212 protein-coding genes, 3 tRNA genes and 1 pseudogene (2 of these 216 only partly in view) are annotated in these 227,323 nt (G+C 59.3%); 95 read left to right on the top strand and 121 right to left on the bottom strand.

Going from position 1 to position 227,323, the window contains the following annotated elements; translation table 11 throughout:
* On the top strand, positions 1–765 hold the final stretch of the coding sequence (locus tag J7400_RS03475; RefSeq protein ID WP_209059377.1) for a CocE/NonD family hydrolase. The gene continues 1,242 nt to the left of window position 1, outside the view; 765 of the gene's 2,007 nt are visible here — the last part of the coding sequence; its start codon lies off the left edge, out of view; it ends in the stop codon at positions 763–765.
* A gap of 69 nt (positions 766–834) precedes the next feature.
* Here J7400_RS03475 and J7400_RS03480 read toward each other — a convergent pair whose 3' ends face one another.
* The 4 genes from J7400_RS03480 to J7400_RS03495 all read right to left on the bottom strand — a co-directional run bounded on the left by J7400_RS03480 (position 835) and on the right by J7400_RS03495 (position 5,866).
* Positions 835–1,260: a universal stress protein gene (locus J7400_RS03480; protein ID WP_209059379.1), complete on the bottom strand. Its 426-nt coding sequence runs from the start codon at positions 1,258–1,260 to the stop codon at positions 835–837.
* Positions 1,261–1,272: 12 nt separating this feature from the next.
* Positions 1,273–3,906, bottom strand: coding sequence for a TRAP transporter permease (locus J7400_RS03485; protein ID WP_209059388.1), 2,634 nt, complete (start codon positions 3,904–3,906; stop codon positions 1,273–1,275).
* An 80-nt stretch (positions 3,907–3,986) separates the two neighbouring features.
* Positions 3,987–4,949 (bottom strand): TAXI family TRAP transporter solute-binding subunit, encoded by a 963-nt coding sequence (locus tag J7400_RS03490; protein ID WP_209059391.1) that lies wholly within the window; start codon positions 4,947–4,949, stop codon positions 3,987–3,989.
* A 50-nt stretch (positions 4,950–4,999) separates the two neighbouring features.
* Positions 5,000–5,866 carry a MurR/RpiR family transcriptional regulator gene (locus J7400_RS03495; protein ID WP_348540107.1) on the bottom strand — a complete coding sequence of 289 codons (867 nt, stop codon included), beginning with the start codon at positions 5,864–5,866 and terminating at the stop codon, positions 5,000–5,002.
* A gap of 110 nt (positions 5,867–5,976) precedes the next feature.
* Between J7400_RS03495 and J7400_RS03500 the strand changes: the two genes are divergently transcribed.
* Positions 5,977–6,807 carry a 3-keto-5-aminohexanoate cleavage protein gene (locus J7400_RS03500; RefSeq protein WP_247738577.1) on the top strand — a complete coding sequence of 277 codons (831 nt, stop codon included), beginning with the start codon at positions 5,977–5,979 and terminating at the stop codon, positions 6,805–6,807.
* A complete protein-coding gene (locus tag J7400_RS03505; RefSeq protein WP_209059393.1) occupies positions 6,804–8,132 on the top strand; it encodes an aspartate aminotransferase family protein in 1,329 nt (442 codons plus the stop codon). Before J7400_RS03500 ends, J7400_RS03505 begins: the two co-directional genes overlap by 4 nt.
* Here J7400_RS03505 and J7400_RS03510 read toward each other — a convergent pair.
* The 22 genes from J7400_RS03510 to J7400_RS03615 form a co-directional block, all read right to left on the bottom strand.
* Complete coding sequence (locus J7400_RS03510; protein WP_209059403.1) at positions 8,124–8,960, bottom strand: alkaline phosphatase family protein; 837 nt, start codon at positions 8,958–8,960, stop codon at positions 8,124–8,126. The genes J7400_RS03505 and J7400_RS03510 overlap by 9 nt on opposite strands.
* A 141-nt stretch (positions 8,961–9,101) precedes the next feature.
* Positions 9,102–10,739, bottom strand: coding sequence for an ABC transporter ATP-binding protein (locus J7400_RS03515; protein ID WP_209059406.1), 1,638 nt, complete (start codon positions 10,737–10,739; stop codon positions 9,102–9,104).
* On the bottom strand, positions 10,736–11,551 hold the full coding sequence (locus tag J7400_RS03520; RefSeq protein WP_209059408.1) for an ABC transporter permease: 816 nt from the start codon (positions 11,549–11,551) through the stop codon (positions 10,736–10,738). The genes J7400_RS03515 and J7400_RS03520 overlap by 4 nt, the downstream gene beginning before the upstream one ends.
* 12 nt (positions 11,552–11,563) lie before the next feature.
* Positions 11,564–12,520, bottom strand: coding sequence for an ABC transporter permease (locus J7400_RS03525; protein WP_209059410.1), 957 nt, complete (start codon positions 12,518–12,520; stop codon positions 11,564–11,566).
* Between the two features lies 1 nt (position 12,521).
* Entirely contained in the window at positions 12,522–14,105 is a 1,584-nt protein-coding gene (locus J7400_RS03530) for an ABC transporter substrate-binding protein (RefSeq protein WP_209059412.1), read from the bottom strand.
* Positions 14,106–14,470: 365 nt separating this feature from the next.
* Positions 14,471–17,095 carry a nitrate reductase gene (locus J7400_RS03535; RefSeq protein WP_209059414.1) on the bottom strand — a complete coding sequence of 875 codons (2,625 nt, stop codon included), beginning with the start codon at positions 17,093–17,095 and terminating at the stop codon, positions 14,471–14,473.
* Positions 17,092–17,427 (bottom strand): nitrite reductase small subunit NirD, encoded by a 336-nt coding sequence (nirD, locus tag J7400_RS03540; RefSeq protein WP_209059416.1) that lies wholly within the window; start codon positions 17,425–17,427, stop codon positions 17,092–17,094. The genes J7400_RS03535 and nirD overlap by 4 nt, the downstream gene beginning before the upstream one ends.
* Positions 17,424–19,868, bottom strand: a complete 2,445-nt coding sequence (nirB, locus tag J7400_RS03545; RefSeq protein ID WP_209059419.1) for a nitrite reductase large subunit NirB — start codon at positions 19,866–19,868, stop codon at positions 17,424–17,426. The genes nirD and nirB overlap by 4 nt, the downstream gene beginning before the upstream one ends.
* Positions 19,869–19,870: 2 nt before the next feature.
* Positions 19,871–21,550: an ABC transporter ATP-binding protein gene (locus J7400_RS03550; protein WP_209059422.1), complete on the bottom strand. Its 1,680-nt coding sequence runs from the start codon at positions 21,548–21,550 to the stop codon at positions 19,871–19,873.
* Between the two features lie 10 nt (positions 21,551–21,560).
* Positions 21,561–22,643, bottom strand: coding sequence for an ABC transporter permease (locus J7400_RS03555; RefSeq protein ID WP_209059436.1), 1,083 nt, complete (start codon positions 22,641–22,643; stop codon positions 21,561–21,563).
* Positions 22,644–22,832: 189 nt separating this feature from the next.
* Positions 22,833–24,197, bottom strand: coding sequence for a CmpA/NrtA family ABC transporter substrate-binding protein (locus J7400_RS03560; RefSeq protein WP_209059440.1), 1,365 nt, complete (start codon positions 24,195–24,197; stop codon positions 22,833–22,835).
* A 261-nt stretch (positions 24,198–24,458) separates the two neighbouring features.
* Positions 24,459–25,634, bottom strand: a complete 1,176-nt coding sequence (locus J7400_RS03565) for an ABC transporter substrate-binding protein (RefSeq protein ID WP_209059443.1) — start codon at positions 25,632–25,634, stop codon at positions 24,459–24,461.
* Positions 25,631–26,215: an ANTAR domain-containing protein gene (locus J7400_RS03570; RefSeq protein ID WP_209059445.1), complete on the bottom strand. Its 585-nt coding sequence runs from the start codon at positions 26,213–26,215 to the stop codon at positions 25,631–25,633. The genes J7400_RS03565 and J7400_RS03570 overlap by 4 nt, the downstream gene beginning before the upstream one ends.
* A gap of 156 nt (positions 26,216–26,371) precedes the next feature.
* Positions 26,372–27,115 carry an SDR family oxidoreductase gene (locus J7400_RS03575; protein WP_209059447.1) on the bottom strand — a complete coding sequence of 248 codons (744 nt, stop codon included), beginning with the start codon at positions 27,113–27,115 and terminating at the stop codon, positions 26,372–26,374.
* A gap of 74 nt (positions 27,116–27,189) precedes the next feature.
* On the bottom strand, positions 27,190–28,635 hold the full coding sequence (locus J7400_RS03580; RefSeq protein ID WP_209059452.1) for an aldehyde dehydrogenase family protein: 1,446 nt from the start codon (positions 28,633–28,635) through the stop codon (positions 27,190–27,192).
* On the bottom strand, positions 28,632–29,504 hold the full coding sequence (locus J7400_RS03585; protein WP_209059457.1) for an alpha/beta fold hydrolase: 873 nt from the start codon (positions 29,502–29,504) through the stop codon (positions 28,632–28,634). Before J7400_RS03585 ends, J7400_RS03580 begins: the two co-directional genes overlap by 4 nt.
* Positions 29,501–31,102, bottom strand: coding sequence for a dipeptide ABC transporter ATP-binding protein (locus tag J7400_RS03590; RefSeq protein ID WP_209059460.1), 1,602 nt, complete (start codon positions 31,100–31,102; stop codon positions 29,501–29,503). The genes J7400_RS03585 and J7400_RS03590 overlap by 4 nt, the downstream gene beginning before the upstream one ends.
* Positions 31,099–31,914 carry an ABC transporter permease gene (locus tag J7400_RS03595; RefSeq protein WP_209060253.1) on the bottom strand — a complete coding sequence of 272 codons (816 nt, stop codon included), beginning with the start codon at positions 31,912–31,914 and terminating at the stop codon, positions 31,099–31,101. The genes J7400_RS03590 and J7400_RS03595 overlap by 4 nt, the downstream gene beginning before the upstream one ends.
* Before the next feature lie 2 nt (positions 31,915–31,916).
* On the bottom strand, positions 31,917–32,864 hold the full coding sequence (locus J7400_RS03600; RefSeq protein ID WP_209059463.1) for an ABC transporter permease: 948 nt from the start codon (positions 32,862–32,864) through the stop codon (positions 31,917–31,919).
* A gap of 45 nt (positions 32,865–32,909) precedes the next feature.
* The gene (locus J7400_RS03605; RefSeq protein WP_209059475.1) at positions 32,910–33,317 is read right to left on the bottom strand and encodes a cupin domain-containing protein; all 408 of its coding nucleotides are present in this window, start codon (positions 33,315–33,317) and stop codon (positions 32,910–32,912) included.
* Between the two features lie 70 nt (positions 33,318–33,387).
* Positions 33,388–34,890 carry an ABC transporter substrate-binding protein gene (locus J7400_RS03610; protein ID WP_209059478.1) on the bottom strand — a complete coding sequence of 501 codons (1,503 nt, stop codon included), beginning with the start codon at positions 34,888–34,890 and terminating at the stop codon, positions 33,388–33,390.
* Positions 34,891–34,962: 72 nt separating this feature from the next.
* Positions 34,963–36,261 (bottom strand): acetylornithine deacetylase/succinyl-diaminopimelate desuccinylase family protein, encoded by a 1,299-nt coding sequence (locus tag J7400_RS03615; protein WP_209059481.1) that lies wholly within the window; start codon positions 36,259–36,261, stop codon positions 34,963–34,965.
* A gap of 148 nt (positions 36,262–36,409) precedes the next feature.
* Here J7400_RS03615 and J7400_RS03620 point away from each other — a divergent pair, with 148 nt between their 5' ends.
* Positions 36,410–36,943 carry a PAS and helix-turn-helix domain-containing protein gene (locus J7400_RS03620; protein WP_247738578.1) on the top strand — a complete coding sequence of 178 codons (534 nt, stop codon included), beginning with the start codon at positions 36,410–36,412 and terminating at the stop codon, positions 36,941–36,943.
* 248 nt (positions 36,944–37,191) lie between these two features.
* On the top strand, positions 37,192–39,045 hold the full coding sequence (ilvD, locus tag J7400_RS03625; protein ID WP_209059488.1) for a dihydroxy-acid dehydratase: 1,854 nt from the start codon (positions 37,192–37,194) through the stop codon (positions 39,043–39,045).
* Between the two features lie 96 nt (positions 39,046–39,141).
* Here the strand turns inward: ilvD and J7400_RS03630 are convergent, their stop codons facing one another.
* The 12 genes from J7400_RS03630 to ureC form a co-directional block, all read right to left on the bottom strand.
* Positions 39,142–39,474, bottom strand: coding sequence for a hypothetical protein (locus J7400_RS03630; protein WP_209059499.1), 333 nt, complete (start codon positions 39,472–39,474; stop codon positions 39,142–39,144).
* Positions 39,475–39,603: 129 nt separating this feature from the next.
* The gene (locus tag J7400_RS03635) at positions 39,604–40,773 is read right to left on the bottom strand and encodes a thiolase family protein (protein ID WP_209059501.1); all 1,170 of its coding nucleotides are present in this window, start codon (positions 40,771–40,773) and stop codon (positions 39,604–39,606) included.
* Positions 40,754–42,259, bottom strand: coding sequence for an AMP-binding protein (locus tag J7400_RS03640; protein ID WP_209059502.1), 1,506 nt, complete (start codon positions 42,257–42,259; stop codon positions 40,754–40,756). The genes J7400_RS03635 and J7400_RS03640 overlap by 20 nt, the downstream gene beginning before the upstream one ends.
* 8 nt (positions 42,260–42,267) lie before the next feature.
* The gene (locus tag J7400_RS03645) at positions 42,268–42,816 is read right to left on the bottom strand and encodes a biotin transporter BioY (RefSeq protein ID WP_209059507.1); all 549 of its coding nucleotides are present in this window, start codon (positions 42,814–42,816) and stop codon (positions 42,268–42,270) included.
* Positions 42,817–42,919: 103 nt separating this feature from the next.
* Positions 42,920–43,516, bottom strand: coding sequence for an energy-coupling factor transporter transmembrane protein EcfT (locus J7400_RS03650; protein ID WP_209059510.1), 597 nt, complete (start codon positions 43,514–43,516; stop codon positions 42,920–42,922).
* Positions 43,516–44,190, bottom strand: coding sequence for an ATP-binding cassette domain-containing protein (locus J7400_RS03655; RefSeq protein WP_209059525.1), 675 nt, complete (start codon positions 44,188–44,190; stop codon positions 43,516–43,518). The genes J7400_RS03650 and J7400_RS03655 overlap by 1 nt, the downstream gene beginning before the upstream one ends.
* Before the next feature lie 134 nt (positions 44,191–44,324).
* Complete coding sequence (gene ureG / locus J7400_RS03660; RefSeq protein WP_209059531.1) at positions 44,325–44,963, bottom strand: urease accessory protein UreG; 639 nt, start codon at positions 44,961–44,963, stop codon at positions 44,325–44,327.
* A 17-nt stretch (positions 44,964–44,980) separates the two neighbouring features.
* Positions 44,981–45,625, bottom strand: a complete 645-nt coding sequence (locus J7400_RS03665) for an urease accessory protein UreF (RefSeq protein ID WP_209060254.1) — start codon at positions 45,623–45,625, stop codon at positions 44,981–44,983.
* Entirely contained in the window at positions 45,615–46,130 is a 516-nt protein-coding gene (ureE, locus tag J7400_RS03670; protein ID WP_209059533.1) for an urease accessory protein UreE, read from the bottom strand. The genes J7400_RS03665 and ureE overlap by 11 nt, the downstream gene beginning before the upstream one ends.
* 25 nt (positions 46,131–46,155) lie before the next feature.
* On the bottom strand, positions 46,156–46,380 hold the full coding sequence (locus tag J7400_RS03675; RefSeq protein WP_209059535.1) for a DUF1127 domain-containing protein: 225 nt from the start codon (positions 46,378–46,380) through the stop codon (positions 46,156–46,158).
* A gap of 137 nt (positions 46,381–46,517) precedes the next feature.
* Complete coding sequence (locus J7400_RS03680) at positions 46,518–47,102, bottom strand: hypothetical protein (protein ID WP_209059537.1); 585 nt, start codon at positions 47,100–47,102, stop codon at positions 46,518–46,520.
* 11 nt (positions 47,103–47,113) lie between these two features.
* The gene (gene ureC, locus J7400_RS03685) at positions 47,114–48,853 is read right to left on the bottom strand and encodes an urease subunit alpha (RefSeq protein WP_209059539.1); all 1,740 of its coding nucleotides are present in this window, start codon (positions 48,851–48,853) and stop codon (positions 47,114–47,116) included.
* Positions 48,854–48,933: 80 nt separating this feature from the next.
* On the opposite strand from ureC, the gene J7400_RS03690 reads away from it, so the two are divergent.
* The gene (locus J7400_RS03690) at positions 48,934–49,638 is read left to right on the top strand and encodes a hypothetical protein (protein WP_209059542.1); all 705 of its coding nucleotides are present in this window, start codon (positions 48,934–48,936) and stop codon (positions 49,636–49,638) included.
* A gap of 110 nt (positions 49,639–49,748) precedes the next feature.
* On the opposite strand, the gene J7400_RS03695 is transcribed toward J7400_RS03690, so the two are convergent.
* Genes J7400_RS03695 through J7400_RS03710 form a run of 4 tightly spaced genes read right to left on the bottom strand, consistent with a single transcriptional unit; the run spans position 49,749 to position 51,433 of the window.
* Positions 49,749–50,057 carry an urease subunit beta gene (locus J7400_RS03695; RefSeq protein WP_209059558.1) on the bottom strand — a complete coding sequence of 103 codons (309 nt, stop codon included), beginning with the start codon at positions 50,055–50,057 and terminating at the stop codon, positions 49,749–49,751.
* Positions 50,054–50,197, bottom strand: a complete 144-nt coding sequence (locus tag J7400_RS03700; RefSeq protein ID WP_209059560.1) for a hypothetical protein — start codon at positions 50,195–50,197, stop codon at positions 50,054–50,056. Before J7400_RS03700 ends, J7400_RS03695 begins: the two co-directional genes overlap by 4 nt.
* A 20-nt stretch (positions 50,198–50,217) precedes the next feature.
* The gene (locus tag J7400_RS03705) at positions 50,218–50,520 is read right to left on the bottom strand and encodes an urease subunit gamma (protein ID WP_209059566.1); all 303 of its coding nucleotides are present in this window, start codon (positions 50,518–50,520) and stop codon (positions 50,218–50,220) included.
* Positions 50,521–50,524: 4 nt separating this feature from the next.
* Positions 50,525–51,433, bottom strand: coding sequence for an urease accessory protein UreD (locus J7400_RS03710; protein WP_209059569.1), 909 nt, complete (start codon positions 51,431–51,433; stop codon positions 50,525–50,527).
* 280 nt (positions 51,434–51,713) lie between these two features.
* Here J7400_RS03710 and rpe point away from each other — a divergent pair, with 280 nt between their 5' ends.
* Positions 51,714–52,403, top strand: coding sequence for a ribulose-phosphate 3-epimerase (gene rpe / locus J7400_RS03715; protein ID WP_209059572.1), 690 nt, complete (start codon positions 51,714–51,716; stop codon positions 52,401–52,403).
* A gap of 271 nt (positions 52,404–52,674) precedes the next feature.
* Here rpe and J7400_RS03720 read toward each other — a convergent pair whose 3' ends face one another.
* Positions 52,675–53,262 carry a hypothetical protein gene (locus J7400_RS03720; protein WP_209059574.1) on the bottom strand — a complete coding sequence of 196 codons (588 nt, stop codon included), beginning with the start codon at positions 53,260–53,262 and terminating at the stop codon, positions 52,675–52,677.
* Between the two features lie 417 nt (positions 53,263–53,679).
* Positions 53,680–54,225 (bottom strand): SH3 domain-containing protein, encoded by a 546-nt coding sequence (locus tag J7400_RS03725; RefSeq protein ID WP_247738579.1) that lies wholly within the window; start codon positions 54,223–54,225, stop codon positions 53,680–53,682.
* Positions 54,226–54,314: 89 nt separating this feature from the next.
* On the opposite strand from J7400_RS03725, the gene J7400_RS03730 reads away from it, so the two are divergent.
* From J7400_RS03730 to J7400_RS03745, 4 genes are all read left to right on the top strand, one after another.
* Complete coding sequence (locus J7400_RS03730) at positions 54,315–55,301, top strand: D-glycerate dehydrogenase (protein ID WP_209059577.1); 987 nt, start codon at positions 54,315–54,317, stop codon at positions 55,299–55,301.
* A gap of 18 nt (positions 55,302–55,319) precedes the next feature.
* Positions 55,320–55,871 carry an RNA 2',3'-cyclic phosphodiesterase gene (gene thpR / locus J7400_RS03735; RefSeq protein WP_209059580.1) on the top strand — a complete coding sequence of 184 codons (552 nt, stop codon included), beginning with the start codon at positions 55,320–55,322 and terminating at the stop codon, positions 55,869–55,871.
* A gap of 80 nt (positions 55,872–55,951) precedes the next feature.
* Positions 55,952–57,733, top strand: coding sequence for a gamma-glutamyltransferase (gene ggt / locus J7400_RS03740; RefSeq protein WP_209059589.1), 1,782 nt, complete (start codon positions 55,952–55,954; stop codon positions 57,731–57,733).
* Positions 57,734–57,797: 64 nt separating this feature from the next.
* Entirely contained in the window at positions 57,798–59,195 is a 1,398-nt protein-coding gene (locus tag J7400_RS03745) for an FAD-linked oxidase C-terminal domain-containing protein (protein WP_209059591.1), read from the top strand.
* A 690-nt stretch (positions 59,196–59,885) separates the two neighbouring features.
* Here the strand turns inward: J7400_RS03745 and J7400_RS03750 are convergent.
* Positions 59,886–60,464 carry an antibiotic biosynthesis monooxygenase gene (locus J7400_RS03750; RefSeq protein ID WP_209059593.1) on the bottom strand — a complete coding sequence of 193 codons (579 nt, stop codon included), beginning with the start codon at positions 60,462–60,464 and terminating at the stop codon, positions 59,886–59,888.
* A 110-nt stretch (positions 60,465–60,574) separates the two neighbouring features.
* Here J7400_RS03750 and J7400_RS03755 point away from each other — a divergent pair, with 110 nt between their 5' ends.
* Positions 60,575–61,645, top strand: a complete 1,071-nt coding sequence (locus J7400_RS03755) for an NAD-dependent epimerase/dehydratase family protein (protein WP_209059596.1) — start codon at positions 60,575–60,577, stop codon at positions 61,643–61,645.
* Between the two features lie 49 nt (positions 61,646–61,694).
* Here the strand turns inward: J7400_RS03755 and panB are convergent, their stop codons facing one another.
* On the bottom strand, positions 61,695–62,504 hold the full coding sequence (gene panB / locus J7400_RS03760; protein ID WP_209059598.1) for a 3-methyl-2-oxobutanoate hydroxymethyltransferase: 810 nt from the start codon (positions 62,502–62,504) through the stop codon (positions 61,695–61,697).
* Positions 62,501–63,349: a pantoate--beta-alanine ligase gene (gene panC / locus J7400_RS03765; protein ID WP_209059601.1), complete on the bottom strand. Its 849-nt coding sequence runs from the start codon at positions 63,347–63,349 to the stop codon at positions 62,501–62,503. Before panC ends, panB begins: the two co-directional genes overlap by 4 nt.
* A gap of 178 nt (positions 63,350–63,527) precedes the next feature.
* Between panC and J7400_RS03770 the strand changes: the two genes are divergently transcribed.
* Positions 63,528–66,035, top strand: coding sequence for an FAD-dependent oxidoreductase (locus tag J7400_RS03770; protein ID WP_209059609.1), 2,508 nt, complete (start codon positions 63,528–63,530; stop codon positions 66,033–66,035).
* Between the two features lie 83 nt (positions 66,036–66,118).
* On the opposite strand, the gene J7400_RS03775 is transcribed toward J7400_RS03770, so the two are convergent.
* The 6 genes from J7400_RS03775 to J7400_RS03800 all read right to left on the bottom strand — a co-directional run bounded on the left by J7400_RS03775 (position 66,119) and on the right by J7400_RS03800 (position 70,394).
* Complete coding sequence (locus tag J7400_RS03775; RefSeq protein ID WP_209059612.1) at positions 66,119–66,517, bottom strand: EF-hand domain-containing protein; 399 nt, start codon at positions 66,515–66,517, stop codon at positions 66,119–66,121.
* A 140-nt stretch (positions 66,518–66,657) separates the two neighbouring features.
* Positions 66,658–67,317 (bottom strand): DUF938 domain-containing protein, encoded by a 660-nt coding sequence (locus J7400_RS03780; protein ID WP_209059615.1) that lies wholly within the window; start codon positions 67,315–67,317, stop codon positions 66,658–66,660.
* Positions 67,317–68,393: an FAD-dependent oxidoreductase gene (locus tag J7400_RS03785; RefSeq protein ID WP_209059618.1), complete on the bottom strand. Its 1,077-nt coding sequence runs from the start codon at positions 68,391–68,393 to the stop codon at positions 67,317–67,319. The genes J7400_RS03780 and J7400_RS03785 overlap by 1 nt, the downstream gene beginning before the upstream one ends.
* A complete protein-coding gene (locus J7400_RS03790; RefSeq protein ID WP_209059621.1) occupies positions 68,390–69,328 on the bottom strand; it encodes an aldo/keto reductase in 939 nt (312 codons plus the stop codon). Before J7400_RS03790 ends, J7400_RS03785 begins: the two co-directional genes overlap by 4 nt.
* A 108-nt stretch (positions 69,329–69,436) precedes the next feature.
* Complete coding sequence (locus J7400_RS03795) at positions 69,437–70,027, bottom strand: NAD(P)H-dependent oxidoreductase (protein WP_209059624.1); 591 nt, start codon at positions 70,025–70,027, stop codon at positions 69,437–69,439.
* Positions 70,028–70,220: 193 nt separating this feature from the next.
* Positions 70,221–70,394 carry a hypothetical protein gene (locus tag J7400_RS03800; protein ID WP_209059628.1) on the bottom strand — a complete coding sequence of 58 codons (174 nt, stop codon included), beginning with the start codon at positions 70,392–70,394 and terminating at the stop codon, positions 70,221–70,223.
* A 255-nt stretch (positions 70,395–70,649) separates the two neighbouring features.
* Between J7400_RS03800 and J7400_RS03805 the strand changes: the two genes are divergently transcribed.
* Positions 70,650–71,684 carry an AraC family transcriptional regulator gene (locus J7400_RS03805; protein WP_209059630.1) on the top strand — a complete coding sequence of 345 codons (1,035 nt, stop codon included), beginning with the start codon at positions 70,650–70,652 and terminating at the stop codon, positions 71,682–71,684.
* A 10-nt stretch (positions 71,685–71,694) separates the two neighbouring features.
* Here J7400_RS03805 and J7400_RS03810 read toward each other — a convergent pair whose 3' ends face one another.
* The gene (locus J7400_RS03810; RefSeq protein ID WP_209059631.1) at positions 71,695–72,666 is read right to left on the bottom strand and encodes a sodium-dependent bicarbonate transport family permease; all 972 of its coding nucleotides are present in this window, start codon (positions 72,664–72,666) and stop codon (positions 71,695–71,697) included.
* A 209-nt stretch (positions 72,667–72,875) separates the two neighbouring features.
* On the opposite strand from J7400_RS03810, the gene J7400_RS03815 reads away from it, so the two are divergent.
* The 3 genes from J7400_RS03815 (at position 72,876) to J7400_RS21140 (ending at position 74,897) form a co-directional block, all read left to right on the top strand.
* Positions 72,876–73,778 carry a hydrogen peroxide-inducible genes activator gene (locus tag J7400_RS03815; RefSeq protein ID WP_209059633.1) on the top strand — a complete coding sequence of 301 codons (903 nt, stop codon included), beginning with the start codon at positions 72,876–72,878 and terminating at the stop codon, positions 73,776–73,778.
* Positions 73,779–73,927: 149 nt separating this feature from the next.
* Positions 73,928–74,599 (top strand): GGDEF domain-containing protein, encoded by a 672-nt coding sequence (locus J7400_RS03820; RefSeq protein WP_209059636.1) that lies wholly within the window; start codon positions 73,928–73,930, stop codon positions 74,597–74,599.
* The gene (locus tag J7400_RS21140) at positions 74,538–74,897 is read left to right on the top strand and encodes a LysR substrate-binding domain-containing protein (RefSeq protein ID WP_209059639.1); all 360 of its coding nucleotides are present in this window, start codon (positions 74,538–74,540) and stop codon (positions 74,895–74,897) included. The genes J7400_RS03820 and J7400_RS21140 overlap by 62 nt, the downstream gene beginning before the upstream one ends.
* Positions 74,898–74,940: 43 nt before the next feature.
* Here J7400_RS21140 and J7400_RS03830 read toward each other — a convergent pair whose 3' ends face one another.
* Complete coding sequence (locus tag J7400_RS03830; RefSeq protein WP_209059642.1) at positions 74,941–75,441, bottom strand: Lrp/AsnC family transcriptional regulator; 501 nt, start codon at positions 75,439–75,441, stop codon at positions 74,941–74,943.
* 216 nt (positions 75,442–75,657) lie between these two features.
* Between J7400_RS03830 and trxB the strand changes: the two genes are divergently transcribed.
* Positions 75,658–76,599 carry a thioredoxin-disulfide reductase gene (gene trxB, locus J7400_RS03835; protein ID WP_209059644.1) on the top strand — a complete coding sequence of 314 codons (942 nt, stop codon included), beginning with the start codon at positions 75,658–75,660 and terminating at the stop codon, positions 76,597–76,599.
* Positions 76,600–76,787: 188 nt separating this feature from the next.
* Here trxB and J7400_RS03840 read toward each other — a convergent pair whose 3' ends face one another.
* Entirely contained in the window at positions 76,788–77,843 is a 1,056-nt protein-coding gene (locus tag J7400_RS03840; RefSeq protein WP_209059646.1) for a hypothetical protein, read from the bottom strand.
* A gap of 259 nt (positions 77,844–78,102) precedes the next feature.
* Between J7400_RS03840 and J7400_RS03845 the strand changes: the two genes are divergently transcribed.
* Together J7400_RS03845 and J7400_RS03850 are read left to right on the top strand one after the other, a co-directional pair.
* On the top strand, positions 78,103–79,782 hold the full coding sequence (locus tag J7400_RS03845; RefSeq protein ID WP_209059648.1) for an adenylate/guanylate cyclase domain-containing protein: 1,680 nt from the start codon (positions 78,103–78,105) through the stop codon (positions 79,780–79,782).
* A gap of 148 nt (positions 79,783–79,930) precedes the next feature.
* Positions 79,931–82,006 carry a bifunctional sulfate adenylyltransferase/adenylylsulfate kinase gene (locus J7400_RS03850; RefSeq protein WP_209059650.1) on the top strand — a complete coding sequence of 692 codons (2,076 nt, stop codon included), beginning with the start codon at positions 79,931–79,933 and terminating at the stop codon, positions 82,004–82,006.
* Between the two features lie 132 nt (positions 82,007–82,138).
* On the opposite strand, the gene J7400_RS03855 is transcribed toward J7400_RS03850, so the two are convergent.
* Positions 82,139–82,642 (bottom strand): fasciclin domain-containing protein, encoded by a 504-nt coding sequence (locus J7400_RS03855; RefSeq protein WP_209059652.1) that lies wholly within the window; start codon positions 82,640–82,642, stop codon positions 82,139–82,141.
* 174 nt (positions 82,643–82,816) lie between these two features.
* Positions 82,817–84,610 (bottom strand): amidohydrolase, encoded by a 1,794-nt coding sequence (locus J7400_RS03860; RefSeq protein ID WP_209059655.1) that lies wholly within the window; start codon positions 84,608–84,610, stop codon positions 82,817–82,819.
* A gap of 304 nt (positions 84,611–84,914) precedes the next feature.
* Between J7400_RS03860 and J7400_RS03865 the strand changes: the two genes are divergently transcribed.
* Complete coding sequence (locus tag J7400_RS03865; protein ID WP_209059659.1) at positions 84,915–86,345, top strand: SPFH domain-containing protein; 1,431 nt, start codon at positions 84,915–84,917, stop codon at positions 86,343–86,345.
* A gap of 280 nt (positions 86,346–86,625) precedes the next feature.
* On the opposite strand, the gene J7400_RS03870 is transcribed toward J7400_RS03865, so the two are convergent.
* From J7400_RS03870 to J7400_RS03900, 7 genes are all read right to left on the bottom strand, one after another.
* On the bottom strand, positions 86,626–87,705 hold the full coding sequence (locus J7400_RS03870; RefSeq protein WP_209059661.1) for a BMP family ABC transporter substrate-binding protein: 1,080 nt from the start codon (positions 87,703–87,705) through the stop codon (positions 86,626–86,628).
* 43 nt (positions 87,706–87,748) lie between these two features.
* The gene (locus J7400_RS03875) at positions 87,749–88,669 is read right to left on the bottom strand and encodes an ABC transporter permease (protein ID WP_209059665.1); all 921 of its coding nucleotides are present in this window, start codon (positions 88,667–88,669) and stop codon (positions 87,749–87,751) included.
* Entirely contained in the window at positions 88,669–89,748 is a 1,080-nt protein-coding gene (locus tag J7400_RS03880) for an ABC transporter permease (protein WP_209059668.1), read from the bottom strand. Before J7400_RS03880 ends, J7400_RS03875 begins: the two co-directional genes overlap by 1 nt.
* Complete coding sequence (locus tag J7400_RS03885) at positions 89,745–91,292, bottom strand: ABC transporter ATP-binding protein (protein ID WP_209059674.1); 1,548 nt, start codon at positions 91,290–91,292, stop codon at positions 89,745–89,747. Before J7400_RS03885 ends, J7400_RS03880 begins: the two co-directional genes overlap by 4 nt.
* 413 nt (positions 91,293–91,705) lie before the next feature.
* Positions 91,706–92,479, bottom strand: a complete 774-nt coding sequence (locus tag J7400_RS03890; protein ID WP_209059678.1) for an HpcH/HpaI aldolase/citrate lyase family protein — start codon at positions 92,477–92,479, stop codon at positions 91,706–91,708.
* 160 nt (positions 92,480–92,639) lie between these two features.
* On the bottom strand, positions 92,640–94,535 hold the full coding sequence (locus J7400_RS03895) for a Hint domain-containing protein (RefSeq protein ID WP_209059681.1): 1,896 nt from the start codon (positions 94,533–94,535) through the stop codon (positions 92,640–92,642).
* A 735-nt stretch (positions 94,536–95,270) separates the two neighbouring features.
* Positions 95,271–95,345: transfer RNA gene (locus J7400_RS03900), tRNA-Thr, on the bottom strand.
* Positions 95,346–95,432: 87 nt separating this feature from the next.
* Between J7400_RS03900 and J7400_RS03905 the strand changes: the two genes are divergently transcribed.
* The 5 genes from J7400_RS03905 to hisD all read left to right on the top strand — a co-directional run bounded on the left by J7400_RS03905 (position 95,433) and on the right by hisD (position 99,390).
* Complete coding sequence (locus tag J7400_RS03905; RefSeq protein WP_209059684.1) at positions 95,433–95,609, top strand: hypothetical protein; 177 nt, start codon at positions 95,433–95,435, stop codon at positions 95,607–95,609.
* Positions 95,610–96,875, top strand: a complete 1,266-nt coding sequence (gene murA / locus J7400_RS03910; RefSeq protein WP_209059688.1) for a UDP-N-acetylglucosamine 1-carboxyvinyltransferase — start codon at positions 95,610–95,612, stop codon at positions 96,873–96,875.
* Positions 96,875–97,354 (top strand): DUF2948 family protein, encoded by a 480-nt coding sequence (locus J7400_RS03915; protein WP_209059690.1) that lies wholly within the window; start codon positions 96,875–96,877, stop codon positions 97,352–97,354. The genes murA and J7400_RS03915 overlap by 1 nt, the downstream gene beginning before the upstream one ends.
* The gene (locus J7400_RS03920) at positions 97,351–97,845 is read left to right on the top strand and encodes a GNAT family N-acetyltransferase (RefSeq protein ID WP_209059692.1); all 495 of its coding nucleotides are present in this window, start codon (positions 97,351–97,353) and stop codon (positions 97,843–97,845) included. Before J7400_RS03915 ends, J7400_RS03920 begins: the two co-directional genes overlap by 4 nt.
* Before the next feature lie 240 nt (positions 97,846–98,085).
* The gene (gene hisD, locus J7400_RS03925; RefSeq protein ID WP_209059694.1) at positions 98,086–99,390 is read left to right on the top strand and encodes a histidinol dehydrogenase; all 1,305 of its coding nucleotides are present in this window, start codon (positions 98,086–98,088) and stop codon (positions 99,388–99,390) included.
* Between the two features lie 157 nt (positions 99,391–99,547).
* On the opposite strand, the gene J7400_RS03930 is transcribed toward hisD, so the two are convergent.
* The gene (locus tag J7400_RS03930; protein WP_209059696.1) at positions 99,548–100,318 is read right to left on the bottom strand and encodes an SDR family oxidoreductase; all 771 of its coding nucleotides are present in this window, start codon (positions 100,316–100,318) and stop codon (positions 99,548–99,550) included.
* Between the two features lie 168 nt (positions 100,319–100,486).
* On the opposite strand from J7400_RS03930, the gene J7400_RS03935 reads away from it, so the two are divergent.
* The 8 genes from J7400_RS03935 (at position 100,487) to J7400_RS03970 (ending at position 105,239) form a co-directional block, all read left to right on the top strand.
* The gene (locus J7400_RS03935; RefSeq protein WP_209059698.1) at positions 100,487–100,966 is read left to right on the top strand and encodes a UPF0262 family protein; all 480 of its coding nucleotides are present in this window, start codon (positions 100,487–100,489) and stop codon (positions 100,964–100,966) included.
* A gap of 5 nt (positions 100,967–100,971) precedes the next feature.
* On the top strand, positions 100,972–101,457 hold the full coding sequence (locus tag J7400_RS03940; protein WP_209059700.1) for a low molecular weight phosphatase family protein: 486 nt from the start codon (positions 100,972–100,974) through the stop codon (positions 101,455–101,457).
* Between the two features lie 115 nt (positions 101,458–101,572).
* On the top strand, positions 101,573–101,791 hold the full coding sequence (gene infA, locus J7400_RS03945; protein WP_007205486.1) for a translation initiation factor IF-1: 219 nt from the start codon (positions 101,573–101,575) through the stop codon (positions 101,789–101,791).
* A 33-nt stretch (positions 101,792–101,824) separates the two neighbouring features.
* On the top strand, positions 101,825–102,400 hold the full coding sequence (locus tag J7400_RS03950) for a Maf family protein (protein WP_209059703.1): 576 nt from the start codon (positions 101,825–101,827) through the stop codon (positions 102,398–102,400).
* Positions 102,401–102,412: 12 nt separating this feature from the next.
* The gene (locus J7400_RS03955) at positions 102,413–103,447 is read left to right on the top strand and encodes a ribonuclease E/G (protein WP_209059716.1); all 1,035 of its coding nucleotides are present in this window, start codon (positions 102,413–102,415) and stop codon (positions 103,445–103,447) included.
* A complete protein-coding gene (gene yacG, locus J7400_RS03960) occupies positions 103,444–103,626 on the top strand; it encodes a DNA gyrase inhibitor YacG (protein ID WP_209059719.1) in 183 nt (60 codons plus the stop codon). Before J7400_RS03955 ends, yacG begins: the two co-directional genes overlap by 4 nt.
* A gap of 79 nt (positions 103,627–103,705) precedes the next feature.
* Positions 103,706–103,780 (top strand) — tRNA-Phe (locus J7400_RS03965).
* A gap of 1,036 nt (positions 103,781–104,816) precedes the next feature.
* On the top strand, positions 104,817–105,239 hold the full coding sequence (locus tag J7400_RS03970) for a hypothetical protein (protein WP_209059722.1): 423 nt from the start codon (positions 104,817–104,819) through the stop codon (positions 105,237–105,239).
* 509 nt (positions 105,240–105,748) lie between these two features.
* Here J7400_RS03970 and J7400_RS03975 read toward each other — a convergent pair.
* From J7400_RS03975 to J7400_RS04005, 7 genes are all read right to left on the bottom strand, one after another.
* On the bottom strand, positions 105,749–106,156 hold the full coding sequence (locus J7400_RS03975) for a hypothetical protein (protein WP_209059724.1): 408 nt from the start codon (positions 106,154–106,156) through the stop codon (positions 105,749–105,751).
* Positions 106,157–106,282: 126 nt separating this feature from the next.
* Positions 106,283–106,654: a DUF2293 domain-containing protein gene (locus J7400_RS03980; RefSeq protein ID WP_209059726.1), complete on the bottom strand. Its 372-nt coding sequence runs from the start codon at positions 106,652–106,654 to the stop codon at positions 106,283–106,285.
* A 678-nt stretch (positions 106,655–107,332) separates the two neighbouring features.
* Positions 107,333–108,160 (bottom strand): metallophosphoesterase, encoded by an 828-nt coding sequence (locus J7400_RS03985; protein WP_209059728.1) that lies wholly within the window; start codon positions 108,158–108,160, stop codon positions 107,333–107,335.
* Positions 108,161–108,220: 60 nt separating this feature from the next.
* Positions 108,221–109,468: an ABC transporter substrate-binding protein gene (locus tag J7400_RS03990; RefSeq protein ID WP_209059729.1), complete on the bottom strand. Its 1,248-nt coding sequence runs from the start codon at positions 109,466–109,468 to the stop codon at positions 108,221–108,223.
* 102 nt (positions 109,469–109,570) lie between these two features.
* Positions 109,571–110,533, bottom strand: coding sequence for a carbohydrate ABC transporter permease (locus tag J7400_RS03995; RefSeq protein WP_209059732.1), 963 nt, complete (start codon positions 110,531–110,533; stop codon positions 109,571–109,573).
* Positions 110,533–111,399, bottom strand: coding sequence for a sugar ABC transporter permease (locus J7400_RS04000; protein WP_247738627.1), 867 nt, complete (start codon positions 111,397–111,399; stop codon positions 110,533–110,535). Before J7400_RS04000 ends, J7400_RS03995 begins: the two co-directional genes overlap by 1 nt.
* A 97-nt stretch (positions 111,400–111,496) precedes the next feature.
* Positions 111,497–112,648 carry an ABC transporter ATP-binding protein gene (locus J7400_RS04005; RefSeq protein WP_209059738.1) on the bottom strand — a complete coding sequence of 384 codons (1,152 nt, stop codon included), beginning with the start codon at positions 112,646–112,648 and terminating at the stop codon, positions 111,497–111,499.
* A gap of 110 nt (positions 112,649–112,758) precedes the next feature.
* Here J7400_RS04005 and J7400_RS04010 point away from each other — a divergent pair, with 110 nt between their 5' ends.
* The gene (locus J7400_RS04010; protein WP_209059750.1) at positions 112,759–113,634 is read left to right on the top strand and encodes a LysR family transcriptional regulator; all 876 of its coding nucleotides are present in this window, start codon (positions 112,759–112,761) and stop codon (positions 113,632–113,634) included.
* Positions 113,635–113,897: 263 nt separating this feature from the next.
* Here the strand turns inward: J7400_RS04010 and J7400_RS04015 are convergent, their stop codons facing one another.
* Complete coding sequence (locus tag J7400_RS04015) at positions 113,898–114,398, bottom strand: SMI1/KNR4 family protein (RefSeq protein ID WP_209059758.1); 501 nt, start codon at positions 114,396–114,398, stop codon at positions 113,898–113,900.
* A gap of 662 nt (positions 114,399–115,060) precedes the next feature.
* The gene (locus J7400_RS04020) at positions 115,061–115,813 is read right to left on the bottom strand and encodes a hypothetical protein (protein WP_209059760.1); all 753 of its coding nucleotides are present in this window, start codon (positions 115,811–115,813) and stop codon (positions 115,061–115,063) included.
* Between the two features lie 190 nt (positions 115,814–116,003).
* On the opposite strand from J7400_RS04020, the gene J7400_RS04025 reads away from it, so the two are divergent.
* On the top strand, positions 116,004–116,951 hold the full coding sequence (locus J7400_RS04025) for a site-specific integrase (protein WP_209059762.1): 948 nt from the start codon (positions 116,004–116,006) through the stop codon (positions 116,949–116,951).
* 104 nt (positions 116,952–117,055) lie between these two features.
* On the opposite strand, the gene J7400_RS04030 is transcribed toward J7400_RS04025, so the two are convergent.
* The 6 genes from J7400_RS04030 to gcvA form a co-directional block, all read right to left on the bottom strand.
* Entirely contained in the window at positions 117,056–117,310 is a 255-nt protein-coding gene (locus J7400_RS04030) for a hypothetical protein (protein ID WP_348540109.1), read from the bottom strand.
* Between the two features lie 19 nt (positions 117,311–117,329).
* Complete coding sequence (locus J7400_RS04035; RefSeq protein WP_348540110.1) at positions 117,330–118,238, bottom strand: hypothetical protein; 909 nt, start codon at positions 118,236–118,238, stop codon at positions 117,330–117,332.
* Positions 118,239–118,378: 140 nt separating this feature from the next.
* Positions 118,379–118,789, bottom strand: a complete 411-nt coding sequence (locus J7400_RS04040; RefSeq protein ID WP_209059770.1) for a hypothetical protein — start codon at positions 118,787–118,789, stop codon at positions 118,379–118,381.
* Positions 118,786–120,273: an FAD-binding oxidoreductase gene (locus J7400_RS04045; RefSeq protein WP_209059772.1), complete on the bottom strand. Its 1,488-nt coding sequence runs from the start codon at positions 120,271–120,273 to the stop codon at positions 118,786–118,788. Before J7400_RS04045 ends, J7400_RS04040 begins: the two co-directional genes overlap by 4 nt.
* Complete coding sequence (locus J7400_RS04050; protein ID WP_209059781.1) at positions 120,270–121,268, bottom strand: alpha/beta hydrolase; 999 nt, start codon at positions 121,266–121,268, stop codon at positions 120,270–120,272. The genes J7400_RS04045 and J7400_RS04050 overlap by 4 nt, the downstream gene beginning before the upstream one ends.
* A 593-nt stretch (positions 121,269–121,861) precedes the next feature.
* A complete protein-coding gene (gcvA, locus tag J7400_RS04055; protein WP_209059786.1) occupies positions 121,862–122,767 on the bottom strand; it encodes a transcriptional regulator GcvA in 906 nt (301 codons plus the stop codon).
* Positions 122,768–122,909: 142 nt separating this feature from the next.
* Between gcvA and J7400_RS04060 the strand changes: the two genes are divergently transcribed.
* The 3 genes from J7400_RS04060 to J7400_RS04070 all read left to right on the top strand — a co-directional run bounded on the left by J7400_RS04060 (position 122,910) and on the right by J7400_RS04070 (position 125,817).
* On the top strand, positions 122,910–123,563 hold the full coding sequence (locus J7400_RS04060; protein WP_209059788.1) for a pyridoxamine 5'-phosphate oxidase family protein: 654 nt from the start codon (positions 122,910–122,912) through the stop codon (positions 123,561–123,563).
* A complete protein-coding gene (locus J7400_RS04065; RefSeq protein WP_209059791.1) occupies positions 123,560–124,522 on the top strand; it encodes an alpha/beta hydrolase in 963 nt (320 codons plus the stop codon). The genes J7400_RS04060 and J7400_RS04065 overlap by 4 nt, the downstream gene beginning before the upstream one ends.
* 113 nt (positions 124,523–124,635) lie before the next feature.
* The gene (locus tag J7400_RS04070) at positions 124,636–125,817 is read left to right on the top strand and encodes a PhzF family phenazine biosynthesis protein (protein WP_209059800.1); all 1,182 of its coding nucleotides are present in this window, start codon (positions 124,636–124,638) and stop codon (positions 125,815–125,817) included.
* 126 nt (positions 125,818–125,943) lie between these two features.
* Here J7400_RS04070 and J7400_RS04075 read toward each other — a convergent pair whose 3' ends face one another.
* The 3 genes from J7400_RS04075 to J7400_RS04085 all read right to left on the bottom strand — a co-directional run bounded on the left by J7400_RS04075 (position 125,944) and on the right by J7400_RS04085 (position 130,940).
* Positions 125,944–127,191 (bottom strand): hypothetical protein, encoded by a 1,248-nt coding sequence (locus J7400_RS04075; RefSeq protein WP_209059803.1) that lies wholly within the window; start codon positions 127,189–127,191, stop codon positions 125,944–125,946.
* The gene (locus tag J7400_RS04080; RefSeq protein WP_209059805.1) at positions 127,191–129,209 is read right to left on the bottom strand and encodes a hypothetical protein; all 2,019 of its coding nucleotides are present in this window, start codon (positions 129,207–129,209) and stop codon (positions 127,191–127,193) included. The genes J7400_RS04075 and J7400_RS04080 overlap by 1 nt, the downstream gene beginning before the upstream one ends.
* 771 nt (positions 129,210–129,980) lie before the next feature.
* A complete protein-coding gene (locus tag J7400_RS04085; RefSeq protein ID WP_209059809.1) occupies positions 129,981–130,940 on the bottom strand; it encodes a YecA family protein in 960 nt (319 codons plus the stop codon).
* A gap of 312 nt (positions 130,941–131,252) precedes the next feature.
* Here J7400_RS04085 and J7400_RS04090 point away from each other — a divergent pair, with 312 nt between their 5' ends.
* The 6 genes from J7400_RS04090 (at position 131,253) to J7400_RS04115 (ending at position 139,418) form a co-directional block, all read left to right on the top strand.
* Positions 131,253–131,927, top strand: a complete 675-nt coding sequence (locus tag J7400_RS04090) for a Crp/Fnr family transcriptional regulator (protein ID WP_209059812.1) — start codon at positions 131,253–131,255, stop codon at positions 131,925–131,927.
* A gap of 147 nt (positions 131,928–132,074) precedes the next feature.
* On the top strand, positions 132,075–132,281 hold the full coding sequence (locus J7400_RS04095; protein ID WP_209059814.1) for a DUF2892 domain-containing protein: 207 nt from the start codon (positions 132,075–132,077) through the stop codon (positions 132,279–132,281).
* 219 nt (positions 132,282–132,500) lie between these two features.
* Positions 132,501–133,385 (top strand): MBL fold metallo-hydrolase, encoded by an 885-nt coding sequence (locus tag J7400_RS04100; RefSeq protein WP_209059817.1) that lies wholly within the window; start codon positions 132,501–132,503, stop codon positions 133,383–133,385.
* Between the two features lie 57 nt (positions 133,386–133,442).
* Positions 133,443–135,122 (top strand): bifunctional protein tyrosine phosphatase family protein/NAD(P)/FAD-dependent oxidoreductase, encoded by a 1,680-nt coding sequence (locus J7400_RS04105; protein ID WP_209059832.1) that lies wholly within the window; start codon positions 133,443–133,445, stop codon positions 135,120–135,122.
* A 105-nt stretch (positions 135,123–135,227) separates the two neighbouring features.
* Positions 135,228–136,967 (top strand): sulfate permease, encoded by a 1,740-nt coding sequence (gene sulP / locus J7400_RS04110; RefSeq protein ID WP_209059834.1) that lies wholly within the window; start codon positions 135,228–135,230, stop codon positions 136,965–136,967.
* Between the two features lie 177 nt (positions 136,968–137,144).
* A complete protein-coding gene (locus tag J7400_RS04115; protein ID WP_209059836.1) occupies positions 137,145–139,418 on the top strand; it encodes a methyl-accepting chemotaxis protein in 2,274 nt (757 codons plus the stop codon).
* Here the strand turns inward: J7400_RS04115 and J7400_RS04120 are convergent.
* Positions 139,415–140,632: a peptidoglycan-binding protein gene (locus tag J7400_RS04120; protein ID WP_209059846.1), complete on the bottom strand. Its 1,218-nt coding sequence runs from the start codon at positions 140,630–140,632 to the stop codon at positions 139,415–139,417. The two genes, J7400_RS04115 and J7400_RS04120, sit on opposite strands and share 4 nt — an antisense overlap.
* A gap of 194 nt (positions 140,633–140,826) precedes the next feature.
* Here J7400_RS04120 and J7400_RS04125 point away from each other — a divergent pair, with 194 nt between their 5' ends.
* Together J7400_RS04125 and J7400_RS04130 are read left to right on the top strand one after the other, a co-directional pair.
* Positions 140,827–141,420 (top strand): OmpA family protein, encoded by a 594-nt coding sequence (locus tag J7400_RS04125; protein ID WP_209059848.1) that lies wholly within the window; start codon positions 140,827–140,829, stop codon positions 141,418–141,420.
* Positions 141,417–142,214: a caspase family protein gene (locus J7400_RS04130; protein WP_209059856.1), complete on the top strand. Its 798-nt coding sequence runs from the start codon at positions 141,417–141,419 to the stop codon at positions 142,212–142,214. The genes J7400_RS04125 and J7400_RS04130 overlap by 4 nt, the downstream gene beginning before the upstream one ends.
* A gap of 218 nt (positions 142,215–142,432) precedes the next feature.
* Here the strand turns inward: J7400_RS04130 and J7400_RS04135 are convergent, their stop codons facing one another.
* From J7400_RS04135 to J7400_RS04145, 3 genes are all read right to left on the bottom strand, one after another.
* Positions 142,433–144,355 carry an acyl-CoA synthetase gene (locus J7400_RS04135; protein WP_209059858.1) on the bottom strand — a complete coding sequence of 641 codons (1,923 nt, stop codon included), beginning with the start codon at positions 144,353–144,355 and terminating at the stop codon, positions 142,433–142,435.
* Positions 144,356–144,418: 63 nt separating this feature from the next.
* On the bottom strand, positions 144,419–146,053 hold the full coding sequence (locus J7400_RS04140; protein ID WP_209059860.1) for a choline dehydrogenase: 1,635 nt from the start codon (positions 146,051–146,053) through the stop codon (positions 144,419–144,421).
* A gap of 390 nt (positions 146,054–146,443) precedes the next feature.
* Positions 146,444–147,451 (bottom strand): AraC family transcriptional regulator, encoded by a 1,008-nt coding sequence (locus J7400_RS04145; protein ID WP_209059870.1) that lies wholly within the window; start codon positions 147,449–147,451, stop codon positions 146,444–146,446.
* 112 nt (positions 147,452–147,563) lie between these two features.
* On the opposite strand from J7400_RS04145, the gene J7400_RS04150 reads away from it, so the two are divergent.
* The 3 genes from J7400_RS04150 (at position 147,564) to J7400_RS04160 (ending at position 149,742) form a co-directional block, all read left to right on the top strand.
* Entirely contained in the window at positions 147,564–148,013 is a 450-nt protein-coding gene (locus tag J7400_RS04150; RefSeq protein ID WP_209059872.1) for a hypothetical protein, read from the top strand.
* 12 nt (positions 148,014–148,025) lie between these two features.
* Positions 148,026–148,442, top strand: a complete 417-nt coding sequence (locus tag J7400_RS04155; protein ID WP_209059875.1) for a hypothetical protein — start codon at positions 148,026–148,028, stop codon at positions 148,440–148,442.
* Between the two features lie 70 nt (positions 148,443–148,512).
* Positions 148,513–149,742: an NADH:flavin oxidoreductase/NADH oxidase family protein gene (locus J7400_RS04160; RefSeq protein ID WP_209059878.1), complete on the top strand. Its 1,230-nt coding sequence runs from the start codon at positions 148,513–148,515 to the stop codon at positions 149,740–149,742.
* A 149-nt stretch (positions 149,743–149,891) separates the two neighbouring features.
* Here the strand turns inward: J7400_RS04160 and map are convergent, their stop codons facing one another.
* Positions 149,892–150,758 carry a type I methionyl aminopeptidase gene (gene map, locus J7400_RS04165; protein WP_209059881.1) on the bottom strand — a complete coding sequence of 289 codons (867 nt, stop codon included), beginning with the start codon at positions 150,756–150,758 and terminating at the stop codon, positions 149,892–149,894.
* A gap of 73 nt (positions 150,759–150,831) precedes the next feature.
* Positions 150,832–151,557 (bottom strand): DNA/RNA nuclease SfsA, encoded by a 726-nt coding sequence (gene sfsA / locus J7400_RS04170; protein WP_209059891.1) that lies wholly within the window; start codon positions 151,555–151,557, stop codon positions 150,832–150,834.
* A gap of 46 nt (positions 151,558–151,603) precedes the next feature.
* Between sfsA and J7400_RS04175 the strand changes: the two genes are divergently transcribed.
* The 5 genes from J7400_RS04175 to J7400_RS04195 all read left to right on the top strand — a co-directional run bounded on the left by J7400_RS04175 (position 151,604) and on the right by J7400_RS04195 (position 154,932).
* Positions 151,604–152,323, top strand: a complete 720-nt coding sequence (locus J7400_RS04175; RefSeq protein ID WP_209059894.1) for a molybdopterin-binding protein — start codon at positions 151,604–151,606, stop codon at positions 152,321–152,323.
* Positions 152,320–153,051: a GNAT family N-acetyltransferase gene (locus tag J7400_RS04180; protein ID WP_209059896.1), complete on the top strand. Its 732-nt coding sequence runs from the start codon at positions 152,320–152,322 to the stop codon at positions 153,049–153,051. The genes J7400_RS04175 and J7400_RS04180 overlap by 4 nt, the downstream gene beginning before the upstream one ends.
* Positions 153,052–153,066: 15 nt before the next feature.
* Positions 153,067–153,639 carry a peroxidase-related enzyme gene (locus J7400_RS04185; RefSeq protein ID WP_209059898.1) on the top strand — a complete coding sequence of 191 codons (573 nt, stop codon included), beginning with the start codon at positions 153,067–153,069 and terminating at the stop codon, positions 153,637–153,639.
* Positions 153,636–154,613, top strand: coding sequence for an OmpA family protein (locus J7400_RS04190; protein ID WP_209059901.1), 978 nt, complete (start codon positions 153,636–153,638; stop codon positions 154,611–154,613). Before J7400_RS04185 ends, J7400_RS04190 begins: the two co-directional genes overlap by 4 nt.
* Before the next feature lie 91 nt (positions 154,614–154,704).
* Entirely contained in the window at positions 154,705–154,932 is a 228-nt protein-coding gene (locus J7400_RS04195) for a WGR domain-containing protein (protein ID WP_209059910.1), read from the top strand.
* A 51-nt stretch (positions 154,933–154,983) separates the two neighbouring features.
* Here J7400_RS04195 and J7400_RS04200 read toward each other — a convergent pair whose 3' ends face one another.
* Positions 154,984–156,180, bottom strand: coding sequence for a hydantoinase/carbamoylase family amidase (locus J7400_RS04200; protein ID WP_209059914.1), 1,197 nt, complete (start codon positions 156,178–156,180; stop codon positions 154,984–154,986).
* Positions 156,181–156,316: 136 nt separating this feature from the next.
* Between J7400_RS04200 and J7400_RS04205 the strand changes: the two genes are divergently transcribed.
* A complete protein-coding gene (locus tag J7400_RS04205) occupies positions 156,317–156,976 on the top strand; it encodes a histidine phosphatase family protein (RefSeq protein ID WP_209059918.1) in 660 nt (219 codons plus the stop codon).
* Positions 156,977–157,021: 45 nt separating this feature from the next.
* On the opposite strand, the gene J7400_RS04210 is transcribed toward J7400_RS04205, so the two are convergent.
* Positions 157,022–157,204, bottom strand: a complete 183-nt coding sequence (locus tag J7400_RS04210; RefSeq protein WP_209059921.1) for a zinc-finger domain-containing protein — start codon at positions 157,202–157,204, stop codon at positions 157,022–157,024.
* 129 nt (positions 157,205–157,333) lie between these two features.
* Between J7400_RS04210 and J7400_RS04215 the strand changes: the two genes are divergently transcribed.
* On the top strand, positions 157,334–158,266 hold the full coding sequence (locus J7400_RS04215) for an ABC transporter ATP-binding protein (protein ID WP_209059924.1): 933 nt from the start codon (positions 157,334–157,336) through the stop codon (positions 158,264–158,266).
* Between the two features lie 28 nt (positions 158,267–158,294).
* Here the strand turns inward: J7400_RS04215 and J7400_RS04220 are convergent, their stop codons facing one another.
* Entirely contained in the window at positions 158,295–159,872 is a 1,578-nt protein-coding gene (locus tag J7400_RS04220; protein WP_209059927.1) for a DUF5928 domain-containing protein, read from the bottom strand.
* A gap of 148 nt (positions 159,873–160,020) precedes the next feature.
* Between J7400_RS04220 and J7400_RS04225 the strand changes: the two genes are divergently transcribed.
* Positions 160,021–160,839: a sulfotransferase family protein gene (locus J7400_RS04225; protein WP_209059930.1), complete on the top strand. Its 819-nt coding sequence runs from the start codon at positions 160,021–160,023 to the stop codon at positions 160,837–160,839.
* A 264-nt stretch (positions 160,840–161,103) separates the two neighbouring features.
* The gene (locus J7400_RS04230) at positions 161,104–162,009 is read left to right on the top strand and encodes a LysR family transcriptional regulator (RefSeq protein WP_209059932.1); all 906 of its coding nucleotides are present in this window, start codon (positions 161,104–161,106) and stop codon (positions 162,007–162,009) included.
* Positions 162,010–162,133: 124 nt separating this feature from the next.
* Here the strand turns inward: J7400_RS04230 and J7400_RS04235 are convergent, their stop codons facing one another.
* The 4 genes from J7400_RS04235 to J7400_RS04250 form a co-directional block, all read right to left on the bottom strand.
* Positions 162,134–164,161, bottom strand: coding sequence for an NADPH-dependent 2,4-dienoyl-CoA reductase (locus J7400_RS04235; protein ID WP_348540111.1), 2,028 nt, complete (start codon positions 164,159–164,161; stop codon positions 162,134–162,136).
* Between the two features lie 340 nt (positions 164,162–164,501).
* Positions 164,502–168,020, bottom strand: coding sequence for a DNA polymerase III subunit alpha (gene dnaE / locus J7400_RS04240; protein ID WP_209059934.1), 3,519 nt, complete (start codon positions 168,018–168,020; stop codon positions 164,502–164,504).
* A 143-nt stretch (positions 168,021–168,163) separates the two neighbouring features.
* The gene (locus J7400_RS04245) at positions 168,164–168,358 is read right to left on the bottom strand and encodes a SlyX family protein (RefSeq protein WP_209060260.1); all 195 of its coding nucleotides are present in this window, start codon (positions 168,356–168,358) and stop codon (positions 168,164–168,166) included.
* Between the two features lie 95 nt (positions 168,359–168,453).
* The gene (locus J7400_RS04250) at positions 168,454–169,020 is read right to left on the bottom strand and encodes a carboxymuconolactone decarboxylase family protein (RefSeq protein WP_209059951.1); all 567 of its coding nucleotides are present in this window, start codon (positions 169,018–169,020) and stop codon (positions 168,454–168,456) included.
* Positions 169,021–169,131: 111 nt separating this feature from the next.
* Here J7400_RS04250 and J7400_RS04255 point away from each other — a divergent pair, with 111 nt between their 5' ends.
* Positions 169,132–169,704, top strand: coding sequence for a TetR/AcrR family transcriptional regulator (locus tag J7400_RS04255; RefSeq protein ID WP_209059954.1), 573 nt, complete (start codon positions 169,132–169,134; stop codon positions 169,702–169,704).
* Positions 169,705–169,734: 30 nt separating this feature from the next.
* On the opposite strand, the gene J7400_RS04260 is transcribed toward J7400_RS04255, so the two are convergent.
* Positions 169,735–171,792: a bifunctional diguanylate cyclase/phosphodiesterase gene (locus J7400_RS04260; RefSeq protein WP_209059956.1), complete on the bottom strand. Its 2,058-nt coding sequence runs from the start codon at positions 171,790–171,792 to the stop codon at positions 169,735–169,737.
* 199 nt (positions 171,793–171,991) lie between these two features.
* On the opposite strand from J7400_RS04260, the gene hisS reads away from it, so the two are divergent.
* From hisS to J7400_RS04280, 4 genes are all read left to right on the top strand, one after another.
* Positions 171,992–173,494: a histidine--tRNA ligase gene (gene hisS / locus J7400_RS04265; RefSeq protein WP_209059958.1), complete on the top strand. Its 1,503-nt coding sequence runs from the start codon at positions 171,992–171,994 to the stop codon at positions 173,492–173,494.
* Positions 173,494–174,579 carry an ATP phosphoribosyltransferase regulatory subunit gene (locus tag J7400_RS04270; protein WP_209059969.1) on the top strand — a complete coding sequence of 362 codons (1,086 nt, stop codon included), beginning with the start codon at positions 173,494–173,496 and terminating at the stop codon, positions 174,577–174,579. The genes hisS and J7400_RS04270 overlap by 1 nt, the downstream gene beginning before the upstream one ends.
* Positions 174,576–175,274, top strand: a complete 699-nt coding sequence (gene hisG / locus J7400_RS04275; RefSeq protein ID WP_209059971.1) for an ATP phosphoribosyltransferase — start codon at positions 174,576–174,578, stop codon at positions 175,272–175,274. Before J7400_RS04270 ends, hisG begins: the two co-directional genes overlap by 4 nt.
* Before the next feature lie 259 nt (positions 175,275–175,533).
* Positions 175,534–177,894, top strand: a complete 2,361-nt coding sequence (locus J7400_RS04280) for a Tex family protein (protein WP_280637974.1) — start codon at positions 175,534–175,536, stop codon at positions 177,892–177,894.
* Between the two features lie 66 nt (positions 177,895–177,960).
* On the opposite strand, the gene aroQ is transcribed toward J7400_RS04280, so the two are convergent.
* Positions 177,961–178,398, bottom strand: coding sequence for a type II 3-dehydroquinate dehydratase (aroQ, locus tag J7400_RS04285; RefSeq protein WP_209059975.1), 438 nt, complete (start codon positions 178,396–178,398; stop codon positions 177,961–177,963).
* Between the two features lie 217 nt (positions 178,399–178,615).
* On the opposite strand from aroQ, the gene J7400_RS04290 reads away from it, so the two are divergent.
* Together J7400_RS04290 and J7400_RS04295 are read left to right on the top strand one after the other, a co-directional pair.
* Positions 178,616–179,725, top strand: coding sequence for an MHYT domain-containing protein (locus J7400_RS04290; protein ID WP_209059990.1), 1,110 nt, complete (start codon positions 178,616–178,618; stop codon positions 179,723–179,725).
* A gap of 229 nt (positions 179,726–179,954) precedes the next feature.
* Entirely contained in the window at positions 179,955–180,935 is a 981-nt protein-coding gene (locus J7400_RS04295; RefSeq protein WP_209059994.1) for a class I SAM-dependent methyltransferase, read from the top strand.
* A gap of 375 nt (positions 180,936–181,310) precedes the next feature.
* Here J7400_RS04295 and J7400_RS04300 read toward each other — a convergent pair.
* The 8 genes and pseudogenes from J7400_RS04300 to cofG all read right to left on the bottom strand — a co-directional run.
* A pseudogene (locus J7400_RS04300) lies at positions 181,311–182,173 on the bottom strand (IS3 family transposase); the annotation flags it as partial.
* A 226-nt stretch (positions 182,174–182,399) separates the two neighbouring features.
* Positions 182,400–183,431 (bottom strand): TIGR03842 family LLM class F420-dependent oxidoreductase, encoded by a 1,032-nt coding sequence (locus tag J7400_RS04305; RefSeq protein ID WP_209059997.1) that lies wholly within the window; start codon positions 183,429–183,431, stop codon positions 182,400–182,402.
* A gap of 44 nt (positions 183,432–183,475) precedes the next feature.
* Positions 183,476–184,144: an NADPH-dependent F420 reductase gene (gene npdG, locus J7400_RS04310; RefSeq protein ID WP_209060007.1), complete on the bottom strand. Its 669-nt coding sequence runs from the start codon at positions 184,142–184,144 to the stop codon at positions 183,476–183,478.
* Entirely contained in the window at positions 184,141–184,905 is a 765-nt protein-coding gene (cofE, locus tag J7400_RS04315) for a coenzyme F420-0:L-glutamate ligase (RefSeq protein ID WP_209060009.1), read from the bottom strand. The genes npdG and cofE overlap by 4 nt, the downstream gene beginning before the upstream one ends.
* Entirely contained in the window at positions 184,902–185,531 is a 630-nt protein-coding gene (cofC, locus tag J7400_RS04320) for a 2-phospho-L-lactate guanylyltransferase (protein WP_209060020.1), read from the bottom strand. Before cofC ends, cofE begins: the two co-directional genes overlap by 4 nt.
* The gene (cofD, locus tag J7400_RS04325; protein ID WP_209060022.1) at positions 185,528–186,499 is read right to left on the bottom strand and encodes a 2-phospho-L-lactate transferase; all 972 of its coding nucleotides are present in this window, start codon (positions 186,497–186,499) and stop codon (positions 185,528–185,530) included. Before cofD ends, cofC begins: the two co-directional genes overlap by 4 nt.
* Positions 186,496–187,752, bottom strand: a complete 1,257-nt coding sequence (gene cofH, locus J7400_RS04330) for a 5-amino-6-(D-ribitylamino)uracil--L-tyrosine 4-hydroxyphenyl transferase CofH (RefSeq protein WP_209060025.1) — start codon at positions 187,750–187,752, stop codon at positions 186,496–186,498. The genes cofD and cofH overlap by 4 nt, the downstream gene beginning before the upstream one ends.
* Positions 187,731–188,879: a 7,8-didemethyl-8-hydroxy-5-deazariboflavin synthase CofG gene (gene cofG, locus J7400_RS04335; protein WP_209060032.1), complete on the bottom strand. Its 1,149-nt coding sequence runs from the start codon at positions 188,877–188,879 to the stop codon at positions 187,731–187,733. The genes cofH and cofG overlap by 22 nt, the downstream gene beginning before the upstream one ends.
* Before the next feature lie 471 nt (positions 188,880–189,350).
* Here cofG and J7400_RS04340 point away from each other — a divergent pair, with 471 nt between their 5' ends.
* From J7400_RS04340 to J7400_RS04370, 7 genes are all read left to right on the top strand, one after another.
* The gene (locus tag J7400_RS04340; RefSeq protein ID WP_209060034.1) at positions 189,351–190,184 is read left to right on the top strand and encodes a xanthine dehydrogenase family protein subunit M; all 834 of its coding nucleotides are present in this window, start codon (positions 189,351–189,353) and stop codon (positions 190,182–190,184) included.
* An 11-nt stretch (positions 190,185–190,195) separates the two neighbouring features.
* Positions 190,196–190,690 carry a (2Fe-2S)-binding protein gene (locus J7400_RS04345; RefSeq protein ID WP_209060036.1) on the top strand — a complete coding sequence of 165 codons (495 nt, stop codon included), beginning with the start codon at positions 190,196–190,198 and terminating at the stop codon, positions 190,688–190,690.
* Complete coding sequence (locus J7400_RS04350) at positions 190,687–193,116, top strand: aerobic carbon-monoxide dehydrogenase large subunit (RefSeq protein ID WP_209060038.1); 2,430 nt, start codon at positions 190,687–190,689, stop codon at positions 193,114–193,116. Before J7400_RS04345 ends, J7400_RS04350 begins: the two co-directional genes overlap by 4 nt.
* 80 nt (positions 193,117–193,196) lie before the next feature.
* Positions 193,197–194,063: a MoxR family ATPase gene (locus J7400_RS04355; RefSeq protein ID WP_209060045.1), complete on the top strand. Its 867-nt coding sequence runs from the start codon at positions 193,197–193,199 to the stop codon at positions 194,061–194,063.
* Positions 194,063–195,265 carry a VWA domain-containing protein gene (locus J7400_RS04360; protein ID WP_209060059.1) on the top strand — a complete coding sequence of 401 codons (1,203 nt, stop codon included), beginning with the start codon at positions 194,063–194,065 and terminating at the stop codon, positions 195,263–195,265. The genes J7400_RS04355 and J7400_RS04360 overlap by 1 nt, the downstream gene beginning before the upstream one ends.
* Before the next feature lie 27 nt (positions 195,266–195,292).
* A complete protein-coding gene (locus J7400_RS04365; protein WP_209060061.1) occupies positions 195,293–196,063 on the top strand; it encodes an XdhC family protein in 771 nt (256 codons plus the stop codon).
* Positions 196,064–196,178: 115 nt separating this feature from the next.
* On the top strand, positions 196,179–196,631 hold the full coding sequence (locus J7400_RS04370) for a carbon monoxide dehydrogenase subunit G (RefSeq protein WP_209060064.1): 453 nt from the start codon (positions 196,179–196,181) through the stop codon (positions 196,629–196,631).
* Positions 196,632–196,707: 76 nt separating this feature from the next.
* Here the strand turns inward: J7400_RS04370 and J7400_RS04375 are convergent.
* A tRNA-Met gene (locus J7400_RS04375) sits at positions 196,708–196,784 on the bottom strand.
* 300 nt (positions 196,785–197,084) lie between these two features.
* Here J7400_RS04375 and phnC point away from each other — a divergent pair.
* The 5 genes from phnC to J7400_RS04400 all read left to right on the top strand — a co-directional run bounded on the left by phnC (position 197,085) and on the right by J7400_RS04400 (position 201,912).
* Positions 197,085–197,909: a phosphonate ABC transporter ATP-binding protein gene (gene phnC, locus J7400_RS04380; protein WP_209060066.1), complete on the top strand. Its 825-nt coding sequence runs from the start codon at positions 197,085–197,087 to the stop codon at positions 197,907–197,909.
* 58 nt (positions 197,910–197,967) lie between these two features.
* A complete protein-coding gene (gene phnD, locus J7400_RS04385; protein ID WP_209060068.1) occupies positions 197,968–198,870 on the top strand; it encodes a phosphonate ABC transporter substrate-binding protein in 903 nt (300 codons plus the stop codon).
* Positions 198,871–199,004: 134 nt separating this feature from the next.
* Positions 199,005–199,844, top strand: a complete 840-nt coding sequence (phnE, locus tag J7400_RS04390) for a phosphonate ABC transporter, permease protein PhnE (protein ID WP_247738630.1) — start codon at positions 199,005–199,007, stop codon at positions 199,842–199,844.
* Positions 199,841–201,166, top strand: coding sequence for a phosphonate ABC transporter, permease protein PhnE (gene phnE, locus J7400_RS04395; RefSeq protein WP_209060078.1), 1,326 nt, complete (start codon positions 199,841–199,843; stop codon positions 201,164–201,166). The genes phnE (J7400_RS04390) and phnE (J7400_RS04395) overlap by 4 nt, the downstream gene beginning before the upstream one ends.
* Before the next feature lie 128 nt (positions 201,167–201,294).
* Positions 201,295–201,912 (top strand): chloramphenicol acetyltransferase, encoded by a 618-nt coding sequence (locus J7400_RS04400; protein ID WP_209060080.1) that lies wholly within the window; start codon positions 201,295–201,297, stop codon positions 201,910–201,912.
* A 33-nt stretch (positions 201,913–201,945) separates the two neighbouring features.
* On the opposite strand, the gene J7400_RS04405 is transcribed toward J7400_RS04400, so the two are convergent.
* Both J7400_RS04405 and phnF read right to left on the bottom strand, forming a co-directional pair.
* Positions 201,946–203,127, bottom strand: a complete 1,182-nt coding sequence (locus J7400_RS04405; protein ID WP_209060082.1) for an alpha-D-ribose 1-methylphosphonate 5-triphosphate diphosphatase — start codon at positions 203,125–203,127, stop codon at positions 201,946–201,948.
* A gap of 84 nt (positions 203,128–203,211) precedes the next feature.
* Positions 203,212–203,943 (bottom strand): phosphonate metabolism transcriptional regulator PhnF, encoded by a 732-nt coding sequence (gene phnF, locus J7400_RS04410; protein WP_209060084.1) that lies wholly within the window; start codon positions 203,941–203,943, stop codon positions 203,212–203,214.
* A 96-nt stretch (positions 203,944–204,039) separates the two neighbouring features.
* Here phnF and phnG point away from each other — a divergent pair, with 96 nt between their 5' ends.
* From phnG to phnN, 7 genes are read left to right on the top strand one after another with little or no spacing between them, the layout of a single operon-like run.
* Positions 204,040–204,483 carry a phosphonate C-P lyase system protein PhnG gene (phnG, locus tag J7400_RS04415; protein WP_209060087.1) on the top strand — a complete coding sequence of 148 codons (444 nt, stop codon included), beginning with the start codon at positions 204,040–204,042 and terminating at the stop codon, positions 204,481–204,483.
* Entirely contained in the window at positions 204,483–205,052 is a 570-nt protein-coding gene (gene phnH, locus J7400_RS04420) for a phosphonate C-P lyase system protein PhnH (RefSeq protein WP_209060089.1), read from the top strand. The genes phnG and phnH overlap by 1 nt, the downstream gene beginning before the upstream one ends.
* The gene (locus J7400_RS04425; RefSeq protein WP_209060091.1) at positions 205,052–206,146 is read left to right on the top strand and encodes a carbon-phosphorus lyase complex subunit PhnI; all 1,095 of its coding nucleotides are present in this window, start codon (positions 205,052–205,054) and stop codon (positions 206,144–206,146) included. The genes phnH and J7400_RS04425 overlap by 1 nt, the downstream gene beginning before the upstream one ends.
* Positions 206,143–207,012 (top strand): alpha-D-ribose 1-methylphosphonate 5-phosphate C-P-lyase PhnJ, encoded by an 870-nt coding sequence (locus J7400_RS04430; protein ID WP_209060093.1) that lies wholly within the window; start codon positions 206,143–206,145, stop codon positions 207,010–207,012. The genes J7400_RS04425 and J7400_RS04430 overlap by 4 nt, the downstream gene beginning before the upstream one ends.
* The gene (gene phnK, locus J7400_RS04435; RefSeq protein WP_209060095.1) at positions 207,009–207,779 is read left to right on the top strand and encodes a phosphonate C-P lyase system protein PhnK; all 771 of its coding nucleotides are present in this window, start codon (positions 207,009–207,011) and stop codon (positions 207,777–207,779) included. The genes J7400_RS04430 and phnK overlap by 4 nt, the downstream gene beginning before the upstream one ends.
* A gap of 57 nt (positions 207,780–207,836) precedes the next feature.
* Positions 207,837–208,526, top strand: a complete 690-nt coding sequence (gene phnL / locus J7400_RS04440) for a phosphonate C-P lyase system protein PhnL (RefSeq protein ID WP_209060098.1) — start codon at positions 207,837–207,839, stop codon at positions 208,524–208,526.
* Positions 208,526–209,080, top strand: coding sequence for a phosphonate metabolism protein/1,5-bisphosphokinase (PRPP-forming) PhnN (gene phnN, locus J7400_RS04445; protein WP_209060100.1), 555 nt, complete (start codon positions 208,526–208,528; stop codon positions 209,078–209,080). The genes phnL and phnN overlap by 1 nt, the downstream gene beginning before the upstream one ends.
* Here the strand turns inward: phnN and J7400_RS04450 are convergent.
* Positions 209,062–209,745 carry a DUF1045 domain-containing protein gene (locus J7400_RS04450; RefSeq protein ID WP_209060108.1) on the bottom strand — a complete coding sequence of 228 codons (684 nt, stop codon included), beginning with the start codon at positions 209,743–209,745 and terminating at the stop codon, positions 209,062–209,064. The genes phnN and J7400_RS04450 overlap by 19 nt on opposite strands.
* Before the next feature lie 52 nt (positions 209,746–209,797).
* On the opposite strand from J7400_RS04450, the gene J7400_RS04455 reads away from it, so the two are divergent.
* Complete coding sequence (locus tag J7400_RS04455) at positions 209,798–210,943, top strand: alpha-D-ribose 1-methylphosphonate 5-triphosphate diphosphatase (RefSeq protein WP_209060111.1); 1,146 nt, start codon at positions 209,798–209,800, stop codon at positions 210,941–210,943.
* Here the strand turns inward: J7400_RS04455 and J7400_RS04460 are convergent.
* The 3 genes from J7400_RS04460 to J7400_RS04470 all read right to left on the bottom strand — a co-directional run bounded on the left by J7400_RS04460 (position 210,940) and on the right by J7400_RS04470 (position 213,560).
* Positions 210,940–211,422 (bottom strand): N-acetyltransferase, encoded by a 483-nt coding sequence (locus J7400_RS04460; RefSeq protein WP_209060112.1) that lies wholly within the window; start codon positions 211,420–211,422, stop codon positions 210,940–210,942. The two genes, J7400_RS04455 and J7400_RS04460, sit on opposite strands and share 4 nt — an antisense overlap.
* A gap of 48 nt (positions 211,423–211,470) precedes the next feature.
* Positions 211,471–211,857 carry a VOC family protein gene (locus J7400_RS04465; RefSeq protein WP_209060116.1) on the bottom strand — a complete coding sequence of 129 codons (387 nt, stop codon included), beginning with the start codon at positions 211,855–211,857 and terminating at the stop codon, positions 211,471–211,473.
* A gap of 104 nt (positions 211,858–211,961) precedes the next feature.
* Complete coding sequence (locus J7400_RS04470) at positions 211,962–213,560, bottom strand: phosphoenolpyruvate carboxykinase (protein ID WP_209060118.1); 1,599 nt, start codon at positions 213,558–213,560, stop codon at positions 211,962–211,964.
* 373 nt (positions 213,561–213,933) lie between these two features.
* Here J7400_RS04470 and J7400_RS04475 point away from each other — a divergent pair, with 373 nt between their 5' ends.
* The 7 genes from J7400_RS04475 to J7400_RS04505 are packed head-to-tail and all read left to right on the top strand — an operon-like array spanning position 213,934 to position 219,358.
* Positions 213,934–214,635 carry a response regulator transcription factor gene (locus J7400_RS04475; protein WP_209060121.1) on the top strand — a complete coding sequence of 234 codons (702 nt, stop codon included), beginning with the start codon at positions 213,934–213,936 and terminating at the stop codon, positions 214,633–214,635.
* Positions 214,636–214,668: 33 nt separating this feature from the next.
* Positions 214,669–216,354, top strand: a complete 1,686-nt coding sequence (locus tag J7400_RS04480; protein WP_209060262.1) for a sensor histidine kinase — start codon at positions 214,669–214,671, stop codon at positions 216,352–216,354.
* Between the two features lie 3 nt (positions 216,355–216,357).
* Positions 216,358–216,834 carry an HPr kinase/phosphatase C-terminal domain-containing protein gene (locus J7400_RS04485; RefSeq protein ID WP_209060122.1) on the top strand — a complete coding sequence of 159 codons (477 nt, stop codon included), beginning with the start codon at positions 216,358–216,360 and terminating at the stop codon, positions 216,832–216,834.
* Between the two features lie 9 nt (positions 216,835–216,843).
* Positions 216,844–217,767: an RNase adapter RapZ gene (gene rapZ, locus J7400_RS04490; protein WP_209060124.1), complete on the top strand. Its 924-nt coding sequence runs from the start codon at positions 216,844–216,846 to the stop codon at positions 217,765–217,767.
* On the top strand, positions 217,764–218,156 hold the full coding sequence (locus tag J7400_RS04495) for a PTS fructose transporter subunit IIA (protein WP_209060126.1): 393 nt from the start codon (positions 217,764–217,766) through the stop codon (positions 218,154–218,156). Before rapZ ends, J7400_RS04495 begins: the two co-directional genes overlap by 4 nt.
* A gap of 13 nt (positions 218,157–218,169) precedes the next feature.
* Positions 218,170–218,439: an HPr family phosphocarrier protein gene (locus J7400_RS04500; protein ID WP_209060263.1), complete on the top strand. Its 270-nt coding sequence runs from the start codon at positions 218,170–218,172 to the stop codon at positions 218,437–218,439.
* Positions 218,440–218,470: 31 nt separating this feature from the next.
* A complete protein-coding gene (locus J7400_RS04505) occupies positions 218,471–219,358 on the top strand; it encodes a lysophospholipid acyltransferase family protein (RefSeq protein ID WP_247738587.1) in 888 nt (295 codons plus the stop codon).
* Positions 219,359–219,489: 131 nt separating this feature from the next.
* Here the strand turns inward: J7400_RS04505 and J7400_RS04510 are convergent, their stop codons facing one another.
* Positions 219,490–220,365, bottom strand: coding sequence for a 3-hydroxybutyryl-CoA dehydrogenase (locus J7400_RS04510; RefSeq protein ID WP_209060130.1), 876 nt, complete (start codon positions 220,363–220,365; stop codon positions 219,490–219,492).
* Between the two features lie 161 nt (positions 220,366–220,526).
* On the opposite strand from J7400_RS04510, the gene J7400_RS04515 reads away from it, so the two are divergent.
* Positions 220,527–221,363: a DUF6473 family protein gene (locus tag J7400_RS04515; protein ID WP_209060132.1), complete on the top strand. Its 837-nt coding sequence runs from the start codon at positions 220,527–220,529 to the stop codon at positions 221,361–221,363.
* A gap of 76 nt (positions 221,364–221,439) precedes the next feature.
* On the opposite strand, the gene J7400_RS04520 is transcribed toward J7400_RS04515, so the two are convergent.
* The 6 genes from J7400_RS04520 to J7400_RS21390 all read right to left on the bottom strand — a co-directional run bounded on the left by J7400_RS04520 (position 221,440) and on the right by J7400_RS21390 (position 225,805).
* Positions 221,440–222,369 (bottom strand): FAD-binding protein, encoded by a 930-nt coding sequence (locus J7400_RS04520; protein WP_209060135.1) that lies wholly within the window; start codon positions 222,367–222,369, stop codon positions 221,440–221,442.
* A complete protein-coding gene (locus tag J7400_RS04525; RefSeq protein ID WP_209060137.1) occupies positions 222,369–223,127 on the bottom strand; it encodes an electron transfer flavoprotein subunit beta/FixA family protein in 759 nt (252 codons plus the stop codon). Before J7400_RS04525 ends, J7400_RS04520 begins: the two co-directional genes overlap by 1 nt.
* 288 nt (positions 223,128–223,415) lie before the next feature.
* Positions 223,416–223,988 carry a cob(I)yrinic acid a,c-diamide adenosyltransferase gene (locus J7400_RS04530; protein WP_209060139.1) on the bottom strand — a complete coding sequence of 191 codons (573 nt, stop codon included), beginning with the start codon at positions 223,986–223,988 and terminating at the stop codon, positions 223,416–223,418.
* A 4-nt stretch (positions 223,989–223,992) separates the two neighbouring features.
* On the bottom strand, positions 223,993–224,196 hold the full coding sequence (locus tag J7400_RS04535) for a twin transmembrane helix small protein (RefSeq protein WP_209060141.1): 204 nt from the start codon (positions 224,194–224,196) through the stop codon (positions 223,993–223,995).
* A gap of 79 nt (positions 224,197–224,275) precedes the next feature.
* On the bottom strand, positions 224,276–225,109 hold the full coding sequence (locus tag J7400_RS04540; protein ID WP_209060143.1) for an SDR family NAD(P)-dependent oxidoreductase: 834 nt from the start codon (positions 225,107–225,109) through the stop codon (positions 224,276–224,278).
* Positions 225,110–225,196: 87 nt separating this feature from the next.
* Positions 225,197–225,805, bottom strand: a complete 609-nt coding sequence (locus J7400_RS21390; RefSeq protein ID WP_209060145.1) for an SH3 domain-containing protein — start codon at positions 225,803–225,805, stop codon at positions 225,197–225,199.
* Positions 225,806–225,967: 162 nt separating this feature from the next.
* Here J7400_RS21390 and J7400_RS04550 point away from each other — a divergent pair, with 162 nt between their 5' ends.
* On the top strand, positions 225,968–227,323 hold the 5' portion of the coding sequence (locus J7400_RS04550; protein WP_209060147.1) for a DNA topoisomerase IV subunit A. It continues 990 nt past the right edge of the window; the window shows 1,356 of its 2,346 coding nt (coding positions 1–1,356); the start codon lies at positions 225,968–225,970; the stop codon falls past the right edge of the window.

Below are 227,323 nucleotides of genomic sequence, written 5' to 3' on the forward strand. Positions count from 1 at the left end.
GCCATTGTTGGCGCGCCCTCGGTGCGGTTGAAGCTGTCAGCAGACAAGCCAAAGGCGCAGTTGATTGCGCGTTTGTGCGATGTGCACCCGGATGGCCAGAGTACGTTGATCACACATGGCGTGCTGAATCTTCGGCATCGTGATGGACACGAGGCTTTTGTCGATCTGCCGATCAATCAGCCCGTTGATGTGACCCTGACATTGGACCACTGCGCCTATCAGCTGCCTGCCGGGCATCAGCTGCGGTTGGCCTTGTCTTCGAGCTATTGGCCTTATGTCTGGCCTGAGGCAGAAACGGCGGTTTTGACGCTGCAAAGCGGTGTTCTCTCATTGCCGGTGCGCGAAGAACCTGCGGAGGAAACATTCGTTTCCTTTGATCCGCCAAAGGCGGCGAAGCCGCGGCGCACACGTCAGGTTTCTGCGTCAGAAAATAAGAAGACCATCACCAAGGATGTGGGGTCTCAACAGCTTACTCTGGAGATTGTGGGTGACACGGGTCTTACAGAGGATCTGGACACCGGCCTCATTTCCGAAGCCCGTGTGGAAGAGCGGTTCTCGATTGTCGAACGTGATCCGAATTCCGCTGAAAACCACTTCACATGGCGGCGCATTATGGCACGCGGTGACTGGAAGGTTGAGATCTATGCCGATGTTTCCATGCGCACCGATGGGCAGAACTTCCTGATCACGGCTGATCTGAAAACATCCGAGGATGGCGCGGAGGTGTTTGCCAAACACTGGGAAAGCACGGTGCAGCGCCTCTGATCTCGGCAGGTGCACAAAAGCAAAAGGCCCGCCGCATTGCGCGACGGGCCTTTTTTTGAAAGTGCCGGATCAGCGGATCACAAAAACTGATTGTTTGGCGTGCCGTGCGATCCGCGCGGCATTGGGACCAATCAGATAGTCCTTCAGCTGGGATTTGTGGGCGCCAACGATGATCGCATCTGCTTTCACGCTTTTGGCTTCCTTTAGAACGAGATCATAGATTGTGCCCTGATCCACATGCAGGCGCAGGTTCTCCACACCTGCCAGCGCGCTTTTGGCCCAATCCTCCAATGCCGCTTTGGCCTCTTTCAGAATCAGCTTGTTGTGATCCTGGCTGAAGAACGAGCCAACGATCGACATGCCGTAATCGGGCACGACGTTCATGACGTGCAGTTCAGCCCCATCGGCCATTGCCATCACACGCGCGGCTTCTGCGGGGCGCTCAGAGCCTTTCAGATCGTTGACGTCCACGGTTAGCAAGATTGTCTTAAACATGACTTTCTCTCCTTAGAACGCCGGTTGTGTGGCGCGTGGCCGCTGGATCATCATCAAGCCTGCAAGCAGAAGCAGCGCCGGAATGAAGAACAGTTCTTTTGGCATCCGCTCGTTTTCAACTTGCACTTGCGAGATCACCACAGGCTGATCGCCGTAGTAATCATACTCTGTGCCCAACTGGCCAAAGTAGGGCGTGCCGGGGAAAGGCTCTTCGAGCAGCAGCTTACCATCTTCCTCAAACACGCTCAGGCCGCCGTCTGACATCGCCGTCAACGCATCGCCGCCTGGGTAGATCATCGTGACGGTGGTGGCGCGGTTATCGCCGGTGTCAAAGTCCGGTCCTTCGACCTTAAAGCGCACCAGCGCGCCTTCAGGCTGTTCGCCGACCAGCTGCACCGCTTCCGGTCCAACCATGGTCTGATACTTCTCTGAAACTTGGTCGAGGAAGAAATCCGGTCGGAAAAGCATGAAGGCGATGAAGAGTAGCGCCGCGCTTTCCCATTTTCGGGATTTGGCTATGAAATAGCCTTGGGTCGCGGCCGCAAATATCAGCATCGCGATGAGCGAGATAAAGAACACCAAAACGGCTTTTCCAAAGCTCACGTCAATCAGCAGAAGATCAGTGTTGAAGATGAACATGAATGGCAGAAGAGCCGTCCGGATGTCATAGGCAAAGCCCTGCACACCGGTCTTGATCGGATCGCCCCGCGAGATCGCAGCCGCCGCATAGGCGGCAAGGCCCACAGGCGGCGTGTCGTCCGCCAAAATGCCAAAGTAGAACACAAACATATGGACCGCGATGAGCGGCACAACCAAGCCGGCTTGTGCACCAACGCCCACGATAACAGGTGCCATCAGAGAGCTGACAACAATGTAGTTCGCAGTGGTTGGAAGGCCCATGCCAAGGATCAAGCTCAGCACTGCCACCAGAAGCAGCAGGATGATCAGGTTACCGCCAGAGATGACCTCAATCACCTGACCAATCACTTGGTGAGCACCGGTGAGGCTGATGGTGCCAACGATGATGCCTGCAGCACCGGTCGCCACGCCAATTCCAATCATGTTCCGAGCCCCCATGATCAGGCCTTGAACAAAGTCGTTCCAGCCTTGGGTGAAAGCGGCGTTCACGGCCGTTTCGCCGCGGAAGAACGCTTTGATCGGGCGGTGTGTCACCGCCACAATGATCATAAAGATTGTCGCCCAAAAGGCCGAGAGCGCTGGGGACAAGCGATCCAGATTCTCGGTTTTCACCATCAGGTTCCAAACCAGAATGAAAATTGGCAGCGCATAGTAAGCCCCACCCAAAAGCGTTGGTGTCAGACGAGGGGCCGCCAATGGCGCGTCTGGATCATCCATTGCGATGTCTGGATATTTTGACGCCACATAGAGCAAACCAAGATACATCACGGCAACCAGTGCTACGGCGATATAGATGCTGTCGCCCACCATTGGCTCCAGCACATTGCGGATCCCGATCATTGCGAAAGTGATCGCGCCAAGGCCGATGAAGCCGGTCAGGAACAACACGAGGATCATGATCGGTCCGATGTGACGACCGGCCTTCTTCAGACCCTGCATCTGCATTTTTAGCGCTTCGAGATGCACGATGTAGAGCAGCGCGATGTATGAGATCACCGCAGGCAAGAAGGCGTGTTTGACCACGTCGATGTAGGGGATGTTCACATATTCAACCATCAGGAAGGCTGCGGCCCCCATGACAGGCGGGGTCAGCTGACCATTGGTCGAAGAGGCCACTTCAACCGCGCCGGCTTTCTCTGCAGGGAAGCCAATACGCTTCATGAGTGGGATGGTGAATGTGCCGGTGGTGACGGTGTTCGCAATCGAGCTGCCGGAGATCATGCCGGTCATCATGGAGCTGAGAACCGAGGCTTTGGCCGGGCCGCCGCGCAGCGCGCCAAGGAGGGCAATGGCCACTTTGATGAACCAGTTGCCGCCTCCTGCGCGATCCAGCAGTGCGCCAAACAGCACAAAGAGGAAGATCATTGTGGTGGAGACACCCAACGCGACACCAAAGACACCTTCGGTTTGCATCCAGTAATGGCCGAGTGCCTTGGACAGCGAGGCGCCCCCATAGTTGGTGATCTCGCGCACCCATTCTGAGTTGCCGCCAAAGAAGGCAAAGAGCACAAAGGCCCCAGCAATAATGACCAGCGGCAGGCCAAGTGAGCGATACACGCAGATCATCAAAACGATCATGCCAAGAGCAGACATGGTGATGTCTGTGCTGGTCCAGAGGCCGGGACGATCCGCAATCTGGTAGCGGAAAAAGACGAGGTAGAGACAGGCGCTGACACCGATGATCAGGAGCAGCCAGTCATAAAGCGGGATGCGATCACGCGGCGATGTTCTAAACATCGGAAAGGCCAGAATCGCCAGTGACATCGCAAAAGCGAGGTGGATATAGCGCGCTTGGCTGACCACATTCGCAAAATCAGAAAGCCCGGTGAGTTGGGCGAGCGTGCCGGGGAGTTTGGACGCGATATAGAGCTGAAACAACGACCAGATGATACAGATCGCGATGATGAGTTTTCCTTGAAAACCCGTGGCATTGCGCGCGCCGGTGTCGACTTCTGCGACCATAGCATCGGCGGAAGCAGCGCCATCTTTATTGGGGTCCTGAACCATTTTTGTCCTCGTCTAGCCCTTGGCCAAATGCGCCCTCATTTCTGGGGCGCATTTGTAGTTTTTAGAGATTTGAACCCGAATTATTTCAGGCCGAGTTCTTTGTATGCTTTCTCCGCACCTGGGTGGATTGGTGCGCTCAGGCCGTCGCTAACCATTTCTTTGGGGTCAAGGTTGGCAAACGCCGGGTGCAGCTTGCGGAAGTCTTCGATGTTTTCCATCACAGATTTCGCCACCACATAGACAACATCGTCAGAGATTTTTGCGGAGGTCACGAAGGTTGCGCCCACACCAAAGGTGGTGGTGTCGCCATCGGTGCCTTTGTACATGCCACCTGGGATGGTTGCGACGCGGTAGAACGGGTTATCGGCAACCAGCTTGTCGATTTCCGGGCCGGTCACGTTTACGAGGTTCGCATCACAAGTGGTGGTGGCTTCTTTAATGGCTGCGGCAGGGTGACCGATGGTGTAGATCATCGCGTCGATGTTGCCGTCACACAGCTGCTTCGCCATCTCAGAACCTTTGTACTCGGTTGCGAGAGCAAAGTCGTCCATGGTGAAGCCATAGGCTTCCATCACAACTTCCATGGTGGCGCGCTGGCCGGAACCTGGGTTGCCCACGTTCACGCGCTTGCCTTTAAGGTCAGCAAAGCTGTTCACGCCCGCATCAGAACGTGCGATCACGCTGAACGGCTCTGGGTGTACAGAGAACACAGCGCGCACGTCAGGGAATGGGTTGTCTGCAAACTTGGAAGTGCCGTTATAGGCGTGGTGCTGCCAGTCAGATTGCGCAACACCGAACTCAAGTTCGCCGGCTTTGATGGTGTTGATGTTGTAAACAGAACCACCGGTGGATTCCACAGCACAGCGGATGCCGTGCTCTTTGCGGCCTTTGTTCACCAGACGGCAGATCGCGCCGCCAGTTGGGTAATAGACGCCGGTCACGCCGCCTGTGCCGATGGAGATAAACTCCTGTGCGGATGCACCCGCGGAAATGCCCATGGAGGCAATTATGGCGGCGCCCGCCAGTTTAAGTTTCGAAATCATCTTAGGCTCCCTAGTTGATGATGGTTTGAGTAATTCTAGTGTTGTTGTGGTCAGTCGTTCCAGAATTCGCCCAAGCTTTGGTTCCGGCGTTCTACGTCGCGGATACGGCGGCTTGCGTCTTCGCCTGACTGTGCGACCAACATGGCAATCATGGTCTCCAATAGAGACAGAGTCGCAGCATAGGACGAGAAGAATTGTGGACTATCTGACGGAACAATAAAGGGAAAAGTTGCAAACTCAATCGCGGGACAGGCGTGGCTGTCGCTGATAACGATGACCGTCGCGCCCGAAGCGCGGGCAGATTCCGCCGCGCGCACCGCTTTTTTGGCGTAAGGCGTTTTGGTGACTATGAGGAGAACATCTTCTTTTGCCAGTGTGGACAACGCCGCGCCAAGAGAAGCGCCCATGCGCCCGGCAAGGGTCCAGTTGGTGGTGAAATAGTTGGCCAAATAAGCCATGTACTCTACGATCCCGGTCGAGCCAAAGGCGCCAAACAAAACAACACTTCTGGCGTGTTTCAGCGCATCAACGGCAGCTTTCAGCCGGTCTTGGTTCAGATTTTCTCTGAGTTTTGAGATGTTCAGCACGCAAGCAGCCGCCTGCCGGTCGAGCATGGATTGGTCGGGCTGAGGATCGCTTGTGAGCTGCTCAGCGCGATCCGCAAAAGACAAGGAGCGCTCTCCAACCGCTTCGCGGCATAGCTCGCGCATGCCTTCATAGCTGTCAAAGCTGAGACTTCTGGCCAGTCTCGAAAGCGTGGCAGGCGAGACGCCGCTTGCCGCCGAGACTGATCTGAGAGAGCGCGTGGCGACTTCCATCTGATTGTGCACGACGTAATCAGCAGCAGCCTTAAGCTTGACGCTTAAGCCAGCATAGCTTTCAGCAACCCGCTCTTGAAGACGGTTGGCGTTGCTCACGTGTCCCTCCTATTGACTCAGGTTATGCTGTTGTTTTAACGGATGTCAACAATTGGAACATTTGTTTCATGCGTTGCGATCCGTGAGCGTGAAGCAAAACGAGAGACCTCATGACTGTGCATTTGCCTGAAGAAACCTTGAACTGGCAGACAATGGCGCCGCTAAAGATAACCGTCGCCCCCAACGGAGCCCGGCGCGGGCGGATAGATCATCCACAGCTGCCAATTACAACAGATCAAATTTCCAAAACGGCTAAAAAGTGTGCAGATGCGGGCGCCGATGAAATTCATCTCCACGTCCGCGATGACAGCGGTGCCCATTCTCTTGATGCCTGCCGCTATCGTGAGGCGATTTCTGCAATTGCTGAGACGGCGCCCGATTTGGGCATTCAAGTGACGACGGAAGCTGCCGGCAAGTACAATGTCGAAGAGCAGTTTTCTGCGTTGAAAGAGTTGGTTCCGCAGGCGGCGAGTGTGTCGGTACGGGAAATGTCGCGTGATATGGAACTGGCCCCCATGGTTTATGCTTTTGCCAGAGAAGCAGGCATTCAGGTCCAGCACATTTTGTACGACAGGAAAGATCTGGAACTGCTTGCCCGTTGGCAGAACGCCGCTGTAGTTGAGCGTAGCCAATCTGATGTTCTGCTGGTGCTGGGTCGCTATACCCCGCCGCGATTGGCCGAAGTTGCAGAACTTGCACCATTTGCCGCTGGTGCCGAACAAATCGCTGATCGCTGGACGGTGTGCGCTTTTGGGCAAAATGAACATGCGGTTGCCGAAGCCGCGATCAAGCTTGGCGGGCACATACGCATCGGTTTTGAAAACAACATCCAACGCCCTGATGGCACGTTGGCGGAAGACAACGCGGAGAACATTCGCCGCGCAGTAGATGCGGCGCAGGCTTTGGGCCGCCCGCTTTTGAAAAAGGTCACAGTCTCATGAGTTTTGTTTTTCCCCGGCACTCAAAGAAATCCCTGCCCACAGTGGCACGAGGTGAGGGGCCGTTTTTGTATGACACCACGGGTAAAGCCTATTTCGATGGGTCCGGTGGAGCGGCTGTGTCTTGTCTTGGCCATTCTGATCCAGCTGTGACAGAGGCGATAAAGGCCCAAGTGGATTCTGTCGCCTTCGCACACACTGGTTTCTTCACCTCAGAACCGGCGGAAGCTCTGGCAGAAAAGCTCGTCGCGAACGCGCCTAAAGGGCTGGATCGCGTATATCTCGTTTCAGGTGGTTCTGAGGCGATGGAAAGCGCGCTGAAGCTCGCGCGGCAATATGCGTTTGAGAAGGGCGAGGAGCGTCGTCGTCATGTGATTGCTCGGCGCCAGAGCTACCATGGCAATACGCTTGGTGCGCTTGCGACAGGCGGAAACCAATGGCGCCGCGCACCCTTTGCGCCGCTGTTGATGGACACCCACCACATTTCACCTTGCTATGCCTATCGTGGCCAAGAAACCGGTGAAACGGCTTTTGACTATGGCCAGCGCGTCGCCAATGAACTCCAGGAGGCCATAGACGCACTGGGTGCGGAAAACGTATTGGCCTTTGTCGCGGAGCCTGTGGTGGGCGCGACGGCGGGCGCGGTGCCGCCGGTTGAGGGCTATTTCAAACGGATCCGCGAGATTTGCGACACCAACGGCGTTTTGCTTATTTTGGATGAAGTCATGTGTGGCATGGGGCGGACCGGTACACTGTTCGCCTGTGAGCAGGACGACGTCACTCCGGACATTTGCTCGGTCGCAAAAGGGCTCGGGGCCGGCTACCAACCCATCGGTGCGATGCTCTGCTCAGCCGAGATCTACGACACCATCCGGGATGGTTCGGGTTTTTTCCAACATGGTCACACCTACAATGGCCACCCGACCGCTGCGGCGGCGTCGCATGCCGTGCTAACACGCTTGGTGGATGACGGTATTGTTCAGCAGGTTGCCCCTAAGGGCGCAAAACTGCGCGCTGCTCTTGAGGAGCGGTTTGGGCAGCACGCTAACATCGGTGACATCCGTGGCAGAGGGCTTTTCCTTGGTCTTGAAGTGGTGGCGGATCGCGAAACCAAGGTGCCCTTTGATCCTGCTCTTGGCATTGCGGCGAAGCTCAAGGCTGCAGCCTTTGAGGCGGGTTTGATCTGCTATCCCATGGGAGGGACAATCGATGGGCAAAACGGGGCACATGTGCTGCTTGCGCCGCCGTTCATAATGGAAGATGCCCATATCCCATTGATCTGTGATGCGCTTGAGACCGCGTTTAATGCGGTGCTGCCCTCAGCCTAGGAATGGGGCAGCCCTCATGGTCTCCGCGATCTCAGCGCCAAGGCGCGACAGGATTGTGGGGGCCAGCTGCAGCTGATCGATAACCGTATCCGCTTCAGGGCCTTGTGCCTCTCCAAAGTAGTAGAGCGCGAACTCCTGCTGCAGTGGGTCGCGACCGCCGTGATGCCCGCGTGCATCTTGTCCGTGATCCGCCGTCACGATCACCTCATACCCAAGTGCGCGCCACTTCGGGATGAAGGGCGCAAGCATCTCGTCCATCACAAAACAGGCGTGATCCATTTCGTGGCTGTCGTGTTGGAAACGATGCCCCATACTGTCGAGCGTACAGGTGTGTAGCATGCCGTAATTCAGGCCGCGCTTCAGGCAGAGGTTCGTCAGCGTCGCGAAAAGATCCACATCCGAAGGTGTCATCTGATTGGCCATGCCGTAGCCCGTCATGGAGTGAAAACGGCCATGGTTGATCGTTTCGCTTTCGGGCTCGTCATATTCCACATCGCGCACATAGTCGAAGGGGTGCCGGTTGAAGAACTCCGACCAGAACGAATGCGCGACTGCGCCGGTCACGCCACCTGACTTGCGCACCTGGCCAAATACATCTGGCTGTTTGATCCGAAATACGTTGCCATTGCCTGTGCAGCCGTGTTCCTGCGGCGTAACGCCTGTATGGATCGACGCGTAACAGCTTGCAGAGGTAGAGGGCAGAACGGAACGCATTTTCCACTTTTGGGCGGTGCCGTCTGCAACCCAACCTTCAAGGTTGCCAAACAGACGTTCCCAATTGCGCCAAGGCACGCCGTCCAGAATGATGAGCAAAAGTTTCCGGTCCATCTGAGTCTCCCTTTCCGTCCGGTCCACGGTCGCCAGTTCCGCTTTCAAGAACTATTGCAAATGCGACAATCTGGGTCCGGCTAATAAAAAAGGGCGACGTCTTGATGACATCGCCCAACTTTTTCATTTTGGCGTTTGGAATTAGTTCCCGGCGCTTTCCATTTTGCGGTGCGCGATGACGTCTTCCAGCCAGCCGAGTTTCATTTCCGGTACAGAGCTCAGCAAAAGATCGGTGTAGTCGTCAAATGGCGGGCTCAACACGTCGGTCTTGCCGCCGTATCTGACAACCTCGCCCTGATACATCACGGAAATCGAGTCCGCGATCGCCTTCACCGTGGCCAGATCGTGGGTGATGAAGAGATACGCGACGTCCTCGATCTTCTGTAGATCCAACAGCAGCTTCAGAATGCCATCCGCCACCAGTGGATCGAGCGCGCTTGTCACCTCGTCACAGATGATCATCTTGGGCTTCGCAGCCAAAGCACGGGCAATACACACACGTTGTTTCTGGCCGCCCGAAAGCTCTGCCGGATAACGGTCAATGAACTTCTCGCCCATTTCGATCTCATCCAGAAGCTCAATGATACGCTTGCGCTTCTCTGCGCCTTTGAGACCGAAGTAGAACTCCAACGGGCGTCCAATGATCGTCCCCACGGTTTGGCGCGGGTTCATCGCGACATCGGCCATCTGGTAGATCATCTGGAGCTCACGCAAATCTTCGCGCGAACGCCCATCAAGGTCAGGGGAAAGATCGCGGCCAGCAAAATGGATGGTCCCATTTTTGGGCGGCAAAAGCCCTGTGATCACCCGAGCCAGCGTTGATTTGCCGGACCCGCTTTCCCCCACAACCGCGAGGGTTTGACCGGGGTGAAGCTCGACGTTGATGTTCTTGAGAACGTCAAAGTTGGTGCCCTTGTAGCGTGCGGTGATGTTCTGAACCTTAAGAACCGGCTCAGGGGTCGCCTCTTTTTCCTGGTGGTCGATCGAGCGAACCGAGACGAGCGCTTTGGTGTAATCTTCCTGAGGGTCGTTGATGATTTGATCAACGGGGCCATATTCGACCATGTCGCCCATCTTGAGCACAAGGATATCGTCGCTCACCTGCGCCACAACCGCGAGATCGTGGGTGATGTAAAGCGCGGCGACGCCCGTGTCTCGGATGGCCTCTTTGATCGCCATAAGCACGTCGATCTGTGTTGTCACATCCAACGCAGTGGTTGGCTCATCAAACACAACCAGATCCGGCTCCGGACAGAGCGCAAGCGCAGTCATACAGCGTTGCAGCTGGCCCCCGGAAACCTGGTGGGGGTAGCGATTGCCGATGTTCTCCGGGTCCGGCAGGCCAAGCTTGCGGAAGAGTTCAACGGCGCGCGCCTCGGCTTCCTTCTTGGAGAACTTGCCTTGCACCACGGCAGCTTCAATCACTTGATCCATGATCTGTTTGGCTGGGTTGAAGGATGCCGCAGCGGATTGGCTGACATAGGTGACCTCACCGCCACGCAGGCTGCGAATGTCGCCGTGCCCGGATTTCAGGATGTCGCGGCCATTGACCCAGACTTCCCCACCGGTGATTTTGACGCCGCCACGGCCGTAGGCCATGGAGGCCAGGCCAATGGTGGATTTACCGGCACCGGATTCACCGATGAGGCCAAGCACTTTGCCTTTTTCCAGCTGAAAGCTCACCCCATGCACGATTTCGATATCATGGGGCTTTTCGCCGGGGGGGTACACCGTCGCGCCAATCTTGAGGTCTTGGACTTTTAGAAGCTTGTCGCTCATCCGCGGCCTCCTTTAAGCGATGTGGTGCGGTTCAGGATCCAGTCCGCAACGAGGTTGACGGAGATCGCGAGTGTGGCGATGGCCACAGCCGGGTAGAGGGCTGCACCGATGCCATAGACGATGCCGTCAGCGTTTTCTTTCACGATACCGCCCCAGTCCGCTTGCGGCGGTTGCACACCCAGGCCCAGGAAGGAAAGGGTGGAGACGAAGAGCACCATGAAGATAAAGCGCAGGCCCATTTCCGCGATCAGCGGGGAGAGCGCGTTGGGCAGGATTTCGCGGAAGATGATCCAGCCGCGGCCTTCGCCACGGAGTTTGGCGGCTTCCACATAGTCCATGACGTTGATGTCAACGGCCACAGCACGTGCCAAACGATATACGCGCGTGGAGTCCAAAAGGCCCATGACGATGATCAGAACCGGAACGGTCACAGGTGTGACTGACAGCACCACAAGTGCGAAGATCAGCGATGGGATCGACATGATCAGATCGACAAACCGGCTCATGGCCTGATCTGCCCAGCCACCAAGAACAGCGGCAAGGAAACCGAGGACGGAGCCCGTGGTGAAGCTCAGAATGGTGGCTGCGGTCGCGATAAAGATTGTGGTGCGCCCGCCGTAGATCATACGGCTCAGCAGGTCGCGGCCGAGGTTATCCGTGCCCAGCAGGAACTCGCTGGAGGGCGGTAACCACACGTCGCGGCTGACGATTTCAGCCATACCATAAGGCGCGACCCATGGGGCGAAGATGGCCACCAGGAAATACAGCGCGGTGAAGAAAAGCCCGATCAGGGCGGCGATGGGTATTCTCATCTGGAGACCTCCCTATTTCGGATGCCGCAAACGCGGATTGGTTACGATGGAGACAATGTCGGCAATCATGTTCATGCCGATGTAGACCGCTGCGAATATCAAGCCGCAGGCCTGCACCACAGGAATGTCGCGCTTGGAAACGTGATCCACCAGATATTGCCCCATGCCGGGATAGGTGAAGACCACCTCGATCACCACAACGCCAACCACAAGATAGGCAAGGTTGAGCATGACAACATTCACAACCGGCGCGATGGAGTTGGGGAAGGCATGTTTCCAGATGATGGTGAACATGCGCAGGCCTTTCAGCTCAGCCGTCTCGATATAGGCGGATTGCATCACATTGAGGATCGCAGCGCGGGTCATACGCATCATATGGGCCAAGACAACAAGGGTCAGAACGGCAATGGGAATGCTGATCGTGTGCAGCTTCTCACCAAGGCTCATGCTGTCGTTGATGGTTGTCACCGATGGCGCCCATCTCAGACGAACCGAAATGAAGAAGATGGCCACATAGGCGATCAGAAACTCAGGGACGGAGATCGAAGCCAAGGTAACGGCGGAGATCATCTTGTCTGGCCAGCGTTCGCGGTAGCGCACGGCCAACAGGCCCAGCAAAATCGCGAGAGGCACAGCAATGATGGCTGCCCAGAACGCAAGAAACAATGTGTTCCCAAGGCGTCTGCCAATGGATTCTGTAATGGCCTTTCCGCTGGTCAAAGAGGTCCCTAGGTCGCCTTGGACAAGGCCGCCGAGCCAGTCAAAATAGCGTTGTACGGGAGGGTCATTCACGCCGAGCTCTTCGCGCAGGTTGGCGAGAGCCTCAGGCGTAGCGGATTGACCGAGAATTTGTTGTGCCACGTCCCCTGGCAAGATCAGCGTGCCAGCAAAGATCAGGATCGAGACGAGGAAGAGCAGAAGGAGGCCCAGCGCGATGCGCTGGGCCAAAAGTTTCAAAAGGAGCGACATATCAGGCGGTCACCCACATACGCTGTGCCGCGTAGCCGTTCATGAGCGAGAAGCCTGCAACGCCTTCGACCCAGCCGCCGAGCTTGTCGGTGTAGGCGTCAATGAAGTCGTTGAACATCGGGCAGATCAGGCCGCTTTCGTTGCGCACCATGGTGCCCATGTCAGCATACATCTGCTTACGCTTGGTCTGGTCAAGCTCAGCACGTGCCGCGATAAGCAGCTGGTCAAACTGTTCGTTGTTGAAGCGTGTGTCGTTCCAGTCCGCGGTGGACAGATACGCTGTGGTGAACATCTGGTCCTGCGTGGAGCGGCCGCCCCAGTAGCTGGTGCAGAACGGTTTGCTGTTCCAGACTTCAGACCAGTAGCCGTCGTTTGGTTCACGCTTGATTTCCAGCTCGATGCCAGCCGCCTTCAGAGATTGCTGGAACAGAGCCGCAGCATCCGGCGCGCCGGGGAAGGAGTTGTCGGAAGTGCGCAGAAGAACCGGACCGGAGTGGCCGGATTTCTTGAAGTACTCCGCGGCTTTCTCCGGATCATACTCGCGTTGCTCGATTTCCTGATACATCGGGTACGCGGCGTTGATTGGCGTATCGTTGCCAACAGAGCCGTAGCCGAACAGGATCTTATCGACCATTTCCTGACGGTTGATGCCGTGCTTAAGCGCCATCATCAGGTCCGGGTTGTCAAACGGTGCAGTGTTTGTGTGCGCGATAAACACATAGTGGCCGGGGCCTGCGGTGGAGGCGACAGTGATGTTTGGCGCGCGTGCCACCAGACCCGCGGTGCGCGGTGGCACACGGTCGATGATGTCAACCTGACCGGATTGCAGCGCGGCAACACGTGCGGTGTTGTCATTGATCACCAGCATTTCGATGGTCTGCGCGTGGCCGAGGTCACCCCAGTAGTCCGGGTTCTTCTCCGCAACAAAGCGGACGCCCATATCAATCTCTTTCATGATATAGGGGCCGGTGCCGATGGCTGCGTCCGGTGCATCCTTGCCGCCGTTTGGCTGAATGATCAGGTGATAGTCGCTCATCAGATACGGCAGGTCGGCATTGCCATTGTTGAGCTCGATGATCACATTGCGGCCGTCGGCGCGGACGCCTTTGATGTCACGCAACAGGCCAAGCGCACCGGATTTGGTGTCCTCGCCGGAGTGACGATCAATGGTCGCTGCCACATCTTCTGCGGTCACGGATTGACCGTTGGAGAAGGTGATGCCGTTGCGAACGGTGAAGGTCCAGGTCTTGGCGTCGGCAGAAGCTTCAAAGCTCTCTGCGACTTTGCCCTGCAGGCCGCCATCGTCGGTCAATTCAACCAGTGGCTCGCCCCACATGCGGATCAGGTTCACGGCAACGGTGTTGGTCGCCAGTGCGGGATCCATGCTGTCCGTGGTGGAGCCGCCCTGCAGACCGATGCGCAATGTGCCGCCCTTTCGTGGACCTGCTGCATGAACTGCGGTGGACAGCATTGTGTTGGCTGCGGCAGCGGATACACCAAGCGCGCCAGCACGACCCAGGAAGGTGCGGCGTGACAGTTTCCCCAACGCCGCCTGGCGGCTCAGGTACTTAAGTTCGTTGTTCATTTGTAGACTCCCATGCTGATTTTGTCGTTTTCTGACATGCTGCGATCCGAACGCGACTCAAAGCAAGGAAAATGTGGCAGGGCTGACAAAGTTTTTAGAGGGGCAAAACGCCCGCGAACTCTGTGAAATGGGGGTATTCGAAAACCGGCCTTTTGCGCGCTGAAACCGACATATTAAATGGCCATTTAAAAAATTGTAGGGTTCAGAGAGGTATGCGCGCCAGGCAATGTATCGCCGGTTTGGCCCTCGTTTGCACGCAAAACAGGCGAGTGTCGCCCCTGAAGTGTTGCTTTGTAGCCACAAAGCCTGCGATCAACGCCTTTCGAGTTGACCGCAGATCGTGGATTTTTGGCGCGCGAAGGTGGCTACTCCGCCGCCACACTCCGTTGGGCCGATTGCAGCAGCGCGGCGAGTTCCGGCTTGCACGAACCGCAGTTTGTGCCCGCCGAAAGCGCTGCACCAATCGCGTCGACCGACATCAGGTTTTGCGTTTCGATCGCGCTCAGAATGGTGTTCACCCCGACGCTGAAACACGCACAAACGGTTGGGCCGGGATCGGGTTGTCCCGCGCTTGGTCGACCAAGCAACACAGTTTCGCTTGAGGTGCCCAGCTGACTTCCTGCGAAGCCTCGGGAGACCGAAACCGGGCGGTCACTTACAAACAAAGCGCCGATCAAGACGCCATCTTTGTGAAGCGCTAAGCGTGCTGAAACACGGGATGTGTCCAAAACGCTGGAGATTTCCGCATCCGGTGCCTCAAAAAACGCACGGGCGTAGCTTTCCCAGCACTCTGGTGTGTCTTGATGCGCCAGCTCATATTGCCAGCCTGCCTCGACGCGCGATTTCGCCCAATAGTTTGAATTTGGCTCAAGCTCGCGCTGAGACACCGCAAACCCATGCCATTTGGGCGCGAAGGGATGAATGGCCACTTTGGCGGCTTTGCTGTCGGGCTGCCCGGAAAACGGATCTGTTTTGGGCGTCACAACATCAGAAATGCGCCCGCTTGGCGCGGTTGTGGCGGTCCAATGTATCGGTGCAAATACATCGCCTTTTGCCACACGATCCGTGATCAAAACGCGCAGTATGGAGTGTCCGTGTTCATTGCTAACCTTGGCCAAATCCGCAGCCCTCAAACCAAGCGCAAGCGCATCTTCAGGATGTATCTCCAGAAACGGCTCGCCATAGTGCTGGTTCAGGCGCGACGCCCGCGCTGTACGGGTCATAGTGTGCCACTGATCGCGAATGCGGCCGGTATTGAGCCGGAATGGTGCGTCCTTTGATGGCTCTTGCGAAGCCGGTTGCGCGACAGCGAGCATATTGGCGCGCCGCGTCGGGGTGAAGAAGCCACCATCTTCAAACATGCGCTCTGAAGACGTCTTATCTGCCGGATATGGCCAGCGCGTGGGCTGCAGCGCGTTGTAGCCTGCGTCGGACAAATCCGCGAAACCAGAGATGTCGAAGTCTTTGTCTTGTGCCGCGGCAACCCCTGATAGGGCGGCGTGTTCGCGGAAGATTTGCGCCGGTGTTTCAAAATTGAACGCCTCGGCAAACCCCATGCGTTGGGCCACGCCGCAGATTGCCTGCCAATCATGGCGGGATTCTCCCGCAGGTGGCAGAAAGCCGCGTTGGCGGCTGATTGTGCGATCGGAGTTGGTGACAGTACCGTCCTTTTCGCCCCATCCTGTCGCGGGAAGCACCACATCTGCCAGCTCGGCGGTGTCGGTGTCGCCAAACATATCGGAGACCACAACAAAGTCGCATCCGGCAATGGCTGTGCGCACCGCTTTGGCATCAGGCATGCTGACGGCGGGATTTGTGCACATCACCCAGAGAGCCTTCACCTTGCCCTCGCCAATCGCGCGGAACAGATCGACGGCCTTAAGGCCAGCTTTTTCCGGAAGTGTCGGCGACTGCCAAAAGCTTTGTACGGCTGCGCGATGATCGGGGTTTTCGATGTCGAGATGGGCCGCGAGCATGTTTGCCAAACCACCCACTTCGCGCCCGCCCATGGCATTGGGCTGCCCGGTGACAGAAAGCGGCCCCATGCCAGCTTTACCAATGCGTCCGGTGGCAAGGTGGCAGTTCAGGATCGCATTGACCTTGTCGGTACCGTGATCTGATTGATTGACGCCCTGGCTAAAGACGGTGACGGTTTTTTCGGTTGTCAGCCAGAGCTTGACGAAGGTTTCAATGTCATGCGCAGACAGGCCTGTTGCCTCAACAGATGAACCGCTCGCCGCATCCAGTGCTTTGTCAAAGCCAGCAACGTGCTGCCCAACGAACGACGTGTCTACCACACCCTGTTCGTAGGATTTCTGAAGAAGGTGGTTAAACAGGGCTACGTCTGTGCCAGGGCGCAAGGCAAGATGCAGATCGGCAATGTCACAGGTGGCTGTCCGACGCGGATCGACCACCACCACTTTCATCTCGGGGCGTTCTGCCTTCGCGGCCGCAATCCGTTGGTAGAGAACCGGGTGACACCATGCCAGGTTGGAGCCGGTCAGAATAATCAGATCCGCCAGCTCCAGGTCCTCATAAGTACCAGGAACGGTGTCTGTGCCAAACGCGCGCTTATGGCCTGCCACGGTCGAGGCCATGCAGAGCCGCGAATTCGTGTCGATATTGGCCGTCCCCATGTAGCCTTTGATGAGTTTGTTGGCGACGTAGTAATCTTCGGTCAGCAATTGTCCTGAGACATAAAACGCCACGGAGTCGGGTCCGTGCTCGGCGATGGTTTTGCGGAATTTCTCTGCGATAAGATCCAGTGCGCTGTCCCAGCTTGCCGCCTCTTTGTCGATCAGGGGCGTCAGCAGCCTCCCTTGGTTGGAAGCGGTTTCTCCCAAGGCGGAGCCCTTTGAGCACAAACGGCCGAAATTGGCGGGATGCTCAGGGTCACCCTTGACCGTGAGCGCCCCATCCTCCGTTGGTGTCGCCAAGACCCCGCAGCCTGTGCCGCAGTAAGGGCAGGTGGTGCAGACAGTGTGGCTCATTCCGCAGCCACACCTGTTGTCAGCGCGCTGGCATCCAGCAAGACACGTCCATCAACAACCTGCGTTGCATAGGTGGCGATCTGACCTTCGTCTGCCCCCTGCGCTTCACCGGTTTCCAAGGAGAAGACCCAGTTGTGTAGCGGGCATGTGACCTTCTTGCCGTGCACGATGCCTTCCGACAATGGACCGCCTTTGTGTGGGCAGCGATCGGAGGTGGCGAAGACTTCAGCCTCATCGGTTCGGAACACCGCAACACAGCCCACGGCCGTTTTAACAATGCGTGCCCCGCGCAAGGGAATGTCGGTCACGTCACAAATGTCGATCCAGCTCATTCCGCAGCCTCCAGTGTCAGGTTTGCAATCGGTTGATAGGTTTCCGCCTTCTCACGCGCATGTTCTGCCCACGGGTCGGTGCGGTAGACGGATTGGGAAATCTCGAACCGTTCGGCCAGCGCCTTTCGGTTCTCCAGATCATCCACAATCTGCTCTTTGACCCAATCAAGCCCAACCTTGTCGACCCATTTCCAGATACGGTCCAGATACTTGGCGTTCTCGCGGTAGATCTGCGTCATGGCAGAGATCACCTCGATGGCGTCTTCCTCGGAAGCCACCTTGCAAAGCAGTTGGGTCTCTTTCACTTCCATGCCTGCAGCACCGGCAACGGAGACCTCATAGCCGGAGTCCACACAAATCACGCCAATGTCCTTGCAGGTCGCCTCCGCGCAGTTGCGCGGGCAGCCAGAGACGGCGAGCTTGAGCTTATGCGGCGTCCAAGATCCCCAGAGGTGCTTTTCCAGTTTGATGCCAAGCCCTGTGCTGTCCTGTGTGCCAAAGCGGCAGTGGTCGGTGCCGACGCAGGTTTTCACCGTACGCAGGCCTTTGGAGTAGGCATGTCCGGAGACCAGCCCCGCTTGGTTAAGATCAAACCAGATTGCGGGCAGGTCTTCTTTCTTCACGCCAAGCAGGTCGATGCGCTGGCCACCTGTGACTTTGACCGTTGGCACGTCAAACTTATCCGCTGCGTCTGCAATCGCGCGCAGCTCGTCTGGGGTGGTGATCCCGCCCCACATGCGCGGCACAACCGAATAAGTGCCATCTTTCTGAATGTTGGCGTGATTACGCTCGTTCACAAAGCGGCTTTGTGGATCGTCCGCATAGTCCAGCGGCCAATCCGCCAGAAGGTAGTAGTTGATTGCCGGACGGCACACGTGGCAGCCGTTTGGCGTGCTCCACCCCAGTTCCTGCCAGACAGCCGGCTGGGATTTCAACTCGCGGGACTTGATCAGACGGCGCACATCCTCGTGGGTGAGGTCGGTGCAGCCGCATACCGATTTGGCAGTTGGCATGACAAAATCATCACCCAGAGTGACCGAAAGCACTTGCTCCACAAGACCCGTGCAGGTTCCGCAGGACCCGGAGGCCTTTGTCACTGATCGAACGTCTTCCAAAGTGGTCGCGCCATTGTCGATGGCGTCCACGATCTGACCTTTACATACGCCGTTGCAGCCGCAGATTTCTGCGTCAGCCGGTAAGGCTGCAACGGCCGCCATAGGGTCCAGGGAGTCGCCCCCCTGATAGGCTGGGCCAAAGATCAACGTGTCGCGCATCTCAGAAATGTCTTCGCGGTCTTTGATCAGCCCGAAGAACCAGTTTCCGTCTGCCGTATCGCCGTACATCACCGCGCCAACGATGCGGTTTTCTTCAATCACCAGACGTTTGTAGACGCCGCGGGCCGGATCACGGAACACGATGTCTTCGCGCCCCTCGCCATCGGCAAAATCACCGGCGGAGAAGAGATCACAGCCGGTCACCTTAAGCTTGGTTGCCACCTCTTTGTTCACAAAGGAGGCCTCTTCACCGAGCAGTGTTTTTGCAAGTACTTTGGCCTGATCGAAGATCGGCGCTACGAGGCCAAAGACATCGCCGTTGTGCTCAACACATTCACCAAGCGAGAGAATATTCTCGTCGGAGGTGATCATCTGATCATCCACGTGGATGCCACGTCCGGTAGCAAGACCGGCGTCAGTTGCCAATGCGACGGAGGGGCGGATGCCCACCGCCATCACCAGAAGATCACAGGGCAATTCTGTGCCATCATCCAGCAGCAGCGCTTTGACTTTGCCGTTTTCGCCAAGGATTTCCTTGGAGTTGGCAGAGCATTTGACGGTGATGCCTTTGTCCACGAGCGCCTTGCGCAGCAGATAACCTGCCGCCTCATCAAGCTGGCGTTCCATCAGGTGGCCCATGATGTGCACGACGGTTACATCCACGCCGCGCAGCGCAAGGCCAGCCGCGGCTTCAAGGCCCAGCAGACCGCCACCGATCACCACGGCTTTGGCGCCTGGCTTTTCGCCCAGGGCGATCATGGCGTTGGTGTCTTCCAGATCGCGGTAGGCAATCACGCCGTCCAGATCATGACCGGGGAGCGGGATGATGAACGGGTTCGAACCAGTGGCGATGACCAGCTTGTCATAAGACAGCACATCGCCAGTGTCTGAGGTCACGGTTTGGGCTGCGCGGTCGATGTTCACAACCTTCTCGCCAAAGCGGCAGGCCACACCGTTTTCCTCATACCACTCGGCAGTATGGGTGACGATTTCCTCAAAGCTCTTGTCTCCGGACAGGACAGGAGAGAGCATGATGCGGTTGTAGGTTCCGCGTGGTTCGGCGTTGAACAAGGTGACGTCATAGGCGTCCGGCGCTTGTTCAAACAGGTGCTCAAGCGCGCGGCCCGCGGCCATGCCTGCACCGATGATGATAAGTTTCTGTGTCATATTCACTCCGCAGCGATGGCTTTGGCAACTTTGGGCTTTGGCTTCGCGCCGTGTTCATATTCCTCAAGGAAATCAAGAACGTCCTGGCGATAACGGTAATAGTCTGGATGCTCGAGCAGCGCCTGACGGCTGCGCGGGCGGGGCAGATCCACATCGACGATTTTGCCGATGGTGGCCTGTGGGCCGTTGGTCATCATCACCACGCGGTCCGCCAGAAGGATGGCTTCGTCCACATCATGGGTCACGCAGATGGCAGTCACCTTGGTGCGGTCCCAGACTTCCATCAGGACCTCCTGCAGCTCCCAGCGGGTGAGGCTGTCAAGCATTCCGAAAGGCTCATCCAGAAGCAGCAGTTTTGGCGAAAGAGCAAAGGCGCGGGCGATGCCGACGCGTTGTTTCATACCGTTGGACATGGAATGCGCCGGGCGGTCCATGGCGTCAGCCAGACCGACACGCTCCAGATAGTATTCTACCACGTCCTGACGTTCGCCCTGACATGCCTTGGGGTAGACCTTATCCACGCCAATCGCGACGTTCTCTTTGGCGGAGAGCCAAGGGAAGAGGTTGGGGGATTGGAACACCACCGCGCGTTCCGGATCTGCACCTTCAACATGGCGGCCATCCAGACGGATACCGCCTTTGGAAATGGCGTTCAGACCGGCGGCCATGGTCAGTACTGTGGACTTGCCACAGCCGGAGTGGCCGATCAGCGAAATGAACTCACCGCGTTGAATTTTAAGGTCAAAATCCTCCACCACGGTCAGTGGACCTTTGGGTGTGGGGTAGATTTTATGCAGTTGGGAGAAGTCGAGGAAGTTGTGGTCGATCATACCCCTTTGGGCATCTTTGACCGCCGCAGGCACGCCGTGGATCGGGGTGACGTCAGGCAGCACTCTGGAGCCTTCGGCCTTGGCCTCGATGCCCACGTCCATCAGGTATTTCGTCACCTCGGCGCGCAGCTTTTTGAAGCCCTCGTGGTGGTTCATTTCCATCCGGTCGCGGCGGCGCTCGATGTTCACCTTGAACTCGCGGCCCAGCGTGCCGTCAGGGTTCAGCGCGATGATGCGGTCGGCCAGAATGATGGCTTCGTCCACATCGTTGGTGATCAGCACGCAGGTCTTTTTCTCAGCGTCCCAGATGGCTTCGATCTCATCTGCCAGATTGGCGCGGGTGAGGGCGTCTAGCGCGCTAAGGGGTTCATCCAGAAGCAAAACTTCGGGGTTCATGGCCAATGCGCGGGCCACGTTCACGCGTTGGCGCATGCCGCCAGAGAGCTCTGCCGGGCGCCGTGCGGTGGCGTGGCTGAGGCCCACCATGTTGACGTAATGCGCGACCTTCTCTTCCTTTTCTGCCTTGGGCATTTTCGGGAAGACGCTGTCCAGTGCGAGGCGGACGTTGCCGTTCACGGTGAGCCAGGGCATCAGGGAATAGCTTTGGAAGATCACGCCACGTTCCGGGCCGGGGCCTGCGATCGGTTTGTCCTTGAAGCTGACGGTGCCTTTGGTGGGCATCTCAAGGCCTGCCATGAGGTTGATCAGCGTGGTTTTGCCGGAGCCGGAGAAGCCCAGGAGAACGAGGAACTCGCCCTCCTGCACTTCCAGATTGATGTCCTTGAGCACGTGGGTGGTGTGGGTGCCTTCCCCGAAGCTCTTGGAAACACTTTCAAATTTCAGAACACTCATCTGTTTGACCTCACCGGTTTGCGCTGAAGGTGAAGAGCGACTGGATCGCGTACATCAGGCGGTCGAGCAGGAAGCCGATGATGCCGATGGTGAAGACGGCGACCATGATTTTGGCGAGTGAGCTGGAGGAGCCGTTCTGGAATTCATCCCAGACAAATTTGCCGAGACCCGGGTTCTGGGCGAGCATCTCTGCGGCGATCAGAACCATCCAGCCAACACCGAGCGACAGGCGCAGGCCGGTGAAGATCAGAGGCAGGGCAGACGGCAGCACCAGCTTGGTGATTTTGGTCCATGTGTTCATCTTCAGAACCTTGGAGACGTTCACCAGATCCTTGTCGATGGAGGCCACCCCCAGAGAGGTGTTGATAAGAGTTGGCCAGAGAGAACAAAGGGTTACGGTGATCGCGGAGGTCAGGAAGCTCTTGGAAAACAGGCCGTCATCCACGGTGTAGGTGGCGGAGACCACCATGGTCACGATGGGTAGCCATGCGAGTGGAGAGACGGGTTTGAAGATCTGGATCAGCGGGTTGATGGCGGCGTTGGCGTAGAGCGAGAGGCCCGCCATGATGCCCAGAGGGATCGCAATGGCGGAGCCGATCAGGAAGCCAAAGAACACCGTTTTGATCGAAGTCCAGATTTGATCGTAGTAGCTGGGGCTACCTGTGTACTTGATATCTTTGACTTTTTCCGGCTGACCGGCTGCGATGAACTTGGCGTTGCGCTTCTCGACGCGCTCCATGAATTTCGCTTCTTTGGCGGCCTTGGCCTGTGCGTCTTCGTGCAGATTGACGGCTTCGGTCCAGACTTCTTTGGGGCCGGGCACCGCGCCGAGGGAGGTTTGCACTTTGGGGGCGAGGTTGCCCCAGAGCACAAGAAAGACGCAGATGGCGAGCAGCGGTACGCCCAAAAGGCGCCATATTTCAGTGGCTTGGGCCTTTGGGTTGTCGCCTGCGGCGGCTTTCAGGATCGGGGTGATGAAGCTCAGGCCGAGGACTTGGAACCAAGCGTCGGCCTTGTTGATGCGGGTGAAGAGACGGGCGCGCTTGGCTTCGCGGTCTTCCTCAGCAATGGATTGGGGGTCGATTGTGGTCATGGATATGTCCGTGGCTTTGAGTGGCTTGGGGCGCTGTTGCGTGAATGGTTAACGGCGAAATGGCACGTCGGTATTGCGTCGGTATCGCGACTGTTTCGCGTAGGTGGAAAAACGCGGCACGGGCAAAACTTAATCGCCCGTGCGTTGCGTCGCCGGAAAGGGGAGCGATCCTTCCGGCGACGGAGCCGATCAGCCCTGTACTTCGGTGCCGACGACGCGCTGGTCGCCTTTCAGACCGATGGGCAGGCTGTCGAGGTAAGCGTTCGGGGCGCGGCCGTCATAGGTGATGCCGTCGATGATGTCCTCAGCCGGGGTCGGCGCTTTGTAGCCGTCGCTGTCCCATGGGAAGTCCGCTTCGTTGGCGAGACCTTCATCCACCAGCAGGCGGGCGGCTTCGAGGTAGATCGCAGGCTTGTAGACAGACTTCGCCACTTCGTCATACCAGCTGTCCGGCTTGGCCTCTGCAATCTGGCCCCAGCGGCGCATCTGGGTCAGATACCAGACTGCGTCGGAGTAGAACGGGTAGGTCGCGTTGTAGCGGAAGAACACGTTGAAGTCCGGCACGTCGCGCTTGTCGCCCTTCTCGTACTCGAAGGTGCCGGTCATGGAGTTGGCGATCACGTCGTAATCCGCGCCCACATATTCCGGCTGGCTGAGGATGCGCACCGCCTCTTCGCGGTTGGCGTTGTCGTTTTCATCGAGCCACATCGCGGCGCGGATCAAAGCCTTGGTCACGGCCAGCGTGGTGTTTGGATATTTCTCGGCAAACTCGGCGTTCAGACCGAAGACTTTCTCCGGGTTGTTCTTCCAGAGTTCGTAGTCGGTGATCACAGGCACGCCGATGCCTTTGAAGACGGCCTGCTGGTTCCAAGGCTCGCCCACGCAGTAGCCGTAGATGGTGCCCGCTTCCATGGTGGCCGGCATCTGAGGCGGTGGGGTCACGGAGAGCAGAACATCCGCGCCGATCTGGCCGGTGATGTTTTCAGGAGAATAGTAGCCTGGCTCCAGACCACCGGCGGCGAGCCAGTAGCGCAGTTCGTAGTTGTGGGTGGAGACCGGGAACACCATGCCCATGTTGAACGGCTTGCCTTCAGAGGTGTATTTCTCGACCACCGGCTTCAGCGAAGCCGCGGAGATCGGGTGCTGTGGGCGGCCATCGTCCATCAGCGGCACGTGTGGTTTCATTTCTTCCCAGATCTGGTTGGAGACGGTGATGCCGTTGCCGTTCAGATCCATGGAGAAGGGGGTGATGATATGGGCCTCGGTGCCGTAACCGATGGTGGCGGCAAGCGGCTGACCTGCGAGCATATGCGCGCCGTCCAGCTGACCGTCGATCACACCGTCCAGAAGAACTTTCCAGTTTGCCTGTGCTTCCAGCGTGACAAACAGGCCTTCGTCATCGAAGTAGCCCTGCTCATAGGCCACGGCGAGCGGCGCCATGTCGGTGAGTTTGATGAAGCCGAACGTCAGCTCATCTTTCTCAAGTTCCAGTTCGGCCATGGCCGGGGTCACGAACATGGTCGTGGCCGCGAGGATGGAGGCAATGCGTTTCATCTAGACTGTCCTTTTGTTTGCCCTGTTGGAGGAGATGGGCGGGGAACGAAAAAAGCCGCTGACCAAGAGACCGCGGGAGGAAGTGCGGTGTCAGGTCGAGCGGCTTTGCTCAGAGTGTCCCCGGCTTCGGGGGCTGATTTTACGGAACGCCCTTGTTCCGTCTTGAGACCATTTGGCGGATCACGGTGCGTTGGCTCAAGCGCGAATCGCCGGTTTCTTGCTGCGTCGCCGCATGACGCGGGGTGATTGCCTATTTTTTAATCACTCAGGGTGGGCGGGGTCGAAGATGCGCCCGTCAAAGAAGCGATCCGGCCCAAGGGTGAGCGGCCCATTGGTGGCCTTCATCGCTGTTGGATGCGCCAGCGCGCCTTCGCATTTCTCAGAGGCCGCAGGCAGTACAGCGCCCAAGGGGGCGAGGTGGCGGCGGTAGAGATCGGAGCGGAAGACCGAGGCGGCGGTGGCGGCGGATTGGGCGCGGTCCAGCCCGAAGCGGGCGGCCATGCGGGTGCCGATCCAGGCGGCCTGACTTTTCCATGGGAAGGTGGCGGCGCTGTCAAAGAACTCCAGCATACGCGGCACGCAGTGGTTGGCCGCGCTTTGGTGGGTGAGCATCTGGCCGCTGAGCGCGCGGTCGAGAATTTCGGCGGAGACGTCGAGATATTCTGGCCATGCGAGGATGTCTGAGGCGGTGGAGCGTTTCGCCGGATCCGCCAGCCAGCGGCCCGCCTTCCAGACCGCGCGCATCAGGCGCCCGGTGAGATCATCCTCCGCCTGCGCCCAATCGCGGCGCACGGCGAGCACTTTCTCCGGGGTGAAATTCCAGATCGCGGCCCCTGCGAGCAAAAGCCGCCCGCCGCCCTGTTCCACGGTGATGGAGCCCCAAGGCTCGCCCACGCAGAAGGCGTCGATCTCGTCCGCGGCGATGGCTTGGGCCATCAGCGGCGGCGCGATGATGCGCATGTCGAGCGCCTCGGGCGTGTTGAGGCCGGAGCTGGCCAGCCAGTAGTGCAGAAGTTCTGCGTGCATGGAAAACGGGAAGGGCACGCCGACGCGCAGGGTGCGGCCCAGATTGGCCAGCGCCTGACCGGCCAAAGTGGCGTCCAGAAAATCGGGCAGGGGATGTTTGGCAGAGAGCTCGGCGGCCAAGCCGTTGGAAATCCCGATGGAATTGCCGTTGACCGAAAGCACGCAGAGCGCGTCGAGCTTGGTGGGGACACCGCCCAAACCCAACGCCATGGCCACAGGCACCGGCGCCAACATATGGGCGGCTTCGATCTGTCCGAGCACCAGCCGGTCGCGCAGGGTGGACCAGCTTGGCGCGCTTTGCAGATTGAGCGCGAGGCCTTCTTCTTCAGCAAAGCCCAGCTCATGGGCGACAATCAGAGGGGCGGCATCGACCAGCGGCATGAAGCCCACAGAGAGCGGCAGGGTTCTCATGACAGAAGCTCCGATGCGGTCACAAGGGCCTGGGCGACATCGACAATTTTCTTGCCCTGGCTCATGGCGGTTTTGCGGATGAGGGCGTAGGCTTCTTCTTCCGGCAGGCCACGCGCACGCATCAGAATGCCTTTGGCGCGGTCGATGATCTTGCGTTCCTCAAGCGCGCGTTTGGTGGCGGCGAGCTCGTTGCGCATGCGGGCAAACATGTGAAACCGGGCGATGGCGGCATCGAGCACCGGTTTGACGCGATCGGGGTGCATGCCGTCCACAACATAGGCCGACACGCCCGCCTCGATGGCCGCCTTTGTCAGGCTGTCGTCTGAGCGGTCCACAAACATTGCCACCGGGCGCTCCAGCGGCGAGGAGGCCAGGGTGAGCGCGTCAATCGCATCGCGGCTGGGATTGGCCACATCCACCAGCACAAGATCGGGGTTCAGCTCGGCCACAGAGCGGGCCAGACCGGTGGATTCGGAGAGCACCCGGATGTGGTGGTCTCCGGTCTCGGTCAGGCTGTCGATGATGGCTTCGGCCCGATGTTTGTCGGGCTCCACGACGAGGATGGTGAGCTTGGCTGTCACGGGTGGCTGTTTCCGGGGCGGCTGTGGCGGTTGCCCCGTGATAGTGCCGCAGTGCAGCGAAGGGCCACGCAGGGGAGGCCTGCGCGGCGGGTGTGACGCAGTGTGCTGCTTGGTTTTTGGGCGTAATTGGAGTGCTTTGATGTTTTGTTGGGCGCTTTAGATGCAGCGCCCGCCGTCGACCTCCATCAGCGTGCCGGTGATCATGGAAGCTTCATCAGAGCAGAGGAAGGCGGCGGCGTTGCCCATGTCTTCGGGTTGGGAGAAGCGGCCGAGCGGGATGGTGGCGAGGAATTTGGCGCGAATTTCCGGCGTGTCCTCGCCCATGAAGGACTTCAGGAGCGGGGTTTCGCCTGCCACCGGGTTGAGCGCATTGACGCGGATGCCATGGGGGGCGAGCTCTACGGCCATGGCTTTGGTGGCGGTGTTCACCCAGCCTTTGGAGGCGTTGTACCAGTTGAGGTTAGGGCGCGGAGAGAGGCCTGCGGTGGAGGAGATGTTGAGGATCGCGCCTGCGTTGCGGGACTTCATATGGGGGATGAGCGCCTGAGCGATCAGGTAGATGGATTTGCAGTTCACAGCGAATACACGGTCAAAATCGCTCTCCGTGACGGTTTCCATCGGGGCGGGCAGATGGGTGACACCGGCGTTGTTCACCAGAATGTCGATCTGCCCCCACGCGTCAAGCGCGGTGTCGATCATGTCCTGAACGCTGCTGGCATCGGCCACATCCACGGTGCAGGGGGTGGCGTTTTCATGCTCGGCGGCTTTGGCACTGGCGGCGTCGCCGTTGATGTCGGCCACCAGCACCTTGGCGCCTTCAGCGAGGAATTTGTCGACGATGCCCGCGCCAAAGCCCTGGGCGCCTCCGGTGATGATGGCGGTTTTGTTGTGAAGGCGCATGTGTTGGTCCTTTTTATCTGGGCCGGGGCAAAGAGAGAAATGCCTCCGGCGGGGATATTTGAAGAATGAGAAGCCTAGCCGTGCAGAGCGGCCACGGTTTTGAGCTGAGAGAAGTGGAAGAGGGCTTCAAAGCCTTTTTCGCGGCCGTGGCCGGAGTGGCCGGTGCCGCCGAAGGGCAGCTCTACCCCGCCGCCCGCGCCGTAGTTGTTGAGGAAGACCTGACCGGCGTTGAGCTGTTTGGCGAGACGCATCTGACGCGCGCCGTTCTGGGACCAGACCGAGGCGACGAGGCCATAGTTTGTGCTGTTGGCGATGGCGAGCGCCTCATCTTCGCTGTCAAAGGGGATGAGCACCTGAACGGGGCCGAAGATTTCCTCCTGTGCGAGGCTGTGATCGGGGGGCACATCGGCAAAAAGCGTGGGGGGCACGTAGTGTCCGGGGGCGTCGGTGGCGATTTCGCCCTGGGCGGCGATGGTCAGGTCCGCGCCTTTGGTGAGGAAGTCTGACACGATGTCTTTTTGCCGGGCGGAGATCAGCGGGCCGAGGGTCGCATCCTCCATGGCAGGCGCGGCGCGCATCGTTTTGTAGGCCTCAGACATGCGGGTTTTGACCTCTTCATAGATGCTGCGCTCCACCAGAATGCGGGAGGAGGCGGAGCAGGTCTGGCCCGCGTTTTGGATGCCTGCGTTCACAAGGAAGGGCAGGGCGGCATCGAGATCGGCATCCGCAAAGACCAGCTGTGGGGATTTGCCGCCAAGTTCCAGTGTGACCGGCACGACGTTTTCCGCGGCAGCGGCCTGCACAAGGCGGCCGGTGTTCACCGAGCCGGTGAAGGAGATGTGGTTCACCTCCGGATGGGCGGCGAGCGCGGCCCCGGCTTCGGCCCCAAGACCCGGCACCACATTGAGCGCGCCGTCGGGCAGGCCCGCCTGTTGTGCCAGATCGGCAAAGGCCAGCGCGGTGAGGCAGGCTTCTTCGGCGGGTTTGAGAACACAGGCGTTGCCCATGGCGAGCGCGGCCCCGACCGAGCGGCCAATGATCTGCATCGGGTAGTTCCACGGCACGATGTGGCCGGTCACGCCAAAGGGCTCGCGCAGGGTGTAGACGGTGTAGCCATCCAGATAGGGGATGGTTTCGCCATGCACCTTATCGGCTGCGCCGCCGTAGAACTCCATGTAGCGCGCCAATGCGGTGACATCGTTGCGCGCCTGTGTGAGCGGTTTGCCCACGTCCTGCGCCTCAAGCCGGGCGAGGGTTTCAGCATGCTCCATCACAAGCTGGCCGATGCGGGTGAGGATGCGCCCGCGCTCCACAGCGGTGGCGCGGCCCCAGTCGCTGTTGCGCGCGGCCTGTGCGGCGGCCACGGCAGCGTCGATGTCTGCCTTGGCACCGCGCGCGATGGTGGCCAGCGGGCTGCCGTCTGAGGGGTTGGTCAGCGCCAATGTGCCGCCGGAGAGGGCTGGTTGCCATGTGCCGCCGATGAGGCATTTGGACGGGTCAAACCAGAGATCGGAAGTCATTTAGTATCCTTTGAGGGAATGCGTTGGAGGAAATTTCGCAAGAGGTTGAAATAGGTGTCAGGGGCGTCAAACTCCGGCAGGTGGCCGCAGTTTGGCAGGCAATGGTGGGCCGAGTCGCTGTGGGTGAGCGCGGCGGTTAGGGTTTCGGAAAAGGCGCTGGGCATGATCGGATCTTTGTCGCCGCTGATGATCAGGCTGGGGCAGGTGATCTTGGCGAGCGCGGCGCGGAAATCAAAGCGGCCCATTTCATTGGTGGGGCCGTTGAAATGCAGGGCGACCGGGTCTTTCATCAGCACGCGGGACCAGAAGTCGGGCTCTATCGCGCGTTGTGTGTAGTGGGGGACGCAGATCCGGCCGTAGGTGGCGCGGGAGACGGATGTGGGGTTGCCCCAGTAGTTTTGCGCAGCCGCTTGAGCTTCCGGGCCGACCAAGTGGCCAAAGGCGTTGTAAATCGTGGGGAAATCGACCTTTGCGGTGGTGTTGGACAGAATGAGGCCCGCGAGGCGATCGGGGTATTTGGTGGCAAAGGCCTGCGCGACAAAGCCGCCAAAGCTGCCGCCGTAGAGGATCGGAGCGGTGATCTCCAGCGCATCACAGAGCGTGGCGAGATCGTCGGCCCATTGATCCAGCGTCCAGAGCGCGGGATCGCCATCGTCAGAGCGGCCATTGCCGCGGTGGTCGAGATAGAGGATGTGGCAGAGGTCAGAGAGTGCGGCGGCGTAATGGGGCTTAAAGATCGAGTGATCCGCGCCGGGGCCGCCGTGCAGCAGGATCAGCGTGGGTTTCTGCCGCAGCGTAGGGCCGTCTGCGACCCATTCCGGCCCGTCAAAATCCACAAACAGGCGCACGCCGTTGATCAGAAGCCTCATGCAGGGACCTCCTCTATGGCGAGTTTGGGCAGGACAGGGGCGGCGGCGATCAGGTTTTGGGTGTAGCTGTGCTGCGGGGTGGCAAAGACCGCTTCGGTCGCGCCTTCTTCGACGATTTCACCGTTTTGCATGACCAGCACGCGGTCTGTGACGGTGCGCACCACAGAAAGGTCGTGAGAGATGAAGAGATAGGCGAGGCTGTGGCGGCGGGAGAGATCGGCGATCAGGTCGAGAATTTGCGCGCGGATGGATACATCCAGTGCAGAGACCGCTTCGTCAAAGATGATCAGTTCGGGGCGGGTGATGAGCGCGCGGGCGATGGCGATGCGCTGGCGCTGGCCGCCGGAGAACTCGTGGATGTATTTTTGCGCGTCCTGAGGCGTGAGGCCGACATCGGTAAGGACCTCGCCGATGAGGCTCTGCAGGGCGGCGCCTTTGGGTGGGTTTTGCACCAGATGGAAGGGTTCTGTCAGGATGCGGGCAACGCGGTGGCGCGGGTTGAAGCTGCTATAGGGGTCTTGGAACACCACCTGCGTTTTGAGGCGCAGCGCGGCTGGCATGGCTGCGCCGACCGGATGGTCAAAGGCGGTGATCTGGCCGCTTTGCACCGGCTCCAGCCCCAGAATGGCCCGTGTTAGGGTCGATTTTCCGCAACCGGACTCGCCGACCAGCCCGACACGTTCACCTTGGTGAATGGTGAAGGACACATCGTTGACGGCGCGGTGAAAGGCGCGTGGTGCAAAGAGTTGGGTGCGCGGCAGGGCGTAATCCCGGACGGCGTTTTGCACCGTGAGGATCGGGGCAGGCGTGTCCTGCGGCGTTGGCAGATCGACGGTGTGGCCTGAGGCCTCAAAGAGCGCGCGGGTATAGGGGTGCTGCATATTGGCGAGCAGCTGTTTGGTGGCGCCTTGTTCGGCGATTTCACCTTTGCGCATGACCACGATGCGATCAGCCATATCGGCGACCACGGCGAGGTCGTGGGTGATCATAAGAAGGCCCATGTCAAACTCGGCAACGAGATCTTTGAGCAAATCGAGGATGCGGGCCTGGGTGGTGACGTCGAGCGCGGTGGTCGGCTCATCAGCGATCAGAAGGCGCGGGCGGCGGGCGATGGCCATGGCGATGACCACGCGCTGACGCTGGCCGCCGGACAGCTCATGCGGGTAGCGGCTGAGGGGGAAGCGGTCTTGGGGTAGGCCCACACGGGTGAGCATGGCGGCGGCTTGCGCCATGGCCTCGGCCTTGGGCGCGCCGGTGTGGATGCGGATGGTCTCTGCCACCTGCGTGCCAATGGTTTGCAGCGGGTTCAGCGCGGTCATCGGCTCCTGAAACACCATGCCAATGTCATTGCCGCGCATGGTGCATAGGTCGAATTCGGACTGGGTCAGCAGATCGGTGTCGTTGAGCAGGATGTGGCCGCGGGTTTCGGCGGTGTCGGGCAGGAGCTGCATCACCGCGAGGGCTGTCATGGATTTGCCGGAGCCGCTTTCGCCGGTGACCGCGAGGATTTCGCCCGGGGCGATGGAGAAGGTGACATCGTGCAGGATCGGGACGGAGCCGATGGTGAGGGAGAGGTTTTGCACAGAAAGCAGGGTCATGTGCGCACCACGCGGATTTTGGGGTCAAGCCAGTCGCGCAGCCCGTCGCCCAAGAGGTTGAGGCCCAGCACTGCGCTGATGATGGCGAGGCCGGGGATGAGCGCGAGGTGGGGGGCGAAGGAGACCATGGTTTGCGCGTCTGCGAGCATGCGGCCCCATGAGGGGGTGGGCGGCTGTGCGCCAAGGCCGACGTAGCTGAGGCCTGCCTCTGCAAGGATGCCGAGAGAGAACTGGATGGTGCCCTGCACGATCAGGAGGTTGGCGACATTGGGCAGGATGTGCTCGACGCTGATGTGGGCGCGGGATTTGCCGGCGACGCGGGCGGCGAGGATGAAGTCGCGTTGCCAGAGCGGCAGCGCACCGGCGCGGGTGAGGCGGGCAAAGACCGGCACGTTGAAGATGCCGATGGCGAGGATCGCGTTGACTGCGCCGGGGCCCAAGATGGCGGTGATCAGGATGGCGATCACGAGGCTGGGGAAGGCAAAGATCAGATCGTTGCCGCGCATGATCAGCTCATCAGCCCAGCCACCTTGCCGCGCGGCGGCCCAGAGGCCAAGCGGTACGCCAAGTCCCATGCCGATGCCCACCGCCACCAGCGCCACGGCGAGCGAGGTGCGTGCGCCGACCATGATCATTGAAAAGATGTCGCGGCCGAAGTGGTCGGTGCCAAACCAATGCAAAGCGCTGGGCGTTTGCAGCTTGTTGGGGATGTCCATCGTGGTGATGTCATAAGGCGTCCAGACAAAGCTTATGAGCGCGGCGCTGACCACGATCAGGCAGAGCAGACCGCCAAGGAGGATGTTGCGCGACAGGCTCATGTGCGGGACCTCAGGCGGGGATCAATCGCGGCATAGGCGAGATCGACGAGGAAGGTGACGAGGATCACCAAGAACACCAAGAGCATGACCACGCTTTCCACCACAATGAGGTCGCGGGCGGAGATCGACTGGAAGATCAGGCGGCCGAGGCCGGGCAGGAAGAAGACCTGTTCGATGATGATCGCGCCTGCGAGCAGGAAGGAGAACTGCATGCCGATGATGGTGAGCACGGGGATCATGGCGTTGCGCAGCCCGTGGCGCAGCAGGGCCTGACGGCGGGAGAGGCCTTTGGCGCGGGCGGTGCGCATGAAGTCTTCGCCCAGCACATCCAGAAGCGAAGAGCGCATGACGCGGGCGAGGATGGCGGATTGAGGCAAAGCCAGTGCAATTGCGGGCAGGGTGAGGGATTTCATCGCGGCACCAAAGCCTTTGTCCCAACCGACAAAGCCCCCGGCAGAGAACCAGCGTAGGTTGATGGCAAAGATCAGGACCAGCATCATCGCAAACCAGAAGTTTGGCACGGCAATGCCAAATTGGGTGGCCCCCATGACCGCCATGTCGCCAGCCTTGCCGCGGCGGGAGGCGGCGTAGATGCCAGCGGGGAAGGCGATCAGGGTGGAGAGCGTGAGCGCATAGAGCGCCAGTGGCAGAGAGACCCAGATGCGGTCGCCTATCATCTCTGTCACAGGTGTGCGGTAGGTGTAGGAGAGGCCAAAGTCGCCCTGCAACATGCTGCCCACCCATGTGAGGTAGCGCTCAAACTTGGGCACATCCAGACCCAGCTCTGCGCGCAGGGCCGCGATGGTGTCGGGTTGGGCATTGAGACCCAGCATGAAGCTCGCAGGATCGCCGGGCACCACCTCGATCACAAAGAAGATCACGAGGGAGGCCACGATCAGGCTGAGCCCTAAAGAGAGCGCGCGTTTGAGAGTGTAGCGGAGCATGAAGGCGTTAGAGTGGTTGGTTTCGGATCGTTGAGGCGGCGGGCATCAGGTCGGCGGGGTCAGGTAGTCTGCGTCGGTGACATGTTCGAGCCAGTCCGCGCCGGAGCCGTCTTTGACCTGTTGCATGGCGAGATGGCACATGCCGGTTTCAGGTGCTGCGCCGTGCCAATGCTCCACACCTGGCTCGATCCAGATGGTGTCTCCGGGGCGGATGGTGCGGGGGGCTTCGCCGCGCAGGGCAATCAGACCGACGCCGGAAAGCACATGCAGGGTCTGGCCCACGGGATGGGTGTGCCACGCGGTGCGCGCGCCCGGCTCAAAGGTGACACGTGCGGCAAAGAGCTCAGACGGCGGGCGGCTTTCGGTGATCGGATCAAGGCGCACCGTGCCTGTGAAATACTCCGGAGCGCCTGCGCGGCTTGGCAGGCTCCCGGCGGGGATATGGTCGATCATGGCAAAGACCCTTCTAGGTCAATGAGGCAAATGCCGGAGCCGCGCGCGGGCGGCTCCGGTCAGGAGGGTGTTACTCTGCCCAGGTGACAGCGGTGAGATCGGTGGCTTGGGTGGGCTGGTTTTCCCAGAGACCCTGCACACCCGCTTTGGCGATGGTGGGGAAGGCCAACTGGAAGAGGTAGCCGTTCACATACTCCTCGGAGATCATGGTCTGGGCCACTTTCAAAAGCGCGCTGCGTTCGGCGGGCAGGGTCGCTTTGTTCAGGGTTTCCATGATCTGCTGGAACTCCGGGTTGTCATACTGGAAGTAATAATCCGGACGGGCATAGATGCCGATGTCAAAAGGCTCGGTGTGGCTGACGATGGTCAGGCCGTAGTCTTTGCCCCGGAAGACCTGCTCCAGCCATTGCGCCCATTCGAGATTGGAAATCTCGGTCTCAATGCCCACGGCGCGCAGTTGGGCGGCGATGATCTCACCGCCACGGCGGGCATAGGAGGGCGGGGGCAGTTTCAGCGTGGTGCTGAAGCCATCGGCAAAGCCCGCCTCGGCCAGAAGCTGTTTGGACAGCTCCGGATCGTATTGGGAGTTGCCGGTCAGGTCGACGTAATCGGGATTGTGCGGCGCAAAATGGGTGCCAATCGGGGTGCCAAGGCCAAACATGGCCCCGTCGATGATGGCGGAGCGGTCAATCGCATGGGCGATGGCTTTGCGCACTTTTACATTGTCGAGCGGCGGCTGTTGGTTGTTGGTGGAGAGGATGGTTTCTCCCTCAGAGCTGCCCACCAGCACCTGAAAGCGCGGGTCGGCCTCAAACTGTGGCAGGGCCTCCGGGGTTGGGAAGCCGGCAAAGACATCAATGTCCTCGGCCATCATCGCGGCAAAGGCGGCGGTGGGATCGGAGATGAATTTGAAGGTCACATCCGTCAGCGCGGCAGGCGTGCCCCAGTAGGCCTCGTTGCGCGCCAGCGTGATCTGATCGCCCTGCACCCAGTTTTCAAATTTGAAAGCGCCGGTGCCGATGGGGGTGGTTTTGATGTCTGCGATGCTCTCAGACGCCACGATCACCGCATCGCCCCAAGCCATGTTGAAGAGGAAGCTGCCGTTGGGGGCCTCAAGCGTCACCTGCACGGTAAGCGGATCGACCACAGCCACATCGGTGATCCCGGCAAAGAGGGCTTTTTGCGCATTGGCGCTGTCTTCGGCGCGGGCGCGGTCGAGCGAGAACTTCACATCTTCTGCATCCATGGCGCTGCCGTCATGGAAGGTCACGCCTTCGTTGAGCATGAAGGTGTAGGTGAGGCCGTCCTCGGAAATCTCCCAGCTTTTGGCGAGGCCGGGAATGACCGCGCCATCGCTGGCAAAGCGGGTGAGCCCCTCAAAGACGTTGGAGTAAAGCACGCTGTCGATCGCGCCTGCGGCGGCGGAGGTCGGATCCAGATGCGGCGGCTCCAGCTGCAGGGCCACGGTGAGGTCGGTCTGTGCCATGGCCGTGCCCGCAAACAGAGCTGCGGTGAGGGCGGTTGTGCTGGCGATCAGGCGTGTGCGGGCCAGCTTTGACGTGTGAAGTGTCATTTTATCTCTCCCTTATCTTATTGGTTTTTATTATTTTTGGGCGCAGCCTCGGAGGAGGCTGGCCGGATAAATCTATGTAGCATCTTCTGACGGCAACAAAAGCTGAGTCAGGCTATGGGCCATGACTTTGGCGCTGTCGACCATATCGTCGATGCCGATGTATTCGTCTGGTTTGTGGGCCAATTCCAAAATACCCGGCCCATAGGCGATACAGTTTCTGAGCTTGCCGATGCGATCAATATGTTTTTGATCATAAGTCCCGGGGCTGGCGACATAATCGGGCGATTTTCCAAGCACATCTTGGATCGCGCGGTCTACCGTGGTGACAACCGGTGCGGCGCGGTCGGTCATCGAAGGCGCAACATGGTTGAGCTCGCGCATTTCATAGCGGAAGTTCTCGCGCTGGGCAGAGAGATCATTGAGCAGGCCTTGCACTTCGCCTGCCACACCGGCGTGGTTTTCTTCGGCCAGATAGCGGCGGTCGATCACGATGCGGCAGCTGTCTGGCACGCAATGGGCGGGCAGGCCGGTGAAATCTTCGGGCATCTCGGGCTGGCCGCCGTGGATCGAGTTGATGTTCATGGTGGAGGAGCGTGCGCCTTCGGGCACCACCGGCATATCGGTGCTCCGGGCCGCCATAGCGGGGAAAAGATCGCTCTCAAACTTGTCGAGCACCGCCCCCATGTGGCGCACCGCGCAATCGCCAAGGAAGGGCATGGAGCCATGGGCGATTTCGCCGAAGGTTTCGATTTCCGCCCACCAGCCGCCGCGGTGGCCCAGGCAGATGCGGTCTTTATTGAGCGGTTCGGGGATGATCACATGCTGCACCCTTTCCGGTGCAAAGAAGCCGCGTTCTGCCAAAAAGGCCACGCCGCCGTAGCCGCCGCTTTCCTCATCGGCTGTGCCGGAGATTTCAATGGCGCCGCAGAAATCCGGAAACTCAGCGATGAAGGCTTCGGCCGCGATGATGGAGGCGGCCAGCCCACCTTTCATGTCGCAGGCGCCGCGCCCGTAGATTTTGCCGTCTGACACCTGCCCTCCGAAAGGATCAAAGGTCCAGCCTTGGCCGACCTCCACCACATCGGTGTGGCTGTTGAAATGCACGCATTCGCCGGGGTGATGGCCTTCTTTGCGGGCCAGAACATTCCAGCGGGGGTATTTGTCGCAATCTCCCGGTGCGCCATGGGCGCGGATCAGCTGGGTGTCAAAGCCGTGGCGGGTGAGGCGGGTGTCAAGGTAGTCGCAGATGTCGCGGTAGCATTCGCCGGGTGGGTTGAGCGTTGGGATGCGGATCAGATCCTGGGTCAGGGCTATCAGCTCTTCGCGCATGGCGTCGATGCGCGTCATCAAACGGTCTGTGTCAAAGGGCATGGCAAAACCTCGGCTGCTGGCGGGTGTGGACAGCTGGGGAGCCTCCGGCGGGGATATATCTGGCAAGAGGAAAAGCTGTGGTAGCAGAATGGCTTGCGAGTGGATACGGTATCAATACCGTAGGATTACGGTTTGCGGGGAGCGTATGATGGATTGGGATCTGCTGGCATATGATGCGGCTCCCGTGGGGATCGTGGTGACGCAGCATCGGGTGATCCGCGGCTGCAATGCGAGCTTTGCGCAGATGCTGGGGTATCAGAAGGCGGAGCTGATCGGGCAGTCTTTTCGCCTGCTTTATGGCACCACGGAGGAGTTTGAACAGGTGCGTGACATCGGGATGGCGCCGCTGCGGGCGGACACGGCCTACAGTGATGAGCGCATGTTGCGGCGGCGCGACGGGGGGCAGATCTGGTGCCGGTTTCGCGCACAGACGCGCACGCCGGACGATCCGCTGGCGCAGCTGGTGATGAGCATCGCGGTGATCCATGACGGCCCGCCGGTGTCGCTGAGCGCGCGGCAGCGGCAGGTGGTGAGCGGCCTTGGGCGCGGGCTGACCAGCAAGGAGATCGCGCGTGAGCTGGGGTTGTCACCAAGAACGGTGGAAGATGTGCGTGCGCGGCTATTGAAACGGTTTGAGGTGAAGAACGCCGCAGAGCTTTTGGCGCATCTGACGGTTGGGTAGAATGGTGGGGAGAACGGAAGGGCGCGGGCTCCGGCGGGTCTTTGTGTTCTGAGCCCAGACGGTGGTTTCCGTGCGGGAGGTTACAGGTTTGGCGCGAGTTGCGTTGTTTTCGCAATTTTGGCGGGGTGTTTCTGGCAATAAAATTTCTGAACATACTTGCATTTCGGCCCCTTGAATGGCACCCGTTCAGACCAGAAATGAAAGGGGCGCCCACGTGGGTGCCAACGCCATCCTCAGGAGAGCACAAAATGCCCGATCTTCGTTCCAAGACCTCCACATTCGGTCGCCGAATGGCGGCTGCGCGCGCGCTATGGCGGGCGACGGGTATGAAAACTGAGGACTTCGGCAAGCCGATTGTGGCTGTGGTCAACTCCTTTACCGAATTTGTGCCCGGCCACGTACACCTCAAGGACATGGGCCAGCTGGTGGCGCGTGAAATCGAGAAAGCCGGTGGTGTGGCCAAAGAGATGAATACCATTGCGGTAGATGACGGCATCGCAATGGGCCATGACGGGATGCTCTATTCCCTGCCAAGCCGCGAAGTGATCGCCGACTCAGTGGAGTATATGGCCAATGCCCATTGCGCCGATGCGCTGGTCTGTATTTCCAACTGTGACAAGATCACCCCCGGTATGCTGATGGCGGCGATGCGCCTGAACATTCCGGCGATCTTTGTGTCCGGTGGCCCGATGGAAGCCGGTAAGGTGATCCTGAAAGACGGCGAGCACAAGGCTGACCTTGTGACCGCGATTGTGGGCGCGACCGATGAGGACCGCAGCCAGGAAGAGGTGGATAAGCTCGAGCGCTCCGCCTGCCCGACCTGTGGTTCCTGCTCCGGTATGTTCACAGCCAACTCCATGAACTGTCTGGCCGAAGCGCTGGGTCTGGCGCTGCCGGGCAATGGCTCGCTGCTCGCGACCCACTCCAAACGCCGCGGGCTGTTTGAAGAAGCCGGTCACAAGATCATCGAGCTGTGTGACCGCTGGTACAAAGAGGGTGACGAGACCGCGCTGCCCCGTGGCATTGCGAATTTCAAAGCCTTTGAGAACGCCATGGCGCTCGATATTGCGATGGGCGGGTCCACCAACACCGTGCTGCACCTCTTGGCGATTGCCCATGAAGGCGGCGTGGATTTCACCATGGCGGATATGGACCGTTTGAGCCGCGAGATCCCGCATCTGAGCAAAGTGGCGCCCTCAACGCCGAAGTACCACATGGAGGACGTGCACCGCGCAGGCGGTATTGCGCGGATCATGGGGGAGCTGGAGCGCGAAGGCAAAATCCACCGGGATTGCGCCACCGTGCATGAGCGCACCGTGGGCGAGTTCATCGACAAATGGGATGTGCGCCGCGAAACCGCCGGAAACGAAGCGCGCGATCTGTTCATCGCGGCCCCCGGTGGTGTGCGCACCACGGAAGCCTTCAGTCAGTCACGCATGTACACCGAGCTTGATCTCGATATCGAAGACGGCTGCGTGCGCGACTTTGCCAATGCCTACTCTCAGGAAGGCGGTCTCTGCGTGCTGTTTGGCAACATTGCGGAGCAGGGCTGTATCCTGAAAACCGCAGGCGTGATCAAAGAGATGTATGAGTTTGAAGGCACTGCGAAGGTCTTTGAATCCATGGAAGACGCAATGCATGGGATTCTGCAGAATGAGGTGAAGCCTTATTCCGTGGTGGTGATCCGTTATGAGGGTCCGAAAGGCGGGCCGGGCATGCAGGAAATGCTCTATCCAACCGCCTACCTCAAATCCAAGAAGCTCGACACCACCTGTGCGCTGTTGACCGATGGACGTTTCTCTGGGGGCACCGCCGGTCTGTCGATTGGCCACGCCTCGCCGGAAGCGGCGGAAAAGGGCGTGATTGGTCTGGTGGAAGATGGCGATAAGATCAAAATCTCTGTACCAAACCGCACCATCCATCTGGATGTGAGCGACGAGGAGCTGCAGCGCCGCCGTGACAACCACCCGCAGGCGGACAAGAAGTTCTGGAAAGCCGAAGGGCGTCCTCGTGCGGTGTCCAAGGCACTGAAAGTCTATGCGGCGCATGTGTCCAACGCCTCGCTGGGCGCGGTGCGCATGCTGGATGACGAAGACGAATAAACACGTCTGATGCGAAGATAGAGACGGGGTCGCTTGGCGGCCCCGTTTTGGTTTTTAGGGCGCATTTCGAGTGTATGCGCCGATAGAGCTGTGGGCCTATTGGATGGTCCAGGTCGATGTGCGACCTTGTTGATTGTCAAAGGTGATCTGATCACCGTCCAGTGTGGCGACCTGACACTCCGTTCCCGCAAACCGCTCAGGTTTTGTGAGGGTTCGGCAATATTTGCCATCTCGCTCTTCCCAGACACCTTCGATGCCATCGCCAGAGACGGAACCGTCAGAGCCAAGCACGACTGAGGTGTTGCCACTCACAAGAGTCTTGTCGACTACGGAGAGCCATGCGGGCGCATCTGATGGTGGGGTTGGCGCGGTGTCACATGCGGTGAGACCGAAGGCAGCAATGGTGGAGAGAATTAGAAAATGTTTCATAGCAAAGGTACCAATCATTAAACAAACTAAGTGCCGGAGATTATGGTGGTGTTCGGGAAAATGACAAGAAAAAGGTTGTGCATCAGCGGGTTACCCGCTTTGCGCGATTTGGCTCTCGGCACTTAAAATCTAAAGGCGTGTGGGCTGGAGGGCGGCGGTGAGGCCTTGGCCGCCGCCAATGCCGATCATGGCCAGGGCCAGCGCGTTGTCTGGGGCTTGTTGGCGAATGAGTTGGCTGAACAGGCGCACCACGAGGATTGCGCCGGAGGCTCCGAAAGGGTGGCCAAGGGCGATGGCGCCGCCGTCTTGGTTGGGCAGGGTTTCGTCGATCTCCAGCGCATCGAGGCTGGCCAGCACCTGCGCGGCGAAGGCTTCGTTGAACTCCAGATGGGTGAGATCGGAGAGGCGCAGGTTTGGGTGTTGCTTGAGCAGTTTTTGGGTGGAGGCGACGGGGCCGATGCCGAGGATATTGGGATCCACGCCCGCCGCTGCACCGCCGAGGTAGGCCAGCGCTTTGCTGTGACCGAGGGCGCGGGCATTGGCGGCACTTGTGATCAGCAGCGCGGCGGCTCCGTCATTGAGCGGGCAGGCGTTGCCGACGGTGACACTGCCGTCTTGGGTGAAGGCGGGGCGCAGGCGGGCGAGGCGCGCGGCCGTCATGCTGTCGCGGATGCATTCGTCGGTGGCGTGGCCTGCGATGGGGGTGATTTCACCGGCGAAACGACCGGCATCGCGGGCTTTTGCAGCGCGTTCTTGGGAGCGCAGGGCGAAGGCGTCTTGGCGGGCGCGGGAGATGTTGAACTCATCTGCCACAGTGTCGGCAGCGGCGCCCATGTCGGGATCGCCGATCGCGTCAGGGGAAAAGCGCGCGCGTTTGTAGCTGCGCGTGGGCAGGCTGCCACTGGCGGGCAGGGTGCGCAGGGGTGCGCGGCTTTGGCTTTCCACGCCGCCAGCGAGATAGGTTGTGCCTGCGCCTGCCATGATGAGGTGGCAGGCCATCATAACGGCCTCAAGACCGGAGCCGCATTGGCGATCCACGGTGACGCCGGGGATGGAGGTGGGGAAACCTGCGTGTAGGGCAGCGAGGCGGGCCACGTTGCCGCCGGGGCCTGCGGCGTTGCCCAAGATCACGTCGTCGAGGTGATCAGCGGAGAGGTGCGCGTCAGCGAGGGTGGCTTGCAGGACAGGGGCGGCGAGCTCTTCGACCTCAAGGGAGGCAAACATGCCGCCTGCGCGGCCGATGGCGCTGCGCCGGGCGGCGATAATGACCGGTTGGCGCTCAGGTGGCAGCAGGGACAAGGCGCGCGTCCTTTTTGCTGAGCCATGAAAGCAGACGGCCGCGGTCGGGTTTGCCGGAGCTGGTGAGGGGCCAGTCTTGCGTGCGGTAGAAATGGCGCGGGAGTTTGTAGCGCGGCAGACGGATGGCGAGCTGGGAGCGGAGCTCGTCGAGCGGGGTGTCGCCCTCGACAATGGCGACCAGTTCCTGACCGCGGGATTGATGGGCCACGCCGAGCACCACGGCGGCGGTGAGGCCGAGGATTTCGGAGAGCGCGGTTTCGATTTCCTGCGGGTAGACGTTGTGGCCTGCGGTGATGACCATGCCGCCTTCGCGGCCCAGGAGGCTGAGGCTGCCGTCGTTGTTGAGCTTGCCGACGTCGCCGACGGTGGCCCATGGGCCTTCGCGGCGGAAGCCGGAATTGCGCCCGCCCCAGAGGTAGCTGTCGATCGCCAGATCGCCGCGCACAAAGATGGTGCCGGCTTCACCCTGGGCGACCTCCTGGCCGTTCTGGCGCAGAGAGAGTTCGACGTGGGGGAAGGGGCGGCCCACGGAATGGGCAGGGGCAGAAGAGCTGTCGCGGCCGTGGGTGTTGAGGCTGACAAAGCCCAGCTCGGACGCGCCGTAGTATTCATGCACACGTGCGCGGGGGAAGAAGGCGCGGGCTTTTTCCAAGAGTGCCGGGTCGAGCTTGGCCCCGGCGGTGGTGATCTCAATGATCTGCGCGAGCGGCGTGCCGTGGCAGAGCGCGCCAAGCAAGCTGGGCACCGCAACAATGCGGCGGGTCTCGGCCATGGCCGCATGGGCGGCGGCGAGATCAAATTTCGGCAGGGCGTGGAAGGCGGCTCCAAGTTCCAGCGTTTCGGCGAGTGCATAGAGCGTGATGCCGTGTGCGAGAGGGCCGGGCGCAAATGTGTTGCTTTGCTCGGTCAGCGCAAAGGCGAGGCGGCTTGCATCGAGCGAGGCGCGCCAGCTGTGGCGGGCGCGGGCAAAGGCTTTGGGCTCGGATGTGGTGCCGGAGGTGAAGCCAACCATGAAGATTGCGCGCGGATCGGTGAAGGGGATCTCGGCAGGGGCGGCGAGGAAGGCGTCAAAATCGGCGGTGTCGATGCGGATGGCGGGGATGCCGAGGCGCTCGGCTGCGGCGATCAGGGCGGTTTGGCCGGAGAGGCAGAACAGCGCATCGGGTGGGAGTTTGGCCAGCACGCGCTGATGCAGGGCGTCGGGCCATTGCGGATCAAGCAGGGTGACGGCGTGGGGCGTGGCCAACGCTGTGGCCAGCAGGACAGGCGCATTGGGGTGGTTGCCTACAGAGAGGGCAAAATTGCGCGCGCCTTCGGGCAGCGACAGGTCAGCGCGGGGCTGGGCGGGCAGGGCGCTGAGGGCGGCGTGCAGGCGTTGCAACTTGCGGTGCAGCGCGCCGTAGGTCAGGCGGGTCTTGGAAAGCGCAACCGCCAGCGCGTCGGGGCGCTGGCGGGCGTGATGATCTATTGCGTGGCGTAAAGGCAAGCGCGTCCTCAGAGGGCTGGAAAGGCGCGGCGCAGACCGCGGGCGATCACTGTCGCCAGAACCACCTTTACCAGATCGCCGGGGACATAGGCCACCATGATCGCGAGGGATTTGGTCATGCCCAGTTTGCCGATGAACGCCATCCAAGGAATGCCAGCGGCATACATCAGAACGATGCCGCCAAGGGCCACGTTCAGGCCTGTCTTAAAGGCACTGTTGTCGGTGTCACGCTCGACAAGATAGCCGATCAGAGCGGCGCAAAGCGGCCATGCCAGCAGGAAACCACCGGAGGTGCCGATCAGCACACCAAAGCCGCCGCGGCCACCGGACAGAAGCGGCAGGCCCACGGCCACCAGCGCGATGAAGAGCAGGAGCGCAAGGCCGCCGCGTTTGGACCCGAGCACGGCACCGGCGAGCATCACGCCCAGAGATTGCGCGGTGATCGGAGGCAGGGCGGCGCCCGCGAAATGGATCGGAGGCATCAGGCCAAGTGCGGCGGTGAGGGCGGCAAAGAGTGCGATATAGACGATGTCTTTGGTCGCGAAGCCTTGTTTCATTGCAGTGTCCATCTGATCCGTCCCTTGTCAGAAATCTGTTTGGCGGGAGGGGTGCGCAAAAGCCGCTGAGGGCTCAAGGGCATGGGGCGCTAACGGGGCGGACTTAGGAACGATATCCTCTGGAATCGATGGCATCAGAAATATCATCCGCCATCTTAATGGCGCGGATCGCCATGGGCATGGCCACGGCAATCACCGAGCGCTCCAGCCCGCGCGCTTTCTGGGCCTCGCGCACATCACGCATGATCTGTGCCAGAACCGGAATGAAGCGCAGCGCCAGAGCGATCGCGAGGCTGACCTTGGCGGGGTTGACGCCAAAGGGGCGCAGGATGCTGAGCGCGCGCGTCATGGTGTCGATCATATCCGAGGAGCGCGTGGTCAGGGTCACGAGACTGGCCAGCAGGATCAGGGCGGCGAGGCGCAGCACCACGTAGGCTGCCAGTGTGAGACCAGAGAAATACCATTGCACCGCAAAGAAGAGCACAAAGATCCACAAGAGCGGGCGGATCTGGGCAAAGGCCTGTTTCAGGGTGAGCTGCGCCAGCGGGTAGAGCGCAAGGATCGCCAGCGTGGCGGCGGTGGTCGCAGCCAGACTCTGGTTGATAAAGAGCAGTGTGGCGCCCACCATCAGCGCCGCCATTTTGACCGCGGGGCGCATGCGGTGCAGCGGAGAGTGGCCGGGGGAGTAGAGATCCAGCATCAGGCCATGAGCTCCTGATAGGCGGGGATGACCTCGGCAGGCGGCCCATCGGCAAAGACGCGGCCCTCATCAATGGCGATCACGCGGTCATAGTCAGAGATCAGATCAAGATCATGGGTGACCATGACGACGGTTTGGGACAGTGCGGCCACGGCGCGGGCGATGCGGCGTTTGTTGCGCAGATCGAGAAGCGTGGTGGGTTCATCCATCACCACGATGTCGGGGTTCATCACCAGCACGCCGGAGATGGCGATCAGCTGTTTCTGCCCGCCTGAGAGCAAATGGGCGGGGTGTTCGCGCAGATCGCTGAGATCATAGCGGGCGAGGATTTCATCGGTTTTGGCGGCGATTTCAGCAGTGGAGAAGCCGCAGTTTTTCATGCCAAAGGCGAGATCTTCCTCAACCACGGGCATGACGATCTGATTGTCGGGGTTCTGGAAGACAAAGCCGACCTTGCGGCGCACGTCACGCCCCTTTTTGCGTGTGTTGAGCCCGTCGATCAGCACATCGCCGGAGGTGGGCAGGGCAAGACCATTGAGGAGGCGCGCGAGGGTGGATTTGCCGGAGCCGTTGGCCCCGATGATGGCGATGCGGCGCTCAGACAGGGTGAGGGAAAGGTCGTTGAGGACCTGGCGGTCGCTAAAAGAGAGGCTGACGTTTTGAAGCTCGATCATGGGGGTCCCGCCGGTTGCTGCCTGCTGCGCTCATAGCGCGGGGCGCGCGCCGGTTGAAGCGGCGGATGCCTCCGGCGGGGATATTTTGGGAATGAGAAGCCCTGAGGGACGCGTTTGGCGGGAAAGTTTTCCGCTTAGTCGGCCATGAGGGCGGGGACGCCGCCGATTTCGCCGATCAGGGGCAGCAGGGCTTCCAGCCCCTTGCCGTGCCGCAGCGAGGTGAAGAGGAAGGGGCGGGTGCCGCGCATTCTGGCGGCGTCGCGCTCCATCACTTCCAGCGAGGCGCCAACATAGGGCGCAAGATCGGTTTTGTTGATCACCAGAATGTCGGAGCGGGTGATGGCGGGGCCGCCTTTGCGCGGGATCTCTTCGCCCGCCGCTGTGTCGATCACATAGATGGTGAGATCGGCCAGTTCGGGGCTGAAGGTGGCGGAGAGGTTGTCGCCGCCGGATTCGATCAGCACGATGTCGAGATCGGGGATCTCTTTGGTGAGTTCATCAATGGCGGCGAGGTTGATGGAGGCGTCTTCGCGGATCGCGGTGTGTGGGCAGCCGCCGGTCTCCACACCTTTGATGCGATCCAGAGGCAGCACCTGCTGGCGCATCAGTTCCTCGGCGTCTTCGCGGGTGTAGATGTCATTGGTGACAACGGCGATGGAGAGCTTGTCGCGCAGGGCACGGCAGAGGTTGGCGGTGAGTGTGGTTTTGCCGGCGCCGACGGGGCCGCCGATGCCGATGCGGAGCGGGCCATGAGGTGAAGCGGAGGAGGTCATGTGGGTTTCCTGTGAGGTTAGGACCGGAACAGCCGGGAGTATTGGGTTTCGTGCCGCATCGAGGCGATGTCGGAGGCAAAGGTGGTGGAGGCGATGGCCGAAAGCGGCTCGGTGATCGCCTGATCTGCGATGGATTGGCACAGTGAGGTGAGGGCGGTGAGCACGCTTTGCGCCTCGGTTTGTCCCAAAGGCACCAGCCGGGTGGCGGCGGAGGTGAGATTGGCTGCAAAGGCGTGCAAGAAGAAGCGGGCGGTCTCTGGCAGCGGCAGGTCTTGCAGGCGCGCGGCGCGGCCCACGGCCACCGGATAGGTGAGCTGTGTCAGATCAAGGTCGTGAATGGCACTGGCCGTGCGCACAAAGGCGGACCCCTGCTGATCGGTTTCCAGCAGGCGCTCGGCAGAGGGGGCGAGCGCGCGGGCGAGGTTGTCGGCCTCCGTCAGGGCACTCAGATCGTCAGCCTTGTACGCGGCGGCGAGCAGGATCACGTCGTTGTGGCCTGCGCCATGCACAAGCGTGTCCTGCAGCCAGTGCGAAAAGCTGGCGGCATCATGCACCGTGCCGCAATCCACCAGCGCCTCCAGCCCGTGGCTGTAGGTGAAGGCCCCCACCGGATAGGCGGGGGAGAGCCATTGGGCCAATGTCAGGATCGGATCAGTGCTCATGCGGGTGGTCATGACCGTGGCTGTGATCATGGGCGTGGTCGTGGGCGTGCGGGTGGCTGTGATCGTGGCCATGGGTGCGGCCGTGGCCGTATGCGCCGCCTTCCGGTGTGAAGGGTTCGCAGACCTCTGTCACGGTGGCGCCAAGCAGGGTGAGCATTTCTTTGATCACGTGATCGGGTTGGATCAGCAGGCGCGCGCTTTCGATCTGGCACGGGGTGTGGCGGTTGCCGACGTGCCAGGCGATGCGGGTGAGATCGGGGGCGGTGACTTGCAGCAGCGGCTCCGGCGCGGCGGTCACGGTGATTTCGCGCCCGTCGGTCAGCACCAGAACACCGCCGTGATCGAGCGATGTGGTCTTGGGCAGATCGACGAGGATGCGGGTGCCGTCTTCCAGCCGCAGGGTTTTGCGGCGCAGGAAGCGGTCTTCGTAGGTCAGGGCCACCTGCCCCGCAGCGGGGGCATGGGCGTGGCCGTGATAGGCGCGGGCGGTTGGCAGAGCGGTCATGGCGCCCCCCCGGTTGCCCGCAGGATCAGAGATGCATGTAGTCGCGGAAGACGTGCTGCACGATGTCCTCGCGCTTCAGGCCACGTGCTGCCAGCTGGGCGTCGGTCAGTGCGTTCAGTCGGTCGACCTGCTGAATGCGGCTGTTGTTTTCGATCAGCGAAACGAAGCCATTGCCGATTGCGCGGAACGGAGCGGCCAGCACTTTGCCCAGAGTGAGCGGTGCGGCGGATGTTGTGTCGGTCAGTGCCATGATGAACCTCGGTTTGAGTAAAACGTTCGGTCCTCCCCTGGCGCTTTATATGGGGGAAATGGAGGGGCATGTGCACGGGGTCTTTCGTCATAGCTGGCCTGCGTTTGCTGCAATGCAGCGTCAGCGCAGGGCGGGGATTAGTTTGCGGCTTCGATCCGGACATAGACATAGCGGTCTGGCTCTGCGTCTTTGGATTTGGACTCAGAGAGGTAGGAGAAGCCGAGTTCGGGCAGGTAGTGCAGGGTTTCCTGATAACCGTCGTCGTCATGGTAGATGGCGGTGACCGCGATCATGTCGTAGCTGCAGCCGCCAAGCGTGACCTGTGTCGGGTCGCCGAAGAGGTAGCTTTCGGTGCCGCTGACGACGCCTTCGCTGTCCATGGTCACCACGTTGGTGTCCCAGCGCCCGCCGGCGACCGGGAGCGGCGCTTTTTCGGGCGGCAGGGGGTAGCTGTGGGTTCTGCGGGAGCTGGTGATGGCGTTGCCGTCGCTCACATCAAAATACTCCACAAGATAGATGCCTTTGAGCAGGACAAACTTCGACAGCACTTCAGAGCCTTCTTCCCACGCGCCGCGAATGTGGTTTTCGCCGAAGGCCTCATAGGTTTCCACGGTGCCTTCCATGTCGACCAGGCGGATGCCGGTTTCCATGTCAGAAGCGGTTGGGCATTGCGCAGCGAGAGGGCTGGCAAAGCAGGTGAGGGCGAGAAGAAGTGCGCGCATAAGGCCTCCGGTCAGAACATAAAGTACCGCTGTGCCATGGGCAGCACCTCGGCAGGCTGACAGGTTAGAAGTTCGCCGTCGGCGCGCACCTCGTAAGTCTCTGGGTTGACTTCGATTTCCGGGGTGGCGGCGTTCAGTTTCAGATCCGACTTGCCAATCTTGCGGGTATTCTGAACCGCGATGGTTTGTTTTGCCAAGCCCAGTGACGCACCGATGTTTTCCGCTTGTGCCGCTTCTGACACAAACACAACGGCAGCATTTTCCACGGCACGGCCATAGGCGCCAAACATCGGGCGGGAGTAGACCGGCTGGGGCGTTGGGATGGAGGCGTTGGGGTCGCCCATCTGCGCACAGACAATCGAGCCGCCAATCAGCACCATTTCCGGCTTCACGCCAAAGAAGGCCGGGTTCCACAGCACGAGATCGGCGCGCTTGCCTTCTTCAATGGAGCCGATCTGATGGGCGATGCCATGGGCGATGGCGGGGTTGATGGTGTATTTGGCGATATAACGGCGGACGCGGAAGTTGTCGTTTTCGCCGGTCTCCTCAGCAAGGCGGCCGCGCTGTTTCTTCATTTTGTCAGCGGTCTGCCATGTGCGGATCAGCACTTCGCCGACGCGGCCCATGGCCTGGCTATCGGACGCGATGATCGAGAACGCGCCCATGTCATGCAGGATGTCCTCAGCCGCAATGGTTTCGCGCCGGATGCGGCTTTCGGCAAAGGCCACATCCTCGGGGATGGATTTGTCGAGATGGTGGCAGACCATGAGCATGTCGAGATGCTCATCCACCGTGTTCACGGTGAAGGGCCGTGTGGGGTTGGTGGAGGAGGGCAGCACATGCTCTTCGCCGCAGATCTTGATGATGTCAGGGGCGTGACCGCCGCCTGCGCCCTCGGTGTGGAAGGCGTGGATGGTGCGGCCTTTCATGGCGGCCACGGTGTTTTCAACAAAGCCGCTTTCGTTGAGCGTGTCGGTGTGGATCATCACCTGCACGTCCATGGCATCGGCCACCGAGAGGCAGCAATCAATCGCGGCGGGCGTGGTGCCCCAGTCTTCGTGCAGTTTGAGCGCGCAGGCGCCTGCCTTCACTTGCTCTTCGATGGCCGCAGGCAGCGAGGCGTTGCCTTTGCCCGCAAAGGCGAGGTTCATCGGGAAGGCGTCGGCAGATTGCAGCATGCGGCCAATGTGCCAGGGGCCGGGGGTGCAGGTGGTGGCCAGCGTGCCGTGGGCCGGGCCGGTGCCGCCGCCAAGCATGGTGGTGAGGCCCGAGTGCAGCGCATCCTCGATCTGCTGGGGGCAGATGTAGTGGATGTGGCTGTCAAAACCGCCTGCAGTCAGGATTTTGCCCTCTCCCGCGATGGCTTCGGTGCCGGGGCCAACGATGATGTCCACGCCCGGTTGGGTGTCGGGGTTGCCCGCCTTGCCGATCTTGGCGATGCGCCCATCCTTGAGGCCCACGTCGGCTTTGTAGATGCCGGTGTGATCGACGATCAGCGCGTTGGTGATGACCGTGTCCACAGCGCCTTCGGCGCGGGTGGTTTGCGCCTGGCCCATGCCGTCGCGGATCACCTTGCCGCCGCCGAATTTGACCTCTTCGCCATAGCTGAGCGCATTGCCGTTGCCCGCTTTCTCGGCGGTGAGATCCCGCTCCACCTCGATCACAAGATCGGTGTCAGCGAGGCGCAGCTTGTCACCCACGGTGGGGCCAAACATGGCGGCATAGTCGGAGCGGGAAATTTTGGCTGGCATTTCAGGACGTCTCTGTTGGTTGCGCAGAGGGCGGGCGGGGCCCGCCTCTGGATTACTTTTTGGGTTTTGCAGCCTGCGGCATGGCCGGAGGCTTGGAAGGCTGGCGTTTGGGTTTGCGCGTCGGCGCTGGTGGCTGTGCCTGTGTCGCTGAAGGCTCGGCGCTGGGCGTTGCGGTTTTGGCCGCGGGTGCGGGTTTGGCGGCCGCTTTGGGGGCAGCAGCTGTGCTTGCCTTTGCTTTGGCCTTGGTTTTGGGCGCGGCTTTTGCGGGCGCGGGTGTTGCAGTCTTTGCGGCGGGTTTGGCCTTTGGCGCGGCTGTTTTTGGCGTTTTGGGCTCTGCAGTTTTGGCCACCGTTGGTTTGGCGGCAGCTTTGGCGGCTGCAGGTTTGGTTGTGGCGGCCTTAGTCGCAGGCGCGTTTGCGGTCTTTGCCGTTTTGATGGCGGGCTTGGCCTTTGGCGCGGGTTTTGCCGCTGGAGCTTCCGGCGCGGCGGGTTTGGCGACTTTTGGCGCAGGTGATGTCGCGACATTGGCGCTGGTGGTTTTGAAGCTCGGCTCTGAGGGCGCGGGTTTGGCGGCTGCGCGTGATGCAGGGCGGGAGGTCTTGGCTCTGGCCTTGGTCGCGGTGCTGGCTTTGCGGCGGGGCGGGCGTTTGGCGGCAGGTTTGGTCACCGGGACCGGTTTGGCCACAACGGTGGCAGGCGGTGCGGTTAAGGGTGCAGACACCTCTGAGACGGTGTCCGGGCGGCGCAGGCCCATGGAGGTCATCATGGCCTTGGTCATGGCATGAGAGGTGCGCATGTTGCGCTCCATCATGCGCGACATGAAGATAAACCCGTTCAGTGAGGCCGTGATAGAGCCCATGGCAAGTGTCTGCATCAAAATCTCCTTGGGGTTATGTCATGAGAGAGGCCCCATGACTTTCTGATTAAATCCGTAAATGCGGCGCGCGCCTGAAACCGGGATGAGGTTCACTTCGCGGCGTTGGCCCGGCTCAAAGCGCACGGCGGTGCCGGCGGCGATGTCCAGACGCAGGCCATGGGCGGCGGCGCGGTCAAATTCCAGAGCCGGATTGGTTTCGGCAAAATGGTAGTGGCTGCCCACCTGAATGGGGCGGTCGCCGGTGTTGGCCACCATGAGGGTGGTGACTTCGGCGTGTTCGTTCAGGGTGAGTTCGCCCTCTGCGGGGATCAGTTCGCCGGGGATCATTGCAGGGACCACGCGAGAAGACCAAGTGCGCCAAGGGTGAAGCTGCCTGCCAGCTGTGCGAGCAGCAGGGGGTCACTGGATTGTGCCAAGGCCGGAGCGGCGCTTTTGGCGGGGAGGGAGGTGACGGCAAAACGTTGCATGATGGGTCTTTCTGTTTTGGTCAGCGGATCGGATTGTGGACGGTGACGAGCTTGGTGCCATCGGGGAAGGTGGCCTCCACCTGCACCTCATGGATCATCTCGGGGATGCCCTCCATGCACTGCCCACGCGTGATGACCTGTGCGCCCGATTGCATGAGGTCGGCCACGGAGCGGCCGTCACGTGCGCCTTCCACAACGGCGTCGGTGATCAGGGCAATGGCCTCTGGGTGGTTGAGCTTTACGCCGCGCGCGAGGCGCTTGCGGGCGACCTCGGCCGCCATGGCGATCAGCAGTTTGTCCTTTTCGCGGGGAGTCAGTTGCATGTGGTCAGAGCATCCATGTTCGGGGAATATCAGCGCCGTGCAGAAGCGTGAGCGCGGGAATGAGGGATTGGCGCAGGGCGTGGCCGTCTTCGGCCAGAATGCGCGCAAAGAGGAGGCCGTCGCGGATCACGCTGGCCCCTGCCGTTGCAGGCATAAGCGCGCGCAGGGCGTCCAGATGGCGGGCCGCATCCGGTGCGGCCAGCAAAAGCGTGGCCATGGCGCGGGCACCGCCTGCGATGGTGGGGCGGTCAAGCTGGGCCTGAATATTGCCGCTGAGTTTGACCCGGTCTGCAAACAGCAGCTTGTCTCCACGGGTCACGGTGATGCGGTCAAAGATATCGGCTTTGCGCACGGTTTCACCCATGGCGGTGCGGCCAAAAATCAAAGGCTCCACCATCAGGAAGCGGGCGGTTTTATGCATGTTGACGGTCAGGCTGCGCGACAGCGATGCGCCGTCAAACAGGATGGTTTCCTGTGGCAGCCAATCGAGTTGGCTGTTCTCAGACAGGGTGAGTGTGCTGTCCAGCCGGCCGGGCTTTGCGTCGATGCTGCGATACGCCCGCTCGGCGGCCTGGGTGGTCACGGTGAGATGGCTGCCCGTGCCTGCGGCGGCGGCAACGGAGAAACGGTCGCCTCCGGTGATGCCGCCTGCGGTGTTGAGCAGAACCGCTTGCAGCGCCTTGGTGCGGCCGCGCGCGTAGTTTGCGTGCGGAAACAGGACGCGGTTGGAGCCGGACAGGCGCAGATCATCCAGAACGGAGCTGCCCTCGCGCAGCTTGCTGCGGATGTCGGCACTGCCTTGTGCGCGCGGCTGCTGCGTGGGTGGCAGGGCAGGCTCTGGACGTGATATGGGTGTCAGCGCGGTGATGGCACTCTCCGGTCTTTCGGCAGGGAATTTGCCTTTGACTCGCATCGGTTGCGCCGGGCGGAAAGTGAGGCTGCCCGATTTTTGAGCGCATTTGTGCGGTGCGTGCAATTTTTGCGCTAACTGAAAACCTAAGATGAAAAATTAGGCGGATTGTGAACTTTGCGGTGCGGATGCCAATTCGATTGAAATTTGCCCTCTCTCTCGCCATTTTGCCGCCAGTTTCGAATCGCCTTCAGAGGGGGCGATGTCGCCATTTTGCGCAGTCTGACAACAGGTCTGACCCCGCAGCCCTTCAGATCCCGGCGTGGCCGGAGAGGAGCCAGATATGAGCTTTGATCGCAAGATTAAGATCGCCCCATCCATCCTGTCAGCGGATTTTGCCAACTTTGGCGCGGAGATCCGCGCGATTGAGGATCAGGGCGCGGATTGGGTGCATGTGGATGTGATGGACGGCCATTTTGTGCCCAACCTGACCTTTGGCCCGCCAGCGGTGAAAGCCTTCCGTCCGCATGTGAAAACCTTCATGGATGTGCATCTGATGATCGCGCCGGTGGATCCCTATATCGAGGCCTATGCCGAGGCCGGTGCTGATATGATCACCGCCCATGTGGAGGCAGGTCCGCATATTCACCGCACGTTGCAGGCGATCAAGGCACAGGGCGTGAAGGCGGGTGTAAGCCTCAACCCCGGCACGCCGCTGGAGAGCATCGAGCATGTGATGGATCTGGTGGATATGGTGCTGATCATGACCGTGAACCCCGGCTTTGGCGGGCAGAAGTTCATCCACTCCGGTGTCGAGAAAACCCGCCGCTGTCGCGAGATGATTGGCGATCGCGAGATCCACATTCAGATCGACGGCGGCGTGACCACGGAGACCGCCCCATTGGTGGCTGCGGCCGGTGCCGATGTGCTGGTGGCGGGCTCTGCTGTGTTCAAAGGCGGCTCTGTCGATCAGGCGCAGGTCTACGGCGAAAACATCCGCGCCATCCGTGCAGCGGCAGAGGCGGCACAGTAAGCAGCGCGCAATGAGTGCCTGTGGAGCGTCATAGAAGTATGACGCTCGACGGGAGAGCTCTGAGGGCGTCAGCGGGGCGGTGTTTGGTTTGATGGTTGCGAAGGTAGGTGAGCGGGACTTTGCGGCTACTCGCCTGTTTGGGGTGAAGCATCGCTGTCAGCCCACAGCGGTCCTTGGCAAAGACAGCCGCGAAAGACTTCTGAGAGCCCAAACCTACCGATGCTGCGATGGAGATGAACGGTTGCTATCCCGAGAGAACTGGCGCTGGGTTCTATCCGCCGACTTTGAACATTGCCTGCGCTCGCGGCTCTAGTCCACAACCAGACTTTAAGAACTCAATATAGTCGAACGCTGCCTGATAGAATTTGGACGCCATCTCAACATTAACACTACGCGTGTATTCCTTGGCGTGCTTCGGCTTGTGAACCTTTCTAACCGCCGTGGTCGTGTTTTCTATCTCGACCTTTTCGATCCGATACGGCGAAGCATGTGTTACGAGGTTTCTCCAACGCTGCATATCAGAAATGGTCTGAAACAAGCCTTTTGACTTATCGACGGTCTGATCTGTCGCGGCGAACAGCATATCGAGCTTTCCCCAAAATGTTCTTTCGCGACGATAAGCCTCAAAATCGAAGCTGCTAAACTTATCAGTTTGGGGCATTGAGAATGCTACTGAGGCGGAGAAGCTCTCGATAGCAGAGAAAGATAATAGCATAGATCCTGTGAATGCTGAGAACCCCATGCTCATGTTGCCGGTGCGGGGCCGCTGATCCATGACTTTGCCGACTTGAAGCAGTTCGAAAGCGGCGTGCAGCGTCAAATCCCAGTCATGGTTTTCGGCAGAGTATTCATGAGGCATCAGGTTCACTCTTTCTATGTCTTATGCACATCTAACTCTGATTTTCGTGAAACCCCAGCAAGCCTTGCCGTAAGTCTCGATATCAAACAGCATCGGGCACCTCTTGAACACAAGAGTTGTCATTGACCGGATGCGCGAGTTCAGAAGCGGTCGTCCGTCTCTTTTCCGTAAAAGTCCGCTTTGTCCCGCGTTGTTACTGCCCTGCGTCTGACTTTGCAAAGTCGGCTTTCTGCGCATTGCTGCAATCGTTACTAGGCGCAGCATCCGGTATTGGCCTCTTCGCCAGCATCGCACCCGCGCGTCATCAAGCGGATTGGGCGCTGCGCTGTGTGGCCTTGAGTGTGCTTCGAGACCGCAGCCAGCCCTGATGGTTGCGCCCGATGCCTGTGAGAGGTTTTCCAAGCGACAGCGGGCAGATCAGTCGCGGATTTCCTCGGCTGACACGCCCCAAAGGTCGGATTTCTGGACCCAGCCTTTGTAGCCACCCGCCTTCAGGCGGCACCAGTCTGGATTACATTCTTCAAGTTTCGCGATCACGCCCAGCTCAAGATGCGCGGCGGCCTGTGTTTCGGCTTCCGGGCGGATGGCGAGCGGCAGCATGTCTTTCTGGACAATCACCGTGCGTACGCCGGACAGAAGCGAGTAATGCACCCAGCCGCCTGCGCCTTCGATGTCGCGCACGCGGCGCCAGTGACCATATTCGGCGGTGATCTGAAGCGGCATGGATTTGCGGGTGAAAACCCAGTCGATCCGGTGCGTGCGCGAGGGGCCGCGCCGGACGTTGGCCTTGCTGGCTTTCAAAGACACATAGCGCGGTAAAGGCAGGTTGGTGACCGGCCCGCGCTTTTGGTCGGCTTGTACTTCTGCCGCAACGGAATTTGTGAGCGCCAACAGCAAAGCTGCGGCCAAGCTCACAAGAGATTTTCGACCCAAGGTGAACATTTTGCCTGTTATTTTCTGCATTGAAGGTGCGGAGGGGTTCTTGTGCCCCGCTGGCCTGTGTTGCACTGTGACATCAACAGGCTGATTTGGAAAGCATTGGGAGGCATCGAATGCCAAAGCAACGTCTGAGTGTTGTCGTAACGCGACGTCTGCCAGAAGCGGTTGAGACACGGCTGTCGGAGCTGTTTGATGTGCGGTTGCGGGAGGATGACGCCCCGATGAGCCGCGAGGAACTGGCGGCGGCCATGAAGGACGCGGATGTCCTTGTGCCAACGCTGAGCGACAAGATCGACGCAAACATGATTGCGCAGTCCGGCGAGCGGCTAAAGCTGATTGCCAACTATGGCGCGGGGGTGGACCACATCGATGTGGCTTCGGCCCGTCAGCGCGGTGTTTTGGTCTCCAACACGCCGGGTGTGTCGGCGGATGACACGGCGGATATGGCGCTGGCGCTGATCCTTGGTGTGACCCGCCGCGTGAGCGAAGGCGTGCAGCGGATGCAGTCGGGTGAATGGGACGGCTGGGCCCCCACCACGCTGCTGGGTGGCCGGGTGAGCGGCAAGCGGCTGGGCATTCTGGGCATGGGCCGCATCGGCACGGCTGTGGCGCGGCGTGCGCATGCCTGTGGCATGCAAATTCACTATCACAACCGCCGCCGTCTGCGCCCCGAGATTGAAGAGCAATATGAGGCGACCTATTGGGAAAGCCTCGATCAGATGCTGGCGCGTATGGATGTGATTTCCGTGAACTGCCCGCATACGCCATCGACCTTCCACCTGCTGAACGCGCGCCGGTTGAAGCTGATGAAGCCCTCCTCTGTCATCATCAACACCTCCCGTGGGGAAGTGATTGACGAGAACGCCATGGTGCGGGCGCTCAAGAACGGAGATCTCGCCGGTGCAGGGCTCGACGTTTATGAGCATGGCCATGAGGTGCATCCGGATCTGCGCGGTGTGCCCAATGTGGTGCTGATGCCGCATATGGGCTCGGCCACCGTGGAAGGGCGCATTGAGATGGGTGAGAAAGTCCTGATCAACATCAAGACCTTTGACGACGGCCACCGCCCACCGGATCTGGTTGTACCAGCGATGCTCTGAGCGGGCGGCGCTGACCCCATGCGCGCCTTTGTTGGCATACCGCTGGATGGCCCCGAAGAAGACCGCCTGCTGGATATGCAGGACAGTTTGGCCGTTGGCACCCCCGTGCCTGCGGCCAATTTGCATGTGACGCTGGCCTTTCTGGATGATCAGCCGGTGGAGCAGCTTGAGATGCTGCATGAAGAGCTGGAGATGATCCGCGCGCCGGGCTTTGAGATGACCCTCAAGGGCATCGACATCGTGGGCGGCGCGAAAAGCCGCTGTCTGGCGCTGTTGGTGGCGCCGGATCCGGCGTTGATGGCGTTGCAGGCTGATGTGGCTCGCGTCGCGCGCCGGGTGGGCATGAAGATCGAGAAGCGTCGCTTTCGCCCCCATGTCACGCTGAGCCGGTTTCGCGACGGGCAGCACGCGCCGGAGAAGATCCAAGGCGCGATTTCGCGCGGTGCGCATTACGATATGTGGCCGGTCTCGGTGTCTGAATTTGCGCTCTATCGCTCGCATCTGACCTCAGTTGGCGCGCAGTATGAGGTGCTCAGCGATTATCCGCTGTTGGTGATGCCGCCGCTCTGACCTAAGCTGTCTTCAGGTGGATCGCTCGGGATTTTGAGAGCGGGAATTGGCCTTGTGGTTTCCGATTTAGGGAGAGTGGAATGAAGCGTTTTTCATTAAGTGTTTCCGTGGCTTGCCTGATGGCAAGCATGAGTTTGGCGCAGGAGGCGGCGGACAGTATTGCGCCGGAGGGGGCGACTCAGCTTGGCGGGCAAATCCCCGAAGCCTTGATGGCGGCGCAGAAGGCCAAGGAGGCGGGCAGCCCCACATCGGCGAAAAACTGGATGGTCGCAGCGGCCAATCCGCTGGCGGTTGAGGCGGGCGCAGATGTGCTGCGCGCCGGGGGCTCTGCGGCGGATGCCATGGTGGCTGTGCAATCGGTGCTGGGGCTGGTGGAGCCGCAAAGCTCTGGCCTTGGCGGCGGCGCGTTTCTGGTCTGGTATGATGCTGAGAGCGGCACGGTGACCACGCTCGATGGGCGGGAGAAAGCGCCGATTGCGGCCACACCGAAGCTGTTTCTGGATGAGACCGGCGAGCGCATGAAGTTCTTTGATGCGGTGGTTGGTGGGCGCTCTGTCGGGGTGCCGGGCACGCCGATGCTGATGGAAGAAGCGCATCGCCGCTGGGGGCGCAGCGCCTGGCCCGGCCTGCTTGAGGCCGCGATTGGCCATGCGGAAAACGGCTTTGCGGTTTCTCCACGCCTTGCTGGCGCGGTGGCCAAAGACGCGGAGCGACTCTCAAGCCATCCGACCACGGCGGCTTATTTCCTGCCCGGTGGCGAGCCACTGGCGGAAGGCAGTGTTTTGCAGAACGCAGATTATGCAGAGAGCCTGCGCCTGATGGCGGAGCATGGCGCGGATCCGTTTTACACCGGTGAGATTGCCACGGATATTGTGGCCACGGTGCGCAGTGCCGACAATCCCGGTGTGCTGAGCACGGTGGATATGGCGCTCTATCAGGTGAAAGAGCGCGATGCGGTCTGTGTTGAATACCGCGAGCACGATGTCTGCGGCATGGGGCCGCCCTCCTCTGGTGCGCTGACCGTGGGGCAGATCCTTGGGCTGGTTGGGTCTTATGACATGGCGGGCATGGGGCCTGAGAGTGCGGATGCCTGGCGGCTGATCGGGGATGCCTCGCGTTTGGCCTTTGCCGACCGTGGACGTTACATGGCGGACAGTGATTTTGTGCCGGTGCCCACCGCCGGACTGGTGGCGCCAGACTATCTGGCGGCGCGGGCAGAGCTACTGTCAGGAGGCAAGGCGCTGGAAAGCGTGGCACCGGGCACGCCGGAGTTTGACCATGCGCTGAACTGGGGAGACGGGCAGACATTTGCGCAGCCCTCCACATCCCACATCTCGATTGTGGACAGCTATGGCAACGCATTGTCGATGACCACCACGATTGAGAACGGCTTTGGCAGCCGGGTGATGGCGCGGGGCTATCTGCTCAACAATGAGCTGACAGATTTCTCCTTCCGCTCCCACAATGACGGCGTGCCGGTGGCCAACCGTGTGGAGCCGGGCAAACGCCCGCGTTCCTCCATGGCGCCGACGATTGTGCTGAAGGATGACAAGCCTGTGCTGGTGATTGGCAGCCCGGGCGGCAGCCGGATCATCGGCTATGTGGCCAAGACCATCATTGCCCATATGGATTGGGGCATGGATGTGCAGGCCGCGATTGATTTGCCGCATCTGGTAAATCGTTTTGGCACCTATGATGTGGAAGAAGGCACCTCGGCTGCTGATTTTGAGGCCCCGCTGACACAGATGGGCTTTGAGGTGAATGTGCGTGGGCTGAACTCTGGCTTGCATGCCATCGCAATTGGTGATGGGTTGCAGGGCGGGGCGGACAACCGCCGCGAAGGGGTGGCCTATGGCGAATAAGCGCATCTGAGCAAAAGGCTCTGCGTTTGCCTGCGGCCCGGTTTGAGCTGCAAAGGGGAGAGGCATGGCAAACGCAGAGGTTTTGGAGCGCAATGAGACGGGTATTGCCGCAGCGCTGGGAGTGCTGAAGCAGCAGTTTGGCGAGGCCTGTCAGACCGGCCAGGCCATGCGTGAGCAACACGGCCACACCACCACTTGGTTGCCCAACCAAGCGCCGGATGTGGTGATCTTTGCCAAATCCACCGACGACGTTTCCGCCATTGTGAAAACCTGCGCCACCCATAAGGTGCCGGTGATCGCCTATGGCACGGGCACCTCGCTTGAAGGGCATGTGAATGCGCCGGCGGGGGGCGTGTGCATCGACCTCACAGAGATGAGCCGGATCGTCGCCGTCAATGATCAGGATCTGGATTGCGTGGTGCAACCCGGCGTGACCCGTGAGCAGCTCAACACCCACCTGCGCGATCGCGGCCTGTTCTTCCCGATTGATCCGGGGGCCAATGCTTCGCTGGGCGGGATGGCCTCCACCCGCGCAAGTGGCACCAATGCGGTGCGCTATGGCACGATGAAAGACAATATTCTGGCGCTGGAGGTGGTGCTGCCGTCAGGCGAGGTGATCCGCACCGGAACCCGCGCCAAGAAATCGAGCGCAGGCTATGACCTCACGCGCCTGATGGTGGGAGCCGAAGGCACCTTGGGCATCATCACCGAGATCACGTTGAAATTGCAGGGCATTCCTGAAGCGATGTCCTCCGCCCGCTGCTCGTTTGAGAGTGTGGATGCGGCCTGTCAGGCGGTGATGGCCACCATTCAATACGGCATTCCGGTGGCGCGGATCGAGCTTCTGGATGCGATGAGCGTGAAGGCGGCCAATGCCTATTCCAAGCTCGATCTGCCGGAAACACCGCTGTTGCTTTTGGAGTTCCACGGCTCAGAGACTGGCGTGGCCGAGCAGGCAGAGATGTTTGGCGCCATTGCCGAGGAGATGGGTGGTACGGGGTTTGAGTGGACCACAAAAGCCGAGGACCGCACCAAGCTCTGGCAGGCGCGTCATGATATGTATTGGGCCTCACTACAGCTGCGCCCCGGTACAAAAGGAGTCTCCACCGATGTTTGCGTGCCGATTTCACGGCTGGCGGAATGTGTGACGGCGGCGACCGAGAAGGCGGCGGAGCTGGGCTTGCTGGCCCCGATTGTGGGCCATGTGGGAGACGGGAATTTTCACACGCTGCCGCTCATTGACATGGAGAATGCTGAGGAGGTCGCCAAGGCGGAGGGCTTTGTCAGCTGGCTCAATGATCTGGCGATTTCCATGGGCGGCACCTGCACCGGCGAGCATGGGATTGGTCAGGGCAAGAAGCCTTATCTGCGCAAAGAGCTTGGCGGGGCTGTTGATGTGATGGCCGCAGTGAAGGCAGCGATTGATCCGGAAGGGATTATGAATCCGGGGAAGATTTTCTGAGGGTGTTGGATGGGGATAGGAGCGGTTGGTGGCTTTGGTCCCTTAGTCACGCATGCGACGTAGCGGGCGAATGTCCGGGTTTGTTTAATCGCGTTCGTTGGCGCGACGGCCAAGAAAACTCGAAGCCGCGCCCAGAAGGACCATTGGAATGAACGTCGCAAGCGTCAGTGAACCGAGATACCATGAGATTGTGTAGATTAGCCGCGAGACCTCAGTATGGTTTCCATGAGAAGCCACGAAGTATCGTCCCTCAGATGAAAAGCCATTGAGAGCATCCCCGCCAATTATTATTGAAAATACGCAAAAAACCACAAACGAGGGAACCGCCACTAATGCCAATCCCGCGCAAGCGGTCCCAAGTACTTGGTGTGGTTTCGTGGTCGTGTGTCGCATCGAAGTCCAAAAAATGCGCTGAAACGCTCTATCTCCCTTGGGGCAGATCAGCCAGTTGATATGACCTCAACCAGACCATGAACGGCCCTAGTATCGACGCAAGATATACTCTGGAAGCAGACCTAAGTGGGGAAAATTCGAGTGGTTGCTTCGTCGCACAACTCAGCCTTCGCGCACCGATGTGTAAAGCGGGCTCCGGTCGGGCTGGATTTTCGCGTCGCCAACAACCCGCATCTTCCCCCGGAGCGCTGCGAACATTGCAGCTGGAGCGGGCAATACCCGCTCCGGCCCTTGCACTTAGCTCTTTTTGCGGAACAGCCAGGCTTTGAGCAGCATGGTGATCACAGGTATGATCAGGTAGGTCATGGCGAGCACCTGAATGGTGACGATGATCAGGGTTTGTGACCAGCGCGGCAGGCCTGTCATGACCGGTCCGAGCAAGAGCTGAAGCGCAAAGACCAGGGCAAAGATCACGGCAATCAGGACAACCGCCATCTTGTGACGCGGGGGCTGCGTGGGGCGGGGGGCTTCGGGCAGATCAAACCAGACTTCAAGGCCCGTGGCGCTTTCACGGTCGGGCTCGCCGTCGGTGATGCCTTCCAGTTTGGCGATCCACTCGGTGCGCACAGGGGAGTTTTCCCAGGCGGTGGCGTGCTCGTAGGTGTCAAAGCGGTAGATCACCACATAGCGCCCGCCGGTCTGCTCAGAGGGGCGCAGAATGTTGATGCCCTGCTGGCCGTCAAAATGGGAGGCCACTTCGGAAATGCCGCGGATCCACTCCTCATAGGCCGTCTCACGCCCGGGCAGGATGCGGCGATAGACTGAGATTGTGACAGGGGGATTTTCCGCATTTGAACGGGGAGGTAATGTCGCCACCATGTCTGCGTAAATGGCGCGATTTGCAAGTCCGTTTGGCGTAATCTGCAAGTGACGTGCAGCATTTGCCTCCTATGTAGTGGCAGAGATGTTGTTGAAAGGATCTGTAGATGACGCAGGGAACAATAACCGTTGACACCAGCAGCCCTGTTTTGGTGACAGGGGCCACGGGCTATGTGGCGGGTTGGATTGTGAAAGGCCTGCTGGAGGCGGGTGCCACCGTTCATGCAGCGGTGCGCGATCCGGGCAATGCGGCCAAGGTGGCCCATCTGACCAAGATTGCGGATCAGTCAGACGGGACCTTGAAGCTGTTTGCGGCGGACCTGTTGCAAGAGGGCAGCTATGCAGAGGCGATGCAGGGCTGTGAGATCGTGTTTCACACCGCCTCGCCTTTCACTGCGCGTGTGGATGACCCGCAAAAAGAGTTGGTAGATCCGGCGCTCAACGGTACGCGCAATGTGCTGGATCAGGCCTCTGCCACGGAAAGCGTGCGCCGGGTGGTGCTGACCAGCTCAGTGGTGTCGATTTACACGGATGCGGTGGAATGCGCCGATGCGCCGGGGGGGCAGCTGACCGAGGCGGTCTGGAACACTTCGGCTTCGCTGGAGTATCAGCCCTACAGCCTGTCAAAAACGCTGGCCGAAAAAGCCGCCTGGGAGATCGCCGACGCGCAGGATCAGTGGAAGCTTGTGGTGATCAACCCGGCGCTGGTGATTGGCCCGTCGCTGCAGAAAAGCCCGACTTCGGAAAGCTTCCATCTGGTTCAGATGCTGGCAAGTGGTGCGATGAAATCCGGCGCGCCCCGCTATGGGATGGGCGTGGTGGATGTGCGCGACGTGGCGCAGGCCCACCTGGCTGCCGCCTATCTGGAAGAGGCCGAAGGGCGGCACATCGTGTCAGCACAGAGCGCGGATTTCTTTGAAATGGCAGAGGCGCTGCGGCCCCGGTTTGGTAAAGACTATGCCCTGCCCACACGGGTTGCCCCCAAATGGCTGGTCTGGTTGCTTGGCCCGTCAATGGACATGCCGCGCAAGATGGTCAGCCGCAACGTGAATGTGCGCTGGAAAGCGGACAACAGCAAAAGCAAGCGCGCGCTGGGTATGACTTATCGTCCGATGCGTGAAAGCCTGGAAGACATGATGGACAAAATGATCTCCGACGGCGCGTTTGCTGCTAAATGAGTGACGAGATAGGCGGCGGCAATTGACCTCCGCCTATCTCGGATTTGTCTCATCGATAAACCTCATCCTCTCCCGGGAAGCTGCGGTCTTTGACCTCTTCGGCGTATTGGCTCACGGCGCGTTCGATGGCGGGGCCGAGGTCGCCGTAGACTTTCACGAATTTTGGCGTCCATTCGTTCAGGCCCAGCATGTCTTCGAGCACGAGGATCTGGCCGTCACACTCGGCGGAAGCACCGATGCCGATGGTGGGGATGGGGATCTGTTTGGTGATCTTGGCGGCCAGCGGCTCGACCATGCCCTCAAGCACAATGGCAAAGGCACCGGCCTCGGCGACGGCGCGGGCGTCTTCTTCGTGGATCGCCCAGCTGTCTTCCTCGCGGCCCTGGGTCTTAAAGCCGCCCATGACGTTTGAAGACTGTGGTGTGAGGCCGATGTGGGCCATCACCGGGATGCCGCGTTCAGTCAGGAAGCGGATGGTTTCGGCCATGCGTTTGCCGCCCTCAAGCTTCACCGCGCCACATTGGGTCTCTTTCATGATCTTGGCGGCATTGCGGAAGGCCACGGCAGGGCTTTCCTCATAGGTGCCAAAGGGCATGTCCACCACCACAAGCGCTTTCTGAGTGCCGCGCACCACGGCTTTGCCGTGCATGATCATCAGATCGAGCGGAACGCCGACGGTGCTTTCCATACCGTGCATGACCATGCCAAGGCTGTCGCCCACCAGAATGAAATCTGCGTATTTGTCGACAATCGCGGCGGTGTGTGCGTGATAGGAGGTCAGCGATACAATCGGCTCTCCGCCTTTGCGGGCGGCGATCTGAGGGACGGTGGTGCGGCGGAACTGGGTCTGTTTGCTCATGGGGTCACTACTCTTTGGTCAATCAGAAGAATGTCGCCAAAGGCAACGGAGATCATGATGGCGGTGGGGCCGGTGAGCGGCCCGGTGAGGGTATTGAGCGTTTCGGCGGCCACGATGTCCACCCCCTTAAGGGCGGCGCGGGGCTCAGCTGAAATTGTGTCTGCGATGGCGGCCTGCAGCTGTTCGATCGTCGCATCAGCACCTGCGGCCACGGCCTCAGCCGCATCCAGCGCGCGTGACAGCACCAGCGCGGCGGCGCGGTCTTCCGGCGACAGGCGCACGTTGCGCGATGACATGGCGAGCCCGTCGGCCTCACGCACGGTGGGGGCGCCGATGATCTGCACCGGCATGTGAAGGTCGGCGACCATGCGTTTGATGACCTGAAGCTGCTGGTAGTCTTTCTCGCCAAAGACAGCCACATCCGGTTGCACAATGTTAAACAGCCGTGCAACCACGGTGGTCACGCCGCGAAAATGGCCGGGGCGGACTTCGCCGTGCAGCATGTTGGCCAGACGGGTGGTCTCCACGATGGTTTCATCGCCGGAAGGGTACATGGTCTCGACCTCTGGCAGGAAGACCACAGCGACACCGGCCTCTTTGAGCAGGGCGAGGTCGCGCTCCACATCCCGTGGATAGGCGTCCAGATCGGCGGCTTCGCCAAACTGGGTGGGGTTCACGAAAATCGACACGGCAATGGCGTCGGCGTGGGCTTGGGCGGTTTTGATAAGGCTCATGTGGCCTGCGTGCAGGTAGCCCATGGTGGGCACCATACCGACGCTTTGGCCATTTTGGCGCAGCCCTGCGATCGCTTGGCGGCATTCCGAAACTGAGCGGCAGATCAGCATACTGGTCTGTCTCCATTTAAGGTGGGGAGGGTGTAGCGATGCTGCGGGTGCACAGCAAGGGTTTTAACCAATACGCCACGTCGCATTCGCACAATATTGCGTCGGCTGGACCGAGAGATTCGTGGCCAATCGTTTAGACTCAGCGAAAATCATTCTTCTGCGGGGAGTCGCCTGTCTTATGAAAACGAATGTCAAAGCGCTGGTAGTGGGCGGTGGTGCCGTCGGTACCTCGATTGCATATCACCTGGCCAAAGCGGGCTGGGACGATGTGATGCTGATCGAGCGGGACGAGCTGACCTCCGGCTCGACCTGGCACGCAGCTGGCCTGCTGCCGCTGTTCAACATGTCCTATGCGACAACACACATCCACCAGTACTCGGTCGACTTCTACAAAACGCTGGAAGAAGAGACCGGCCTGAACGCGGGCTTTGCGGTTGTGGGCAACCTGCGCATGGCGCAGACCCAAGAGCGTATGGACGAGTACATGCTCTATGCTTCCACCGCGGAGACCTGCGGCGTGGCATATGAGTGGCTGACACCGGATCAGATCAAAGAGCGCTGGCCGCTGATCGAAACCGGCGACCTGAAAGGCGCGATCTACCACACCGAAGACGGCTATATTAACCCGGCTGACGTGACCCAGGCGATGGCCAAAGGTGCCCGCCAGCGTGGTGTGGAAATTCACCGCAAGCTGCAAGCCGATGCCTTCCACTGGACCGGCACCCATTGGGAAGTCACCTGCACCAAGATGGTGGAAAAAGGCGGCAACCTGATTGAATCCGACGAGCAGGTGGTGATCACTGCCGAGCACGTTGTAACCGCCTCGGGCAACCACGCACAGCGCACCGCAAAGATGCTGGGCATCAAGATGCCAGCGATCCCGGTGGAGCACACTTTCATCGTGATGGATCAGGACCCTGAGCTGGTCAAATGGCGTGAAGCGGGCAACCCTGAGCACCCTGTTGTGCGTGACGCCGACAATGAATCCTATGCACGTGAAGAGCGTGGTGGCTGGATCCTCGGCATCTACGAAAAAGGCGCACCTGCGCGCTTTGAACACGGTGTGCCTGACAGCTTCCGTGCGGATCTGTTCCCGCTGGATCTCGACCGGATTGCGGATCAGTACATGGCGATGGCCGAGCGTGTGCCCTCCTGTGCCGAATCCGGCCTGAAAGACGACTTCAACGGCCCAATCTGCTACACCCCAGACGGCAACCCGCTTGTGGGTCCGGCCCCTGGTCTGCGCAACATGTGGCTGGCGGAAGGCTTCTCCTTTGGCATCACCGCGGCAGGCGGTACCGGTTACTACCTCGCACAGATGATGGTGGACGGCGAAGCCGACATCGACATGGCGAGCCTCGACCCGAAGCGCTATTCCTCCAACTGGATGACCACCGAGTTTGCGGCGCGCAAGAACGAAGAGTGCTATGAGCACGTCTACATCCTGCACCACCCAGATGAAGAGCGTCCGGCATGTCGTCCGCTCCGCACCTCGCCCGCCTTTGACCGTCAGAAAGAAAAAGGCGCTCAATTTGGCTGGGTGAACGGCTGGGAACGTCCGAACTACTACGGCCCGGTGGATGCGCCATCGAACTTTGACGAGGAGAACCGCTCCTTCCGCCGTGGCGGCTGGTGGCAGTATGCCGTGGATGAGGCCAAAGCGATCCGTGAAGGTGTTGGCCTGATCGACGCAACCGCCTTTACCAAACACGTTGTCAAAGGCCCCGGTGCGACCCAGTTCCTTGACTGGTTCACCTGTAACAAGCTGCCAAAGGTCGGTCGTATCAACCTGACCTACGCGCTGACCGCAGCGGGCACCACCCGCACCGAATACACCATCGTGCGCAACGGCGAGAACAACTACTACATCGTCTCCGCAGGCGCCTGGACCGAATATGACGCAGACTTCCTGCGCAAAGCGGCCGAGGACAAGATGGAAGAGTTCGGCTACATCGAAATCCAGGACGTCACCACGCAGTGGGGTGTGTTCGCGATTGCCGGGCCAAAATCCCGCGATGTGCTGAAGAAGGTCATCAGCGACGCCGATCCAAGCACCGCGCTGTCCAACAAGCGCTTCCCTTGGCTGTCTGCGCGCCAGATCGAGCTGGGCATGTGCCCTGTGAATGCGATCCGCGTGGCCTACACTGGTGAGCTTGGCTGGGAACTCCACCACCCGATCGAGATGCAGAACTACCTCTGGGATCTGCTGGTCGATGCGGGCGCGGAGTTTGACATGAAGCTGGTTGGCGCCCGTGCGCAGAACTGGCTGCGTCAGGAGAAATCCTACCGTGCGTTTGGCACCGAGCTGGGCCGCGATGCGACCCCGGCAGAGGCCGACCTGCCGCGCTTTATCGACCTGTCCAAGGAGTTCCATGGCAAGGCCGAAATGGAAGCCAAGGGCGTGCGCTTCAAGTGCTGCACCATGCTGATCGACGGGCCGGATGATGCGGATCCTTGGGGTCGCGAAGTGCTCTACACCCCTGAGGGTGAGCGCGTTGGCCGCCTGACCTCCGGTGGCTACTCCGTTGCCTTCGAGAAATCCATCGGCATGGGCTATGTGAAGCCTGAGCTGGCGGTGGAAGGCACCAAGCTGAAGGTGAAGATGCAGGACAAGCTGTGGGATGCGGTTGTGACCTGTGACAGCCCTTACGATCCGAAGAACGAAACCATTCGGAAAGACGGTTAAGTTTACTCACCAAACAAGAAACGCCCCGCAGATTTGCGGGGCGTTTTGTTTTGGTCGGGGCGGTGTAAAAAAGCGCGCGGCGCTTAATATTCGCCTTTGGAGATGACGCCGTCACCGTCTTTGTCGATGCTGGAGAACCACGCGCGCAGGCGGGTGTTCATCTCGTCACGGGTGACCATGCCATCCAGATTGAGATCGGTGGTGGCTCGGCTCAGCCCCTGCACGGCGCGGTTGGACAGTGAGGTTGGATGGGCCTCGGCCTCTTTGGCGCGGGCTTCGTCAAAGGCGCTGTATTCGGCGTTGTCGAGCTTGCCGTCCTGATTGGCATCAAAGGCCTCAAAGGTGCGTTTGCGCATCTCTTCCATCTCAGCCCAGGTGATGGTGCCATCCGCGTCCAGATCCCAATCTTCAGAGGCGAGGGCGGGGGAGGTTGCAGCGAGCCCAAGCGAGAGCAGGGCGGAACAAATCAGAGATGTGCGCATTGGAGATCCAATCATTTTAGCTATGGTTGTGTGCACCTTAGGGCGTGGCGCGCGGGATGTCAGCCTGCGGAAAGCTCTTCAAAGCACTCAAGTGCTTTGCCCGCATACATCATGGCCGGACCGCCGCCCCTTTCCAGCGATTACAGAGGTTTCTTCTGTTGCAGCAATAGGTTGTTGGCGGGCATCTCGGTCAGGGTGCCTTTGGAAAGCCCGTGTGAGGCGGCGAAGGCGTCGACGTCGGTGTCGGATTTGTACCCGATCTCCGGATCCTGTGCGCGCAGGTCTGCATCAAAGCGCTGATCGCCTTCGCTGACCAGCACGCCATCGCGTTTGAAAGGGCCGTAGATCAGCAGCTGACCGCCCGGGGCCAGCGCTTTGGCGGCTTCGGCAATCAGGGTTTGTGCTTCGGCTGTGCTGATCAGATGCAAAAGATTGCTGAGCAGGATCACATCCGGTGCGCCGACCTGCGCCGCCCAGCCGGGGGCGGTGGCGTCCAGATCCTGAGGGGCGGCGAGATTGGTGAGGCTGCTTTCGTCCACATAGGCCTGAATGCTGGCGCGGCGGGTGGCGTCGATTTCGGTGGGACGCCATGTGAGCGCGGGGAAGGCTTCGGCATAGGCGGCGATGTGCTGCCCGGTGCCGCTGGCGATTTCAAGAACCTCGCCCTCTGCGGGCAGGAGGTCTTTCAATGCGTCGATTAAAGGGGCGACATTGCGGGCGGCAGAGGGGGCAAAGAGTTTGCCAGCGGTGTCCGGCGTGGCCACGGAGGCGCTGTCAGGCAGGTTTAGGCGGCGGGGCATCAGGTGAACCTCCTTGGGTCAAGGGCGTTGCGGGTGGCGGTGTCGAGCTCTGAGGGCTGGCCCGCGATCAGATCGGCGATCAGCTGGGAGGCGGCTGGTGCGGATTGAAAACCATAGCCGCCCTGACCGGCGACCCAGATAAAGGCCGCATCACTGCCATCTGGCCCGAGGGCGAGATTGCGATCCGGTGTGAAGCTGCGCAGCCCGGCCCAGCTGGCCTCAAGGCGTGTCACCTCCTCAGAGACAAATTCCTGATATCTGGCAAGGCCTTCGGCCAGAACCATGTCATCAGGCCAGGCGTCAAAGGGCGCCATCGGGTCCTCTTCGGCGGGGGAGACAATCAGGCTGCCCGCATCGGGTTTGGCGTACCAGTGTTCATGCACATCCAGCAGCATGGGCCAGTGGCGCAGATCATGGCCTCCGGGGGCGGGTATGCGCGCCATGGAGCGGCGCATCGGGGTGATGCCAAGCGGGGCAATTCCTGCAAGCTTCGCGATCTGATCGGCCCAGGCTCCGGCGGCGTTCAGCAGGAGTTTGGCCTCATAGGCCTCACCCCCCGCGACCACCTGCCAGCATGATTTGGTGCGGGTGATTTCGGTGACGGTCTGGCCGGTGCGCACCTCCCCACCATGGGCGCGGCAGGTCTTGGCACACCATTGCAGCAGGCGATCTGTGTCGATGTCAAAGGCCTCTTCATGCATGGCTGCGAAACCTGCGATCTCTGGCCGCAGAATGGGCACCCGCGTGCAGGCGTCTTCTGTGGAGATTGGCGTGGCCTCAAAGCTCTCGCAGGCCTGCTCAAAGGCCGCGCGGTCCTCGGATTTGGCGAGAAACATCACGCCACGGGGGGAGAGGAAGCCGCCGTCTGTTGTGGCAAAGAAATCCGCGCTCGCGCGGCTGAGGGCGACGGTGCTGGGCAGGCCGTAGTTCTGCTCAAACATCGCGGCCGAGCGCCCGGAGGCGTGATAGCCAAGTGCGGTTTCCCGTTCCAGAACAAGAGTTTTGCCCATCGGCGCCAGCCGCGCCGCCGCAGAGAGCCCGGCGATGCCGCCGCCAATGATCAGGAAATCAATCATGCCTCCTCAAGCCGGTCGGTGGCGGGTGGCGGTGTGGGTGTCAGCGCGGTGAGCTGCTCATAAAGCGCATCGTCCATGTCATAGGAGACCGCCGCCAGAGAGGGCGCAAGCTGCGCGGCAGTGCGGGCCGACAGGATCGGGCTGGGTGTGGTGCTGTGGCGCGCGGCCCATGCCACGGCCAGCGTGGCGGGGTGGACATTGCGCTCAGCGGCGATGGCTGAAAGCTGTGTCGCCGCCGCGTGCATCCAACCCTCGCCATAGCGCGCGGCATAGCGGCTGTCGGTGCTCAGGCGTCCTGCGCCAGTTTCCGCGCTGTATTTGCCGGTGAGCAGCCCGCCGCCAAGGGGTGAATAGGTGGCCGCAAGGATGCCGAGATCGGCGCACATTGGCAGGATTTCCACCTCCACCTGACGTTTCACGAGGCTGTACATCGGTTGCAGCACGTCGATGGATAGGTTTTTTGCTGCGCCGGTCCATGCGGCTTTGACCACCTGCCAGGCGGCAAAGTTTGAGAGGCCAACGTATCTGATTTTCCCGTCGGCCTTCTGCTCGGCAAAGAAATCAAGGGTTTCCGCGAGCGGGGTCCCCTCGTCAAAGCGGTGCAGATAGAGGATATCGACCTGATCAAGCTGCAACCGCTGGCGGGAGAGCTCAAACTGTGCGGCGAGATTGGCCGCGCCTGCGCCGCCGGTGTAGCCCGCCTTGGTGGCGATCACCAGATCGTCGCGGTGGTCCTTGATCAATTCGCCCAGAATTTCCTCCGATTTTCCAGAGGTATAGACATGGGCGGTGTCAAAGTGGTTGATGCCCGCCGCGCGGCAGGCCTCATACATTTCGGCGCTGTCTGTGGCGCTGGCACCTTCGCCAAATTGCATGGTGCCAAAGGCGAAGCGGCTGATGGGGGTGCCGTTGGGGCTGGTAAGAGGCTGTGTCATGGCGCGACGTTGCCATGGGTTGCGGCGCGGGGGAAGGGCGATTTTGAGCCGCGCATCGCAGCTTTGCTGCCCGGCCCTAAAATGCGCAGGCCCCCACCAGAGCTGGCATCAATTTTTGCGGATGGTGGCCGGTGCAGGCAGGGTCTGGCCGATGGTGAAGCAGCGCTCAAGCAGCATGTCACGGCGTTGCTCTGAGGCGGAGCTGCCAATGAGCAGTTCCAGTCGTCGGGGCAGGGCGCCAAAATCTCCCGCGGCGCCCATCATCCATGTGGTGTCCAGCGCCGGAGCGTGGCCTTTGCGCTCTACCCGGTCGCTGCGCGGCCCTGCGGGGACCAGCATCAGGCCGGATTTCAGATGGGCGTCACGCAGGGTGGGCGCGGTGTTTTGATTGGCGGCGTCGTTGGGCATCCAGACGCGGTTGACCCAGCCTTTCATCTTGGCGGACATGCCCCACCAATAAAGCGGAAACACCAGACAGATCGCGTCAGCGCGGGCGATGCGTTCCTGCTCCTGCGCGACATCCTCCGCGCCCTCTTCGGAGATGTCAGCAAGGGAGAAGAGCGGATTGAAATCTTCGGCGTGCAGATCAGCGAGCTCTGTGGTGTGGCCTGCGGATTTGAGACCGGCGATGAAGCGTCTGGCGGCACCGGCTGCGAAACAGGTGGGGGTCGGGTGATCTAATACGGTGAGAACATGCATGGAAAAACTCGCTGTGTGAGACAGGTTTTTGGGAGCGACGGCGTGCGAGGCCTGTGCCGCCCCCGACAGCGAAGGAGAGCCACTGTCGGAGGCGGTGCGGGGCAGCCACGGAGGCGCTTGGGTTGCGCGAGGGGGGAAGTGTGGCTGCCGGATCGGGGTGTACATAGGGACAGGGATCACCCCGAATGCGATGTCAGAGCGCGAAAGGCACGTGCAGGGCGGCGATCTCGGTGGGGGATGGCAGGCCGGGTGCGCCCGCGGCAGAGCTGCCAAGGCCGAGGATCAGCGCGCCTGCGGTGATGGTGAGGCTGCCACCCAGTGCGGCGAGGGCCAGAGATTTGCCAATTTGCGGAATGGAAAACGTCATGGTTGTATTCCTTTGGTCTGTTTGGCGCAGGGAGGATGCGCGGTTTTGAATGGAGGCCGCCGTCTGCGTGGAGGAGTGCTTGGGCGGTGTGTGTCTGATGTGCTCAGAGATACCGCAGCGCATCCGCCAAATATTGACGCCACGTGCCAAAGACTTGACAGCAGATGCCAAAGGTCAAAGTGTCGATCACGAAAGCGTGATCGGTGGGCGGCGCGCGTGATTGATGCAATTTATGGGTGAACAGGGGGCAGGCGCGTGACGGCAGTGTCAGCGATGTATGCGCGCAAGCAGATCGAGCAGGCTGTGAAGCTGCCCGATAAGGCACCGCTGTATAAGATCATCGACTTCACCCCGGAGCAGGTGCAGGATCCTGCGGTGATGGTGCCGATTGCGGCCTATCTGAGCCTGATTGAAGCGATTGCGCAGAGCGAGTGGCCCGATCTGCAGTTTCATATGCGCACGAGCCAGAGCATGCGGTGCGACGAGTTCGGCGTGTTCGGGCTTGCGTTCAAATCTGCGCCGACTGTGCGGCAGGGATTGCAGCGGCTTCAGCAATATGTGCGGCTGCACAATCGGGTGTCAGAGTTTGCGGCGGAACCTGAGGGGGGCGCCTATGTCTGGTCGATGAAAGGACCGGCGGTGGCGCGGCTGGGCAGTGCGCTGTCCAATGAGGCGGCGATGGCGACCACATTGGTGCTGTGCCGGGAGGCGACACAGACAGCGCTGACCCCGACAAAGGTGGAATTCAGCCACACGCGCGAGGGCAGCAAGGCGGCTTTGCTGGATCATTTTGGCGTGATGCCCGAGTTTGATGCAACGCGAGATGCGATCCATTTTGACATGGCCGAGGTTGAGCAACCCTGCGCGGTGGGGGATGCGGCGATCTGGCAGTATCTGACAGCGCATCTGGATCAGGCGCTGGAAGAGGAAGACAGCAAGGCGCGTCCGTTTGATGCATTGGTGGTGGAGGAGATCACCAAGCTGCTCAGCGGTGGTGTGCCCCAATTGGCCGAGGTGGCCGGGATCATGGGGCTGGGGGAGCGCACCTTTCAGCGGCGGCTGTCTGAGCGGGGGCAGACCTTTCAGGCGCTGGTGGATGAGGCGCGGCATCAATTGGCCAAGCAGCTGGTGCTGGGCTCGTCTTATTCGCTGATCGAGATTGCCTTTCTCACCGGATTTTCCGAGCAGAGCGCCTTTTCACGGGCGTTCAAGCGCTGGTCCGGCATGTCGCCACGCGCCTATCGGCAGGCGGAGCAGGGCGAGAGCCTCGGGGCTCCCGCCACAAGATAGAGTCCGTTTGTCAGCCGGTGAGGCTTGCCAGATAGAAGTAGATCGGCAGGCCGAAGGTCAGGTTGAAGGGGAAGGTCACCCCGAGTGCCAGCGACAGGTAGATGCCGGATTTGGCCTGCGGCAGCGCAAGGCGCATGGCAGCAGGCACGGCGATGTAGGAAGCAGAGGCGCAGAGCACCATCAACAGGAAGGTGCCGCCCATTGACAGGCCCACAAGCGCCCCCGCGCCCCAGCCAAAGAGGGACCCGATCAGCGGCATCACACAGCCAAAGATCAGCACCCCGCCGGAGATTTCTTTGCGGTTTTCGATCAGGCTGCGGCCGGCGGAGAGGCCCATGTCCAGCAGGAACAGGGCAAGCACGCCGGTGAAGGGCACGATGATGAAGGGTTCCATCTGTGCAAGGCCTTCCTGACCGGTGGTGACGCCGATGGCAAAGGCACCAAGCAGCAGCACAATCGAGCCATTGCCGAGGATGTGGTGGGCCAGCTTGCTGTCAAATTTTGCACCGCCGCCTTTGCGCGCTGCAAGCCAGAGGGCGGACATGATGGCAGGTACTTCCATCACGGCGGCGACGGCGACCATGAAGCCCTCGCTGTCAATGCCGCGCCCTTCAAGAAGGCTCACGGCGGTCACAAAGGTGACGATGGAGATCGAGCCATAGTGCCCCGCCACTGCAGCCGCGTTGAGCGGGTCAAGGCGGGTCATGATCGACAGCAGGCCAAAGGCGACAAAGGGCAGCACAAAGGAGAGCACGATCCCGGCGACGAGCGAAAGGATCAGCGCGTTGCTGATCCCGCTGACAGCCACCGCTGCGCCACCTTTGAAGCCGATGGAGAGCAGCAAATAGATCGACATGATCTTGGCTGCGCCCTCCGGGATGGAGAGGTCACTTTTGGCAAAAGCGGCGATCAGGCCGAGGAGGAAAAACAGAATTGTGGGCGCAAGCAAGTTGCCCGCCAAAGCAGCGAGGGAGAGGTCCATAAGCGAGACTTTCTTGAATTTTCAGGGAGAGGTGCCGGTGATCAGAGGATCAGTGCGGGTCGGGTCGTCGGTGATCCATAGAGCGGTCCTTGGTCATGCCGCCAAAGAGATCAGGCAGCGGGAGGCATTGCATTTGGCCTCATATCTCTTGTGTGAAACATTTGTTCAAATATAAGGTTTCTTCGATTTGTATAGTTTGAGGCTATGAAATGCGCCCGACATTGCGGCAGTTGGAATATATCGTGGCGGTGGCTGAGACCGGGCGGATTGGTGTGGCGGCGGATCGGCTGAATGTGAGCCAGCCGAGCCTCTCTGCGCAGCTGGCTGAGGTGGAGGCGGATCTGGGCACCACTTTGTTCCTGCGCGGGCGCGGTGGAGCGAAACCCACTCCAGTGGGCGAAGAGGTGGTGCGCCGCGCGCGGATGATCCTGCATGAGATGGAGGATTTGCGCGCGGTGGCGCGCGGGGGCGGGATTTTTCAGGGGCGGCTGCGTCTGGGCGTGTTGCCGTCAATTGGTCCGTATCTGCTGCCCGGCGTGGTGCGTCGCCTGCATGCGGAACATCCGGACCTGCGCCTCGTGATCCGTGAGGAAAGCACCCATGATCTGGAAGAAGGGCTGCGCAGCGGGCGGCTTGATATGATCATCTCCACGCCGGAGGACCATATGGGCGCACGGGCCATGCCTCTCTTTACCGAGGAGCTCTGGGCGGCCTTTGCACTGGATCATCCGCAGGCCGAGGGGGCGGCGCTGGCGCTTGAGGTGTTGGAGAATGAAACCCTGCTGACCTTGGGGCGCAAACACAGGCTCTCACATATTGTGGAAGGGTTGGCCCTGCGCGCGGGCGGGCGGGTGTCGGATGAATATGAAGGCACCAGTCTGGATGCGATCCGGCTGATGGCGGCCAGCGGCGCGGGGGTGGCGGTGCTGCCCAGTGTCTATGCGGCGACGGAGGTGCGGCGGGGCACAAATGTGGGGCTGCGCAGGCTCGATCACCCTGAGGCGCACCGCGATATTGCTCTGATGGAGCCGATGCGGTCAGAACCCACACGCGGCGCAGCGGTTTTGGCGGAGATTTTGCAGGCGGAGGCCGCTGTCATACTGGCGGAGTGATTTTCTTTACGTTTGGTCATGCAAATGGAGGGGGTAGCAACCTATTTGGCTTCGCCCGTGTTTGGCGCATAAGGGGACAGGGAATGAGTAAGGGTTTCTGGCGCGTGAATATTAGGAATAATCGCGATCGATGGGTTTTGGGTTTTGTGGTGACAGTGGCATCCCTGATAGGCTCATTAGTGCTGACCTCTGTGCTGTCGCCCACCGGCCTGTCACCTCAGGCGCTGCTGCCCTCTGTGACTGTTCCGCTGATTGTTGCGCCATTGGCCGTCAATTGGGCCACGAAGAAAACCTTGCGTGTCTATGAGCTCAATCGTGAACTCGAACGGATTTTGGCGCATGACAGCCTGTCGGGCCTGCTGAACAGGGCTGCGTTCTTTGATCTTTTTGCCTCTGATACTGCCCTTGGGCGCGGGGCGATTCTGCTGGTAGACATCGATGGTTTCAAAGCCATCAACCAGAACCATGGCCATAAGATCGGAGATCAGGTGATTGCCTTGGTGGCGCAGGTTCTGAAGGTGCAGACGGCGGCAGGTGGCTATGCGGCGCGGGTGGGCAGCGCGCAATTTGCAGTTTTTCTGCCCGATGATCTGGGGCGTGCGCCCTTGGACTTTGCCGAGGGCATTCGCAGCGCGGTGGAGCAGGAGGCTTTGCCAGCGGATCAGGGCAGCGTGTCCTGCACGGTGTCGATTGGCGTGGAGTATCGCGAAGGGGATGAGGACATCGATTCAGCAATGCGGCGTGCGGATCAGGGGCTGAGTGCGGCTCAGGACGCAGGGCACAACCGCGTGCGTCAATATCAGTATCTGGCTCTGGTGTGAGCCGGACGCCGGAGCGGGCCATACCGCCGGGGCGTCAGAGGAGCCGCTGCGCACCACGCTGACCATAGATCAATACGACATGATTATGGATGTGGTGCAGAACGGGAATATGCTGGCCTGCGCGCCGCGCCACCTGCTGCGGCCTTACGCGGAGGATGGCCGGTTGCGGGTGCTTTCGCAAAGCGCATTGCAGCCTGTGTGGCGCGCCTCGGCGGCCTATCGGCCTGTGTCGGCGCTGTCTCCGGCCTTTTCCGCATTGCTTGAGATGATACAGAGCTGGTTTGCACAGCAGACATAACGCGCCGAAGCGCGTGGATGGGTCTTTAAGCTTGGATGCGGGCTCAGGCGTCGCGGCTGAGACGTTCTTCGAGCACCTCAAACGGCACACCGGGGGCGTCTTTGGCGCCACGGATCACCAGAGAGGTTTTCACGCTGGCCACATTGTCAGCGCTTGTCAGCTCTTCGGTGAGGAAGGTCTGAAAGGTGCTGAGATCGGGGGCCACGCATTTCAGGATGAAATCCACCTCGCCATTGAGCATGTGGCATTCGCGCACAAGCGGCCATTGGCGGCAGCGCTCTTCAAAGGCGGAGAGATCCACTTCGGCCTGAGAGACAAGCCCGACCATGGCAAAGACCTGCACCTCAAAGCCAAGTTCGCGGCTGTCCACATCGGCGTGGTAGCCACGGATATAGCCGGCGTCCTCCAGCGTGCGCACGCGGCGCAGGCAGGGCGGGGCAGAGATGCCGACTCGTTTGGCGAGTTCGACATTGGTCATGCGGCCGTCGGCCTGAAGCTCTGCGAGGATTTTGCGATCAATCGGATCAAGCCGGTGTCCGGGCATGTCTCTGTCTCATTGGTCAAATTCGCGGTTGTTATATCACCAAAGGGCGCGCGCGCAATATTGTTTCGTGTTAGCGCAATATCCTTTTGCGGATTTCCTACTCACGCTTGTTTGTTGAGCAGAGTGTTCCGCTTTTGGGTCTTGGGCTTTCCCTGCGGGGCGGGGATGGCTATATCGGCTACCGACTTAGATTTTGCAATGCAGAAAGGTGCCTTCATGGCCGAGACAAAACACACCAAGGTTCTGATCATCGGGTCGGGGCCTGCGGGGTATACTGCGGGTGTTTATGCAAGCCGCGCAATGCTGGAGCCTGTGCTGGTGCAGGGTATTGAGCCCGGCGGCCAGCTGACCACCACCACCGAGGTGGAGAACTATCCTTCCTTCGTGGAGGTGCAGGGCCCGGAGCTGATGCAGAAGATGGAAGAGCACGCCCGCGCGATGGGCTGTGAGATCATCGGCGACATCATCACCGATCTCGACCTGAGCGAACGCCCGTTCAAAGCCAAGGGCGACAGCGGCACGCTTTACACCGCTGATGCCGTCATTCTGGCGACCGGTGCGCGCGCCAAATGGCTGGGTCTGGAAAGCGAAGAGGCTTTCAAAGGCTTTGGCGTGTCGGCCTGTGCGACCTGTGACGGGTTCTTCTATCGCGGCCAGGAGATCGTGGTTGTGGGCGGCGGCAACACCGCTGTTGAGGAAGCGCTGTTCCTCACGAACTTTGCCTCCAAAGTGACCCTGATCCACCGTCGTGACGAGCTGCGCGCAGAGAAGATCCTGCAGGACCGCCTGTTCAAGAACGAGAAGATCGAAACCCTCTGGTTCCACGAGCTCGATGAGGTTGTGGGCGACGAGATGCCCAAGGGCGTGACTGGCGTGAAGGTGAAACATGTGGAGACCGGTGAGATCACCGAGATCCCGGCAAAAGGCGTGTTTATCGCCATCGGCCACGCGCCTGCGAGCGAGCTGGTGAAAGACCAGCTGGAGCTGCACAATGGCGGCTATGTTCAGGTTGAGCCCGGCACCTCCAAAACCTCCATCCCCGGCGTGTTTGCTGCGGGTGATCTGACCGATCACGTCTACCGTCAGGCGGTCACATCCGCAGGCATGGGCTGTATGGCGGCGCTAGATGCGGAGCGCTTTGTGGCTGAAAACAGCTGAGCTGTTTGACAACGAAACACGGGCGGGGTCGCGGCAGATGCTGCGGCCCCGTTTGTTTTGGTCGTTGGAGGGGGGCAGCCCCCAGCGTGGCTGCGCCACGCTCTCCCCGGAGTATTTGTGGCAGAATGAAGCGGACTGAAATGACCTCAGAGTGGCCAAATCCCTGATGTGGCAGGGGCGCGGCGCCCCTAGGCTGCGCTGCCGATGGGGGTCTTGCCGGAGAAGAGATCGGCGCAGGTGCTGGCCAAGCTGTTGATCGCCTGTTCAATTTGCGCCAGCAGCGCTTGCACCGCAGCCATGGCTGCCTTGGCCGGGTCAAAATCGGGCAGTTTGCCAAGCGCATCCTGAAGCATATCCCGCGCTTTTTTCATCGCATCCCGGATCGGTTTGAAGGCCCAATCGGTGAACTTCTTTTTGAGCTTGTGAAACTCGCGGTCGATTTGATCGAGAAAACCTTTGATTTTGCGGTAGGTTTTGCCGCCGAGTTTCTCGCCAAGGGCGAGGAAGCTTTTGATCGTGGCTTCCCCGTAGTGGGCGAGTTGGGCGAGGGCAGAGCTGATGGCGTGAATGGCGTCGCGGATTGGTTTGAGGCCCGCATAGACCTTTTCGATGAAATCGCTGAAATCCACCGCCTTCGTGAGCGCGTTCACCGCAGCCTCGCCCGCGCGCTCTGCCGCATTGAGGGCGCTCCGCGCCTGATCTTTGGCGTCGTTTAAAGGGCGCACGATGGGGGTGAGCGGTTGATCCAACGCCGCAGCGCAGCGGTTGACGGAAGCGGGTGTCTCGCAGCCCTCATAATGTTTGAGCAGCGCTGTGGTGACGGTTTCGGCGCGTTCCAGAAAGCCTTCGACATTTGCGATCGCGGCCCAGGAGGTATCGACAGGTTTTTTGAGCTCAAAAAACGCTTCCGTGGCTTTGTCGACATCCTTTTGAATGTCGCCCAGAACGGTCTGCACTTCGCCAAGGACCGTGTTGATGCTGCCCAGCGTTTCGGCGGCGAATTTGGCCTCTTCGCCAATCTCCGGCAGCCAAGTGGCGGCTTTGCAGGCTTTTTGCAGGTTGGAGAGAACCGAGTGGATCTCTTTGACTTTGTCTTTCATGCGTTTTGGAGTTTTTTCGATCCGCTCCAGCGCGTTGAGCGCATCATGCACGTCTTTGAGCGGCGTCGAGAAATAATCGATGTCGTTGTAAAGATCGCCCAGATCCCTGTTGAGATCGCTGAGCGGGGAAGCGGGTGCGGTCATGGGGGAACTCCTGAAAACAGATACTAGAGAAACATCAACAGTGCGGAGCATGCAGCGTGTCGGGGTGCAGCACGGCGGGCTATGGAGGCTTGATCCAGCAAGTCTAACAGAAAACGGGGTGTGATGCAGCCGGCTGGGCAAGAGCGTGTTGGAAAGATCGCGCGCACAGCACATCTGCGCGAGGGCGCAGAGGGTGATCTTGACGCTGGTGGGGGTGTTGGCCAGTTTGAGGCAGGGCAACATTTTTGAACGGGCGCATATGAATACTCTTTGGAAAGGCAACTGGCGGGTGCGGGTACGGATTGTGTCCGGCCTGATCCTGTTTGCCTATGTGCTGGTGCATTTTCTCAACATCGGCTTGGGGCTGGTTTCGCTGGATCTGGCAGAAGCGTTTCAAGACATGCGCGAGTTGGTGCACCGCAGCTTTCTGGGCAGTGTGGTGCTTTATGGCGCGTTTCTGTTGCACGGGGGGCTGGCGTTGTGGCGTCTGGCACGGCGGCGGACGTTGCGGGTGCCGATCTGGGAGTGGATTCAGGTCGCGCTGGGGTTGACGATCCCGTTCCTGCTGATCACCCATGTGGTGCACACGCGGATGGCGCATGAGGTTTTCCTGCTCAATGACGAGATGGGCTATATCGTCGGGCTGATCTGGAACACCGGCAGCGGCTGGAAGCAGGCGGCGCTGCTTTTGATCACATGGGCGCACGGCTGTATGGGCGTGCATTTCTGGCTGCGCACGCAGGACTTCTGGGAGCGGGTGCTGCCGGCGTTTATTGCTTTTGGTGTGCTGGTGCCGGCCTTCGCGCTGGCTGGCTTTATGGTGCAGGGGCGGCTGCAATCTGCGGCGTTGCAGGACCCGGATGTGTTTCCGGCTCTGGCGGAATACTACAACTGGCTGTCAGCAGAAGCCTTTGCCACGCTGCATCACCGGAGCACCATCGCGATCTGGGCGTTTGCAGCGGTGCTGGCTGTGGTGGTCATCGCCATGGCGGCGCGACGGCTCTTGGCGCGGCGGGGTGCTGTGCGGATCAAATATGTCTCCGGCCCTGAGATTTCGGGGCAGCCCGGCATGACGCTTCTGGAGATGTCGCGCGCTTCGGGTGTGGCGCATTTGGCGATGTGTGGCGGGCGTGGGCGCTGTACCACCTGCCGCGTGATTGTTGAAGAAGGTGCTGAGCATCTGCCGCCGCCCAGCCCGGAAGAAGAGGCCAGTCTGGCGGCGGTGAATGCACCGCCCAATGCGCGGCTGGCTTGCCAATTGCGGCCGGTGCAGCCTGCCACGGTTTTGCGGGTCTTTAACAGCGATGGCGGGCGGGTGCGGGCGCACCAGAGCCTCGGCAAAGAGCGCAATATGGCGATCCTGTTTCTGGACATGCGCGGGTTTACCGCGCGCACCACGGGCCAGCTGCCCTATGATGTGGTCTTTCTGCTGAACCGCTTCTTTGATGCCATTGTGCCCTCGGTCATTGGGGCAGGCGGCACGGTGGACAAATACCTTGGCGATGGGCTTCTGGCGGTGTTTGAGCAGGAAGATGAGGCGGCAAGTGCGCGGGCAGCGATGGAGGCGGCGATTGGCATCAGCTCGGCGCTGGCGACCTTCAACCAGGCCCTGAAAGCGGAAAAAGCCGCGCCGGTTGCCATCGGCATGGGCGTGCATCTGGGCACGCTGGTGATTGGGGAGATCGGTGCTGCGCAGCACGCACCGCGCACCATCATTGGCGACACGGTGAATGCGGCGAGCCGTCTTGAGGGGGCCACCAAGGATCTTGGGGTGGAGCTTCTGGTGTCGGAGAACGTGTTGCGCGCGGTTGGTCAGGATGTGGATCGGCTGGATCTGGAGATTTTGGAGCTGCGCGGGGTGTCAAAGCCGGTGCTGGCGTTGCCTGTGCAGATTGGCAGTGATCTGCGTGAAATTCTGGATCAGGAAGCCGCCGCATAAGGCCGCCGAATGCGCAAAAGGCGAACACAGCTGTGTGATTACCTGCTGTGTCGCTAAAATTTCACAAGTTTAGGGAGTGTAGGGGCTTTCTTTTTGAAATGTGCTGTGCAATGTGTTCACGAGTGAACAGACTTTGAGTCTCGTTGAGATGTCCGACACCACAGTCAAACCCAACCCAGACGAGGAAGATCTGATCTTCCGACTCCTGCGCCAGCTGGATGCGGCGCCGGATGCGTCTCAGCGGGCGACGGCGCAGGCGCTGGGCATTTCGTTGGGTCGGCTGAATGCGCAATTACGCGCGGCGGCGGACGCGGGGCTTATCACCATCAGCGACAGGGCCGGGCCGGACAAGCGCCAGCGCTTTGCCTATACGCTGACCACCCGTGGGGCGACGGAGAAGATGCGCCTCACCGACCAATTCCTTGCCCGCAAGCTGGCAGAATACAACGCACTCCATGCGGAATTGACAGGCTCAGCAAGCGGCCTTGTCCCCATCAAACACAGGACACATCCAATGCAAAACAACCTGGCTCCTATTCCTGAGCTTTATGTCTCCTATGAGAGCGCTCAGAAACTGAAAGTCGAAGCGGCTGATCTGGTCAGCTGGGATCTGACACCGCGTCAGATCTGTGACCTTGAGTTGCTGATGAACGGCGGTTTCAACCCGCTTAAAGGCTTCCTGACCGAAGAAGACTACAACGGCGTTGTGGAAGACATGCGTCTGGCGGATGGCTCTCTGTGGCCAATGCCGATCACTCTGGATGTGAACGAAGAGTTCGCAGGCTCTTTGGAAGCGGGTCAGGACATCGCGCTGCGCGACCAAGAGGGCGTGATCCTCGCGACCATGACCGTGACTGACAACTGGGTGCCAAACAAAGCCCGCGAAGCCGAGAAGGTTTTTGGTGCCGATGACGATGCGCACCCGGCAGTGAACTACCTGCACAACACTGCAGGCAAAGTGTACCTCGGCGGCCCGATCACCGGCATTCAGCAGCCTGTGCACTATGATTTCCGCGGCCGTCGCGACACGCCAAACGAGCTGCGCGCCTACTTCCGCAAGATGGGCTGGCGCAAAGTTGTGGCGTTTCAGACCCGCAACCCGCTGCACCGTGCGCACCAGGAGCTGACCTTCCGCGCCGCGAAAGAAGCGCAGGCCAACCTGCTGATCCACCCGGTTGTCGGCATGACCAAGCCGGGCGATGTGGACCACTTCACCCGCGTGCGCTGCTATGAGGCGGTGCTGGACAAATACCCGGCCTCCACCACCTCCATGTCCCTGCTGAACCTAGCGATGCGTATGGCGGGCCCACGTGAGGCGGTCTGGCACGGTCTGATCCGCGCCAACCACGGCTGCACCCACTTCATCGTTGGCCGCGACCACGCCGGCCCCGGCAAGAACTCCGCAGGCGAAGACTTCTACGGGCCTTATGACGCGCAGGATCTGTTCCGCGCGCATCAGGAAGAAATCGGCATCGAAATGGTCGACTTCAAACATATGGTGTGGGTGCAGGAGCGCGCACAGTATGAGCCGATGGATGAGATCAAGGACAAGGATGAAGTCACCATCCTGAACATCTCCGGCACCGAGCTGCGTCGCCGTCTGGCCGAAGGTCTGGAAATCCCTGAGTGGTTCTCCTTCCCTGAGGTGGTGAAAGAGCTGCGCAAGACCCGTCCGCCACGGGCGCAACAGGGTTTCACCGTGTTCTTCACCGGCTTCTCCGGCTCCGGCAAATCCACCATCGCCAACGCGCTGATGGTGAAGCTGATGGAGATGGGTGGCCGCCCTGTGACGCTTCTGGATGGTGACATCGTGCGTAAGAACCTCAGCTCCGAGCTGGGCTTCTCCAAAGAGCACCGTGACCTCAACATCCGCCGTATCGGCTATGTCGCGTCCGAGATCACCAAAAACGGTGGTATCGCGATCTGTGCGCCGATTGCGCCATATGCCACCACCCGTCGCGCGGTGCGTGAGGACATCGAGCAGTTTGGTGCCTTTGTTGAAGTGCACGTGGCGACCTCGATCGAGGAATGTGAGCGCCGTGACCGTAAGGGCCTCTACAAGCTCGCACGCGAAGGCAAGATCAAGGAATTCACCGGGATTTCCGACCCCTATGACGTGCCTGCCGATCCAGAGCTGCGTGTGGAAACCGAAGGTGCCGACGTGGACAACTGCGCGCATCAGGTGATCCTGAAGCTGGAAAGCCTCGGCCTGATCAAAGGCTGATCTGAGGGCCTAGAGAATAGAGAAAGGCGCGGAGCGGTCCGCGCCTTTTTTATGCCGCGCCACCGTTTGCCCTGCATCGCATCAGTGTGCGATCCCCTCTCAGACAAACGGCGTAGGGTATAACGCAGCCGATCAGGTGCCCGGGATCAGCACTTTGTCGATCACGTGGATCACGCCGTTGGAGGCTGTGATGTCCGCAGCGGTCACCTTGGCATCATTCACCTTCACACCGTTGCGGGCGTTCACGTCCAGACGCTCACCTTCCACGGTCAGGACTTTGGCTTTCTTGCCGTCGATGTCACCGGCCATCACTTTGGCTGGCACCACGTGATAGGTCAGGATCTGCACGAGTTGATCTTTGTTCTCAGGCTTCAGCAGGTTTTCAACCGTGCCTTCCGGCAGCGCTGCGAAGGCGGCATCTGTGGGGGCAAACACGGTGAACGGGCCTTCGCCTTTCAGGGTGTCCACCAGACCGGCAGCCTGAACAGCGGCAACCAGGGTGGTGAAGGAGCCCGCGTCAACGGCGGTGTCGACAATATCCATTTTCTTGCCGTGGCCGTCGGCGAATACCGAAGTGGCCCCCGCAATGGCCAAAGATGCGCCGATCACAGTGGCCATAAATGTACGTCTAAACATGTTCAATCCTCTCCAATGTTGACGTGAAAGCTACGGACGGCAACGGCGGCGTGGATCAGAAAAAACTCAACTCATGCGCAGAAACGTGAATTAAGGTATTGATAATAATTGTGAAAAATTTTGATTTTTTGTGTTTGAACAGAGCGGTGTTTTTGCCGCTCTGCCCTTTGGCGCTCAGTTTTTGCGCGCGGCAGCGTGGGCGACATCGAGCACATGGTGGCCCACCGGCGGCACGAGCAAAGTCTTTCGCGGGCCGTCTTTGGCCCGGTAAATTTCGCCGTCATCCTTGATGGTGGCGACCACTTTGAGGGTGTCGAGCGCCTCGGGATCAACCGCAGTTGGGTCGTCGGAGAGGATCACAAAATCGGCGATTTTGCCGACTTCGAGGGAGCCTTTCTCGGCCTCTTCAAAGTGCTGATAAGCGGGCCAGAGGGTCATGGCTTTGAGCGCGGTCATCACGTCGACGCGCTGGTGCGGGCCAAGGATGTCACCAGAGCGCGTGCGCCGGGTCACGGTGGCGGAGAGGACGCGCATGCTGTCAGGAAAGGCCACCGGAGCATCGTGGTGGGTGCCAAACATCATGCCGCGCTCGCGCACCCAGCCCGTGGGGGAGATGTTGTCGGCGTTGATTGGCCCCACTGTGCGATCCCTGTGCCAATCTCCCCAATAAAACGTGTGCATCGGGAAGAGCGACGGGAAGACATCAAGCCGGTCCAGCGCGGCCACCTGATCGGGGCGCAGGAACTGGCCGTGGATCAGAACCGGGCGGCGATCCGCCCGACCGTGGGTTGCCTCGGCGGCGTCGATGGCGGCGATCAGCATGTCAGAAGCCCCTTCGCCATTGGCGTGGGTGAGGATCTGAATGTCGTTGCCAAAGGCCCAATTGATGGCGTCCTGCACCTGCTCGGCGGTGGCGGAAGCATAGCCCGCATAGCCCGGAGGATAATTGCCAACCGGATCAAAGTAAGGCCGGTCGCGCAGCGCGGTGAAGCCTTGCGGGGAGCCGTCGATGGTGAGTTTGGCGCCGCCGATGCGCACGCCGTTGTCGTAGGTGGCGGATTGATTGGCGAGGATGAAATCCCGATCCACCAGAACGTCGGGATAGACCACCACATCCACGCCCATGCCGCCCTCGGCGGCAACTTCGTGGGCGATGGCGGCGACCTGCGGTGTGGCGCGGCCTTCCTGCGCGGTGGTGTAGCCAAAGCTTGCCCAGAGTTTGGCACCCGCGCGGGCGAAGGCTTTGAAGCCCTCATCTCCGATCCCGCCAAGCATCTGGCCGAGCACCATGAAGAAGGCGTTCTCTTCCAGCACGCCATCCGGCTCGCCATCCGCGCCGTAGCGGATGATGCCGCCGGGCGGCACCGGGGTGCGTTTGGTGATGCCATTGGCGACAAGCGCGGCCGTGTTCACCGCGCCGAAATGGCCGGATTGATGCACAAGGATGATCGGCACATCGGTGGACACCGCATCCAGATCTGCCTTGGTGGGGTGGCGCTGTTCTGCGAGCTGGGACTGGTCATAGCCAAAACCGACTATCAGGTTGGAGGCGGCAATGGCCTCCTGATTGTCCGCCATCCAGCCGCGCAGGGCCTCTTGCAGGCTGGGGATATCCGTCACGTCCCCGTCAGGTGGGGCCAGCAGGTTGGCCGAAAGCGCCTGAAGGCCGCCCATCACCACATGGCCGTGGCTGTCTACAAAGCCCGGCAGCATGGTGTGCCCGTCCAGATCATAGGCGCGGGTGCTCTCGCCCTGATGGGCCAGAAGATCCGCGAGCGCGCCGACAGCGAGGATGCGGCCATCTTTGGTGGCCAGCGCCTCCGCTCGTGGCGCGCTGTCATCCATCGTCAGGATGGTGCCGCCGGAATAGATCGTGTCGGCGATGTCTTGGGCAAAAGCGGGGCCGTTGAAGAGGGCGCTGCAGGACAAAGCAATGGCCCTGGTGACCGGGAGAAACAGATGACGCATACCAAATTCCTTTCGGATTACAGGGCGATTGTGCCTGTGTCCTCCAAGGGCTGTCAAATGGTGGAAGCAATCGCCTTAAAAGCGCTGTTTCAGGCTGCTAAATGCGGGCCGTCGCGGGACAGATTTCAAAAAGTGGCTTTTGTGCAACATGCGCGTCTGAGGGGCAATAAATACTACCTAAAGGAGAGGCGACACGCTTTCTAAGACATCATGGATTTAGCGGTTGAGCCGCCTGTTTCACGGCATGCAGGTGCCGGAATGCCTATATGGCAGACAGGTGAAACAACAACAGGGAGAGCCGAATTTGCTATTTTTGCCAATAATTTCGATCTTTGTCATTGCTGCGGGTTATGTGCTGCGGCGTTCTATTGAGTTCCCGGACAAACCCAATGTGGATGGCACGGTGAACATCGCCGGATGGTTTGTGAAAGCGACCGGTTTGCTGATGCTGGTGGGCAGCCTGTTTAGCGGCATGTTCTTTTACGCGGAGCCGGGTTTCAAATACCACGTGCGCACCATTCTGGGCGAAGAGAAGATGGTGTCTGACACGGGTTACAATCTGTATCTCTTTGGCCGCTACAATGCGTGGAAAAACGCGATGTCGGTGCAGGCCTCTTCGACCGGACGGGGCGAAGTGGTGGCTGAGGCAGAGAGCGCGCAGATGAGCGCGAACCTTGCGCCAAAGTCGCTGGTGTTCCTGGATCAGGTGGACGCCTTTGTGTCTGCGACCTCGCGGTTTGAACTGCCCTCTGATGAGGAGGCGTTCCTGCGACTGGCGCGTCAGTACCGCACGCCGGAAAACCTGCTGCGCACGGAACTGGTGCCGGCCTTTGAAGAGACGCTGGGCGCGACCGCTGCGTTGATGTCTGCAGAAGATTACTTCCAAGGCGGCAAGACGGAATTTAACAACGAGTTCCAGCGCCAGATGGAAGACGGGATTTATCTTGTGCGCCGGATTGAGACACAGGTGTCTTCGGGTCAGAACCGGGCTGGATCGGCGAATGCGGCGCTTGGGGAAGATCAGGAAGAGTTTGGCGATGACACCAAGACCGTTTTTGTGGTGCAGAAGCTGCTGGATGAAACCGGTCAGCCACGTCGCAAGCAGCAATCTTTCACCCAGTTTGGGATTTCTGTGACTTCGGCGCGTGTGACCGATGTGAACCCGAACCAGAAGTTTAAGGACCGGATGGCGTTACGCCAGCAGGCAGCAGCGGATCGCGCGATTGCGCGTGAGCAGCGCATTCAGGAAGAAGAGCAAAAGCTTCTGGCCGTGGCGCGTGGTGAACGTGAAGTGGCGGAACGTCAGGCGGCGGCCAAGGTGATCCAGATTGAGCGGACCACTGATGCGGAGACCGAAAAGCAGCTGGCGATCACGGCTGCGGAGCGGGAGCGTGAAGCGGCGCGGATTGCCAAGGAGCAGTCTGAGATCCTGCTTGATAAGGCGCGGATTGATGCAGAGGCGGTGCAGGTTGCTGCGGATGCGGAGGCCTATGCCAAGAGCAAAATCCTGGAGGCCGACAACGCGCTGGCGCAGAAGCTCGATGCCGAGGTGGAAATCCAGAAGCTCTGGGCGGACGCCTTTGCCAAGCGGAATGTGCCGACCTATGTGTTTGGCTCCGGTGGCGGTGACGGCGGAACGCCGGTGGGTTCCGATGATGAGGCATCCCGCCTGTTCCAGATCCTGACGCTACAGGCGGCGGAGCGGCTGGACTACGACCGCACGATCGCTGAGTGATCTAAGGTCTATGAGGTTAGAGCCGGGCGTGAGAGCGCCCGGTTTTTTGTTGGCCAGAGCCGGGTGCCGCCCGACCTCGGGTGGGCGACCTCACCTCAATTCTCGGCAAGAGAGGTTCCATAAAACACAACAGTGCTTAGGCAGTCCGGTGGTGCAAAATCGCCCTCCCGTGGGGGAGGTCGGGCGATGCCCGGCGGGCCTGCGGCCCTTTGCGCGGGCTGCTGATGCAAAAAGGCCCGCCAATGTGGCGGGCCTTCTGTGTTTCAAAACCGAGCGTGGCTTAGTTCGGGATCTCGGCGGTCAGGCCTTCAACGTAGAAGTTCATGCCTGCCAGGCCGTCGTCGCCGTAGTCAGCGGCGGTTTCGCCTTCTGCCAGCCATGGGGTGCCGTCCTGCTTGTTCAGCGGGCCGGTAAAGGCGTGGTAGGAGCCGTCTGCCAGTGCATCAACCAGTGCCAGTGCTTCGGCTTTCACGTCTGCTGGAACCGCGTCGGAGATTTCACCGATGCCAACCATGCCCGCGCCGATGCCGTCCCATGTGGAGACAGACTCCCAGGTGCCGTCCATGACAGCCTGGGTACGCGCGATGTAGTAAGGTGCCCAGTCATCGATGATGGAGGACACACGTGGGAATGGTGCGTATTCGCCCATGTCAGAAGCCTGACCAAAGGTGATCACGTTGCCAGCCGCCTGTGCCGCTGCCTGAGGTGCGGTGGAGTCGGTGTGCTGCAGGATCACGTCTGCGCCTTGCTCGATCAGCGCTTTGGCTGCGTCGGCTTCTTTGGCTGGGTCAAACCATGTGTAGGCCCAGATGATGGAGAACTCGACGTCCGGGTTTACTTTCTTGGCGTGGATGTAGGCGGAGTTGATGCCGCGGATCACTTCCGGGATTGGGAAAGAGGCGATGTAACCAATCTTGTTGGTCTTGGTCATCTTGCCTGCGATGTGGCCCTGTACCGCGCGGCCTTCATAGAAGCGTGCGGAGTAAACGGACACGTTGTCGGCCTGTTTGTAGCCAGTGGCGTGCTCAAACTTCACCTTCGGGAATTTCTTGGCGACGTTGATGGTTGGGTCCATGTAGCCAAAAGAGGTGGTGAAGATCAGGTCTGCGCCCTGCAGCGCCATCTGGGTGATCACACGCTCGGCGTCGGCACCTTCGGGCACGTTCTCAACAAAGGTGGTTTCCACTTTGTCGCCGAACTTCTCTTCAACCGCGAGACGGCCTTTGTTGTGCTCGTAGGTCCAGCCGCCGTCGCCCACTGGGCCAACGTAGACAAAGCCCACTTTGGTGGTGTCGGCCATGGCGGTGGTCGCCAGACCGAGCGCGACAGCTGCGCTTGTCAGAAGTTTGGTGAATTTCATTTTGGGAGATCCCCCTGTTGGTAGCAGTTTTTTATCATATGCCTCACTGGGAGGCGTGGAAGGTACGGCCAAGCGAGGCGGGTGCGCCGCTCTTGTCAGCCGACATGATAACCAGAACGAGGATGGTTATCAGATAGGGAGACATTGCCAAGTATTCGACTGGAATGGCAATGCCTGCCGCCTGCAAATTGAGCTGTAAAACATTGATGCCGCCAAAAAGATAGGCACCGAGAAGAACGCGCCAGGGTTTCCAGCTGGCGAACACCACAAGGGCGAGGGCGATCCAGCCGACACCTGCGGTCATGCCCTCGGTCCACTGCGGCACGCGAATGAGCGAAATATAGGCACCGCCAAGGCCTGCGCAGGCACCGCCAAACATGATCGCCAGAATGCGCACTCGGATGACGTTATAGCCGAGCGCATGGGCGGCATCATGGCTTTCGCCCACCGCGCGCAGGATCAGCCCGCCGCGTGACTTCTTGAGAAACCACCAAACAACGGCAGTGAGGGCAAGACCCACATAAAGCACCGGATCATGGGAAAAGAAGATCGGGCCGATGACCGGAATGTCAGAGATCACCGGAATATCAAGTTTCGCCAGAGCGGGCGGCTTGATGCCCACATAGGACTGGCCCATGAGGGCCGAGAGGCCCAAGCCAAAGAGTGTGAGCGCGAGGCCTGATGCCACCTGATTGGCCAGTGCAAACTGTGTGAGGAAGGCAAAGAGCAGCGACAGAACCGCGCCGCCGACCATGGCGGCCAGCAGGCCCAGCATGGGGGAGGTGGTCTCCACCGCGATGGCAAAGCCGCAGATCGCGCCCACGATCATCATGCCTTCGACGCCGAGGTTCAGCACGCCGGCTTTCTCGACAACAAGTTCGCCAATCGCCGCCAGCAGCAGCGGGGTCGCCGCCACCATGAGGGAGGCGATCAGAAGGACGGGGTTGATGGCTGAGAGATCCATTATGCGACGCCCTTCGTTTTCAGAACCACGCGGTAGTTGGTGAGCAGGTCGAGTGCCAGGAGGAAGAACAGGAGCATCCCTTGGAAGACCTGAATGGCCGCAGAGGGCAGGCCCAGATTGCCCTGTGCCAGATCGCCGCCCACGTATGTGAGGGCCATCAGCAGGGCTGCGAGCAGGATGCCGACCGGGTGCAGGCGGCCGAGGAAGGCCACGATGATCGCGGTGAAGCCATAGCCTGAGGCGAAGTCGATGTTGACCTGACCGGAGGGCCCGGTGACCTCAAACAGACCCGCCATACCCGCCAGCGCGCCGGAGGTGCCGAGGCAGAAGAGGATCAGGCGGGTGGGGTTCACGCCGGCAAAGCGGGCTGCGCGTGGGGCCTCGCCGGTGAGGCGGATGTTAAAGCCGAGGATGTGACGGTTCAGAAGCACATAGGCAAAGATCACCGCAATAAAGGCAAATGCCATGCCCCAGTGCAGCCCTGCGGCCTCATTGATCCAGCTGTTGGCCGCCGGGTAGTCGCCAAAGTTGCGCGAGCCGGGAAAGCCGTGGCCTTCGGGATTGCGCAAAAGGCCCAGCGACATGGAAGCGAGGAATTGCTCTGCCACATAGACAAGCATCAATGACACAAGGATTTCATTGGTGCCAAAGCGGACTTTCAGCAGGGCGGGGATCATGCCCCAGGCCCAGCCCCCCAGCGCGCCTGCGAGGATCATCACCGGGAAGATCAGCCGGCTTTCGGTCGGATAGACCGCAAGCCCCACGGCGGCGCCACAGATGGCGCCCATGATGTATTGGCCTTCGGCCCCGATGTTCCAGATGCCGGCCTTAAAGCCCAGCGACAGGCCGATGGCGATCAAAACCAGCGGCGCGGCTTTCACCAGAAGCTGCGGGCGGTAGTAGAAGGCAAACTCGCCAAAGACCGGATCCCAGAAGATCGTGCGGATGGCTTCCACAGGGTTTTTGCCAAGCACGGCAAAGAGGATGCCGCCCATGATCATGGTGATGATGACCGCGATCAGCGGCGTGGCCAGCGACAGGGCGCGGGACGGGGTGGGACGTTTTTGAAGCGCGATCATGCGCTTGCTCCTTCTTGGTCGTTCTCGCCCACGTGGGCGACTTCCATGCCGTGGGCACCGCCCATCATCAGGCCAATTTCGTCAATCGTCAGCCCTGCGGCAGAGCGGATGTCAGACAGGCGGCCTTCGTTCAGTGCGCCGAAGCGGTCAGAGATTTCCATCAGTTCGTCGAGGTCTTGTGAGATCACAACGATGGCCGCCCCTTCGGCGGCGAGATCGAGCAGGGATTGGCGGATGGCCGCGGCGGCGGCGGCATCCACGCCCCATGTGGGTTGGTTCACCACCAGCACTTTGGGCCGTTGCAGCACTTCGCGGCCAATCACGAATTTCTGCAGGTTGCCGCCAGAGAGTGCGCGGGCGGCCACGTGGTTGCCCGGTGTGCGCACGTCGAAAGATTTGATGATGCGATTGGCAAAGTCACTGGCGCTGGACCAGTTCACAAAGCCTTTGTTGGTCAGCCCTTCGCGGATTGCACCGGTCAGCAGTGCGTTTTCTGTCAGGCTCAGATCCGGTGCGGCGGCGTGGCCCAGACGCTCTTCGGGGGCTGCCAGAATGCCGCGCTCGCGGCGGGCATTGGGGCCAAGGCTGGCAATCTCCTCGCCGTTCACCTTGATTGCATCCGGCCATGTCAGCGCTTCGCCTGAGAGGGCGGCCAGCAGTTCGTCCTGCCCGTTACCAGCCACGCCGCCGATGCCGAGGATTTCGCCTGCGCGCACGGTGAAGTGGATGTTTTTGAGCGTGGTGCCAAACGGATTGCTTGGCTCAATGGAGAGGCCAGATACATCCAGCATCACATCGCCTGCCTTGTCGGTGGTGCGGGTCGGCGTTTGCAGCGTGTCGCCCACCATCATTTCTGCCATGTCGCGGGCGGAGGTCTCGGCAGGCACACATTCGCCCACGTTTTTGCCAAGGCGCAGAATGGTGGCGTGGTCACAAAGCGTGCGGATCTCTTCGAGCTTGTGGGAGATATAAAGAATCGAGGTGCCCTCGGCCTTTAGCTTGTTGAGGGTCTGGAAGAGGATTTCGACTTCTTGCGGGGTAAGAACCGAGGTGGGTTCGTCCATGATCAGCAGTTTTGGGTCCTGCAGCAGGCAGCGGATGATCTCCACGCGCTGACGTTCCCCTGCAGACAGGTCGCCCACGGTGCGGTTGGGGTCGAGCGGCAGGCCGTAGGTTTCCGACACACGGCGGATGCGGCGCGCAAGATCGCGCATCGACGGCGGGTTTTCCATGCCAAGGGCGACGTTCTCTGCCACGTTCAGCGCGTCAAACAGGGAGAAGTGCTGAAACACCATCGCCACGCCTGAGGCGCGGGCGGCTTTGGGCTCAGACGGGGCGAAGGGCTGGCCGTTCCATGTCATGGCGCCGCTGTCGGGCTTCACCAGACCGTAGATCATTTTCACCAGCGTGGATTTGCCCGCGCCGTTTTCGCCGAGCAGGGCGTGTACTTCGTTGTGTCCGATGTCAAAGGAGACGTCGTCATTGGCCACCACGCCGGGGTAGGCCTTGGTCAGACCTTTGATGGAAAGGAGCGGTGCGCTCATATGTGATCCCCTGAGTAAGTCTTTGCCTATTGGGTGCGGACAGGCCGCTTTTTTGTTGCGTACACACCCTAGAAACCGGCCCCCCGCCTCTGCAACAGAAAGTTCCGCGCGCCTTGGGCTTTGGGCCGCGCTTGGCTGATGCCAGAGGGCGCGTCTCTCTCCATATCCTTGGTTTTTAAGGGCGTTGCCAGAAGATTTTCAATGAAATGACGAAAGAGTTGCAGGGGAAAGCAGGCAGAAAATGCCTAATTTTTATACGGTTTTCGCGCGTTTGGAGCCGATCTTTGGGCAAAGAGCGTGCCATCTGTGTGCATTGACGTTGGGTCCACATGCGCGCTGAGACCCGCATGTGATGTGTTTTCGGAGCAGGTGCGGCCGATTGCCCGGATGCTTGAGCGGGCGGCGGAATCGCCTCAGGTCAGGGCCTTAACCTCTGCTGAGAGTGCGCGGGCGGTTTTTGCGAGCAGGAGCGTGTCCATTCCCACCGCCACGAAGGTCGCGCCAAGATCGAGATAGTGTTTCGCGGCCTCTTGGGAAAAGGTCAGGATGCCCGCGGCTTTGCCTGCTTTGGTGATGGTTTGAATGGCCTCTGCGATGGCCGCCTGTACCGTTGGTTCATCGGAGTTGCCGGGGAAACCCATGTCGGCAGAGAGGTCGGCGGGGCCGATGAACACACCATCGACGCCATCCACCGCGAGAATCTCATCCAGATTGGCCAGCGCCGCGCGGCTCTCGGCCTGCACCAGCACGCAGATTTCCTCGTTGGCATTGCTGACGTAGTCGTAAATGGCGCCAAAGCCGGTCACGCGGGAGTCAGCTCCGCCCATGCCCCGCACGCCTGCGGGGGCATAGCGGCAGGCGCGCACGACGGCGGCGGCCTCTTCTGCGGTGTCGATCATCGGCACCAGCACGGTTTGCGCGCCCGCATCCAGCACCTGTTTCAGGATCCAATCCTCATAGATCGGCACACGCACCACCGGATGGCTGGCGTTGCCGTTCATGGCGCGCAGCTGATCGGTGATTGAGAGCAGGTCATTGGGGGCATGTTCGCCATCAATCACCAGCCAGTCAAAGCCGGTGGTGGACATCAGCTCTGCGGCGAGGGGAGAGCCAAAGCTCATCCAGCAACCGATCTGGGGCTGTTTGGCGGCAAGGGCGGCTTTGAAGGTGTTTTTGGGCGCAGGCATCGCGGCTCCGTAAGGTTTGAGGGCAGTTGCGGCGGATTGAACAGGCAAGCCTGCGCGCTGTCCAGAGGCCTGCGCAAAAACGAGACAGGCTGGCCCGAAGGCCAGCCCATCCCATAGCGATATTTGATGTGCGCGATTGTGGCGCGTGGCGTATGGGGTGTCAGCCGAGCAGCTTGGCTTCGTCCCGTTTCAGCGACAGGCGCGCGGCGGTGTAGCGCTTCAGGCCTTCGAGCTTTTGCAGCTCGGGGAAGAGGGCGTAGATTTCGTCGCGCTGTTCGCGGCCGATGCCATCCAGCGAGTATTCGCCGGGCTGGAAGCTTTCGCTCCATGCGCCATCTGCGAGCACCACCTCGTGGTGGTCACACATGAAGTGAATGTATTCGACACCCACGGTGTCGACCTGCTCCACACCTTCCAGATGGGTCAGGTGTTTGGCGGCCACGAGCACCTCGCGTTCCTCAAACAGCAGTTCGGCGCGTTCTGACACCAGCAGCATCCGGTGGTTCGGAGACACCATCATGTCCCGCTCCGGCTGGTTGGGGCCAAGGGTGCCTTTCTTGATCAGAATCGGACGCAGGTTTGGCGTTTTCATCAGCTCGCGGCCCGAGACATGTTTGCGCCCGGTCCAGCGGATCTCCTGAAGGCCGTTGTCGCGGGTGACAACTTTGTCACCTGCCTGCAGGTTTTCGACTGGCACTTCGCCCATGGGGGTCAGCACGCGGGTGCCGGGGGTGAAGCAGACCACCACTGGCGTATCAGTGATGTTTTCGATGTTGCGGAAAATGGCGGAGCCTGTTTCCACACCATTGGCATCAAGAAAGAAAATGGTGCCGTTCTCGGCGTTGTCGGGATCAAATTCGATACGCAGCGTGCCGCCCGGATTGGCGTCTTCTGCCGCGCAGAAGAGGTTGATCGTGTCAAAATCAACGCCGCTTTCATTGCCGTCGATCATATCACCGGGGCCGACCAAAACAAAGGTGTCCTGATCTTCGCCGCCAAACATGGTGTCGTTGCCGTCCATGCCGACAATGGTGTCATCGCCAAACTGACCAAGGATGATATCGTCACCTGCGCCGCCGATCAGCAGATCATTCGCATCTGGGGTGGCGTCAAAGAAAACATCGCTGATGGTCACGTCGGCAGGCGCGTCATCCAGGTTAACGGTGATGATTTCCAACCGTGCCACAGGGCCCGGAATATCGACCACGACGGAATTGTCGGCGTCTTCTGCGTCGCTAGAGTCAGTACCGTCTGCGATGGAGGCCTCGGTGGCGCCGTCGCCGTCGATGTCAGCCAAATGCAGGTTGGTCAGATCGCTTGCGGTGAGGGTGACCTCGACCGGATTGCCGTCCGCATCCCATGCGCGGACTTTTACAACGGAGTCTTCGTCGATGTCGTTGATGCGGAACTGAACGTTTTCAACCGCTTCAGAAAACGCCAGCGCTTGCGTGGCTGTAGCGTTGATGCCGTTGCCGGTTGCGGACAGCGCGCCGCTGTTTGGGTTGGCTGCTTCGTCGCCGGTGTTGAGGTCATTCACCAGCTGTGCATCCGCTTCAAAGGAGGTGGTGCCGGACGTGGTCAGGGTGACGGTAACGGAGCCGGTGTCCTGAGACTGTGGGGCTGTGATTGCGTCGCCGTCTGCCAGCGCGCCCAGATCATCCCAGTTGAAGCTTTCGCGCACAGACTGAACCGGCGGCGTGCCCGGTTTGTAGTCGCCAAAAATCGCGTCATTGCCGGCGCCGCCAAATACGGTGTCATTGCCCGCGCCGCCCACGATGATGTCGTCGCCCGCGGGCTCGGAGCTATCGCTGTCAGCGCCTGTTTCGTCGGCAATGATACGATCGTCGCCGGCCCCGCCAAAGACCAGGTCGCTGCCGTTGCCTGCGAAGATCGTATCATCACCTGCACCCGCACGGATGGTATCAGAGCCATCTTGCGTGCTGATGGTGTTTCCGGAGCTGTCTGCGGTGTCGCCTTGTCCATCGACGGTTCCGACTTCGACACTGTCGTCTGTTTCGGTGCCGTCTACGATTCCGGGACCTCTTGGATCAGCCATAGTACCTCTTCCTCTCCGGGTGGTACCGGCTTGAACCAGCTATGGGGCACAGGCCGCAAAAGATCGGCTCCGTGCCGCAGCAAAGCGGTCACAAGCGGCATCACACGGATGCGTATTACAAGTTTTGGTGGCTGCCCCAAGCCGAACTCATCCCCCAGTCGGATGTGAGCCAAATATGCGCGAAATGTGCCGTTAGAGAAATAAAAACTTATAAAATTTTGGAAAAATCGACGTGAATGGGGCGTGATTGTGCTGGACCAATGGGCGATGTGTTTCAACGGGTTACGGCTGATTGTTTCTCAATTGGGGCGCAATTGTGGCGCGGCGTGCCGGGCTAAGGCCCATATTTGCGCCACATTTTGGCCGTTTTTCAAGTTGGCCCAAAAACTGCGAGAAAACTGGCATGGTGGGTGTTTCTGAAAGGGAACCAATCTGGCGTGTGGATCGCGGGCGGGGAGGGGCCGTTTGCTACGCTTCAGCGGTGAGGGATGATTGTTTCTGAAATCTGCTCAAAGGGCGAGTCGCTCAGGGATTGGTTCGGAGTGGCGCGCAGAAGGGGGCGAATCGCTGTCGCCGGGGCGGTTGCTGATTGCACTGATTCCCTCAGTGGAGGGGCAATGCATATGCAGGCTGCATCGGAACGCTTTTTAGCGTGCATGTTTTATTGCCCTGGCGAGAAATAGGCTTGGGCACTTTTGCACGATAAAAAGTGATGTTCGTTTAAGGGGATGACGGTGGTGCTGCTGGGGAGGATTGAACTCCCGACCTCACCCTTACCAAGGGTGCGCTCTACCACTGAGCTACAGCAGCGTTACCGTGGCGCGGCTTTTAGGCGCAAAATCTGACGGGTGCAAGGGCAATCTGGACCCTTTTTTGCACCTCATGTAAAGAAACTTCATGGAACGCAAATCGACCCCTGTAAATAAAGCCAAAAAAGCCTCAGATCGCGAAGACCGTCTGAAGGCTGCATTGAAAGCCAACATGGGGCGCCGTAAGGCGCAGGCGCGTGCGCGCGCCACACCGACGGACGCGTCCGAAGAGATTGAGGCAGTTGAGAACAAAAGGCAGGATTAAATGGATTCGATCATCGTACGCGGCAACGGGCCGCTGAAAGGGCAAATCCCCATTGCCGGGGCCAAGAATGCCTGTCTCACCCTGATGCCTGCGACGCTTTTGAGCGAAGAGCCGCTGACGCTGACCAATGCGCCGCGGCTGAGTGATATCAAGACCATGAGCCAATTGCTGGGCTCTTTGGGTGCTGAAGTGACCAGCCTGCAGGACGGCAAGGTGCTGGCGATGTCGAGCCATGACATCAACAACCATGTGGCGGACTATGACATCGTGCGCAAAATGCGCGCCTCCAACCTTGTGTTGGGGCCGATGCTGGCGCGGCTTGGGCATGCGGTTGTGTCGCTGCCGGGCGGCTGTGCGATTGGCGCGCGACCGATGGATCTGCACATCTTTGGCCTTGAAAAACTGGGCGCTGAGATCGAGCTGAAGGACGGCTATCTGCACGCCAAGGCACCGAATGGCCTCAAGGGCGCAGTGATTGAGCTGTCTTTCGCCTCCGTGGGCGCAACCGAAAATATCCTTATGGCTGCGACACTTGCCAAGGGCACCACGGTGATCAAGAACGCCGCGCGGGAGCCTGAGATTGTGGATCTGGCCACCTGTCTGCGCGCGATGGGCGCTCAGATTGAAGGGGATGGCACCAGTGATATCACCGTGCAGGGTGTGGACCGGCTGCATGGCGCGACTCACCCTGTGGTGACCGACCGAATCGAATTGGGCACCTTTATGCTCGCGCCTGCCTTCTGCGGCGGCGAGGTTGAGCTGCTTGGTGGTCGTATGGATCTGGTGGAGAGCTTTGTGGCCAAACTCCATGAGGCCGGTATCGACGTGGAAGAGACCGACAAGGGCCTGAAAGTGGCGCGCAAAAATGGCCGGGTGAAGGCTGTGGATGTGACCACCGAGCCGTTCCCGGGCTTCCCGACTGACCTGCAGGCGCAGTTTATGGCGATGATGTGTACCGCTGAAGGCACCTCTGTTTTGGAAGAAAAGATCTTTGAAAACAGGTTCATGCACGCACCTGAGCTGGTGCGGATGGGCGCAAACATCGAGGTGCATGGCGGCACCGCGACGGTGCATGGGGTGGAAACGCTCAAGGGGGCGCCAGTGATGGCGACCGATTTGCGCGCCTCCGTGTCGCTGATTCTTGCGGGGCTGGCGGCAGAGGGTGAAACCGTTGTCAGCCGCGTCTATCATTTGGATCGCGGCTATGAACGGGTTGAGGAAAAGCTCAGCAATGTTGGGGCCCATATTGAGAGGGTGAGTGAGTAGTGACACAGGACGCGCGGTTTGAAGATGGCGGCGATCGCCCGCTGAACCTTGGGGCGCTTGATGGGGAGGACCTGCAGGTTCTTTCCACCTTGGCGCAGGATGCGGTTTTTCCGGCCACGGAAATGCAGTGGCTGCCCAAGGAGCGCAGATTTGCCATTCTTTTGAACCGCTTCCGCTGGGAGGATCAAACCTCTGCTGAGGCGCGCGGGCGCGCGGTGGAGCGGGTTCAGGCGGTGCTGTTGTTTGAAAACGTGCTGTCGGTGGCCTCTCAGGGTGTGGCGCGCGGGGATGCGGATACGATTCTGTCGCTCCTGTCTGTCGGCTTTGAGGCCGGTGAGGATGCGGAAGGATTCGTCACGCTGACGCTGGCAGGGGATGGCGCGATCCGTCTGAAGGTGGAAGCGCTGGAGGCCACGCTGAAGGATGTGACGCGGCCCTATATGGCGGTGTCCAAAACCACGCCGAGCCATCCGGAATGATCCGCACCCTGACGGCGGATGATCTGGAGGCCTATAAAGCGCTTTGGATACAGGGGCTTACCTCTGAGCCTGCGGCCTTTCTGCTGACAGCAGAGGAAGCCTTGGGCGCTCTGGACAGCGGCCTGATTACGAAGCTGGCTTCGGGCGCCGTTATTGGTGCCTTTGAGGGCGCGACGCTTGTGGGCTTTGTCGGCATGCATCAGGGCGGGCCGCAGCGGCTGCGCCATATGGCAGATATCGGTCCGCTTTATGTGCAGCCTTCGGCGCGGCGTCGGGGGCTTGGGCATCAGCTGATGCAGGCGGCGATTGATGCGGCGCGGGGCAAGGCATTGCTGCAGCTTGAGCTGTGTGTGGACGCCACAAACGCGGGCGCGCGAGCGCTTTATGCGGCTTTGGGATTTGAGCAGATCGGGTTGCGGCCACGCTCTGTGATTGTGAACGGCGTGGCGCGCGATGACGTGCTGATGCTGAAGCGGCTCGACGCGGCCTAACATTTTTTCGCCAAAGGTTAACGGCGCTGGACGCCAAAACGCGGCGCAAAACAGTGATGTCGGTATCGCGTCGGTATTGCGACGTTATCGCGTAGGTGCAATTTTCCGACTTTTGACGCCATGAGGCCTGTTAAGGCCGCGTGCGTTGCGCAACGTTTTCTGCCGCAGATCGCCGCATCTGCGCTGATCGCTTGAGACCCTTTGTCCTGCCCGTTAAGACACCGCACAAAGGAGACACTCATGCCGCAGTTTCTGAACAGTTCTGATGCAGATTTTGAGACCCGCTTTGGCGCGCTTCTGAGCGCCAAGCGCGAGGATAGCCCGGATGTGGATGCGGTGGTGGCCGACATCATCGCAGATGTGCGACATCGGGGCGACGCAGCGGTGATCGAGCTGACGGCGAAGTTTGACCGGTTGGAGCTGACACCGGAGACGCTGCGCTTCTCGGAAGCTGAGATCGAAGAGTACTGCGCGCAGGTGACTGATGCTGATCGCGCAGCACTTGAGCTGGCGGCAGAGCGGGTGCGGGCCTATCACGCGCGTCAGATGCCGGAAGATGCGAGCTGGACCGACGAAAGCGGAGCCACGCTTGGCTGGCGTTGGACGGCGGTTTCCGCAGCCGGGCTTTATGTGCCCGGTGGGTTGGCGAGCTATCCGTCTTCTGTGTTGATGAATGCGATCCCCGCCAAGGTGGCCGGGGTGGAACGTCTGGCGATTGTGGTGCCAACGCCGGACGGTGTGGCCAATCCGCTGGTGCTGCTCGCGGCCAAGCTGGCGGGTGTGGATGAGATCTACCGCATCGGCGGGGCGCAGGCTGTGGCGGCGCTGGCTTATGGCACAGACACCATTGCGCCGGTGGATAAGATCACCGGGCCGGGCAATGCCTTTGTGGCGGCAGCGAAGCGCCGGGTGTTTGGCAAGGTGGGCATCGACATGATCGCTGGCCCGAGCGAGATTCTGGTGATTGCCGATAAGGACAACAACCCGGATTGGATCGCGCTCGATCTGCTGAGCCAAGCCGAGCATGACGAAAGCGCGCAGTCGATCCTGATCACCGATGACGAGGCCTTTGGCGCGGCGGTGGCTGCGGCGGTGGACAAGCGTCTTGAGACGCTGGAGCGGCGCGAGATTGCGGGAGCAAGCTGGCGTGATTTCGGGGCGGTTGTGACCGTACCCGATCTGGCGACTGCGGCGCAGCTTTCCAACCGGATTGCGCCGGAGCACCTTGAACTTTGTGTGGCTGATCCGGATGCGCTGGCAGAAGAGATCACCCACGCGGGGGCCATTTTCCTTGGCCAATATACCCCTGAGGCGATTGGCGATTATGTGGGTGGCCCCAACCACGTGTTGCCCACGGCGCGCTCTGCCCGCTTTAGTTCCGGTCTGTCGGTGATGGATTTCATCAAGCGCACAACCCTGTCAAAGATGACACCCGCCGCGCTCAAAGCGATTGGCCCGGCGGCGGAAACTTTGGCGATTTCAGAGAGCCTTGAGGCTCATGGCCTGAGCGTGCGCGCGCGGCTGGATGCGCTGAACGAAGAGTAGACGTGTAGGGGCGCTACCCCTGCCACATCAGGCTGTTCGGGGCTCCGCCCGTTCGCCGTTAAAACTGTCCACTGGACAGTTTTCTAGACGCGGCTCACCCCGGGATATTTACGGCAAGAGGAAGCCTCAGCTCCCAGTTTTGGTGGGGCTGAACGCTTCAGTAATGGCTGGTGTAACCGCCGTCGACGGCCCAGACCTGTCCGGTCACATAGCTTGCGCCGGGGGAGGCCAGAAACAGAAGCGCGGGGGCGAGTTCTGCGGGCTCTCCCCAGCGTTTGAGCGCGGTGGCGTTGTTGAGCTTTTCTGCAAGTGCGGGATCTTTTGCCGCCTCCATGTTGGGGGCGGTTTTGAAGAAGCCGGGGGCCACGGCGTTGACGTTGATGCCGGAGGGGCCGAGTTCGGCGGCCAGAGCTTTGGTCATGCCATTGAGGCCTGCCTTGGCTGAGGTATAGGCGGCGTCGCCCGGTTGCGCGATGAGCCCGGCAATCGAGGAAATGTTGACGATGCGGCCGTAGCCCTTTGCCTGCATCTGCGTTGCTGCGCGCTGGCACAGCCGGAAGGGGGCGATCAGATCCACACCAAACAGGCGTTGCAGATCGGCTTGGGTGAACTCTTGCAGGCTGCGGCGGTCTCGCAGGCCGACATTGTTGATGAGGATCGCCAGACCTCCGGCGGTCTGCAATGTGGCAAAGGCGGCCTCGGCTGCGGCCTCATCTGACACGTCAAAGGGCAGGGCGCTGGCCGCCCATCCGCGCGATTTCAGCGTGGCAGCGACCTCTGCGCAGCGCGCGGCGTTGCGGCCGTTGATCCACACATGTGCGCCAGCCTCAGCGAGAAGTTCGGCGGCGGCAAGGCCAAGCCCATCGGTGCTGCCGGTGATCAGGGCGTTTTGGCCGGAGAGGTCAAAGCAGGGCAGGGCGTTGGGCATCAGGTGATCCTTTGTCGTGCGCGATTGGCTACGGCATCGCGTGGCGGACATGGCCCTGTCAAGCGTGTCGCGCCGTGACGTGAGATCGGCTTGAGGCAGACGGTGCATAGACAAGGCGGGCGCGGCTGCGCTACTCATGCTGCATCGCAACACCGAGAAGAGGCAGCCATGTCCCGGATCAGCCACATTCAGATTGACGACCGCAACCTGCCGCCGCCCACGCCGGAGATTGATCAGGAGCGCAAAGTCGCGATTTTTGACCTGCTGGAGGACAACAGCTTTGAGCTGCCCAAGCGGGAAGACCGTGTGGTGCCTGACGGGCCGTTCTCCGTCGATCTGGCCATTCGCGAAAAGCGGCTGGTGTTTGATGTGGCGACCGAAGGTGGGGACAAGGCGGCGGAGTTTCACCTGAGCCTGAGCCCGTTTCGTCAGGTTGTGAAAGATTACTGGGCGATCTGTGAGAGCTATTTTGACGCGGTGAAGACCCTGCCGCCGAGCCAGATCGAGACCATTGATATGGCGCGGCGCGGCATTCACAACGAAGGCGCACGTGTGCTGCAGGAGCGGCTTGAGGGGAAGGCCGAGGTGGACACGGACACCGCGCGACGGCTTTTCACCCTGATCTGCGTTCTGCATTTCGGAGGCTGAGGCAAGTGGCAAAGACGGACCAGAAACAGCCTTTGCCACAGTCGGTTCTGTTTTGCTGTGATCAGAATGCGGTGCGCTCTCCGATGGCGGAGGGCATCATGAAAAAGCTCTACGGTATGGATGTTTACGTGCAATCCGCCGGGATTCGCAGCGATCTGGACATCGACGGCTTTGCGATTGCCGTATGTGATGAGATCGGCGTGGAGCTTGCCCGCCACCGCACCCGCAGTTTTGCAGAAATGGAGAAGCTTGGCGATGACCTCTCTAGCTTTGACATGGTGGTGGCCCTGACGCCCGCGAGCCGGGCTGAGGCGGAAAAGCTCACCCGTTTTGATCATCTTGATCTTGAGTTCTGGCCGGTGTCAGACCCAAGCGGTGCGACCACCGGCGATGCACGTGAGGCCAAGCTCGCAGCCTACCGGATGGCGCGTGATGAGATCGTGGCCTATCTGCAAAAGCGCTGGGGTGCGTCGGTTTCCACAGCGTCATAAGGCATTCGGAGGGTCACTTTTGCGCAATTGGCGGGAGTTTGCCCTTGAAAAGCAGCACATTTGGGATCATTTAGGGGCAGCCCGCAGCAGGCGGGTGTAATGTGAAGGAGAAACCATGGCCAAGGAAGAACTGCTCGAATTTCCCGGTGTCGTGAAGGAACTCCTGCCCAATGCGACGTTTCGGGTCGAGCTGGAAAACGGCCATGAGATCATCGCACATACGGCAGGCAAGATGCGCAAGAACCGCATCCGTGTTCTGGCTGGCGACAAAGTCCAAGTCGAGATGACACCTTATGATCTGACCAAGGGTCGGATCAACTATCGCTTCAAGTAAGCCTTTGCGCGGACAGACAAAACGAGGTCTGAGATGAAGTTGATCTTGGGCTCCGGCAGTCCGCGCCGCCGGGAATTGCTGGCACAGATTGGGGTTGTGGCGGATGACATCCGCCCGCCCGATATTGATGAGACCCCCCTCAAAAATGAGCTGCCCCGCCCCTATTGCGCGCGTATTGCGCGGCAGAAGGCGGAGGCTGTGCAGGCCGCGCCTGAGGATATCGTGCTGTGTGCCGATACCACCGTGGCATTGGGGCGCCGTATCATGGGCAAACCTGCAGATGCCGGAGAGGCGGCAGAGTTTCTCATGGCGCTGTCCGGGCGTCGCCACTGGGTGATCACGGCAGTTGCGGTGCGCCGAGGCGACCAGCTCTGGACCCGCGAGGTGGAGAGCGCTGTGAAGATGAAACGGCTGTCCAACGCGGAGCTCAATGCCTATCTCGCCACCGGCGATTGGGAGGGCAAGGCGGGGGGCTACGCCATTCAGGGGCCGGCCGGGGCCTTCGTTCCGTGGATTTCCGGATCATTCACTGGCATTGTGGGGCTGCCCGTTGCGGAGACAGCCGGGCTTTTGCAGGCCGCCGGATATCCGCTTTACCAAAACACATAAAAGGATGCGCAGATGAAGGGGCGTCAGATCATTCTCGACCACATCAATGGGCGCGAGGCCGCTGCTCTTATGGTGGATGGCCAGCTTGATGACCTGTTGATTGAGGGCGATGCGCCGCGGGTGGGCACGATCTACCGCGCGGTTGCCGACCGGCCTGTGAAGGGGCAGGGCGGGATGTTCCTGAAGACGCCTGATGGGGCGGCCTTCCTGCGGCAGGTGAAGGGGCTTGCGCCAGGGGATCAGATGCTGGTGCAGGTCACCGGCATTGCCGAGCCTGGCAAAGCCATTCCGGTGACGCAGAAAATCCTGTTCAAAAGCCGCTATGTGATTGTCACCCCCGGAGCGCCAGGCGTGAATGTGAGCCGCTCGATCCGTGATGATGACGCGCGCGATGCGCTTTTGGCGATTGCCCATGCGGAGGCCGGTGGCCTGCCTGAGGAGGCGCGCATTGGCCTGATTCTGCGCTCCGCCTGTGAAGACGCGGCGGAAGAGGACATTGCGGAAGACATCCGCGCGATGCTGGATCTTTGTGAAGCGGTTCTGGCGGATGCGGAAGGTGCGGCGGAGATGCTGAGCGAAGGCGACGGCCCGCATGTCTCGGCCTGGCGCGATTGGTCAGAACCTGCGGAGGTGGTGACCGAGGCGGGCAGTTTTGACAGCCATGGCGTGCTTGATGCGCTGGAGATGGCGGAGGGCGCCGAGGTGGCGCTGGGCGGTGGGGCCTACATGTATGTGGAGCCGACCCGCGCGCTGGTGGCGGTGGATGTGAACACCGGCCGCGACACCTCCCCGGCTGCGGGCACCAAAGCCAATTTTGCGGTTGCCAAAGCCCTGCCGCGGGCGCTGCGTGTGCGCGGCCTTGGCGGGCAGATTGTGCTGGATCTGGCCCCGATGCCCAAGAAGGACCGCCGTGGGTTTGAGAGCGCGCTGCGCGCCGCCTTCAAGCGTGATCAGATCGAGACCACGCTGGTGGGCTGGACCCCGCTTGGCCACTATGAGCTGCAGCGCAAAAACGCCCGCGCGCCGCTGTCGGAGGTGCTGAAATGAGCTGTCCGATCTGTAAGAAAGAGACCGTGGCGGACTACCGCCCGTTCTGCTCCAAGCGTTGCGCCGATATCGACCTGAACAAGTGGTTTTCAGGCGATTATGCGGTGCCGTCTCAGGATCCTGAAGAGGCGATTGAGGCGTTGGAAGAGATCGAAAAACAGTCTTCGCGATTGCATTAAATTTTTTTGTCATTTCCCTCTGGACAGCCCCGCGCGGCTGACATAGAAGCACCCCACCCAAGGTCAACAGCCTTCCCGTGCCCGGGTAGCTCAGGGGTAGAGCAGTGGATTGAAAATCCTCGTGTCGGTGGTTCGATTCCGCCCCCGGGCACCATTATCAAGCAAGTCAACAGATAATCCCAAAGGCAACCGAATGTTCGCGCCGCCGCATTTTGTAACTGTGAGCAATGTGATCGTTTTGTGTGTTGAAGACTGCGGTCGACCCCTTCACGTTCCCGCGGCGTAAGCCCCCAAATCAGGAAACATGTGAAGTCGTGATGTCGCCAACAACTTTCCCTCTCAAGTTTACGAACATACCACCGGGTTTCACGTCGGATAGTCTGGTCAGTGTACCGTACACACTTGCAAAATACAGTGCAGCAAATGGGCGAAAGTCTCAACCTGTGCTGGCCGGAAGGAACGTTTTTGCTCCATCAATCAATCTAAACGAGTACAACTGCACTGCCGTGGTCGATTGGCTCGAAGTTGCGATGGAAACGCCTGCGAACCACCAAGCTGTCAATATCCATAGGTACTTGAACAATGAGCTGAGAGACCTTGGGTCGCCTTCCACGGTGCATGTATCGGGTCCTGAACGAGAAGCTGGATACAAAGGCCGTCTATTTCTGGTTCGGATTCAGCAGCCGCGCTTGCGCTCAGCCCTTATGTTGTTTGACAGGGCAGCAAAGTACTACAACGTCGACGTACCGCACGTAGGATTTCTGAAAGTCAGAGGAATCGAGGTATCCATTGATTTCAAAGCAAGGACTAATCAGGACCTGTCTTCTGACGAGCGCAATCTCAAGCGGTGGCAGATCCAAGACCTACTCTGGAGACACTTGCGCGTTGAGCCCCGCTTCACTGAACGAGAGAACTGTTCACCCAGGTTTGTTCAGATTAGACAGTCGCCGAGCGGACTGAAACGAGCTGGTGCATCGTTTGTCGTTAGGCAGACGTCCCCCAAACCGGGGTCAGCGATTTCATTGGCCGGTCTCGATGCACATAGTTCTTCGTCTTTGATGCTTGCAGCGTATCATCAACCTCATCTCGACATGACCTACTATGTTGGCTCCAACCAGGAAAGCGTTTTGCTGAGGATTATGGACAAATGCTCAGACAGAAGGGATCCAAGCAGGGGTACGAGGGTTGCGTTGCCGGAAGAAGATTGGCGCGCAAGGATTGAGGTCAGTCTTCTAGCGGAGGACAAAACAACGGGTGTTCCGGCCGCACTTGGCGTAGATACGCTCAGAGATCTGATCGGATTCAGGTTCCGAGACATTCGAAAGCCGATGTTTGAGTTCTTTGTCCCTACATTTGATGGAGATGGAACTGCTGCGATTCCAGGATTGGGAACCAAAGTATCGGAGTATGAAGCGTTCCGACGCGGGGGTGTCTACGGCCTCGATCGCTTGCTCAGATCGCTGCACGTTACTGCGACACAAACGGATCTTCTCGCTGATGGACATTTGCACGCTCACCCGTTGGGCAAGAAGGGTAAACTTGTCTCCTACGTTGACTTGAACAGCAAACTGGATCGGGCCTTGAAGGCACTTGAGAAGCGCTGGGCTTTATAGCGGAAGGTGAGCGCCGCGGGGGCTGAGGTCACACTGGTTTTCGCAACATTTACTGACGGAATATCCTTACAGAGGGATCGTCTCAAATCCGGTGGAGTGCAGGTATCCAGCTATACCAGCCTGGCCGATGCGCATAAGGATAGCTATCACAATAGATTGCGTTGCTGCTCAACCCTAATAACTTCAGTATATACATAGATCTCACTACAAATCAGAACACAGAGATAGACGGAAAAGAGAGTGCAGAAAAACCCACTCACCTTACCACTCTTGCAAGCTTACTCCGTCAGTACACTGCTGTGATTGATAAACGAAGTGAAAGCGGGCCGGTTAGATGGGATCATTGGAGGCCGCATATCTCTTATTCTCAAGCTCTTGTTTTCCGTCAGTCTGCATTTGCTTTCTTTGAAACTTGGTCGGTCAATTGAGAGATTTCCATCGGCAGAACGCGGAGCCTTCGGGATTTGAGAAGTTGGAGAATCCATACGCTGTGCATCGGTTGGAAAAGATCAGTTGAGTTTACTCTCGGAGCATTCTCTTACCACTGCCAACAAGTTTTCCAGATATCTCCACAGCGGACCAATGGCGTCGACAATGCCGCTTGCCTCGGTCGTTCGGAGAAGGCTAAGCAGCCTCATTTCAGTGTCGCTCAGTGGTAATCCGAGAACATCCACCAGAACCTCATGAGTTCCGGGGTGGTATTCCTCGATCGCAGTCATGAGGAAAGTCTGCGCGTTGATCTGCAGGGTTTCTGACAGAGCCGGGATACGACCTAACGGGACTCTTGTGATCCCCTGTTTCATCATGCTGATGACATTGGCGTTATTCATACCGATCCGGTCAGAGATTTCCTTTTGTGTCATGTCCGACGCGTCAATGGCTTGGGCAAGCATCGTAGCGGTTGGGCTGGCGGTCATTTTCTATCACCTTGTGATGTTGTTTCGATGCAATGTGATAGTGCGTTCAGTCACGTCCTTGCCTGAGGTACGTGATAGGACAGACCTTGCTTGGTGGGCGTCTCCGTAGGCACGTTCTGCGCGCGCTCAGAGCTCTCTGGTGTGATCCGCTGCTTCGGGTGCGGGTTTGTCTTTGCGAAGCTTTCTGGCTCTCCTCTGCGTGCGTATGGGCGCTCCTTCGCGCCATGCTGCGGTCATTGCATTGACCTCGTCAGAAACCCACAACCGCGCCTGTCTGCGGCTCAGTTTGTAACGTTTCAGCAATGCTTCGTAGACCGTCAGTGTGTGACGGATGTGATTGGTGACAACGATCCCTGTTGCTTTCGGAAGGGGAGCGTTCTCCCATTCCCTTGCCGTAAGTTTCTGGACGAGAAACGGGATCTGATCTTCTGGGCAGCGGGGATATTCGACCGCTAAGTATGCTCGGGCGGTTTCTTCGTCGTAGGACTGTTTGGTCATGGCTGATTGTCTTGTGCAAATTGCCCAGCTCCGCCCGATATGGAGTCTCAGGCAAGCCAGCGTGGGGGGGTAGAGTTGATGCGCAGACATAGTCGGGCACGCTCAGTCCTGTTGCTAGGAAGCGCCTCTATAAGGATTGGGGGCCGGCCAGGCGAATAGGGCAGGGAATGCCTCATATATGCAGATATGGCTGGCTAGGACTTCCTGTCAGAGGGCGTGGCAAGTCATCATTAGAGTGGCGAGCTAGCCTTTCCCTGGTGGGGAGAGCGGCCGGGTTTGGGGCAGTTGCGCGACCTGCGACTTGTTGATCGCTTTTGAAGACACTTCGGGTGCGCTTCTGGGGAAAGACGCACATTGACCAGTTTGGAACGATGTTGCGTGATGCAGCTATAGGAGCCAAGCGAAGAGACCGGACTGTGCAAAGTTCAAGCGATTATCGAAAGCGGACCTACAAACTGATCGCGGCGAGCGGTAGCTCAGAGCCCATATTGACTTATTCTGCAGCCTGCACGAAAGGAAGCGCTGCGCAGTCAAGCGGACATGATCCGTATCTCGCTAAATCTTCAAGCTTGCAGGTGTCTGTGACCATACGAGCCCCAATAAACTCGATCTCAAGCGCTTTCACCACGATTGTGTTTTCAGGGGTACCCCAACGACTTCGCTGCGCGAAGGTTCAACTCACTCTGCAGCGACAGGTTTAGACCAGTCTTCCCATTCTGCGCCGGTTGCGAACAGCGGACCGTCCCAGTTAAACGGGATCTGGTGAATGATCGTCTCTCGGCCTTGGATCAGAAGAACATGATATGCTGGTTCCATCGGACCACCTTCCAACAATTTGGGCTCTTTCATATCCGGGTAGGATTGATTGCAAGTGGACGGTACGCTTGAGAATGGAATGCCGCAATAGGTTCCATGGATCGGGGCATGCACATGGCCGAAGTGAATATAGTCGATTTTGGCTTTATGAGCTTCAAGCAAAGCTTTGAATCTTGGTCGATCTTCTTTAACCAGCGCAATTTGATCTTCCGCAGGAAGCATGATCTCCATCGGGTTGTGATGAAGGAAAATACGCGCGTGCTCCGCTTTTTCGAGTTCAGCTTGCAACCAAGCGCACCGATCTGCATCGAAGTGGCCCGCATGGGTCAGCGGCTGGGTGCTGTCGAGATAAATAAAACTGTTGTCTCCGATCACTTCTGAATGATTCACAAAACCAAGCGCATCGGTTTCCTGCTCTGGGAAAACGGAAAGGAAAGTCTCGCGGTTATCATGATTTCCTACCAATAGTCGGACGGGAATGGTTTGTTCGGCCAACACATCACGCAAGGCTTCGTAGGCCTCGCGCTCGGCCCAATGGGTCAGATCGCCGGAGATGACGATGCGCGCCGCGTCCGAATGATTTTCGTTCACATCATCCAGTGCTTTGGCCAGCCGTTTGTGCGGATTTAGACCGCCCATACGTTCGCCGGGAATGGTGAAATGGATGTCGGAAATATGGATTACTTTCATCGGATCGGCCCCTGAAAATAGAAGGCGACCGGCAAAAAAGCCGCCGGTCGCTTATTGAAATTAGCTGTTTGGCAGCAGGTCGTTGACTTCTTCAACTAGCTCTTCTTGCAGCTCTTTCATGTCGGTTGCGTCGCCTGTCACGATGCGCTCGATGCTGTCGTAAATCACCTGAGTGATCGCCAGACCGTTGTCACCAGGGTAAGCCAGCCAGTCGCGCAGCAGTGGCAGCTGATCAACTGCAGTCTGTTTGTTTGGGTTTTGCTCGTAGAAATCAGCCAAGATGATCTCGTTGGCCGCTTTGTTCGGAGGCATGTAACCGGTTGTTTTCGCAACTTCAGCTGCACCATCACCGGAAGTGATGTACTTCAGGAAAGTCCAAGCCGCTTCTTGAACCGCTGGGTCTTCAGAGGTGGACGTCAGCATCGCGGCGTTGCCGCCCGCTGGAAGACCTTTTGGTGTTTCTCCCAGACCTGGGAAAGGGCCTGTTTTTAGTACGAAGTCACCTTGGGACCGTTCAACCGCGCCCAGTGCAGAGGTGGACCAGAACATCATGCCGATTTCACCAGCAGAGAAAGATGACAGCGCCGCTTTCCATTCCAGGTTCTGCATTTCACATTTAGTAAAGATCTCTTGCATTTGTTCCAACGCGGTCAGGGCTTCTGGGCTATCCAGAGTGACTTTGCCGTTTTCGACAATTGCTTTGTCTTGAGACCACATCAGCGCTTGCATGAACCAGTTGCCAGTGATGTTCCAGCCCCAGAAGATTGGATTTTCGACGCCGTTTGCGTTCATTGTTTCGCAAGCCGCGATCACTTCGTCCCAAGTGGTCGGCATCTTTTCGATACCGGCCGCGTTCAGAACGTTCATGTTGTAGTAGCCAACAGGCAGTGAAACGGAAAATGGCAGACCGTGCACGTTGTCACTGAATGTGGACAGGGACAGCATTGCGTCGTGGTAACCGTCTTTTTCAAAGTCAGCTTCGCCCGCGATGAACGGCTCAAGGGACTTCGCAATGCCTTTTTCAACCAGGATCTGTTGACGGTTCAGGCCTTGCATAGTGACGTCTGGCAGGTTGCCAGAAACCGCTTCGCGCAGGATGGTGTTTGTGCCGTCCTCATAGGATTCATAAGTCGCACGGAACTTAACGTCGATGTTTGGGTGCGCTTCTTTGAACGCAGGCATCATCGCTTCGTAGGTGACGTCGAAAAGGTGGCTGTAAGGGTAGGCAAATTCGATGGTCACTTTGTCGTCTGCCCATGCAGCAGAGGCAGAGAGGATCAACGCCATTGCAGTTGTGGTGAATTTCATGTTCTTTCTCCATAGGTTGACCGCCTTTGGTTTGGCGACTGCGGCGGTCTTCTCAAGTCATCCCTGCTGGGATTGCGTTGGTAGGCCGGGCTTTGGCCCGGCTTACTTCATTCCGGATAGGGTGATCCCCTCGATAAAGCGGCGCTGCGCGACCAAGAAAGCAACGATCAGCGGTGTGACGATCACGGTGGCGGTGGCCATCATGGGGCCAAAGAAACTGCCGTCGCCGTCGCCTTTGAATTCGCGCAGGCCTAACGGCGGTGTGAATAGATCGCGGTTGCCGGTCACAACGATGCGCGGCCAGAAATAGTCGTTCCAATGGGCGACAACAGAAAAGATCGCAAAAGCCAAAAGTGCTGGGATCGCAGTGGGCAGCATCACGCGCCACACGATGGCGAATTCCCCCATGCCGTCCATACGCGCCGCATCAATCAGATCATCCGGCACGGTCATAAAAAATTGACGCATCAGGAAAATACCAAAGACAGAGATCGTCCAGGGCACAACCAACGCGGCATATGTATTCGTGAGCCCCACTTTGGCAAGCATAATGTAGAGCGGCAGGGCAATGGCGTGCACAGGGATCAACAGGCAGAACAGCACCAGGGAAAACACCGCCTCGCGCCCCCAGAACTTAAGCTTTGCTAGTGCGTAGGCCGCAGGTAAGGCAACCACAATCTGGATCAAAAAGATCGACGCGGTTACGATCACACCGTTGAGCAAGTAGCGCAGCAAAGGTGCTTCGGTGAAGGCTTTGGAGTAGTTGAAAACAATTGGGCGCATCTGGCAGTCGGCCACCGCTTCGGCTACCAAAGCATCCCGAATTTGACTGTCGGTCTGGTTTGGAAAGCGCGGTGCGGCGGCTGCGACGTCATCACGGTTTGGATCGCGCAGCTTTACGCAGCGTTCATCGACCATCATTTCCTGTCGCCCAAAGAAGCCACCTTCACCTCGGTCGATCTCGCCCGGAGATTTGAACGAATAGCTGACCATCATATAAAATGGAGCGATCACCACGAGCGCGCCAAGGATCAGAATAAGATGCTTCCAAAGATCGCGTGTCATCAGTAGTGCACCTTGCGCTCCACCAGCCAGCGCTGGATCAGAGTCAGAAACATCACAAAGACCAAGAACAAAACGGTAATGGCAGAACCGATCCCGATGAGATTTTGTTGAACGCCTTTTTCAAAGATCGCGAACATCATCACATAGGTTGATTTGTTCGGCCCGCCGCCTTGCGGCCAGAAGGCTTCGATGGTGTCAAACACTTGAAAGGCGCGGATGCACGAAATGGTCACGACAAATACAGTCGTCGGTCCAAGTGCTGGCCACGTTACAAGGCGGAAGCGTTCCCAACCAGATTTCGCCCCATCTATTTCAGCAGCGTGGTACAGTTCCCGATGCACGCCGGTCAGGCCAGCAAGGTACAACACCATATTGAACCCAAACCCTTGCCAGACGCCGATAAAACAGATCACCCAGATCGCGTAGTCTCTATCTCCGAGCCAAAGCGGAAACCGGTCCCCACAACCTTTCTTTAGAAAAGGAATGATCTCAAGAATTGTCCCGCAGGACATTTTAAGGGTGTGGTTGACCATGCCAATTGACGGATGCAACATGAATTCCCACGCGATAGCCATAGCCAACAAGGTCGCCATCACCGGCAGGAAAAAAATGGTTTTGTAAAGATCGCCGATCCTGCCCAAAGAGTTGATCAATAGCGCAGCCCCTAGTCCCAGACCAACCGACAAAGGCACCACTGTGACCACATAGGTAAAGGTGGCGATGAACATCTTTTCATAGGTCGAACGAGAAAACAGACGTTCATAGTTTTTTGCACCGACCCAATTGAAGGTGTCATTGCCGAGCGAATAATCTGTGAAAGATAAAATTCCGGCGATCACGACTGGGACCAACAGGATCAAGACCATCAATCCAAGCGCAGGGGCTGTGAGCCACCATGCCGTGCGGCACTGTGCGGTTTCCGCAGAAACAATCACGGGCGTATGGGTTTCCGCAACGGCCATGCTAAGCAACTTCGCTTTGCGTCGAAGCGACGTGCTGGTGGAAGATACGTTTGCCGTTAGGGCCGAACAAGAGAGCAGCGCCATCATCAAAGGCCAAGCCAACATTGGCACCAATATACAAGGAGTTGCGCTGCTCAGGGGCGGCGCGCAGAGTGACGCGGCCATCGTGCCCCTCAAGGCCGATCTGTGCAAAGATCTCGGAACCAAGGTTTTCGACGTGGACGACCTGCCCCGCGAGGAGCGAGTCATCGCCAGCAAGGCGCAAAGCCTCAGGGCGCAAGCCAATACGAACAGGGCCACTCAGATTTTTAGGGGCCAATGTCGGCAAAACAACTTTGTCGAACGTAAGCACCCCATCCCTCGCTTCCACCGGCAGGATATTGATTTTTGGCGAGCCGATAAATTCAGCAACGCGAATGTCCAGTGGGTTGTTGTAAACTTCGTCTGGCGCATCACATTGTAGGATTTCCCCGCCCATCATAACTGCGATACGGCTCGACATGGTCATCGCTTCGACTTGGTCATGAGTCACATAGACAAAGGTCGCACCCAAACGACGGTGCAATTCAGCAATCTCGGCTCGTGTTTGAACCCGAAGTTTGGCGTCCAAATTTGACAAAGGCTCATCAAGTAGAAAAGCCGCTGGTTCACGTACTAAAGCGCGTCCCAAGGCCACACGTTGGCGCTGGCCACCGGACAACTGGCCGGGTTTTCGATCAAGAAGCTTGTCAATCTCAAGCGTCTGCGCTGCGTGTTTGACAGCAGCAGCGATTTCGACGTTTCTATCACGCGACCCCGGCAGATACGGTCCGATCACAGGTAGCCTTTGCACATTGCTCAATTTGCGCATTTTCAGAGGCACCGAGATATTTTCTGCAACGGTCAAATGCGGGTAAAGCGCGTAGGATTGAAACACCATCGACAGGTTGCGATCCGCCGCGCGAATACATGATACGTCCTGCCCGCTAATGCGGATTGCGCCAGAAGTCTGGCCTTCGAGGCCAGCAATGATGCGCAGCAAAGTAGATTTTCCGCAGCCTGAAGGGCCGATGAGTGAGACGAATTCTCCGTCAGCGATATCCAAGGATATCCCTTTGAGCACCTGCGTGTCCCCAAAGGCTTTGGTTACATGATCAATCTGTAGATCGGCCATCTGATTCCCCCATCAGTTGGCGGAAGACCTAAAAGGCGAAGGCGAAATTCCTATGACGTCATATTAGTGAAACCGATAGCTGATAGCGAAAATGGCGGAAGGAGGCTCCGATGCGCCCAAACCATCACCAGTTTATCGCGTTCTCATATGTCGTGCGTGAAGGAAGTTTTTCCGCCGCCGCACGGCGACTGGGGGTCACTCAGTCAACTGTCACACAGCATGTTTCAAAACTGGAGGAACTTGTGGGATCAGAACTTCTGCTTCGAAGTCGTGATGGTGTTTCCCTAACACCGACAGGGCGTGATTTCTTCGGATTGGCGGATCGCCTTGTCACCTTAGATAGCGAAATCGGTGAGCGTCTTCGCGGTTATTCCTCCTTAAACGAAGGGCGTCTGAAAGTGATCGCGAATGCGCCACAACCGGCCTTACAAGTGATCGCAACTTTTAACGCCCACTTCCCAAACGTGCACATTGATTTCCGCCTGTCCGACTGGACAACAGCCATCCAACTTATTCGAGATCGTGTGGCTGATGTTGGTCTGATTACGGATGCGCCGGAGTGCGATGATTGGGATCGGGTTGTTCTGCAAAAAACGCGATATGTCTTGTACTGCCGTTCTGACCACGCTTTAGCAGGTCGAAACAGTGTAGGTCTTGAGGAACTGGTCGACCAGACCATTATCCTGCCTGAACAAGGCTCACTGACGCAACGCGTCGTCCGCCAGAAGCTCTCTGAGCGAAAAATCGACCTGCCTCAACTTATTACGATGACGACATTTCCGGTTATGTGCGAAGCTGTTAGGCAGGGTCTCGGTGCTGCAATATTCTTGAAAAACAGCAGTCACATTTACGATGAATTGGTTGAAATCCCGATGCGTGATTTTCAAAAGGAGCATCAAACGTGGCTCGTCGCACCCAAAGATCGAGCACGCCTTAAATTAATCAATGAATTTCGTAACGCAGCACTCGCAATCACGATCCAATAGCTGGTTGGCAAGGCTTAACGCCATCAGCACATCTATTCGAATAGTTCTGTGCAGCGCACAAGCGGCGAACGACTGCGCGCACTTTATAGCCTAAAACGTCACATTGGCTTCAAGGTGAGAGCAGACATATGAACGCAGAGATCGAACGACCCCTTTGTCCGTTTAGCGGTCTCCGCTACCACCTCCGGTTAAGATCCACTGCGCGGACTCTGCCACCTTGCGTATTTAGTACCAACTAATCCTGAGCTGCTCATAACCGCAGCTCAGAAGTCTTTGTAGGTGAGGCCTGCGCTCCACTTCTCAACATAATTGCCTATCCAAACTAGAAAGGAGGCTCCTACCAATTCCACCGTGCCGAAGTCATGATCCCAGAAGTAGACGGGTGCTGACGCAACGGTATCACCTCGAAGATCCGCGATGTCGAAGCAGAATTTGTTGCCCATGCTGTCGTTCCCAATGGCGATTAGGTTCTTCGGCATACCGATCTTCCACCAGCCAGTTGATACTTCTATAATGTCATGGGGAGCGTAGAGGCCAGAAAGATCGTGGAGATCAGCCTCCCGCTCATCAATCGCCTCGAGCAAGGCAAGTGTCGGGCTTGGCAAACCTACCGATAGGACCTCCGCTTTGTAGTCTTCAGGAAACCGGATGCCGAGGGTTGTCTCTGCGTCATTCAGTTCTGAATGATTGACTTTCACCGGGGGATGATCTGGGTGGCTCCATTGAGTGAAGAAGGCCAGAAGGATGCCACTAATAATATCCATGATCGCCTCTATGTGAAAGAATATCGAAGGTACATTATTATCAGATCGCAAGATCGCAAGGCGATTTGAGTTCGTTTAGGGCCTTCTCTTCACTGCTGAAGGTCCCCAAATCCAACCGTCCGACGCGACGGCGGTTTTTTCACCAGTATCGACCTTTTCTGACACAGCAGAAGTCTCCGAAGCCGACTTTAGAGCAGCCGCAGCGAAAGGGTGTTCTGTCCGCGCAGCAGACCTTCGGGCGAAGCGCGACCCTTCGCCCTAACAAGTAGTTGGGTAGGGTCTGCCTAGGGCTGGTGCCGGCAGTGCGCTACTGGTCATTCGTGCTAATTTTGCTAAAAGCAGTGTCTACCGCTTTGTTGCTCGTTGCGCTCAATCTTGTGAAGCTTGCTGGATGCTGATCTGTCAGCCCCCCAGTTACTCGGAGACCATGTGGGCGAGAACCTAACAAGCTGCGCCTCTTCCGCCTTGTGCGCGAATAGGGCGGAATCACCAAGGGGAAAGCACGGGATTCTCAGGGAGTTTTGTAGGCTTTTTCAGGTAAGCGAATGTTATCTGAGCGTCAGGGCTTTTAATTGAAGGATTTCTCCTCAAAAGCCCAGTATAAGCTTTGGTGCCATTTCGGCAGAAGCTTTAAACAACCTGCCAAACCGACAACTCAACTCTTACACTGCGTCTCTTTCCCGCATAGAGGCCTTTGCTCTTGCTGCAAGTGTTTCCTCATCTCCATCGACTTCTTCCAGGCGCTTCAGTAGGCGTCTGACGCCTGCCGGTCCCCATAGATTACCGCGACTGGTGCGCAGCCCTTCGTTATTGGCAGCATCCGCTATCGCTTGGAGTGGCGCGCTTCCAAGTGTTTGTTTGAGGCGGTCGCGTACTTCGGCAAGTTCATGAGCTTTGCGGTCCGCTGTGTCGGATCTCACCTTCCTGGAAGCATGGACTGCGTCTTGCGTATTCAGGTGCCGCTCTGCCTTCGGTATCGCTTTTCGGGGAATAGGTGTCCGGACATATCTGACCGGTCTCTCAGCCAGACACAGTTGCCTCAGCAGGGTTTCAGGGAGCTCACCCAGAAGTTTGCCTGTCTTGAGATCCCTGATGTTTTCCTTGAATAACAACAACTCTTCAAGAAGTGTCACGGTGTTATCGCCAGAATAGTGGGCAAACAGTCGGCGAAAATCGTCGATGATAACTGCGCTACTTTGTTCTCTCACACTCTCTAAGAGTTCTTGCAATGTTGGCAGATCGGTCAGCGATTTGTAGCTGCGAGAATGGTCGTAGAATACGCGCAGCTTTTCGGCGGCTCCCAACTCATTTGCCACGCCTTGAAGATTGGCGAGTTGTTGCTTGGCTGATGGGTGCTGTTGGATAGATCCATTTGGTTTTGGACCGTGGGTGAGTAGGGCATACGCTGGTATCAACGGGTTCTCTTTATGTTGTGGCTACATAAACGCGAGGATTGGAGGTGTATCTGGCGGGCTGTTCTGCTTCAATCTAAGAAAAGTGATGCATTTTGGCAACATTTGCGGAAAATATTCGGAAATCGCCCGAAGGCTTCGAGGCCGATTACTAGCACAGATCGGTCAAGAACTAACCAAGGGAAAGATCCGCATGTCCAAATCATCAAAAACCGTATCTGACGCGTGCCAAAGCTGGCTGAAAACCTGCCAGCGCAATGAGCTTGAGCGCTCTACAATGAAAGCCTATCGCAGCCATGTGCGCATCCATATTGAACCGAAGATAGGAGGTCTCTTGCTCGCGGAGCTGTCGCGTGGCGATATCCGGGATTTCATGGATGATCTACTTGATGGTGATGTGTCGCGTGCGCAGGTGAAGAAGATCATGGTGAGCCTCAGAGCCATTTTGACCGAAGCGGTTGAACGCGAATGGGCCAGCCACAACGTTGCAACCGAAGTGAAGCTTAAGCGCAGCTCCCGCGTCGATGGCAAGCGCGTGGATGTGCCAACCAAGGCAGAGATCAGAACGATCATAGCGAAAGCGCCTGCGTCACATCGGGCCATGTTCATCACAGCTATCTTCACGGGCATGCGGATCTCTGAATTGAGGGGCCTGACATGGGGTGCGATCGATTTTGATCGGCGCGTGATCCAAGTCCGACAGAGAGCAGATGAATACTGTGAAATCGGTTTGCCGAAGAGCCGTGCCGGCACACGTGAGATCCCAATGGCCCCGACTGTCTTTGAAGAGCTTTGGGAGTGGAAGGCTAACGCGCCTGAAAGCAAGCTGGATCTGGTGTTCCCAAATTCTGTCGGCAAGGTGCAGAACTATTCAAACATCTACAACCGCGTGTTCAAACCGATGCTTGTCAAAGAGGGTATCGTTGATGAAATGGGGGAGGCCAAGTTTGGCATCCACGCCCTTCGCCATGCGGCAGCGTCTTTGTTCATCGAGCAAGGCTGGAACCCCAAGAAGATCCAAACACTGCTTGGTCACGCTTCCATCACGATGACAATGGATGTCTATGGACATCTGTTTGAGAACGCGGAAGAGGACGTTTCAATGTTTGAGAAGTTGGATGCCGAGCTGATGGCGGCCTGACACAAGCAGTGGCGGCTGTCCGAGCTGTTTGACGCCGCCACTTTAGCCACTTCGGGAATGTGGGGCGATGTTCCTGCTAAGGTGCTGTCCGAGTTAGCAAGCAGCTAGGAAAGCCGCGAACAGCCCTGAAGCCCGGCGGGTAAAACGAGCCATGCTCCCTTTTGGTACAGTTGAATGGCCAGACCCGCATTCTCGGACGCCAGTGTCACGCTAAAAGGTGAGGCCGACAAAATCGCCACATCTTTTGGCATGCGCTCTAGGAAATCTTGGCTGGGAAACACGACCAACGCAGCAGGTGCATCATCGGTCAACAGGGTTACCGCCCCAAGAATACCCAGCCATCCAAACAAAAGCAGCACCAGTGACAACAAAACGCTTCTAGTAGTCATGGATATGCTCTAGCCGCTGAGTTCCATCTTGCAGCGCTCGCAGATCAGAGGCCAGGTTCGCAACCTTTGTCAAAATTATGTGCCGATGGCTTTCAAAACCCTGCCTGGCATCGCTGTAGATCGCATTAGGTTGGGTATCACTTTCTGAAATAGTCGTGAACATGATGTCATCATTTCCTGCGATCTCGACAAACTCAACGCCAATACTTGCCATTTCCAAAATGAGATGTGTGAGTTCGCGGTAACGTATCGTTTCGATTTCGATGCCGAAACGTGTTTTACCGACAACGGTCACCCCATTGAAACGTTCCAGCGTCTCGGGTGAAACGCCATCAACAATCATGCGCAGGGTGAGCGCGTCAGCGCCAACGCCCGCAACAGCGGCGTCTATCACTTTAGCGTAGGCGGCTTTGGTGCGATATTCTAACCCCAAGGCAATCCGTCGCTCGCGGTCTCTCAGTTCTTTTGCGTCCTCCTCTGCAAGAGCCTGCGCGTCCGCGAGGAAATCCCATTTGTACCAAGGCACCTGTTGAAGAAAAGATGCGTACTCTTTCGCCTGTTGCGCTGAAACGTCGTCCAGAATGGCTCTGGAGGGACCACGGAGAGCCGAGAAAAGACGACCAAATGTTTCTTCGTAGGCTGCCTTAGCCAACAACTCAGCCGTGAAGCTTACGCCGATCACGTAAACCATTTGCTTCGTCGCGCCTTCAATAGGCCCAAGAGTACCTGACGCCTGAGACATGGTGCACACCGAGCGCCAGAACCCCGAAATACCTTTGAGAAACTGGTAGTCATGCGGGTCGCCTGTTTCGATGACGCGTGCGTAATCTTCATAGGCGTGAACAATATGCCATTCCGGATAGGTCAAGAGCGTGCGTGATTCAGCACGGTGATGCATTTGGTCCAAGATCGGTTTGCGCGAGTCCGCCTCTCCGGTTGGTCGGCACATGGTCTCTGAATACACAACTGGGGATAAGAGCGCCAGGACACCTACAACGGCAACTGCAGTCAGCCTCAAGAGCCATCGCAAGAATAGTCTCATTCGGGGCTTCCGATGTTTTTGGCTCCGGCCCAAACGGCAAGGCCACCGAGCGCCAAGTGTGGGACATTCGCAAGCACGCGACCCAGCGAGAAGTCCAGACCCAAAGAAGCATTCGTCAGAATGCCTAGATCGAGATAGCCATAGCCCGTGAAAAAGCCAAAAACACCGTCGCCGAGATAGGCAAGGCCAAACAAGATCATGAACATGTGAGCGGCCCTATGGGATTTTAGTCCGGCGATTAATGCCCATAGTGCGGACGCGACGTGGAGGGCATCGTCATAGATGTCGAGGGCAAAGATACCGAACGCCAGTCCATTTTCATCCGTCAATCCAGGTACGTAGTTTAAGGATGCTGCGATCATCAACGCGACGAAGTAAGCAAGGCTGAGTTTCTGTAGTGACGTCATAACCGCTCCAAATACGTATCCCAGAGGTTGTTGCGCAGGACCAATTTAGGATCCAGTTCACGTTTTCTAGCCGCAAATTTGGCGGCCCCGGCATAGGCTTTTGACAGTTGATCAAGACGTGCGTGAGGCCGGTAGGGCAGGTAGTAGGCGCCACCATCTTGCGATATCCGGTCTATCAGCTCTTCGGTTATGCGTCGCATGTCGGCTTCGGCCCGTTTGGTCATCTCCTGACTGAAAGACATGACGGCGGCGATGCGAGGTGCTGTGGCATACGATAGGTCGCTCTGGTCGTCTTGAGCCACATAGCGCAGTGTAACATTCAAGAATTCCTGATAGGACGCCGGGATCACTTCGCGGCAGGCCGTGAGAAAGGCGTCAAATGCGTCGAAACTGACAAAGTACTCATGCAGGATGTCGGTCCGGTCGGGATTGCGATCATCAAGTGTCACAACGGGTTCGTTGATCAGCGAATTGCGTGTCACCTCGCCACTGCCGAGGGCTGGCCCTAGTGTCGTTTCATTCCACCAGCGGAAGGATTTCATGGTCTCATTGCCAAGTTGCGCGCGGTATATGCGACTTGCCACATGCGACATCCAGCCGGAGCCAGACGCAGTTGGAAGGGCTTCTTGATCGTCGGTCTGTCGGTAGGTCACAAGTAAGGCCTGCTCAAAGAAGGCGTCTCGCTCTACGTTCAAGCGGCCGTATGCCATCGTAACTGCCGGATCATCAACAGCGGATTGAAAGGCCCTTGGAAACGCTTCGGCTTTCATTGTTTCAAAGGTCGGGGCCAGGCGGGCATTGGGCACCATGTCAACCTCCAGGTCCACGATCACGCCAACAAGCCCATAGCCTCCCATGGCCATATTGAAGAGATCTGAATTCTCCGTTGGCGAGCAATTTACGAGATCGCCAGTTGGCAAAATCATGCGAAGTGCGCGCACCGTTGCGCCCATCGGTCCGTAAGGCACAGGCCAGCCGTGTGCATTGACGGAAAACGTCGCAGCCACTCCAAAATCATTGTTGGATTGCATAACGGCGGGCGACCACCCGGTCGGATCAAGTGCTGCGATGACTTCTGACCAACGAGCGCCAGCATGGGTGCGATAGCTGCGATTGCCGGTGTCGATTTCCACGTTACCATTGTCGAATGTCACGGCTGTACCGTTTCGTGGAATGGCCTGCCCTCCCATCGAGTGACGCGCGGCGCCCACGTTGAAGGCCCTGTTTGCAGTACTAGCTTCGGCAAGTTCCCTACGTATTGTTGCAATCAATGCGTCGCCTGCATCCTCCGAAAGGACCAGATGCTTGTGGATTGGGGTGGCCGAGAGACCGCTTGCGTCATTCATGACCAAGCCGGTGGGAGTAGTGTCCAGTCTTGTTGTTCCGTTTAGAACAGGCAGATTGCTGTGAAATGGTCGGGCAGCAAGCCAACCTGCTGCCGCGCCACCAAGGGCGAGGGCTGCCCGCCGGTTGAAAGGCTTCATTGCTGTTCCAACTCCTGTGTGTGTGGCGGCGCCATTGACTTCAACGCATCTATGAGCGCCTCTGCAAATTCCGGAGGGGCTTCCAGGTGAGGTATATGGCCAACGCCCTCAAGGATCGTCAATTTTGCGTTTGGTACAAGCGTAGCGAGTTCTTTGCCCTGTGAAATTGGCGTAACCTTATCCTCAGCGCCCCAAATGACGGCGAATGGCAGGTCGAGCGCTTCCCAGTTGGTAGGGTCTAAACTCAGGGCATCCCTTGGCGTTGTGAAGAGTTCCGGAACCCATTTCGAGACAGCATTTGTATAGCCCTCACGCACCATCGGCGCACGCAGCATGTCAATGAGTTCTGGTGTTGCTGCTTCCTTGCGATACATGAAGTCACGCAGGAAAGTTCCGGTCAGCATTGGATTTGTCGCTGTGATGGAAGTTGCAAGTTCACGAATAGTAGAGTTGCGTAAGAGATGCGGCGGTTGTTTGGGGTTTCCTCGGTCACTTAGACCAATTGCACCGGATACAACGATATACCCTGAGACCAATTCCGGTCTCTTCAGCACAGCTTCAGAAACTGGGCCAGCGCCAACTGAATGCGCCACGATGATTGGGCGATCATCCAAAGCTTCCAATAAGGCAATCACTCGGTCGGCTTGCGCTGCTCTGCTGTAGTCTGCCCTATCGGGATGCTCTGACCAACCAAAGGGAGGCATATCGAATGCCGTCGCCTGATAACCGGCGTTTGAAACCGAGAGCATGGTTTCACGCCAAATCGCTGACCAGGCTGCGGTTCCATGCGCAAAAACTACGCGAGGCGCGCTTTGTTTGGCGAAATCGACTGTAAAAACGGCGCCTTGAGCGGTGTCAATAAGCTGTCCCTCTGGAGGGAGACCGACGGAAAATGATACAGCCTCGCGCAGGTGCGCAGCCCATCGGAACGCCAGTATCGTGACGCAGCAAAGCGCAAGCAAAGACGCAAAGCATCCAAAAATCCACCTGTTCATGAAACCCTGTTTGTCAGCCTTTCTTTGGCTTTAAGATCGCCTTACTTGCATCAAATACAAGTCAGGTTTCCCTTGAGTTGCCGAAGATATCGAGCAATGCGCCTAAGAACCCTCTTCTAAGTGTCCGTGCCGCGAGTTCGCTAAGGTGCAACTTGGGTATTTGAGATAGGAGAGACATGGGCACCGGTCATATCCGCCTTTGAGTCTAAGCCTTGCTCTCAAGCAGAAAGCGAAGCCTTGCAGTGAAGCTGGTCGTCAGGACCGAATGATCTGTTTATGTAGTGCAAACATAAATGGTAAGTTGTAGCCGGACCATTCTGGATGGATTGAAAATCCTCGTGTCGGTGGTTCGATTCCGCCCCCGGGCACCATTTAGATCTCTGATACAGATTATCTGGTTTGACCGCGCGTTTGGCAGTTTTAGATGGCATTTCGCTGTCTGAGGCTGGAATGCAACCATTTGAAAAACGAAACATGTTCTGCGAGTGGCTCAGACTGGTCGTTGGCTGTTTGCTCGTCACCCAGCGCATAGGCACCTATCCCACAATTGCAGCAGCAGATGAGCAAAGCCCCTGCGAGGTTGAGTTCGCGCTTCAGGCGTTTTTTAACTCCCGGAAGATCCAGTCGCGGAGTGCTGCGATGTTGGGGCGTCGTGAGTGCGCTTCGGGATAGACAAGGTAAAAGGTTGATCCCAAGGGGATCTCTAAGTCGAAAAGCTCGACCACGCGTCCGGCTTGGACGTCTTTTGCCGAGAGGACACGCCAGCCAAGGACAACACCTGCGCCATCTATCGCGGCCTGCAGCCCATGGTCCGGTAAGCTGAAGTGCATCCCGCGCGAGGCGTCTACGTCGGTTGTGCCGCTGGCGTCCAGCCAGGTCTGCCAAGTTGGTGCGTTGGGGTCAAAATCCATTGAGTGGTTGTGCAGCAGGACATGTTTTCGAAGATCAGACGGCGTTCTGATCGCGTTGGGGCCTTCAAGAAGGCTTGGGCTGCACATGGGAATAACCGCCTCATCAAAGAGCTTGATGGCTTCAAGGCCTGGCCATTGGTCGTGGCCGAGGCGAATGGCGGCGTCAAAATCGTCTCGTTGAAAATCCACCAGACTCAGACCAGTAGAAATGCGCACATCGATATCTGGATGTTCCGTATAGAATTTCTGTAGCTTCGGGATCAGCCACATCGCGGCGAAGGTCGGCGCGACGGAGAGGGCGAGTGAGCCGCCTTGATCCGCCTCCATCACGTTTTCCATGGTGCGATCGAGACTGATGAACACCGCGTGCAGCTCTTTGGCGAGCAGTTGTCCCGCTTCGACAAGAACCAAGCCGCGCGTCCGCCGCCGAAACAGCGGGAAGCCGAGGAACTCCTCAAGTTTTTTGACCTGGTGGCTGATCGCTGCCGGGGTGACAGACAGCTCTTCGGCGGCTGCCACAAAGCTGAGATGGCGCGCGGACGCTTCAAAAGCGCGGAGTGCGTTCAGGGGATAGTTTTTGCGGTGCATGGCTATGACCTAGTTTTTCTAACCCTGCGATAGACATTGTCGTTTGTCAAATTGCGGCGTGATGCGCACATTTACATTCAGAAACAGCCCAGTCGGGCATCCCAACCAAGACGAATGAATGAGTTTCCGAAAGGAGAACGCTATGGCACGTGCCTTCGCGACCATCGCCTTTACGCCTGCCGTACGATCGCAGCAGCATCGCAAGGGCTCTGCGGATGCCTATGCCAAGCTCTTGTCTGACGACGTGGTTTACCCAGATGAACTCGGGCCCCAAGAGATCGATTTTATCACCGCGCGTGACGGTTTCTATCAGGCCTCGGTGTCACAAACAGGGTGGCCCTATGTGCAGTTTCGCGGTGGCCCGGCGGGCTTTCTGAAGGTGCTGTCTCCCCAGACGCTTGGCTATGCCGATTATCGCGGAAACCGTCAGTATATCAGCGCGGGGAACCTGTCGGGCAATGAGCGGTTGTCGATGATTTTGATGGATTACCCCAACCGCCGCCGCCTGAAGCTGTGGGGCCGCGCACGTCTGATCGAAGGCGAGGATCACCCCGAGATTCTGGACCAGTTGCATGACCCATCTTACCGGGCGCGTCCCGAGCGCGCGGTGATGATCACTGTTGAGGCCTTCGACTGGAATTGCCCCAGCCATATTCCCCAGCGCCTCACGGTTGATGAGGCACAGCAAGAGATTGCGGCGTTGCGCCGCGAAAACGAGGCCCTGCGGGCCGAAACCTCTGCCATGCGCGCGACGCTCGCGCGCGGCACCCCAACTTTGAAAGGAACTGACCAATGACAAAATCTTTGCGTATTCCCGTACTTACCACGCTGCTGGTCGGCACCATGCTATTGCCGATGATCCACCCCAACAGCGCGACCGCTGCGGAAAGCCCCTTTGCCGTGGATATGAAATCCATGGAGATTGACGGGCACACTATTGCCTATCGCGAAGCAGGTGATCCGTCCAAACCGACCGTGCTTCTCCTGCACGGGTTTCCCACCTCGTCTCATATGTTCCGTGACCTCATTCCCGTGCTGGCCGAGGACTATCATGTGATTGCGCCGGACTATCTGGGCTATGGCGCATCTGACATGCCATCTGCCGAAAGCTATGACTACAGCTTTGCCAATGCTGCGGAAACCGTCACCCGCCTGATCGACGCCAAAGGGGTCGACACCTATAGCGTCTACCTGATGGATTACGGCGCGCCTGTTGGGTATCGCATGTTCGCTGAACACCCCGAGCGCGTCACGGGGTTCGTGATTCAAAACGGCAATGCCTATGATGAAGGCCTGCGCGAATTCTGGGATCCGATCAAAGCCTATTGGGCCGATCCCAGCACGGAAAACGGAGATGCGCTGCGCGGCTTTCTGACGCTTGACGCAACCAAGTGGCAATTCACCCATGGTGTGGGCGATGTCTCCACAGTGAGCCCCGACAACTATTGGCACGTTCAGTACCTGCTGGACCGTCCGGGCAACCAAGAGGTGCAACTGGAGATGTTCCTGGACTACGGCACCAATGTTGCTGAGTACCCCAAGTGGCAGGCCCTGTTCCAAGAGCATCAGCCGCCGGCGCTGATCGTCTGGGGCAAGAACGACCATATCTTTCCCGCAGATGGCGCCCATCCCTACAAGGCGGACCTGACCGATGTGGAATTCCACCTGCTGGACACCGGCCATTTCGCGCTCGAGGAGTATGGCGATGTGATTGCGGCCGAGATGCAGGAGTTTCTCGCGCGCGTCACCCAGTAGAGGCTTCCGGCCCTGGCGCGATGATCTGCCAGGGCAGTGCAAGCGGGCAGCCATGACATCCCGCTTTTGAGCTGCCCGTTCTGACCAGCAATGACAGAAAAAGGACCAAACCCATGAAAGATAGCATCAACCTGAACGTTCTCAGAGTAGCGGCCTTCTCCGATGGAGCCACAGGCGGCAACCCCGCAGGTGTCGTGCTCGGCGATACGCTTCCCTCCGACTTTGAAATGCAGCGCCTCGCTCAAGAGGTGGGATATTCCGAAACAGTCTTCGCCGCACCTCAGGGTGACGCATGGCGGGTGCGCTACTTCTCGCCCGAGGAAGAGGTGGCGTTCTGCGGACATGCCACCATCGCGCTGGGCAACGCCCTCACCGCGCGTGAGGGGGGCGGGCTGTTTCAACTTGATCTGAATTCGGGGCGCATCAGCGTGGAAACTAAAAATGACGGCAGCGCCACGCTGACCTCTCCTCCCACCCACAGCGCTGAGGCGGACCCGGATCTGGTGGCGGCGGCGCTTGCGCTCTTTGGCCTGAAAACCGCCGACCTTGACCCCGCATTGCCACCCGCGCAGGCCAATGCTGGCAACAATCACCTGATCCTTGCGTTGCGTGACAGACAGAGGCTTGCGGCAATGTCTTATGATTTGGCGGAAGGCGCGCAGCTCATGCGGGCGCATGACCTGACGACGATCAGTCTGTTGTGGGCTGAAACACCACGCCGTTTTCACAGCCGCAACGCCTTTGCCATTGGCGGCGTGGCCGAAGACCCCGCGACAGGGGCCGCCGCCGCCGCATTGTCTGGCTATCTGCGCGATATCGGCTGGCCGCATGAGGGCGAGATCGACATCGTGCAAGGAGAAGACATGGGGGCGCGGTCGCTGTTGAAAGCGCAGTTTGGCGCCACTCCGGGCGAAGGTATCCGCGTGTCAGGGACGACCCGGATCATAGAGCCTGACACGCCAAAGGCGGATGGGCAAGCAACGTTACCGGTGACCGTTCTGGCGCCGATCAAACTTGCTGAAGGCAAAACAGAGGCGGATCTGCTCGCGGCTTCGGCCGTTTTTCAAAGGGACTTTGTCGCCCATGAGCCGGGCATTTTACGCCGTGAACTTGTGCGCAAACCCGACGGCACATACCTCGATATCGTGCAGTTCCGAAGCCACGAGGACTATCAGGACGTGGTCAAAAAAGAGATGGAGTCGCCGGTGTGCGCGATGTTCTTTTCGGTCATGGACCTTAGCGATTTTGATCCCGACGCCGAGATGGATGTATACATCTCGCTCGAAACACATTGAACAAGCGTTTGCGGCTCCGGCGGGGGCCGCAAACCGCAGCTTTTGAGGCTTGTTGACGGTTGGGAAAATCAGCGGATATCGATTTGGCGCTGCCACATTATAAATGCGAATAAATGCGAGGGGGCGCTATTCCTCGATATTCGCCTCACCAGTTGGGATGCTGTTAATTCTGAACAAGGTTTCAAGGTACTGAGACCGACGTCTTTCCCCGAATCTTCCGTCGAACATCTGGGCAATCGTGCCATCGGTGAACATGGAATACAGCGCCAGGGTGAAGTCCTCGGCGAAACCTCTTTTTTCGTTGGAAAGAACCAAAGCATAGGGTTCATAGGTCCCACGAGAAGAGGGCGTTTCGTCTGCGGGGCATTCGTTGTCTGTGTTGTTGGAGCGATAGGCGTTGACCGCCGCCCGAACGAGATCGACATCTCCAAAATATCGGTAGATCTTTCCGTTGCAGAAGGCTTCAGTGGCTAAGGTGTGCGAGTCAAAAGCTTGGGGGCAAATGCCGATGGAGGAGGGAGCCAGTTCCGCTGCTTTGACAACTGACGGTCCGATGGTCGATCCTTCGAGATATCCCCAAATTTCGAACTCAGGCTTTACCGGGTCCGGCTCCGGCCAGATTTGCGGAGGCCAAACTTTGCGCTCTTGATCCTCGGTGTTTTCCGGCAAGTCCTTGTCTGTCGCCATGGCCTCAAGGATGGCATCACAGGCAGTCGTCCAATCTATGCTTGGCTTTTGTGCAAACAATTCAGTATCGGGTCGGCGAAGCCACTCCCAACCGGTCGGGTGTTCGCGCTCGCCGCAAAAAACAGGCTTTAACTCGGGGAACTGAGTGCATCTAAGCTTCAGTGTCGTTGCAAGCTGTTCACGAAACACTCTTCTTGGATAGCCCAGCTGAAAATACGAACCATTTGCCAGATAAAGGATGGGGGAGAAAACAAAGCGGTGCAGGCCTTCTCCTTGGTCTTCGTTGTCTATTTCTGAGAAGGTCTGCATCCGTTTCAGATTTACAGTAGTCGGATCGCACAGCAGTTCCACTGTCGCGATCTCGGCGGTGCAGGTGTCGTATGTCTCGCCGTCCTCTGTGCAATAACTGCCTTTGGACAAAAGGTCCGATCGTTGCCCCGCCGAAATCGGCACTGTTTCGAATGGCCGATTTGAGCGTACGAGTGCCTCAACGCAGATATCCCAAAAAAGCCCACGGTATTTTTGGGTTCGTTTGTCCTTCCAGATGAATGGCGGCACATCGGTGCGCGCGCCCATGATGATTTTCCGATCCTCTTTTACAGCGGTCTCAAGTTGGATATCTTGTCCAAAGGCAAGTGCTGGCAGACAAGCCAAGCTCAACAGTGAAATCCAGACACTGGCTTTCATTATTCTTCCCCTGCAGCTTCTAAAACTCGACCGTCGGCTGGATCCTTTGAGGCACGATAAAAGGCGCGTCGGGTAAGTACTTCGGACAGGCAGAACATCACCAAAGCTGCCAGAACAACGGTGTAAAGCGTCGCCCAGATCATCAACCCGGCGTCTATATGATCGAAATCTCGAGGATAGTCCTGCGTGGCCGCCAAAAATGACAGATAGCGCATGACGGGGGTGATGATCAGCATCATCAACGCTCCCACCGCGACCCAAGACAGACTGTCCAGCAATGACAAATCGCGCCATGTTTTGGCATTCGATTTCATCTGGTCGCTAGACTTATGTCTCTTGAGCTGTTTCTGCTCATACCGGCCCGCGTCGGTCCACAACCGCTGCCTCGCATCCAAAAGCACTGTCACAAGCAGCGCCAAACATGCCGCGCGGAAAGAAATTGGGCCCATGTATTCAAAACGCCAGCGGATCGAAATTATGAACTCTTCGAATGTCATTCGCCAGGCTTCTGCTTCGGGTGTTCTGGTTTCCGTGAGCCATAGCTGAACCGCTATGTTCAATGCTGTAGAAACCAAGAAGGCAATGGAAAACAGGCTTAGTGCCTGCGGTAGCCAGCGTGTCCAGTGATTGGGATAGCGCATGTTTTCCCATTTTCGCTGGCCGTCTTCAGCAACCGAAGTCATGCGGACCCAGCGAAATGTGATCGCAACGATCGTGGCGATGCAGTAGGTGTTGAATGCGTTGACCGAATACAGCCTGATCCTCCGATAGGTGTCACTGCTGAGCGTGTCCCAGATCAAATTGAATTCCGCTTGCCCCGGCCACAGCACCGCCCAGGCGACTGTCCAACTCAGCACGATCGCCAGTGTCCAGAATAGCGCCAAATTGTTGCCGCGGCGCTGCATCAATGGTTCAGTCTTGTTCTTGTAAAGGACGTCTACGAATTGCCTCAGCCTATCCCGGGCGCGGCGTTGGCTTTCTGTGGGGGCCGGGCGCTGATCATAGGGGTGAATGACGTCCTGTTCGTCATAAAGAGCAATCAGCACGCAGAAATCGCTGGCCAATTCATCTGCGGCAGTGGCCACAGCCTCCCAGCCTTCATGGGAAAGATCGGGACTATTCGCATTGCTGAACAACTCGTTCTTTCGGCGACGAAGCTCATTTTCTATTTCTTCGAAGCGGTTTTTGTCGCCGGTCCCCGTGATCCGCAGCTTTTCATCAAGAAACCACGCCGATGCAACAAGAATGACTTCGATATTCAGGATGAAATCATCCAGATTGCCCAGAAACGGCTTGGCCTTGGCGTGCAAATCTATAACACGTTTGCGCTCGGGTTCTGAAATAAGATATTCGCTGGAATTGTCGGCTTCGCTGTCCGTGAAGAACCGTAAAACCTTGGCGTTCGACCGCAATGCGTCCGAGGTATCTATAACCCAGGTCGGTATTCCCGCAACGCGATGGGCAAACATACGCAGCCATTCATCCACGCGCACCAGCGCCTTTATGGAAGGTGCTAGGCCGACCATGATCAGGGCTAGCCCCATGGAGACTTCGGGTGCGATATTGACACCTGAATTGGTTTCCACGGGCTCGGAACTCACAGTGGGTTCAAGGTTTGCTATCCAGAACTCGATCGCCGAAGATTCCATGGGGGCGAAACCTGTTGTGGGTTCGGGGGTGGTGTCTGACGCTGGAGGTGGGCTCGTCGACGCTTCGGAGGGCAGAGTGCTTGCCCCGATCTCGGGCAAAAGATTTTGACCTCCGATAAGAGGTAACAGAATCTCGGCATAGCCGCATAAAATCAAATAGAGGATGATCAGAGAAAGCGTGTAGATAAAATATGCGTATGTAACCTGCCGGCGTGCGCGCAACTTATCCGGTGTAAGAAACGATACAAGCCGATCAAGACGTTTGCCGGTCTCGTAGGAGATCCGGTTAAAACGTTCATGGGAAAATGCGATTATAATGCCGACGCCAAAAAACAACGCGACAATGTCGTGCATACCGTCCGTAGACATGACGTTACAATGCTACTTTATCGGCACCGTTCGCGCGAAGGGTCGCACCCCACCTGAGAATGCACCGAGGAAGGGGATGCTGCAAAAAACGCAGCGCACAAAACAATCAATACCAAGGCTGACTTCACAGCAATCACTCCGCTAAATCGGAAGAATTAAGTAACGTATATTGTAATATATAAATTCGATTCCTTCAACTTTTGGTTGGATTTAGGGCTGAAGTTGATATCTGAGTTTCTGTTTCTTTATTTGCGTGTTCTATTCGTTTTTTGGGTTTGGCTTATTTTGAGGTTCTTTTAATTGAGTGCTGCGTCTTCTCTGAGGGAGGGCATTTTCGCTTGTCGATTTCAGGCTCTTGTAGGTCCGGTAAAGGTGAATTTTCTTGGCTTTTCAGCAAAGAGCGGATCTTGGGCTAGATTGAAAGGAGTTTTGACGAGCGCTTTGCCAATCAATGGCGAGCGAAACCCAACGAAGATAATTTTACCATCTATGTAGATGCAAAAAATTAGCCTGGCTCATTTTTGAAGTTCACGATGTACTGAAAATCACTGCTTCGGTGCTTTAATGTCGCCTCGGGGTATCTTTTAACGGATAAGTTGAAGAGCAGATCTAGGCTGTTTGAAGAGCTCAAATGAGAGCGACCAACGATAGCTGCTTGGCTTTGCCGCTAAATGCTCGCTTACAGCCTTCCTTTGCTTGTGATTAATAGAAGGACCACCCTGTTAGGCATGCTCCTGCCAGCGGCCTCACCAACACTAACATGCTCTGAAGTCACGCAACCGCAAAACCCGCCAAATCACCACTTGCATTTGCCTGTACCGGGGCTTGCAGTTTGAATTCGTGATACATCATCGGCACGACGAAGGGGATCAGGTCGACGAGGATGTCGCGGTCGGCGAAGACGAAGGTGTCTATGGCATTGGTCCGGTGGGAGACGTGGATTTTGCCGTCGTTGAGGAAGTCGAGCAGGGGGAGCAGGAAGTCTTGATGGCTCAGGTGGAGGCCGTTGGCGGTCCAGCTGTCCGGGCGCAGGGCGGCGGCGGCGAGGAAACCGGCGCACCAGGAGGTTGGGTCCATGTCGCCTTCTGCGGTTTCATCAAACACCGGCGCGAGGTGTTTGCTCTCTTCGAGGCCTGCCAGAATGTCGTCATGGAGGCCGCCAACCGCGATGATGACACTTTCGGGAAGGTCCTCTGGGGCGCCCAGAGCGACGTGAAGCCACTCATAGGCTGGGACGGACTGAGGGGAGCAGATCACGCCGGTGAGGTAACCATCCAACTGGGAGACTGAAGTGCAAGATCCGCCTGTTGATTGGGTTTCCATAAACTCTTCGATGGTGTTGAAGTCGTTGAGGCGGCGCATAAAATCGTCTTGGAATGCCTCGTCAATTTCCAAGGCCAAGGCATGTTCTTTTGCGGCGTCTGTGTCCCATTCGGAAAGGGTGGCAAGGCTGTCTTCTTCCGCCTCCAGGGATTTGAGCTTCCGCTTGGACGTGGCCGGTTCGAGAGCCACAAAGATCGCTGTGATCACCAAAGTGGCGATGCCGCCGCCAAGCCAGCCCAAAACCGGGGCGCTGATCCAGGTGGCCCCCATTACGGCAGCGGAGATTGCCAGCAAAAGGGAGCAGCCAAGATTGAGCAGGATGATCTGCATGACATTGAAGCGCGGGGCGTCGTTGGTCTTTGTGGGGGCGGTGGCAAGAACGATCTGGTTGGCGGTCATCGGTTTCATAGCGGGTCTCTACGTGGGATGGGTGAACTCAGGAAGAGAACCATTCTGGTTCGGGTCTGGGGGACCGTCAGCGTTCTTGCTGTGGGCTTTGTATACCGTCGTATTCATTTGGTGATTGGGTGGCAGAGGGTGAATGCAAATAGCCCTAAGGCAAGGCAGCTATACTTTAGGTTAGTTGGGGGTGGCGTGAGCGACCTATGGCACACTGTATCGGCGATTAAACTCGGATCCTGTGGCCTTGCTCCTGACCTAATGGACCAGTCATTCAGGATGCACTAAGACTCAGGCTGGATCATCTGAGGGGGCATGCTGATGGAAGAGAATTGGATTGAAAAGTTCAATGGCCTGAGCCGCTTGCCTGCCGACATACGAGCGGCGTTGGAAGCGGGCAGCGAGATTGTTTCGGTTCCGGCGGGCACGCAGATCTTTGCGCCGGGGCAGACGGCTGACAATTTGTGGTTGCTTTTGGATGGCACGGTGAAGGTGCAGCAAAGGTCGGACACCGGACGCGAGGTGTTTCTGTATCGGGTGCATGCGGGGGAAAGCTGTGTGCTTACCACGGCCTGTATGCTGGCCTTTGAGGATTACTCGGCGGAAGGCGCTGCGGAGACCGATGTGAAGGCGGTGGCGATACCGCGCGCGACCTTTGATGATCTTGTTGGCAAGTCACCGGTGTTTCGGGAATTTGTGTTCACCGCCTATTCGCGCCGGATCACTGATCTGTTTACGCTGATTGACGATATTGTCTTTCAGCGGATGGATGTGCGGCTGGCGTCCCGTTTGCTGGAGCTCGCGGATGCGGGTGATGTTGTGCATGCGACCCACGCCGCGCTGGGCACTGAATTGGGCACGGCACGGGAGGTCATTTCGCGCACCCTGTCGGAATTCCAGCGGCGGGGATGGGTGGAACAATCCCGCGGCGAGGTGAAGCTTTTGGAGCGGGAAGGGCTGGAGCACCTTGTGAAGACCTCAGGGGCGCATCGCTAAGACGTCTGGAGCCCTGTGGCGAAGGTACGCAGGGCGGAAAATCCCACCAGATTTCATGAAATTCCATTGCTTGGTGACCATGTCACCAAAGTCTCCGGGCACCACATGCGAATGTGGCCAGGCAACGATTCGACCTGGAGACGAAAAATGATGAAGAACATGGGAATGATCGACCGCGGCGGCCGTCTGATCATCGCGGCGGCGTTGGTGTATCTGGCGCTGGTTGCAGGCGTTATTGGCGGTGTCCTTTTCTGGATTGCGCTGGCTGTTGCCGCTGTGTTCACGCTGACGGCGTTTGTCGGGAATTGCCCGCTTTACCGCATTGTTGGCCTCAAGACCTGCAGCGACTGCTGATCCACATGCGGGCCAAGGGCGCGAGGGGCCTTCCTTTTGAGATGGCTTTGAGCGCTCTGCACCGCACCCGGATGCGTTTGGCTTCGGCAGGGCGATTGCCGGGGCTGCACGCCAGCGGTGCGGCTGCCGAGGCGCGCCTTCAGGCAATACGAATTCACACATGCCGTCACTGATTTGGAAGACCAAGGGCGCGGGGCGCGTCCTGAGGAGGAGAAACCTATGACTGATTATCCCGTCAACATCACCGTGAAACCTGAGGTGCAGGCGTTCTTTGACGAGGCGACCAACACCATCAGCTACATTGTCAAAGACCCGTCTTCAAAGAGCTGCGCGATCGTGGATTCGGTGATGGACATCGACTATGCCGCCGGGCGTATCACCTTTGATCACGCAGACGAGTTGATCCGCCAGATCGAGACACAGGGTCTTAAGCTGGAGTGGATCATTGAGACCCATGTGCATGCTGACCACCTGAGCGCGGCACCTTATCTGCAGGAGCGGTTGGGCGGGAAAATCGGGGTCGGCTCCAAGATCACCGTGGTGCAGAACGTGTTTGGCAAAGTGTTCAACGAAGGCACCGAATTTCAGCGCGACGGGTCGCAGTTTGATGCGCTGTTTGAGGATGGCGACACCTATATGGTCGGCAATATGCAGTGCTTTGCGATGTATACACCGGGGCACACACCCGCCTGCATGGTGCATGTGATGGGCGATGCGGCCTTTGTCGGGGATACGCTTTTTATGCCTGATGGCGGCTCTGCCCGCTGTGACTTTCCCGGCGGCTCGGCAGAGGAGCTTTATGCAAGCATCATGAAAGTGCTGGCGCTGCCGAATGAGACGCGGCTGTTTATGTGCCACGATTATGGCCCCGGCGGCCGTGCCATCGCCTGGGAAACCTCGGTGGCGGAGCAGAAAGCGGCCAATATCCATGTTGGCCAAGGCAAGACCAAGGAAGAGTTTATCAGGTTCCGCACCGAGCGGGATGCGCAGCTCTCGATGCCAAAACTCATCATTCCGTCGCTGCAGGTGAACATGCGCGCGGGCGAAGTGCCGACTGATAAAGACGGCAACCCGATGCTGAAGGTGCCGGTCAACGGCCTGTAAGCGGCGGCGCGCGCTGAGGCGTGCGATCCGCCAAAACCGCCCGGAGGAGGGGTTCACATGAACATCAAACGACTAACCGATCAGGTTTCGGTCAGCCCGCAGATTGTGGCCGATGATATTGCCGAGATTGCCGCGCAGGGCTTTCGCACAATTTTGTGCAATCGGCCTGATGGCGAGGGGGGCGATCAGCCCTCCTTTGAGGAGATAGAAGCTGCGGCCAAGGCCGCAGGGATTGAGGCGCGCTATGTGCCGGTGCAATCGGGTATGGTGCGCGATGAGGATGTGGCCGCATTTGGCGCGGTTTTGGAGGAGGTCCAGCGCCCGGTTTTGGCCTATTGCCGGACCGGCACACGCTCGGCGACGCTGTGGTCTTTCCATCAATCCAAATCGCGCCCGATGACCGAGATTCTCGCGGCCACGAAAGCGGCGGGCTATGACATGAACGGCGTGGCGCGGCGTATTTCCAATGGAGGCAAGACCCCCACAGATACGGGCGACGCCCATTTTGTGGTGGTGATTGTTGGCGCTGGCGCCGGGGGCATCGCGGTTGCAGCCAGCCTGAAGGCACGGCAATCGGGCCTCAATATCGCGGTGATTGATCCTGCTGACATCCACTACTATCAGCCCGGCTGGACCATGGTGGGGGGCGGCGTGTTTGAGGCGCAAACAACCGCCAAGACCATGGGATCTCTGATCCCCAAAGGCGTGCATTGGATCAAATCCGCGGTGGCAGCGTTTGAGCCGGAAAACAACGCGGTCATTCTGGATGGCTGCCGGGTGGTGAAATATGACCGGCTGGTGGTCTGCCCGGGCCTGAAGCTGGATTGGGCAGCCGTCGAAGGCCTTGAGGAGACGCTCGGCCGCAATGGTGTGACCTCAAACTACCGCTATGATCTGGCGCCTTATACCTGGCAGCTGGTGCAGGAGCTGCAGGAGGGGCGTGCGCTGTTCACCCAGCCGCCGATGCCGATCAAATGTGCGGGGGCACCGCAGAAGGCGATGTATCTTTCCGGGGATGCCTGGCACCGAAATGGGCGGCTGAAGAACATCGACATCCAATTCATGAATGCTGGTGGGGTGCTTTTCGGGGTGAAGGATTATGTCCCTGCGCTTTCGCAATATGTGGAGAAATATGACGCGACGCTGAACTTCTTCCACAACCTCGTCGCGGTGGATGGGGCTGCGAAGACGGCCACGTTTAAAGTGGCCCAGCCGGATACCTATCCTGCGGAGGTCACGGTGGACTTTGACATGATGCATGTCTGCCCGCCGCAGGTGGCACCGGATTTCATTCGGGTGTCGCCCTTGGCGGATGCCGCAGGGTGGGTCGATGTGGATCAGGCCACCTTGCGCCACACGAGCTATGACAACATCTGGTCCCTTGGCGATGTGATGAACGCGCCAAACGCCAAGACCGCCGCCGCCGCGCGCAAACAGGCACCGACGGTGGCCGATAACATCGTGGCGGATATTGCGGGGCGCTCGCCAACCTCGGCTTATGACGGATATGGTTCCTGCCCGCTAACGGTGGAGCGCGGCAAGATTGTGCTCGCGGAATTTGGCTATGGCGGCGTGCTCAAGCCCAGCTTCCCCACTTTCCTGCTGGATGGCACCAAACCCAGCCGGGCTGCTTGGTTCTTGAAGGAGACCATGCTGCCGCCGATCTACTGGAAGGCCATGCTCAAGGGGAAGGAGTGGCTGGCAAAACCGGAGAAGATCAAGGTCGCACCGAACTAAAGCGCGCTTCGCCAGCGTCGTGCCCGCCTGTCCCATGTCGCGATGGGCGGGCGCGGAACTGCGCGATGGGCCGAGGCCCGCAAAACACAGATGACGGAAAACACAATGTCCCACCCCCTGCGCCGGTTTGTTCCCATTCTTGATTGGGGGCGTCGCTATGACCGGAACGCACTGTCAAATGACCTGATCGCTGCGGTGATCGTGACGATCATGCTGATCCCGCAGTCGCTGGCCTATGCGTTGTTGGCGGGGTTGCCGCCGGAGGCAGGCATTTATGCCTCGATTGCGCCGATCATCCTGTATGCGGTCTTTGGCACCAGCCGTGCTTTGGCGGTGGGGCCGGTGGCGGTGGTGTCGTTGCTAACCGCGTCAACCATCGGGCAAGTGGCAGAGCAGGGGACCGCTGGGTATGCGGTTGCAGCACTCACGCTGGCGTTTCTGTCCGGCGCGTTTCTGGTTCTTTTGGGGGTCCTGCGCCTCGGGTTTTTAGCGAATTTCCTGAGCCATCCGGTGATTGCCGGATTTATCACGGCTTCGGGCATCCTGATTGCCGCCAGCCAGCTCAAACATATTTTGGGTGTGAGCGCCCATGGCCATACGTTGCCGGAAATGCTGCTGTCGATTGCCCGGCATCTGCATGAGATCAACTGGATTACAGTGGGGATTGGTGTTCTGGCCGCGGGCTTTCTGTTTTGGGTGCGCGCCAACCTGAAGCCGCTTCTGAAAAAGCTTGGGGCTGGGCCGCTTCTGACTGATCTTCTGGCCAAGGGTGGTCCGGTTTTTGCGGTGGTGGCGACCACGCTTGCGGTCTGGGGGCTGAATTTGGGGGAACAGGGCGTGCGCATTGTTGGGGATGTGCCGCAAAGCCTGCCGCCGCTGACCCTGCCGGGATTGAGCAGTGATCTTATCGGCGCGCTATTGCTGCCTGCCATCCTGATTTCGATCATTGGATTTGTGGAAAGTGTTTCGGTGGCGCAGACCCTTGCGGCCAAGAAACGCCAGCGCATTGATCCGGATCAGGAGCTGATTGGACTGGGGGCGGCCAATCTGGGGGCGGCGTTCACCGGGGGCTTTCCTGTCACCGGCGGCTTCTCCCGTTCGGTGGTCAATTTTGATGCCGGGGCGGAAACCCCTGCGGCGGGGATCTTTACGGCAGTGGGGCTGGCGGTGGCCGCGGTTGCGCTGACCCCTCTTGTGTATTTCCTGCCAAAAGCAACGCTGGCGGCAACAATCATCGTGGCGGTACTGTCGCTGGTGGATTTTACGATCCTACGTAAGACCTGGGCATACTCTCGCGCGGATTTCACCGCCGTGGCAGCCACGATCCTGCTGACGCTGGGGCTGGGTGTGGAGGTTGGTGTGGCCAGCGGTGTGGCTATTTCGGTGCTGCTGCATCTTTATAAGACCTCCAGCCCCCATGTGGCGGAGGTGGGGCTGGTGCCGGGCACGCAGCACTTTCGCAATATCCTCCGCCATGAGGTGGAGACCGTGCCTGCGCTGGTGACGCTGCGGGTGGATGAGAGCCTCTACTTCGTCAATGCGCGGTTCCTTGAGGATTTGATCCAGAGCCGTGTCACCGCCGGTTGTGAGGTGCGCGATGTGGTGCTGATGTTCTCTGCGGTCAATGAAGTGGATTATTCCGCGCTGGAAAGTCTGGAAGCCATCAATGCCCGTCTGAGAGACATGGGGGTGGGGTTGCATCTGTCAGAGGTGAAAGGGCCGGTGATGGACCGGCTGCGGCGCTCGCATCTGATTGAGGCGCTCAATGGCGAGGTTTTCCTGTCTCAATATGACGCCTGGCAGAGGTTTGGCGTGCCGAAGGATGTGCCTCAGGTTGCGGAGTAGGGGCGGCGAGAAGGCGCGTGGCCCGTGAAACGCCCAATATTACAGCGCTTGGGTAGGCGGCCTCCTCCTTTGGGATAGGCCACATGACCGCTTAAAGAATTCTCAGGATTTCTGCGCCTAGGCTCCGTGAAATGCGCGCACACGTCGCGTGAGAAGGCATGGTCGGGAGGCGTTTCTATGCTCAAGTTTGGCAACCTTTCGCTCCGGCTCAAGCTGCCCCTGCTGATGGTCGCGTTGACCGCCACGTTCCTTGTGGGGGTGTCCTTTTCCGTCTACCGGATGGCAGAGCAGACCATTCGACAGAATGTGTTCTTTTCTCATGAGACCTCCGCCAATGCGGCCCAGCAGGCGCTGACAGCCATGATTGATGCGGTGCGCCGCGATCTGGTGATGAATGCGGATCAGCCCACGACCTTCCGCGCGATCAGCAATTTTGAGCGCGTGATCAAGATGATCGAAGCCGACGATCCGATCCAGTATCTCACGGACACTTACGTCACCAACAATCCGCATGCGGCAGAAGAGCGCGCCAAACTGGTCGATCCGGGAGATGGCGAATACTACAGCCAATCCCACGCCAGCTATCACCCAACGTTTTTGCGGTCGCTCACGCTCAATGGATACAAGGATATGTATCTGTTCAACACAGAGGGGCGGCTGCTGTATTCGGTGACCAAACAGGCGGATTTCGCGCAGGACTTCTCTGCCGGGGCAAATGCAGAGACAGGTTTGGGGCAGGTGTTTCAGGCCGCTTTGAAGGCGCAACCGGGAGAGATCAGCACATCTGATGTTGCTGCTTACGCGCTTGGCGATGGCGTGGCAGGGGCTTTTCTTGCGATCCCGGTGCTGAGCAAGAAAAAGGTGATCGCGGGCGTTCTGGCGGTTCAGCTTTCCAGTGAGCGTATCGCGCAGGCCCTGGCGGGCAATCTTGAGCCAAACGGCGGGCAGAACATGTTTCTGGTAAGCCAGGATGGGCGCGCACGCAGCCCGTCCTTGATTGAGGGGCAGTTTGCGGTTGCCGATATATTGCCGGAGGCACCGCATATTGCTGCGGCCGAGGCGCGCGAAGAGGCGTTGTTTGAAAGCGTAACAACCGGCGCTGGGCATACCGTGATTGGACTCGTCAAACCTTTGGAGGTTGATGGATTCTCCTGGGCGCTGGTGATGGAGACAGACCGCAATGCGGCCTTTGCGGTTGTGCGCGACATTCGCATGGTGGCCATCGCCATGATCGCTGCGGCTGTTGTTTTGGCCACGGTCGTGTCTTGGCTTGTCGCAAGCCGGATCACGCGCCCGATCCAATCTCTGCGGGAAGTGACAAGCGCGCTGGCGGAAGGCACCTATGACGTGGAGATCACCGGGCGTGCGCGGGGCGATGAGCTTGGCGATCTGGCCAACGCGATGGGCAGTTTCCGTGACCGGCTGAAGAGCGCGGATGCGGCCTCTGCCCGAGAAACGCAGGCGGCGCAGAAAACCGCACATGTGGTGGCAACCATGAATGATGCGCTGTCTGATCTGGAAGGCGGCAATCTGGCCTGTGACATCACAACGCCCTTTGCGGAGGACTACGAAACGCTGCGGGAGAGCTTTAACCGCGGCCTCGCCAACCTGCGCGACTTGATGACAGGTGTGATTGATGCGGCGGGCAATGTGGATCAATACTCCAACGAGCAGAAGTCTGCGGCAACCGTGCTGGAAGCGCGCACAGAGGCGGCCGCTGCGACATTGGAAGAAACCGCGCGCGCGGTGGATCACCTGTCTGAAGGTGTGACAGCCACTGCGGATCGCGCAACCCGTGTTGACACGGCCATGCAGGCCGCGCGCAATGAGGCAGAGAGCAGCCGCGATGTTGTGTCCTCTGCGGTGTCGGCAATGGATCAGATCCAGACGGCCTCTGATGAGATTGCACAGATCATCGGTGTGATTGACGACATCGCCTTTCAGACCAACTTGCTGGCCTTAAACGCGGGTGTTGAGGCTGCGCGCGCAGGCGAGGCTGGCAGCGGATTTGCGGTGGTGGCCTCTGAGGTGCGGGCGCTGGCTCAGCGGGCTTCCTCTGCTGCGGGCAAGATCCAGACCCTGACCGGGGCCAGCGAAGACCATGTGGCCAATGGCGTTGCCATGGTGGGACGTGCAGGCGAGGCGCTGAGCAGCATTATCACGCAGGTGGGGTCTGTGTCGGATCTGGTGACCGAAATTTCCGAAGGTGTGCAGGAGCAGGCGTCTGATCTTGATGAGGTCAATGCGGCCATGCGCAAGCTCGACAGCATGACCCAGCAGAACACGGCCATGGCAGAAGAGGCCGCCGCCGCCAGTCAGATGTTGCAGGGCGAGGCCCAAAGCCTAACCGGCATTGTGTCGCGTTTTGAGATGGATGCCGTCAGTGCAGAGGAAGTGGCAGCGTTGGAGGAGCCGGAAGCGGGCTTTGAAGACACGCGCCTTAGTGCTTAGAATTCGACGTCTTCTTTGATGAAATCATAGAGGTTTTTATAGAGCCCTTCGCAGTTCTGATTGTTCACACATTGCGGTGACGTTGCAGGGGCTGCGGGCACGGTGGTGCGTGCGGCGGGCTTGGCGGGCTGGCGTGGCTGCATTGGCACGGATGCGGGTACCGATGCTGGCTTGGCTTTGGCGACGGGGGGCGGCGTGGCCGCTTGCAGGCGTTCGATAAAGTCAAAATCCACTTCGCCATTGGCAATCAGATGGTGCTTGGTTTGAAACCGGGTGATCGCCTGGCGGGTGGCAGGATCCAGCGCGCCGCTTGGGCTGCCGCTAAGATAGCCGAGCGCAATCAGGCGGCGCTGAATGTCCTTGGTTTCCGCACCGGTAAGCACATGTTTGCGCTCGCGTTTCTGGGCGGCGCGGGCATCTGTCATATCGCCCTGCAGACATTGCCAATAGGGCACACCCGCGTGTTTGCCCAACAGTTCGATCAGGCCAAGCTCGATCAGATTGCGGACCGCCTGGCCCTGACTTTCAACGCGGTCGATGGAGATCGGAACGGCCACATCCAGATCGTCGATCATGCCCGCGACCGTGCCGCTGAGCCCGCGACGGGAGACAACCATGGAATTGGAGACAGAGCCGCCAGCGAGCACCTGACGGCTGGGATATTGCACGAGATGCAGATCCACCGAGACAATCGAAAGCGTACGTTTGCTGCGGTAAAGCGAGGTGGTGATGCCGCGCCCGCTGTTGGAGTCATGGCCTGCGGTGATGGTGTTGTCGACCGTGTCAGAATCGAGCTGGGAAATTGATCCTCTGATATAGAGGTTGGGTTTGACCTCGCCCTTTTTGCGGGTTGTGACCAGCTCCAGCTGACCAAACCCGGAGATGCGGGCCTGATCCAGAAACACATAGCGCCCGCTGCGTTGGTTCATCTGGTTGAGCGCGTTGATGAGCATGTCGTCCGCGCCCACATCAATGTCGCGCGTGTCATCGGGGATGTCTGAGGACGACACCAGATAGCGCCGCGCGGGCAGCTGGGCAAAGAGCCCGTCCATGCAGCGCAGGGATGGCGCAAAAGAGGTGAAATTCCGCGCCGGTCGTGCATTGGGTTGCGCAATCGCGGGGGCAAAACTGGCGTGCGAAGAGGCGCAGCTGGTCAAAATGAACGCGGCCAGAAGCCAGAAAATCACAACGGAAACAAAGCGAACCCGAACCAAGAGGACACCATACACATAACCAAAACACCCCAATAGTGTGCGGCCAGTTGGTTTACACCGGTAAAACGGATCGGTGTTGTTGTGCGCGTTTTTGCTGCGAATTTTCTAAAAATCGAAGGTTTCCAAGTTACGCTCTGTTTAGGCTTTCGTGCCAGAATAGACGCGTTGCCACTGTGTTTTGTTTGGTTCTGGCTATGATGTTTGTGCGGTTTTGCAGCCTTATTGGCGCTCTCTTTCTTCTGTCTTCTCATGTGTTTGCGGCTTCGCGTGAGCTGCCGGTTTCGGCAGACGGTTGCGCGATCCATTTTGCACTGACGGGGCAAGTGGGGGCGGGGTGCGCGCCGCCTGCTCGAGCAGAACTTGGCGTCGCGCGGCGATTGCCGCCTGCGGGATTTGACATCACAGCGGCCAGTCTGGACAGCGTGCCTGAGGAGCAGGGGTATTTTATCCGCTTTCCCTTCAATTCCGATGATTTGACTGAAGAGTATAAGGCTCATCTGGCGCGGTTGGGGCGTGTTTTGAATGCGCCGAAGCTGGCGCAGAGTTGTATCAAACTGGTTGGCCATGCGGACAGTGTGGGCGGGCCTGCCTATAACCGGCGATTGTCCGATGCGCGGGCGCGGGCGGTGGCGGCTGCGCTGGCCAGTGCGTCCCAAGTGGATATGGGCCGGATCGCCACAGAAGCGCAGGGCGAAACCGCTCTTCTGAGGGGCATCCCGGGGCCACATCCGTTGAACCGCCGCGTGGAAATTCTGGCGCGGCCGAGCAATGGAACCCGTTGCAAGTGATTTGGCGGGCTCTGGTTGTTCTGCTGATCGGTGTCGTGGGCGTTGCGCACGCCGCATGGGCCGACATTCGCGACCAGCGATATGTCGCGCTGGTGATTGGAAGCGGAGCTTATCCGGGGGCGGCGGCGCTAACCAATGCGGTGGCGGATAGCGGGGCGATTGCCGCGCGTCTGCATGCGCTGGGCTATAGTGTGGTGCATCTTGAAAACCCGACACAGGCGGAGGTGATGCGCACGCTGGGCGTGTTGCGCTGGGCGGCTGAGGATGCGCAGCAGGTGGTGGTTTATCTGGCCGGACATGGGGTGATGCAGGCGGGGCAGGCCTTCTATGTACCAGTGGATGCGATGAACGGGCCGCAGTTTGATCAGTCTGGGCAAAGCCCGTCGGAGGCGCAGATAGGGGCTTTGTCTCAAACAGTGCCACTCTCCGCAATTGTGCAGGCGCTTTCAGACAAACCGCGCAACAAGATCATATTTTTTGACGCATGCCGTTCGGTTGTATCTCTGCTCGGGGACGGGCCTGGCGGAAGCGGGCGCGGCATGGAGGCCGGGGTGGTCATCGCATTTGCGTCTTCGCCGGGTACGGTGGCTTATGACGGCCAAAATGGCCACAGCCCTTTTGCGCAGGCTTTTTTGCGCCATGTCACACAAAATGCCCCGCCGCTTGGGGATGTGCTGCGACGGATGCGGGTCGATGTGGTGCGCCAGACGCAAGGGATGCAGGTGCCTTGGGTGCGCTCTTCAATGTTGCAGCGTGCGTTTGTGCAACCGATGCCTCCGGCGCCCAATGGTTAGGGTATGAGCTGTCGGCTGATGCGAAGGGGCGGGCTGGGCGCTGAGCGGGTCAAACCGGTGGTTTCAGCCCTTCGGTGCAGATCGGTTCCGAGTACTTGGTATTGGCGCTCTTGTGGCAGGGCACGCGTTGCGGACCTCTGTGGTGGGGGCAAAGTAAGAAGCGCCGCAGAGAGGACTGCGGCGCTTCAAATCTGTCAGTTTGGCTGAGGTGTCGCGGGTCAGCTGATGGCGACGGTGAAGGCAAATTGGCCCAAGGCGCTTTGCAATGCGTCTTGACCGGACGCCACCGCAACTTTTGCAACAACGCCGCGGCTGGCATCCTGCACCACATCGAGGCTGAGCAGCTCGGCGGAGAGCTTTTGCGCCTCTTCCCGCACGGTGCGCTCGATTTCCATCATGTTGAGCGTGACCTTGTGGATCTTGCCAACAGCGGTCACCGGCAGGGTCTCAAGGCAGACGAAATCCTTTGGCACCGCCGCGCGTTCGGTCACATGGGTTTGTGCAAACTCCAGCAGCGCGGCCGCATCAACCTCTGTGCCAGCCGATTTCTGATAATACATCACCGGCACTTCGCCCACTTTGGCGTCTGGGCGGCCGATCACGGCGGCCATGGCGACGGCGGGGTGCTTGTGCATGGCTTCTTCGACGATTTTGGGGTCGATGTTGTGGCCACCGCGAATGATCAGCTCTTTTTTGCGACCGGTCATCCAGAAGTAGCCATCCGCGTCACAGCGCGCGAGGTCGCCGGTGTTGAACCAGCGCTTGCCGTCTTGCTCCAGCCAGATACCTTTGTTCTGCTCCTCGATCAGGTAGCCGTCAAAGACGTTGGGACCGGTAATGTAGATCACCCCGGCCTCATCCACCTCGGCCCAACGCTCAAATTCGTCGTTGTCGTTGAGAATGGCGATGCGCATGTCCTGATAAGGGAAGCGCATTCCGATGGAGCCGATGCGCGGCTCTGGGTTGTTGATCGGGTTCATGGAAGACGCCAGAACGCCTTCGGTCATGCCGTAGGCCTCAACGATGGAGACGCCAGTTTCCGCCATGAAGGCATTGAACAGTTCGACCGGCATCGGCGCCGCGCCACAAGCGCCAAAGCGCAGGGAGCTGAGGTCTTTGTCTTTGTGCGGCACCTGCATCAGCGCGCCATAGATGGTGGGCACGCCGGAATAGGAGCTGATACCATAGTGCTCAACCATTTCCCAGAACCCTGCGATCACGCCTTCGCCGCGATAGCCGGAAGGGGTGGCCAGCACGATATGGCCGCCGTGCATCCATGGCAGCAGGCCGGTTACGAGCATAGCGTTGGTGTGAAAGAGTGGCAGGCCGCACAGCGCTGCGGTGCCCGGGCCGACGTTTTCCGCGCCAACATAAAGGCTTGGGCACCAGGAGTTGTAGACCTCGCCAAAATGGGTGCGTTTCACGATTTTGGGCAGGCCGGTGGTGCCACCGGTGCAGAGCATGGTGGAGGTGTCCTGCGGACCCGGCGCATCAAAGGTGAGCGTATCGGATGGATCGTTGGCGATTTCATCGAGCAGGCGGGACATGGTGACATTGGTGCCCTCAAGCGTGGGGGCGACCGGAGGCAGAGGCAGGGTTTCGGGCCAAACGCCGTCCCCCTTGATGTAGGGCGCAAAGTTGCAGAGCAGGATGTGCTCCAGGCCGGGCACGTCTTTGGCTGCGGCGCTGGCTTTCTCCCAGATGTCGACACCGGGGGTCTGCTCAAGTGTTATCAGTACTTTCACACCGGCGGCTTTCAGCAGGTCAGCCATGTGATCGGCTTCCATCAAGGGGTTGATGGCGAGCATGCCACCTGCCGCGCTGCCTCCCCAGATCGCAAAATGGGTTTCTGGCATGTTGGGTAGGATGTAGGCCGCCACATCGTCGCGGCCGATGCCGAGGCGACGCAGGGCGTTGGCCGTTTGGGTGATGCGCGCAAGCAGCTGGCCATGGGGCAGCACATAGGGCGTGCGCATGGCTGCGGCGCTCAGAAAGAAGCTGAGAGCAGGGGCATCAGGGTTGAGCGCTGCGCCTTTTTGCAGCGCCTCATAGGTGCTTTGCGGCAGGTGCCGATCCTGCAAAGGTGTCCGCTCAAACGCAAGAATTTCATCCATGGTTTTGAGAACGGTATTGTTATTCATTGTCTTTCCCTTTTTGGTCCGGCACCCGCCTCCGTTCGTGTGAGGCAGGATGTCAGTGTGTCATCAGGCCGCTGCTTTGATCTGGTCCGATTTGATCATGTCGGCGGCTTTCTCTGCGATCATCATGGTCGGGGCATTGGTGTTGCCCGAGATCAGATTGGGCATGATGGATGCGTCGATCACGCGCAGCCCTTCCATGCCGTGGACGCGCAGCTCGGGATCAACCACCGCCATCTCATCGACACCCATCTTGCAGGTGCCCACAGGGTGATAGATCGTGTCCGCGCGCGCACGGATGTGTTTTTCCCAATCCGCATCTGTTTTGGCGTGTTCCGTGCCAAACATCTCTTTGTGGCGGTACTTTGCCAGCGCCGGGGCCTCCATGATTTCGCGGGTCATGCGGATGCCCTTGATCATGGTTTCCAGATCGCGGCGGTCTTCTAGGAAGGCCGGATCAATGGCCGGGCTGTCAAACGGATCCGCGCTCTTGAGCGTCACAGAACCGCGGCTTTCCGGGCGCAATTTGCAGATGTGGCAGCTGAAGCCATGGCCGTAGTGCAGTTTGCGGGAGTGGTCATCCACCAGCGCCACGGTGAAGTGCAGCTGCACGTCTGGGCGATCCAGCGACGGGGAGGTTTTCAGGAAACCCGCGCCCTCCGCAAAGCAGGTGGCCATCATCGAGACGCCGGTTTTGCGCCATCTTTTGAGGTGCCCCATCATTTTCAGGCCGCCGCGCAGGCTGATCCCGAAGTTGTCGAGGTCTTTGGATTTATAAGCCAGGGTGAAATCGAGGTGGTCCTGCAGGTTTTTGCCAACGCCAGGTAGGTTGTGGCGCACTTCGATACCGTGTTTTTGTAGGTCCTGGGCATCGCCGACGCCGGAGAGTTGCAGAAGCTGCGGCGTTTTCAGCGCGCCACTGCAGAGCAGCACCTCGCGTGTGGCGTTGACAGTGATGTCCGCGCCTTTGCCATCTTTTTTGTAGACCACGCCGGTTGCGCGCAGGCCGTCAAATGTGAGCTGCGTGGCGTGGGCCTTGGTGATCACAGTGAGGTTGGGGCGGTCCATGACCGGGAAGAGATAGGCGGCGGCGGCAGAGCAGCGCTCGCCGTTTTTGGCCTCATCGTGGAACTGGGTGACCTGATAGTAGCCAACACCCTCGTTGTCGCCACGGTTGAAATCTGTGTTCTCGCGGAACTGCAGCTGGCGGGCCGCTTCGACAAAATCTGCGGTGATCGGGCGCGCTTCTTTCTGGTCAGACACCTGAAGCGGACCACCGTTGCCGTGCACGTCGTCGGCGCCGCGCTCGTTGTTTTCGGATTTCTTGAAGTAGGGCAGGATGCTGTCCCAATCCCAGCCTTCACAGCCGAGGTTGGCCCATTCGTCATAGTCCTGACGCTGGCCACGTACATAGAGCATGGCGTTGATCGCGCTGGAGCCACCAAGCGCTTTGCCGCGCGGCTGGTAGCCCTTGCGGCCGTTCAGGCCGGGCTGCTCAACGGTTTCCATGATCCAGTTGTTGATCTTGAACGGTTTGCCCGGAAGCATCGCCACAACCGCGGCCGGCATGCGCACGAGGATGCTGTTGCCGCCGCCGCCTGCTTCGAGCAGGCACACGTTGATGTTGGGGTCTTCGGTCAGGCGATTGGCGAGTACACAACCCGCAGATCCACCGCCTACGATCACGTAGTCAAAATTCATAATATTCCTCCCTTGCCGTATGCTAGAAAATCGAGCGGTTTGAGGAAGCGTCTTTGAGGACATTTTTTTGACACTTCCGGCCAGTCGAGTTCCTCTGTTGTTCCAGATTTTCAATCCTGAGTGGTTTTTAGGTTGCTGGAAATTTTGAAACTAAGGGGAGGTTTGCGCAGAATGCAAGTCGCGCGCGGCAGCCGGAGATGACTGCAATCTTTTGTTAAGATTTCACAAAAACGCTGTTTGGGTTTGCGTCATTGGCTCAAAAGAGGCTGTGAAACAGGCGTGCTGGGCCCTTGGGTTTCAATCCTTTGATGTGCGATCTGTTGCAGTGTCAGGCTTGAGGGCTGCCTGCCTGACGTGGCGGCAGTATGTGCGCCCTATTGGCGGAAATGTTCAGGCACTTTGTTTCAAGCTGCCGGGGCTGTAGCCGTATTGCTTGGTAAAGGCGCGCACGAAGCTTGAAGATTCGGAGTAGCCGGTGCGCCATGCAACGGTGGTGACATCCAGACCAGCGGTGCTGAGCAGCTCGTGTCCGATCGCCAGACGAGCCTCAATGAAGATCTGCCGGAAAGACGCGCCTTCTGCGGACAGGCGGCGGCGCAGGGTGCGTTCGCTCACCCCCAGTTTGGCCGAGATGGAGGCGATTGTCGGCTCGTTGTTCATGTCGAGCAGAATGGCCTCACGCACTTTGGAGCGCATGTCGTTGGGGGCGGTCTCAGTGAGGTTGAGCAGGCTGCGGCATTGCTGGAGGCATTGCTCCATGGTCGCGGGGTCATGGCGCGGCAGGGGCGTGTCCATCAGGTGATCGGGCACCACGATGGCGTTGCGGTCGCTGTTTACGATGACCTTCAGGCCAAGTAGCTTCTGTATCGCTGCTGCGTTTTCCGGCGCATTGAGCGTGGATTCCACCGTCATCTGCGCGAGCGACAGTTTTGGCAGCACTTCTGAGGTGAAATTTGTGAACACCGTCAGGTGGCGTTCCAGCACAAAGGTTTTGACGCTGGGCGGCAAGCCATCGGTGTCATAGATCAGCAAGGTGCTGTTTTCGGCGCGCTCCAGTTTGAACTGGGCGATCAGAAAGGACAGGTTGGCAAAATCCACGGCGGTTTTCAGGCCAGCGCGCAGGGACGGGCTGCTGACAATAGCGTAGCCCCAGATCCCGAACACCTCGGGGCGATAGAGACGCCCGATTTCCACACCCAAACCCGGCCGGTTTGTGGTGTGTTTTAGAAAGTTGCCAATCACAGCAACCTCTTGGGCGATCGTCACTTGGGTGTCGTTGTTGTAGAGGTCGAATGTGACCAAGCCCGTTCCTTGCAGGCATTGCTCTGAGCTGACGCCATAATTTGGCGCTGCTTCGCACAGGATGCGGATGCTGCCTGCGGGGCGTTTTAGTGACATATCTAACATGATCAGACGCTAAATCACGTGGCCGGAAATGTCAAAATGATGTCCCCAAACGTCATCGGCTTTCCTTGGCGGTCGTCTATTGTGATGTGATCGGGAGGTACATATGCGATCACTTATTACCATTCAAGAAGGTCAAATTTCGCTCGAGCAGATCAAGGCGTTGGAAGAGGTTTTGCGTAAACTTTACGCGGAACACATCTGCGACGACAAACTGACCATCATTTGGAACATTGCGGCCAAGCAGCACACGATCACCGATCGGAAGTGGTCTCGGTCCTCTACAGTGACCATGGAAGTGCCGGACGGGCTGGAAACCCAGAAGCGTGAAGCCTTCATGCTGGAGGTGGAAAAGAGCTGGCGTGCCGTAACCGGGCAGCACCCGGATCAGGTGGCCGTCGGAGCCTTTGACCAGTCGCGCTACACGGACATTCTGAAAGGCAACCTGACGCGGTTCTCCACATGGGGGCGCATCAGCTATCTGGCCAAGCTTTTCACACGCATCTTTATATCCAAGGCACGGTATGGAGTGCTGATTACCCGATTTAACCAGTGAGGGAGGAGACTCATGCCGCTTTATACTCTGGCTTCCAAGAAGCCGTTTGCCGAGCAGACACGTTTTGACATCGCACAAGTGATCACGGATGTGCACTGTGGCTTGACCGGCGCGCCAACCGAGTTTGTGAATGTGGTTTTCATGACCGGCTACAGCATGCGCCGCGGAACCATTCTGGGTGTGAACGGGAACGTCCGCACCGGAGGAGACCGCACCGCCGGTCTTTATGAGCAGCTCAACCAACAAATGCGCCAGCGGATCGCGGAAGCGGCCAAGCTGGATCTCTCCAAAGTTCTCGTCACGCTGATCGGCATCGAGCCGCATTGGGTTGTTGAAGGGGGCATGGTTTTGCCACCACCCGGCGAAGAAGCGGGCTGGCTCGAACGCAAGAACGCCGTTCACGCTGCAATGGGCGTGGGCACGGCGTAAAGACTACAATGGAAACTGGCCGCATGCGACAGGGTATGCCGGCCTGTACAGACATCAAGGAAATACAGACATGGCAACGCTCGGAGATTCTCTGACGCTGAAATCGGGTACGGTTCTGCGCAACCGGATTTGCAAGGCTTCGATGAATGAAGCGCTGGCAACGCCGGACGGCAAGGTAACGGACGCGCATGTGTCGCTCTATGAAGCATGGGCGGACAGCGGCGCGAGCCTGCTGATCACCGGCAACATGATGGTAGACGGCAAGCACATGAACGAGCCGCTTGTTGTGGACGCGCTGCTGGACACCAACATGGATTTGCTGCGCAAGTGGGCAGCCACCGGCAAACGCACCAACACCCACATCTGGCCACAGCTGAACCACCCGGGCAAGCAATCGCCAAAGATGGTGAATGATGCACCGCTGGCGCCGTCTGTTATGCCGATCCCCAACGACATGTTTGCGCCGCCACGCGAGCTGACCGACGCCGAAATCGAAGGCATCATCGACAGCTTTGCCGAAGCGGCGGCGCGTCTGGAAGAAGCGGGCTTCACCGGTGTTCAGCTGCACGGCGCGCACGGCTATCTGATTGGCCAGTTCCTGTCTCCGCACCACAACCGTCGCGAAGACAAATGGGGCGGCAGCTTTGAAAACCGCTTTCGCTTTGTGGAAGAGATCTACAACCGCACCCGTGCCCGCACCGGCCCTGGTTTCAACGTCGGCATCAAGATCAACTCCTCTGACTTCCAGAAGGGGGGCTTCACCGAGGAAGATTCCATCGAGGTGGCAAAGCGTCTGGACAAGCTGGGCATCGACCTGATCGAGATTTCCGGCGGCAGCTGGGAAAACCCAGTGAACCGTAAAGGCAAGCAAGAAGCGAAAAAGGAAAGCACGCTGAAGCGTGAGGCCTATTTCCTTGAGTATGCTGAAAAGGTGAAAAGCCAGATTTCCACACCTTTGGTGGTGACCGGTGGGTTCCGATCGTCTGAAGGCATGAGCGAAGCGCTGGGAACCGGTGCAATGGATATGGCCGGTGTGGCCCGTCCGTTTGCGGTGGATCCGAAGTTTGGCAAGCACGTGATGCAGAACAACAAGCACGTGTCCCCAGTGGCGCCGATCCGCTCGGGTCTGAAGAAAATCGACGCAATGGCGATCATGGAAATCAGCTGGTACACGATGCAGATCGAGCGCATTTCGCAAGGCAAGAAGGTGCAAACCAAAGCCGACGGCATCTGGCCTGCGCTGCGCGTGATCTATCGCTTCTGGAAGAACGGCAAAGCAGTAAAGCGCGTCCGCGCCTAACTCTACCGACCGTTTATCGTGATTGAGGGCCGCCCAGTTTGGGCGGCCTTTTTCGTATCCGCGCTGCCGTAGAGATGCTGGAAAGGGGTTTAAAGCTTAGGACTGCGCGGGGTGATGGCTGCCTGCGTGGGGCAGGCAGCGCTTCGGGCTTAGCCCCAGGTTGGGTGGAAGAGACCGGCTTTGGAGAGCGTGAAGATGTCTGCGCCGTCCGAGGTCACACCGATGGAGTGCTCAAACTGTGCGGAGAGCGATTTGTCGCGTGTTACCGCTGTCCAGTCATCTTCGAGCACTTTGGTTTCGGGGCGGCCCAGGTTCACCATTGGCTCGATGGTGAAGAACATGCCTTCTTCGAGCACAGGGCCAGTGCCTGCGCGGCCATAGTGCAGCACGTTTGGCGGCGCGTGGAACACGAGGCCAAGCCCGTGGCCGCAGAAGTCGCGCACCACAGACATGCGCTGGCGCTCCACATAGGTCTGAATGGCGTTGCCGATGTCACCAAATGTGTTGCCGGGTTTGACGGCTTCGATGCCCAGCATCAGCGCGTCATGGGTGACCTGAATGAGCTTTTTGGCAAACGCCTTGGGTTTGCCGGCCACATACATGCGGCTGGTGTCGCCAAACCAGCCGTCCACGATCACGGTCACGTCGATGTTGAGAATGTCGCCATCCTGCAATTTGTCATCGGCGCGCATCGGGTCTTCTTTGCGGGCGCTGGTCTCTTTGTTCCATTTGGGGATCGGGCTGCCGGGGATACCGTGGCAGACAACGTGGTTCACACTGATGCAGCTTGCGTGCTGGTAGCCGCGATAGCCGATGGTGGCGGATTCAGCGCCAGCCGCGACGACTTTGGACTCAATCAGGCGGTCCAGCTCGGCCGTGGTCTGGCCGGGGAAGACATGCTCTGCGATCTCATCAAGGATCTGCGAGGCAAGCGCGCCTGCTTTGTGCATGCCTGCATGGTCGCCTGGGGCGTAGATGCGAATGCCATCGCGGGTTTGGCGGCCTTTGCCGATCATCTGAACTGCTCCATCACCTAGGGTCCGACGCTATGTAAGGGCAAATGCCTCAAAGCGCCAGAGGGGGCTTATGCTATGCGTCAGAAAGGGTTTCGGGGAGGTGAAAAGGCAGGCGTTTGCCGATGGTGATCTGCGCTGGCGTGATGTCGCAGCGATAGGCGATCACCTGCACGCCTGCGGCCTGCGCCTTGACGAAGGTGGCGGCATAGGTCGGGTCGATGTCATGGGCCAGTGTCACCCGCTCCGCGTCAGTGCGCTGCACCAGATAGAACATCGCAGCATCATGGCCCTGCGCGCGCATCTCGATCAGCTCTTCCAGATGTTTGGCGCCCCGCGCGGTCACGCTGTCAGGAAACTCGGCCACACCGGGCTGGCGTGACAGAGTGACGGATTTGACCTCCAGATAGAGGTCCGGGCGGGCGGGACCGGACAGCAGGAAGTCAATCCGGCTGTTTTGACCGTATTTTACCTCTGGGCGGATCATGTCGTAGCTGGCGTATTCGCGGATTTCGCCCGCCATTAGCGCGGTTTTTAACGCGCGGTTGGGCACAGAAGTGTCCACCCCGGTGAAATCGCCGCTCTCATGCTCCACCAAACGCCAGCCGTATTTGAGCTTTTTCTTGGGGTCATCATTGGGCTCAAGCCAGATTTTCATTCCTGGTTCGGCCAGCCCCATCATTGAGCCTGGATTGGCACAATGTGCGGTCACCTCTGTGCCATTTTCGAGCACCGCATCGGCAAGAAAGCGTTTGTATCGGCGGATCAGCGTGGCGGGGATAAGAGGGGTTTGAAAGCGCATGGGACAGGCCTATACCTGCACTAAGCTGCTGACAAGGAATGAGATCATGACAAACCCTACTGCCGCCATGCTGGTTATCGGTGATGAAATCCTGTCGGGTAGAACGCGGGATGCGAATATGCACTATCTTGCGGGTGAGCTGACCAAGCAGGGGATCACGCTGGCTGAGGTGCGTGTGGTGCCGGATGTGCCGGAGAAGATCATTGGCGCGGTGCGTTCCCTGTCGGCCGAATATGACAGCGTGTTCACCTCCGGTGGGATCGGGCCGACCCATGACGACATCACGGCAGATTGTGTGGCCGAGGCCTTTGGTGTGCACATCGACATTCGCGATGACGCGCGGGCGCTGCTGCAAAAGCACTATGACAATGCCGGGCAGGAGTTTAACGCGGCGCGCCAGCGCATGGCGCGTATCCCCGATGGGGCGACTCTGATCGACAATCCGGTGTCGGTTGCGCCGGGGTTTGTGGTGGAGAATGTCTATGTGATGGCCGGTGTGCCTTCGGTGTTTCAGGCGATGGTGGCGAGTGTTCTGCCAAAGCTCACAGGTGGCGCACCCTTGCTGAGCCAGACCCTGCGCATTGAGCGCGGCGAAGGCGAGATTGCCGGACCGCTGGGCGAGTTGGCTGAGGAGTTTTCCGATCTGTCAATTGGCTCTTATCCCTATCAGCGCAATGGCGTGTATGGTGCCAATGTGGTGGTGCGCGGCACGGATGGTGCGCGGATTGATGCAGCCATGGCGCGGCTGTCCGGGCTGTTCGCATGAGTGCGACGCCGGATGCGCGGCAGCTTTATGATGTCGTAGATGCCACCTGGCCCGCAGCGCGGAGCTTTGCGGTTGGGCCGTTTCTCATTCGCGAAGGCAAGGGCGGGGGCAAGCGGGTGTCTGCGGCCACCGCGCTGGGCCCCTATGACGACAGTGATATTGCGCGTGCAGAAGAGGCTATGACCGCGTTGGGACAAGGTCTGTTGTTTCAGCTACGCGAGGGCGAAGAGGCCTTGGATGCGGCGCTGGCTGCGCGCGGCTATGAGGTCATTGATCCTGTCATCATGTATGTGATCGAGGTGGAGGCGCTTTCGCAAGAAGAGCCGCCGCGCACGGCGGCAATCCCCGCTTGGGAGCCGCTCAAGATCATGGAAGAGATCTGGGCCGCAGGTGGGGTTGGCCCCAAACGTATCGATGTGATGCGCCGCGCAGAAGGCCCGAAAACCGGGATGATTTCGCGTTGGAACGACAAGCCTGCAGGGGCATCTTTCCTCGCCATGCATGAGGGCATCGGCATGGTGCACTCGCTTGAAATTCTACCGCATCAGCGCCGTCAAGGCGTTGCGCAGTTTTTGATGCGCCGCGCCGCGATCTGGGTGCAGCAGCACGGCGGCACACATCTTTCGGTGATCTGCACCACGGCGAACGAAGGGGCAAACGCCCTCTATGCTTCCCTCGGGATGCGCGTTGTGGGACAGTATCATTACCGCCAGAAAACAAACGCTTGAGGGAGGGGAAAGACCATGAGCACAGCAGAGATGCCAACCGCACTCGACATTCCGATGATGGACCCGCTGCCGCCGGAGACGCAGCGCTATTTCGAGATTTGTCAGGAAAAGCTGGGCATGGTGCCCAACGTTCTGAAGGCCTATGCCATCACGCTGGAGAAACTCAACGCTTTCACCGCGCTCTATAATGATCTGATGCTGGGCGAGAGCGGGCTGAGCAAGCTTGAGCGCGAGATGATTGCGGTGGCGGTGAGCTCGATCAACAAGTGTTTTTACTGTCTGGTGGCGCATGGGGCCGCGGTGCGGCAGCTTTCGGGTGATCCGAGCCTCGGCGAAAAGATGGTGATGAACTGGCGTGTGGCGGATCTGGATGCGCGGCAATATGCGATGCTGGCCTTTGCCGAAAAGATGACGGTGGCTTCGAGTACAATTGAAGAAAATGACCGTCAAAAGCTGCGCGATGTTGGCTTTTCCGATCAGGACATCTGGGATATCGCCAATGTGGCGGGGTTCTATAACATGTCCAATCGTGTGGCCTCCGCGACCAACATGAAACCCAACGAAGAGTATCACGCACTAGCAAGATGAAAACGGCCCTGGCGATAGGCTTGGCGATCATGGCGCCTTTGGCGTGCTGGGCATTTGAGCCCCAGTTCGATGGCGAAGGTCAGTTGATGGCCGATGTGTTTGAGCCTCAGGGTGTTTTGACTTTGCCAGTTGGGCGGTTTGCTGATGGTGTGATGCCGACGCGCAGCCTGCCGGGGAATGTGACCCGGCGCAGCTGGCGTATCTCGCGTGGGTTTCGCGGCACGGGCATGTTGACCGCCACGCTTGCGGCGCAGATGCGCCAGCAGGGGTATGACGTGGTCTTTGAGTGTGAATCCGATGGTTGCGGCGGGTTTGATTTCCGCTTCGGGATTGATGTCCTGCCGCCGCCAAAGATGTTTGTGGATCTGTCGGATTACTTCTTTCTCTCAGGGACCAAAGACACAGACACCGGGCTGGAGGCGGTTTGGATTCTGGTGAGCCAAACCGTGCAGGCGGGCATGGTGCAGATTGAAAGCGTGTCCCCTGCAAACACCGTCGCTCCGGAGCCTCTGGCACCAACAGGTGGGGGCGGTTTTCAAGGCGTGGCGGAGATTTCGCCGGATGGTCAGGAGGCTGTGTCCACAAAATCCCTGTCAGATTTGAGTGCGCAGATTGAGGGCACCGGGCATGTGGTGCTCGATGATCTGTCCTTTGAGACCGGAGCATCCAAGCTGGCGGAGCGGGAGTTTGCCTCGCTGAAGGCGCTTGCCGCCTATCTGAAGGCAAATGCCGAGACACGCATCGCGCTGGTTGGGCATACGGACAGTCAGGGCGCGCTGGATGTGAACACCCGCATCTCGCGACAGCGGGCACAGGCTGTGAAAGACCGGTTGGTCAGCCAGCATGGCGTGCCATCCAAACAGGTCGAGGCCCGAGGGGCCGGTTATCTGGCGCCCGTAGCCAGCAATCGCACGGACGCGGGGCGGGAGGCCAATCGGCGTGTGGAAGCGGTGTTGCTCAACATCACTGAGTGACGGATGGAGGCCGGCCAAGTTGGCCCGCCAATTTTGCATACCCGCACGATGCGAAGTTGCGTCCGCTGACGCTCTGCAATAGAATCACTTCATGGCCATCTGCATCATGTACAAACCAGCGCTGCGCACCCGCCCAAGATACTACCGGGTGGAGATCGCGATGAACTTGTTTGAAGAGGTCTCTGTCATGCGCGAATGGGGGGTGAAGGGCGGCAAAGGCCGCACCATGATCAGCATCTTTGGCAACCTGCGCGATGCGTCTTTGGCGGCGGATGGGTTCCGGCGCAAAGCCCTGCGTAAGGGATACGCGCGCAGCTAGAACCCCGCGTATTTGACGGGGCCGCCTTTTCTCATGTCGAGGCAAACTGCCTCAATTGGCCAAGCGCGACACCGCGCGGGCGAGCACTTCCAGACCTTTGACCAGATCTGCTTCGGCGGTGTCTTCCGCAAACACGTGGCTGACGCCGTTGATGGAGGGCACAAAGAGCATGCCGGCCGGCAGGATATTGGCCACATTGGCCGCGTCATGCAGCGCGCCGGAGGGCATCAGGCGATGCGCATCCGGAGCAAGCGCGGCTGCGGCGTCCGACAGCGCGGCTTTAAGGCGCGGGTTCATCTGTGTCGGAGGCAAGGCCCATTCGCCGCCAAAAGAAACACGTCCGCCAAAGCGGGTGGCGCAGTCTTTGGCGAGCTTTCTGATCAGTGTGTCCATGTCTTGCAGGCGGGTCTCGGACCCGTCGCGCCATTGCATGGAGAAGGTCACGCTGCCGGGCACCACGGAGCTGGCGTTGGGATGCAGGGAGACGTGGCCGATGGTCCAGACCGTGGTGTCTGTGACAACGTCCGCTAGGGCTGCATTGAGTGATTGGTTGAACGCGGAAAGCATCTGAAATGCGTCTTTGCGGGTGGACATGGGCGTTGTGCCAGCATGGTTCTGTGCGCCGTCAAAGGTGATCTTGAGATCGCGGATGCCGACAATCTCGGTCACAACACCAATTTGCTCACCTGCCAGATCGAGCCAGGGGCCCTGTTCGATGTGCATTTCCAGAAAGCCAGTGAACTGTGCGGGATCCACCCAGCCCCGATCCAGATGGGCCATACTCTGTCGGGCCTCTGCGAAGGTGATGCCCGCATCATCTGTCACTTGGTCCATCTCGTCGAGCTGGGTCACGCCGCTCCAGAGCGCGCTTGCGGTGGTGCCACCAAAGCGGCCTTCTTCGTCCTGAAAGGACACAACGGATACGGGCGGGCCGCCGCTTTCCTTGTTGGCGCGGGCGATTTCAAGCCCGGCGATGACCCCAAGCGCCCCGTCGAGCCAGCCGCCTTCGGGCTGGGTGTCGCTGTGTGATCCCAGCAGCAACGAGGGTGCCTCTGCCAATCCCCAGACCGATCCGGCAGGGTCAAAATGCGGCGTCAGCCCGGCCTCTTCAAAGCGGGTGGCAAGCCATTGGCGAGCGGCGATGTCATCCGCACTAAAGGCCTGCCGTTGCACACCTTTGCCTACACCCGCCGCACCAATGGCGCGCAGCGCATGGAGGTCTTGAAGAAAGCGGTCGGGATTGAGCATGGATGGGCCTCACTTGTGAATGGCCAAACCCTAACCTCCCGCAGGGCAAGCGCAAGCCGGTGGCGGCGAATTCGCTTTCCCAAGGCGCGTCGCTTCGCTACGCATGGGCCACCGCTGTAGTTGAGAAAGGTCGCAGATGCCTCACATCACCCTTGTGCGCCACGGACAGGCCAACACCGAAGCCCGCGATGAACAGAGCTATGACAAGCTGTCGCCTTTGGGGCATCAGCAGGCCGCATGGCTCGGCGCGCATCTGCGCGGCAACGGTGAGCGGTTTCAGCGGGTCTATGTGGGCAGTATGCGGCGGCATCGGGAGACAGCGGAGAGCCTTGGCGCGGCAGAGTTTGCCGAGATTGTGGAAGATCCCCGTTTGAATGAGTTTGCCTATTTTGATCTGTCCCGCCTGATGGAAGAGCAGTTCGGGCTGGAGGTGCCGTCAGACCGGGAAGGCTTTGTGCGCCATATGCCAAGGGTGTTGCGGGCCTGGCAGGAGGGCGAGATTCAACATGTGCCAGAAAGCTACGCCGATTTTGATGCGCGTGTAAAAGCGGCTATGGCGGAGATCGCCTCTGGTGAGGGGCGTGCGCTGGTGGTCACCTCTGGCGGCTTGATTGGCGCGGTGCTGCGCCAGACGCTCTCGCTTGACGTGGATGGCTGGGCGCAGATGTGTCTGGCGATCCAGAACACCTCGGTGCATCGCTGGCAGATGGTTCTGGGCAAGCCTTTGCTGGCGCAGTTCAACTCTGTGGCCCATCTTGAAGCGCCAGACCGGCAGTTTGCCCAGACCCATTTGTAAAACCGGCGGGTGCCTCGGAAAGGCACCTCAGCGCGGATGGATCGCTTAGGCGACTTTGTCTTCGAAGTCTTTGTGGATGTATTTGCAGTCGCAATAGGGGCACTCGACCCAGCCGTGCTCATTTGGGATCTGCAACCAGACACGGGGATGGCCCAAGGCACCCTCGCCGCCGTCACAGGCAATGCGATAGCTGTCAACGATCTTGGTTTCAGGGGCGGCAATCGTCATCGCAAACGTCCTTTGGCTGGGGCAGGCATGCGCCTGTGACTTGGCAATTTCCGGGGAGTTGGTTGTGATACCGGCCCCGTTTCGATAGGGCAAATATTATGGATTGCACAGCGAGGGGCAAGAGCGGTCATGGTTCAGAATGCGATTGAAATCCGCGGGCTGCAGAAGACCTACAGGGGGGGGCGCGGCGAGCCAGAGAAACACGCCCTCAAAGGGGTCGATCTTTCGGTGCCGGCGGGCAAGATTTTTGGTCTGTTAGGCCCCAACGGTGCCGGGAAATCGACCATGATCAATATCATGGCAGGACTGGTGACCAAGACCTCCGGCAGCGTGCGCATCTGGGGATTTGATCAGGATGAAAATCCGCGCCAATCCCGCGCGGCGATTGGCGTGATGCCACAAGAGCTGAACCTTGACCCCTTCTTCACCCCGCACGGCGCGCTTGAGGTGCAGGCGGGCCTTTATGGTGTGCCAAAGGCGCAGCGGCAAAGCGATGCCATTCTGGAGATGGTGGGGCTGTCTGATAAGGCGGATGCCTATGCGCGCACCCTGTCGGGCGGGATGCGGCGGCGGCTGTTGCTTGGCAAGGCGTTGGTGCATGGGCCGCAGGTGCTCGTGCTGGACGAGCCGACCGCTGGCGTGGATATCGAGCTGCGCCAGATGTTGTGGCGCAATGTGCGGCGGCTGAACGAAGAGCAGGGCACAACGATCATTCTGACCACACACTACCTCGAAGAGGCGGAGGAGATGTGTGATGAGATTGCGATCATCAACCAAGGCGAGCTGGTGGCGCAGGACAGCACGCGCAACCTGTTGGGCCATATCGATCAGAAATGTATGGTGATCCAGCCCGCAGGCGAAGTTGATGCGCTGCCCGAAGCCGAAGGTCTTTCGGTGGAGCGGCGCGCCGACGGCGCTTTGGCAATCAGCTATCAGGCCAATGCCACCTCAGCCGAAGACGTGCTCAATGCGGTGCGGGCTTCCGGGATTTCCATTCAGGATGTGAAAACCGAGCAGGCCGATCTTGAAGATGTGTTCCTTGAGCTGACGCGCAGTCGCTGAACCTGCGCGGCGGGCAAAGGCACCTCGCTTAGTCGCTGAACAGATAGTCCGTGCGGGCGACTTCGCGGGCGGCTTCCTCGTTCACATGCAAGAAGTCCGTCAGGGCTTTGACATGAGTTTCCTCAGTGCCGCCTTCGATCATACGGGAGAGGTTCTCAAAACCAGCGTCGCGGATGCGGTCACTTTCGTTGAAGATGTCCCGTTTGATGGTTGGCAGGAGCCGCTCCAGAGTTTCCCGAGGGGTCTGTTCTCCGGCGAGGCCAATCCGGATGGCGTGGCCCGTCAGGTACTGATCGGTGAAGTCACACTGGATTTCCAGCATCCGCGTGGTGGAGCGGTCGCTGAAGAAATCCTGCATCAGATCCAGCGCGCTGGGGTCGAGGCAGATCAGCAGGCGATCGGTGTCGTAATAGTCAAACAACATCCGCATCAGCGCGCGGCGGTGGCGCGTGCGTTTGCCGAGAGTGGATTGAATGCCACCCAGATCGGGAAGCGGTGTGCCTTCTTCGTTGAAGAGGTAGGCGATGGTCGGGATGTTGGTGGTTTGACTGATCTTATCGAGCAGACGCTTGGCGACGTGCCATTTTTTGCACACCAAGAGCATCAACTCGCGGTCCCGGCCCAGCGTACTTTCGGTCTCCCAAAAACGGCTGGCAAAGCGCTTGCCCTGTCGGCCGCGCCCGGTAAGGAAACGGAACAGGCTGGGGCCTTCGGCGGAAATCTGAAACTGCACGCCTTTCTCCGCATATAGTTGCCCCAGGCGTTCCTTGAGCTCCAAGGCTTCGGGACTGATCTTGCGCGCAAAGAGGTAATCCTGACTGATCAACAGATCATAGTGATCGTTGTAAAAGGTCAGGGGCATCCCGTAGTCGGTGAACATCAGGAAGGTCAGCGTGCGGGAGCGGATCTCCTCAGTTGGCACCAGATGGCGCACCAGTGTTTGGAAAAACGTCTCATCTGGAATCCAAGTGGTGCGGAAAAAGCGCATCACATCGCGGCGTTTTTGCGTGAAGTTCAGCACTGCTTCGATGGTTTGGCGACGCAGACACCACCATTGGCTGCCAATCATCACCTGAATGTCGGCGGGAACTTCGCGTTTCAGGCCCAGCTTTTTCTGCAGATTGAAGGTCGTATAAAAACGACGCTTCTGCGTGCGCTCGTTGAACCAGTGGCGATAGATCAGGCGCTCGGCCTTCATGCCGGTCTTGATCCAGTCGCTCTCAAAGAAATCAAAGCTCTCGATGAAATCCACATCGTTCTCATCCAGGAAATTGTGGATGTACTCGGAAGATTTGATCACCATGCAGTCGCCAGACAACATATAAAAATGAGAGGCGCGCGGGAATTTTTTGACGGCGGTTTCCACCGCGTTCAGCGTCGCCTCCACCAGAGACCACTCGCCCCAGCCACATTTGATCCGCTTTTCGGCAAAGGCCACGTTGGGATTGGTCCCCAGCGCCTCTTGCAGCATGCGAAAGTGCTCTGGTTTGGCACGCGCATCAAAGTGAATGGAGATGTGGTCACCCGTGGCCGTCAGGCGCTCCGCCTGTTTGATGATGGCTTCGGGATCCTTGTGGCACAGAAGAATGTAAGCAATTCTCGCCATCTAGCCTCTTTGATCCCCACTTTGACGTCTTGTAATTATCCATTTAAAGATGAACACGCGTTGAATAAACAGACTTTGTTTGGAATTTTAAAATACGTACAGAGATCGTGGCATTTGAGCGAAGCACGGCGGTAACGGAGGCAGAGCAATGGGATTTCCCGGCACCTGGATGACGGAAAGTGAGAGCGTGGTGTACCGTGTGGTGCCCAAATGCGCTTGCTCGACGATCGGGCAGATCATGTATTACTCCGATCATGGCACGTTTTTTGACGGTGACATCCATGACGCCAAGGGCGGGATGCACAAATGGGCGCTGGAAGGCAGCCATCAGCCGATCACCGACAATGTGCGGGATCATCGTTCTTATGCGTTCACCTGTGTGCGCAATCCTTACACGCGAATTCTGTCTTCTTTCTTTGACAAGATCTGCGGCATTCAGCGCAACGGCAAACGCTATCGCGGCAATCTGGTGCCGATGCTGGTGCAGAAATACGGGATCGAAGTGGGGGGCGATGACGGCAAACAGGAGTTTGACCAGATCCAGAGCTTCCGCCGTTTCCTGCTGTTTGCACGCGACACCATTCGCTGGCGGCGCCCGATGGACCCGGACATTCACTGGTCGGCCATGTCGGGCCATATCTCCACTTTCATCGTGAACGGTGGCGCTTACGATAAGATTTTCTGGACCGAGCAGTTCAACGACGGCATGCAGAGCGTGTTGGATCAGATCGAGACACCGCATGCGGTGGATCTGGCAAGCATCCCGCGCTTCAACGAATCTGAGGGCCACGGCCCCAAGCGCGCGCATCCGGTTGAGGACTATTTCGACGATCTGTCGATGCATCTGGTCTATGAAATCTACAAACGCGATTTCCACCTGTTCAAATATGATTTCGAGAATCCGGCCAACAAAATGCCGATTGGGGAAATCGATCTGGACGAGGTTCACGCCAAACTGGGCGACTGATCGGCGGGCCGACCCGTCTTTCTGGCGAGTCAGTGCACAATTCAGATGTTTGTGGCCTGAACTGTCCGGGTAGCCTTTCACATAGGTTGAGAGCGGTTTTTTATGTGATTCTGGTGCCTTATGGGCTGTGGAAACCGAATGTTTCCCTGTTTCCATGCCGCAAACGATCCCATGAAAACCCCGATATTGTCCGGCCTCTGCCCATATCCTGCCCGATTCCGGCGTCATAGATGGTGCTCAAGCGAGTAACTAGAGGACACCAGCATGGATCGCCTGACCGAGATGGAAGCTTTTGCCACTGTTGTGGATCAGGGCGGATTCACGGATGCCGCCAAGAAGATGGGCATTTCCAAATCTGCGGTGTCAAAGCACGTCTCTTCCCTTGAAGCCCGTCTGGGCGCGCGCCTGTTGAACCGCACCACCCGCCGTGTCTCACCCACGGAGATTGGTCTGGCCTATTATGACCGCGCCCGACGGGTTTTGAATGACGCAGGCGAGGCAGATGCGCTGGTGACCTCGATGCAATCGGCACCCTCGGGCCTGTTACGCATCTCTGTGGCGACGGATTTTGGGGTCAATCACCTCTCCCCTGTGCTGGGCGATTTTCTGGCGGAATTCCCTGAAATCACTGTGAATATGGTGCTGAACAACCGCTATGTGGAGCTGATCTCTGAAGGCTTTGATATGGCGATCCGCATTGGGGAGCTGGAAGACAGCACCCTGCGGGCGCGCAAGCTGGCTGAGACCACCAAGCGTATGATCGCGAGCCCGGCCTATTTTGAGAAATACGGCCGTCCGGAGAAGATTGACGATCTGAACCACCACAAACTGTTGCATTATTCCAGTCAGGCCAATGGCGCTGTCTGGAAACTGACCGCGCCGTCTGGCGAAAAGCGGCAGGTGCGCACGGCGGGCTGGCTCTCGGTGAATGACGGACAATCCCTTCTGAACGCGGCACAATCTGGCCTCGGCATCGCCTATCTTCCAAACTTCCTCTATGCGGATGCGCTGGAGCAGGGGCTGGTTGAGGAGGCCATTCCGGATCTGCCGATTGAGACACAAGGCATCTATGCCGTTTACCCGCCCGGGCGCTTTACCCAGCCCAAGGTGCGCGCGTTTATCGACTTTCTGGTCCACGCTTTTGGCGACAAAGGCCCGGCCAACTGGTAATTTTCCCTGGCTTTCTATGAAAGCAACCTTAGCTCGGGTTCCTTGTGAACTCGGGCTTTTTCTTTTGTGCGGGCAACAAAAAGGGGAGCGGCCAGCGCTCCCTTTTGGTATTCTTATCAGTGTTTTACAGGCTTGCGGCCAGACGTGTGCCCTGATTGATCGCGCGTTTTGCGTCAAGCTCGGCAGCCACATCCGCGCCGCCAATCACATGGCAGGTGACGCCTTCGGCCTCAAGCGCGTCCGCTAGGCTGCGATCAGAGAGCTGACCGGCGCAGATCACCACATTGTCGACTGCGATCACCCGAGGGTTTTCACGCGCTTCGCCAAAGGAAATGTGCAGGCCGTCGTCGTCGATCCGCTCGTAGTTCACACCACCAAGCATCTCGACGTTCTTCATCTTCAGCGCCGCGCGATGGATCCAACCGGTTGTTTTTCCAAGACCTTTGCCAAGCGCCTTGGCCTTGCGCTGCATCAGGGTTACCTGGCGCGCCGGGGCGTGGGGCTGGGCACCTTTGGGGGCGAGGCCTCCGCGGTGCTCTTCTGGGTCTGCGACGCCCCATTCCACCATCCATTCGGGCAGGTTCTCGGTGAGGCTTTCCCCTTCGTGGACAAGGAATTCGGAAACGTCAAAACCGATGCCGCCTGCGCCGATGACGGCGACTTTTTTGCCGACAGGTTTCTTGTCGCGCAGTACATCGAGATAGCTCAGCACTTCGGGGCGATCTTGGCCCGGAATGCCCGGGTCGCGTGGCACGATACCGGTGGCGATGATGACCTCGTCAAAACCTGCCAATGTGTTGGCGGTGGCCTCGGTGTTCAGGCGCACCTCGATGTCGAGGTCGGCGATCATGGCTTCATACCAGTCTACCAGCCCCCAGAATTCCTCTTTGCCGGGGATCTGTTTGGCAACGTTGAGCTGCCCGCCCAGTTTGTCGGCGCGGTCGATCAGGGTGACCTTGTGGCCGCGTTGTGCAGCGGTCATTGCGGCGGACAGACCGGCTGGTCCGGCGCCAACAACGGCGATGGACTTCACCGCATCCGCAGCAAGGATCGGCAACTCGGTTTCATGGCAAGCCCTTGGATTCACAAGACAAGATGTGAGCTTCCCGCCAAATGTGTGATCCAGACACGCCTGGTTGCAGCCGATGCAGGGGGCGATGTGGGCGGCTTTGCCTTCGGCGGCTTTGTTGACAAAATCGCTGTCCGCCAAGAAGGGGCGGGCCATGGAAATCATGTCGGCACAGCCCTCGGCCAGCACCTCCTCGGCCACTTCAGGCGTGTTGATGCGGTTGGAGGTGATCACGGGGATGCCAACCTTGCCCATCAGCTTTTTGGTGACCCATGCAAAGGCGCGGCGGGGCACGGAGGTGGCGATGGTCGGGATGCGCGCCTCGTGCCAGCCGATGCCGGTGTTGATGATGGTTGCGCCTGCTTTTTCAATCTCTTGCGCCAGCTGTACCACCTCTTCGTGGGTGGAGCCGTTGGGCACCAGATCAATCATCGACAGACGGTAGATGATGATGAAGTCCTCGCCCACAGCCTCGCGGCAGCGGCGCACAACTTCGATGGGCAGGCGGATGCGGTTTTCGTAAGACCCTCCCCAGCGATCCGTGCGTTTGTTCACATGGGTACAGATGAACTGATTGAGGAAATACCCCTCGCTGCCCATGATCTCAATACCGTCATAACCGGCTTCGTGCGCGCGGGTGGCGGCGGTGATAAAGTCTTGAATTTGCTTTTCAATTCCCTCTTCATCCAGCTCCTTTGGCGGGAAGGGAGAGATCGGGGATTTGATCGGAGAGGCCGACACACATTCCGGCCCATAGGCATAGCGACCGGCGTGCAGGATCTGCATGGCGATCTTGCCACCGGCCTCATGGACGCGGTCTGTCACCACCTTGTGGTTGGCGATGTCCTGATCGGAAAACAGCCCGGCAGCACCGGGGAAAACGCCGCCCTCTTTGGAAGGGGCCATGCCGCCTGTGACGATCAGGCCAACGCCGCCGCGGGCGCGTTCGGCATAAAATTCCGCCACCCGATTCCAGTCTTTGGTTTCTTCCAGACCGGTGTGCATCGAGCCCATCAGGACGCGGTTTTTCAGAGTGGTAAAGCCCAGATCAAGCGGGGCCAGCATATGGGGATATTGAGTCACAGGTGCCTCCATCGGTGCCTCCTCATTTCCGGTTGACCAAAACGTAAAGACGGGGCGCTGTCACCCCTGAACGCGGCGTCATCGTCGCTGCGTCATGGCCAAAGTGTTGCGCGGCGATTTGGCCATATTAACCATAAATCGCGACGTCGGTATTGCGTCTGTATCGCGGCTGTATTGCGTAGGTGCCAAATTCAGGCGGCTGCAAAACATTAAGGCGGCGTGCGTTGCGTCTTCCTCTTGCCAAAAAAATCCAGGGTGAAGCCCCATCTGTGATGGGGCGAGGGCAGAGCCCTTTACAGGCTCAGCGACGCTGAGCCAGACCCAAGCGCGGCGCGGGAGGTTAGACCTCCTGCACCGCCATCACGCCTTCGACGGATTTCAGCGCGCTCTTGATCTGAGGATTTACCGGGAAACCTGCGCCTGCGTCGATCTCGACCTCGCCGGGCAGCTCCATATTGGTGAGGCAGAACATGATCGGGCCTTTGGGGGCCTTTGGCATGCTCTCTTTTGCGCCCTGCAGGATGTTGGCCACCGGTCCCACGGCGCTGGCATCATCGAGGAATATCTTGAGGCCCGCGTTTCCGGCATCCGCAACAATGGTGTCTACCGGTGTCATGGATTGGGCTAGCAGTTTGAGCTGGTCACTTTCCATCTCCGCCTTCACGGTCACCACCACCTTGGAGCCGGTCTCCAGGTACTCGCGGCATTTTTCCAGCGTGTCCGAGAAGATCGTGACTTCATAGGCCCCGGTCGGGTCGGAAAGCTGGGCAAAGGCAAAGCGGTTGCCGCGCGCGGATTTGCGTTCCTGTCGGCCGGAAACACGACCGGCGAGCTTGGCGATACAGGCCCCCCCGCGCGCCTTGTCGGTGAGCTCGTCCAGCGTGAGCACCTGCTTGCGCTTCAGCGCGGCCATGTAATCCTCAAGCGGGTGACCGGAGAGGAAGAAACCAATTGCCTTGGCCTCCTCATCCAGTCGCTCGGCCTGTAGCCAGTCCCCGGCGGGGGAAAGGCGCGGCTCTGGCAGGTCATCCCCGGCCTCGCCAAAGAGCGAGACCTGATTTGAGGTCTTCTGCTCATGAATGGCGGCGGAGTAGTTCACCAGACCATCGAGGCTTTCCAGCACACGGCGGCGGTTGCCATCGAGCTGATCAAAGGCGCCGGAGCGGGCGAGCATTTCCAGCGGGCGTTTGCCCACTTTTTTGAGATCCACCCGACGGGCGAAATCAAAGAGCGTGGCAAAAGGCTTATCCTGCCCGTCGACCTTGCGGCCTTCGGTGACGAGTTTCATCGCCTCCACACCGACGTTTTTCAGCGCCCCAAGGGCGTAGACCAGCGCGCCGTCGACCACTTTGAAGGTGGCATCCGAGCGGTTCACGCAGGGCGGCACATAGGGCAGCTTGAGGGCCTTTTTGACCTCTTCAAAATAGACCGCGAGCTTATCGGTGAGGTGGATATCGCAGTTCATCACCCCGGCCATGAATTCAACCGGATGGTTGGCTTTGAGCCAGGCGGTCTGATAGCTCACCACCGCATAGGCGGCCGCGTGGGATTTGTTAAAGCCGTAGTTGGCGAATTTTTCCAGAAGGTCGAAAACCTCGGAGGCTTTCTTGGCTGGAACGCCGTTTTCCGCCGCGCCTTTTTCAAATTTTGGGCGCTCGGCGTCCATCGCCTCTTTGATCTTCTTACCCATGGCGCGGCGCAGCAGGTCGGCGCCGCCAAGGGAATAACCCGCCATGACCTGAGCGATCTGCATCACCTGTTCCTGATAAACGATGATGCCCTGGGTTTCCTCAAGGATGTGGTCGATCAGCGGGTGGACGGATTCGATCTCGCGCTGCCCGTTTTTGACTTCGCAATAGACCGGGATGTTCTCCATCGGACCCGGACGGTAGAGCGCCACAAGCGCAACGATGTCCTCGATACAGGTGGGTTTCATGCGCTTGAGCGCATCCATCATGCCGGTGGATTCCACCTGGAACACGGCGACGGTTTTGGCATCAGAGTAAAGCTTGTAGGTCGGTCCGTCATCCAGCGGGATGGCGTTGATCTGGTTCTCGGCACCCTCGGCAGGCTCATAAAGCTGGGTGCCATCGGCGGCCACATGCAGCGGGCGGCCCGAGCTGTGGATTTGCTCAATGGCGTTCTGGATCACGGTGAGTGTTTTCAGGCCCAAGAAGTCGAACTTCACCAGACCGGCCTGTTCGACCCATTTCATATTGAACTGGGTGGCGGGCATGTCAGAACGTGGATCCTGATAAAGCGGCACCAGCGCATCGAGCGGACGGTCGCCAATCACCACACCGGCGGCGTGGGTGGAGGCGTTCCGCAACAGCCCCTCAACCTGTTGGCCGTAGGTCAAGAGGCGGTTCACCACCTCTTCGTTTTCGGCCTCTTCGCGCAGGCGCGGCTCTTCCTTGAGACTGTCAGCGATGGACATGGGTTTGACGCCCTCCACCGGGATCAGCTTGGAGAGGCGGTCCACCTGCCCGTATGGCATCTGCAGAACACGGCCGATGTCGCGCACGGCGGCTTTGGACAGCAGCGCACCAAAGGTGATGATCTGTCCCACTTTGTCGCGGCCGTATTTCTGCTGCACATATTTGATGACCTCCTCGCGGCGGTCCATGCAGAAGTCGATGTCAAAGTCGGGCATCGAAACCCGTTCCGGGTTCAGGAAGCGTTCAAACAGCAGCGAGTAGCGCAGGGGATCAAGGTCGGTGATGGTGAGCGCATAAGCCACAAGGCTGCCCGCACCGGAGCCCCGACCCGGCCCCACCGGGATGCCGTGGTCTTTGCCCCATTGGATAAAGTCCGCAACGATCAGGAAGTAGCCGGGGAAACCCATGCCTTCGATGATGCCCAGCTCAAAATCGAGCCGTTCCTGATATTCCTCCACACTGACGGCGTGGGGGATCACCGCAAGGCGGGCCTGCAGGCCCTCATTGGCGATGCGGCGCAGCTCAGCCACCTCATCGTCGGCAAATTTGGGCAGGATCGGATCGCGCAGATAGGTGGCAAAAGCGCAGCGCTTGGCGATTTCCACCGTGTTTTCAATTGCTTCAGGGAGATCGGCAAAAAGTGTGATCATCTCTTCCTGAGATTTGAAATAATGCTGCGGGGTCAGGCGGCGGCGGCCGTCCTGTTGATCCACATAAGCGCCCTCAGAGATACAGATCAGCGCGTCATGCGCCTCATACATATCGGTCGTCGGGAAATAGACGTCGTTGGTGGCGACCAGCGGGATGTCCATGGCGTAGGCCATCTCGATAAAGCCGCGCTCGGTCAGCTGCTCGGCCTCAGGCTTGCCGTGCTCGCCGGGGTGACGCTGCAGCTCCACATAAAGCCGGTCGTCAAAGATTTCCTTGAAACGGGTCATCATGGCGCGGGCGGCATCGTGCTGGCCGTTGCGCATCATGCGCCCCATCGGGCCATCCGGCCCGCCGGTGAGACAGATCAACCCAGCAGAGCGCTCCGCCAGCTCCTCCATGGTGACCTGCGGCAGCTGCCCGCCTTTGTCCACATAAAGGCAGGAGGACAGCTTCATGAGGTTTTCATAGCCCTCCTCGCGCTGGCTCAGCAGCACGATGGGGGCCGGGGGCGGCGGGGCCGTGCGACCGGTCGGGTCGTTGTGCGGCATGTGCAGATCGACCTGACAGCCCACGATGGGCTGAATGCCCGCGTTCTGCGCCCCGACCGAGAATTCCAGCGCCGCAAACAGGCTGTTGGTGTCGGTGATGGCGACGGCGGGCATGCCCATCTTTTCACAAAGCGCGGGCAGTTTTTTCACGCGCACGGCGCCCTCCAGCAGAGAGTACTCCGTGTGGGTGCGCAGGTGAATGAATCGGGGAGCTGTGGTCATTGCCACAGGCTATCTCAGCCCCGCGGGGGAGGAAACACCCGCCAGCTTTCTCATTCCAAAAATATCCCGGGTGAAGTCACATCATTGATGTGACGAGGGCGGCGCCCACAAGCAGGCTCAGCGTCAGCTGAGCGACCGGCCGGTCAATAGTGTGGCGGGCGTTCGTTGCCGATGACCACACCGCCGCCGCCTTCGGCTTCGCGGCTGGCCTCGCGTTCCATCAGCATGTGCACACGGCGGGTGAGCAGGGCAATCTCGCTGTCCTGACGGGCCACAACATCGCTGAGATCCTCGATGGTGCGGGTCAGGTGGGCAATCTGTTCTTCAAGCTTTTGCACGGTGTGTTCCATGCGCCTGCCATAGGCGTGAAGGGGCCGCGCCGTCAAGCGCAGCCCCGTGTTTTGCTCGGTTGGCCCGGAAGGGCCGGGCGGGATTACACCTCCAGAGGGGTGTTGCCGCGTTCCCATTTCAGCGGGTGGAACACTTCGTCGACCGGGGTCTGTGCCACGTGGTTGACGTAGTTGGACATGGTTTTCTGCGCCAGACCCAGGATCACGTCGAGCACCGCGCGGTGGCCGTAGCCTGCGTCAAAGAAAGCTTTCATCTGCGCTTCAGACACGTTGCCGCGCTCACGCACCATCTGCACGGTGAAGGTGCGCAGAGCTTCCAGCTTGGCGGAAGGCAGCGGGGTTTCATTGCGCAGCGCCTCGGTGATCTCGTCTGACACCTTCATCATTTTGGCGATGCCGGTATGGGCTGGCACGCAGTAGTGGCAGGCGTGCTCGACGTTGATGGACTGCCAGACAACGGTCAGCTCATCGGCGTCAAAATCGGTCTCGGTGAAGAGTTTGTGCAGCAGCTGGTAGCCTTCATAGGCCTGTGGGCTCTCTGCCAGAACCTTGTGCAGGCCGGGCAGGCGGCCAAAGGCTTTCTGGGAGTTTTCCAGCAGCGGCTTGGAGGCTTCAGGGGCGGTTTCGAGGTCGTGGGACGGGAAGCTCATGAGGATTATTCCTGTGATTCAGTGTCGATGAGACTCATTTAGGCTTTATTGAGTGATCACTCAAGTATATTGTTGAGCAATCATTCAAGAATTAGCCGTAACGAGTCCGTGATGCCCCGAAAGCCAAATTATGACCGCCAAGAGTTGATAGGCCGCGCCCGTGATCTGTTCTGGCAGCGCGGCTGGGCGGGCACGTCGCTCAAGGATCTGGAGGCAGAACTTCAGATGAAGCCGGGCAGCTTTTATGCGGCTTTCGGTTCCAAGGACGCGCTGTTTGAGCTGGCGCTAAATCAATATGCCTCTGACGGGGTGGCGGGGTTGACCGCATTGGCGCAGGAGCTCGGGCCGCTTGAGGCGCTCAAGCGTTGGCCGCAGATTGCGATCGGCAATGGGGCGGCACCGGCAAAGGCCTGTATGCTGTCAAAAACGCTGCTGGAGCTGCGGGCGCACAACCATCCGCTCGCTGAAACCGCGAGCCAGCATCTGTTAAAAATGGAAGCCACCTTTGCCGCCCTGTTTGCGCAGGCGCAGGCCGCCGGGGAGATTGATGCGGCGCATAATCCCAAGGCTTTGGCGCTGCGCTATCAGTCTGATCTGCTGGGGCTGCGCGTGTCAGCAGAGCGCGAAGGGGTGGATGGCGTTGCCATCGCGCAGGAGATTGCCGACGACCTCGGTGCGCTTTAGGCTTCGGTTCAGATCAGCCGTTGGTGCCGGTTAGCCCTTGGTGCCAGTCTGTGCTGTGCCGTCCGGCAGGTTGAGCGCAGAGCGCAGATAGCCCTCCACATTCTCCAGCTCCAGCGGACGGGAGAAGAGATAGCCCTGACCCACGCGGTTGCCGACCCCGTGCAGCAGCGCGATCTGCTCTTCGGTTTCGATGCCTTCCACCACCAGATCAATGTCGAGCTGGCACAGCATATCGGCGAGGTGGCGAACCAGAATGTGGTTGTCATTGCCCGCGTGAATGTCGCGCACAAATTCCCGGTCAATCTTGATCTCGTCAAATTCCATGCGCAGCAGGTAGGCGAGTGAGGAATAGCCGGTGCCAAAATCATCGAGCGCGCTGCGCACGCCCTGTTTGCGCAGAGCGCCCATTGTGGCCTGAACCGCTTCCATCTTTTCCATTGCGGCGGTTTCGGTCACTTCCAGTGTCAGGAGCTCGGGATCAAAGCCCGTGGTCCAGAGAATGTCCTGAATGTCCTCGGCAAGGGACAGGCTGCGGAAGCTTTTGGCGGAGACATTGACCGAAATGGGCACCGGCACGCCCATATCCGCGCTCAGCTTTCGGGCAAAGCGGGCGGCCTTTTTGAGCACATAGAGGTCGAGGTCTTTCACCACGCCAGAGCTTTCGGCGATGGTGATGAACTCATCCGGTGAGATGTCTTCCCCGTCCAGACGCCAGCGCGCCAGCGCTTCAAACCCGCGGAATTGCCGGTTGCTCAGATTGACCTGAGGCTGCAGCGCGACACGGATGTCGCCATTCCGGATCGCGTCAGGCAGGCGCGCAGCGATGGTTTTCTGCCGCTGCATGCAGGCGTCGATGACCTTGTCGTATTCCTGATAGGTGTTTTTGCCGAGCCCCTTGGCCGAATAAAGCGCGGCATCTGCGGCCTTGAGCAATTCGCTTGGGGTTTGCCCCATGCCTTGATCGGTGCAGGCCAGACCAATGGAGCATTTCGGGGTGATGGACCAGTTCTCAAATTCCATCGGCCGGGTGACCTGCGCGAGCATACGCGGGGCCACTGCCGCGCCAAGGCTGAAGGCGTTGCGGGCGTTCCAGATCAGCGCAAATTCATCTCCGCCCAAGCGGGCGACCATGGCGTCCACATCGCGGGTCGCTGCTTTCAGGCGCTGGGCGACCTCAACCAGCAGGGCATCACCGGCAGCGTGGCCCATGGTGTCGTTCACCAGTTTGAAGTCATCCAGATCCACCAGCGCTGCGGTCAAGGTGTTGCGATCCGGCAGGTCAAAGCTGTCGCGCAAATGCTCGTTGAAGAGCTTGCGGTTGGGCAGGCCGGTCAGCGGGTCATGGGACAGCAGGAACTTTTCCTTGGCGTCCGCCGCGTTTTTCATTTCCTCGATTTTGACCTGCGATTTCAGCTGCAGCACATGGAGGTTGCGGGCGTGTTCGCGAAAGCCGATGAGCCAGAAGACGGCCAGAGAGCCAAAGAACCAGACGGCGGCATATTTGGCATCTGCCAGCGCATTGGCGGTCATGTCGCGCTCCACCACATAGGCGCCCATCGCGTCGCCCAGTTGAAACACCTCTTCGCCAAGCAGCGTGTTGTGGCAGCTCACACAGGTTTCTTTTTCCGCAATCGACGGCACCAGGGTGCGGCTGATGAGCCGGCCATTCTCCCAATGCTGTTCGTGCACCGGCGCGTGGTTTGATTGGCCTGAAAATCCGGCGATGACCTCGGACAGACGGGGGTCATCCTCACTGGTGCCAAGCTCAAGGCCGGGCAGACCCGGCATGCGCATCTGCGTGTTGGCGCGCCCGTCGCGTTCGACTTGTCCGGTGCTGGAAAAATGCTCGATGCCAAGGCGCCGGAAATGCGCTGGAATAGGGGAGTCCTCGCCGCGCGCATCAGAAAACACGGCCACAAAGCTGTCGGTCATTTCCACAAGCTGCAAACGCTCATGCTTGCTGATGTGGTTTTCCTCAACCCGCAGAACGGCAAAGAAGATCAGCGCAGTGCCAAGAGCAATTGCGATGGACCAAAGCAGTGTCTTGGTTTTTTCCGGTGCCAAGGTCGGCAAAGTGAGGTCGGTCATCGAAGGGCCTGACAAATACGCATGTCGGAACATTTTTGTGCAAGTGTCCTTAGATTCGGTGAATCTGCCTTCGATTGCGGGGGCAGATTTGGGGTCGGGTGCCGTAAGGGCCGGGCGCTGTCATAAAGCCTTTCCTTGCTCCTCTGCTGGGCATTCTGTAAAGGCACAAGCGACGTAATTTCACTCAGGGACCATGGATATGGCCAAGCAGAAGAAAGCCCCCCGCCCCAAGGCAGTCACGCCAAAGGGGTTCCGCGACTATTTTGGTGTGGAGGTGACCGAGCGCACCGAGATGCTGCATCAGATCGCCGGGGTCTATCATCGCTATGGTTTTGAGGCGCTTGAGAGCAGCGCGGTGGAAACTGTTGAGGCGCTGGGCAAGTTCCTGCCGGATGTGGACCGCCCCAATGAAGGCGTGTTTGCCTGGCAGGAATTTGACGAGAAAGATCAGGGTGACTGGATGGCCCTGCGCTATGATCTGACCGCGCCGTTGGCTCGGGTTTATGCGCAGCACCGCAATGATTTGCCCAACCCTTATCGCCGCTATGCGATGGGGCCAGTGTGGCGCAACGAAAAGCCCGGACCGGGGCGTTATCGTCAGTTTTATCAATGTGATGCAGACACCGTGGGCACGGCGAGCATGGCAGCGGATGCGGAAATCTGCGCGATGCTGTCTGATACGCTGGAGACCGTGGGCATTCCGCGCGGGGATTTCCTTGTGCGGGTGAACAACCGCAAGGTCATGAACGGTGTGCTGGAAGTGATGGGGCTTGGCGACGATCAAGCCGCCCGCGACAACGTGCTGCGCACCATCGACAAGTTTGACAAGGTGGGCGAGAGCGGCGTGCGTGAGCTGCTGGGCAAAGGCCGTCTGGATGCCTCCGGTGCCTATATCGACGGTGTGGGCCTGTCTGACGATCAGATCGAGCCGGTGATTGCCTTCCTGACCTCCAAAGCGGACGATGTGGCAAAGACCTTTGACAATCTACGTGGAGCGGTCGGGGCCTCCAAAGTGGGCGCTGAGGGCATTGCCGAGCTCGAACAGATTGGCGAGCTGCTGGCCGCAGGTGGCTATGGCAGTGACCGGATTGAGATTGACCCCTCCATTGTGCGTGGATTGGGCTATTACACCGGTCCGGTGTTTGAGGCAGAGCTGACCTTCGAAATTCTCGATGAGAAGGGCCGCAAGCGGCAGTTTGGCTCGGTGTCCGGCGGTGGGCGGTATGATGGTCTGGTGAAGCGGTTCACCGGGCAGGAAGTGCCTGCGGTTGGGGTGTCCATCGGGGTGGATCGCCTGCTGGCGGCGCTGCGCGAAAAGGGCCGTATGGGTGGCGTGGCCACGGGGCCTGTGGTGGTGACCGTGATGGATCGCGACCGGATGGCGGATTATCAGGCCATGGTGGCGGAGCTGCGCAATGCGGGCATTCGCGCCGAGGTTTACCTTGGCAATCCGAAGAACTTCGGCAACCAGCTGAAATACGCGGACAAGCGCAACAGCCCTGTGGCTGTGATCGAAGGTGGTGACGAGAAAGCCAACGGTGTGGTGCAGCTTAAAGACCTGATCCTGGGCGCAAAAATTGCCGAGAGCGCCACATTGGAAGAGTGGAAAGAGCGCCCGAGCCAGTTTGAGGTGCCACGCGGTGATCTGGTTGCGAAGGTGCGCGAAATTCTGGCGTCTCAGAGCGAAGAGCAGGCGGGCTGATGGCACAAAAATCCAAAATCCGCGCGCGGGCGGCAGCGCTGGCTGCTGACTTTGAAGCGGCGGGTGCGGTGCCGGTGGAAACGCCGATTCTGCTGCCTGCGGACGCGCTTCTGGACCTGTATGGCGAAGACATTCGCGGGCGCGCCTATGTGACCTCGGATGCGCTGCGCGGGGAGCAGATGCTGCGGCCCGATTTCACGGTGCCTGTGGTGCAGATGCATATGGCGCATGGGGCGGAACCGGCACGCTATACCTATGCGGGTGAGGTGTTCCGGCGGCAGGAAGATGACCCTGCGCGGGCCAATGAATATATGCAGGTCGGCTATGAGGTGTTTGACCGCGAGAACCCTGCGGCGAGTGACGCCGAGGTGTTTGCGGTGATGCAAGACGCGCTGAAAGGCGTGGAATTGCGCGCCTCCACCGGCGACATTGGCATACTGGCCGCCGCTGTGGCCGGGCTTGAAACCACCGAGCGGCGCAAGCGCGCTTTGGCACGCCACATCTGGCGGCCCCGGCGGTTTAAGGCGCTGCTGGATCGGTTTGCTGGGCGCAGTGAGGTGCCTGCAAGTCGGGCGGCGCTTTTGGCGGCGGATGATCCGATGGCGCATGGCTTCACCGATATTGGTCTGCGGTCGCAGGCCGAGGTGGCGGCGCGTATTGAGGCGTTGCGCGAAGATGCGGCGGCGCCGCCGATCTCGCCCTTGCAGGTGGAGCTGATCGAAGCGCTGCTGAATGTGCGAGAGACGCTGCCCAATGCGCTTGAGCATATCCGCGATCTGGCGGTGGACATGTCCGCGATCAGCGGAGCCGCACGCCGGTTGCGCGAGCGTATGGAAGCGCTGGATGCGCGTGGTGTGGATGTTGAAAGCCTTGAGTTTGAGGCCAGCTATGGCCGGACCTCAATGGAATATTACGACGGGTTTGTCTTTGGCTTTTATGTGCCGGATCGGGCGGATTTGCCTGCGGTGGCGACTGGCGGACGTTATGATGCGCTGACGCAAGTGCTTGGCCAGGGGCGGGAAATTCCCGCTGTGGGTGGCGTGATCCGTCCCGGTGTGTTGGTCGATCTGGAGGACGCGGCATGAGCATCAAGCTGGGTGTGCCCTCCAAAGGGCGGCTGATGGAGAAGACCTTTGACTGGTTTGGCGCGCGCGGTGTGCAGCTAAGCCGGACAGGGTCGGATCGTGAATATGCAGGGGCCGTTGAAGGCGTTGAGGGCGTGGAGCTGGTGTTGCTGTCCGCAGGAGAAATCCCCCGTGAGCTGGCGGCGGGGCGCATTCACCTTGGCGTCACGGGCACCGATCTGGTGCGCGAAAAGCTTGGTCAGTGGGAGCAGCAGGTTGCGGAGCTGGCGCTTTTGGGTTTTGGCCATGCGGATCTGATCATTGCGGTGCCGGGCTGTTGGGCCGATGTGGACACGCTCGATGATCTGGATGCGGCGGCCTCGGCGTTCCGGGAGGCCCATGGGTTCCGGATGCGGATTGCCACCAAATACCACCGCCTGGTGCGGGAGTTCCTGCGCGACAACGGCGTGGCGGATTATCAGCTGGTGGACAGCCAAGGTGCGACCGAAGGCACGATCAAGAATATGACGGCGGAAGGCGTGGCGGATATCACCTCGACAGGGGATACGCTGCGGGCCAACCACCTGAAAATCCTGTCAGATGCCTTGGTGCTGAAGTCGCAGGCGACGCTGTTTAAAAGCCGCAAGGCGGCCATGACGGATGAAGAGCGCGCGACCATGAAGGCGCTTTTGCGGACGCTGGAGCTTGATGGGTAACGCCCGGAGCAAAGGCGGCTCAGCCGCCGCCGGGCATCGCCCGACCGACCGGACGGGAGGGCGATTTTGCTGACAATATCGCATATTGCAAACACCGGAGGGGTGCCGCTGAGATAAAGCGGCATCCTTTTTTGTGGGTCGCCCACCCTCGGTCGGGCGTTGCCAATGGGCGGTATTTCTCTGAGCGGGGCGTTCCGCTCTTGGCCCCACGGCAGGCAATGCTAAGAAGGGTGCTCCAATGATTTTCAGGAGAGCCCCCTTGGATACGAGCACGCGCATTTTCCGCACCATTGCTGGCGAGATTGCCGCCAAACCCGATCAGGTTGGGGCGGCTGTGAAGCTTTTGGATGAGGGCGCGACAGTGCCGTTTGTGGCGCGCTACCGCAAAGAGGTGACAGGTGGGCTGGATGACAGCCAGCTGCGGACCTTGGCGGATCGGCTGGCTTATCTGCGGGAGCTGGAAGCGCGGCGCGAGACCGTGGCGGCCTCGATCACCGAGCAGGGCAAGATGACCGATGCGCTGGCCAAGGCCATTGTGGGGGCTGAGACCAAAGCTGCGCTGGAAGACATTTACCTGCCTTACAAACCCAAGCGCCGCACCAAGGCGATGATTGCGCGCGAAAACGGGTTGGCCCCGCTGGCAGAGGCGATTTTGGCGGATCGCAATGCGGATCCGGAGGCACTGGCGGCGGGCTATGTCACCGAAAACGTGGCCGACGTGAAAGCAGCGCTGGATGGCGCGCGCGATATTGTTGCGGAAGGGCTGACAGAGAACGCCACGCTTTTGGGCGAGCTGCGCAGCTTCTTGCAAAAAGAGGCGATTGTGGCGGCCAAGGTGATTTCTGGCCAGGAACAGGCGGGCGCGAAGTTTTCGGATTACTTTGAGCACTCAGAGCCGTGGTCCAAAGTGCCAAGCCACCGCGCGTTGGCGATGATGCGCGCCTCCAAGGAAGGCGTGATCTCGCTAGACATTGGCCCCGATCCGGAGGGCGGCAAGGAGCGCGCAGAGGCGATGGTGGCGAGCTATCTCGACACCCGCAGCGAGGCGCCCGGTGATCTGTGGCTGCGCAAAGTGGCGGGCTGGACCTGGCGGGTGAAGCTGAGCCTGACGATGACCGTGGATCTGATGGGCGAGCTGCGTGCGCGGGCGCAGGAAGAGGCCATTGCCGTGTTTGCGCGCAACTTGAAAGACCTCCTGCTGGCAGCTCCTGCGGGGGCGAAGGCGACACTGGGTCTGGACCCGGGTATTCGTACGGGCTGTAAAGTGGCGGTGGTGGATGCCACCGGCAAGCTGCTGGATACGGCCACGATTTATCCTTTCCAACCAAAGAATGATGTGCGCGGCGCTGAGGAGACCTTGCTGGCGCTGATTGCCAAGCATGGCGTGGAGCTGGTTGCGATTGGCAATGGCACCGCGAGCCGGGAGAGCGAGAAGCTGGTGGGCGAGGTGCTGAAGCATTTGCCCAAAGGTGTGAAAGCGCCGACCAAAGTGGTGGTGAGCGAGGCCGGGGCCTCTGTTTACTCCGCAAGCGAGCTGGCGGCGCGGGAGTTCCCGGGGCTGGATGTGTCTTTGCGCGGCGCGGTGTCGATTGCGCGGCGTTTGCAGGATCCGCTTGCGGAATTGGTGAAGATTGAGCCGAAGTCCATCGGGGTTGGCCAGTATCAGCACGATGTGGATCAGCACCGTTTGGGCAAGTCGCTGGAAGCCGTTGTAGAAGACGCGGTGAACGCGGTGGGTGTGGACCTGAATATGGCCTCCGCACCGCTCTTGGCGCATGTGTCCGGTCTTGGGCCGGGGCTGGCGGAAGCGATTGTGGCGCATCGCGATGAAAACGGCGCCTTTGGCTCGCGCAAAGAGCTTCTGAAAGTGGCGCGCTTGGGGCCGGTGGCCTTTGAGCAATGCGCGGGGTTCTTGCGGATCACCGAAGGGGATGAGCCGCTTGATGCCAGCGCAGTGCACCCGGAAGCCTATGATGTGGCGCGTAAAATTGTCTCTGCCTGTGGGCGGGATGTGCGCAGCCTTATGGGCGATGGCGCGGCGCTGAAACGCCTGCGGGCGGAGGAGTTTGTCTCCGAGAAGTTTGGTCTGCCAACGGTGCGCGACATTCTGAGCGAGCTGGAAAAGCCGGGGCGTGACCCGCGCCCGACGTTCAAGACCGCGACCTTTGCCGATGGGGTGGAAGAGATTTCAGACCTCAAGCCTGGCATGGCGCTGGAAGGTACGGTGACCAATGTGGCGGCCTTTGGGGCGTTCGTGGATGTGGGCGTGCATCAGGATGGTCTGGTGCATGTGAGCCAGCTGGCGGATCGCTTTGTGAAAGACCCGCATGAGGTGGTGAAAGCCGGGGATGTGGTGAAGGTCACGGTGACGGAAGTGGATGTGCCGCGCAAACGCATCGGCCTGTCCATGCGCAAGGATGGCGGAGCTTCGGCCAAAGAAGACCGCAATGCACGCGCTGGGTTTGGCGGCAAAGGGCGCGGTGGGCCTGCTGGCGGACCGCGTGGGAAAGGACCGCGCGGTGCCGGCGGCGGAGGCAACTACAGTGCCAAGCCCAAGCAGCAGGACAGCGGCAATGGCGCATTGGGCGCTGCGCTGATGGATGCGATGCGGAAGAAGTGATGAGGGGAGGGCGGCGCCTGCCGGGGGGCAGGCAGGCGCAGACCTCCCTGCGGTCGGTCGGAAGGATTAGCCGAGCAACGTTCCCATGCGGCGCACGGCCAGAGCGTAGCCTTCCACGCCAAAGCCTGCGATCACACCTTCTGCGCGGGCCGACACATAGGAGTGGTGCCGGAAGGCTTCGCGTTTGTGGATGTTGGAGATATGCACCTCCAGCACCGGCCCCTCAAAAGTGTTAAGCGCATCGAGAATGGCCACGGACGTGTGGCTGTAGGCGGCGGGGTTGATGATGATCCCGGCCGCTTGCGCGCGGGCCTCGTGGATCCAGTCGACCAGCTCGCCTTCGTGATTGGATTGCAGCAGCTTCACCGACAAGCCAAGCGCGGTCCCGACCGCGGCGCAGGAGGTTTCAACATCGGCCAGCGTGTCGTGGCCGTAAATCTCCGGCTCGCGTTTGCCCAGAAGGTTCAGGTTGGGGCCGTTGAGGATGTAGATTGTGCTGCTCATCTGCGCTCTGCCTTTTGTGGTGCTTCCGACCTAGCCGGAAACGGCGGGCCGGGGCAATAGGGCGCAAAAACGCGCAGGAAATCTGTGACATAGGAGAAAAAACCGGTGCGGCACTTCTAACGCCATAAAAGTGCGGGAGAAAATTGCCTTTGAACGGGGGCTTTGCTAGCGTCGCCACAGCAACCAAAACGGCAGCGATCGGGGGAGGGTCACAGGCGTGTTGGATTTTTCGCACAACCCCTGGCTTGTGGCGACGTCATTGGCGGTGGCGCTGATGGCGGGGTTCACCGGGTTGTCGCTCACACGCGGGGCCAATGCGCTTCCCGATGCGCGGCGCAAGATTGTGGTGGCGCTGGCGGCGGTGGTGCTCGGCGGCGGCATTTGGTCGATGCATTTTGTCGCCATGCTGGGGCTGCAACTGCCGATCCTGTTTTTCTATGACGCGCTGATCACCTTGATCTCTGCGCTGGTGGCGATCCTGATGGTCGGGCTGGCGCTGTTGCTGCTGCATTTCAGAGAACGCTCGCCGCAGGTGATCCTTGGGGCAGGTGTGATTGTCGGCCTTGGCATTGTGGTGATGCATTATGTCGGCATGGCCGGGATGCAGCTGTGCCGACCAGTTTATGGCGTGCTGGATGTGGTGATCTCCACCGTGGCCTCTGTGGTGCTGTCGATTCTGGCGATCTGGGTCGCCTATGATGCGCGCACACAGCGCAATATTGTGCTGGGCACGGTGTGTTTTGGCTTTGCCGTGTTTTCCATGCATTTTGTGGCGATCCTGCTCACCGGGTTTCTGCCCAGTGAGGCCGCCGCTGTCGCCGGACCAGCGCTCGACAATCAGGTGCTGGCCATGGGGGTCACGCTGGCGGTGTTTCTGATTTGCGGGGCTTTCTTGCTGACCGGGATCACCTTCATCGCCCCGCAAGAAGACACCGAGACCGCACCATCAGAGCCCGCCGCAGAGCCTGCGCCGACGCCACAGCCTGTGGCGGCCACGGCGGGGGTGCCGTTTGAGCGTGAAGGGCAGACGTTTTTTGCGGATCCGACGCAGGTCGCAGCCATTCGGGCGGAGGGGCATTATACGGTGCTCTATCTTGGGGCGGAGAAGCTGTTTTGCCCCTGGTCCATCACGGAGGCGGCCAACCGTCTGGAGGCGAGCGGGTTCTTGAGGGCGCACCGCAGCTATCTGATCAACCCGAGCCATGTGAGCAGCTTTGAGCGCAACAAGGACAATGGCACGCTGTATTTTGAGACGGTGGAGTCGCTCAGCAAGGTGCCGGTGAGCCGCTCCCGCATGGGGCCGCTGCGCGAGGCGCTGGGGTTGTGAAAGGGGGCAGAGCTTTCCAGTTAAGCCCTCGCTTAATGGGGGAAATTCAAAAAGCTCGATTTTCGGTATGCCCCGTTAGTTTTAAAGATCTCCCAAGTTTGCACATATTTGGCTCGCCCTGAACATTCCGACCTTCCAGTGGCTTGAAATGCTAAGAGCAAAGTGCTTGATACGGGATCGAATTGTCACTGCATTTCAGTGATCATTTCTACACTTCATAGGAGCAATCATGAGTTCAAAAAAATCTCTAGCAGCGCGAGCTATCGGCCGAGTTCGCGGGGCGTTTGGCGTTATAACAGGAACACATGTTGCATCGCCATCTGAAGTTGAGCTCGATTCAGCAAAAGAAACTCTGGCTGAGATCAATGTCGGAGAAATTTTGGCGCGCGTTCCTGCAGGATTTCGTGGAGCAGAGTTCACTCCTGTGGACTATGTTTGGTGGAATTTCCTCTGTCGTTCTAGGACAATTGATATGTTTCCGACGGAGTTAGCCGCATCAAAAGCTGCGGTAAAACGCATTAACGATTTCTATAGTTCTAATGTTGAGCGCTTTGGTATCACTAGAGGCAATTTTTTTGGTGGAAGCATCAAAGATGATGAAGCGGTGACGCTGCATCGTCTGATCATAGAGCAAAAACCAAAGAATGTTGTGCAAATTGGCACCTTTATTGGCTATTCTGCCGCTATTATTGCAGACGCTCTTCGGCAAAATGGCTCTGGAAGGCTGATTTGCATTGATCCTGAAATCCAACACCGCTCAAGTGGGAACCCGGTTGATGTGGCGAAAGAGCTTTTTGCCAATATGGGCCTTTCAGATATTGTGTCATTCGAAACAGGTTGGAGTTCAGGCCGGATATCCCATGGATATGACGCCAAGGTTACGAGCGTTGATTTAGAGAAAGCGCGCATGATGAATATCCCTGTGGTCGGAAGGGACGTTTTGCAGGCTGTAGAAGAGGGAGTGGATTTTGCGTTTGTGGATGGGGACCACTCAACGGCTTTTACTCTCATGGATTTCCATATGATTAGAGAATACCTCAATAAAGGGGGTATTGTGCTTTTTCATGATGCATTCTCTTGGCCGTCAGTCGCACAGGCGCTTTCGATTATTTGGAGTGACATACTCTTCTTTACTAAGAGTACGAGCGAGTTTTTTGATCTCGACGTTCGTAAGGGGCGAGATGGCTTGGCGATTATAAGAAAGAAGTAGTCTCGTTGCCCACATCCTGGCATTGTTTGCGATGGGTTAGCTTGACTGTTTTTATGTCAGAAACGTGTTTGGCGGGGGTGGTTATTTCTTGTTTCGGCAATGCGTCTCAGGGGGCTGCTGACTATTGGTTGCACAGGGAAAAGTTTTAGGCGCGGTGAATTCAGTTGCTGCGAAGCGCGACTTTCTTACACATGTGTTGTTGGACGCAAGTCGTACAGGAACTGCAAAGTGCAAGCGGCCCCCTTTGAATGCAGCTCGGCCACCCCATCGCCGGTTTCAAGCTTTTTAGACGCGGGCGGTCCGACCTGCCCCGATGCGCCCTCACTCGCAACGAGAGTCTGCGGGTCTGTTTTAATATTCGGCGACTTTGGTATGGGCAAGCGCGTCGGGCACGGAACCCTCAATTTGCTCAAGCGTCAGAAACGCTTTTGTGGGCGTTTGATTGCCGAACGATGAGTGCGGTCTGACGTTGTTGTAGTGGTATCGCCAGAGCGCCAGCTTTCGGCGGGCATCTTCCAAGCTCTCTAACATCTCTTCGTTCAATGGCTCGTCGCGGATACAGCCGTTGAAGCTCTCGAAGAAGGTATTCTGCTGCGGCTTGCCTAGATCAATGTAGTGCCAATCGACGTTGTTGTCTTTCGCGCATTTCAGGATCGCCCGACTGGTGAACTCTATTCCATTATCGCTGACAATGCTGGCGTGCTTGCCATTTATGCAAACCAGCGAATCCAGTTCTCGCGCCAAACGGGCGCTGGAGATCGATGTGTCTGCGATCAGCCCCAGATTTTCACGAGAATAATCAGCATTCACTGCCATAATACGGAACCGGCGCGATGCACTGAACGTCTCTGACTGAAGGTCTAGCGACCAACGTGCACCGGGCCATAGGACCTCTGGCATCGGTGTTCGTGATCCTCGGGCGCGCTACCTACCTCGTCGGCGTCTGACACCCAGTTTCTCTTCGGTGTAGAGGCGATACAAATTCATCTGGTTCATAATGCACCCTTCGTGCTCAATTATCACGCCGATCCGGCGATAATCAAATCTGCGTCGCTTGGCAGCGATCCCCTTCATCTCCTTGCGGATCTCCGGATTGTCAGGCGGACGGTCGCGCCTGACGGTCTTGGGGTCGACACCGACAAGACGGCATGCGCAGCGCTGCGAGATGTCATGATCCCGCATTGCCAACAATGCTCCTCGCGTCGCTTGACCGGCGTCGTCAGCTCTTTCCCAGCAACCCCTACACTACAACGCGGGAGATTTTTGGGGGCAGGCCATACCCTTCACTAAGCATTGCAGCTCTTTACAACCGACAATCACTCACCTGTAGATCTTTAGAGCAACTACTTTTATTGAACTAGCTAAGCGTTTGGAAATTAGTTCACATCTCATCGAGCAGTCCCCCCGCTCCAACGCAGTAAACCGGCCCCATAGGTCACGGAGCCGGTTATGTCTGGGGCAGATTTATTCCGCTGCGATGGCCTCGTCGGCCTGCGCTTGGAAGGCCGGAATGATGTGGTTGCCGTAGTCGGAGATGATTTTCTCCTCCTCGCCATTGTCCAGATAGATGTTGAACTGTGTCACACCGGCCTCTTTGAGCGCGTTGAGCTTGCTGATGTGCTCGTCGATCTCGCCCAGAACGCTGAAGCTGTCGACGATGTCATCGGTGATGAAGTCGAGGTAGGGGTTATCGCTCTGGCCGTGTTTGGAATAGTCATAGCCTTTACGGTCTTTGATGTATTCGGTCAGGGCTTTGGGGATGTCTTCGCGCTCGGTGCCGTATTTCTCAACGATGTCAGCGACGTGGTTGCCGACCATGGCGGGGAACCATTTGGTGGCTTCGCGGCCTTTGGCGCGGTCGCCTGTGTAGGCTGGCGCGGCGGCCATGACGCCGAAGTTGGACATGTCGCGGCCTTCGGCTTCGCCTGCGGCAATGGCCTGATCGGTTAGCCATTTGATGATTGCAGGTTCGGCAATCTGCAGGATCAGACCATCACCGACGCGGCCTGCCGAGGACAGGGCCTTGGGGCCATAGGCGGCGACCCAGACGGGGAGTTCATAGCCGGTGGCCCATGGGAACTGGATCGGGTTTGGCGCGTCGCCATATTGTGCCTCATCGCCGCGCACGAGGGCTTTCACAACATGGGTAAACTCCTCAAGGCGGGCGAGGGGGGCAGGTTTTTTGCCCATCACGCGCACGGCGCTATCGCCGCGGCCAAGACCAAGTTCAAAGCGGTTGCCGGATTGCTTGGCAAGGGAGCCAAAGAGCGAGGCGGCGTGGGACCAGTCGCGGGTGTTCGGGTTGGTGACGCAAGGCCCGAATTTCATCTTGGTGGTGTGCTCCATGCACATCGCCATGGCCACATAGCTTTCGCGCCACAGGATGTGGCTGTCATAGAACCAGCAGTAGGTGAAGCCTGCGTTTTCGGCTTGGCGCACAAGTGCCTTGGCGCGCTCCGGCTCAACGAAGCCTTTAAAACAAATACCAAATTCCATGGGGGTCTCCTTGTTGGGTGTTGTTGTGTTTGGGGGCGGGTGGATCAGTGATCCGGCGCCCAGACTTTGATGCCGGCGTGGGAAAACGGCACGGCTTTGGAAATATTGGTGCGGATCAGGATCGGGGTGATCGCCTCGACACAGCGGGCGGCCTGTGCGGGGCCTGCGTTATAGGCGGTGACGCCAAGCTTCTCGCAGAGTTCCATGACCTTTTTGCGCGCGGCCAGCTGGTTGCCGCAGACAAGGATGTCGCAGTTGATGTCCCACTCAAGCGTGTTCAGGGTGACCGCAGAGACATTGTGCAACGCGCCAATCACCGGGATGTCGGCCCCGAGAATGGCCTGCGCGGCCTCGGTTGCGGAGCCTTCGGGCGGCATGTCCACAAGCTTGGGATCGCCCTCTGCCAGCGGCACCACGATGTCGACGAGGATCTTGCCCGCGAGATGGGGTTTGAGCGCCTCCAGCGTGGCGTTGTGGCCCGCAAACGGCACTGCTAGGATCACCATTTCGTCGGCGGCCTGTGTGGCGCCTTCGTTGTCGGCACCGGTGATCGGGGCGGCGTCGGCGGCCAGTTTGGCCTGAAGCTCGCTGGCGATCTCGCTGGCGCGGGCGCCGTCCCGCGAGCCGAGCACCACCGGCACGCCCGCGCGGGCAAAGCGCAGCGCGAGACCTTGGCCCTGTGGGCCGGTGCCGCCGATAATTGCAATTGTCATCTGAACATATCCTCTTTCTTTTTGCGGACCAGATCGCTGGCCTGTCCGGTGTTTCCATCCCAGGTGAGGCCCCGGATCACCACGAGGGGTGTCTGTGAGGCTTTGGAGATTGCGAGGCCCGAGGCGGCGGCCAGTTCATCGCCAAAGGCCGGTTGTGTGACCGCCAGATCACGGCCATGAGCGTCTTTGTTGCCGACCTCGGATTTGAGCGCGGGCAGCCCGGCCATGCCGATGGCCACATTGACCTGCCCCAGCCGCCACGGGCGGCCGAAGGTGTCAGAGATCACCACGCCCAGACGGGTCTGAAACCGCGCGGTGAGGGCCGCGAGCAGCGCGGCGGCGCTGGCGTCGGGATCGCGGGGCAAGAGGAGCGCCATGTCCTCGCCGCCGATGTTGGATTGATCGACGCCCGCATTGGCAGAGATGTGGCCGCTGACATGTTCACAGATCAGCGTGCCTTCGCCCGCGTCGGGGTGTTTCCAGCTTTTGACCACGCGCGCGCTTTCGCGCAGCACCACCTCGACCTTGCGCGGGTCTTTGGAGATACGCTGCGCCAATGCGTTTGCCTCCTCACCCGGGGTGACGGTGGCGAGATCAACCAGCAGCCCTTCGGCTTTGGACACCACCTTTTGGGCGACAATCAGAATGTCATTGGGCTCCACGCCGATCGGCTCCAGAGCCTCGGCAAGGATGGCGGCGAGATCGTCGCTGGGGTGGATTTCTGGGATGCCGGGGACAGCGATGATGGAAAGCGCGCTCATAGGGCCTGTTGTCCTGTGGAGGGGCGTTGGCGCAGCTGTTGGATCTGGGCCAAATCGCGGGTGGTATCGACGTCAAAGCGCAGGGTGCTGCTGCGCAGGATGTGGCAGGCGAGACCCGCGCGAGCAGCGGCTTTGCGGTGCGCACGAAAGGAACCGGGGCCAAAGCAGAACTCAAATTCGGCCTCGGGATGGAGCATCAGGCAGTTGGTGCCGCCATCGCTGGATTCACAGAGCGCGGCGGCGGTGGGCGGCAGGGTAAGCCGTGACAGCTGCGCGATGTCGGTGGCAGAGAGCAGGGCGAGATCGCCGGGCAGGATGGCCAGATGCGCAAAGCCTTGGTCTGCGGCCCAAAGCTTGGCCTGCGTGCAGGCGCTGTTGAGGCCCTGTGCGACCTCTTCCATCAGCACGGCGGCCCCGTGCGCGCGCGCTTTTTCGGCAATGAGAGGGCTGGCGGTCACCACCACCACCGAGGCGTCACATTGCGCCGCTGCGATCTGATCAAGCGTGCGTAGGAACAGGGAGAGGGCGAACCTCTGCCGCTCTTGCGGGGGCAGGGCGTCGCTGAGGCGGGTTTTGGCCTGTTTCGGGTCCTTCATCGGAATGGCGATCAGCAGCTTGCTCGTCATGCGCAGACCTCATCCGGAGCAGGGGCCAAGGGAGACAGGTTGGCGAGATGCAGCAGGCGCTGCGCCAGCGCGCATTTGTCGGTGCGGGTTTGCATTACGGTCTGCTCGACATGGAGGGGCAGGTCGGTTGCCACCTGATCCCCGGCGTCGGTGACGTCGATCACCAACCCGTCGATCAGCCCGTCATAGAGATCGGCGATATAGGCGGTGGAAGGCGTGAGACCGAGGCTTTGCAGCATTTTGTCCGCCGGTCCTTTGAGCGCGCGGCCCCCCACAAAGGGGCTGACCGCAAGGCGGGGGGCGGTGGCCTGTGCCAAGGTCTCGCCGATCCCGGGGATGCCGAGAATGGGCATGATCGACATCAGGGGATTGCTGGGGGCAATCACGATCAGGTCGGTGTCGGTGATCGCGTCCAGTGCTGCCGGATTGGCGCGTGCGGTTTCCTGCCCCTCATAGGCCAGATCGCGCACCGCAGGGCGGCATTGGTCGCGTACGAAGTACTCCTGAAAGCTTTGCCAACCGCTTTCTGTACAGACGCGGGTTGGCACTTGATCCTCGGTGGAAAGGAGCAGCCGCGCAGAGATGCCAAGGGCTTTGGCGATGTGATCTGTGATGTCTTGGCGCGCGCGGCCCTGCACCAATTGCATGGTGCGGAAGATGTGCAGGCCGAGGTCACGGTCGCCCAGCGTCATCCATGTTTCTTGTCCCAGATCCTTAAGGACCGAAAGCGCGCGCAGGGCGTCGTCTTCTACGCCCCAGCCTTGTGCGCGGTTGATGCGGTCGCTCAGAGTGTAGAGCATGGTGTCCACATCCGGTGACACCCAGAGACCGTGGAAGCTGTCGTCATCGCCGATGTTGCAGATCACGCGCAGATCAACATTGCCCAGATGCGCAAAGCCTTCGGCCATTTTGGCACCGCCAACGCCGCCAGCGATCAGGGTGACACGGGTTTGAGACAGGCCGCTCATTCTGCGGCCACCCGAGTGGTGTCTTCCTCAAGGAAGGCCAGCGGATCCTGGCCCTGACGGGCGACAAGGGGGGCTTGGGCGTCCGGGGTGTGGTCGTCGTAGGTTTCCAGCGTGTCATAGACCGTGTTGCGGCGCACCGGGATGCGGCCTGCGGCGCGGATGATCTCGACCATTTCGGCGGCCATGATCTCCTGCCCGTTTTTGGCACCGGCAGAGCGGCTGATGCTTTCGTTCATCAGGGTGCCGCCCAGATCGTTCACGCCGCGATCCAGCATGTAATGCGCGCGCTCGGCACCGAGTTTGGTCCAGCTCACCTGAATGTTGTCGATCTGGCCGTGCAGGAAAATGCGGCTGACGGCGTGCATCTTTTCGGTTTCATAATGGGTCGGGCCGGGGCGGACAAGCTCCGGATTGGCGGTGAAGAGCGGGGAGTCCTCATGCACAAAGCTGAGCGGGACCAGCTCTGTGAAACCGCCGGTGTCTTTCTGAATGTCGCGCAGGATGCGCATGTGCTGCGCCCATTGTTTGGGGCCGTCGATATGGCCGTACATGATGGTGGCGGTGGTTTTCAACCCGACGGAATGGGCGGCGCGGATGATCTCGACCCAGCGCTCGGCGCTGAGCTTGTTCTTGGTCAGCTGTTTGCGGATGTCCGTGTCCAGAATTTCGGCGGCGGTGCCGGGCATTGAGCCAAGGCCGCATTCTTTGAGATCCTGAATGAAATCGGCAAAGGACAGTTTGGTTTTGGCCGCGCCGTACCACACCTCAAAGGGCGAAAACGCGTGGATGTGCATGTCGGGCAGTTCAGCTTTCAGCCCGAGCAGCAGATTGCGGTATTCATGTCCTGACATTTTGGGGTGCAGGCCACCTTGGATGCAGACCTCGGTGGCACCGCGGTTCCAAGCCTCCACGGCGCGGGCGACAACCTGATCCACATTGAGCCACTCAGCACCCGCATCTTCGCGGCGTTTGGCAAAGCCGCAGAATTTGCAGCCCATGTAGCAGACGTTGGTGAAGTTGATGTTGCGGTTCACAACAAAGCTGACCTGATCGCCATTGGCGCGGTGGCGCAGCTGGTCCGCAACCGCGGAGATTGCCGCGATGTCTGCGCCCTGCGCGGCAAAGAGGGTTTCGCCCTCCTGTTCGCTGATCTCCTGACCCTCAAGGGATTTCTCAAGGATGGCGCGCACAGCGGGCGAGGTGCCGTGCAGCGAAACGGGGGCGGGGCCGATCACGCGGTTGTGGTCAAGCATGTCTCTTCCTCCTGTTGCAGCGCGAGCCCGTCTGCGCGGGCCTGTGCCTTGGCGCGCTGTGCCAATTCCGGCGCCATGAAGCGGGCGCTGCGCTTGAGATAGGCGGGGTAAACGGTGAGGCGTTCCTGCAGCTGGTGGCCGGTGCGCGCGGTGTTTTCGGCCAGCGTGCGGATCTCGGGCCACTCGTGCTGCGGGTTGATAAAGTCGATGGTCACCGGGCTGATGCCGCCCCAGTCGTTGATCCCGGCGCTGAGATATTCCAGATGCCGGGCGCTGAGGTTCGGAGGGGCTTGAAGGCTGACATCGGCGGGCAGGATCAGACGCGCGGCGGCGAGCGTTTTGAGCATGTCCTGAAGGCTGGGCTCCGGATGGTGCTCCATGGCGATGCCAGGCTTGGCTTGAAAGTTCTGCACGATCACTTCCTGCACATGGCTATAGGTCAGATGGCTTTCGCGAATGGCGTGCAGCGCTTCTATGCGTTCTTCCCAGGTCTCGCCGATGCCGATCAGAAGGCCGGTGGTGAAGGGGATCTCAAGCCGCCCTGCGCGTTCCAATGTGCGCAGGCGTTGCACCGGGGTTTTGTCGGGGCAGGCGTAATGCGCCATGCCTTTTTTCATCAGACGCCGACTGGTGGTTTCCAGCATCATGCCCATGGAAGCGCTGACCGGTTTGAGCTGTGCCAGTTCGTCCTCAGTGAGAGAGCCTGCGTTGACATGGGGCAGCAGGCCGGTTTCATCCAGCACCAGCCGACACATGTCGCTGAGGTAGTCGACCAGAGTGTCATAGCCATAGGCCGCCAGCGCCGCGCGGGCCTTTTCATAGCGTTTCTCTGGCTTCTCCCCGAGGCTGAAGAGCAGCTCTTTGCAGCCCTTGGCTTCGCCGCGTTTGGCGGAGGCGAGAACCTGCTGAGGCGACATGAGTTGCGCGGCCGGGTCATCGGGGTGTTTGACAAAGGTGCAGTAGCCGCAGGTGTCGCGGCACATGTTGGTCAGGGGCACAAAAACCTTGCGCGAGTAGGTCACCGTTTTGCCCCAGTGGCTGTCACGCATGTCACGTGCCCGCGCCATTAGCGTCTCAAGATCAAGGGCTTGCAGTGCGTCTGCCGTCAGTTTGAGTGGGTCGGTCATGGGGCCTCCTGTTGGAGGTAGGGTTTGACCAATTGATCAAAAAAGCCAGAAAAAAATTTTACCAAACGATAAAATAAGCAAAATAGTCAGGAATCCGCATGAATTTGATGAAATTGCGGGCGGTTTGGGAGGCGGCGCGCTGCGTTCAGCGTCTGATTGCGCCGAGAGAATCGCTTTTGCGCCTCAGAGGAGATTCGCCTTTTTGTGCCGTTTGAGGCGAGCGGGCAGAGTTTGCGGCGCTCTTGAGAGGGGCGTGTGGCGCGTCAGGTCCGTCAGCAGAGGGGGGATTGTGGCTTGCGCCATGTCGGCGGCGCATTTGGTGGATTTCCCGGGTTTCGCAACTCGTGCAGCCTATTCGCATTTCGTGCAACGAACCGCGCGGGCTGTTTTTAAAGGCTGGCGCGGGTCCACTGCTGTTGGCGGACTGGTTGTCGGAGGCGCGCACTGGGCGTGCCAGGGAGGACAAGCCAGATGATACCAGCGGGGTTCGAATACTACCGGCCGTCTGACATTACGTCAGCGGTTTCGATTTTGCAGGAACATGGAGATGAGGCGCGGGTGATCGCGGGCGGGCACAGCCTGATCCCGATGATGAAACTGCGCATGGCCGATATGGGCCATCTGATTGATCTGCAGGATATTGATGCCTTGAAGGGCATTGAGATTGGCAGCGATGCGGTGACCATCGGGGCGATGGTGACGCAGCATGAGCTGATCACACATGAGGGGCTGTCAAACGCCGTTCCACTGATCAAAGAGGCGGCACTTTTGATTGCGGATCCGCAGGTGCGCTACATGGGCACGGTGGGCGGCAATGTCGCGAATGGCGATCCGGGCAATGACATGCCGGGGTTGATGCAGTGCCTGAACGCGCGCTTTGAGCTGAGCGGGCCAGACGGGGTGCGCGAAGTGGCGGCGCGTGAGTTCTATGAGGCGGCTTATTTTACCGCGCGCGAGGATGAGGAGATCCTGACGCGGATCACCATTCCTGTTCCGGCGGGCGGCACCGGCTATGCCTATGAAAAGCAGAAGCGCAAGATTGGCGATTATGCCACGGCGGCGGCGGCTGTGATGATTGGCGGCGGCACGGCGTCGGTGGCGATGACCAACCTCGCGGACACGCCGATCTGGTCTGACGCGGCTGGCGCGGCGCTGGCGGCGGGGGACGTTGACGGCTGTGTCAGCGCGATGATGGGCGCGATTGATCCGGTGGCGGACAACCGTGGCCCAATCGAATTCAAGAAACATGTGGCTGCCGTGATCCTGCGCCGCGCGATTGCGCGTGCGCAGAGCCGTGCGAGCTGAGGGGGGAAATCATGTCAAAGATGCATGTAAAGATGACCGTGAATGGGAAAGAGGTGGAAGGGCTTGCGGAGCCGCGCACGCTTTTGATCCATTTTTTGCGTGAAAACCTGAACATCACCGGGCCGCATATCGGCTGTGAGACCTCCCATTGCGGGGCCTGCACGGTGGATCTGGACGGCAAGTCTGTCAAAAGCTGCACCGTGTTTGTGGCCCAAGCGCAGGGCAAAGAGCTGACCACGGTGGAAGGTCTGGTGAATGAGGACGGCAGCCTTGGTGTGTTGCAGGAGATGTTCCGTGAGCATCATGGTCTGCAATGCGGCTTCTGCACGCCGGGGATGATTACCCGCGCGCACCGCTTGTTGCAGGAGAACCCGAACCCAACCGAGGAAGAGATCCGCTTTGGCATGGCGGGCAATATCTGCCGCTGCACCGGATACCAGAACATTGTGAAGTCGATTGCGGCTGCGGCGGACACGCTGAACGCTCAGAAGGAGGCGGCAGAATGAATGATCTGACCCCAACCCCCGAAGAACGCGCTGCCAATCTGAAAGGCATGGGTTGCGCTCGCAAGCGCGTGGAAGACGTGCGCTTTACCCAAGGGCGCGGCAACTATGTGGATGACATCAAGCTTGACGGCATGCTGTTTGGCGACTTTGTCCGCTCGCCTTACGCCCATGCGCGGGTGGTGAGCATCAATTCTGAGGAGGCCATGAAAGTGCCCGGCGTGGTGGCTGTGATCACTGCGGCGGATCTGGAGCCGCTGGGTTTGCACTGGATGCCGACACTGGCCGGTGACAAGCAGATGGTGCTGGCTGATGGCAAAGTGCTGTTTCAGGGCCAAGAGGTGGCCTTTGTGGTGGCCGAAGATCGCTATGCGGCGGCCGATGCGGTGGAACTGGTGGAAGTCGAGTACGAAGAGCTTCCTGTCATCGTGGATCCGTTTGAGGCGTTAAAATCCGATGTGGTGCTGCGTGAGGATACGGTGGATGCCAACGGCAAAGCCACCGACGGCGCACATGGTCCGCGCAATCACCCCAACCACATCTTCACCTGGGAACAGGGTGATGAGGCGGCAACCGAAGCGGTGATGGCAGAGGCCGAAGTGGTCGCAGAAGAGACCATGTATTACCACCGCACCCATCCGTGCCCGCTGGAAACCTGCGGCTCTGTGGCCAGCATGGATAAGGTGACCGGCAAGCTCACACTCTGGGGCACGTTTCAGGCGCCCCATGCGATCCGCACCGTGGTGTCGCTGATTTCCGGCATTGAGGAGCACAATATCCGGGTGATCAGCCCCGATATCGGTGGCGGCTTTGGCAATAAGGTGGGGGCCTATTCGGGCTATGTCTGCTCGGTTGTGGCCTCGATTGTCACCGGCAAGCCGGTGAAATGGGTCGAGGACCGGATGGAAAATCTGATGACCACGGCTTTCGCGCGGGACTACTGGATGAGCGGCAAGATTTCCGCCACCAAGGACGGCAAGATCACCGGGCTGCACTGTCATGTGACCGCAGATCACGGCGGCTTTGACGCCTGCGCCGACCCGACCAAATTCCCGGCCGGATTCATGAACATCTGCACCGGCTCTTATGACATTCCGACGGCCTATCTGGCGGTGGATGGGGTTTATACCAACAAAGCACCGGGCGGGGTGAGCTATCGCTGTTCCTTCCGTGTGACGGAGGCGGTCTACTTCATCGAGCGTATGATTGAGGTGCTGGCGATCAAGCTCAATATGGATGCCGCAGAGCTGCGCCGGATCAACTTCATCAAGAAAGAGCAGTTCCCTTATCAGTCCGCGCTGGGCTGGGAATATGACAGCGGGGATTACCACACCGCCTGGGACAAGGCGATGGAGGCTGTGGATTACCAAGGCCTGCGCGCGGAACAGGCGCAGCGGATTGAGGATTTCAAGGCGGGCAAGACCCGCAGCCTGATGGGCATTGGCCTGACCTTCTTTACCGAGATTGTCGGGGCGGGGCCGGTAAAGAACTGTGATATCCTTGGCCTTGGCATGTTTGACAGCTGTGAGATCCGCATTCACCCGACAGGTTCTGCGATTGCGCGGCTGGGCACGATCAGTCAGGGGCAGGGGCATGCGACCACATTTGCGCAGATCCTCGCCTCTGAGATTGGTTTGCCTGCGGACAGCATCACCATCGAGGAAGGTGACACAGATACCGCGCCTTATGGGCTTGGCACCTATGGGTCACGCTCTACCCCGGTGGCGGGGGCGGCCACGGCGATGGCGGGGCGGAAAATCCGTGCCAAAGCACAGATGATTGCGGCTTACCTCTTGGAAGTGCATGACAATGACGTCGAATTTGACGTGGATCGTTTTGTGGTCAAAGGCGCGCCGGAGCGGTTCAAGACAATGAAAGAGATCGCCTTTGCCGCCTATAATCAGGCCATTCCGGGGATTGAGCCGGGGCTTGAGGCGGTGAGCTATTATGATCCGCCCAATATGACCTATCCGTTTGGTGCTTATGTCTGTGTGATGGACATTGATGTGGACACCGGTGTGCCGGAAATCCGCCGCTTCTATGCGCTGGATGACTGTGGCACGCGGATCAACCCGATGATCATCGAAGGGCAGATCCATGGCGGCCTGACCGAGGCGCTGGCCGTGGCGCTGGGGCAGGAGATTGCCTATGATGAGATGGGCAATGTGAAGACCGGCACCTTGATGGATTTCTTCCTGCCGACCTCCTGGGAAGTGCCAAACTATGAGACAGATTACACCGTGACCCCAAGCCCGCACCATCCGATTGGAGCAAAAGGCGTGGGCGAGAGCCCGCATGTGGGCGGTGTGCCCTGTTTCTCCAATGCGGTGCATGACGCCTTCCGCGCCTTTGGTTTGACGCAGACCAATATGCCGCATGATCACTGGCGGATCTGGAAGACCGCCAACGATCTGGGCCTGCATGGCTGATCCGCTAAAGACCTCGCCCGCGTTGCGGGCGGGGGCCTCCGGCGGGGATATTTTGAGAATGAGAAGGTGAGGGGCGCGCGATGAGCGTGAACGATGTGCAATCTGCCTTGGCGGAAGAGGGCTATGTGGCGGATGCGCGCCTTGCGATGGCGCTGCATCTTGCGGAAACCCTGGGGCGGCCCCTGCTGCTGGAGGGGCCTGCGGGGGTTGGCAAGACCGAGGTCGCCAAGGCGATGGCGGCGGTGCATGAGACCAAGCTGATCCGGTTGCAGTGTTATGAGGGCTTGGACGCAAGTCACGCGATTTATGAGTGGAACTATCAGCGGCAGCTCTTGGCGATCCGCGCGTCTGAGGCGCAGGGCGGCTTGGCGGAGGCGGCGCTGTTTGGGGAAGATTATCTGCTAAAACGACCGCTTCTGGAAGCGATCACACAGGAGCAGCCGCCGGTGCTGTTGATTGATGAGATTGATCGGGCGGATGAGGAATTTGAGGCCTATCTTTTGGAGGTGCTGTCTGATTTCCAGATCACCATTCCGGAGGTGGGAACCGTTGAGGCGGTGACACGCCCGATGGTGATTTTGACCGCCAATGGCACGCGGGAGCTGTCAGACGCGCTGCGGCGGCGGTGTCTTTATGCTTATGTGGAATATCCGGATCGCGAGACCGAACTTGCGATCCTGCGCACGCGGATGCCGGAGATGGAAGGCCTGCTGGCGCGTCAGATTGTGGGCGTGGTGCAGGATTTGCGCCGCGAAGAGCTTGAGAAAGCGCCGGGGGTGGCGGAGATGCTGGACTGGGCGGCGGCGCTGGCGGGACTTGGGGTGAATGACCTGGCCCAGAGCCCGGAGGCGGTGCAGGCGACATTGGTGTGTCTGCTCAAGACCGCGGCGGACTATGATGCCGCTCCACGTGAAGTGATGGACCGGCTGATCGGGAAGGTCGCCTGATGCAGGTGACGCGGTTTCCCTCCCGTGCCGAAGGATTGGCCGACCGCATGGCGGGGTTCATGGCGCATTTGCGTATGAATGGCTTGCCTGTGGGCGTGGCGGAGACCGGCGATGCGCTGGCCGCTTTGGCGGCGGTGGAGGCGACGGATGTGGATCAGGCCCGTGAAGCGTTGTGTGTTCTGTTGTCTGGGGATGCGGAGAGCTGGCGCAAGTTTGACGACTTGTTTGATGCCTATTGGTTCAACGCAGGCAAGCAGCGGCAAGGCACGGCGAAAAACGTTCATGTGAAGGTGCAGGCCGCGCGGCCTTTGTTGTGGCAGACGCATTTTGGCGAGAGTGCTGAAGACGGCGTTGAGGGCGGCACCGAGAGTTCAGAAGACGCCTTTGCGCCGGATGCGGGCGATGGGGAGGCCGAGGGCACCGATGGGCGGCTGATTGCGACCCGGACGGATAACCTCTCCCGGCGGGATCTGCGGGAGTTGATGGATGAGGACAGTCTGCGCCGTGCCGAAGCGGCGGCGGTGAGAATTGCGCGCGTGATACGGGATCGGCGCTCGCGGCGGCGCAAACAGGCGCTGCGGGGGCAGCAGCTCGACATGCGGCGTATTCAGCGGGCCTCGCTGGCACGTGGTGGGGAGCCTATGGAGCTGCATCGGCGGGCGCGGCCGCCGAGACCGATGCAGATTGTGGCGCTTTGCGATGTGAGCGGGTCGATGACGGTTTATGCGCGGGTGTTTCTGGCCTTTCTCAAGGGGCTGGTGAGCAGTGAGACGCGCACCGATGCCTATCTGTTTCACACGCGGCTGATGCGGGTGACGGATGCGATGCGCGACCATGACACGCTGCGGGCGGCCTCTCGGCTGTCGCTGATGGCGGAGGGCTTTGGCGGGGGTACGGATATTTCCGGATCGCTGGAGCGTTTCCTGAACGGTTATGGCGCGCGGGCGCTGAACGGTCGGACGGTCGTGATCATCCTGTCGGATGGCTATTGCACCTCTGATCCGGAGGCGCTGGGCGCGGCTTTGGCAAAACTGAAGAAGAAGGCGCGGCGGATTGTCTGGCTGAACCCGCTGAAAGGCTGGCGGGACTATGCGCCGGTGGCGGCGAGCATGCAGGCGGCGTTGCCCTATCTGGACGCACATCTGCCGGCGAACACGCTTGAGGCGCTCGGCGCGCTGGAGCGAGAATTTGCCCGGCTTTGACGGTGCGTGGCTTTGAGGGAGGAGCGCATGGAGGCTTTTGACATATTTGATACGGTGGCGCGGCTGCGTGAGGAAGGGGCGCCGTTTTGTGTCGCAACTGTTGTGCGCACCGCCGATGTGACATCTGCCAAAGCAGGGGCGAAAGCGGCGGTCACGCAGAGCGGTGAGATCATCGGACATCTGGGCGGGGCCTGTGTGAAACGCGCGGTCAAAGAGGCGGCGGCAGAGGCTCTGGCGGCGGAGACGCCGCGCATGATCCGGGTGAAGCCTTCCGACAAAGTGGTGACCTTACTGGATCCGGACGGGGTGCAGACCTTCAAGAGCGGTTGTCCGTCAGGTGGCACAGTCGATGTGCTGATCGAGCCCTATCAACAGGCGCAGCGGCTGGTGATTTTTGGCGACACACCAATTGCGCAGTCGGTGGCGGCCCATGCCACGTTGGCTGGGTTTCGGGTGTGCCGTGGGGATGAAGGCGTGGGGCAGATCGAGGCGCGTGATTTTGTGCTGGTCGCCTCCCAAGGGCAACGGGACAGCGATGCGCTGCGCTCGGCGCTGGAGACCCCGGCGCGGCGGGTTTCGATGGTGGCGAGCCGCAAAAAAGCGGCGGTGCTCTGTGAGAAGCTGATCGCGGCAGGGCTGGAGGAGGCCAGGGTTGGTCGGCTGAAGAGTCCGGCGGGGCTCGATATTGGCGCGGTGGACCCACATGAGATCGCGCTGTCGATCCTTGCGGAGATCGTTCAGTGGCGCCGGATGGATCAAGCGGAAGCGGGAGAGGGCGGCGATGAGAAACTTGCTTGAGAGATGGCGGGCGTTTTGGGCCCCACGTGAAGATTTGACACCGGAGCAGGCTGCAGAAGAGGCGCTTCGGGTGTTTCCCAAATGTTGTTGAGACCAAGAAAGGCAGAGAGACCAGATGGAACTAAAAGATGAGATTCGCATTTCGGCACCCCGCGACGTGGTGTACCGGGCGCTCAATGACCCTGAGGTGCTGAAACAGTGCATTCCGGGCTGTGAAGAGCTGGAGCAGCACACGCCGGAGCATCTGGAGGCCAAAGTGGTGCTGAAAATCGGCCCGGTGAAAGCGAAGTTTGCGGGAGAGGTGTTTCTGGACACCAGCGGCGCGCCGGACGGGTTCACGCTCAAAGGTGAGGGCAAAGGCGGCGCGGCCGGGTTTGCCAAGGGCGGTGCCGAAGTCACCTTGGTTGAAGACGGTGCGGAGACCGTGCTGAGCTATGAAGCCAAGGCAGAGGTCGGCGGCAAGATCGCGCAGCTGGGCAGTCGGCTCATTCAAGGCACGGCGAAGAAACTCTCTGCGAAGTTCTTTGCACAGTTTGCGGAAGTCGTTGCGGAGCAGACAGCGGCGTAGGCAGGGATCTAAAATCCACTCACAGATCCCAAAAAGCGAAGCCCGGATGGCGATCCATCCGGGCTTCTGGAATTCTTGGTGGCGGTACAGGGACTTGAACCCCGGACACGCGGATTATGATTCCGCTGCTCTAACCAACTGAGCTATACCGCCGTAAGTGAGGTGCGATTTAGGGTGTTCCTGAGGTGGGGTCAAGAGAGAAATCTGCATTTCTGCGCGGGTTTTTTGATTTCGGAAAACCAGAGCGGCGCGGCGCGGAGGTTCCGCTGTATTTTGCGCTGAAATCGCCTGTTTTTCGGCACGCGGAGGCAGTCGCGACAGCCCAACGGCGCTCGCGGAGCCGCGATGAAAGTTAAAATTGTGCCGACTTCCGTTACAGAAACTTCATCATACTGACAATTAAGCTTTGGATTCGGCCTGTAGCCAGCGCCCATCGAATGTTGGGGATAGGCCGTGCTAAAAGTAGAAAAACTGACCAAAGCCTTTGGTCCAAATGTGGCTGTCGACGCGGCCAACTTTGTTGTCGAGAAGCCAGCAATGATTGGGATCATCGGACGCTCTGGAGCCGGTAAATCCACCCTGCTGCGGATGCTGAACCGTCTTACAGAAGAGACCAGCGGGCAGATCATCTTTGAAGGCACCGATGTGACCGCGCTGAAGAACGGTGACAAGCGCCGCTGGCAGAGCGAATGCGCGATGATCTTTCAGCAGTTCAACCTCGTGCCGCGTATGGATGTGGTGAGCAACGTGCTGCATGGCACGCTCAACCGCCGCAGCACGCTGGCAACCATGTTCAACCTGTTCCCCAATGAGGACATCCACCGCGCGATCGACATTCTGGATCGTCTCGGCATTGCCGAGCATGCCGCCAAGCGCGCCGAAGCGCTGTCAGGCGGTCAGCAGCAGCGTGTGGCGATTGCCCGGGCGCTGATGCAGGACCCGAAGATCATTCTGGCGGATGAGCCGATTGCCTCGCTTGACCCAATGAACGCGCAGGTGGTGATGCAATCGCTGCGCCAGATCCACGAAGAAGACGGCCGCATGGTGATCGCGAACCTGCACACGCTGGACACGGCGCGGCGCTATTGTGACCGGGTGATCGGCATGCGCGACGGGCGCATCGTGTTTGACGGCACGCCTGCGCAGCTGACCACCGGTGTGGCGCGCGACATCTATGGGGCGGATGCCTCCTTTAGCGAAGCGGCCACCTCGACAGAGATCGAGACGCTGGACCGCACCGACGCAGAAGTCGGCCGCAAGACCCCTGAATACGCCTGAGTTTCATCACACCCCACGTCAAAGAAGCGTGGGGTTTTTTATCAACCGGAGAGAAACGATGAAAAAACTGATTGCTGCCGTTCTGGCGACCACTGCCCTGACGGCCCCTGCGTTTGCTGAAGAGATCAGCGAATTCCGCATTGGTCTGCTGGGTGGCGAAAACGCCCAGGACCGTCTGAACAACAACGAGTGCTTGCGCGCCAAAACCGAAGAAGTGCTGGGTGTCCCAACCAAGCTCTTCGCCCCTGCCGACTACAACGGCGTGATCCAGGGTCTGCTGGGCGGCACCATCGACATGGCTTGGCTGGGCGCATCCGGCTACGCAAAGACCTATCTGTCTGACCCAGAGGCGGTTGAGCCGATCCTGGTGAAAGTGAACGTGGACGGTGGTTATGGCTACTACTCCATCGGTTTTGCGCGCAAAGACAGCGGCATCACCTCGCTGGAAGACATGAAGGGCAAGACCTTCGGCTTTGGTGACCCGAACTCCACCTCCGGCTTCCTGATCCCATCCATCGAGATCCCTGAAGTGACCGGCGCGACCATGACCTCTGGCGACTACTTCGGCGAAGTGAAATTCTCCGGTGGCCACGAGCAGACCATCGTTGGCGTGAACAACGGTGACTTTGACGGCGGCGTGACCTGGGCTGACGGTCTGGGCGAGTGGGAAGACGGCTACAACTCCGGCGCGCTGCGTCGTGCGGTTGATGCGGGTCTCGTGGACATGAACGAGCTGGTGAAAATCTGGCAGTCCAAGCCGATCCCGGAAGGCCCAATCGTGCTGCGCAAGGCGCTGCCGGAAGACGTGAAAGTGAAATTCACCGCGCTGATGGCCTCCCTGCCATCCATGGACCCAGAGTGCGCCTATGGTGTGCTGTCCGGTGAAGCCAAAGGCGTGCAGCCAATCAGCCATGACGCTTACGAAGTGATCATCGAAGCACGCAAACTGAAGTCCAACTAAGACGACTTCACCACTTTGAGCAGGCCCTGTGCAGATGCGCGCGGGGCCTGTTTCCTGACTGAGGGGCTCCCATGACAGATTTGACCGGTAGCGGCACTGGCAGCAGTAGCGCGGGCGGCGTGCGCGCGGATTACATGGCGCAGGTGCGGCGCAAGCGGATGATGGATGGCATCATCCTCATCGTTTTCATTGCCTTGATGACGACGGGTTTCATGATTGCGGATGACCGCAATGCCGGTGGGTTCTGGGACGGGCTGCACCGTCTGTTTGACTTCCCCAAAGAGGTGCTGGGCGAGGCCTTTGAGAAGGCCGCTGATCTGCCGGCACATCTGCTCAAATTCCTGCCGTCGCTGATTGAGACAATCAATATCGCGGCGGCCTCAACCCTGATCGGGACGATGCTTGGCATGGTGCTGTCGCTGCTGTCCACACGTGGCATGGCCAAATGGCCGCGTCTCATTCCGCTGTTCCGCCGGATCATGGACATCATGCGCGCGATGCCAGAGATCGTGATTGCCCTCGTCTTGATCTTTGTGATGGGCGGTGGGCCAGTGCCGGCGATGGTGGCGATTGCGTTCCACACCGCGGGCGCGATGGGCAAGCTGTTCTCCGAGGTCAATGAAAACGCTTCGCTCAAGCCCGTGGAGGGGCTGCAATCTGTCGGCGCAAGCTGGACGCAGCGCATGTGGCTGGGGGTGATCCCGCAGGTGGCGCCGAACTACTTCAGCTACGGCCTGCTGCGCTTTGAGGTGAACATCCGTGCCTCCGCCATCCTCGGTTTCGTGGGTGCGGGCGGCATTGGCTATGAGCTGCGCAATGCGATGAGTTGGGGCAAAGGCCAATATGACGAGGCCGCTGCGATCTTCATCCTGCTGTTTGTGACCATTGTGGTGGTGGATCAGCTGTCCTCGCTGGTGCGCGAGCGCCTGACTCACGGCAAATCTGCCCAAAAACTTGAGAAGGCCTCGGCATGAGTATCGCAGCCAATGAAACCGATTTCCTGAAGGTTCAGGCGGATCGCCACTTTGCCAGAAAGAAGCTGATGAGCTTTGGCCTCCCGGCGCTGGTGATTGCCTATCTGACCTATATCTTCTTCATCTTTGACATTCCCGGTCTGGCGCAGCGTTTCGAGGCGGACAATGCCCGTGCGCTGGTTGCGGACAGCTACAGCTACAAAACCCATGTGGCACGTGACAACCGCTCTGGCGAGGTGTCTGTCGCCATCGAGGGGGAGCGCAAAGGCACCTATCCCGAGGGCACATCGCCGGATTGGGTCACACTGGGAGACACCAACACGGTGATTGATCTGGGTAATGGTCATGTGGTGACTTATGGCACGGATAATTTTGTCAGCTACGATGTGCCGGGCTATGGGTTGATCACGGCGCAGCCGAGCCGCGCCAAAGGAGTGCAGGCCGTGCTGCCTGAGGGCGAGACACCTGACTGGATCAATGCTTCCAAGAACCGCATGACCATCACCACCGATGCCGGGCGTCTTACGGTGACGCGCAACCGCACCGAGGTGTTCCGGTATTTCACCGGTTGGGAGCTGTTTTTCTTCACACTCGACAGCCCCTACCACGGGATGCCTGTGGGCGAAGTGATGTCGCGCGCGCTGGGCGGCGAGGCGGCTGCGATCTGGCAGGATTTCTGGACCAACAAGATGTGGCGCCACCAAGATGTGGCCTGGGCGATCTTTGAAACGATCCTGATGGCCTTCCTGGGCACCATGGGCGCGGCCATTGTGGCGCTGCCGCTGGCCTTTCTGGCGGCCAAAAACTTCACGCCTTTTGTGGTGCTGCGTCAGATCACGCGCCGTATCTTTGACTTCTTCCGCGGCGTGGATGCGCTGATCTGGACGATTGTTCTGGCGCGCGCCTTTGGGCCGGGGCCACTCACGGGCGCGTTGGCGATCCTGATCACGGATACCGGCTCGTTTGGCAAAATGTTCTCGGAAGCTTTGGAAAACGTCGATCAGAAACAGATCGAGGGCATTCAGTCGACCGGGGCCAAGCCGGTGCAGCGCTATCGTTTCGGGGTGATCCCGCAGGTGACGCCGATCCTGATGAGCCAGGTCCTGTATTTCCTGGAATCCAACACCCGCAGCGCCACCATCATTGGCGCGATCACCGGCGGTGGCATCGGCTTGATGCTGACACAGGCGATGATCACGCAGAAAGACTGGGAAGAGGTCACCTATTACATCGTGCTGATTGTGCTGATGGTGATGGTGATGGACTGGTTCTCCGGCTGGCTGCGCCGCAAGCTGATCACCGGTGACGAAAGCGGCCACTGATCCGCGACAAGAGTTTTGCCTTCGGCGAGGATATTTGGAGAATGAGAAAGGACGGGAATGCCCCGTGTTTCCTCTTGCCAAAAATATCCCGGCCGGAGGCATAGAAGTTCAGACAACAGGAGCCGCATATGGCCAAGCTCTCCGCAGAGGCGCCGCTGATCCACCCGGACTGTATTTTGCATGACGCGACTTTTGGGCGCTATGTGGAGATCGGGCAGGGCAGCCGGATCATTTCAGCGCATTTTGACGACTATTCCTATTGTGACCGTATGGCCGAGGTCGCGAATGCCAGGATCGGTAAATTTGCCAATATCGCCGCTTTCAGCCGGATCGGGGCGACAGATCACCCGATGGAAAACGCCTCGCTGCACCATTTCCTCTATCGCTCGGACGATTACTTTGACGATGCAGAACCGGATGCGGCGTTTTTTGCCCATCGTCAGAGCCGGGTGGCCACCATTGGCCATGACACCTGGATTGGTCACGGCGCGATGATCAAGCCCGAGGTCACGCTGGGCCACGGCAGCATTGTGGCGAGCGGCGCGGTGGTGACCAAAGATGTGCCGCCTTACATGATAGTCGCTGGGATGCCGGCGACACCGCTGCGGCGGCGGTTCAGCGAGAAGGTGTCTGAACGGTTGATGGCGCTGGCCTGGTGGGATTGGGACCACAGCCGGTTGCGTGCAGCATTGACGGATTTTCGCGCGCTGAAGGCAGAGGCCTTTCTGGAGAAATACGGGGGCTGAGGCGTTACTCTCAGCCCTCCCTGAGGCGGCGGATTATTCCGCCGCCATTTTTGTGTCTGAAGCCGCGTCAAAGAAACGGTGGGCCACATCGCCGGAGAGGTGGCTGATACGTCCGCCTGCGATGGTGCCTTCAATCGCATGGGTCTCCGGATGGACAATGGCGATGTCGGCGCGTTGGCCCAACTCCAGCGTGCCGCGATCGTCCATCTCCATGATGCGCGCCGCATTGGTGGAGATCATCGCCCAGGCGGTGGGCAGATCACACAGGCCGTCGTCCACCATGCGGAAGGCGGCTTTGGAGAGCGCGGGGTAGTGATAGTCTGACACCAGCGCATCGCAGAGGTCGTCGGCCACCAAGCGCGCAGCCTGAATGTTGCCGGCCTGGCTACCGCCGCGCACGATATTGGGTGCGCCCATCACCACGTGATCGCCAACTGCTTTGGCCACAGCAGCGGCGCTGCGCGCGGTTGGGAATTCACAGACCCGCGCGCCCAGCACGGAATAGCGCTCCCGTGTGTCACCATCGGGGTCGTCGTGGCTGCCGTAGCGCACACCGAGCTGGTCAAAGGCTTCGGCCAGAGCGCAGAGGTGGCGGGGCACCTGTGGGCTTTCATCAAAGGCGGCGCGGACCAGTGCCATATGCTCTTCTGGCGTGCGCCCGGCGCCTTTGGCCCAATGGGCGAGGTTTTCCGGTTTCTCGCGGGCGAGATAAAGCGCCTCTTCGAGGTGGTTGTTGAAGACCACATAGTCGACTTTGTGTTTCTCAACCGCTGCCAGAAGCCGATCCCGCGTGGTCACCGTGTGGGTCTCACAGCGGATCTGAATGCGCAGGTCGGTGTGGGCATGGGGGCGGTAGGCATCGAGTGCGGCCAGCAGGGTTTCGGCCGCATCGGGGCCACGGTGGCCGCCTTCCCAGCTCCAGCTTTGGGCGAGCCAGGCGGTGGTCACCCCATTGGCGGCGGCGTCACGGTCAGTGCCGCGCAGGCCCATGTCCACGGGGAAAGGGGCTGAGGGGCGCGGCGCGATGTGGCGCTCAAAGGCATCGCCATGCAGATCAATGATGCCGGGCATCAGCAGATAGCCGGATAGATCTACCTCCGCCTGTGTGTCATCAACAATCAGACCGTCCACGAAGGACAGTGGGGCATCCTGCAGCATGCCGTCGCGCAGGACGTGTGCACCTGTGAGGCGCAGAGACAGAGAGGATCTGGACATAAGAATGCTCTTTTGGTGTTTTCGCTCTCTCTACGTCCCTTATGTGTCGGCTGCGTGACGTCTGCGGCCTGTTGGGCAAATTATTCAATCTGTAAGTGTGAGCGTGACACGGTCGCCGGCAAACCAGGTGATGCCAAATTCGACCGGATTGCCCGCCGGGTCGATGTTGATGGCTTTGGTGCGCAGGACGGGATCGCCCTCACTGATGCGCAGGTGCAGGGCTTCTGTGGCGCTGGCGCGCCGGGCGGTCAGGCGGGTTGAGGCGCGGGTGTAATCCGCCACGCCGTTTTCCTTGAGCGCCGCCGTGACAGAGCGCAGGCGTGAAAGTTGTTCCGGCAGATCGGGAAAACGCGCCGCCGGGAAGACGCTTTTGAAGAGGGCGATCGGGTTGCCGTCTGCGAGCGACAGACCGTCATAGACATGGACCTCTGACCCTTCCGGCAAAGCGAGTGCTGTGGCCTCTGCTGCATCCGCGCTGCGGGTTTCCAGATGCAGCACCTCTTTGCCCGGCAGCCGCCCGGCCTGCGCGATATTGCGGTGAAAGCGCACTCGTTTGCCGATGGCATAGTCGGTTGGCACCTGCGCCACAAACACGCCAGCGCCGCGTCGGGCATGCACCAAGCCGTTGTCAGACAGCGATTTTAGGGCGTGGCGCACGGTGTGACGATTGACGCCAAAGCGGCCGGAGAGCTCGGCCTCGGTGGGCAGTTTGTCCCCCGGACCATAACGGCCTTCGGCAATGTCTTCGGTCAGTGTGCTGGCGATGGATTGCCAGATCGGGGTGCGTTTGGCGCTCATGTTGCGGGTCTCTGTCATGAAAACTTCATGGGGTGATGGATTGCGCGACTCGCGATGTGTCGCTAGAATTTGTCTAGTTGTATAGGAAAATAGACAAATCGACAAGGTGTCTAGATGACCGCAGAAAATAACAGACGCGCCTGGATGTCGCTGCTCGCGAAAGCGCCCGCAGACCGGCTTTTGGCGCTTTGGCAAGAGCATGGCGTGGCGCCGGCATTTCACTGGCTGCGTGCACCGGAGATCGGCGCGACCATGGTGCGGGGGCGCCTTGGCGGCACCGGCGCGCCGTTCAATCTTGGCGAGATGACGCTGACCCGCTGCGCATTGCAGCTGGAGAGCGGTGAGGTCGGCCATGGCTATGTGCAGGGGCGTGACAAGCAGAAGGCAGAGATTGCCGCGCTGGTGGATGCGTTGATGCAGGGGCCTGAGGCGGAGGCAGTGGAAACCGCGATCCTGACGCCGCTGGGTGATGAGCTTGCGAAGGCCAAGACCGTGCGTGCGGAGAAGGCGGCTGCCACAAAGGTGGATTTCTTCACCATGGTGCGGGGAGAGGATTGATGAACGCAGATGTTCTGAAAGGCGGATTTGCCAATGCGCCGGTGGATGCGGCACATGCGTTTCGCGCGGCCATGAATGTGATGGCGCGGCCGGGCACAATCGAGACCCTGGAGGGCGCGGTGCCGCCCGCGCCAATGTCGACAGCGGCGGGCACGCTGATCCTGACGTTGTGTGATCCGGATACGCCATTGCATTTGGCAGGCGACTGGGATTGCCAAGAGGTGCGTGACTGGATCGCCTTTCATATTGGGGCGCCGATCGTTGGGGCCTCGCACGCGATGTTTGCGGTGGGCGACTGGGACGCCCTCGCGCCGCTCAACCGCTTTGCCATTGGCACACCAGAATATCCGGATCGCTCTGCCACATTGATCGTGGAGCGCGAGGCGCTTGCGACAAAGGGTGCAACCTTGCGTGGGCCGGGCATCAAGGAGACGGCTGAGATGGCGCTGCCCGAAGCAGAGGCGTTTCAGATGAATGCGTTGCTGTTCCCGTTGGGGCTCGATTTCTTCTTCACCTGCGGGGATCAGGTCTCCGCGCTGCCAAGAACAACGAAAGTGGAGGCGGCCTGATGTATGTTGCAGTGAAAGGCGGCGAGCGCGCGATTGACAATGCGCATGCCTGGCTGGCCGAGGAACGACGCGGTGATCTGAATGTGGCGGAACTCTCCGTCGTCCAGATCCGCGAACAGCTGAGCCTTGCAGTGAACCGGGTGATGGCTGAGGGATCGCTTTATGATCCTGATCTGGCGGCGCTGGCGATCAAGCAGGCGCGCGGTGATATGATTGAGGCGATTTTCCTCATTCGCGCCTATCGCACGACGCTGCCGCGATTTGGCGCGTCCGCGCCAGTGGAAACCGCAGATATGGCCTGTGACCGCCGGATTTCGGCGACCTTCAAAGATGCGCCGGGCGGGCAGGTCTTGGGGCCGACGTTTGACTACACCCACCGCCTCTTGGATTTCGCTTTGGCTGCGGAGGGCGAGACACCGGTGGTGGAGCGTGGCGAAGCACGCACGGAAGCAACACCGCATATCACCGAGTTTCTCAACAAAGAGGGGCTGATCCAGACAGAGGTTAGCTCGGAAGAAACGCCGGGGGATCTGACCCGCGAGCCGCTGGAGCTGCCCGCAAACCGCCCTCTGCGCCTGCAGGCGCTGACGCGGGGCGATGAGGGGTTTGTGCTGTCGATGGCCTACTCCACGCAGCGGGGCTATGCGCGCAACCACGCCTTTGTGGGGGAGCTGCGCATTGGCAAGGTCGCGGTGGAGATGGAAATCCCGGAGCTGGGCTTTGCCATTGAGATTGGCGAGATCGAGCTGACCGAATGTGAGACGGTGAACCAGTTTCAGGGCTCCAAAACCGAGCCACCGCAGTTCACACGCGGCTATGGGCTGGTGTTTGGCCAGTCTGAGCGCAAGTCGATTTCTATGGCGCTCGTGGACCGTGCATTGCGCTGGCAGGAGCTGGGCGAAGACAACCTCGGCGCGCCTGCGCAGGATGAGGAGTTTGTGCTCTATCATTCCGACAACATTCAGGCGACGGGGTTCTTGGAGCACATCAAACTGCCGCATTACGTGGATTTCCAGTCTGAGCTGGAGCTGATCCGTAAGCTGCGCCGTGAGGCGATGGAAAATGTGGCACCGGTGCAGGAGGCGGCGGAATGAGCGATTATAACTTTGCCTATCTGGATGAGCAGACCAAGCGGATGATCCGTCGTGCCATCCTCAAGGGTTTGGCCATTCCGGGCTATCAAGTGCCGTTTGCCAGCCGCGAGATGCCGATGCCTTATGGCTGGGGCACGGGGGGCGTGCAGGTCTCGGCCGCCACATTGACGCCGGATGATACGCTGAAGGTGATCGACCAGGGCGCGGATGACACGACCAATGCGGTCTCGATCCGTAAGTTCTTTGAGAAGACCGCCGGTGTGGCGACCACGGAAGAAACCGCGCAGGCAAGTGTCATTCAGACCCGCCACCGCATTCCCGAAGAGGCGCTGCGTGAAGATCAGATCCTCGTTTATCAGGTGCCGATCCCGGAGCCGCTGCGCTTTCTGGAGCCCTCGGAGGTAGAAACCCGCAAGATGCACAGTCTTGAGGAATATGGCCTCATGCATGTGAAGCTCTATGAGGACATTTCCAAACACGGGGCGATTGCCACCTCTTATGCCTATCCGGTGAAGGTGGAGGGACGCTATGTGATGGACCCAAGCCCGATCCCGAAGTTTGACAATCCGAAGATGGAAATGGCGGCGATCCAGCTGTTTGGTGCGGGCCGTGAGCAACGGATCTATGCGCTGCCACCTTATTGCCAAGTGGTGAGTCTTGATTTTGAGGATTTCCCCTTTGAGGCCAGCAAGGCCGATCACCCCTGTGACATGTGTGGTGCCGAGGACAGCTATCTGGATGAAGTGATCATGGATGACGCGGGCAACCGGATGTTTGTCTGTTCTGACACGGATTATTGTGCCAGTCGCCGTGCCGCCGGGCATGTGGGCGCGCAGGCCGCAGCCCTTGAGGAGACAGCCGCATGACGCCGCTTCTGAAAGTTGAGAATATCAGCAAGTACTATGGCAACCGTATTGGCTGCAAAGATGTGAACTTTGATCTCTACCCCGGAGAGGTCATGGGGATTGTTGGGGAAAGTGGCTCTGGCAAGTCCACTTTGCTCAACTGCCTTGCTGGTCATCTGACCCCGGAAACGGGTGAGGTGCTGTTTGAGATGCGCGATGGTGCGATGCGGGATACGGTCACCATGAGTGAGCCGGAGCGTCGTATGCTGAGCCGCACGGACTGGGCCTTTGTGCATCAGCACGCGCGCGATGGGCTGCGCATGAATGTCAGCGCGGGCGGCAATGTGGGCGAGCGGCTGATGGCCGTGGGCGCGCGCCACTATGGCAATATCCGTGAAGAGGCGATTGACTGGCTGGGCCGTGTGGAGATCAACGAGAGCCGTGTGGATGACCGCCCGACGCAGTTTTCCGGCGGGATGCAGCAGCGCCTGCAGATCGCGCGCAATCTGGTGACCGGACCGCGGCTGGTGTTCATGGATGAGCCAACTGGCGGGCTTGATGTCTCTGTACAGGCGCGGCTCTTGGATCTGTTGCGCGGATTGGTGCGAGAAATGGGCCTGAGCGCCATCATCGTGACCCATGATCTGGCGGTGGTGCGCCTGCTCGCGGATCGGCTGATGGTGATGAAAGACGGTCATGTGGTGGAGACCGGACTGACCGATCAGGTGCTGGATGATCCACAGCATGCCTATACGCAGCTGCTGGTCAGTTCCGTTCTGCAAGTTTGACAGGTTGGGGGCTGTCTGCCCCCAAACCCCCGAGGATATTTGGGAATGAGAAATCAGATGATTGAGATTAGAGATCTGAGCAAGACCTTCACCCTGCACAATCAGGGCAGTGCGGTGATCCCTGTAATGGATGGCGCCAACTTGAGCGTGGCGCGCGGGGAATGTGTGGCGCTGATCGGGGCGTCTGGTGCCGGTAAATCCACCCTGATGCGGATGATTTATGGCAACTACCTCGCGGCTGGCGGGTCTATCGTCGTGGATGGCGTGGATGTGGTGCAGGCCGAGCCGCGCGAGATTCTGGCGCTGCGGCGTGAGGTGCTGGGCTATGTGAGCCAGTTTCTGCGGGTGGTGCCACGGGTGCCGACGCTGGATGTGGTGGCGGAGCCCTTGCTGGCTGTTGGCGTGGAGGCCGAGGCGGCGCGGGAGCGGGCGCGGCAGTTGCTGACCCAGTTGCGCATTCCGGAGCGGCTCTGGCAGCTGAGCCCGACGTCGTTTTCTGGCGGGGAGCAGCAGCGGGTGAACATTGCGCGCGGATTTGCCCATAGCTATCCGGCGATGTTGCTGGATGAGCCGACTGCTTCGCTGGATGCAACCAACCGCGCCACTGTGCTGGGGCTGATTGAAGAGGCCAAGGCGCGCGGGGCGGCGATTGTTGGGATTTTCCACGATGAGGCAGCGCGCGATCAGGTCTGTGATCGGGAGATTGATGTGTCTGTCTTCACGCCCGGCCTGCAGGGGGCGGCTTGATGGGGAACACTGGATTGCCTGTGCGGGTTGTGGGGGTTGTTGGCCCCTCTGGAGTGGGCAAAGACACGGTGATGGATGCCATGGCGGCGGCGCGCAGCGATGTGGTTTTGGCGCGTCGGGTGATCACGCGGGCTGCAGGCGCGGGTGGCGAGAACTCGATTGGCGCGACGGATGCGGAGTTTGATGCGCTGGTGGCGCAGGATGCTTTCGCCTTGTGGTGGCCCGCACATGGGCTGCGCTATGGCGTGCCGCGTGAAGCGCTGCAGCAGGCGGGCGCGCGGATTGTGCTGGTGAACCTGTCCCGTGGTGTGCTGGATCAGGCGCGGGCGGCGTTTGAGGATTTTGCGGTGCTTTCGCTGACCGCTGATGTGCAAACGCTGGCGCAGCGGCTGGCGGCGCGGGGACGGGAGAGCGAGGCGGAGATCGCAGCGCGTCTGGCCCGTGCCGGTGTGTCGCGCCCGACAGGCGCAGATGTGGTGGAAGTGGCCAATGACGGGGCGCTGGCGGCCACCGTGGCCGCCGCGCTTGAGGCGCTTCAGCCGGTGAGAGCGTAGCGGTGGATTTCGTGAAACATCTGGCTGTCGTCTTCGCCCACCAAGGTCAGGCTGTTGACCACAAAGGGCTGTGGCAAGAGCGGTGTGATGTGGGGCAGAAGCGCGGCCTGAGTTTGTTCGGCATCTTTGTCAAGGCGGCCTGTGAGGGTGATGTGGAAGCGAAATTCCTCCATCACGTAAGGGTAGCCCCACTCTGCCAGCAGCGCTTCCTGTGCGGGCGACAGATTGGCCTGACGGCGGCGCGCCAGTTCGGCCTCAGAGGGCGGGCGGCGGAACATGTCGAGCTCGGTGACAGCGCGCGCGGCCAGTGCGGCCAGCGGGGTTTGATCGCCGTCGATCTTAAGGGCCAGAAAACTGCCGAGGCGGGCCAATGTCAGACCGGGCAGCGTGACAGGGGCCAGCGTGGCACAGAGCGCGGCCAGCGCCTCTTGCAGGGCCTCAGCGCTTTGGCCATCTGCCAGAAAAAACGGCGGTTTGATGGTGCCGTGCAGCCCGTATTTGCGCGGCGTGGCGGTGATCTCTTCCACCGGGCGCAGAAGATCTGCAATCTCCGGGTGGGGACAGTGCTTGCCCGCCACAGGATCCCAGCCCAGCCAATGGGCGCCAAAATCAGCCAGAGCACCGGGCTCTGGCGTGTAGTAAATGCCGTATCGTTTGAACTGCATATTGCCTCTTTCAACCTTTTGACAGCGAATGCCAAAAATGCGTGACACCCACATGACACAAGAGATGATCCTTGCAAATGCCACCCTTGTTTTGCCCAACGAGACCGTGACCGGCTCGGTTGTGGTGCGCGACGGGATGATTGCCGAGATGGATCAGGGCGCGGCGGTGCCTGCGGGCGCGGTGGATTGCGAAGGCGATTATGTTGCGCCGGGCCTCATTGAGCTGCACACCGATAATCTGGAGCGGCACATGCGCCCGCGCCCCAAGGTGGATTGGCCGCATCAGGCGGCGATTGTGGCCCATGATGCGGAGCTGGCGAGTGTGGGCATCACCACGGTGTTTGATGCGCTGCGCATCGGCTCGATCCTGTCTGATCCAAGCAAAAAATACGGCAAATATGCCCGGGCTGTGGCCGATGAGATCCTGTCGATGCGCGACAGCGGAGGATTGCGGATCAGCCACCATCTGCACCTGCGGGCGGAGACCTGCTCGGAGACGCTGATTGAGGAGCTGGCGGAGTTCGGGCCTGAGGATCGCGTGGGCATTGTCAGCCTGATGGATCACACGCCGGGACAGCGACAGTTCACCGATCTGAGCAAGTTTGAAGCCTATATCCGCGGCAAATACGCCATGGATGCGGAAGGGTTTGAGGACTACGTCGCCTTTCTGCATGGGCTGCATGACCGGTTGGGCAAGGCTCATGAAGAAGCTACAGTTGCGGAGGCCAAGCGCTTTGGGGCTGTGCTGGCGAGCCATGATGACACCACCGCTGCTCAAGTGGCGACCTCGGCGGGTTATGGCATCCATCTGGCGGAGTTCCCAACAACGGTGGAGGCAGCACGCGCCAATCACGCCCATGACATTGCCAATATCATGGGCGGGCCGAACCTTGTGCGTGGGGGCAGCCATTCGGGCAATGTGGCGGCGATGGAGCTGGCGGAGCTTGATCTGCTGGATATTATTTCGTCAGACTATGTGCCTTCTTCGCTGCTGTTTGGTGCGGTGATGCTTGGCCAGACTTGGGGCAACATGGCCAAGGGGCTGCACACGGTCACTGCGGCACCGGCGCAATACACTAACCTGACGGACCGTGGGCGTCTGGAGGTTGGTTTGCAGGCGGATATGATCCGGTTCCGGCTGACTGAGGGCGTGCCCTCGCTGCGCGCAGCCTGGCATAAGGGGGTGCGCTCGGCCTAGAGCTTTGCGAAGGCTGGCGCGTATGAGACCGCAAATGGGGTTTTGAGCGCGCCTGCTGCAAGCTCCAGCGCCATGAAATAAGGGCCTGCGAATTGGTTGGTGAAGCCTTTGGCCAACTCAACAGAATACCCAAAGCGGCTGTAGTAGGCGGGGTTGCCAAGTACGAAGCTGGCTTGCCAGCCCTCACGTTGCGCCTGCGCAAGACCGTGGCGGACGAGGGCTGCGCCGATGCCCTTTTGTCGATGGTCTGGCGCAACCGATAGCGGGCCAAGGCCTAGCGTGCGCACCGGGGCGGCCATTGGGGAGAACAGGACGTGGCCGATGATCTGGCCGTCTTCTTTCGCGACAAGAGAGAGCGCTGCATCGCCCTCTGCGCGCAGCATGTCGACAAGGCGGGCCTCCTCCGGTTGGCCAAAGGCGGCTTCGGTAAGGCTATGGATGGCGTCGATGTCGGCGGCGGTTTCTGGGCGGATGTGCATTTTGGCGTGCCTTTGGGGGAGGGCGGCGGTGCGCAGGGACTGCGCACCCTACGGGGAGGTGGTGAAGAGAGCGAGTTTGTTGCCTTGGGGATCGCGCAGATAGGCGACGTAGAAATCGGCGCTATAGGCTTCGCGAAAGCCCGGCGCGCCTTCGTTTGTGCCGCCTGCGGTGAGCGCAGCGGCGTGCAGATCGCGCAGCTGCTGTTGGCTCTCTGTCTGAAAGGCCACCATGGTGCCGTTGCCTGCAGAGGCCGCAGTCCCGTCAAACGGGGCTTTCACGTAGAAATCCGGAGAGGTTGGCGGAGTACCCGGCGGGATGTAGCTGAGATCGCCGTGATAGTGCTCAAGCCGATAGCCGAGCGCGGGCAGGAAGGCCGAGTAGAACCGCTCTGCGGCGGGGATGTCGTCTGCGCCGACGGTGATATAGGCGATCATGTGAGGCGTCCTTTCAGGGGAAGCATAGCAAGCAAATCATACGCCGCATGCAAAAAAGCCCCGCGCGGGTGGCACGGGGCTTTTCAATAAAACGAGAGAAGCGCTTAGCCGATGGCGGCGGCTTTCACGTCTGCGTCGATGTAAGGCAGGTATTGCTCGAAGTTGTCGGCAAACATGCCCACCAGTTTGGCGGCTTGTGCATCATAGGCGTCTTTGTCCGCCCAGGTGCCGCGTGGGTCGAGCAGGCTGTCATCCACACCGGGGACAGAGACAGGCACTTCGAAGCCGAAGTTGGCGTCTTTGCGGAATTCCACGTGGTTCAGGGAGCCGTCCAGCGCGGCGGTCAGAAGCGCGCGGGTGGCTTTGATCGGCATGCGGGAGCCGGTGCCGTAAGCGCCGCCGGTCCAGCCGGTGTTCACCAGCCAGCAGGTGGTGCCAAATTCCGCGATCTTCTGGCGCAGCAGGGCACCGTAAGCTTCCGGACGGCGTGGCATGAACGGGGCGCCGTAGCAGGTGGAGAAGGCCGGGGTTGGCTCGGTCAGGCCACGCTCGGTGCCGGCCATTTTGGCGGTGAAGCCGGACAGGAAGTGGTATTCTGCCTGCGCCGGGGTCAGACGTGCAATCGGAGGCAGGATGCCGAAGGCGTCACAGGTCAGCATGATCACGTTTTTGGGGTGACCGCCAAGGCCGTTGTCGGATGCGTTCGGGATCGACTCCAGCGGGTAGGCGCAGCGCATGTTTTCTGTGAGGCTCTTGTCCTCGAAGTCGAGCACTTTGGTCTCTTCGTCATAGACCATGTTCTCGATCACGGTGCCAAACATCTTGGTGGTTGCGTAGATCTCAGGCTCGGCTTCCGGGTTCAGGCCGATGGTTTTGGCGTAGCAGCCGCCCTCAAAGTTGAAGGTGCCTCGGTCAGACCAGCCGTGCTCGTCATCGCCAATCAGGGTGCGGTTCGGATCGGCAGAGAGCGTGGTCTTGCCGGTGCCGGACAGGCCGAAGAAGATCGCCGCATCGACAGGGTTGTCTTTGGCGTGGTTGGCGGAGCAGTGCATCGGCATGATGCCTTTTTCCGGCAGCAGGTAGTTCAGCAGGCCAAAGACGGATTTCTTGTTCTCACCGGCGTATTCGGTGTTGCCGATCAGGATCATCTTTTTCTCGATGTTGACCGCGATCACGGTCTCAGAGCGGCAGCCGTGCTTGGCCGGGTCGGCCTTGAAGCTTGGGCAGTTGATGATGGTGTAGTCGGCCACGAACTGATCCAGCGCATCGCGGTCGGGGCGGCGCAGCAGGTGACGGATGAAGAGGTTGTGCCAAGCCAGCTCGTTCACGACGCGCACGTTGATGGCGTGGGTCGGATCGGCACCGGCTGTGAGATCCTGAACGAAGTAGTCGCGGCCCTTCATGTGCTCCAGCATGTCGGCATGCAGGCGGTCAAAGGCGTCGCTGGCCATCTCGTGGTTGTTTTCCCACCAGATGGTGTCTTCGGTCATCGGCGTGCGCACGGTGAACTTGTCTTTGGGCGAACGGCCGGTGAATTCACCGGTGCTCACCAGGAAGGTGCCGCCGTTGCCCAGCGTGCCTTCGTTGCGCTTCAGAGCGTGCTCAATCAGTGCTGGCTCCATAAAGTTGTAATAGACATTGCCCAGACCTTCGATCCCTTGATCTTGCAGGCGGAATTGCGGGTTTACCCGTCCAAATGTCATTTCTTACACTCCTGTAGCCGCGTCTGTTTGGCGGCGGTCGTTGACAAACTTCGGAAAGCAATAATCTTGCGCGACCATCATTTCCGATGCGTTACCCGCCGGTCTTAACATGACGTTTCACAATAAGAACAGGCGGGTTTGGTATAGTTAGCGCAACCAAGTGCAGGTTAGCGCAACCAAGTGTTCCGATCGGAAAATTCGCGCAATGTTTGTCCCCGAAAGTGAGACAATTTAGTCATTGGTTAGCGATTTTGCGGCCTAATGAGTCCGGTTTGAGACCCGAATCGCACTTTTGCGTTGATTGCCTCAGCCTGAGATGCGCATAATACCGCAAAATTAGGCATAAAATAAGAGCAGTGAGAGGATCCGTCCGATGTCAAGAATTGCCCTTGTGGACGACGACAGAAACATTTTGACGTCGGTTTCAATCACCCTTGAGGCTGAGGGGTTTGAAGTCGAGACCTACAATGACGGTCAGCAGGCGCTGGACGCATTCAACAAGAAACTCCCCGACATGGCGGTGCTCGACATCAAGATGCCGCGCATGGATGGTATGGATCTGCTGCAACGACTGCGCCAGAAAACCACGATGCCGGTGATTTTTCTGACCTCCAAGGATGACGAGATCGACGAAGTGCTGGGGCTGCGCATGGGCGCGGATGACTACGTCAAGAAACCGTTCAGCCAGCGCCTGCTGGTGGAGCGTATTCGTGCCTTGCTGCGCCGTCAAGAAGCCGTGGATGGCGATATTGTCGGCGATACCGAAGACACCAAGATCATGGAACGCGGTGAGCTGACCATGGACCCGCTGCGCCACTCGGTGAGCTGGAAGGGCAAGGACGTGACGCTGACGGTCACGGAATTCCTGCTGCTTCAGGCGCTGGCGCAACGCCCGGGTTTTGTGAAGAGCCGCGACCAGCTGATGGATGTGGCCTATGACGATCAGGTCTATGTTGACGACCGTACCATCGACAGCCACATCAAGCGCCTGCGCAAGAAAATGCGCACAGCCGATCCGGACTTTTCCGCGATTGAGACGCTGTATGGCATTGGCTATAGGTACAACGAAGAGTAACGACACCAGGCCGAAAGGACCGACGTGCGAGATATGGCGCAAGGGCGGGACGGGGACGTTGTTTTGGGTGACGATTGGGTCGCGCCTGAAGCCCGTGCTGAGAGGGAAATGCGAGGTCGGCGCGAACGCCGCCGTCTTTTGCCTCTGAGCAAATCGCCCCTCACGCGAAAGATCATCACCTTCAACTTGATCGCCCTTTGCGTTCTGGTCGCGGGGATTTTGTACCTCAACAGTGCGCGCGACAGCTTTGCCGTGCAGCGCGCCGGTGGGTTGGCCACAGAGGCGCGCCTGATCGCAGGTGCCTTTGAGGCGCAGCTTCCGGCGGGGGCGCCGGTGAACCTTGTGACCAATGACGGGGTTGATGTGGCGGGCACGCTTGCGAAGCTGCCGCTGCAGATGGGCACCACGGTCACCGTGTTTGACTCCGCCCCAAGTGTTGTGGGCTCCAAAGAGGGCATTACTTCCACGGCATTGGCAGAAGTGCTGTCAGAGCGCCCTGAGGGCACACCTCTGACTTCGGCCCTCAGCCGTGCATGGGCAGCGATTTCCGGGCGGGATGGCTCTGAGCCGCGCACAGGCCCCGCGCTAAACGAAGAGCTGAACCGTCTTGCACAGGATGCGGTGGCGGGCAGTGAGAGTCTTGATACGCTGTCCAATGCCACAGGCGAGCGCATCTTTGCCGTGGCGGTGCCGATCAAACAGGGCGCTCGGGTGATTGGCGCGGTGGTGCTGACCAGTGCCTCCGGTGAGCTGGATCATATGGTCAGCTCGGAACGCGAGCGCGTTTTGCAGATGTTCCTGATTGCCACGGTGGTCTCTGTTGGTCTGTCCATGGTGCTGGCCTCAACCATTTCCAATCCGCTCTCTGATCTGGCCGCAGCCGCAGAGCTTGGCGGGGACAGCGACAACCGCAAGGTCAATCCCGGCCGGGTGCGAATTCCTGACCTGACCGCGCGGCCTGATGAGATTGGCCGCCTGTCCGGTGCGCTGCGCGGCATGGTGTCAGCGCTTTATGAGCGTATCGACAGCAATGAACAGTTTGCCGCCGACGTGGCGCATGAGATCAAGAACCCGCTGGCGTCATTGCGCTCTGCTGTGGGCTCTCTGCGGGTTGTGAAGAAAGACGAACACCGCGAGAAGCTGCTGAGCGTTATTGAGCACGACGTGCGTCGCCTTGACCGTCTGGTGAGCGATATTTCCAATGCCTCGCGGCTGGATAGTGAGCTGGTCAAGGAAGAAGAAGAGAACTTCGACCTGCTGATGATGATTGGCAATCTGGCGCAATATCTGAGCGAAGATGCCAAATCCAAGAACATCGATTTTATCGCGGATCTTCCTGAAGGACCGATTGAGATCAATGGGCTTGAGGCACGGTTGGCACAGGTGTTTGTCAATCTGATCACCAATGCGATCAGCTTCTGTGAAGAGGGCGATGCGATCCGCGTCTGGGCGCGGCGGCGGGAAAACCGAGTGCTGGTCGTGGTGGAAGACACCGGGCCGGGCATTCCGGAGCAGTCGCTCAACAAGATCTTCAACCGTTTCTATTCGCACCGCCCAGAATCGCAGTTTGGCAACAACTCAGGTCTTGGCCTCGCGATCTCCAAACAGATTGTCGAGGCCCATGGTGGCGTGATCTGGGCTGAGAACATTCGCCCGACAGATGCGGATGTGACCTCTGAACCGCTGGGTGCGCGTTTTGTCGTGGGCCTGCCGGTCTGAGCCATGGAGCAGGCGCCGGGCAAACCAGTGAGCGCGTCTAATTCCTCAGAAGACCTGCATGTGGCAGAGACCCTGCTGCATGGCTCCTGCGTGGCAGATGGCGGGCGTGCGGTGCTGATCCGTGGGGCCTCCGGGCGCGGGAAATCCTCGCTGGCGTTGCAGATGATGGCGTATGGCGCAAAGCTGGTGGCGGATGATCAGACCATGGTGCGCCGCGACGGGGCGGCGCTCTGGGTGTCTGCGCCTGAGACGACGAGCGGGCTGATCGAGGCGCGCGGGGTGGGCATTCTGCGTGCGGAGATTGCCGAGACCGCGCTGCTGCAGCTGGTGGTTGATCTGGATCAGACCGAAACCGACCGGCTGCCCCATCCAAGGCACGCACGCATTCTTGAGCAGGATGTGCCCTTGCTCTGGTCAGTGGACGCCCCATATTTTGCGGCAGCGCTTTTGCAGATGCTGCGTCACGGCCGAAATGCATAAGGACAGATCATGCCCGCCTCCGATAAGCCCTTTCCACTTGTTTTGCTCACCGGCCCGTCCGGTGCGGGGCGCTCGACCGCGATCAAGGCGCTGGAGGACGTGGGCTATGAAACCATAGACAACCTGCCGCTTGGCCTTCTGGAGCGGTTGCTGTCCGGGCAACCATTGCGGCAGCCCATGGCGCTGGGGCTGGATGTGCGCAACCGGGATTTCTCGCCGGACGCTTTGCTGGCGGCAATGGAGATTGCGCGGGGCATTCCAAATGCGGCGGCGGATCTCCTGTATCTGGATTGCCGGGCGGAGGTGCTGCGGCGGCGCTACAATGAGACCCGGCGCAGCCACCCGATGGCGCGTCAGGAGGACCCCACCGAAGGCATTGAGCGCGAGCTTTCGCTGCTGAGCGGGGTGCGCACCTATGCGGATGTGCTGATCGACACCTCAGAACTGAGCCCGCATGAGCTGCGTCAGGCGGTGCAGGCGCGGTTCTCTCAGCTTAACGAACAGGCGATTGGCCTGACCATTCAATCCTTCAGCTACAAGCGTGGTCTGCCGCAGGGCGCGGATATCGTGGTCGACTGCCGGTTTTTGCACAATCCGCATTGGCAGGAAGATTTGCGGGCGCTGGATGGCGGGGATGCCGCCGTTGGCGCCTATGTGTCTGAAGACCCGGGATTTGCGCCGTTTATGGAGCGCATGGAGCAGATGGTGGAAGGGCTGCTGCCGGGCTATATTCGCGAAGGCCGCAGCCATCTGATGATTGCCTTTGGTTGTACGGGCGGCAAACACCGCTCGGTCTTTGTCACCGAAACCATGGCCGAATCCCTTGCAAACAGGGGCTGGCAGGTGTCTATAAGACATCGCGAGCTTAACCGGTTTGCGTCGCTGCCAGCGCGGATACCGGTCAGCCAGGAAGATGGGGAACACACAGTTTGATCGGAATAGTGATCGTCGCGCATGGCGGGTTGGCCAAAGAGTATCTGGCCGCCATGGAACATGTGGTCGGCACGCAGGGTGGCGTGCAGGCGATCACCATTGAGGCCGATCACGACCGGCCGCAAAAGCAATCTGAGATTTGTGAAGCTGCGGATTCCGTGGATCGCGGCGATGGTGTGGTCATCGTCACCGATATGTTTGGCGGCTCCCCGTCCAACCTGAGTCTGCGGGCCTGCGCCCCGGCCAACCGCCGGATTCTCTATGGTGCAAATTTGCCAATGTTGATCAAATTGGCCAAAAGTCGCCATTTGGATGTGGCCGATGCAGTTCGCGCTGCGCTAGAGGCCGGTCGCAAGTATATTGACAGCCAAAATATTCAAGCAGGGTAGTGACATGAGCCAGATTGTCCAACGCACGATGCAGATCGTGAACGAAAAAGGCCTGCATGCGCGGGCGTCTGCCAAGCTTGTGGAAGTGGTCGAAGGATTTGACGCCAGTGCCGAAGTCGCAAAGGATGGCTTGAGTGCCGGAGGCGACAGTATTATGGGTTTGCTGATGCTGGCTGCCTCCAAAGGCACCAGCATTGACGTAGAAACCAGCGGGCCAGATGCTCTGGCCTTGGCCGACGCCATTGAGGCGCTTGTCGCAGACAAATTCGGCGAAGGCTTTTAGAACAGGCGCGCGGTGGCGCAGGAAGACGGACTTGGTAGACACGGTGCCAGAGGCGCAGGCGGGCAAACCTGCAAGCGAAACTGACGGTCAGATTTATGACCGCCGTACCCTGACGTATGCCAACTCCTTTGATGACCGCTGGACCGCTTTGGCCATTCGGGTGATCGAGTGGTTTACCGGCAAACTGACCGTTCTGCGCATGGTCAACAAGTTTGAGCGCGACAACGAACAGTACCGGGGCCAGAAGTTCTGGCGCGGGGCGCTCAATGTCATGGGCATTGAGCTCAAGACGCCCCAGGAGCAGCTTGAGAACATTCCCGCCGAGGGCCCTGTTGTGGTGGTGGCGAACCACCCTCATGGCATGGTTGACGGGATGATCTTTGCCGATCTGATAGGGCGGGTGCGACAGGATTACCGCATCCTCACCCGGTCTGTGCTGACCGGTCTGGATGAGGCGGCCTCAAGCTTTATGATCCCGGTGCCTTTCCCGCATGATCCGGACGCGCAACGCAAGATGGTTGAGATGCGTGGCAAAGCCATGGCGCATCTGAAGGAAGGCGGCGTGGTTGCGCTGTTCCCATCCGGTGTTGTGATGAGCTCTGACAGCTGGTTTGGCCCCGCGATTGAGCGGGAATGGAATGTGTTCACAGCCCAGCTGATCCGCCGCTCCGGTGCGCGGGTGGTGCCGATCTACTATCCCGGACAGAACAGCCGCGCGTATCAAATTGCCAATAAGATCTCTCCGATCCTGCGTCAGGGCCTGTTGCTGCATGAGATTGTGCGTTCCTGCCACAAGCCGCAGAAACCAGTGGTGGGCAAGCCGCTGACGGATGCGCAGATGGAACGCCTGCACACGGACCCCCGTGGCTTTATGGCGTGGCTGCGTCAGCACACGCTGGATCTGGGTAAAGACAGCTGACAGAGGCCCGCCACAGGCGGGGCTGACGCTTCATATCTTCTTAGGGTAAAAGAGCCGGAGGGCATTGTTGCTTGCCGGAGGGCAAAGCACGTGAGCGGCGCGGCGCGGGGCCGCGCGTCCCTCAGAAGTTCTTAACGGGTCGGGATCGGTGTCTCGCCGCGATAGTCATAAAAGCCGCGTTTGGTCTTACGACCAAGCCAGCCGGCTTCAACGTATTTGGTCAGCAGCGGGCAGGGGCGGTATTTGGTATCCGCAAGGCCGTCATGCAGCACGTTCATGATCGCAAGACAGGTGTCCAGACCGATGAAATCCGCAAGCTCTAGCGGGCCCATCGGGTGGTTTGCACCCAGCTTCATGGCGTTGTCGATGGAGGCGACGTTGCCCACACCTTCATAAAGCGTGTAGCAGGCCTCGTTGATCATCGGGATCAGGATGCGGTTCACGATGAAGGCCGGGAAGTCTTCGGCGCTGGCAGCGGTTTTGCCCAGACGCTCCACGATGTTCAGGCAGGCCTTATAGGTGGGCTCATCGGTGGCAATGCCGCGGATCAGCTCAACCAGCTGCATCATCGGCACCGGGTTCATGAAGTGGAAGCCCATGAAGCGCTCTGGGCGGTCGGTGCGGCTGGCCAGACGGGTGATCGAGATCGAGGATGTGTTTGAGGTCAGGATCGTGTCTGGACCGAGATGCGGTTTCAGCGTGTCAAAAATCTGATGTTTGATCTCTTCCCGCTCGGTCGCCGCCTCGATCACCAGATCGGTGCCGCCCAGATCCGGCAGCTGCAGCGTGGTTTTGATGCGGGCCATAGCCTCGGCCTTTGCATCGGCGGAAATCTTCTCACGGCTGACCTGGCGCTCAAGGTTTTTGTCGATGCGCGCCACGGCGGCATCCAGCGCGTCCTGGTTGATATCGTTGAGCAGCACATCATAGCCAGAAAGCGCCATTACATGCGCGATGCCGTTGCCCATTTGGCCCGCGCCAACGACGCCAATCGTTTTGATGTCCATGTCACTTATCCTCTGAGACCTTTGCGAGGACCTTATGCCTGCGTGGGCGACAGCTGCAAGAGGGGGGAGTCGCTAAAACTTATGTCAAAGGCGCGCATTAGCTTTTTCGCAAGAGCTTTGCGCGATTCTCCCAAACGGGTGAGAAAATTAGTGGTGAGAATATGTCTTACGAGAAGATGAAGGGCGGTGAGCTCAATTATGAGCCGTGTCGTTACGGGGAGTCCCGGCTGGCCTTCCGTGGACCGAAGAAAGATCTGGACGCGCCTTATGTTGCGTTTCTGGGTGGGACAGAGACCTATGGGAAATTTGTTGCGCATCCGTTTGTGGAGATGCTGGACGACAGGCTGCCGCTGGACTGTGTGAACCTTGGCTATGTGAACGCCGGGATTGATGCATTTCTGGCAGAGCCAACTGTTTTGGAAATGGCGCAGCGGGCCGAGGTGACGGTGGTTCAGGTCATGGGCGCGCAGAATATGTCCAACCGGTATTACAAGGTGCATCCGCGCCGCAATGACCGGTTCATTGGCGCCTCCAATATGATGCAGATGGTGTTCAATGAAATTGATTTCAGCGAGTTCCATTTTACCCGCCATATGCTGGGCACGCTTTGTGCGCGCACGCCGGACCGCTACTGCATGGTGCGCGATGAGCTGCGCATGGCGTGGAGCGCACGGATGAAGCTGTTGCTGAACACCATCGGCGGCAAGGTGGTGCTGTTGTGGGTGGCTGACCATGCGCCTGACACCGCGCTTGGCACCAGTGGTCTGGGGCCGGATCCGCTGTTTGTGGACCGTCTGATGATTGAAGAGCTGCGCCCGCTGGTGGAAGACGTTGTGGAAGTGGTGCTGAGCGAAGAGGCCATGGCACATGGCGTCACCGGCATGGCCTTTGGCGATATGGAGCGTGGTGCGGCGCAGCGTATGCTGAGCGTGAAGGGTCATGAAGAGACCGCAGAGGCGCTGGCTGAAAGCCTGCAGGTGCTGATGCCGCTGGCGTGAGCCACACCGGCGCCAGACGAAACAAAAAAAGGCCCGCCAATCAGGCGGGCCTTTCTGTATCTGAAAGCGGTGTCGCTTAGCCGAGTTTTTCGGTCAGAGCAGGCACGGCTTCGAAGAGGTCAGCCACCAGACCGTAGTCTGCAACCTGGAAGATTGGCGCTTCTTCGTCTTTGTTGATCGCAACGATGATCTTGGAGTCTTTCATACCTGCAAGGTGCTGAATGGCGCCGGAGATACCTGCTGCGATGTAGAGCTCAGGTGCCACAACCTTACCGGTCTGGCCAACCTGCCAGTCGTTTGGTGCGTAGCCGGAGTCAACCGCGGCGCGGGATGCACCAACAGCTGCGCCCAGCTTGTCTGCCAGAGCTTCGATGATTTTGAAGTCTTCTTCAGACCCAACACCGCGGCCACCGGAGACAACCACGCCAGCGGAGGTCAGCTCAGGACGGTCGCTCTCGGCAACTTTGTCCTCAACCCACTCAGACAGGCCTGGGTTTTCTGCCGCGCCGATGGTTTCCACGGATGCGGAACCGCCTTCGCCTGCAGCGTCAAAGGTGGACGTGCGGAAGGTGATGACCTTCTTGGCGTCGGAAGATTTCACGGTCTGGATCGCGTTGCCGGCGTAGATCGGACGCTCGAAAGTGTCGCCATCCACAACTGCAGTCACGTCAGACAGCACCATCACGTCCAGCAGCGCGGCCACGCGTGGCATCACGTTTTTGGCGTCGGTGGTGGCTGGTGCAACGATGTGGCTGTAGTCGCCCGCGAGGGAAACGATCAGCGCAGCAGTTGGCTCGGCCAGACGGTGGCCAAGGGATGCATCCTCAGCAACCAGAACCTTGGCAACGCCGTCGATTTTCGCGGCAGCTTCGCCAGCAGCGGCAGCAGATGCGCCAGCGGCCAGAACGGTCACGTCACCCAGTGCTTTTGCAGCGGAGACAGCTTTGGCGGTGGCGTCCAGCGCCAGCTCACCGTTGTTGACTTCTGCGAGAAGAAGAACAGCCATTATACAGCCCCCGCTTCTTTGAGTTTTGCAACCAGCTCATCTACGGAGCCAACCATGATACCTGCGGCGCGCTCAGTCGGCTCGGAGGTTTTCACGATTTCCAGACGTGGGGAGACATCCACGCCGTAGTCGGCAGCGGTTTTCTCATCCAGCGGCTTTTTCTTCGCTTTCATGATGTTCGGCAGAGACGCATAGCGCGGCTCGTTCAGACGCAGGTCCACGGAGATGATTGCCGGGGTGTTGACTTTGATGGTCTGCAGACCACCGTCCACCTCACGGGTCACAACCGCTTTGTCGCCGTCCAGATCCACTTCAGATGCGAAGGTCGCCTGGGACCAGCCCAGCAGAGCAGACAGCATCTGGCCGGTTGCGTTCATGTCGTTGTCGATCGCTTGCTTGCCGCAGAGCACGAGGCCCGGCTGCTCTTCTTCGACAACTTTTGCCAGGATCTTGGCAACGGCCAGCGGCTCGATGTCCTGATGTACATCGTCAGCAGCCACAACCAGGATGGCGCGGTCCGCACCCATGGCGAGGGCGGTGCGCAGGGTTTCCTGAGCTTGCTTCACACCGATAGAAACGGCGACGATTTCGTCCGCTTTACCGGCTTCTTTAAGACGGATGGCCTCTTCGACTGCAATCTCATCGAATGGGTTCATCGACATTTTGACGTTGGCGAGATCGACACCGGTCCCATCCGCTTTCACGCGGACTTTCACGTTGTAGTCAATCACGCGCTTGACAGGTACAAGTACCTTCATGGGCGTAGACTCCTCAAAGTTTGTCAAAGCCGCCTAGGCAGCTCATCCGAATGCTCTCACGGCGTTGATATATATTCGCGCGCTCAGGAAACAGAGCAAAATCGTCACCTTGCAGCGCAACGACGTCGCGTATTGATGTTTTCACGCGACGTTCTTCGAAAGATTGTTGCCGCGTCGCAGAAAGTTACGCGAGGAGAGTTTGCGTCAACCGTGCCGTTAACGCAAACAGATGGGCCGATAACCCGGATTTGATTCGCGCTGCTGCGCGCGGATTGGAGGATGCGGGGCTCAGCGGTTGGCGCCGGGCACCCAGAGCACGTCATCCTTGCCGTTGTTGTTGGCCACACGGGAGGCCACGAAGAACCAGTCGCTCAAGCGATTGAGGTAGGTCACTGCGTCGCTGTTCACATCTTCATGTTGGGCAAGTTCAACCGAAAGGCGCTCTGCGCGGCGTGCCACTGTGCGGCAGACATGCAGATGCGCCGCCAGTGCGGAGCCGCCGGGAAGCACAAAGCTGCGCAGCGGTTCGAGATCGGCGTTCATGGCGTCGATTTCTTGTTCAAGGCGTGCCACCTGGCTCGCCGCCATACGCAGGGGCGGGTATTCGGCTTCGGCGTCTTTGGCCATGTCCGGGCGGCACAGATCGGCGCCAAGATCGAAGAGATCATTCTGGATGCGCATCAGCGCGGTGTCCATTTCACCGACCGCATGCAGACGGGCCACGCCAACGGCCGAGTTGAGCTCATCAGACGTGCCATAGGCCGCGACGCGCCCATCGTATTTGGCAACGCGGTCGCCATTGCCAAGTGCGGTTGTGCCCTTGTCGCCGGTGCGCGTGTAGATTTTGTTCAGTACCACCATGTCGTCATCCCCCCTGACGCAGCCAAACAAACGCCAGGATCAGCAAAACCGCCACAAATTGGGCGATCAAGCGCAGGCGCATGATTTTGTTGGCATATTTCTTGTTAAATTCGCCGCCTCTGGCAAACCCGCCGACACCCACCATCAGGATGATCAAAACGCCAATACAGGCGACAGCGGCAACCCAAAAAAGGGGATCATTGGCCATGAGACTGCTCCTCGAGTTTGTGGTGGCTCTGTGTAAACGCTTTGGGCGAAAAAAAGAACCACCAACTCTGTACGCGCGCTTAGCCTTTGGAGATCACCCAATCGAGCGCGCGGGTCGACAAAAGTCGCCGCAGGACGTGCATCAACCGTGCAGGAAAGGTGATGCGGTAGCGCGCGCGCGGTTTTTCGGACTCCAGAGCATGGATCAACTTGTCGCAGACTGCGGAGGCCGGCAGCTCAAACTTATCTGGCGTCTGATCCTCTTCTCTCAGGCGTTCGACCAACCCTTTGCGGTAGTCCTCCGCATGGGGTGAGTTTTCCCAGTCGATCCATTTGAAGAACTGTTTCGCGGCATTGGTGCGGATGTTGGAGGTGATCGGGCCGGGTTCGATCAGGATCACGTGGAGCGGGGTGTCGCGCAGCTCGATGCGCAGGCTGTCGCTTAGGCCTTCCAGAGCGAATTTGGTGGCCACATAGGCACCGCGATAGGGCATGGAGACATAGCCCAGAACCGAGGAGTTCTGAACGATCCGCCCATGGCCCTGTTTGCGCATGATTGGCACCACCTGTCGGGTCAGATCGTGCCAGCCGATCAGGTTGCTTTCCATCATCTCGCGCAGACCGTCGGTTGGCAGGTCTTCAATCGCGCCGGGCAGGGCGCGCGCGCCGTTGTTAAAGAGCGCATCCAGCGTGCCGCCGGTGGCAGCGAGCACCTCTTCAAGGCCGGTGCGGATGGTTTCCGGATCGAGATAGTCGATGCGGGGGCTTTCATAGCCCATGGCAATCAGGCGGTCGCAGTCTTCCTGCTGGCGGCAGCTGGCGAACACGCGCCAGCCGCGGGCCTTCATGGTTTCAGCGGCTGCAAGGCCAATGCCTGTGGAGCAGCCGGTGATCAGGAGCGTTTTCTGGGTCATAGCGAGACTGGCCTTCTGTTGCGCGCGTTTGCGCGGCACACTAGGCCGGACCAAGACCGGAGCAATAGCCCAGACGTGGCGTCTTACTTAACTGTTAGGTGATGTGATCATTTTTGCAGACATCCAGCCGACAATGCCGCTTTCCTGATCACGCAGTTTGAGCCAGCCGGAGCCGCTTTCGCGCAGAATTTGCACTTCCTGGCCCCGCGACAGCACGGCCAGCACGCCATATCCGATGCCCGGTCCGCCGCGCATGTTCACGCGGGAGCCGCGCACTTGCCGCATATCGGCGGTGGCGCGGGGTGCGGGCTCCGCTGCGGGCACCGGGGTGGCCTCAGCAACGGCCGGAACAAAGGCCGCATTCGGGGTCTCGTAGGAGGCCAGATTCACATTGCGCGAGGTGGCAAACACATTGTTGGTGATGCCGGGCTGAACTGCCGGGATGACCGAGGCTGTGTTGGCGGTGCGTACTACCGCTGGCGTGGCCCGAACCGTGGGCACAGAGGTTACGACACGCACAATGGACTCATTTTTGGTGACCGTTGCTGACGTCTCCATGGCAGTGGAGGCGATGGCCGGTTCCGTATGGGCCGATTCCACGATGCGCTGCGATTTTGGCTCAAAATCCGCGCCACCGCTGAGTTCCCAGAAGGCCCAACCCATAATGCCAAAACTCACAATGACAAACTTATTCACTTTGTACCCTCCCCAGGGAATCAATAAATCAATACAGACGCGCTTCTTAAGCGCTTGATGCAAAAGATAAACTGAGGAAATCCTTAACTTGTGGGGGAAAAATCGGCGGCTGTTCCCGTGCATGTGCTTTACCGTGACGGCGGCAAAAGTTATCACTCAGCCATGACTGATCTGATCGATGACGACGAGCTCCCCTCTCAGAACGTAACGGAACCGCTGCGGCGCGCGATTGGCGACCGCTATCTGACCTATGCGCTGAGCACGATTATGCACCGCGCGCTGCCAGATGCGCGGGATGGGTTGAAGCCGGTACACCGCCGAATCCTTTACGCGATGCGTGAGCTGAAACTTTCCGCCACCGGCGGCTTCCGGAAATCCGCGAAGATTTCCGGTGACGTGATGGGCAACTATCACCCGCATGGTGATGCCGCGATTTACGACGCAATGGCGCGTTTGGCGCAGGACTTCAACGTGCGCTACCCGCTGGTCGACGGTCAGGGGAACTTCGGCAATATCGACGGGGACAACCCGGCGGCGAGCCGATACACGGAAGCGCGGATGACCTCGGTTGCTGAGGCGCTTTTGGAAGGGCTGAACGAAGACGCGGTTGATTTTCGCGAGAACTATGACGGCACGCTGAGCGAGCCTGTTGTGCTTCCGGCGACCTTCCCGAACCTTCTGGCCAATGGTGCCAGCGGCATCGCGGTGGGGATGGCGACAAACATTCCGCCCCACAACATCAGCGAGCTGTGTGACGCCTGTCTGCATATGATCAAGACGCCGGATGTGCGCGATGACACGTTGCTAAACTATGTGCCGGGGCCGGATTTCCCGACCGGTGGCGTGATTGTTGAGCCGCCTGAAAGCATCGCGCAGGCCTATCGCACCGGGCGCGGCTCGTTCCGTTTGCGCTGTAAGTGGGAGAAGGAAGATCTGGGTCGAGGTCAGTGGCAGATTGTGGTCACTGAGATCCCCTATCAGGTGCAGAAATCCAAGCTGATCGAGAAGCTGGCCGAGCTGATCCAGACCAAGAAGGTGCCTATTCTCGCGGATGTGCGCGACGAGTCGGCAGACGATATCCGCGTCATTCTGGAGCCGCGCAGCAAGAACGTGGAGCCGGATGTTCTGATGAACATGCTCTATCGCAGCAGCGATCTGGAGATCCGCTTCTCGCTGAACATGAACGTCTTGATTGATGGTGTGACCCCGCAGGTCTGCTCCATGAAAGAGGTTCTGCGCGCGTTTCTGGATTTCCGCCGTGAGGTGCTGATCCGTCGCTCCAAACACCGGATGGAGAAGATTGACCACCGTCTGGAAGTGCTGGAAGGCTTCATCATTGCCTTCCTCAATCTGGACCGTGTGATTGACATCATCCGCTATGATGATGCGCCCAAACAGGCGTTGATGGCAGAGAACTGGGATCTGGATCATCCCCGCGCGACCAGTGAGGCGGACTATAAGTCGCCGCTGCCGGGCAGTGGTGCAACCCAGCTGACCGAGGTGCAGGCAGAGGCGATC

This window comes from Shimia sp. R9_2 (genome assembly GCF_017743735.1).
Taxonomy (GTDB): domain Bacteria; phylum Pseudomonadota; class Alphaproteobacteria; order Rhodobacterales; family Rhodobacteraceae; genus Shimia.

Excerpts from the sequence above, each read along its gene's own strand:
- J7400_RS03610 (WP_209059478.1), bottom strand. The coding sequence starts at position 34,890 with ATGACACTTCACACGTCAAAGCTGGCCCGCACACGCCTGATCGCCAGC.
- J7400_RS04095 (WP_209059814.1), top strand. The coding sequence starts at position 132,075 with ATGATGAAGAACATGGGAATGATCGACCGCGGCGGCCGTCTGATCATC.
- cofD (WP_209060022.1), bottom strand. The coding sequence starts at position 186,499 with ATGAGCGGCCTGTCTCAAACCCGTGTCACCCTGATCGCTGGCGGCGTT.
- J7400_RS04405 (WP_209060082.1), bottom strand. The coding sequence starts at position 203,127 with ATGTCCAGATCCTCTCTGTCTCTGCGCCTCACAGGTGCACACGTCCTG.
- J7400_RS04175 (WP_209059894.1), top strand. The coding sequence starts at position 151,604 with ATGACAAACCCTACTGCCGCCATGCTGGTTATCGGTGATGAAATCCTG.
- thpR (WP_209059580.1), top strand. The coding sequence starts at position 55,320 with ATGCGCGCCTTTGTTGGCATACCGCTGGATGGCCCCGAAGAAGACCGC.
- J7400_RS04465 (WP_209060116.1), bottom strand. The coding sequence starts at position 211,857 with ATGATCGCCTATATCACCGTCGGCGCAGACGACATCCCCGCCGCAGAG.
- J7400_RS04295 (WP_209059994.1), top strand. The coding sequence starts at position 179,955 with ATGAGTTCAAAAAAATCTCTAGCAGCGCGAGCTATCGGCCGAGTTCGC.
- J7400_RS04260 (WP_209059956.1), bottom strand. The coding sequence starts at position 171,792 with ATGACCGACCTCACTTTGCCGACCTTGGCACCGGAAAAAACCAAGACA.
- J7400_RS04075 (WP_209059803.1), bottom strand. The coding sequence starts at position 127,191 with ATGAAAGCCAGTGTCTGGATTTCACTGTTGAGCTTGGCTTGTCTGCCA.
- J7400_RS03490 (WP_209059391.1), bottom strand. The coding sequence starts at position 4,949 with ATGATTTCGAAACTTAAACTGGCGGGCGCCGCCATAATTGCCTCCATG.
- map (WP_209059881.1), bottom strand. The coding sequence starts at position 150,758 with ATGATCGGCAAAGGCCGCCAAACCCGCGATGGCATTCGCATCTACGCC.
- J7400_RS03655 (WP_209059525.1), bottom strand. The coding sequence starts at position 44,190 with ATGATCGAGCTTCAAAACGTCAGCCTCTCTTTTAGCGACCGCCAGGTC.
- J7400_RS03615 (WP_209059481.1), bottom strand. The coding sequence starts at position 36,261 with ATGCCCTTTGACACAGACCGTTTGATGACGCGCATCGACGCCATGCGC.
- J7400_RS04425 (WP_209060091.1), top strand. The coding sequence starts at position 205,052 with ATGTATGTTGCAGTGAAAGGCGGCGAGCGCGCGATTGACAATGCGCAT.
- J7400_RS04195 (WP_209059910.1), top strand. The coding sequence starts at position 154,705 with ATGGCCATCTGCATCATGTACAAACCAGCGCTGCGCACCCGCCCAAGA.
- J7400_RS03790 (WP_209059621.1), bottom strand. The coding sequence starts at position 69,328 with ATGACACAGCCTCTTACCAGCCCCAACGGCACCCCCATCAGCCGCTTC.
- J7400_RS04125 (WP_209059848.1), top strand. The coding sequence starts at position 140,827 with ATGATGTTTGTGCGGTTTTGCAGCCTTATTGGCGCTCTCTTTCTTCTG.
- J7400_RS04455 (WP_209060111.1), top strand. The coding sequence starts at position 209,798 with ATGACACAAGAGATGATCCTTGCAAATGCCACCCTTGTTTTGCCCAAC.
- yacG (WP_209059719.1), top strand. The coding sequence starts at position 103,444 with ATGAGCTGTCCGATCTGTAAGAAAGAGACCGTGGCGGACTACCGCCCG.
- J7400_RS04475 (WP_209060121.1), top strand. The coding sequence starts at position 213,934 with ATGTCAAGAATTGCCCTTGTGGACGACGACAGAAACATTTTGACGTCG.
- rpe (WP_209059572.1), top strand. The coding sequence starts at position 51,714 with ATGAGCTTTGATCGCAAGATTAAGATCGCCCCATCCATCCTGTCAGCG.
- J7400_RS04305 (WP_209059997.1), bottom strand. The coding sequence starts at position 183,431 with ATGGAATTTGGTATTTGTTTTAAAGGCTTCGTTGAGCCGGAGCGCGCC.
- J7400_RS04135 (WP_209059858.1), bottom strand. The coding sequence starts at position 144,355 with ATGAATAACAATACCGTTCTCAAAACCATGGATGAAATTCTTGCGTTT.
- J7400_RS04480 (WP_209060262.1), top strand. The coding sequence starts at position 214,669 with ATGGCGCAAGGGCGGGACGGGGACGTTGTTTTGGGTGACGATTGGGTC.
- cofE (WP_209060009.1), bottom strand. The coding sequence starts at position 184,905 with ATGAGCGCGCTTTCCATCATCGCTGTCCCCGGCATCCCAGAAATCCAC.
- J7400_RS04115 (WP_209059836.1), top strand. The coding sequence starts at position 137,145 with ATGCTCAAGTTTGGCAACCTTTCGCTCCGGCTCAAGCTGCCCCTGCTG.
- J7400_RS03755 (WP_209059596.1), top strand. The coding sequence starts at position 60,575 with ATGACGCAGGGAACAATAACCGTTGACACCAGCAGCCCTGTTTTGGTG.
- J7400_RS03930 (WP_209059696.1), bottom strand. The coding sequence starts at position 100,318 with ATGCCCAACGCCCTGCCCTGCTTTGACCTCTCCGGCCAAAACGCCCTG.
- J7400_RS04215 (WP_209059924.1), top strand. The coding sequence starts at position 157,334 with ATGGTTCAGAATGCGATTGAAATCCGCGGGCTGCAGAAGACCTACAGG.
- J7400_RS03665 (WP_209060254.1), bottom strand. The coding sequence starts at position 45,625 with ATGAGCACTGATCCGATCCTGACATTGGCCCAATGGCTCTCCCCCGCC.
- phnH (WP_209060089.1), top strand. The coding sequence starts at position 204,483 with ATGAACGCAGATGTTCTGAAAGGCGGATTTGCCAATGCGCCGGTGGAT.
- J7400_RS04540 (WP_209060143.1), bottom strand. The coding sequence starts at position 225,109 with ATGACCCAGAAAACGCTCCTGATCACCGGCTGCTCCACAGGCATTGGC.
- J7400_RS03720 (WP_209059574.1), bottom strand. The coding sequence starts at position 53,262 with ATGCCTCATGAATACTCTGCCGAAAACCATGACTGGGATTTGACGCTG.
- J7400_RS03980 (WP_209059726.1), bottom strand. The coding sequence starts at position 106,654 with ATGACCAAACAGTCCTACGACGAAGAAACCGCCCGAGCATACTTAGCG.
- J7400_RS03700 (WP_209059560.1), bottom strand. The coding sequence starts at position 50,197 with ATGCAACGTTTTGCCGTCACCTCCCTCCCCGCCAAAAGCGCCGCTCCG.
- J7400_RS03785 (WP_209059618.1), bottom strand. The coding sequence starts at position 68,393 with ATGATTGATTTCCTGATCATTGGCGGCGGCATCGCCGGGCTCTCTGCG.
- J7400_RS04525 (WP_209060137.1), bottom strand. The coding sequence starts at position 223,127 with ATGAAGGTACTTGTACCTGTCAAGCGCGTGATTGACTACAACGTGAAA.
- J7400_RS03630 (WP_209059499.1), bottom strand. The coding sequence starts at position 39,474 with ATGAAACATTTTCTAATTCTCTCCACCATTGCTGCCTTCGGTCTCACC.
- phnG (WP_209060087.1), top strand. The coding sequence starts at position 204,040 with ATGACCGCAGAAAATAACAGACGCGCCTGGATGTCGCTGCTCGCGAAA.
- J7400_RS03605 (WP_209059475.1), bottom strand. The coding sequence starts at position 33,317 with ATGATCGACCATATCCCCGCCGGGAGCCTGCCAAGCCGCGCAGGCGCT.
- J7400_RS03920 (WP_209059692.1), top strand. The coding sequence starts at position 97,351 with ATGATCCGCACCCTGACGGCGGATGATCTGGAGGCCTATAAAGCGCTT.
- J7400_RS04345 (WP_209060036.1), top strand. The coding sequence starts at position 190,196 with ATGTCAAAGATGCATGTAAAGATGACCGTGAATGGGAAAGAGGTGGAA.
- cofG (WP_209060032.1), bottom strand. The coding sequence starts at position 188,879 with ATGACCGACCCACTCAAACTGACGGCAGACGCACTGCAAGCCCTTGAT.
- J7400_RS03485 (WP_209059388.1), bottom strand. The coding sequence starts at position 3,906 with ATGGTTCAGGACCCCAATAAAGATGGCGCTGCTTCCGCCGATGCTATG.
- J7400_RS03730 (WP_209059577.1), top strand. The coding sequence starts at position 54,315 with ATGCCAAAGCAACGTCTGAGTGTTGTCGTAACGCGACGTCTGCCAGAA.
- J7400_RS04515 (WP_209060132.1), top strand. The coding sequence starts at position 220,527 with ATGTCTTACGAGAAGATGAAGGGCGGTGAGCTCAATTATGAGCCGTGT.
- J7400_RS03975 (WP_209059724.1), bottom strand. The coding sequence starts at position 106,156 with ATGACCGCCAGCCCAACCGCTACGATGCTTGCCCAAGCCATTGACGCG.
- J7400_RS03815 (WP_209059633.1), top strand. The coding sequence starts at position 72,876 with ATGCGCCCGACATTGCGGCAGTTGGAATATATCGTGGCGGTGGCTGAG.
- J7400_RS04070 (WP_209059800.1), top strand. The coding sequence starts at position 124,636 with ATGAAAGATAGCATCAACCTGAACGTTCTCAGAGTAGCGGCCTTCTCC.
- trxB (WP_209059644.1), top strand. The coding sequence starts at position 75,658 with ATGGCCGAGACAAAACACACCAAGGTTCTGATCATCGGGTCGGGGCCT.
- J7400_RS03695 (WP_209059558.1), bottom strand. The coding sequence starts at position 50,057 with ATGATCCCCGGCGAACTGATCCCCGCAGAGGGCGAACTCACCCTGAAC.
- phnL (WP_209060098.1), top strand. The coding sequence starts at position 207,837 with ATGATTGAGATTAGAGATCTGAGCAAGACCTTCACCCTGCACAATCAG.
- J7400_RS04090 (WP_209059812.1), top strand. The coding sequence starts at position 131,253 with ATGGAAGAGAATTGGATTGAAAAGTTCAATGGCCTGAGCCGCTTGCCT.
- J7400_RS03870 (WP_209059661.1), bottom strand. The coding sequence starts at position 87,705 with ATGAAATTCACCAAACTTCTGACAAGCGCAGCTGTCGCGCTCGGTCTG.
- J7400_RS03860 (WP_209059655.1), bottom strand. The coding sequence starts at position 84,610 with ATGCGTCATCTGTTTCTCCCGGTCACCAGGGCCATTGCTTTGTCCTGC.
- J7400_RS03830 (WP_209059642.1), bottom strand. The coding sequence starts at position 75,441 with ATGCCCGGACACCGGCTTGATCCGATTGATCGCAAAATCCTCGCAGAG.
- murA (WP_209059688.1), top strand. The coding sequence starts at position 95,610 with ATGGATTCGATCATCGTACGCGGCAACGGGCCGCTGAAAGGGCAAATC.
- J7400_RS03560 (WP_209059440.1), bottom strand. The coding sequence starts at position 24,197 with ATGAAACGCATTGCCTCCATCCTCGCGGCCACGACCATGTTCGTGACC.
- J7400_RS04040 (WP_209059770.1), bottom strand. The coding sequence starts at position 118,789 with ATGACGTCACTACAGAAACTCAGCCTTGCTTACTTCGTCGCGTTGATG.
- nirD (WP_209059416.1), bottom strand. The coding sequence starts at position 17,427 with ATGAGCTGGATCGACATTTGTGACGTGACCGACATTCCCTTGCGCGGG.
- hisD (WP_209059694.1), top strand. The coding sequence starts at position 98,086 with ATGCCGCAGTTTCTGAACAGTTCTGATGCAGATTTTGAGACCCGCTTT.
- J7400_RS03850 (WP_209059650.1), top strand. The coding sequence starts at position 79,931 with ATGTCCGACACCACAGTCAAACCCAACCCAGACGAGGAAGATCTGATC.
- J7400_RS03890 (WP_209059678.1), bottom strand. The coding sequence starts at position 92,479 with ATGCCTGCGCCCAAAAACACCTTCAAAGCCGCCCTTGCCGCCAAACAG.
- phnD (WP_209060068.1), top strand. The coding sequence starts at position 197,968 with ATGAAAAAACTGATTGCTGCCGTTCTGGCGACCACTGCCCTGACGGCC.
- panC (WP_209059601.1), bottom strand. The coding sequence starts at position 63,349 with ATGCTGATCTGCCGCTCAGTTTCGGAATGCCGCCAAGCGATCGCAGGG.
- J7400_RS03525 (WP_209059410.1), bottom strand. The coding sequence starts at position 12,520 with ATGTCGCTCCTTTTGAAACTTTTGGCCCAGCGCATCGCGCTGGGCCTC.
- J7400_RS04485 (WP_209060122.1), top strand. The coding sequence starts at position 216,358 with ATGGAGCAGGCGCCGGGCAAACCAGTGAGCGCGTCTAATTCCTCAGAA.
- infA (WP_007205486.1), top strand. The coding sequence starts at position 101,573 with ATGGCCAAGGAAGAACTGCTCGAATTTCCCGGTGTCGTGAAGGAACTC.
- J7400_RS03620 (WP_247738578.1), top strand. The coding sequence starts at position 36,410 with ATGGATTGGGATCTGCTGGCATATGATGCGGCTCCCGTGGGGATCGTG.
- J7400_RS04145 (WP_209059870.1), bottom strand. The coding sequence starts at position 147,451 with ATGTCACTAAAACGCCCCGCAGGCAGCATCCGCATCCTGTGCGAAGCA.
- J7400_RS04220 (WP_209059927.1), bottom strand. The coding sequence starts at position 159,872 with ATGGCGAGAATTGCTTACATTCTTCTGTGCCACAAGGATCCCGAAGCC.
- J7400_RS03780 (WP_209059615.1), bottom strand. The coding sequence starts at position 67,317 with ATGCCCCGCCGCCTAAACCTGCCTGACAGCGCCTCCGTGGCCACGCCG.
- J7400_RS04360 (WP_209060059.1), top strand. The coding sequence starts at position 194,063 with ATGCAGGTGACGCGGTTTCCCTCCCGTGCCGAAGGATTGGCCGACCGC.
- J7400_RS03500 (WP_247738577.1), top strand. The coding sequence starts at position 5,977 with ATGACTGTGCATTTGCCTGAAGAAACCTTGAACTGGCAGACAATGGCG.
- rapZ (WP_209060124.1), top strand. The coding sequence starts at position 216,844 with ATGCCCGCCTCCGATAAGCCCTTTCCACTTGTTTTGCTCACCGGCCCG.
- J7400_RS03810 (WP_209059631.1), bottom strand. The coding sequence starts at position 72,666 with ATGGACCTCTCCCTCGCTGCTTTGGCGGGCAACTTGCTTGCGCCCACA.
- J7400_RS04450 (WP_209060108.1), bottom strand. The coding sequence starts at position 209,745 with ATGCAGTTCAAACGATACGGCATTTACTACACGCCAGAGCCCGGTGCT.
- J7400_RS04160 (WP_209059878.1), top strand. The coding sequence starts at position 148,513 with ATGGCAACGCTCGGAGATTCTCTGACGCTGAAATCGGGTACGGTTCTG.
- phnN (WP_209060100.1), top strand. The coding sequence starts at position 208,526 with ATGGGGAACACTGGATTGCCTGTGCGGGTTGTGGGGGTTGTTGGCCCC.
- J7400_RS03855 (WP_209059652.1), bottom strand. The coding sequence starts at position 82,642 with ATGTTTAGACGTACATTTATGGCCACTGTGATCGGCGCATCTTTGGCC.
- J7400_RS03590 (WP_209059460.1), bottom strand. The coding sequence starts at position 31,102 with ATGACCCTGCTTTCTGTGCAAAACCTCTCCCTCACCATCGGCTCCGTC.
- phnE (WP_209060078.1), top strand. The coding sequence starts at position 199,841 with ATGAGTATCGCAGCCAATGAAACCGATTTCCTGAAGGTTCAGGCGGAT.
- J7400_RS03480 (WP_209059379.1), bottom strand. The coding sequence starts at position 1,260 with ATGTTTAAGACAATCTTGCTAACCGTGGACGTCAACGATCTGAAAGGC.
- J7400_RS03650 (WP_209059510.1), bottom strand. The coding sequence starts at position 43,516 with ATGCTGGATCTCTACTCCCCCGGCCACTCTCCGCTGCACCGCATGCGC.
- J7400_RS04365 (WP_209060061.1), top strand. The coding sequence starts at position 195,293 with ATGGAGGCTTTTGACATATTTGATACGGTGGCGCGGCTGCGTGAGGAA.
- J7400_RS03800 (WP_209059628.1), bottom strand. The coding sequence starts at position 70,394 with ATGACGTTTTCCATTCCGCAAATTGGCAAATCTCTGGCCCTCGCCGCA.
- J7400_RS03705 (WP_209059566.1), bottom strand. The coding sequence starts at position 50,520 with ATGCAACTGACTCCCCGCGAAAAGGACAAACTGCTGATCGCCATGGCG.
- J7400_RS04085 (WP_209059809.1), bottom strand. The coding sequence starts at position 130,940 with ATGAAACCGATGACCGCCAACCAGATCGTTCTTGCCACCGCCCCCACA.
- J7400_RS03585 (WP_209059457.1), bottom strand. The coding sequence starts at position 29,504 with ATGAGGCTTCTGATCAACGGCGTGCGCCTGTTTGTGGATTTTGACGGG.
- J7400_RS04025 (WP_209059762.1), top strand. The coding sequence starts at position 116,004 with ATGTCCAAATCATCAAAAACCGTATCTGACGCGTGCCAAAGCTGGCTG.
- phnK (WP_209060095.1), top strand. The coding sequence starts at position 207,009 with ATGACGCCGCTTCTGAAAGTTGAGAATATCAGCAAGTACTATGGCAAC.
- J7400_RS03530 (WP_209059412.1), bottom strand. The coding sequence starts at position 14,105 with ATGAACAACGAACTTAAGTACCTGAGCCGCCAGGCGGCGTTGGGGAAA.
- J7400_RS03550 (WP_209059422.1), bottom strand. The coding sequence starts at position 21,550 with ATGAGTGTTCTGAAATTTGAAAGTGTTTCCAAGAGCTTCGGGGAAGGC.
- panB (WP_209059598.1), bottom strand. The coding sequence starts at position 62,504 with ATGAGCAAACAGACCCAGTTCCGCCGCACCACCGTCCCTCAGATCGCC.
- J7400_RS04470 (WP_209060118.1), bottom strand. The coding sequence starts at position 213,560 with ATGACATTTGGACGGGTAAACCCGCAATTCCGCCTGCAAGATCAAGGG.
- J7400_RS03745 (WP_209059591.1), top strand. The coding sequence starts at position 57,798 with ATGGCAAACGCAGAGGTTTTGGAGCGCAATGAGACGGGTATTGCCGCA.
- cofH (WP_209060025.1), bottom strand. The coding sequence starts at position 187,752 with ATGCTTGACCACAACCGCGTGATCGGCCCCGCCCCCGTTTCGCTGCAC.
- J7400_RS04185 (WP_209059898.1), top strand. The coding sequence starts at position 153,067 with ATGAGCACAGCAGAGATGCCAACCGCACTCGACATTCCGATGATGGAC.
- J7400_RS04060 (WP_209059788.1), top strand. The coding sequence starts at position 122,910 with ATGGCACGTGCCTTCGCGACCATCGCCTTTACGCCTGCCGTACGATCG.
- J7400_RS04180 (WP_209059896.1), top strand. The coding sequence starts at position 152,320 with ATGAGTGCGACGCCGGATGCGCGGCAGCTTTATGATGTCGTAGATGCC.
- J7400_RS03840 (WP_209059646.1), bottom strand. The coding sequence starts at position 77,843 with ATGACCGCACCCGCTTCCCCGCTCAGCGATCTCAACAGGGATCTGGGC.
- J7400_RS03520 (WP_209059408.1), bottom strand. The coding sequence starts at position 11,551 with ATGAGAATACCCATCGCCGCCCTGATCGGGCTTTTCTTCACCGCGCTG.
- J7400_RS03895 (WP_209059681.1), bottom strand. The coding sequence starts at position 94,535 with ATGGCTGATCCAAGAGGTCCCGGAATCGTAGACGGCACCGAAACAGAC.
- J7400_RS04100 (WP_209059817.1), top strand. The coding sequence starts at position 132,501 with ATGACTGATTATCCCGTCAACATCACCGTGAAACCTGAGGTGCAGGCG.
- J7400_RS03950 (WP_209059703.1), top strand. The coding sequence starts at position 101,825 with ATGAAGTTGATCTTGGGCTCCGGCAGTCCGCGCCGCCGGGAATTGCTG.
- J7400_RS03845 (WP_209059648.1), top strand. The coding sequence starts at position 78,103 with ATGAATACTCTTTGGAAAGGCAACTGGCGGGTGCGGGTACGGATTGTG.
- J7400_RS03955 (WP_209059716.1), top strand. The coding sequence starts at position 102,413 with ATGAAGGGGCGTCAGATCATTCTCGACCACATCAATGGGCGCGAGGCC.
- phnE (WP_247738630.1), top strand. The coding sequence starts at position 199,005 with ATGGCGCAGGTGCGGCGCAAGCGGATGATGGATGGCATCATCCTCATC.
- J7400_RS04510 (WP_209060130.1), bottom strand. The coding sequence starts at position 220,365 with ATGGACATCAAAACGATTGGCGTCGTTGGCGCGGGCCAAATGGGCAAC.
- J7400_RS04010 (WP_209059750.1), top strand. The coding sequence starts at position 112,759 with ATGCGCCCAAACCATCACCAGTTTATCGCGTTCTCATATGTCGTGCGT.
- J7400_RS03985 (WP_209059728.1), bottom strand. The coding sequence starts at position 108,160 with ATGAAAGTAATCCATATTTCCGACATCCATTTCACCATTCCCGGCGAA.
- J7400_RS04370 (WP_209060064.1), top strand. The coding sequence starts at position 196,179 with ATGGAACTAAAAGATGAGATTCGCATTTCGGCACCCCGCGACGTGGTG.
- J7400_RS03575 (WP_209059447.1), bottom strand. The coding sequence starts at position 27,115 with ATGCGCCTTCACAACAAAACCGCCATCATCACCGGAGGCGCCCAGGGC.
- J7400_RS03580 (WP_209059452.1), bottom strand. The coding sequence starts at position 28,635 with ATGACTTCCGATCTCTGGTTTGACCCGTCCAAATGCCTCATCGGCGGC.
- phnF (WP_209060084.1), bottom strand. The coding sequence starts at position 203,943 with ATGACAGAGACCCGCAACATGAGCGCCAAACGCACCCCGATCTGGCAA.
- ilvD (WP_209059488.1), top strand. The coding sequence starts at position 37,192 with ATGCCCGATCTTCGTTCCAAGACCTCCACATTCGGTCGCCGAATGGCG.
- J7400_RS04000 (WP_247738627.1), bottom strand. The coding sequence starts at position 111,399 with ATGGTCTTGATCCTGTTGGTCCCAGTCGTGATCGCCGGAATTTTATCT.
- J7400_RS04210 (WP_209059921.1), bottom strand. The coding sequence starts at position 157,204 with ATGACGATTGCCGCCCCTGAAACCAAGATCGTTGACAGCTATCGCATT.
- J7400_RS04535 (WP_209060141.1), bottom strand. The coding sequence starts at position 224,196 with ATGGCCAATGATCCCCTTTTTTGGGTTGCCGCTGTCGCCTGTATTGGC.
- J7400_RS03645 (WP_209059507.1), bottom strand. The coding sequence starts at position 42,816 with ATGAAACAAGGCTTCGCGACCAAAGACATCGTCTATATCGCACTCTTT.
- J7400_RS04190 (WP_209059901.1), top strand. The coding sequence starts at position 153,636 with ATGAAAACGGCCCTGGCGATAGGCTTGGCGATCATGGCGCCTTTGGCG.
- J7400_RS04065 (WP_209059791.1), top strand. The coding sequence starts at position 123,560 with ATGACAAAATCTTTGCGTATTCCCGTACTTACCACGCTGCTGGTCGGC.
- J7400_RS03905 (WP_209059684.1), top strand. The coding sequence starts at position 95,433 with ATGGAACGCAAATCGACCCCTGTAAATAAAGCCAAAAAAGCCTCAGAT.
- J7400_RS03515 (WP_209059406.1), bottom strand. The coding sequence starts at position 10,739 with ATGAGCGACAAGCTTCTAAAAGTCCAAGACCTCAAGATTGGCGCGACG.
- J7400_RS03770 (WP_209059609.1), top strand. The coding sequence starts at position 63,528 with ATGAAAACGAATGTCAAAGCGCTGGTAGTGGGCGGTGGTGCCGTCGGT.
- J7400_RS03535 (WP_209059414.1), bottom strand. The coding sequence starts at position 17,095 with ATGAGCCACACTGTCTGCACCACCTGCCCTTACTGCGGCACAGGCTGC.
- J7400_RS04520 (WP_209060135.1), bottom strand. The coding sequence starts at position 222,369 with ATGGCTGTTCTTCTTCTCGCAGAAGTCAACAACGGTGAGCTGGCGCTG.
- J7400_RS03690 (WP_209059542.1), top strand. The coding sequence starts at position 48,934 with ATGGCCGGAGGCTTGGAAGGCTGGCGTTTGGGTTTGCGCGTCGGCGCT.
- sfsA (WP_209059891.1), bottom strand. The coding sequence starts at position 151,557 with ATGCGCTTTCAAACCCCTCTTATCCCCGCCACGCTGATCCGCCGATAC.
- J7400_RS04005 (WP_209059738.1), bottom strand. The coding sequence starts at position 112,648 with ATGGCCGATCTACAGATTGATCATGTAACCAAAGCCTTTGGGGACACG.
- aroQ (WP_209059975.1), bottom strand. The coding sequence starts at position 178,398 with ATGAGCAGCACAATCTACATCCTCAACGGCCCCAACCTGAACCTTCTG.
- dnaE (WP_209059934.1), bottom strand. The coding sequence starts at position 168,020 with ATGACCACAGCTCCCCGATTCATTCACCTGCGCACCCACACGGAGTAC.
- J7400_RS03875 (WP_209059665.1), bottom strand. The coding sequence starts at position 88,669 with ATGGATCTCTCAGCCATCAACCCCGTCCTTCTGATCGCCTCCCTCATG.
- J7400_RS03505 (WP_209059393.1), top strand. The coding sequence starts at position 6,804 with ATGAGTTTTGTTTTTCCCCGGCACTCAAAGAAATCCCTGCCCACAGTG.
- ureE (WP_209059533.1), bottom strand. The coding sequence starts at position 46,130 with ATGACCGCTCTGCCAACCGCCCGCGCCTATCACGGCCACGCCCATGCC.
- J7400_RS04080 (WP_209059805.1), bottom strand. The coding sequence starts at position 129,209 with ATGTCTACGGACGGTATGCACGACATTGTCGCGTTGTTTTTTGGCGTC.
- J7400_RS03795 (WP_209059624.1), bottom strand. The coding sequence starts at position 70,027 with ATGCATGTTCTCACCGTATTAGATCACCCGACCCCCACCTGTTTCGCA.
- J7400_RS04050 (WP_209059781.1), bottom strand. The coding sequence starts at position 121,268 with ATGAACAGGTGGATTTTTGGATGCTTTGCGTCTTTGCTTGCGCTTTGC.
- J7400_RS04400 (WP_209060080.1), top strand. The coding sequence starts at position 201,295 with ATGGCCAAGCTCTCCGCAGAGGCGCCGCTGATCCACCCGGACTGTATT.
- hisG (WP_209059971.1), top strand. The coding sequence starts at position 174,576 with ATGAGCATCAAGCTGGGTGTGCCCTCCAAAGGGCGGCTGATGGAGAAG.
- J7400_RS04140 (WP_209059860.1), bottom strand. The coding sequence starts at position 146,053 with ATGAATTTTGACTACGTGATCGTAGGCGGTGGATCTGCGGGTTGTGTA.
- J7400_RS04150 (WP_209059872.1), top strand. The coding sequence starts at position 147,564 with ATGCGATCACTTATTACCATTCAAGAAGGTCAAATTTCGCTCGAGCAG.
- J7400_RS03885 (WP_209059674.1), bottom strand. The coding sequence starts at position 91,292 with ATGAGCGCACCGCTCCTTTCCATCAAAGGTCTGACCAAGGCCTACCCC.
- ureG (WP_209059531.1), bottom strand. The coding sequence starts at position 44,963 with ATGACCTCCTCCGCTTCACCTCATGGCCCGCTCCGCATCGGCATCGGC.
- J7400_RS03725 (WP_247738579.1), bottom strand. The coding sequence starts at position 54,225 with ATGCAGAAAATAACAGGCAAAATGTTCACCTTGGGTCGAAAATCTCTT.
- J7400_RS03555 (WP_209059436.1), bottom strand. The coding sequence starts at position 22,643 with ATGACCACAATCGACCCCCAATCCATTGCTGAGGAAGACCGCGAAGCC.
- J7400_RS03675 (WP_209059535.1), bottom strand. The coding sequence starts at position 46,380 with ATGGCACTGACCGACACAACATCCGCCGCACCGCTCACTCTGGGCAAA.
- J7400_RS04530 (WP_209060139.1), bottom strand. The coding sequence starts at position 223,988 with ATGGTGGTACTGAACAAAATCTACACGCGCACCGGCGACAAGGGCACA.
- J7400_RS03990 (WP_209059729.1), bottom strand. The coding sequence starts at position 109,468 with ATGAAATTCACCACAACTGCAATGGCGTTGATCCTCTCTGCCTCTGCT.
- J7400_RS03995 (WP_209059732.1), bottom strand. The coding sequence starts at position 110,533 with ATGACACGCGATCTTTGGAAGCATCTTATTCTGATCCTTGGCGCGCTC.
- npdG (WP_209060007.1), bottom strand. The coding sequence starts at position 184,144 with ATGACAATTGCAATTATCGGCGGCACCGGCCCACAGGGCCAAGGTCTC.
- gcvA (WP_209059786.1), bottom strand. The coding sequence starts at position 122,767 with ATGCACCGCAAAAACTATCCCCTGAACGCACTCCGCGCTTTTGAAGCG.
- J7400_RS04350 (WP_209060038.1), top strand. The coding sequence starts at position 190,687 with ATGAATGATCTGACCCCAACCCCCGAAGAACGCGCTGCCAATCTGAAA.
- J7400_RS04015 (WP_209059758.1), bottom strand. The coding sequence starts at position 114,398 with ATGGATATTATTAGTGGCATCCTTCTGGCCTTCTTCACTCAATGGAGC.
- J7400_RS04355 (WP_209060045.1), top strand. The coding sequence starts at position 193,197 with ATGAGCGTGAACGATGTGCAATCTGCCTTGGCGGAAGAGGGCTATGTG.
- J7400_RS04200 (WP_209059914.1), bottom strand. The coding sequence starts at position 156,180 with ATGCTCAATCCCGACCGCTTTCTTCAAGACCTCCATGCGCTGCGCGCC.
- J7400_RS04225 (WP_209059930.1), top strand. The coding sequence starts at position 160,021 with ATGGGATTTCCCGGCACCTGGATGACGGAAAGTGAGAGCGTGGTGTAC.
- J7400_RS03600 (WP_209059463.1), bottom strand. The coding sequence starts at position 32,864 with ATGCTCCGCTACACTCTCAAACGCGCGCTCTCTTTAGGGCTCAGCCTG.
- J7400_RS03680 (WP_209059537.1), bottom strand. The coding sequence starts at position 47,102 with ATGCGCGCACTTCTTCTCGCCCTCACCTGCTTTGCCAGCCCTCTCGCT.
- J7400_RS04105 (WP_209059832.1), top strand. The coding sequence starts at position 133,443 with ATGAACATCAAACGACTAACCGATCAGGTTTCGGTCAGCCCGCAGATT.
- J7400_RS04270 (WP_209059969.1), top strand. The coding sequence starts at position 173,494 with ATGGCACAAAAATCCAAAATCCGCGCGCGGGCGGCAGCGCTGGCTGCT.
- J7400_RS04340 (WP_209060034.1), top strand. The coding sequence starts at position 189,351 with ATGATACCAGCGGGGTTCGAATACTACCGGCCGTCTGACATTACGTCA.
- J7400_RS04460 (WP_209060112.1), bottom strand. The coding sequence starts at position 211,422 with ATGCACATCCGCCCAGAAACCGCCGCCGACATCGACGCCATCCATAGC.
- J7400_RS04155 (WP_209059875.1), top strand. The coding sequence starts at position 148,026 with ATGCCGCTTTATACTCTGGCTTCCAAGAAGCCGTTTGCCGAGCAGACA.
- sulP (WP_209059834.1), top strand. The coding sequence starts at position 135,228 with ATGTCCCACCCCCTGCGCCGGTTTGTTCCCATTCTTGATTGGGGGCGT.
- hisS (WP_209059958.1), top strand. The coding sequence starts at position 171,992 with ATGGCCAAGCAGAAGAAAGCCCCCCGCCCCAAGGCAGTCACGCCAAAG.
- J7400_RS04430 (WP_209060093.1), top strand. The coding sequence starts at position 206,143 with ATGAGCGATTATAACTTTGCCTATCTGGATGAGCAGACCAAGCGGATG.
- J7400_RS04205 (WP_209059918.1), top strand. The coding sequence starts at position 156,317 with ATGCCTCACATCACCCTTGTGCGCCACGGACAGGCCAACACCGAAGCC.
- J7400_RS03510 (WP_209059403.1), bottom strand. The coding sequence starts at position 8,960 with ATGGACCGGAAACTTTTGCTCATCATTCTGGACGGCGTGCCTTGGCGC.
- ggt (WP_209059589.1), top strand. The coding sequence starts at position 55,952 with ATGAAGCGTTTTTCATTAAGTGTTTCCGTGGCTTGCCTGATGGCAAGC.
- J7400_RS03710 (WP_209059569.1), bottom strand. The coding sequence starts at position 51,433 with ATGCGAGTCAAAGGCAAATTCCCTGCCGAAAGACCGGAGAGTGCCATC.
- cofC (WP_209060020.1), bottom strand. The coding sequence starts at position 185,531 with ATGACGAGCAAGCTGCTGATCGCCATTCCGATGAAGGACCCGAAACAG.
- J7400_RS04045 (WP_209059772.1), bottom strand. The coding sequence starts at position 120,273 with ATGAAGCCTTTCAACCGGCGGGCAGCCCTCGCCCTTGGTGGCGCGGCA.
- J7400_RS03565 (WP_209059443.1), bottom strand. The coding sequence starts at position 25,634 with ATGAGAACCCTGCCGCTCTCTGTGGGCTTCATGCCGCTGGTCGATGCC.
- J7400_RS03775 (WP_209059612.1), bottom strand. The coding sequence starts at position 66,517 with ATGCGCACATCTCTGATTTGTTCCGCCCTGCTCTCGCTTGGGCTCGCT.
- ureC (WP_209059539.1), bottom strand. The coding sequence starts at position 48,853 with ATGCCAGCCAAAATTTCCCGCTCCGACTATGCCGCCATGTTTGGCCCC.
- J7400_RS04035 (WP_348540110.1), bottom strand. The coding sequence starts at position 118,238 with ATGCATCACCGTGCTGAATCACGCACGCTCTTGACCTATCCGGAATGG.
- J7400_RS03880 (WP_209059668.1), bottom strand. The coding sequence starts at position 89,748 with ATGATCGCGCTTCAAAAACGTCCCACCCCGTCCCGCGCCCTGTCGCTG.
- J7400_RS04250 (WP_209059951.1), bottom strand. The coding sequence starts at position 169,020 with ATGAGCTTCCCGTCCCACGACCTCGAAACCGCCCCTGAAGCCTCCAAG.
- J7400_RS03935 (WP_209059698.1), top strand. The coding sequence starts at position 100,487 with ATGTCCCGGATCAGCCACATTCAGATTGACGACCGCAACCTGCCGCCG.
- nirB (WP_209059419.1), bottom strand. The coding sequence starts at position 19,868 with ATGACACAGAAACTTATCATCATCGGTGCAGGCATGGCCGCGGGCCGC.
- J7400_RS04230 (WP_209059932.1), top strand. The coding sequence starts at position 161,104 with ATGGATCGCCTGACCGAGATGGAAGCTTTTGCCACTGTTGTGGATCAG.
- J7400_RS04255 (WP_209059954.1), top strand. The coding sequence starts at position 169,132 with ATGCCCCGAAAGCCAAATTATGACCGCCAAGAGTTGATAGGCCGCGCC.